This is a genomic window from Acinetobacter sp. C13 (assembly GCF_016809775.1).
Taxonomy (GTDB): Bacteria; Pseudomonadota; Gammaproteobacteria; order Pseudomonadales; family Moraxellaceae; genus Acinetobacter; species Acinetobacter pittii.
Window position 1 is genome coordinate 518,206 of record NZ_JAFBJL010000001.1, and the last position, 230,686, is coordinate 748,891.

211 protein-coding genes, 4 pseudogenes and 1 riboswitch are annotated in these 230,686 nt (G+C 38.5%); of the genes and pseudogenes, 150 read left to right on the forward strand and 65 right to left on the reverse strand.

Annotated elements, in window-relative coordinates; translation table 11 throughout:
- Positions 1-24: 24 nt before the first annotated feature.
- The gene (locus JGE69_RS02590; RefSeq protein WP_119026689.1) at positions 25-141 is read right to left on the reverse strand and encodes a hypothetical protein; all 117 of its coding nucleotides are present in this window, start codon (positions 139-141) and stop codon (positions 25-27) included.
- Positions 142-313: 172 nt separating this feature from the next.
- Positions 314-466, reverse strand: coding sequence for a hypothetical protein (locus JGE69_RS02595; protein ID WP_081404189.1), 153 nt, complete (start codon positions 464-466; stop codon positions 314-316).
- Positions 467-851: 385 nt separating this feature from the next.
- Here JGE69_RS02595 and JGE69_RS02600 point away from each other — a divergent pair, with 385 nt between their 5' ends.
- From JGE69_RS02600 to JGE69_RS02640, 9 genes are all read left to right on the forward strand, one after another.
- On the forward strand, positions 852-1,172 hold the full coding sequence (locus tag JGE69_RS02600) for a hypothetical protein (RefSeq protein WP_032038393.1): 321 nt from the start codon (positions 852-854) through the stop codon (positions 1,170-1,172).
- A 230-nt stretch (positions 1,173-1,402) separates the two neighbouring features.
- Positions 1,403-1,612, forward strand: a complete 210-nt coding sequence (locus JGE69_RS02605; RefSeq protein WP_014206275.1) for a cold-shock protein — start codon at positions 1,403-1,405, stop codon at positions 1,610-1,612.
- A gap of 217 nt (positions 1,613-1,829) precedes the next feature.
- Complete coding sequence (locus JGE69_RS02610; protein WP_081410639.1) at positions 1,830-1,979, forward strand: hypothetical protein; 150 nt, start codon at positions 1,830-1,832, stop codon at positions 1,977-1,979.
- A gap of 96 nt (positions 1,980-2,075) precedes the next feature.
- Complete coding sequence (locus JGE69_RS02615) at positions 2,076-2,546, forward strand: hypothetical protein (RefSeq protein ID WP_060465929.1); 471 nt, start codon at positions 2,076-2,078, stop codon at positions 2,544-2,546.
- A gap of 147 nt (positions 2,547-2,693) precedes the next feature.
- The gene (locus JGE69_RS02620) at positions 2,694-2,882 is read left to right on the forward strand and encodes a hypothetical protein (protein WP_014206277.1); all 189 of its coding nucleotides are present in this window, start codon (positions 2,694-2,696) and stop codon (positions 2,880-2,882) included.
- A gap of 627 nt (positions 2,883-3,509) precedes the next feature.
- Positions 3,510-4,073, forward strand: coding sequence for a TetR/AcrR family transcriptional regulator (locus JGE69_RS02625; protein ID WP_199112165.1), 564 nt, complete (start codon positions 3,510-3,512; stop codon positions 4,071-4,073).
- Between the two features lie 315 nt (positions 4,074-4,388).
- On the forward strand, positions 4,389-5,453 hold the full coding sequence (locus JGE69_RS02630; protein WP_199112166.1) for a catalase family peroxidase: 1,065 nt from the start codon (positions 4,389-4,391) through the stop codon (positions 5,451-5,453).
- Positions 5,454-5,465: 12 nt separating this feature from the next.
- Entirely contained in the window at positions 5,466-6,062 is a 597-nt protein-coding gene (locus JGE69_RS02635; RefSeq protein WP_199112168.1) for a cytochrome b, read from the forward strand.
- Between the two features lie 347 nt (positions 6,063-6,409).
- Positions 6,410-7,714 carry an MFS transporter gene (locus JGE69_RS02640; RefSeq protein WP_032038372.1) on the forward strand — a complete coding sequence of 435 codons (1,305 nt, stop codon included), beginning with the start codon at positions 6,410-6,412 and terminating at the stop codon, positions 7,712-7,714.
- Between the two features lie 85 nt (positions 7,715-7,799).
- Here the strand turns inward: JGE69_RS02640 and JGE69_RS02645 are convergent, their stop codons facing one another.
- Positions 7,800-8,237, reverse strand: coding sequence for a DUF2147 domain-containing protein (locus JGE69_RS02645; protein ID WP_017403077.1), 438 nt, complete (start codon positions 8,235-8,237; stop codon positions 7,800-7,802).
- 512 nt (positions 8,238-8,749) lie between these two features.
- Here JGE69_RS02645 and JGE69_RS02650 point away from each other — a divergent pair.
- Positions 8,750-9,220, forward strand: coding sequence for a spore coat U domain-containing protein (locus JGE69_RS02650; protein WP_199112170.1), 471 nt, complete (start codon positions 8,750-8,752; stop codon positions 9,218-9,220).
- Between the two features lie 123 nt (positions 9,221-9,343).
- Here JGE69_RS02650 and JGE69_RS02655 read toward each other — a convergent pair whose 3' ends face one another.
- Together JGE69_RS02655 and JGE69_RS02660 are read right to left on the reverse strand one after the other, a co-directional pair.
- A complete protein-coding gene (locus tag JGE69_RS02655; RefSeq protein WP_199112172.1) occupies positions 9,344-10,372 on the reverse strand; it encodes a MerR family transcriptional regulator in 1,029 nt (342 codons plus the stop codon).
- 213 nt (positions 10,373-10,585) lie between these two features.
- Positions 10,586-11,284, reverse strand: coding sequence for a DUF1826 domain-containing protein (locus JGE69_RS02660; protein ID WP_199112174.1), 699 nt, complete (start codon positions 11,282-11,284; stop codon positions 10,586-10,588).
- Positions 11,285-11,606: 322 nt separating this feature from the next.
- On the opposite strand from JGE69_RS02660, the gene JGE69_RS02665 reads away from it, so the two are divergent.
- Positions 11,607-12,980: an EAL domain-containing protein gene (locus tag JGE69_RS02665; protein WP_199113211.1), complete on the forward strand. Its 1,374-nt coding sequence runs from the start codon at positions 11,607-11,609 to the stop codon at positions 12,978-12,980.
- 131 nt (positions 12,981-13,111) lie between these two features.
- Here JGE69_RS02665 and JGE69_RS02670 read toward each other — a convergent pair whose 3' ends face one another.
- Together JGE69_RS02670 and JGE69_RS02675 are read right to left on the reverse strand one after the other, a co-directional pair.
- Positions 13,112-13,870, reverse strand: a complete 759-nt coding sequence (locus tag JGE69_RS02670; protein WP_199112176.1) for an HD domain-containing protein — start codon at positions 13,868-13,870, stop codon at positions 13,112-13,114.
- Between the two features lie 112 nt (positions 13,871-13,982).
- On the reverse strand, positions 13,983-14,492 hold the full coding sequence (locus tag JGE69_RS02675) for a GNAT family N-acetyltransferase (protein ID WP_032003264.1): 510 nt from the start codon (positions 14,490-14,492) through the stop codon (positions 13,983-13,985).
- 219 nt (positions 14,493-14,711) lie between these two features.
- Between JGE69_RS02675 and JGE69_RS02680 the strand changes: the two genes are divergently transcribed.
- Together JGE69_RS02680 and JGE69_RS02685 are read left to right on the forward strand one after the other, a co-directional pair.
- On the forward strand, positions 14,712-14,954 hold the full coding sequence (locus JGE69_RS02680) for a CPCC family cysteine-rich protein (protein WP_032003265.1): 243 nt from the start codon (positions 14,712-14,714) through the stop codon (positions 14,952-14,954).
- A gap of 717 nt (positions 14,955-15,671) precedes the next feature.
- Positions 15,672-16,226, forward strand: coding sequence for a TetR/AcrR family transcriptional regulator (locus JGE69_RS02685; RefSeq protein WP_199112178.1), 555 nt, complete (start codon positions 15,672-15,674; stop codon positions 16,224-16,226).
- A gap of 87 nt (positions 16,227-16,313) precedes the next feature.
- On the opposite strand, the gene JGE69_RS02690 is transcribed toward JGE69_RS02685, so the two are convergent.
- Entirely contained in the window at positions 16,314-16,667 is a 354-nt protein-coding gene (locus tag JGE69_RS02690) for a winged helix-turn-helix transcriptional regulator (protein ID WP_017481458.1), read from the reverse strand.
- A gap of 127 nt (positions 16,668-16,794) precedes the next feature.
- On the opposite strand from JGE69_RS02690, the gene JGE69_RS02695 reads away from it, so the two are divergent.
- The 8 genes from JGE69_RS02695 (at position 16,795) to JGE69_RS02730 (ending at position 22,862) form a co-directional block, all read left to right on the forward strand.
- Positions 16,795-17,652 carry an SDR family oxidoreductase gene (locus tag JGE69_RS02695; RefSeq protein ID WP_199113212.1) on the forward strand — a complete coding sequence of 286 codons (858 nt, stop codon included), beginning with the start codon at positions 16,795-16,797 and terminating at the stop codon, positions 17,650-17,652.
- A gap of 285 nt (positions 17,653-17,937) precedes the next feature.
- Positions 17,938-18,642, forward strand: coding sequence for a hypothetical protein (locus tag JGE69_RS02700; protein WP_199112180.1), 705 nt, complete (start codon positions 17,938-17,940; stop codon positions 18,640-18,642).
- Between the two features lie 246 nt (positions 18,643-18,888).
- Positions 18,889-19,581, forward strand: a complete 693-nt coding sequence (locus JGE69_RS02705; RefSeq protein WP_032038330.1) for a hypothetical protein — start codon at positions 18,889-18,891, stop codon at positions 19,579-19,581.
- A gap of 160 nt (positions 19,582-19,741) precedes the next feature.
- The gene (locus tag JGE69_RS02710; protein WP_005070099.1) at positions 19,742-20,059 is read left to right on the forward strand and encodes a hypothetical protein; all 318 of its coding nucleotides are present in this window, start codon (positions 19,742-19,744) and stop codon (positions 20,057-20,059) included.
- A 174-nt stretch (positions 20,060-20,233) separates the two neighbouring features.
- Entirely contained in the window at positions 20,234-20,428 is a 195-nt protein-coding gene (locus tag JGE69_RS02715) for a hypothetical protein (RefSeq protein WP_005070097.1), read from the forward strand.
- A gap of 250 nt (positions 20,429-20,678) precedes the next feature.
- A complete protein-coding gene (locus JGE69_RS02720) occupies positions 20,679-21,137 on the forward strand; it encodes a hypothetical protein (RefSeq protein ID WP_017481462.1) in 459 nt (152 codons plus the stop codon).
- Between the two features lie 313 nt (positions 21,138-21,450).
- A complete protein-coding gene (locus JGE69_RS02725; RefSeq protein WP_017481463.1) occupies positions 21,451-21,795 on the forward strand; it encodes a hypothetical protein in 345 nt (114 codons plus the stop codon).
- A 122-nt stretch (positions 21,796-21,917) separates the two neighbouring features.
- Positions 21,918-22,862: a DUF4424 family protein gene (locus JGE69_RS02730; protein ID WP_199112181.1), complete on the forward strand. Its 945-nt coding sequence runs from the start codon at positions 21,918-21,920 to the stop codon at positions 22,860-22,862.
- 128 nt (positions 22,863-22,990) lie between these two features.
- Here JGE69_RS02730 and JGE69_RS02735 read toward each other — a convergent pair whose 3' ends face one another.
- Positions 22,991-23,593 carry a DoxX family protein gene (locus JGE69_RS02735; protein ID WP_078224470.1) on the reverse strand — a complete coding sequence of 201 codons (603 nt, stop codon included), beginning with the start codon at positions 23,591-23,593 and terminating at the stop codon, positions 22,991-22,993.
- A 164-nt stretch (positions 23,594-23,757) separates the two neighbouring features.
- On the opposite strand from JGE69_RS02735, the gene JGE69_RS02740 reads away from it, so the two are divergent.
- The 15 genes from JGE69_RS02740 to JGE69_RS02810 all read left to right on the forward strand — a co-directional run bounded on the left by JGE69_RS02740 (position 23,758) and on the right by JGE69_RS02810 (position 38,444).
- Positions 23,758-24,066 (forward strand): hypothetical protein, encoded by a 309-nt coding sequence (locus JGE69_RS02740; protein ID WP_002122109.1) that lies wholly within the window; start codon positions 23,758-23,760, stop codon positions 24,064-24,066.
- A gap of 69 nt (positions 24,067-24,135) precedes the next feature.
- Positions 24,136-24,999 carry a DUF692 domain-containing protein gene (locus JGE69_RS02745; RefSeq protein WP_199112183.1) on the forward strand — a complete coding sequence of 288 codons (864 nt, stop codon included), beginning with the start codon at positions 24,136-24,138 and terminating at the stop codon, positions 24,997-24,999.
- Positions 24,950-25,705: a DUF2063 domain-containing protein gene (locus JGE69_RS02750; protein ID WP_199112186.1), complete on the forward strand. Its 756-nt coding sequence runs from the start codon at positions 24,950-24,952 to the stop codon at positions 25,703-25,705. Before JGE69_RS02745 ends, JGE69_RS02750 begins: the two co-directional genes overlap by 50 nt.
- 2 nt (positions 25,706-25,707) lie before the next feature.
- Positions 25,708-26,328, forward strand: coding sequence for an RNA polymerase factor sigma-70 (locus JGE69_RS02755; RefSeq protein ID WP_199112188.1), 621 nt, complete (start codon positions 25,708-25,710; stop codon positions 26,326-26,328).
- Entirely contained in the window at positions 26,322-26,501 is a 180-nt protein-coding gene (locus JGE69_RS02760) for a zf-HC2 domain-containing protein (protein ID WP_017400102.1), read from the forward strand. The genes JGE69_RS02755 and JGE69_RS02760 overlap by 7 nt, the downstream gene beginning before the upstream one ends.
- 91 nt (positions 26,502-26,592) lie before the next feature.
- Entirely contained in the window at positions 26,593-27,504 is a 912-nt protein-coding gene (gene mumR, locus JGE69_RS02765) for a LysR family transcriptional regulator MumR (RefSeq protein ID WP_014206319.1), read from the forward strand.
- Between the two features lie 345 nt (positions 27,505-27,849).
- Positions 27,850-29,103: an NRAMP family divalent metal transporter gene (locus JGE69_RS02770; protein WP_014206320.1), complete on the forward strand. Its 1,254-nt coding sequence runs from the start codon at positions 27,850-27,852 to the stop codon at positions 29,101-29,103.
- Between the two features lie 34 nt (positions 29,104-29,137).
- Positions 29,138-29,902, forward strand: coding sequence for a LamB/YcsF family protein (locus tag JGE69_RS02775; RefSeq protein ID WP_199112190.1), 765 nt, complete (start codon positions 29,138-29,140; stop codon positions 29,900-29,902).
- 2 nt (positions 29,903-29,904) lie between these two features.
- Positions 29,905-30,720 (forward strand): putative hydro-lyase, encoded by an 816-nt coding sequence (locus JGE69_RS02780; protein WP_199112192.1) that lies wholly within the window; start codon positions 29,905-29,907, stop codon positions 30,718-30,720.
- Positions 30,721-30,753: 33 nt separating this feature from the next.
- Positions 30,754-32,337 carry an urea amidolyase family protein gene (locus JGE69_RS02785; protein WP_199112194.1) on the forward strand — a complete coding sequence of 528 codons (1,584 nt, stop codon included), beginning with the start codon at positions 30,754-30,756 and terminating at the stop codon, positions 32,335-32,337.
- Positions 32,337-34,055: an acetyl/propionyl/methylcrotonyl-CoA carboxylase subunit alpha gene (locus JGE69_RS02790; RefSeq protein ID WP_199112197.1), complete on the forward strand. Its 1,719-nt coding sequence runs from the start codon at positions 32,337-32,339 to the stop codon at positions 34,053-34,055. Before JGE69_RS02785 ends, JGE69_RS02790 begins: the two co-directional genes overlap by 1 nt.
- Before the next feature lie 303 nt (positions 34,056-34,358).
- Complete coding sequence (locus JGE69_RS02795; protein ID WP_017400097.1) at positions 34,359-35,579, forward strand: chloride channel protein; 1,221 nt, start codon at positions 34,359-34,361, stop codon at positions 35,577-35,579.
- A gap of 109 nt (positions 35,580-35,688) precedes the next feature.
- Positions 35,689-36,597, forward strand: a complete 909-nt coding sequence (locus JGE69_RS02800; RefSeq protein ID WP_101663716.1) for an SEL1-like repeat protein — start codon at positions 35,689-35,691, stop codon at positions 36,595-36,597.
- A gap of 61 nt (positions 36,598-36,658) precedes the next feature.
- On the forward strand, positions 36,659-37,243 hold the full coding sequence (locus JGE69_RS02805) for an FAD-binding oxidoreductase (protein WP_199112199.1): 585 nt from the start codon (positions 36,659-36,661) through the stop codon (positions 37,241-37,243).
- Positions 37,244-37,877: 634 nt separating this feature from the next.
- Positions 37,878-38,444: a TetR/AcrR family transcriptional regulator gene (locus JGE69_RS02810; protein ID WP_101663714.1), complete on the forward strand. Its 567-nt coding sequence runs from the start codon at positions 37,878-37,880 to the stop codon at positions 38,442-38,444.
- Positions 38,445-38,495: 51 nt separating this feature from the next.
- Here the strand turns inward: JGE69_RS02810 and JGE69_RS02815 are convergent, their stop codons facing one another.
- Positions 38,496-38,927 carry an SRPBCC family protein gene (locus JGE69_RS02815; RefSeq protein WP_002114206.1) on the reverse strand — a complete coding sequence of 144 codons (432 nt, stop codon included), beginning with the start codon at positions 38,925-38,927 and terminating at the stop codon, positions 38,496-38,498.
- A gap of 129 nt (positions 38,928-39,056) precedes the next feature.
- A complete protein-coding gene (yddG, locus tag JGE69_RS02820) occupies positions 39,057-39,989 on the reverse strand; it encodes an aromatic amino acid DMT transporter YddG (protein ID WP_199112201.1) in 933 nt (310 codons plus the stop codon).
- A 203-nt stretch (positions 39,990-40,192) separates the two neighbouring features.
- Between yddG and JGE69_RS02825 the strand changes: the two genes are divergently transcribed.
- The 5 genes from JGE69_RS02825 to uca all read left to right on the forward strand — a co-directional run bounded on the left by JGE69_RS02825 (position 40,193) and on the right by uca (position 47,873).
- Positions 40,193-41,143 carry a 3-hydroxyacyl-CoA dehydrogenase NAD-binding domain-containing protein gene (locus tag JGE69_RS02825; protein ID WP_199112203.1) on the forward strand — a complete coding sequence of 317 codons (951 nt, stop codon included), beginning with the start codon at positions 40,193-40,195 and terminating at the stop codon, positions 41,141-41,143.
- A 238-nt stretch (positions 41,144-41,381) separates the two neighbouring features.
- Complete coding sequence (locus JGE69_RS02830; protein ID WP_075382677.1) at positions 41,382-42,545, forward strand: zinc-dependent alcohol dehydrogenase; 1,164 nt, start codon at positions 41,382-41,384, stop codon at positions 42,543-42,545.
- A 186-nt stretch (positions 42,546-42,731) separates the two neighbouring features.
- Positions 42,732-42,827: riboswitch (guanidine-I (ykkC/yxkD leader) on the forward strand.
- A gap of 28 nt (positions 42,828-42,855) precedes the next feature.
- Positions 42,856-43,596: an urea amidolyase associated protein UAAP1 gene (locus JGE69_RS02835; protein ID WP_199112205.1), complete on the forward strand. Its 741-nt coding sequence runs from the start codon at positions 42,856-42,858 to the stop codon at positions 43,594-43,596.
- Between the two features lie 15 nt (positions 43,597-43,611).
- A complete protein-coding gene (locus tag JGE69_RS02840; protein ID WP_000217380.1) occupies positions 43,612-44,265 on the forward strand; it encodes an urea amidolyase associated protein UAAP2 in 654 nt (217 codons plus the stop codon).
- A 2-nt stretch (positions 44,266-44,267) separates the two neighbouring features.
- Complete coding sequence (gene uca / locus JGE69_RS02845) at positions 44,268-47,873, forward strand: urea carboxylase (RefSeq protein ID WP_199112207.1); 3,606 nt, start codon at positions 44,268-44,270, stop codon at positions 47,871-47,873.
- A gap of 39 nt (positions 47,874-47,912) precedes the next feature.
- Here uca and JGE69_RS02850 read toward each other — a convergent pair whose 3' ends face one another.
- Positions 47,913-48,449 carry an NAD(P)H-dependent oxidoreductase gene (locus tag JGE69_RS02850; protein ID WP_199112209.1) on the reverse strand — a complete coding sequence of 179 codons (537 nt, stop codon included), beginning with the start codon at positions 48,447-48,449 and terminating at the stop codon, positions 47,913-47,915.
- 93 nt (positions 48,450-48,542) lie between these two features.
- On the opposite strand from JGE69_RS02850, the gene JGE69_RS02855 reads away from it, so the two are divergent.
- From JGE69_RS02855 to JGE69_RS02875, 5 genes are all read left to right on the forward strand, one after another.
- On the forward strand, positions 48,543-48,896 hold the full coding sequence (locus JGE69_RS02855) for a winged helix-turn-helix transcriptional regulator (RefSeq protein WP_000024061.1): 354 nt from the start codon (positions 48,543-48,545) through the stop codon (positions 48,894-48,896).
- A 191-nt stretch (positions 48,897-49,087) separates the two neighbouring features.
- The gene (locus tag JGE69_RS02860) at positions 49,088-49,213 is read left to right on the forward strand and encodes a hypothetical protein (RefSeq protein ID WP_001000625.1); all 126 of its coding nucleotides are present in this window, start codon (positions 49,088-49,090) and stop codon (positions 49,211-49,213) included.
- Positions 49,214-49,217: 4 nt separating this feature from the next.
- On the forward strand, positions 49,218-49,652 hold the full coding sequence (locus JGE69_RS02865; protein ID WP_001118705.1) for a CopG family ribbon-helix-helix protein: 435 nt from the start codon (positions 49,218-49,220) through the stop codon (positions 49,650-49,652).
- A 12-nt stretch (positions 49,653-49,664) separates the two neighbouring features.
- Positions 49,665-51,476, forward strand: coding sequence for an allophanate hydrolase (atzF, locus tag JGE69_RS02870; protein WP_199112211.1), 1,812 nt, complete (start codon positions 49,665-49,667; stop codon positions 51,474-51,476).
- Positions 51,473-52,495 (forward strand): ABC transporter substrate-binding protein, encoded by a 1,023-nt coding sequence (locus JGE69_RS02875; protein ID WP_199112212.1) that lies wholly within the window; start codon positions 51,473-51,475, stop codon positions 52,493-52,495. Before atzF ends, JGE69_RS02875 begins: the two co-directional genes overlap by 4 nt.
- Positions 52,496-52,546: 51 nt before the next feature.
- On the opposite strand, the gene JGE69_RS02880 is transcribed toward JGE69_RS02875, so the two are convergent.
- The 4 genes from JGE69_RS02880 to JGE69_RS02895 all read right to left on the reverse strand — a co-directional run bounded on the left by JGE69_RS02880 (position 52,547) and on the right by JGE69_RS02895 (position 56,202).
- Positions 52,547-53,428 (reverse strand): ABC transporter ATP-binding protein, encoded by an 882-nt coding sequence (locus JGE69_RS02880; RefSeq protein ID WP_032044340.1) that lies wholly within the window; start codon positions 53,426-53,428, stop codon positions 52,547-52,549.
- On the reverse strand, positions 53,428-54,372 hold the full coding sequence (locus JGE69_RS02885; protein ID WP_199112213.1) for an ABC transporter permease: 945 nt from the start codon (positions 54,370-54,372) through the stop codon (positions 53,428-53,430). The genes JGE69_RS02880 and JGE69_RS02885 overlap by 1 nt, the downstream gene beginning before the upstream one ends.
- A 95-nt stretch (positions 54,373-54,467) precedes the next feature.
- The gene (locus JGE69_RS02890) at positions 54,468-54,869 is read right to left on the reverse strand and encodes a hypothetical protein (RefSeq protein WP_199112214.1); all 402 of its coding nucleotides are present in this window, start codon (positions 54,867-54,869) and stop codon (positions 54,468-54,470) included.
- The gene (locus JGE69_RS02895; RefSeq protein WP_199112215.1) at positions 54,862-56,202 is read right to left on the reverse strand and encodes an MFS transporter; all 1,341 of its coding nucleotides are present in this window, start codon (positions 56,200-56,202) and stop codon (positions 54,862-54,864) included. The genes JGE69_RS02890 and JGE69_RS02895 overlap by 8 nt, the downstream gene beginning before the upstream one ends.
- Positions 56,203-56,300: 98 nt before the next feature.
- Here JGE69_RS02895 and JGE69_RS02900 point away from each other — a divergent pair, with 98 nt between their 5' ends.
- The 32 genes and pseudogenes from JGE69_RS02900 (at position 56,301) to JGE69_RS03060 (ending at position 100,289) form a co-directional block, all read left to right on the forward strand.
- Positions 56,301-57,197 (forward strand): LysR family transcriptional regulator, encoded by an 897-nt coding sequence (locus tag JGE69_RS02900; protein ID WP_199112216.1) that lies wholly within the window; start codon positions 56,301-56,303, stop codon positions 57,195-57,197.
- Between the two features lie 104 nt (positions 57,198-57,301).
- Positions 57,302-60,499 (forward strand): type VI secretion system Vgr family protein, encoded by a 3,198-nt coding sequence (locus JGE69_RS02905; protein WP_199112217.1) that lies wholly within the window; start codon positions 57,302-57,304, stop codon positions 60,497-60,499.
- 9 nt (positions 60,500-60,508) lie between these two features.
- The gene (locus tag JGE69_RS02910) at positions 60,509-65,347 is read left to right on the forward strand and encodes an RHS repeat-associated core domain-containing protein (protein ID WP_199112218.1); all 4,839 of its coding nucleotides are present in this window, start codon (positions 60,509-60,511) and stop codon (positions 65,345-65,347) included.
- Between the two features lie 17 nt (positions 65,348-65,364).
- Positions 65,365-65,883: a hypothetical protein gene (locus JGE69_RS02915; protein WP_057069375.1), complete on the forward strand. Its 519-nt coding sequence runs from the start codon at positions 65,365-65,367 to the stop codon at positions 65,881-65,883.
- Between the two features lie 77 nt (positions 65,884-65,960).
- Positions 65,961-66,498, forward strand: a pseudogene (locus tag JGE69_RS02920) (hypothetical protein).
- Between the two features lie 88 nt (positions 66,499-66,586).
- Positions 66,587-66,925 (forward strand): annotated as a pseudogene (locus JGE69_RS17995) (hypothetical protein); the annotation flags it as partial.
- A 345-nt stretch (positions 66,926-67,270) separates the two neighbouring features.
- Positions 67,271-69,898, forward strand: coding sequence for a type VI secretion system Vgr family protein (locus tag JGE69_RS02930; RefSeq protein WP_199112220.1), 2,628 nt, complete (start codon positions 67,271-67,273; stop codon positions 69,896-69,898).
- A 1-nt stretch (position 69,899) separates the two neighbouring features.
- Positions 69,900-70,820, forward strand: coding sequence for a hypothetical protein (locus JGE69_RS02935; protein ID WP_057105297.1), 921 nt, complete (start codon positions 69,900-69,902; stop codon positions 70,818-70,820).
- Positions 70,813-73,491: a T6SS effector BTH_I2691 family protein gene (locus tag JGE69_RS02940; RefSeq protein WP_199112222.1), complete on the forward strand. Its 2,679-nt coding sequence runs from the start codon at positions 70,813-70,815 to the stop codon at positions 73,489-73,491. The genes JGE69_RS02935 and JGE69_RS02940 overlap by 8 nt, the downstream gene beginning before the upstream one ends.
- 2 nt (positions 73,492-73,493) lie before the next feature.
- Positions 73,494-74,237, forward strand: a complete 744-nt coding sequence (locus JGE69_RS02945) for a putative type VI secretion system effector (RefSeq protein ID WP_069122784.1) — start codon at positions 73,494-73,496, stop codon at positions 74,235-74,237.
- A 51-nt stretch (positions 74,238-74,288) separates the two neighbouring features.
- Positions 74,289-75,091 (forward strand): annotated as a pseudogene (locus JGE69_RS18000) (putative type VI secretion system effector).
- Positions 75,092-75,102: 11 nt separating this feature from the next.
- The gene (locus tag JGE69_RS02960; protein ID WP_069122788.1) at positions 75,103-76,008 is read left to right on the forward strand and encodes a tetratricopeptide repeat protein; all 906 of its coding nucleotides are present in this window, start codon (positions 75,103-75,105) and stop codon (positions 76,006-76,008) included.
- Positions 76,009-76,088: 80 nt separating this feature from the next.
- On the forward strand, positions 76,089-76,991 hold the full coding sequence (locus tag JGE69_RS02965; protein WP_199112225.1) for a tetratricopeptide repeat protein: 903 nt from the start codon (positions 76,089-76,091) through the stop codon (positions 76,989-76,991).
- A gap of 74 nt (positions 76,992-77,065) precedes the next feature.
- Complete coding sequence (locus JGE69_RS02970; protein ID WP_199112226.1) at positions 77,066-77,971, forward strand: tetratricopeptide repeat protein; 906 nt, start codon at positions 77,066-77,068, stop codon at positions 77,969-77,971.
- A gap of 682 nt (positions 77,972-78,653) precedes the next feature.
- The gene (locus JGE69_RS02975; RefSeq protein ID WP_069122791.1) at positions 78,654-79,343 is read left to right on the forward strand and encodes a hypothetical protein; all 690 of its coding nucleotides are present in this window, start codon (positions 78,654-78,656) and stop codon (positions 79,341-79,343) included.
- A gap of 16 nt (positions 79,344-79,359) precedes the next feature.
- Positions 79,360-79,863 carry a type VI secretion system contractile sheath small subunit gene (tssB, locus tag JGE69_RS02980; RefSeq protein WP_005041656.1) on the forward strand — a complete coding sequence of 168 codons (504 nt, stop codon included), beginning with the start codon at positions 79,360-79,362 and terminating at the stop codon, positions 79,861-79,863.
- Positions 79,856-81,337 carry a type VI secretion system contractile sheath large subunit gene (tssC, locus tag JGE69_RS02985; RefSeq protein ID WP_033850377.1) on the forward strand — a complete coding sequence of 494 codons (1,482 nt, stop codon included), beginning with the start codon at positions 79,856-79,858 and terminating at the stop codon, positions 81,335-81,337. The genes tssB and tssC overlap by 8 nt, the downstream gene beginning before the upstream one ends.
- A 49-nt stretch (positions 81,338-81,386) precedes the next feature.
- Positions 81,387-81,890, forward strand: a complete 504-nt coding sequence (locus tag JGE69_RS02990) for an Hcp family type VI secretion system effector (protein ID WP_000653195.1) — start codon at positions 81,387-81,389, stop codon at positions 81,888-81,890.
- 78 nt (positions 81,891-81,968) lie between these two features.
- Complete coding sequence (tssE, locus tag JGE69_RS02995; RefSeq protein ID WP_002048404.1) at positions 81,969-82,445, forward strand: type VI secretion system baseplate subunit TssE; 477 nt, start codon at positions 81,969-81,971, stop codon at positions 82,443-82,445.
- A gap of 16 nt (positions 82,446-82,461) precedes the next feature.
- Entirely contained in the window at positions 82,462-84,273 is a 1,812-nt protein-coding gene (tssF, locus tag JGE69_RS03000) for a type VI secretion system baseplate subunit TssF (RefSeq protein WP_199112227.1), read from the forward strand.
- Positions 84,237-85,235, forward strand: a complete 999-nt coding sequence (tssG, locus tag JGE69_RS03005; protein ID WP_045126446.1) for a type VI secretion system baseplate subunit TssG — start codon at positions 84,237-84,239, stop codon at positions 85,233-85,235. Before tssF ends, tssG begins: the two co-directional genes overlap by 37 nt.
- A complete protein-coding gene (locus JGE69_RS03010) occupies positions 85,232-86,641 on the forward strand; it encodes a hypothetical protein (RefSeq protein ID WP_199112228.1) in 1,410 nt (469 codons plus the stop codon). The genes tssG and JGE69_RS03010 overlap by 4 nt, the downstream gene beginning before the upstream one ends.
- A gap of 30 nt (positions 86,642-86,671) precedes the next feature.
- Positions 86,672-90,493 carry a type VI secretion system membrane subunit TssM gene (gene tssM, locus JGE69_RS03015; RefSeq protein ID WP_199112229.1) on the forward strand — a complete coding sequence of 1,274 codons (3,822 nt, stop codon included), beginning with the start codon at positions 86,672-86,674 and terminating at the stop codon, positions 90,491-90,493.
- Between the two features lie 37 nt (positions 90,494-90,530).
- Positions 90,531-91,490, forward strand: a complete 960-nt coding sequence (gene tagF / locus JGE69_RS03020) for a type VI secretion system-associated protein TagF (protein ID WP_014206363.1) — start codon at positions 90,531-90,533, stop codon at positions 91,488-91,490.
- A 2-nt stretch (positions 91,491-91,492) separates the two neighbouring features.
- Positions 91,493-92,260: an OmpA family protein gene (locus tag JGE69_RS03025; RefSeq protein WP_032003320.1), complete on the forward strand. Its 768-nt coding sequence runs from the start codon at positions 91,493-91,495 to the stop codon at positions 92,258-92,260.
- Between the two features lie 16 nt (positions 92,261-92,276).
- Positions 92,277-92,540, forward strand: coding sequence for a PAAR domain-containing protein (locus JGE69_RS03030; protein ID WP_004793184.1), 264 nt, complete (start codon positions 92,277-92,279; stop codon positions 92,538-92,540).
- A gap of 148 nt (positions 92,541-92,688) precedes the next feature.
- On the forward strand, positions 92,689-95,370 hold the full coding sequence (tssH, locus tag JGE69_RS03035; protein WP_199112231.1) for a type VI secretion system ATPase TssH: 2,682 nt from the start codon (positions 92,689-92,691) through the stop codon (positions 95,368-95,370).
- A 22-nt stretch (positions 95,371-95,392) separates the two neighbouring features.
- Positions 95,393-96,487 carry a type VI secretion system protein TssA gene (gene tssA, locus JGE69_RS03040; protein ID WP_199112233.1) on the forward strand — a complete coding sequence of 365 codons (1,095 nt, stop codon included), beginning with the start codon at positions 95,393-95,395 and terminating at the stop codon, positions 96,485-96,487.
- A 16-nt stretch (positions 96,488-96,503) separates the two neighbouring features.
- Positions 96,504-97,868 carry a type VI secretion system baseplate subunit TssK gene (gene tssK, locus JGE69_RS03045; RefSeq protein ID WP_014206368.1) on the forward strand — a complete coding sequence of 455 codons (1,365 nt, stop codon included), beginning with the start codon at positions 96,504-96,506 and terminating at the stop codon, positions 97,866-97,868.
- A 17-nt stretch (positions 97,869-97,885) separates the two neighbouring features.
- Complete coding sequence (gene icmH, locus JGE69_RS03050) at positions 97,886-98,692, forward strand: type IVB secretion system protein IcmH/DotU (protein ID WP_199112234.1); 807 nt, start codon at positions 97,886-97,888, stop codon at positions 98,690-98,692.
- A gap of 12 nt (positions 98,693-98,704) precedes the next feature.
- Positions 98,705-99,328 carry a hypothetical protein gene (locus JGE69_RS03055; RefSeq protein WP_199112235.1) on the forward strand — a complete coding sequence of 208 codons (624 nt, stop codon included), beginning with the start codon at positions 98,705-98,707 and terminating at the stop codon, positions 99,326-99,328.
- A gap of 7 nt (positions 99,329-99,335) precedes the next feature.
- A complete protein-coding gene (locus JGE69_RS03060; RefSeq protein WP_057086159.1) occupies positions 99,336-100,289 on the forward strand; it encodes a M15 family metallopeptidase in 954 nt (317 codons plus the stop codon).
- Here JGE69_RS03060 and JGE69_RS03065 read toward each other — a convergent pair.
- Positions 100,286-101,143 (reverse strand): LysR family transcriptional regulator, encoded by an 858-nt coding sequence (locus JGE69_RS03065; RefSeq protein WP_199112236.1) that lies wholly within the window; start codon positions 101,141-101,143, stop codon positions 100,286-100,288. The two genes, JGE69_RS03060 and JGE69_RS03065, sit on opposite strands and share 4 nt — an antisense overlap.
- 146 nt (positions 101,144-101,289) lie before the next feature.
- Between JGE69_RS03065 and JGE69_RS03070 the strand changes: the two genes are divergently transcribed.
- From JGE69_RS03070 to JGE69_RS03085, 4 genes are all read left to right on the forward strand, one after another.
- Positions 101,290-101,958 carry an ankyrin repeat domain-containing protein gene (locus JGE69_RS03070; RefSeq protein ID WP_199112237.1) on the forward strand — a complete coding sequence of 223 codons (669 nt, stop codon included), beginning with the start codon at positions 101,290-101,292 and terminating at the stop codon, positions 101,956-101,958.
- A gap of 16 nt (positions 101,959-101,974) precedes the next feature.
- On the forward strand, positions 101,975-102,457 hold the full coding sequence (locus JGE69_RS03075; RefSeq protein WP_161281987.1) for a nucleoside deaminase: 483 nt from the start codon (positions 101,975-101,977) through the stop codon (positions 102,455-102,457).
- Positions 102,457-103,638 (forward strand): cyanate transporter, encoded by a 1,182-nt coding sequence (locus tag JGE69_RS03080; RefSeq protein WP_199112238.1) that lies wholly within the window; start codon positions 102,457-102,459, stop codon positions 103,636-103,638. The genes JGE69_RS03075 and JGE69_RS03080 overlap by 1 nt, the downstream gene beginning before the upstream one ends.
- Positions 103,639-103,767: 129 nt before the next feature.
- Positions 103,768-104,925, forward strand: a complete 1,158-nt coding sequence (locus tag JGE69_RS03085; RefSeq protein ID WP_199112239.1) for a winged helix-turn-helix domain-containing protein — start codon at positions 103,768-103,770, stop codon at positions 104,923-104,925.
- A 38-nt stretch (positions 104,926-104,963) separates the two neighbouring features.
- Here JGE69_RS03085 and JGE69_RS03090 read toward each other — a convergent pair whose 3' ends face one another.
- On the reverse strand, positions 104,964-105,419 hold the full coding sequence (locus JGE69_RS03090; RefSeq protein ID WP_199112241.1) for a GNAT family N-acetyltransferase: 456 nt from the start codon (positions 105,417-105,419) through the stop codon (positions 104,964-104,966).
- A 112-nt stretch (positions 105,420-105,531) separates the two neighbouring features.
- On the opposite strand from JGE69_RS03090, the gene JGE69_RS03095 reads away from it, so the two are divergent.
- On the forward strand, positions 105,532-107,007 hold the full coding sequence (locus tag JGE69_RS03095) for a PLP-dependent aminotransferase family protein (protein WP_199112242.1): 1,476 nt from the start codon (positions 105,532-105,534) through the stop codon (positions 107,005-107,007).
- Positions 107,008-107,281: 274 nt separating this feature from the next.
- Here JGE69_RS03095 and JGE69_RS03100 read toward each other — a convergent pair whose 3' ends face one another.
- Complete coding sequence (locus tag JGE69_RS03100) at positions 107,282-107,941, reverse strand: epoxyqueuosine reductase QueH (protein WP_005070032.1); 660 nt, start codon at positions 107,939-107,941, stop codon at positions 107,282-107,284.
- 454 nt (positions 107,942-108,395) lie between these two features.
- On the opposite strand from JGE69_RS03100, the gene JGE69_RS03105 reads away from it, so the two are divergent.
- The 3 genes from JGE69_RS03105 to JGE69_RS03115 all read left to right on the forward strand — a co-directional run bounded on the left by JGE69_RS03105 (position 108,396) and on the right by JGE69_RS03115 (position 109,954).
- The gene (locus JGE69_RS03105) at positions 108,396-108,689 is read left to right on the forward strand and encodes a hypothetical protein (RefSeq protein WP_005070027.1); all 294 of its coding nucleotides are present in this window, start codon (positions 108,396-108,398) and stop codon (positions 108,687-108,689) included.
- 202 nt (positions 108,690-108,891) lie between these two features.
- Positions 108,892-109,356, forward strand: a complete 465-nt coding sequence (soxR, locus tag JGE69_RS03110) for a redox-sensitive transcriptional activator SoxR (RefSeq protein ID WP_199112243.1) — start codon at positions 108,892-108,894, stop codon at positions 109,354-109,356.
- 163 nt (positions 109,357-109,519) lie between these two features.
- Positions 109,520-109,954: an I78 family peptidase inhibitor gene (locus tag JGE69_RS03115; protein WP_199112244.1), complete on the forward strand. Its 435-nt coding sequence runs from the start codon at positions 109,520-109,522 to the stop codon at positions 109,952-109,954.
- Positions 109,955-110,024: 70 nt separating this feature from the next.
- On the opposite strand, the gene JGE69_RS03120 is transcribed toward JGE69_RS03115, so the two are convergent.
- Positions 110,025-110,648, reverse strand: a complete 624-nt coding sequence (locus JGE69_RS03120) for a hypothetical protein (protein WP_199112245.1) — start codon at positions 110,646-110,648, stop codon at positions 110,025-110,027.
- A gap of 470 nt (positions 110,649-111,118) precedes the next feature.
- Between JGE69_RS03120 and JGE69_RS03125 the strand changes: the two genes are divergently transcribed.
- Complete coding sequence (locus tag JGE69_RS03125; protein WP_199112246.1) at positions 111,119-112,498, forward strand: L-serine ammonia-lyase; 1,380 nt, start codon at positions 111,119-111,121, stop codon at positions 112,496-112,498.
- 43 nt (positions 112,499-112,541) lie between these two features.
- Here JGE69_RS03125 and paaZ read toward each other — a convergent pair whose 3' ends face one another.
- Positions 112,542-114,644 carry a phenylacetic acid degradation bifunctional protein PaaZ gene (gene paaZ, locus JGE69_RS03130; RefSeq protein WP_002133253.1) on the reverse strand — a complete coding sequence of 701 codons (2,103 nt, stop codon included), beginning with the start codon at positions 114,642-114,644 and terminating at the stop codon, positions 112,542-112,544.
- Positions 114,645-114,908: 264 nt separating this feature from the next.
- Here paaZ and paaA point away from each other — a divergent pair, with 264 nt between their 5' ends.
- From paaA to JGE69_RS03195, 13 genes are all read left to right on the forward strand, one after another.
- The gene (paaA, locus tag JGE69_RS03135; RefSeq protein WP_000431130.1) at positions 114,909-115,847 is read left to right on the forward strand and encodes a 1,2-phenylacetyl-CoA epoxidase subunit PaaA; all 939 of its coding nucleotides are present in this window, start codon (positions 114,909-114,911) and stop codon (positions 115,845-115,847) included.
- 32 nt (positions 115,848-115,879) lie between these two features.
- Positions 115,880-116,170, forward strand: coding sequence for a 1,2-phenylacetyl-CoA epoxidase subunit PaaB (paaB, locus tag JGE69_RS03140; RefSeq protein WP_000389648.1), 291 nt, complete (start codon positions 115,880-115,882; stop codon positions 116,168-116,170).
- Positions 116,171-116,182: 12 nt separating this feature from the next.
- Entirely contained in the window at positions 116,183-116,938 is a 756-nt protein-coding gene (paaC, locus tag JGE69_RS03145; protein ID WP_199112248.1) for a 1,2-phenylacetyl-CoA epoxidase subunit PaaC, read from the forward strand.
- A 16-nt stretch (positions 116,939-116,954) separates the two neighbouring features.
- Positions 116,955-117,455 (forward strand): 1,2-phenylacetyl-CoA epoxidase subunit PaaD, encoded by a 501-nt coding sequence (gene paaD, locus JGE69_RS03150; RefSeq protein ID WP_199112249.1) that lies wholly within the window; start codon positions 116,955-116,957, stop codon positions 117,453-117,455.
- Positions 117,456-117,478: 23 nt separating this feature from the next.
- Positions 117,479-118,540, forward strand: a complete 1,062-nt coding sequence (gene paaE / locus JGE69_RS03155) for a 1,2-phenylacetyl-CoA epoxidase subunit PaaE (protein WP_199112251.1) — start codon at positions 117,479-117,481, stop codon at positions 118,538-118,540.
- Positions 118,541-118,548: 8 nt separating this feature from the next.
- The gene (locus tag JGE69_RS03160; RefSeq protein ID WP_199112252.1) at positions 118,549-119,322 is read left to right on the forward strand and encodes an enoyl-CoA hydratase-related protein; all 774 of its coding nucleotides are present in this window, start codon (positions 118,549-118,551) and stop codon (positions 119,320-119,322) included.
- Positions 119,322-120,113 (forward strand): 2-(1,2-epoxy-1,2-dihydrophenyl)acetyl-CoA isomerase PaaG, encoded by a 792-nt coding sequence (gene paaG / locus JGE69_RS03165; RefSeq protein WP_114183224.1) that lies wholly within the window; start codon positions 119,322-119,324, stop codon positions 120,111-120,113. Before JGE69_RS03160 ends, paaG begins: the two co-directional genes overlap by 1 nt.
- 2 nt (positions 120,114-120,115) lie before the next feature.
- On the forward strand, positions 120,116-121,654 hold the full coding sequence (locus JGE69_RS03170) for a 3-hydroxyacyl-CoA dehydrogenase (protein ID WP_199112253.1): 1,539 nt from the start codon (positions 120,116-120,118) through the stop codon (positions 121,652-121,654).
- 12 nt (positions 121,655-121,666) lie between these two features.
- Complete coding sequence (gene pcaF / locus JGE69_RS03175; protein WP_199112254.1) at positions 121,667-122,875, forward strand: 3-oxoadipyl-CoA thiolase; 1,209 nt, start codon at positions 121,667-121,669, stop codon at positions 122,873-122,875.
- Between the two features lie 40 nt (positions 122,876-122,915).
- On the forward strand, positions 122,916-124,205 hold the full coding sequence (gene paaK, locus JGE69_RS03180) for a phenylacetate--CoA ligase PaaK (protein ID WP_199112255.1): 1,290 nt from the start codon (positions 122,916-122,918) through the stop codon (positions 124,203-124,205).
- A gap of 53 nt (positions 124,206-124,258) precedes the next feature.
- Positions 124,259-125,224: a phenylacetic acid degradation operon negative regulatory protein PaaX gene (gene paaX / locus JGE69_RS03185; RefSeq protein ID WP_000062822.1), complete on the forward strand. Its 966-nt coding sequence runs from the start codon at positions 124,259-124,261 to the stop codon at positions 125,222-125,224.
- Positions 125,211-125,816 (forward strand): DapH/DapD/GlmU-related protein, encoded by a 606-nt coding sequence (locus JGE69_RS03190; protein ID WP_199112256.1) that lies wholly within the window; start codon positions 125,211-125,213, stop codon positions 125,814-125,816. The genes paaX and JGE69_RS03190 overlap by 14 nt, the downstream gene beginning before the upstream one ends.
- 77 nt (positions 125,817-125,893) lie before the next feature.
- Complete coding sequence (locus JGE69_RS03195; protein WP_199112257.1) at positions 125,894-126,277, forward strand: PaaI family thioesterase; 384 nt, start codon at positions 125,894-125,896, stop codon at positions 126,275-126,277.
- Positions 126,278-126,468: 191 nt separating this feature from the next.
- Here JGE69_RS03195 and dcm read toward each other — a convergent pair whose 3' ends face one another.
- The gene (gene dcm / locus JGE69_RS03200; protein ID WP_199112258.1) at positions 126,469-127,725 is read right to left on the reverse strand and encodes a DNA (cytosine-5-)-methyltransferase; all 1,257 of its coding nucleotides are present in this window, start codon (positions 127,723-127,725) and stop codon (positions 126,469-126,471) included.
- 92 nt (positions 127,726-127,817) lie between these two features.
- On the opposite strand from dcm, the gene JGE69_RS03205 reads away from it, so the two are divergent.
- Positions 127,818-128,618: an MspI family type II restriction endonuclease gene (locus tag JGE69_RS03205; RefSeq protein ID WP_199112260.1), complete on the forward strand. Its 801-nt coding sequence runs from the start codon at positions 127,818-127,820 to the stop codon at positions 128,616-128,618.
- Between the two features lie 351 nt (positions 128,619-128,969).
- On the opposite strand, the gene JGE69_RS03210 is transcribed toward JGE69_RS03205, so the two are convergent.
- Together JGE69_RS03210 and JGE69_RS03215 are read right to left on the reverse strand one after the other, a co-directional pair.
- Positions 128,970-129,839 carry an IS3 family transposase gene (locus JGE69_RS03210; RefSeq protein ID WP_155726865.1) on the reverse strand — a complete coding sequence of 290 codons (870 nt, stop codon included), beginning with the start codon at positions 129,837-129,839 and terminating at the stop codon, positions 128,970-128,972.
- A 5-nt stretch (positions 129,840-129,844) separates the two neighbouring features.
- Entirely contained in the window at positions 129,845-130,354 is a 510-nt protein-coding gene (locus JGE69_RS03215; RefSeq protein ID WP_199112139.1) for a helix-turn-helix domain-containing protein, read from the reverse strand.
- 414 nt (positions 130,355-130,768) lie between these two features.
- On the opposite strand from JGE69_RS03215, the gene JGE69_RS03220 reads away from it, so the two are divergent.
- Positions 130,769-131,350 (forward strand): TetR/AcrR family transcriptional regulator, encoded by a 582-nt coding sequence (locus JGE69_RS03220; RefSeq protein WP_199112262.1) that lies wholly within the window; start codon positions 130,769-130,771, stop codon positions 131,348-131,350.
- A 56-nt stretch (positions 131,351-131,406) separates the two neighbouring features.
- Here JGE69_RS03220 and JGE69_RS03225 read toward each other — a convergent pair whose 3' ends face one another.
- Complete coding sequence (locus JGE69_RS03225) at positions 131,407-132,318, reverse strand: LysR family transcriptional regulator (RefSeq protein WP_199112263.1); 912 nt, start codon at positions 132,316-132,318, stop codon at positions 131,407-131,409.
- Between the two features lie 98 nt (positions 132,319-132,416).
- On the opposite strand from JGE69_RS03225, the gene JGE69_RS03230 reads away from it, so the two are divergent.
- Positions 132,417-133,013 (forward strand): NAD(P)H-dependent oxidoreductase, encoded by a 597-nt coding sequence (locus JGE69_RS03230; protein ID WP_199112264.1) that lies wholly within the window; start codon positions 132,417-132,419, stop codon positions 133,011-133,013.
- A gap of 56 nt (positions 133,014-133,069) precedes the next feature.
- On the opposite strand, the gene pobR is transcribed toward JGE69_RS03230, so the two are convergent.
- Complete coding sequence (gene pobR / locus JGE69_RS03235) at positions 133,070-133,885, reverse strand: IclR family transcriptional regulator PobR (protein ID WP_057086190.1); 816 nt, start codon at positions 133,883-133,885, stop codon at positions 133,070-133,072.
- Between the two features lie 141 nt (positions 133,886-134,026).
- Between pobR and pobA the strand changes: the two genes are divergently transcribed.
- A complete protein-coding gene (gene pobA, locus JGE69_RS03240; RefSeq protein ID WP_199112265.1) occupies positions 134,027-135,241 on the forward strand; it encodes a 4-hydroxybenzoate 3-monooxygenase in 1,215 nt (404 codons plus the stop codon).
- A 148-nt stretch (positions 135,242-135,389) separates the two neighbouring features.
- Here the strand turns inward: pobA and alr are convergent, their stop codons facing one another.
- Positions 135,390-136,682: an alanine racemase gene (gene alr / locus JGE69_RS03245; RefSeq protein ID WP_044101965.1), complete on the reverse strand. Its 1,293-nt coding sequence runs from the start codon at positions 136,680-136,682 to the stop codon at positions 135,390-135,392.
- A gap of 1,239 nt (positions 136,683-137,921) precedes the next feature.
- Between alr and JGE69_RS03250 the strand changes: the two genes are divergently transcribed.
- The 7 genes from JGE69_RS03250 to phnX all read left to right on the forward strand — a co-directional run bounded on the left by JGE69_RS03250 (position 137,922) and on the right by phnX (position 146,023).
- Positions 137,922-138,644, forward strand: a complete 723-nt coding sequence (locus JGE69_RS03250) for a UTRA domain-containing protein (RefSeq protein WP_032052979.1) — start codon at positions 137,922-137,924, stop codon at positions 138,642-138,644.
- Between the two features lie 91 nt (positions 138,645-138,735).
- Positions 138,736-139,773 (forward strand): putative 2-aminoethylphosphonate ABC transporter substrate-binding protein, encoded by a 1,038-nt coding sequence (locus JGE69_RS03255; protein ID WP_199112266.1) that lies wholly within the window; start codon positions 138,736-138,738, stop codon positions 139,771-139,773.
- 22 nt (positions 139,774-139,795) lie between these two features.
- Positions 139,796-140,998 carry an ABC transporter ATP-binding protein gene (locus JGE69_RS03260; protein WP_199112267.1) on the forward strand — a complete coding sequence of 401 codons (1,203 nt, stop codon included), beginning with the start codon at positions 139,796-139,798 and terminating at the stop codon, positions 140,996-140,998.
- Positions 140,992-142,701, forward strand: coding sequence for a putative 2-aminoethylphosphonate ABC transporter permease subunit (locus tag JGE69_RS03265; protein WP_199112268.1), 1,710 nt, complete (start codon positions 140,992-140,994; stop codon positions 142,699-142,701). The genes JGE69_RS03260 and JGE69_RS03265 overlap by 7 nt, the downstream gene beginning before the upstream one ends.
- Positions 142,702-142,802: 101 nt before the next feature.
- Entirely contained in the window at positions 142,803-143,957 is a 1,155-nt protein-coding gene (locus JGE69_RS03270; protein WP_199112269.1) for a TIGR03364 family FAD-dependent oxidoreductase, read from the forward strand.
- A gap of 26 nt (positions 143,958-143,983) precedes the next feature.
- Entirely contained in the window at positions 143,984-145,171 is a 1,188-nt protein-coding gene (gene phnW, locus JGE69_RS03275; protein WP_199113215.1) for a 2-aminoethylphosphonate--pyruvate transaminase, read from the forward strand.
- A 36-nt stretch (positions 145,172-145,207) separates the two neighbouring features.
- Positions 145,208-146,023, forward strand: coding sequence for a phosphonoacetaldehyde hydrolase (phnX, locus tag JGE69_RS03280; protein ID WP_199112271.1), 816 nt, complete (start codon positions 145,208-145,210; stop codon positions 146,021-146,023).
- 225 nt (positions 146,024-146,248) lie between these two features.
- On the opposite strand, the gene JGE69_RS03285 is transcribed toward phnX, so the two are convergent.
- Positions 146,249-147,499: an MFS transporter gene (locus tag JGE69_RS03285; RefSeq protein ID WP_199112273.1), complete on the reverse strand. Its 1,251-nt coding sequence runs from the start codon at positions 147,497-147,499 to the stop codon at positions 146,249-146,251.
- A 61-nt stretch (positions 147,500-147,560) separates the two neighbouring features.
- Complete coding sequence (locus JGE69_RS03290; RefSeq protein ID WP_199112275.1) at positions 147,561-148,712, reverse strand: acyl-CoA dehydrogenase family protein; 1,152 nt, start codon at positions 148,710-148,712, stop codon at positions 147,561-147,563.
- A 331-nt stretch (positions 148,713-149,043) separates the two neighbouring features.
- Here JGE69_RS03290 and JGE69_RS03295 point away from each other — a divergent pair, with 331 nt between their 5' ends.
- On the forward strand, positions 149,044-150,261 hold the full coding sequence (locus JGE69_RS03295) for a CaiB/BaiF CoA transferase family protein (protein ID WP_199112277.1): 1,218 nt from the start codon (positions 149,044-149,046) through the stop codon (positions 150,259-150,261).
- A gap of 186 nt (positions 150,262-150,447) precedes the next feature.
- The gene (locus JGE69_RS03300; protein ID WP_000996083.1) at positions 150,448-151,293 is read left to right on the forward strand and encodes an IclR family transcriptional regulator; all 846 of its coding nucleotides are present in this window, start codon (positions 150,448-150,450) and stop codon (positions 151,291-151,293) included.
- Between the two features lie 65 nt (positions 151,294-151,358).
- Here the strand turns inward: JGE69_RS03300 and JGE69_RS03305 are convergent, their stop codons facing one another.
- Positions 151,359-152,168: an enoyl-CoA hydratase gene (locus tag JGE69_RS03305; protein WP_199112279.1), complete on the reverse strand. Its 810-nt coding sequence runs from the start codon at positions 152,166-152,168 to the stop codon at positions 151,359-151,361.
- A 221-nt stretch (positions 152,169-152,389) separates the two neighbouring features.
- Here JGE69_RS03305 and JGE69_RS03310 point away from each other — a divergent pair, with 221 nt between their 5' ends.
- On the forward strand, positions 152,390-153,361 hold the full coding sequence (locus JGE69_RS03310; protein WP_159141899.1) for an NAD(P)H-dependent flavin oxidoreductase: 972 nt from the start codon (positions 152,390-152,392) through the stop codon (positions 153,359-153,361).
- Between the two features lie 35 nt (positions 153,362-153,396).
- Here the strand turns inward: JGE69_RS03310 and JGE69_RS03315 are convergent, their stop codons facing one another.
- The 6 genes from JGE69_RS03315 to JGE69_RS03340 all read right to left on the reverse strand — a co-directional run bounded on the left by JGE69_RS03315 (position 153,397) and on the right by JGE69_RS03340 (position 159,968).
- Positions 153,397-154,569, reverse strand: a complete 1,173-nt coding sequence (locus JGE69_RS03315; protein ID WP_199112281.1) for an MFS transporter — start codon at positions 154,567-154,569, stop codon at positions 153,397-153,399.
- Positions 154,570-154,632: 63 nt separating this feature from the next.
- The gene (locus tag JGE69_RS03320) at positions 154,633-155,475 is read right to left on the reverse strand and encodes an IclR family transcriptional regulator (RefSeq protein ID WP_000081480.1); all 843 of its coding nucleotides are present in this window, start codon (positions 155,473-155,475) and stop codon (positions 154,633-154,635) included.
- Between the two features lie 108 nt (positions 155,476-155,583).
- A complete protein-coding gene (locus JGE69_RS03325) occupies positions 155,584-156,789 on the reverse strand; it encodes a 3-oxoadipyl-CoA thiolase (protein ID WP_032062719.1) in 1,206 nt (401 codons plus the stop codon).
- Positions 156,790-156,803: 14 nt separating this feature from the next.
- The gene (locus JGE69_RS03330) at positions 156,804-158,327 is read right to left on the reverse strand and encodes a 3-hydroxyacyl-CoA dehydrogenase (protein WP_199112283.1); all 1,524 of its coding nucleotides are present in this window, start codon (positions 158,325-158,327) and stop codon (positions 156,804-156,806) included.
- A 61-nt stretch (positions 158,328-158,388) separates the two neighbouring features.
- A complete protein-coding gene (locus JGE69_RS03335) occupies positions 158,389-159,150 on the reverse strand; it encodes an SDR family oxidoreductase (protein ID WP_199112285.1) in 762 nt (253 codons plus the stop codon).
- A 29-nt stretch (positions 159,151-159,179) separates the two neighbouring features.
- Positions 159,180-159,968 (reverse strand): enoyl-CoA hydratase, encoded by a 789-nt coding sequence (locus JGE69_RS03340; RefSeq protein WP_199112287.1) that lies wholly within the window; start codon positions 159,966-159,968, stop codon positions 159,180-159,182.
- A 311-nt stretch (positions 159,969-160,279) separates the two neighbouring features.
- Here JGE69_RS03340 and JGE69_RS03345 point away from each other — a divergent pair, with 311 nt between their 5' ends.
- The 6 genes from JGE69_RS03345 to JGE69_RS03370 are packed head-to-tail and all read left to right on the forward strand — an operon-like array spanning position 160,280 to position 166,735.
- Complete coding sequence (locus JGE69_RS03345; protein WP_000617391.1) at positions 160,280-161,434, forward strand: acyl-CoA dehydrogenase family protein; 1,155 nt, start codon at positions 160,280-160,282, stop codon at positions 161,432-161,434.
- Between the two features lie 58 nt (positions 161,435-161,492).
- Complete coding sequence (locus JGE69_RS03350) at positions 161,493-162,776, forward strand: MFS transporter (protein ID WP_197970761.1); 1,284 nt, start codon at positions 161,493-161,495, stop codon at positions 162,774-162,776.
- A gap of 46 nt (positions 162,777-162,822) precedes the next feature.
- The gene (locus tag JGE69_RS03355; protein ID WP_000608704.1) at positions 162,823-163,491 is read left to right on the forward strand and encodes a 3-oxoacid CoA-transferase subunit A; all 669 of its coding nucleotides are present in this window, start codon (positions 162,823-162,825) and stop codon (positions 163,489-163,491) included.
- Positions 163,491-164,144: a 3-oxoacid CoA-transferase subunit B gene (locus JGE69_RS03360; RefSeq protein WP_044101929.1), complete on the forward strand. Its 654-nt coding sequence runs from the start codon at positions 163,491-163,493 to the stop codon at positions 164,142-164,144. The genes JGE69_RS03355 and JGE69_RS03360 overlap by 1 nt, the downstream gene beginning before the upstream one ends.
- 38 nt (positions 164,145-164,182) lie before the next feature.
- The gene (gene dcaP / locus JGE69_RS03365; RefSeq protein WP_199112289.1) at positions 164,183-165,499 is read left to right on the forward strand and encodes an outer membrane trimeric porin-like protein DcaP; all 1,317 of its coding nucleotides are present in this window, start codon (positions 164,183-164,185) and stop codon (positions 165,497-165,499) included.
- A gap of 18 nt (positions 165,500-165,517) precedes the next feature.
- Positions 165,518-166,735 (forward strand): MFS transporter, encoded by a 1,218-nt coding sequence (locus JGE69_RS03370; RefSeq protein WP_199112291.1) that lies wholly within the window; start codon positions 165,518-165,520, stop codon positions 166,733-166,735.
- Positions 166,736-166,755: 20 nt separating this feature from the next.
- Here JGE69_RS03370 and JGE69_RS03375 read toward each other — a convergent pair whose 3' ends face one another.
- On the reverse strand, positions 166,756-167,205 hold the full coding sequence (locus tag JGE69_RS03375; RefSeq protein ID WP_001984007.1) for a PaaI family thioesterase: 450 nt from the start codon (positions 167,203-167,205) through the stop codon (positions 166,756-166,758).
- A 305-nt stretch (positions 167,206-167,510) separates the two neighbouring features.
- Here JGE69_RS03375 and JGE69_RS03380 point away from each other — a divergent pair, with 305 nt between their 5' ends.
- On the forward strand, positions 167,511-169,313 hold the full coding sequence (locus JGE69_RS03380) for an acyl-CoA dehydrogenase C-terminal domain-containing protein (RefSeq protein ID WP_199112293.1): 1,803 nt from the start codon (positions 167,511-167,513) through the stop codon (positions 169,311-169,313).
- 196 nt (positions 169,314-169,509) lie between these two features.
- Positions 169,510-170,313: a thioesterase family protein gene (locus JGE69_RS03385; RefSeq protein ID WP_199112295.1), complete on the forward strand. Its 804-nt coding sequence runs from the start codon at positions 169,510-169,512 to the stop codon at positions 170,311-170,313.
- A 73-nt stretch (positions 170,314-170,386) separates the two neighbouring features.
- Here the strand turns inward: JGE69_RS03385 and JGE69_RS03390 are convergent, their stop codons facing one another.
- A complete protein-coding gene (locus tag JGE69_RS03390; protein WP_199112297.1) occupies positions 170,387-173,869 on the reverse strand; it encodes an indolepyruvate ferredoxin oxidoreductase family protein in 3,483 nt (1,160 codons plus the stop codon).
- A 204-nt stretch (positions 173,870-174,073) separates the two neighbouring features.
- On the opposite strand from JGE69_RS03390, the gene JGE69_RS03395 reads away from it, so the two are divergent.
- Positions 174,074-175,015 carry a LysR family transcriptional regulator gene (locus JGE69_RS03395; RefSeq protein ID WP_064784467.1) on the forward strand — a complete coding sequence of 314 codons (942 nt, stop codon included), beginning with the start codon at positions 174,074-174,076 and terminating at the stop codon, positions 175,013-175,015.
- 251 nt (positions 175,016-175,266) lie between these two features.
- Here the strand turns inward: JGE69_RS03395 and JGE69_RS03400 are convergent, their stop codons facing one another.
- From JGE69_RS03400 to JGE69_RS03420, 5 genes are read right to left on the reverse strand one after another with little or no spacing between them, the layout of a single operon-like run.
- A complete protein-coding gene (locus tag JGE69_RS03400; protein WP_199112299.1) occupies positions 175,267-176,169 on the reverse strand; it encodes a hydroxymethylglutaryl-CoA lyase in 903 nt (300 codons plus the stop codon).
- Positions 176,166-178,157 (reverse strand): acetyl/propionyl/methylcrotonyl-CoA carboxylase subunit alpha, encoded by a 1,992-nt coding sequence (locus tag JGE69_RS03405; RefSeq protein WP_199112301.1) that lies wholly within the window; start codon positions 178,155-178,157, stop codon positions 176,166-176,168. Before JGE69_RS03405 ends, JGE69_RS03400 begins: the two co-directional genes overlap by 4 nt.
- 11 nt (positions 178,158-178,168) lie before the next feature.
- Positions 178,169-178,972: an enoyl-CoA hydratase/isomerase family protein gene (locus JGE69_RS03410; RefSeq protein ID WP_199112303.1), complete on the reverse strand. Its 804-nt coding sequence runs from the start codon at positions 178,970-178,972 to the stop codon at positions 178,169-178,171.
- A 9-nt stretch (positions 178,973-178,981) separates the two neighbouring features.
- Positions 178,982-180,583 carry a carboxyl transferase domain-containing protein gene (locus JGE69_RS03415; RefSeq protein ID WP_199112305.1) on the reverse strand — a complete coding sequence of 534 codons (1,602 nt, stop codon included), beginning with the start codon at positions 180,581-180,583 and terminating at the stop codon, positions 178,982-178,984.
- Positions 180,584-180,607: 24 nt separating this feature from the next.
- Positions 180,608-181,780, reverse strand: coding sequence for an isovaleryl-CoA dehydrogenase (locus JGE69_RS03420; protein ID WP_199112307.1), 1,173 nt, complete (start codon positions 181,778-181,780; stop codon positions 180,608-180,610).
- 144 nt (positions 181,781-181,924) lie between these two features.
- Between JGE69_RS03420 and JGE69_RS03425 the strand changes: the two genes are divergently transcribed.
- From JGE69_RS03425 to JGE69_RS03445, 5 genes are all read left to right on the forward strand, one after another.
- On the forward strand, positions 181,925-182,542 hold the full coding sequence (locus tag JGE69_RS03425) for a TetR/AcrR family transcriptional regulator (RefSeq protein WP_032056423.1): 618 nt from the start codon (positions 181,925-181,927) through the stop codon (positions 182,540-182,542).
- A 110-nt stretch (positions 182,543-182,652) separates the two neighbouring features.
- Positions 182,653-184,347 carry an AMP-binding protein gene (locus JGE69_RS03430; protein ID WP_199112308.1) on the forward strand — a complete coding sequence of 565 codons (1,695 nt, stop codon included), beginning with the start codon at positions 182,653-182,655 and terminating at the stop codon, positions 184,345-184,347.
- 73 nt (positions 184,348-184,420) lie between these two features.
- Entirely contained in the window at positions 184,421-185,092 is a 672-nt protein-coding gene (locus tag JGE69_RS03435; protein ID WP_039765718.1) for a class I SAM-dependent methyltransferase, read from the forward strand.
- A 276-nt stretch (positions 185,093-185,368) separates the two neighbouring features.
- On the forward strand, positions 185,369-186,652 hold the full coding sequence (locus JGE69_RS03440; RefSeq protein WP_199113217.1) for a DcaP family trimeric outer membrane transporter: 1,284 nt from the start codon (positions 185,369-185,371) through the stop codon (positions 186,650-186,652).
- A gap of 100 nt (positions 186,653-186,752) precedes the next feature.
- Positions 186,753-188,108 (forward strand): MFS transporter, encoded by a 1,356-nt coding sequence (locus JGE69_RS03445; protein ID WP_159137683.1) that lies wholly within the window; start codon positions 186,753-186,755, stop codon positions 188,106-188,108.
- Positions 188,109-188,157: 49 nt separating this feature from the next.
- Here JGE69_RS03445 and JGE69_RS03450 read toward each other — a convergent pair whose 3' ends face one another.
- The gene (locus JGE69_RS03450; protein ID WP_199112309.1) at positions 188,158-189,396 is read right to left on the reverse strand and encodes an SGNH/GDSL hydrolase family protein; all 1,239 of its coding nucleotides are present in this window, start codon (positions 189,394-189,396) and stop codon (positions 188,158-188,160) included.
- 111 nt (positions 189,397-189,507) lie between these two features.
- Here JGE69_RS03450 and JGE69_RS03455 point away from each other — a divergent pair, with 111 nt between their 5' ends.
- Positions 189,508-190,413 (forward strand): LysR family transcriptional regulator, encoded by a 906-nt coding sequence (locus tag JGE69_RS03455; protein ID WP_199112310.1) that lies wholly within the window; start codon positions 189,508-189,510, stop codon positions 190,411-190,413.
- On the opposite strand, the gene JGE69_RS18010 is transcribed toward JGE69_RS03455, so the two are convergent.
- Positions 190,406-190,708 (reverse strand): hypothetical protein, encoded by a 303-nt coding sequence (locus JGE69_RS18010; protein ID WP_068565411.1) that lies wholly within the window; start codon positions 190,706-190,708, stop codon positions 190,406-190,408. The two genes, JGE69_RS03455 and JGE69_RS18010, sit on opposite strands and share 8 nt — an antisense overlap.
- A gap of 905 nt (positions 190,709-191,613) precedes the next feature.
- Between JGE69_RS18010 and JGE69_RS03460 the strand changes: the two genes are divergently transcribed.
- Positions 191,614-191,760: a hypothetical protein gene (locus JGE69_RS03460; RefSeq protein ID WP_171265353.1), complete on the forward strand. Its 147-nt coding sequence runs from the start codon at positions 191,614-191,616 to the stop codon at positions 191,758-191,760.
- A gap of 193 nt (positions 191,761-191,953) precedes the next feature.
- Here JGE69_RS03460 and surA1 read toward each other — a convergent pair whose 3' ends face one another.
- The 3 genes from surA1 to JGE69_RS03475 all read right to left on the reverse strand — a co-directional run bounded on the left by surA1 (position 191,954) and on the right by JGE69_RS03475 (position 193,356).
- Positions 191,954-192,271: a surface antigen protein 1 gene (gene surA1, locus JGE69_RS03465; RefSeq protein ID WP_033850237.1), complete on the reverse strand. Its 318-nt coding sequence runs from the start codon at positions 192,269-192,271 to the stop codon at positions 191,954-191,956.
- A 115-nt stretch (positions 192,272-192,386) separates the two neighbouring features.
- On the reverse strand, positions 192,387-192,599 hold the full coding sequence (locus JGE69_RS03470) for a hypothetical protein (RefSeq protein ID WP_033850235.1): 213 nt from the start codon (positions 192,597-192,599) through the stop codon (positions 192,387-192,389).
- Between the two features lie 280 nt (positions 192,600-192,879).
- Complete coding sequence (locus JGE69_RS03475) at positions 192,880-193,356, reverse strand: CinA family protein (RefSeq protein WP_199112311.1); 477 nt, start codon at positions 193,354-193,356, stop codon at positions 192,880-192,882.
- Between the two features lie 317 nt (positions 193,357-193,673).
- Here JGE69_RS03475 and JGE69_RS03480 point away from each other — a divergent pair, with 317 nt between their 5' ends.
- Both JGE69_RS03480 and katE read left to right on the forward strand, forming a co-directional pair.
- The gene (locus tag JGE69_RS03480; RefSeq protein WP_199112312.1) at positions 193,674-195,092 is read left to right on the forward strand and encodes an iron-containing redox enzyme family protein; all 1,419 of its coding nucleotides are present in this window, start codon (positions 193,674-193,676) and stop codon (positions 195,090-195,092) included.
- A 41-nt stretch (positions 195,093-195,133) separates the two neighbouring features.
- Positions 195,134-197,278: a catalase HPII gene (gene katE, locus JGE69_RS03485; RefSeq protein WP_199112313.1), complete on the forward strand. Its 2,145-nt coding sequence runs from the start codon at positions 195,134-195,136 to the stop codon at positions 197,276-197,278.
- 55 nt (positions 197,279-197,333) lie between these two features.
- Here katE and JGE69_RS03490 read toward each other — a convergent pair whose 3' ends face one another.
- Positions 197,334-198,212 carry an SDR family oxidoreductase gene (locus JGE69_RS03490; protein ID WP_199112314.1) on the reverse strand — a complete coding sequence of 293 codons (879 nt, stop codon included), beginning with the start codon at positions 198,210-198,212 and terminating at the stop codon, positions 197,334-197,336.
- Between the two features lie 139 nt (positions 198,213-198,351).
- Positions 198,352-198,753 (reverse strand): DUF6367 family protein, encoded by a 402-nt coding sequence (locus JGE69_RS03495; protein WP_032062682.1) that lies wholly within the window; start codon positions 198,751-198,753, stop codon positions 198,352-198,354.
- A 474-nt stretch (positions 198,754-199,227) separates the two neighbouring features.
- Here JGE69_RS03495 and JGE69_RS18120 point away from each other — a divergent pair, with 474 nt between their 5' ends.
- Positions 199,228-200,424 (forward strand): KGG domain-containing protein, encoded by a 1,197-nt coding sequence (locus JGE69_RS18120; RefSeq protein WP_199112316.1) that lies wholly within the window; start codon positions 199,228-199,230, stop codon positions 200,422-200,424.
- A 62-nt stretch (positions 200,425-200,486) separates the two neighbouring features.
- On the opposite strand, the gene JGE69_RS03505 is transcribed toward JGE69_RS18120, so the two are convergent.
- On the reverse strand, positions 200,487-200,720 hold the full coding sequence (locus JGE69_RS03505) for a hypothetical protein (RefSeq protein ID WP_002114518.1): 234 nt from the start codon (positions 200,718-200,720) through the stop codon (positions 200,487-200,489).
- Between the two features lie 287 nt (positions 200,721-201,007).
- Here JGE69_RS03505 and JGE69_RS03510 point away from each other — a divergent pair, with 287 nt between their 5' ends.
- Entirely contained in the window at positions 201,008-201,619 is a 612-nt protein-coding gene (locus tag JGE69_RS03510; protein ID WP_005069871.1) for a LexA family protein, read from the forward strand.
- 70 nt (positions 201,620-201,689) lie between these two features.
- Here the strand turns inward: JGE69_RS03510 and JGE69_RS03515 are convergent, their stop codons facing one another.
- A complete protein-coding gene (locus JGE69_RS03515; protein WP_199112318.1) occupies positions 201,690-202,301 on the reverse strand; it encodes a LysE family translocator in 612 nt (203 codons plus the stop codon).
- 157 nt (positions 202,302-202,458) lie between these two features.
- Between JGE69_RS03515 and JGE69_RS03520 the strand changes: the two genes are divergently transcribed.
- Positions 202,459-202,914: an Lrp/AsnC family transcriptional regulator gene (locus JGE69_RS03520; protein ID WP_000376211.1), complete on the forward strand. Its 456-nt coding sequence runs from the start codon at positions 202,459-202,461 to the stop codon at positions 202,912-202,914.
- Between the two features lie 57 nt (positions 202,915-202,971).
- On the opposite strand, the gene JGE69_RS03525 is transcribed toward JGE69_RS03520, so the two are convergent.
- Positions 202,972-204,588: a purine-cytosine permease family protein gene (locus JGE69_RS03525; protein WP_002114289.1), complete on the reverse strand. Its 1,617-nt coding sequence runs from the start codon at positions 204,586-204,588 to the stop codon at positions 202,972-202,974.
- A 195-nt stretch (positions 204,589-204,783) separates the two neighbouring features.
- Between JGE69_RS03525 and JGE69_RS03530 the strand changes: the two genes are divergently transcribed.
- The 3 genes from JGE69_RS03530 (at position 204,784) to JGE69_RS03540 (ending at position 209,631) form a co-directional block, all read left to right on the forward strand.
- Positions 204,784-208,248, forward strand: a complete 3,465-nt coding sequence (locus JGE69_RS03530) for an ATP-binding protein (protein WP_199113219.1) — start codon at positions 204,784-204,786, stop codon at positions 208,246-208,248.
- Positions 208,245-209,204 (forward strand): response regulator transcription factor, encoded by a 960-nt coding sequence (locus tag JGE69_RS03535; protein ID WP_068929598.1) that lies wholly within the window; start codon positions 208,245-208,247, stop codon positions 209,202-209,204. The genes JGE69_RS03530 and JGE69_RS03535 overlap by 4 nt, the downstream gene beginning before the upstream one ends.
- Positions 209,205-209,346: 142 nt before the next feature.
- Entirely contained in the window at positions 209,347-209,631 is a 285-nt protein-coding gene (locus tag JGE69_RS03540; RefSeq protein ID WP_005069864.1) for a GNAT family N-acetyltransferase, read from the forward strand.
- 94 nt (positions 209,632-209,725) lie between these two features.
- Here JGE69_RS03540 and JGE69_RS03545 read toward each other — a convergent pair whose 3' ends face one another.
- Positions 209,726-209,839, reverse strand: a complete 114-nt coding sequence (locus JGE69_RS03545) for a hypothetical protein (RefSeq protein WP_081313449.1) — start codon at positions 209,837-209,839, stop codon at positions 209,726-209,728.
- A gap of 64 nt (positions 209,840-209,903) precedes the next feature.
- Between JGE69_RS03545 and JGE69_RS03550 the strand changes: the two genes are divergently transcribed.
- The 5 genes from JGE69_RS03550 (at position 209,904) to JGE69_RS03570 (ending at position 213,792) form a co-directional block, all read left to right on the forward strand.
- On the forward strand, positions 209,904-210,563 hold the full coding sequence (locus tag JGE69_RS03550; RefSeq protein WP_199112320.1) for an amino acid ABC transporter permease: 660 nt from the start codon (positions 209,904-209,906) through the stop codon (positions 210,561-210,563).
- Entirely contained in the window at positions 210,553-211,218 is a 666-nt protein-coding gene (locus tag JGE69_RS03555; RefSeq protein ID WP_000418072.1) for an amino acid ABC transporter permease, read from the forward strand. The genes JGE69_RS03550 and JGE69_RS03555 overlap by 11 nt, the downstream gene beginning before the upstream one ends.
- Positions 211,219-211,220: 2 nt before the next feature.
- Positions 211,221-211,952, forward strand: a complete 732-nt coding sequence (locus JGE69_RS03560) for an amino acid ABC transporter ATP-binding protein (RefSeq protein WP_199112322.1) — start codon at positions 211,221-211,223, stop codon at positions 211,950-211,952.
- A gap of 30 nt (positions 211,953-211,982) precedes the next feature.
- Positions 211,983-212,843: a transporter substrate-binding domain-containing protein gene (locus JGE69_RS03565; RefSeq protein WP_199112323.1), complete on the forward strand. Its 861-nt coding sequence runs from the start codon at positions 211,983-211,985 to the stop codon at positions 212,841-212,843.
- Positions 212,844-212,925: 82 nt separating this feature from the next.
- A complete protein-coding gene (locus tag JGE69_RS03570) occupies positions 212,926-213,792 on the forward strand; it encodes a cysteine ABC transporter substrate-binding protein (protein WP_057051659.1) in 867 nt (288 codons plus the stop codon).
- Positions 213,793-213,853: 61 nt separating this feature from the next.
- Here JGE69_RS03570 and JGE69_RS03575 read toward each other — a convergent pair whose 3' ends face one another.
- Positions 213,854-214,783, reverse strand: a complete 930-nt coding sequence (locus tag JGE69_RS03575) for a LysR family transcriptional regulator (protein ID WP_199112324.1) — start codon at positions 214,781-214,783, stop codon at positions 213,854-213,856.
- A 91-nt stretch (positions 214,784-214,874) separates the two neighbouring features.
- On the opposite strand from JGE69_RS03575, the gene JGE69_RS03580 reads away from it, so the two are divergent.
- Both JGE69_RS03580 and JGE69_RS03585 read left to right on the forward strand, forming a co-directional pair.
- A complete protein-coding gene (locus JGE69_RS03580) occupies positions 214,875-215,513 on the forward strand; it encodes a LysE family translocator (protein ID WP_199112325.1) in 639 nt (212 codons plus the stop codon).
- 87 nt (positions 215,514-215,600) lie between these two features.
- Positions 215,601-215,722 (forward strand): annotated as a pseudogene (locus JGE69_RS03585) (hypothetical protein).
- Between the two features lie 394 nt (positions 215,723-216,116).
- On the opposite strand, the gene JGE69_RS03590 reads toward JGE69_RS03585, so the two are convergent.
- The 5 genes from JGE69_RS03590 to JGE69_RS03610 all read right to left on the reverse strand — a co-directional run bounded on the left by JGE69_RS03590 (position 216,117) and on the right by JGE69_RS03610 (position 221,671).
- Positions 216,117-218,078: a family 2A encapsulin nanocompartment cargo protein cysteine desulfurase gene (locus JGE69_RS03590; RefSeq protein ID WP_199112326.1), complete on the reverse strand. Its 1,962-nt coding sequence runs from the start codon at positions 218,076-218,078 to the stop codon at positions 216,117-216,119.
- Positions 218,053-218,985, reverse strand: a complete 933-nt coding sequence (locus JGE69_RS03595) for a family 2A encapsulin nanocompartment shell protein (protein WP_001107594.1) — start codon at positions 218,983-218,985, stop codon at positions 218,053-218,055. The genes JGE69_RS03590 and JGE69_RS03595 overlap by 26 nt, the downstream gene beginning before the upstream one ends.
- Before the next feature lie 240 nt (positions 218,986-219,225).
- Entirely contained in the window at positions 219,226-220,167 is a 942-nt protein-coding gene (gene epsC, locus JGE69_RS03600) for a serine O-acetyltransferase EpsC (protein WP_199112327.1), read from the reverse strand.
- Positions 220,168-220,185: 18 nt separating this feature from the next.
- The gene (locus JGE69_RS03605; protein WP_000992243.1) at positions 220,186-220,695 is read right to left on the reverse strand and encodes a rhodanese-like domain-containing protein; all 510 of its coding nucleotides are present in this window, start codon (positions 220,693-220,695) and stop codon (positions 220,186-220,188) included.
- 238 nt (positions 220,696-220,933) lie between these two features.
- Entirely contained in the window at positions 220,934-221,671 is a 738-nt protein-coding gene (locus tag JGE69_RS03610) for an SDR family oxidoreductase (protein ID WP_199112328.1), read from the reverse strand.
- Between the two features lie 125 nt (positions 221,672-221,796).
- On the opposite strand from JGE69_RS03610, the gene JGE69_RS03615 reads away from it, so the two are divergent.
- Positions 221,797-222,717, forward strand: a complete 921-nt coding sequence (locus JGE69_RS03615; protein ID WP_000357063.1) for a LysR family transcriptional regulator — start codon at positions 221,797-221,799, stop codon at positions 222,715-222,717.
- 37 nt (positions 222,718-222,754) lie between these two features.
- Here JGE69_RS03615 and yghU read toward each other — a convergent pair whose 3' ends face one another.
- From yghU to JGE69_RS03630, 3 genes are all read right to left on the reverse strand, one after another.
- The gene (yghU, locus tag JGE69_RS03620) at positions 222,755-223,615 is read right to left on the reverse strand and encodes a glutathione-dependent disulfide-bond oxidoreductase (protein ID WP_199112330.1); all 861 of its coding nucleotides are present in this window, start codon (positions 223,613-223,615) and stop codon (positions 222,755-222,757) included.
- 33 nt (positions 223,616-223,648) lie between these two features.
- A complete protein-coding gene (gene yfcF / locus JGE69_RS03625) occupies positions 223,649-224,275 on the reverse strand; it encodes a glutathione transferase (RefSeq protein WP_001058344.1) in 627 nt (208 codons plus the stop codon).
- Positions 224,276-224,394: 119 nt separating this feature from the next.
- Entirely contained in the window at positions 224,395-225,300 is a 906-nt protein-coding gene (locus tag JGE69_RS03630) for a LysR family transcriptional regulator (RefSeq protein WP_000949922.1), read from the reverse strand.
- 110 nt (positions 225,301-225,410) lie between these two features.
- Here JGE69_RS03630 and JGE69_RS03635 point away from each other — a divergent pair, with 110 nt between their 5' ends.
- The gene (locus tag JGE69_RS03635; RefSeq protein WP_000102768.1) at positions 225,411-225,842 is read left to right on the forward strand and encodes a CidA/LrgA family protein; all 432 of its coding nucleotides are present in this window, start codon (positions 225,411-225,413) and stop codon (positions 225,840-225,842) included.
- 13 nt (positions 225,843-225,855) lie between these two features.
- Positions 225,856-226,545, forward strand: coding sequence for an LrgB family protein (locus JGE69_RS03640; protein WP_001028705.1), 690 nt, complete (start codon positions 225,856-225,858; stop codon positions 226,543-226,545).
- A 7-nt stretch (positions 226,546-226,552) separates the two neighbouring features.
- Here the strand turns inward: JGE69_RS03640 and JGE69_RS03645 are convergent, their stop codons facing one another.
- Complete coding sequence (locus JGE69_RS03645; protein WP_199112332.1) at positions 226,553-228,043, reverse strand: PLP-dependent aminotransferase family protein; 1,491 nt, start codon at positions 228,041-228,043, stop codon at positions 226,553-226,555.
- A gap of 115 nt (positions 228,044-228,158) precedes the next feature.
- On the opposite strand from JGE69_RS03645, the gene JGE69_RS03650 reads away from it, so the two are divergent.
- Positions 228,159-228,794 (forward strand): FMN-binding negative transcriptional regulator, encoded by a 636-nt coding sequence (locus JGE69_RS03650; RefSeq protein WP_199112334.1) that lies wholly within the window; start codon positions 228,159-228,161, stop codon positions 228,792-228,794.
- A 42-nt stretch (positions 228,795-228,836) separates the two neighbouring features.
- Complete coding sequence (locus tag JGE69_RS03655; RefSeq protein WP_000060327.1) at positions 228,837-229,430, forward strand: GNAT family N-acetyltransferase; 594 nt, start codon at positions 228,837-228,839, stop codon at positions 229,428-229,430.
- Positions 229,431-229,437: 7 nt separating this feature from the next.
- Here the strand turns inward: JGE69_RS03655 and JGE69_RS03660 are convergent, their stop codons facing one another.
- Positions 229,438-230,625: an MFS transporter gene (locus tag JGE69_RS03660; protein WP_199112336.1), complete on the reverse strand. Its 1,188-nt coding sequence runs from the start codon at positions 230,623-230,625 to the stop codon at positions 229,438-229,440.
- Positions 230,626-230,686: the final 61 nt, after the last annotated feature.

Genomic DNA, 230,686 nt, shown 5'->3' on the forward strand with positions numbered 1-230,686 from the left:
AAAGAAAAGACGATCAAAATCATTTCAGAGTAGATAGTCATTATTCTGATCATGGATCCGAATATAATAAAGAGCATTTTCATCTACATGGGCAGCTTCATACATTTTGGATAAGTGAAGAGATTGATTTTTGTGATGCACAAAGAAGAGTTGAATTAATATTAAATAAAAGATTAGAACTTGTTTAAATTAAAAATAAATATATGTATTAGCGTTTTTTAGGTTCACTGTGGGAAATGAATAAAACGTTTTAATTAATATGATGTTAAACAAAAGCTCTATTTAATATAGAGCTTTTGAGCTATCAATTATTTTATTCCTTTTTTTCTTCATTATTATTTTCTTTAGGATTATTTTCTTCTTCAGGCGATTGTACAGGTTTTTCAGTTTTATCCTCATTAGGTTGCACATTGGAATCATTTTGGTTTTGTGTGGTTTTTTTTGAAAATTCTTTGAAATCAGACATTTTAAACTTCTTAATAATAGTAAGGAAGCTTTATGGTAGGCCTTTAATTCGCTTACATTGCGGTGATTATGAGAACTCTATGTAGAGATATGTGCCTGAAAGTGCTTAATTCTCGACATAATGTTTCTTTGAACCAAATAGACTGTTGATATATAAGTGGAAGCAAATTTTAATCAAATACAAGAGTTAACATATAGCTAGAGAGCTATTGTTTTCAATGGTTTTTTGATAATTATAATTTATTTAAATATATTATTTTAATTTCTTAATTGTAGGAAATATTTTTAATTAAAGTGGGGGATTCGATCTGTAAATATATTTATACAACATAAAGATACAGTTTTACATGCATACTCAATCAAATTAATTAAAAAATGAGGGAAATATGGATGATGAAATGAAAAAATATTTTGATGTGGCTGAAAGTGTTTACAATAATATTCACTTTAAAAATCAGTCCTCTAAGGATTTAATTGACTGTCTGAATAGACTGTTAATTGAAATTAAAAAAGAAGCAGCTATAAACAATTTACAATTAAAATATCCTGTTATTGATTTTGAAAGTTGTTTAAATAGGCCAATGAAAGAGCGTATTGTTAAAATTGATTTAAGCCTTCTCCCTAATTTTGATAATGAACATGAATTTATTCTTTGGTTGGCGGGATTTGTAAAAAGTATTTCTGTATCTAGGAGTTATTATTTTTAAATAACGGTACGAAAATAAATATTTTTTAAATGTGTTGTATAAATATTTATTTGGCGTATACTCGATTTAACTAGAAAAAAAGACTTATTAGTAAATCCTCTTTTAGTATCGTAGTTTTATTCATAATCCTTCGTTTTTTTAAGATCTTAAACTCAATTCGTTATTATTTTTTCAAAGTTTAATGAGTCATAAAATGTGACTTTATATTATTAAAAATCAAAGGATATATTATGTCTAATACAGCAATCGGTACAGTGAAATGGTTTAATGAAACTAAAGGTTTTGGTTTTATTCAACAAGATACAGGCCCAGACGTTTTTGCACATTTTAAAGAAATCAGTAGCTCTGGGTTTAAAACCTTATATGAAGGTCAACGTGTTAGTTTTAATATAGCTCAAGGACAAAAAGGTCTTACAGCTACTAATATTATTGCCCAATAATATTTTGAAAATAAAAAAGCATCTTAGGTGCTTTTTTTGTTTTTAGTATATTAATCATAAAGATAATTTTAAATAAATTAAAAATATAAATTATTATAATGATAAACAACAATATCATATTCAGATACACTTGCGTTGTATCTATATAAAGGTAAAAGGACTATGTTAACTAAGTGCTAGATAATCATCTACACAACATTAAATAGGAGAGACTCTAATGTCTCAACAAAACCAAGTTAAAAGCGATCAAGACAAATCAAAAGAGCAACAACAGCAACAGCAAGATGGTAAAGAGTTTGAGCCTAAAAGCCCTGATCAGAATGCTGTAGAAAAAGTGGATCAAAATGATAAAAATGAGAAAAAATAATATTATAATAAATTTATTTTTTCTTAAATGATGGGTTGGTAGAAAGAATAATGATTCTTTTTGCCAATTTATAAAATTAAGAGGAATGTTTTTAATATGTCTTTTATTATAATAATTTTTATTTTGTTTGTTTTTGCTTATATTTTGTTTAAATTTTTTTCTAAAGTTAGTCTAGAACTTCCCGAAAGTACCCTAAAAATAGCTGGTAAAATATTTACAGAGAACAAAAACTTTTTTGAGCATGAAATAATTGTAACTTTATACCAAGAAGAACTGATAACTTTAGTCGGTAACCAAAATGGTGGTAGGACTAAGGTTTTTAAAAATGCTGTAATATGCCTAGAAAAAGAAACAGATAAAATTGCTGTCTATATAGATACTTTAAGAGTTGGATATCTTAATAAAATAAATGCCTCAAGTTTTGTTAATTTTTTAGAAATAAAAGGTTTCAGTGATAAGGATGCTTTTGAGGTTGATGCAGTTATAATAAGTGAAAAATCAAGCAAATGGAGTGTGAAGCTAGATATACCGTATGATATGAAAAAGTTTAGATTTGATAAGTATTAATTTTTAATGACCATTTAATAAATGTTGCTATAAGATATATTTTGGAACACTTTTTTAGTATTTAAAATAGAAAAAGAGATCATAATAATTATATCAATAATAAGAAGGACAAATGAAATGGAACTTAGAGCCGTAAAAATGCATAAAATGTTTAGAGATTTTCATGAAGAAAAGGAACGTGGCTATATAGGGGAATATGATGAAAAACATAACCTTGTAGCAATATATAATACGTTTAAAGAAAAAATGCAGAAAATAGAAGGAACTTATCAATGGGTTTTACCCTCATCGGGTGAGGTTTTTTTTGTTGAGGAAGATCCGCTATATAGTCGTTAGTGAATTTTGCCTCCTACTTTAAGCAGGGAAAGGCCTGTTTATAAATCCCAATTTAACAATAAGTTGCTAATTATTTATCCTTACTTTTTAATGATCTATTTTAAAACAAATGTCATTTTGTGTGCTTGACTGTAAGAGGGTTGGACACTATCCTTTGCGTGCTGGCCTACATTGCCAGTCGGTTTTGACGGACCGTATCATAGAAGCATTAAAGGTTTTATATCTTTAGTGTCTAGCCCCTCGTGCCCCCTCTACGGTGGAACGGGAGGGGGACACCTTCGGGTGTGCTGGCTCTATGACCAGTCCGTCAACCCTCTTTCGTTCTGCCACCATAAATTTAATGTCTGGCAGAACTCCCAATAAAAAGGAGTTGGCTTTGCACATCCATTATTTCTTGGCGGCCCTTGCCATAAGCTATTACGACACAGCTTAAACGTTTAAAGCAGTTTGATCGCCCTAAGGTTTTCAAGCTTTAAATCGTCACGACCAAAAAACTTACTCAACAATAAAACTTGAGATGTGCCAAGCACAGTCTTTATAGGCTTTGCTGTGCTTTTTTTCTCCCAGAAAGGGCACAGGTTTTTTATCTCATTTATATACAACAAGAATTTTTATAACGGTAAAACTATGCCAAAGTTAGTTCTCTCAACACGCGCTATTCAAGTTATTAATACGTCGATTGATTTATTTCAGCATCACGGCTTTCATACGGTTGGGGTCGACAGAATTGTGAAAGAGTCAAAAATTACCAAAGCGACCTTTTATAACTTTTTTCATTCAAAAGAGCGGTTTATTGAAATCTGCCTGATCGTACAAAAAGAACGTCTAAAAGAAAAAGTGGTTTCAATTGTTGAATACGACCAAGGTTCAAACGTGAAGGAAAAACTTAAGAAACTTTATCTTTTACATACCGATTTAGAGGGACTGTACTATTTATTGTTTAAAGCCATGTTTGAAACAAAACTGACCCATCCAAAAGCCTATCAAACCGCGTTGAGATATAGAACATGGCTCATTAATGAAATCTATAGCCAGCTTAGAGCACTCAAAAGGGATGCGACTTTTCAGGACGCCAAGCTATTTCTATATATGATTGAAGGCATAATTATTCAGCTTTTAAGTTCAGATGGGGCAATTGATCGGGAAAAGGTGTTAGATTGTTTTCTCATTTCTACTATTAATTATCACTAGTTAACGAGCTCGCTTTTAAAAAGATCACCTCTTCGGACTCTTTCGGTCAATGTCGGCGCTTCTAGTTTCTTCGTTCCCATGCTTTATTTATCTCCACTCAATTGTTAATAAGATGAATACTAACCCCGAGGTGCGTACCTTATATGATCGGGAAATAAATATTATATTAAGGCTTATCTCTATTGGATCCAGAAATTTCGGGATTTTTTTACTCAGCTAATTTTGAACGTGGTTCCATCAATGTAAGTAATACTCTTTTTACATGATCAAACTCTTTTTTAGGGATACAGCCATACAATTTACACAGGATGAAGAATGAATAATTTGAATTTTAAAACTCTAAAGAAGTATTGGCTGCGATTCGTGGGTATTGCAGTAATCGCAGGCTCTTTAGTATTGGCATTTGCTTGGGTCGCCGGTCTATTTGGACATCGCACCACAAGCAAAACCTTTTTGGGAGACTCATTAAATAACTTTGATCCCGGATATCGACGTGCACACGGTAAGGGTATTTGTTTTGATGGCACTTACCACAGTAATGGTGCGGCGGCGGCACTCTCTAAAGCCACGGTATTTGCCAAGTCTGATATACCAGCGATTGGCCGATTTTCTATTGGAAGTGGTAACCCGCATGCGGCAGATAATTCGTCAGCAACAGTAAGTATGGCTTTATTACTTTCCGCAGTTGATCATTCACAATGGCGCATGAAATTAAACAACTTTCCCTATTTCCCTACACGAAATGCTGAAGGTTTTTTGGCACAGCAAAAAGCATTTAAACCAGTTCCAGCTACTGGCAAACCTGATCCAGCCCTTGTTGAGACTTTCTTAAAAGAATATCCAGAAGCACGTAAGTCTATTGAGCAAAAGGCAAAGATGCCATTAACCGGTAGTTTCAGCGGTGCAGAATTTTATGTCGTAAATGCTTTTATATTGCGGGCTGCTAATGGACAAGAACAGCCAGTCCGTTGGTCTATGCGTCCTCATGCAAAATTTATTAGCCTGACGAAAGAACAACGTGATCAAGCTGGCCATGATTTTTTATTTAAAGACATCAAAAAACGTTTAGCTGAAGGGCCGCTCTATTGGGATTTAGTTTTGCAACTTGCCGAGCCGGGAGACCCAGTGAATGACCCGTCTCAACCTTGGCCAAAAGAACGCAAAGAAGTGATAGCAGGAACATTGGAAGTCAAAAATGTAACTGAACAGGTAAATGGTGTTTGCCGTGACATTAACTTTGACCCAACACTAGTTCCACCAGGAATTGAGTTATCAGATGATCCCGTACTCGCCGCACGAGCAGGCATCTATTCACAATCTTACAATGCTCGCTTACGTGAAATTGGATTTGGCAAAGCAACGGATGCCGTGGGCAAATAGGAGAGATCAGCCATGCAAAACAAATCTAACAATAATGCTCCACGTCATTTTAATTTGACTGCTCGAATACTACATTGGCTTATGGCGGTAGCGATTTTGGCCATGCTATTTATTGGTGTGGGAATGACAACCTCAATCACTTGGCGTCCGTGGTTAATCGATATCCATCGTCCTTTAGGAATCGCAATCTTATTATTGGTCATCTTAAGATTAATAAATCGACTCTATTTTCCAATTCCACCTTTGCCGCCGACTGTACCACGCTGGCAGGCGTTTATTGCCCACGCATCACATTGGCTGCTCTATCTTTTGATGTTTAGTTTGCCATTGCTCGGATGGGCTACGCTATCAGCAGGTAATTGGCCTGTAACTCTATTTCCGGGTTGGGACCTTCCACCTATAGCACCTACTAACTCTACGCTTTACGCTTGGTTCCGTACTCTACACGGAATTTTGGCTTGGTTATTATTTGCTGTGGTTATTGGTCATCTGTCTGCTGCGTTATTACATGCATGGATTTATCGCGATGGCGTATTCTCAAGTATGGCTTTGGGCTCTTCTAAACCATCAAGTAATGGATCTTCTGCTGAAAAGGAGAATGTTGATTGAGGGGAGTGATTTAGCTCTTAAGCTCAGATTAGGCAGACGAGAGGGAAAAGGTTTTCGATTGTTTTTTTAATCATCTGTTTGAATCTAAAAATAATTTAAATAATAGAATGTTTGGTTTGCTTGTTTTTTGTTAGATGAGCAGACCATAGCCCCTGTGCAATAAGATGAGCTCATTACTTCGACATAATCAAATCATCCGATCTAACTTTTTGTTTATATTATAAAAAATAATATTTTGACTTTATTGGCATATTATTGCTATTTTATTTTACGTTAATCGTAAATTGATTACGTATTGCATAATTAAAATGAATTAATTTAAAGCATGTCATGGAGAAGGGAATACCATGAAAGAAGTTGCATTAAGTGATTTGATCAATCAGCAGAAAGTTGGACGCTATCAAAAATTTATTCTGATCACCTGTTTATTACTGATGATTATGGATGGCTATGACATTCAGTCTATGGCTTACGCAGCCCCAATGATTATAGAAGAATGGGGCGTTCAAAAATCCATGCTAGGGATTGTGTTTAGCGCCAGCTTATTTGGTTTGTTTGTCGGATCATTTTTATTAAGTTCACTCTCTGATCGTTTTGGCCGCCGTCCCATCTTACTGATCTCAACCTTTATGTTCTCGGTATTGATGCTGGTGACGCCACATGTAGGTAATATTGAACAATTGACTGCAATCCGCTTTGTTACAGGAATTTTTTTAGGAGGGATCATGCCAAATGTTATGGCTTATAGCTCCGAAATTGTTCCATTCAAATCTCGTATTTTTACCATGATGGTCATTTCTTGTGGCTATACGGTAGGGGCAATGTTAGGGGGCGGTATATCCGCCTTATTAGTTCCTTGGGGAGGCTGGCAGGCAATTTTCTATTTTGGCGGTATTGTTCCTTTAATTATTTTCTTTATCACATACTTTAAGTTACCAGAATCTTTATATTTTTTGAGTGAAGATAATAAAAATACTCCTAAAATTTTATTTTGGTTAAAGAAGTTCTATCCGGCCTTAACATTTAATTCAGAAATAAAAATTATTAATAACACTGAAGTTGAGGTTAAAAAGTCGCCGCTTGAGTTGTTTAAAAATCAGCGCGCGTTTTTTACCTATTCCATCTGGATCATTAGTATCTTAAATATGATCAGTCTATATTTTCTGGCGAACTGGCTCCCGACTTTGGCCAAAGAGTCAGGACTTTCATTAAATCAGGCATTGATGATCGGTTCCACTCTACAATTAGGCGGTACGATTGGTAGTGTGGTGATGGGCCTTAAAATCGATAAGACAGGATTTTATAAAGTATTAATTCCTGTTTTTTTGGTTGCAGTGATGAGTGTTGCTTTAATTGGCTATGCGGTTAGCCATATTGTTTTATTATTTATTATCATTTTTATTGCTGGCTTTGCCATTGTGGGTGGGCAACCTGCGATTAATGCACTGTCTGCCAGTTATTACCCAGTTTCACTTCGTACTACAGGGGTGGGCTGGAGTATCGGAATTGCCCGTTTGGGTTCGGTCATTGGGCCGCTATTTGGTGGCTACCTTTCCCAATTTCTGGTCATTACCCATTTATTCGTGATTGCTGCAATACCTTCGCTACTCGTCATTATCATGCTGATGATTCAAGCTAAGTACAGATCATAAAAACTATTATATGCATCATGCACATACTGACTGTAATTATGATCGGTAAGTAGCTATAAAGAGTTGGTTAATGCTAGTTCATGAGCTATTTAACTCGATACCACGTTTGATTCCGGCCAATCGCAGAGATGCCAATGTATCCACGAGCGGTAAGTTTTTCACCATCTGGTGAAACTGTTAGGCTAAAGCGATAGGTCTTATCTGACTGTGGGTCGAGGATAGAACCTTTGTCATATTTATTTTGACCCACACTTTTTAAATTTTTGACGATGGTTAAGCCAATTAAAGATTTGTTTTTGTAGGTACCTTCACACATCGTACATTTGTTAGCCTCACTTGGAACAAGTATTTTTTCGATGTTTGCAGAGAGGTTGCCATTTTTATCTTGGCTAAATCTTACCAGCGCTCGAGGTTGATTGGTTGCGTCATCAATGGTTTTCCAAACACTGCCATGTAATTTGTCCGACGCAAATGAATGAACCGAATAAAAGCTGAATAAAATTAATAATAAATATTTTTTCATATCAATGGTTTCTCGAATTAAAAATAAATGGTTTTAAAGGCCAGAATTATTCATTTTAAATTTAACTTCACAATTTTCTTAGTATTGAATCTATAAGCTAAACAATATGTAAAGTTGTAATCTATTTGTTTGGATATTATTTTGATCAGTTTTTTTATGCAATTGCGAGAATGGACAGAATGATTAAGCAAGGTTTAAAAGCAGATTATAAATTACTGATAATTTCTAGAACTAGTAGGGTGATTAAACTGCATACAGTTTGATAAATAATGACAAAATTTACGCTTAGGAGAAATAAAAAACATCCACTACTTTTTAAATTATTTAGATTGCGTGTAACTCATCACAAATTATAAAAATAATATGCAAATCATGTGATTAGTATAGATTGACACTGTGCAATATTAAGTCTTATAACTAAACAATCCTGAAAGCTGTTTCTTTAATAGGAACAGAAAAAACACAATATAAAGATGAATAGACATTAGAACAAAAAGTTAAGGAGAGAAGAAATGAAAGTCATTAGACATGCTTTATTTTCTCTGATGGGAATGTTGACGTTAAATAGTGCAGATGCGGGAAATGCATCTACATCATTGAGGGTCAGTTTAACCATTTTAGAAACTTGTGAAGTTTCCACACAAGGAAACTTAGATTTTGGTTCGGTTGAACGTGCTCAGCCAGTTCCTACTGCAAGAACGGATGTAACTGTGCAATGCAGCAAAAATACACCCTATCAATTGGCTGTAACCTCAGACAATAACTTTGAACTTAAATCTACGGCCAGCCCAGCATCTGTTGCATATGTACTGTATCAAGATGCGGGCCACACTCAAATTTGGGGAGGGGTGGCAGATAAAGTTCGTTCACGAATTGCGACAGGGATGAAAGAAAATATTCCTATTCATGGAGCGATCATATCAAGTACGAATGTTCAGGCAACCAAGTATGAAGATTGGGTTCGTGTGAATGTTATATATTAATTGTAGAAACCAAAATAATCATAAATATCAAAAACTAATTTATAAAAAACCTGTTTTTATGGGTGAATAGAGTATTTTAAAAAGCTACACCAAATTATGGTGTAGCCAGTTGTTTTGATAGAACTAAGCACCACGCATTAATGCTGCTACTGCTTTTTCTAGAAATTGTAGCGTCACTGGTTTGAGCCAAGTACCGTCGGCAAGGCTTGGTTCACTTTGCATTGCTGTACGGATTTTTTCTTGAGTACTTGGGTTTTTGCCAGCATAGCCTTGTAGCATAGAGAGCCATTGTTGTGCCAAATGCTTTGCTCCATCACTATCTGGTGTGACCTCGGCATCAATCAATTTTTCAATATCGACCAATAATTGAGGCCATTTTTTCATCTCACGAATATAATTCTCTTTTAGAAAAATAAACTCATCGTCAGATAAATAACGGGCAAAAATACTCAGCTTACTCTCAGAAAAAGCTTTAAGTAAAAACTCAACAACTTCTGGCGTTACGCCTAATTTTTCCTGAAATTCAGGCTCGGCTGAGTTTATGGCATTTAGTTTAACTAACCATTCTGGGTTAGCTCGCGTATTGTGCTCAAGAGTTTTCATCCACTTTCGAGCCAAGTCTTGAGCGGCTTTACTGTCAGATGGTTCGCCAGCATTAAATAGTGCATTTGCTGCTTGAGTTAACCCTTGCCATTCTTGGTGGCTTTTAGTGCCTGCTTGTAAGAAAGTCAGTTTTTCAAGCTCTTCTTTTGTAAAGTATTTTTCAAACATCGCTATAAGCTCCAGTGTTTTTAACCAATCCTCCAAACCAAGCTCTTCACCACTTATGATCTGAGATTTAAGTTTGCTGAGCTGATTTCGCAATTTCTTTTGCTCTGTTAGCCTTTGATCAATTGCTTGAATCTGCTGATCAATAATCGGTAAAAGCGCAAGATTGGGGTCTTCAAGAACCGTATAGATTTCGGCTAACGACATTCCCAGTCCTCGTAATGCTTGAATCTGATGCAAACGAGTAATGTCTTTACGGGTGTATAGTCGATAACCAGCATCGGAACGGACCGAAGGCTGAAGTAAACCGATATCGTCATAGTGATGAAGAGCACGGACAGTAAGTCCTGTTTGCTTAGCCAATTCACCAACTTTTAACAGCATCTTTTTAGCTCCTTCTTCCTTAGGCGTGTTTTATGCTAGGGGCTTACGTTACGTGAGGGTCAACTACTTTAAATCATATTTTTCATTATTTTTGCTTTGGTAGATATCCGAATTTATTTGATCCGTTTTCGGAATATCTTAAGAGATTAGTTAAGCCAGTTTTCTTGGATAAAAATGATTTCAAGCCATTCCCGTCATGGAGTGGCAATATATTTAACAAATCAACAGCAATCGATACTCGCCATCTTTTTCAACAGGTGCTCGGTGAACACAAGGTAAAACCTTTTGAGTTGGATGATCTACTGCTAAACGCCAAATATGTCCCGTGCCTAAATTTACAGGTTGAGCATCGGGTTTAGGCTGATAATGCAAATCAAAAAAATACTCTGCCAAAAAAGCTTCAAATTCAGCATCAGAGCCGTCATATAATTCTTTGAGCTTTTCTCTAATTTCTGGAATTAAAACTTTTTGTTCAACTTGTTCATTGGGCACAATATCGCTAGCAGCGCCGTGATAGGTACATAAGAATGTATCGGTTTCAATGGGGGAGCGATCAACATGAAATGAATATACATCGGTTGAAATGAAACCTAGTTCTTCATCGCGGTCATAATATTTAAGCAAATTAAGTACAGGTGATGCACCAAAATCAGTTAACAGGTCGATATCTTCTAAAATAGTTGTCCTTGCAAGATTACCTTTTTCTGAAAGTTTTAGCGCTAATAGGTCTTCAATAGAAACTTCTGTAATATTTTCTTTTAACTGAAGCTTATTCACAATTTCTTTAAAGTCGCCCACCAAATTTCTGTGCCAGCAAATCGCATTTGTCTCTCCTTGAAACTTTGTATTTACAAGTTCAGGGAAACTAGACACTTTTCTAATTTGGTTGCTGTCAGAAAATGCGTTCTTCATAGGAGAGTTAAATAAACCAGAAGCTGAGTCGCATAATATACACTGAGCTATCTATAGTGGCTAAATGATATTTCTCATTAAATATGTTAATTGCTTTTAGTATTCAAACCTTGTGTAGCCCAGTAGAGGCATGTATCGTTAGGGAACAATATTTTAAAATAATAGAGTGTTTGAAAAGCAAGTCTGTTCAATTCAAGCGCTGGACTGTGCCACCACAATTAAAACAATATCGATCTCAAGATGAGTCCTAGAACAGTAAATAAAACATGACGTTTTATTGGTGAAAATTGACAGGGTATATCACTGATCAAGCTTGGGGTTTATAAAGAAATATTTTACGGTTGATGTATTTATGATAGCTTCGTCTTACTTTAAAAAACGCAAAAAAAATTACCGTACCGTAAAAGATCAGCAGCTTACAATCGCAGCAAAAGCAAATATCTTTATTTGTATTATTTTTTGTTTGTTTTGGACTATATATTTCGCATTTTCACAAATGTGGTTAATTGTTTATATGGACATCTTTTTTACATTGATCTCCATATTTAGCCTTTTTCTCATTTATATAAACCGTATTTCAGCGGGTATTCTCCTCTCACAATCGGTTCTTCTCGTTTTTCCAGTCGTTTTTTGCCTATTTTTTGATATAGCTACAAGTGACCGTCCACAGGTAGCTCATTTGTTTTTACCTGCTGGGGCGATATTGGGATATTTAAATTACCGTAGAAATCCAAGCTATTTACAATTCATTTTAATTTTATTGTCGATTGGGTGTTTTATATTTTTTAGTGGTAGCTCTTTTAATCTTGAGAGTGCTATACCGCTATCTGAAGATATTCGTGATCATGGCGGATGGATTGCAACTTGCGTTGCGACACTCATGATTTGCATTTCAATTTATACCATGCAATTAGAGATACAAATAGAAAACAGCATGGTAAAAGACTTACGCTTAGCGCTTGCTAAACAACAGTTTGAGCTTTTTTATCAACCACAAGTCAATGCCTCTGAAACACTGATAGGCGCGGAAGCCTTATTAAGATGGCATCATCCTGTTTCAGGATATATTCCTACAAAAGATTTTATTCCATCGACACAAAGTTTTGGCTTAATGCCAGAGATTGGGGAATGGGTATTGGCTCAAGCCTGTAAAGTTTTACAAGACTGGAGCAAAAAAGTCGAGACTAAAGATCTTACGCTTTCAATCAACATTAGTCCTGATCACTTCATGCAACCAAACTTTGAGCAAACTGTGATTGGGTTGATTCAGCAATATGAGGTCAATCCATCTCGTCTCATATTAGAAATTACTGAAAATATTGCTTTAACGAATTGTGTAAGCATGATCGAAAAAATGCAGTTCTTATCTAAAGAAGGAGTTCAGCTTTCTCTTGATGATTTTGGTACAGGTTATTCATCTTTAAGCTATCTACAAAAAATGCCCATCAGCCAAATCAAAATTGATCGTAGCTTTGTACAGGCAGCATTGGATGATAAACGCAGTAATAAATTAGTCACTGGCATTATTAAAATTGGTCTGGATTTAAACCTTCGCGTGTTAGTAGAAGGCATTGAAACTCATGAACAATTTAGTGCTTTTAAAAGTAATGGATGTACTGAGTTTCAAGGCTATTTGTGGGGCTGCCCCATGCCTTTAAATGACTTTTTAAAACTATTATCCCATTTCAAAAAATAGGCAAAAGGATAATTAACAATCTTAATTTAACAGCAGAACTCTAAATATAAGAGATTTACGTTTTTACTCCAAAATCCAACTCCTAGTGTTTCAATCCTTGGTGCAAGTACTTTATATAAATATTAATATTTCTACTCTTTAAAAAAATTTGACTTAATCATGAGCGGTAAACCAAGACTACTTAATAAGCTCGTTCGAGAATCTGGTACATTCTTACTTTCTAAATTAATAAGCTCAATAAATTCTTTATTAAATTGTTTTCTAGGATACTTTTCTAAAATTTCCATTTGAAAAGATAGAGGGAGTTTATATAGCCCATCGCTAATCACATCACAGGATGCGCCTTGCTGTAATAGCGTAATTTCTGCAGGGTCAGAATGATCTATATAGCCGTTCATATGTAAGCAGATAGCATCTTTAATGACTTCACTTTTCTTCTCATCAAAGCTATGTTCTTTGGCCTTTAGTTCAAATTGTTTAGCACTCTCATAGGTAAAACAGCTACAACCTTTACTATGAATATGTTGCTCAGTTAAGCCAATATCATGAAAAAGTGAGGCTATTAAAAGTGATTCATCATCAAATTGCTGTTTTTGTATATGGCCTAGGGCAGCTCCCCAGAAATAGGTTCGCCATGAATGATTGTAGATAGATATACTTGCTTTAGTTTCGAGCTCATCAAGCGCGACTTTAACCATTTGAGTATCTGGTATTACGATCTGATCAATATCAAAATCATGAGAAGTTTTGAATCGAAAGTAATTTATTTTTATAGAGGCCATAATACTTGGCAGCATAATTTTTTGAATTAACTTAATTTTCTCTTTGAAGCTGAGCTGACCATTGGTAGCTTGCATCCAGTGATACGAACCAATTCTTTTAGTTTTCATTATTAGATCTCATTTTAGAGTAATTACTCTAAAATATTATCATAGATGATTTTTTGCAAGTTTTCTCTTTTAAGACATCATTAGTCTTTTGATTGTTATGTTTTTTTAAGTATTAACAACTAACAGGAATCTCATAAGTTACAAATTCGTATTTTGGGCCTGTAGATTTTGAAACTACTTTCCCTCCTAGAGATTCTGCAATTTTTCGACTTGGAGCGTTAGCTTCAGCAACTGGATAAATAAAATAGTCTGGTTTAACAAAGTCTATTGCCCACTTAGCGACTGCTGATACAGCTTCTCTTCCATAACCATGATAATGATAATCTTCGCTTATCCATATGCCTAACTCTGGATGAGGAGTTTGCATACGATGGAGGCCAACAAGGCCTATAAATATTTGAGTATGTACATCTCTTATAACAAATATAATTTCAGATCCAGTTTCGAAGTTTTTTAACCAAGCATTCCAAGTTTGATCAAACTCATGTCTTGGTTGAGGGTCCCACGCCATATAGCGTGTCAGAGTAGGCGTAATACAGTTATATGTCTCATCGGCATCTTCTGCCGTAAAAGGAGTTAGATTGAGTCTTTCAGTAGAGATACTCACTTCATGTAAATCCATAATCTTTCTTATATAAATTACTTAAGTTTAATTGTTATTAAAAATATATTATTCATAGTGGGGTTAAAATAAATAATAAACTATCACTAATAATAGCTATAAAAAAATTTTAGTTTTGAATGTTAAAAATAGAGGAACACATTCATGAACTATCCATAAAATGTGTTTAAACATACTGATGGTATACTTTATTGGAATAGACAAAGATGGGAGAAAATAGTGTCTTACGCATGTCTATGTTGTGGTTATCTTACATTTGATGACTTAGCCTATGATTCGTTTGAAATCTGTCCAATTTGTTTTTGGGAAGATGATAATGTTCAAAATGAAGATCCTGATTATATGGGTGGGGCAAATGGCATTAGCTTAAATATGGCTAAACAAAATTTTCAATTATTTGGAGCAATAAAAAAAGAATTGATACCGTATGTCCGTAAACCTCTTGAAAAGGAAATACCTTGATAAATAAATATACTTGTATGAATGGGATGGAATAAAATTACATATTTACATCCTATGTAATAAGGTTTTATCAATTTATTGGAATTCTTAAAGCAGAAAAAGTAGCCATTTGTCTTTATTTTAGTCTTTTATAAACCCCAATTTAACAATAAATTTTAATTATTTATCCTTACTTTTTAATGATCTATTTTAAAACAAATATCATTTTGTGTGCTTGACTGAAAGAGGTCTGAATATTATTCTTCGCCTGCTGGCCACATTGCCAGTCGGTCGTCGCGGACCGATTTTTTCGACCACATCAGGATTATTTCTTCTGAGGAATAGTTTTGTGTGAGCATCTCCTCGTTCCCTCCCGTTGCGGTAGGACGGGGGAGGGACACCTTTGGGTGTGCTGGAGTCGAAACCAGTCCGCGAACCCTCTTCCGTTCTGCCACCATAATTTATAATGTTTTGGCAGAACTCCCTATAAAAAGGAGTTGGCTTTGCACATCCATTATTTCTTGGCTCTCAATGCCAAAAGCTATAACGACACAGCTTAAACGTTTAAAGCAGTTTGATCGCCGTAAGGTTTTCAGGCTTTAAATTACTTCGTCTTAAAACTTAATCAACAATAAAACTTGAGATGTGCCAAGCACAGTCTTACGGGCTTTGCTGTGCCTTTTTTCTCCCAAAAAAGTATCTCATTTAGTAACAACAAGAATTTATAACGGTAAAACTATGCCAAAGTTAGTGCTTTCTTCCCGTGCAATACAAGTCATCAACAAGTCGATTGATTTATTTCACCATCACGGATTTCATAAGGTTGGAGTCGACCGAATCGTGAAAGAGTCAAAAATTCCGAAAGCCACTTTTTATAATTATTTTCACTCTAAAGAGCGATTTGTTGAAATCTGTTTGATTGTACAAAAAGAACGTTTAAAAGAAAAAGTGGATGCAATTGTTGAGTACGATCAAAGTGCAAACGTGAAGGATAAACTTAAGAAACTTTATTTCTTACATAGCGATGTAGAAGGGCCGTACTATTTATTATTTAAAGCAATTTTTGAAACGAAACTGACCTATCCAAAAGCCTATATCACCGCGGTGAGATATCGCACATGGCTAATTAATGAAATCTATAGCCAGCTTATAAAACTCAAAACAGATGCTACCTTTCAGGATGCCAAGCTATTTTTATATATGATTGAAGGTGCAATTATTCAGCTTATAAGCTCAGATGTGGCAATCGAGCAGGAGAGAGTGCTTGAGTGTTTTTTGCTGGGGTTCGGGTAAAGGAGTACGGACTCTAAGTTTGTTGATAAGAGTTAGATGAAGATATATCAATCGTGAAGCAAATTTAAATATACAAAGATTTGCTTATTAAACTAAGTCTGAACGAGGCTGCTGTTCTAATAACTGAGATATATTATTTTCAAGCCAATCCGTTAAATCAAAAAGTCTATCGGAAGCTTCTCGGCCAAAGTCTGTTAATTGATAATCTACTCGAGGGGGCACTTCGGCATAGTCCTGACGAAAGATAAAGCCATCTTGCTCGAGTAACTTTAAGGTTTGTGCAAGCATTTTTTCACTAATCCCATCAATTAATTTTTTTAATTCATTAAAGCGCAAACGCTGATCACGTAATGCAACTAAAATTAAAACGCTCCAACGGCTTGTTAGTGTTAACAAGATTTTTCTAGATGGACAATTTGCTGCAAAAACTAAACCTTTCATTGCTCATTACCTGCATTACAAAAGTTTACATTTAATGCTGAACTTACTTTTAGGTAAGTACTTACTTTTAGTAAGTGAAGATACTACGATGATTGAAATATTTCAATTACATCAGATGGAGATCACCATGCGTATTGCAGTTACTGGTGCAACAGGTCAACTTGGTCAATTCGTTATTTCTCAATTACTTGAACGGACCGAAGCAAAAAATATTGTGGCATTAGTCCGTAATCCAGAAAAAGCTTTAGATTTAAGTTCAAAAGGGGTAGAAGTTCGTCCTTTTGATTATGTTAATGATGTAAAAAAACTTTCAGAGCAACTACAAGGTATTGATAAGCTTTTATTAATTTCATCAAATGAAATTGGTCAACGTACTGTACAACACCAAAATATTATTAATGCAGCAAAACTCGCACATGTAAAATTTATTGCTTACACAAGTTTATTAAAAGCAGATGTAACACCACTTTTACTTGCACAAGAACATGTTGAAACTGAACAATATTTAAAAGCATCAAATATTCCCTATACGTTATTACGCAATAACTGGTACAACGAAAATTATGCAATGGGTCTTAAACAAGCAGTTGAGCATGGCAAAATTTTTGGGGCAACTCATCACGGTAAAATTTCTTCTGCTTCACGCCTAGACTATGCAACAGCGGCTGCTGTGGTATTAACGCAAGATGGGCATGAAAATAAGATTTATGAGCTGGCAGGTGATACAAGTTACACGCTTGATGATGTGGCAAAATGGACAAGTGAAATCACTCAAAAAGATGTAACTTATCAAGATTTACCCGAAGAAGAATATAAAGCACTCCTAGTACAAGTTGGTGTACCAGAAGGGTTTGCTCATATATTGGCTGATTCGGATGAAGGCGTGTCTAAACACGGTTTATATAGTGATAGTAAAGATCTGCATCAGCTCATTGGCCGCGCAACGACAAGTATGCAAGAAACTGTGAAAGAGTTTTTAAAATAAGCTGTTTTTCTATCGCTTAGACTGACACGAAATTTTAACTTGATATTTAACAACGGTAATTTTAGAATCCGCCCAACTAATTTTTAGGAGCTTCAATGTGAGTACTTGCTCGAGTGACAGTAGTCGATCGGTAATAGTCTAAGTATCCACTGAAGTCCTGACAGACCTCTTTTTGTGGATGCAAGAAGAGGTTTTTTATTTCCATCTTTTCATTTCTATTATTAACCCATGATTTATTCATGACGGGTTGCAGTACTTGCATGTGCTCCATGACTTATGGGAGTGATGCCAATGTTATTTACTTTAAAGAAACGCTCACTTATTTCTGGTTTCTGTTTATTCGTATTATCTAGCGCGAGCCATAGTGGACGACCTATGGTTGTTGACGATGCTGCTCTGGTTTCTCCAAAAACTTGCCAGCTAGAAACATGGGCGCAGCATAATTCTGACAGCAAAGTATATTGGGCAACACCAGCCTGTAATTTTGGTGGTAATTTTGAATTTGCTGTAGGGATGGGGAGAGTAAATGATGATACTGAGCATGTCAGTTATGCAACTTTACAAGGTAAGACTTTATTAAAGCCTTTAGAAACGAATGATTGGGGAATCGGTTTTTCATTTGGTACTCAAATCAATACTAAGCATTCTTCAAAGAAAGATTGGACGATTAATGTTCCCTTAAGTTTTTCTACATTAGATGATAAGTTTTTAATACATGCCAACCTTGGTTGGTTACGTGAAAATATCTCGCATAAAAGCCAAACCACGTGGGGTATTGGAACCGAAACACAACTTGCTAACCCATTAACGCTCACTGCCGAAATATATGGCAATGATCGAAATGATGCTTTTTACCAAACAGGTGTTCGATACATGTTCTATAAAGACTTTGTTCAATTAAATGCAAGTTATGGTGACCAAATTTCTCATCACGATAATACTTTTTTCTCTGTCGGGTTTGTATTTTTAACAAAAACGTTCTTACCTTAATAACTTACAAATATCTCAAAGTTCCCTTCAGAAAGTGCTCTTTTAAACATAAAAGAGCACAATAAAAATAAGTATATATTTCATATAAGGAAACTTTCTCTCTCTTCTTTTGATTTCATCTAAAACATAGAGTAAAGTTCGTTCACAAGATATTAAATAAAATGAATGGCTTGTTATGAATACTATAAAAGCTTTTAATGATTTTTATAAGGTTAAAGAAGTGATTCCAAATTGTAAAATATAGATATGGCTTCTAAAAGTTTTCTTTCTACGCTTGCACGGAAAAGTAAAGAAAATAGAGGAAATATAGCCTTATGCTCTATTCTTTTTATTATTCCTTTATTTGTATTTCCTGCTTATCCAAAAAATGAATGGCAGTACGAGCTATATCAATACATCACACAAACTATGCATGTGACTGTTGGTACGAAAGGGCCATTACCGTTTTTTACGATTCTTTATAGCATTTACATAACCATAGTCATGTTCTTTGTGGGTTGTGTTATCTCATATTTTTTTATTAAAAAATATGGAATTAATAAAGCATATCAAGAAGAAATTTATAAATTCTTTTTTAAAGCCGAGTTTGAATCTTCAAAAAAATACCCTTGGTTAGAAAAGCCTCTAATTAAAAAGACTTTAGTCTCAAGTACATTTGCTGGTTGTTTTGTTATGGGAATTTTTCACTTTATTGAGGATGATATTACTCAGCAAAGGCCTAGACGTAGAGGTGGACTCATATCATTCTGTTATAACTATAGAGTCGGGGTTATGTTTTGGGAAATCATAAGTACTGCCTTTAGTATTTTTCCTATTTTTTATTTTGGCTTGTTATTCTTATACATCTTTAATTATTTTTTTCGCGGGTTAGGTACAGGTAAGGTGATTATTCCTTTAGAAGTGCCAAGCAAAAAACGAAAGAGAACTAGGAAGGTCTGATATTTCCCCTTTTAATTGATTAAACACATTTCACGTAATCTATCAATAAATGTGACAGAATCTAACTTTTTAAAACCTGTAAATACGACTATCCTAACTGGACTTGAGCACATCCTTTTGAAGTGTTCGTCTTTTGGTTAGATTTTTAGGTATTTAAAAAATGAATAAGATGCACGTAACTTTAGCGGTCATTATTGGTTTAATTGTTGGTGGTGTAATAGGTGCTCTTGGTTACTCTAAAACTGCTGCGCGTTATGACGCGATGACGACAGCATGTGTCATGGTAAACCAAGCAGTTGAACATGGCATCTTAAAACCAGAACAGGTGAAAGAGCTTGGTGAGCTAACAGGCCAAAGCCTTAAAAAAGATTATGAATCAGTTGCTTCCAAATTTAAATTCTCTGAAAAGCAATTAGGTAATGCATCTGAAGGTTCTAATTGTAGTCAGTTTATTGTTGGGGTAAATGCCGCACAATAACCATTTAGAAGCCCACAGTAAGTGGGCTTTTTTATAATGTTTAGTTAGGGCAGCTACAATATTAACTGAACATATCATGTATAGACTGCTATAATAATGATCAATTCAAAATCTGAAATATAAGCTTGCCTAAAGGCAGGCTTTTTGTATATGTAAACAAGTCTGCTAGGAAATATGAAACGCTATTTAAAACAAACTGAATCGGCTACGACTAATTGGACAACAGAGCAAGACTGCTTTTTGATCGAAAATAATTCTCTCTCAATTTGCGAGCTCATCGAGCATTTACCTTTTTCTGAAGAAGAAATACGAGTGCGTCGAGCTGTTCTGGGTTTAGTGAGACGAGATAAGCAAATGAAAGCATATTAATTTTACCAAATGGTAAAAATAATATGAAAATAAATGTTTCAAACTTTCTCTATTCAACCATGCATTTTTGCGGATGAGTTATCAAAACCATAATTTTTTTCGGTATTTTATTGGTGCGCTTTACATAAAGCGCCAACTACTTACAAACAAGTCTAATAAGGTTACCTTTAATTACATGAGTTTAAGCATAATCAAATACATAAGACATTCATAGATCAGAACTTTATAACAATAGGACGGAGAGAGGTTAATGCCAAAGTATCTAGCTGTAGCCGAAAAGGTTTATAAAAATATAAAAAAAGATGGCTTATTCACTGATGACATTACTCAGAACCTTAACTGTTTAATTAGTCAGATCCGAAAAGCCATCAAGGGAACTGAGTTTAAGCTCAAGTTCAACTATATAGACTTTGAAGAAAATTTAACGAAACCGTTAAGTGAATGCAAAGTTAAAATTGATTTGAGTGTCATGCCAAAGTTTACAAACGAAGGTGAATATCTTCTTTGGTTAGCTGGTCTTATTGAGCGAATCACAGAAGGGGGAAAGCCTAAATTGCCACCAATTTCGCACTTTTTACCACCAGGTTTTAAGATGTCGAAAGATTCGTTTCCTGTAACTGTTGCTCCTCCAAAAGAAGAGCATGCAGACATGATTATCAATTATTTTAAATCTGAGGATTTTATGAAAACCAATAAAACTCCTTCATAAAAGAATATAGAAGCGAACGTCCACCTTGCTTCTATATACTGCTGGTTTAAACTCAGCGACCGCCTTCTGGGGCGGTTTTTTTTGACTAAATATAATTGATAACTCAATTTTTTCTTATGTTTAAACTCAGATCATAGACAAGATTAATTGTATGTAAATATGCATGATTTTTATGTTTTATAATAAATAACAATGATTTAAGTTTATATTGCAATAAAGGAAAAGATACATTTTTCACATAACCAATGTGCCAAGTAACGCAATTAAACATTTAGCTGTTCATAATCTTTAAAAAAAAGAGAAAGTGAACGATATGAATGAAAATGCAGAGCTTATAAAATACATTGACGTTGCTGAAAACGTCTATGAACGTGTCTATGAAAATAATCAAGTTTCCAATAATTTGATTGTTAACCTTAACCGTATCATGGCGGAAATCAAAAAACAGGCCCAAGAAAAAGATCTGAGGTTAAAATATAAGTCGATTGACTTTGAATATTGCTTGAGTTTGCCTTTGGCAGATAGAGATATAAAAATTGACCTTAGTTTGATGCCTCACTTTGAACATCGTGATGAATGCATTTTATGGCTAACCAACTTTATTGGAAAAATTAGTGTGCCTAAAAAGATGACGAGACAAAAACTAAGTTTTCATTAAAGTTTTTAAATTTAAAGCGATATATGAGTCATTACTAAAAAACTAATCGTATCTATGCTTAAATAGTTATGCTTTATTCCAGATCGATATTTTATAATTAGAAAATGACAGAGCGCTTTAAAATGAAAACGTTTGCATTAACCTTTGCTGTTTTAGCTTCGTTATCCACCTATGGTCTAGCCAACGACTCTACGGGTTACGTGGGTACAGGTGGGATTCAATATCTCAAAAACTCGCAGATTGCCATGCAAAGCGAAGATCTATTCATCAGTAAAAAACTGATTAAGGTCGACTATCTTTATAAAAACTTAAGTAATAAAGACGTAACGGAAACCATCTTATTTCCGTTACCGCGCATTGATAATTTTTTTGAGTCTGATTTTGCTCACACCGAAGAACTTTTAAAAAGTTTTAAAATTGTGGTGGATGGTAAAAATATAAAGCCGGAGATGCATGTCAGAACCTTTATTCAAAAAGATGAAAAATCTCCCCTGATTGATGCTACGGATGAGTTTAAACAGTGCGGTTTTAGTGAAAAAGAGATGCTAAATCCGTGGACTCGTACTAACTATGATTATGAATATTATGTAGATAAGCTAAAACAATGTAAAAAGCCACAAATACAGAAAATTTTAGCCAAATTTAAAAAAGATGATGTGATTCCGTGGTCATCTCAAGTGATCTATAGTTGGAAGCAGACTTTTAAAGCCAATGGTTTGACTAAGATTCATCATGAATACAAACCTTTGGTCGGTGGCGCTGTAGCTCTCTATCCAGATGAATATAACCAGCAATTTTGTATGGATAAACAATTTAAGCAGGGCTTAAAAAAAGCCAGTGCAGAAAATTCGCCGTTTAGTGCTTTGGGCTATATTTTGACGACGGGTGCAAATTGGGCAAAACCAATTGAAAACTTTAAGCTCACCATTGAGCGCGATAAAGACGAACTGGTTTCATTTTGTTGGGATGGGCCAGTTAAAAAAATTAGTCCAACTCAATTTCAAATGACCAAGACTAAGTTTGTACCCAAAAAAGACCTAGATATTATTTTTGTGAGAATTCGATAACTTCATACAGGCTTCTGGTTTGACCAAATTGCCTCAATATTGATTGTGTGTCATGAACCAGACATGGCACACAATAAGAAAAAGATGCCCTATGTTGCTGTCAGTAGGATTCTTGGCGTAATGAGTAATTAGAGCAGCTTCTTTTTAATCCAATAATCTAAACTGAAATAACGACCGCCTCCAAGAACAAGCAGTGCGAGAAGCATGACTAAATACGTAGCGGCAAACTCAATTCCATTATTTAAAATTACAAACGAACCACTAGACGTGAGCCAGTCGTAATTGCCGTAGGTTTGTAATATTTCACGAGCTTTCTCTAACTTTTCAGCCGAGGCCAAGACCTGCATGTTTGCAAAGGGTGCATTCGGATCAGCAATCGCTTGCCATCCATTTGGTAGATGGACCGTAAATATAGCAACTAACATCGTAATAATCAGTGGGATGCTAATTAAGCGAGTAAAGAGACCAAATGTTAATAATATTGCACCTGCTAGCTCAGCCGTTGTTGCAAGTAATGCCATTACATACGGAAAGGGAAGTCCTAAACCTCCATCTGAGTTGCCAAACCATTCTACAATATCATTGAAGTGCATTAATTTATTTGTGCCTGCCATCCAAAATATAGGAACTAAATATAATCGAAGAGCCAGAGCTGCGATGCCGTCCGCATGTTGTAGAGTTTTACCCAGTTTTTGATAATATTGAGATAAGCCATAAATAAAATTCTTCATGATAATTTCACATCCGATGCAATTTAATATTAATTAGTCGGATAAAGACTATATTTCTTACATAAAAAAAATTTTTATTTACGGTGTAATAAAAAAGGATTTGGTCCGTCTAACTATACGTACAAATGTACAAACCGAGAATTTATCTTTAAAGGAATACTAACATGAACAAGCTCAACTCAATGACTTCAGTGGCGGCATTATTAGCACTTTCAGTTGCTGGCGCTACACAAGTGGCGGTAGCAGCAACCCATACAACAACCGAAGCACATGCAACCAAAGCAGCAGATGGAAAATGCGGTGAAGCAAAATGCGGTGCTAACAAAATGAAAAACCACGAAAAGTCTGCCGAAGCAAAATGTGGTGCGGATAAAAAAGCAGCTGACGGAAAATGTGGAGCAACCAAAAAAGCAGCGGATGGCAAGTGCGGTGCAGATAAAAAAGTCGCTGACGGTAAGTGCGGCGCTAAGTAAACGATCTGATCATGGATGATGTCGACCTTCTGGTAAGTGTCGGCATCGTTTCCAAAAGGAGAAATCACCATGATGGATTTGTCAGGCGTAGGGCTGGGTTTAAGGCGTGATTTTATAGATTCGTTTTTAGATGCAAAAACATGTCCCGATTTTATCGAAGTTGCTCCTGAAAACTGGCTAGGTTTTGGTGGACGACACGCGAAATTACTCGCACAGTGTGTTGAAAAAGCCCCATTAATTTGTCACGGCTTGTCATTGTCTATTGGCGGTCCTCATCCACTCAATCTTGAATTTATCGAAAAAATAAAAAGCTTTTTAGAACAATATGATGTCTCGATTTATTCTGAACATTTAAGTTATACAAATGATGGCGGCTATCTATATGATTTGTTGCCAATCCCCATGACTGAAGCGGCTGTTCAATATGTCGCTGAACGTATTTTACGTGTTCAAGATATTTTAGGAAGACGATTAGTCATAGAGAATGTTTCTACTTATTTAATGCCCAATGCTGAAATGAGTGAAGCGGAGTTTATCCGTGAAGTCCTTCAATATGCAGACTGTGATTTGCTTCTGGATGTAAATAATGTCTATGTCAACAGCATTAATCATGGCAGTGATGCATTTGGATTTATTCGGGATATGCCAAAAGAAAGAATACGTTATTTACATATTGCTGGACATGAGCAAGTTCAGAAAAATTTATTAATTGATACGCATGGTGCAGAGGTTTGTGATCGCGTATGGGAACTATTGAGATATACCTATCAAGTGTGTGGTGTGAAAGCAACTTTACTTGAGCGCGACTTTAATATTCCATCATGGCAAGAGCTAGGAGAGGAGCTAGCCAAAATTAAAATAATTCAACAACAGGAGAGTGGCTATGAAGGAAAATCAAATATCCTTTCAGACCATGCAACAACAGTTTTGTGACTGGATTAGAGATCCTGATTTGGAATTACCTCAAGCTCTTCCTGCCGAACGAATGAATATTTATCGAGACTTACTTTTTAATAATGTCTGTTCATTTATTGATTTAGTTTATCCCGTGGCTCGTGCGATGTTGCCAGAGTTAAAGTGGCAACAATTACTCTCGGAGTTTTTTCAAAAAGCCCAGTGTCGCTCGCCTTTGTATAATGATATTTCTCTGGAATTTAGAGAGTATTTATCAAATCAGCAGCACCCGATATTGCAAGAATATCCTTGGTTGGCTGAGTTGTTGCAGTTTGAATGGCTTGAGTTGTATTTAGACACTGTTGAAATTGAAAAAATAGTCTTGCAGGAAAACTGTGATTGGCAGTTAACCACAAAGGTATGGGTATTGGTTTATCAATATCCCGTTTATACGTGGACAACTTTAATGACTCCAGAACAGGTCGAGTCTATGCCTGGAGCAATTATGGTCTGGCGAGATGAACAAGACAAAGTATGTATTGAACAGCTTTCGCCTTTGTTTGCTATGGTGATTGAACAGTTGACTCAAAATGTAAAGTTAACTGACCAAGATATTCATACACTCATTCAATCTGTACTCACTGATTTGTCTGAACATGATATTTATCTGCAGATTCAAGAACTAAAAGCACTTTTAACTCGAGTGCGATTGATTCAAGTTCCCCATGATTTTAAAGAGGTATAAGGATGACTTCAGCCGTGGCATCTGATCATGAAGAAATAGAAGATCAGTTGCATAATCCAGCCTTTTTACAAGACTTAAGACAGCAAATGATAAAATTTGCTTTTTTACAGCTTTCTTCTCTTCCTCAAGCTGAAGATGTGGTGCAAGAGGCATTAACGAGTGCTTTCCAGCATTTAGATTCATTTAAAGGGCGTGCTGCGTTTAAAACATGGGTGTTTGCCATTTTAAAAAATAAAATTATTGATGTGATTCGACAAAAATCGCGCTTGGTCGCAATGACTGAATTATTTAAAGATGAGGAAAGTGAACTGAGTATTGATGCACTGTTTGATGCTTCCGGACATTGGCATAAATATGAAGCGCCTCAAGCATGGCAAAGCCCTGAAGAAATGATGGAGCAGGCAGATTTCTGGATGATTTTTGAAGCTTGTTTAAATCATTTACCTGCCAAATATGCTCAAGTTTTTATGATGAGAGAGGTGATAGAGCTGAGTTCTAATGAGATTTGTAGCAAGTTGGAATTGTCTATCTCAAACTTTAATGTGTTGATGTATCGGAGTCGTACCCGACTACGTGAATGTTTAGAAAATAAATGGTTATTGAAGGAGGAATGTTCATGCTGACATGTCGACAAGCCACTCAACTGTTGTCTGAAAAGCAAGATAGACCATTGTTATTACGTGAGCAAAGTGGTTTACAACTGCATTTATTGGCGTGCCGCTCATGCCGCCGTTATTCAAAACAGATCAAAACAATTAGTCAGCTTTCTAAAGCATTTAAAAATTTGGATGGCTAATTTTATTTAAAAATTTATTTATTGCTAGCCTAATCACGCTAACAACTCCCATACTATAAAAGTAAAGGAGTTTTTTAAGACAGGATGAAACGTGAATTTAAAGAATCTTGAAGCATTTTATTGGGTTGTGACTTTAAAGAGCTTCAATAAGGCCGCGACTAAATTACAAACCACCCAGCCTGCGGTCTCTCAAAAAATTACATCTCTTGAAAATGAATTAGGCTTTAAAGTTTTAGATCGAAGTTATCGGCAGCTTAAACCAACACACAAAGGCTTAACTTTATTTAAGTACGCCGAAAAATTTATGCGACTAGAGACCGATCTGGTGGCTGAACTGACTGAAAATCAACACCTGACTGGCACCATTCGTTTAGGCGTTTCCGAAACTATTGTTTATACATGGTTGGTTGAATATATCGAAAAAGTTCAGCAAGAGTTCCCAAAAATTTCAGTAGAAATTGTGGTAGACCTTACGCCTAACTTACAAGAAGGTGTTCGGACAGGTGACTTAGACATGGCTTTTTTACTTGGGCCCACTTTAGCTTTTGAGTGTATTGAACAAGCCTTGTGTGACTTTGAACTAAGTTTCTTGGCTTCACCGTCGTTTAAAGGTGGTGTTGCTCAAATGTCTTTTAAAACTTTAATGTCACATACCATTTTAACTTATCCAAAAATTACCTATCCCTATAAAGAATTGAAAGCACGAATGAAAGAGCAGGGGATTGATGAACCACTTTCAATTACCAGTTATTCATTGGCAACGCTGTTGCGTTTAGCCGAGCAGGGTTTGGGTATTGCTGTGGTGCCGACCTTAACAGCACTAAAAGAAATTACTGATGGCCGACTAGAAATATTAAATACGCCTATTCAGTTAAAAACGTTCCATTTCACCTCGATCTACATTCAAGGAAACGATGTTGCCTTAAAAGAGAAATTAACCGAAGTTGCGGTTAAGGTCTCTGAATGCGCTATGAAAAGACTCAATGAGCAAATTAAAAAATAAGCTGTTTTTGAGTGTCTTTTATCCCTATTGTTTCTCATTTAAAAAAAGCTGTTTTGTATGTGAAACCATAAAAGCAGCTTATTAACTTCAATAAGTAAAGCTTATCCTGATTTTTCAATAATTTATAAATTATTAAAAATCAATAGCTTGAAATTTTCATTTTATGTAAAAAGTCTTATTGTCCGTAGGGATTAGCTATGTTTTTATTTTAGACACAAGATTTGATCACCGATTGTGTTGATTGGGGAACAGGGAATCTTTGTCATTTTAAAGGATTAAAGAATATCGTTTGGGACGAAAAATGGTGTTCTTGGTTCAACTTGAAAATAGCGTTGTTAAGCTCAAATGGATGAGGAACGCATTAATATGTCTTTACTGAAATCTTCTTTTTTATCAGATCGCCAATGGGCCATTGTAGCCTCGATCTTTATGATGGCGACCTCTGCAATGGGGCCCGGATTTTTAACCCAAACTGCTGTATTTACAGTCAAGTTAGGCGCGGCATTTGGCTTTGCCATTTTAGTTTCCATTCTGATTGATTATGTGGTTCAACAAAATATTTGGCGAGTGGTCACACTTACTCAAATGCGTGCATCAGACATTGCCAATAAAGCATTGCCGGGTAGTGGTTATTTACTGGCATTTCTGGTGATTTTGGGCGGGTTTTTCTTTAGTGTCGGTAACATTGCCGGTGCAGCTTTAGGTTTAAATGCGCTTTTTGGCCTCGACACAAAGTGGGGTGGTATTTTAAGTGGTGCTTTAGCCATTTTGATTTTTGCCTCAAGAAAAGCAACGCTTGCCATGGATAAAAGTATGATCGTGTTGGGATTACTTAAAATCCTCCTGATTATTATCGTTGCTGTCATTGTGATGCCTCCAGTTGGGCAAGCTGTACATCAAACCTTTGCTCCAGATCAGATCGACTTTGCCATTATTACCACCATTGTTGGCGGTACAGTTGGTGGCTATATCTGCTATGCAGGTGCACATCGTTTACTCGATAAAGGTGCTGTTGGCCCTGAAAATATTGATGAAGTTGCTAAAGCTGCGACCAAGGGCATTGTTGTGGTCGGCATCATGCGCTATGTGTTGTTCTTGGCTTTTTTAGGTGTGGTGGTGAGCGGTGCAACGATTGATTTAGCTAGCCATGACGCCAATCCAGCAGCTCAAGCATTCCAATATGCAGCGGGTACATTTGGTTTTAAATTATTTGGTTTAATTTTCTGGGCAGCAGGGATTAGTAGCACCATTGGCGCAGCATATACTTCGGTGTCATTCTTTACTGCGTTTAAAAAGAACTTAACACCAAAGCAAACCAACTATACGACCATTACCTTTATCGCATTGGCTTTATTGCTCTATGTGTTATTGGGCGCAACTCCGGCAGGTCTACTCATTTTTGTAGGTGGTTTTAACGGTTTAGTGTTGCCAATTGGTCTTACAATTTTTGTGTATGTTGCTGCATGCCGTAAAGATTTAATGGGTAATTATAACTATCCAAAATGGTTGCTTATTTTAGGTGGATTAACATGTCTATTGACGTGGTGGATGGGCTATATGTCGTTTACGACTGTGTTTAACTATTTGACCAAGCTTTAAGCCAGACTGCGTGAAGTGATAAAGGAATAATGCCATGTTTGTAGATTTAAATAGTGATTTGGGTGAAAGCTTTGGCTCATGGAAAATGGGTAATGATGACCAGATTTTACCTGTCGTGACCAGTGCCAATATTGCTTGTGGCTTTCATGCGGGCGACCCACTCGGCATTTTAAAAACGGTTCGTAAAGCTGTTGAGCTTGGTGTGACTATTGGGGCCCACGTGTCTTACCCAGACCTTGTAGGCTTTGGCCGCCGTAATATGGATTTGTCACGTGACGAATTGATTGCCGATGTGCTTTACCAAATTTCTGCACTCGATGGCTTGGCTAAAGTGGCAGGCTCAAAAGTGCAATACGTTAAACCACATGGCGCGCTCTACAACACCATTGCCCATGACCAATCTCAAGCAGAAGCCGTGATTGATGCGATTAAAATGTATAACCCTGAACTGGTTTTAGTAGCTTTGGCTGGATCGAACTTAGTCGAGCAGGCACGTGCGGCTGGCTTAAAAGTGGTATCTGAGGCATTTGCAGACCGTGCTTATAACAGCAATGGTTCACTGGTGTCTCGTCGTCTAGAAGGTGCGGTTTTACATGACTCAGCATTTGTTGCGAGCCGTGTGGTGTCTATGCTTAAAAATGGTGGAGTTGAGTCAATTGACGGTGTATTTACTCCAATTCAGGCCGATACCATTTGCTTACATGGTGATACCGATGGTGCGCTAGAGATGTCGGCTGCCATTAAAGCCGAGCTTTTAAAAAACAATATTGAAATTCGCCCATTTGTAAATAAAGCATAAGGATGAGCACCATGTATAAGGATATTAAAGTCGACCCAGCTCAGCTTGAAGCCGCATTAGATGCGCGTTTAAAAATCCGTGCAGGTTTTGATAAACCGACAGCAGGCATGGCCGCAGGTATGACGCAGGTCAACATGATTTCGGTGCCAAAAGAGTGGGCCTATGACTTTTTACTCTATGCACACCGTAATCCGCAAAGCTGCCCAGTGCTTGATGTGCTCGAAGAAGGCATCTATGCAACTAAGCTTGCAGCAGACTCAGACATTCGCACTGACTTCCCACGTTATCGCATTTGGAAAGATGGCGAAATGGTCGATGAAGTGACCGATGCAAGAGAGATTTATAACGCTCGTCCTGATTTGGTGACTTTCTTAATTGGCTGTAGTTTTTCGTTTGAAACAGCTTTGCAAGAAGCGGGCATAGAAGTTCGCCATATTCATGACGACACCAATGTACCGATGTATTTGAGCAATATCAAGTGTGAACCAGCAGGCCGTATTTCAGGAAATATGGTGGTTTCCATGCGACCAATTCCATCGCATCAAATTAGTGAAGCGGTAAAAATTACAGCACGTATGCCAAGCGTGCATGGTGCACCTGTACATATTGGGCACCCTGAAAGCTTAGGCATTAAGGATGTAAATAAGCCAGACTTTGGCGATGCTTCTCGTATTGAAGCGGGTGAAATTCCAGTGTTTTGGGCCTGTGGCGTAACACCGCAAGCTGCCGTCATGAACTCGAAAATTCCTTTTGCGATTAGTCATGCACCGGGTCACATGTTTATTACCGACATTCCTGACCGTGCTTGGATTGGCTAACTGGACTAAAGAAGAATTAAAAAGGATAAACAAATGCGTTTTTTATCGGTAAACGCCGATTGTTTTCTGATTGAGCTTGCGAGCTTAGAGGAAACTTTGGCGTTGTACAATAAATTGCAAAATACGCAATTGAATGGAATTAAAGACTTAGTCCCCGCTGCAAAAACAATTTTGGTTTTCTTTAATGAGATCGAAACCAATTTTAAAACGCTGGTTGCTTCAATTCAGAGTCTCAAAATTGATTCTGGATTTGAGCGTAGCGGCCAAGAAGTGATTGTGCCGATTCGTTATGATGGCGAAGACCTTGCTCAAGTTGCAGAGCTACAAGGGCTGACTGTTGCAGATGTGATTAGAAAACATCACCAAAGTGTGTGGAATGTGGCTTTTATTGGTTTTGCGCCGGGCTTTGCGTATATGAGCAGTCCCGATAAGCCTTTTACCGATATTCCGCGCTTAACGGTTCCGCGTAAAAAAATACCGTCAGGTTCTTTGGGATTGGCTGGAAAATACTCTGGTATTTATCCAAAAGACAGTCCGGGTGGTTGGCAGCTGATTGGTACTACATCAGAAAAAATGTGGGATTTAGAGCGTAAAAATCCTGCGTTACTGTTACCGGGCATGACCGTACATTTTGAAGATGTGACGCATAACCAAACGACAGTGACTGTACCGCAGCAAATCACGCGTACGGTTGAGCCGAAACAATCGGTGCCACTGTTTAAGATCACTGTACCAAGTTTACAAATGCTTATTCAAGATGAAGGGCGCTTAAACCAGACCAATATTGGGGTTGGCGTAGCGGGTGCAATGGATTTATCTGCCATGCACAGTGCTAACCGTATTGTCGGTAATCCAACCCATACACCTGTTATTGAAGTTTTAAATGGTGGCTTAAAAGCCAAAATGCAGCATGCGGGTGTTATTGCGGTGGCTGGGGCTATCTCAAACATTCGTGTGAAATTTGCCGACGGACAAACCGCAGACTTTGCAAGCTATCAACCGATTGATTTGGATGAAGGCGATGAATTTCAAATTCAGCCACCAACAGCAGGTTTAAGAAATTATTTGGCTGTTCGTGGAGGCATAGACGTTGAACCTGTACTCAATAGTGCCTCATTTGACAGCTTGGCAGTGTTAGGGCCAGAGCCTTTAAAACTTGGAGATACCATTTACCAAGGGCAGGTAAAGGCAACCAATATTAGCGTAAATGAAGTTGGTAAAAGTGACTTACCGCGAGCTGGCGAAGTCGTTGAGCTAGATATTGTGATGGGCCCACGTACCGATTGGTTCGAACAAGACAGTATTGAACTGCTATGTCAGCAAGAATGGCTGGTGACCAATGAAAGCAACCGCGTCGGGCTACGACTCTCAGGTACAGAGCCTTTGACGCGCAAAATTACCTACGAGTTGGAAAGTGAAGGTACATGTATTGGTGCTTTGCAGATTCCACCGAGTGGTCAGCCTGTTTTGTTTATGAATGATCACCCTTTAACGGGCGGATATCCGGTCATTGCCTCTGTTGCTAAACACCATTGGGATTTGGTGGCACAGATTCCGGCAGGTTGCCGCATCAAATTTAGAAAAATTGCCGAATTTACAGATTTTGAGAATGAATGATGAATACAGAAAAATTATTGATTGCTAACCGTGGTGAAATTGCCGTTCGTATTATTCATGCTTGCCGTGACATGGGAATTTCTTCAGTCGCGTTATATGCAGATGATGACATTGGCAGCATGCATGTCGAACTTGCAGATGAAGCATGGGGCTTAGCTGGTGCAACTGCCAGCGAGACTTACCTAAATATTCCTGCGATTATTGAAGTTGCAAAGAAATCAAAAGCGACCATGGTGCATCCGGGTTATGGCTTTTTATCTGAACGTGCTGAATTTGCCCAAGCCGTGATTGATGCGGGCTTAAAATGGGTAGGGCCATCACCAAGTGCCATTGAAAAACTAGGGGATAAAATCGAAGCACGTAAAATTGCAGCTTCCGTTGGTGCACCTTTGGTTCAGGGTACGCAAGATCCACTCAATAATGCAGATGAAGCTTTAGATTTTGCCAAACAATATGGTTTACCAATTGCCATTAAAGCCGCATTCGGTGGCGGTGGGCGTGGCTTAAAAGTCGCGTGGAAACTCGAAGAAGTGAAAGAACTTTATGAGTCGGCAGTGCGAGAGGCAAAAGCTGCTTTTGGTCGTGGTGAATGTTTTGTCGAGCAATATCTCGATAAACCGCGCCATGTAGAAGCGCAGGTGATAGCAGACCAACATGGCAATATTGTGGTACTGGGCACACGTGATTGTTCATTGCAACGTCGTAACCAAAAGTTAGTCGAAGAAGCACCAGCGCCATTTGTTAGCGATGAGATTTACCAACAAATTTTAACCTCGGCAAAAAACATTTGTCAGGCTGCAAACTATGTCGGTGCGGGAACAGTTGAATATTTACTGAGTCGTGACGGCAAGCTTTCATTCTTAGAAGTAAACACGCGTTTGCAAGTCGAGCATCCTGTTACCGAAGAAACGTCGAAAGTCGACTTGGTGGTAGAGCAAATTCGCGTGGCTCAAGGTGAAGCACTTTCTATTAAAGAAACACCAAAAGCACAAGGCCATGCCATTGAGTTTCGTATCAATGCCGAAGACCCAGCACGTGGGTTTATTCCAGCGTTTGGTGTGTTGAGTTTATTTGAAGCACCGTTTGGTAACGGTGTACGAATCGACACAGGTGTTCGAACTGGGTCATTGGTATCTAGCCACTTTGACTCACTCATGGCAAAACTGATTGTCACTGGTCCAACCCGAGAAGTTGCAATTGCTCGCGCTAAACGTGCTTTAAAGCAATTTAAAATTGAAGGCGTAGCTTCGGTTTTAGACTTTCACCGTGCGGTACTTAATGAACCTGACTTTACAGATGAATTTAATGTACATACGCGTTGGATCGAAAACGACTTTAAACAAGAATTAAAGCCAACCAAACGTGGCATTCCAAACCATCAACAACCAATGCTTCTTAGCTACATTGAAATTGATGGCAAGTTACACCGTTTAGGTTTACCTGCGGGGATGTTTGCACAAGGTCCAGCAACCGCAGCTCCAGCCCAAACAACCGAGCCAGAAGTAAGTGCCGAGCATTTACTTGCCCCAATTAATGGTGTGATTAGCGCTTGGAAAGTCGAAGATGGAGAGCAAGTCACAGAAGGCCAAGTGGTTGCCATTATGGAAGCCATGAAAATGGAAGTGCAGGTACTGGCACACCGCAGTGGCGTTATTCAGATTGGCGCAGAGAAGGGCGCGACCTGCCATGCAGAAACCGTGATTGCGAGTATTAATTAAGACTACATTAAATGATTTGACCCGATTAAGCGTTAGTTTAATTGGGTCAAATCGAATGCTTATTTATTCACTTAGTTCGTTATTTTTCGCAGTACTCGTTAACCATTTTCAGCTTGAAAATTAGCACTAATTATGAGATATTCCTCACAGTTTAGTGATGTGAAAATTAATCACTGTATTGAAAGCTCGCTTATGCGGGCTTTAATTTTTAGCCCAGTTTAAGCATTTCTCACTTAATGAGCTGGCGGCATAAAAACAATTTGAGAATTTGGCACTCACTCAAAGGCGAATTGAAGAAAGCGAATGAAAATTCTACCTTCATCTGAATATGATCAAATTCTAAAATACAGTGTCTATTGGCTCGTCATCTCGATCGTGATTGGAGTCGTCGCGGGGTTGGCCTCGACTTTAATTTTTGTTGCCTTTGATATTTCAAACAAAGTCAGAAGCCTGCATCACTGGCTGATCTACTTTTTGCCTTTTGTGGGTTTTGGTATTGGCTATCTCATTAAAAAATATGGATCACCGATTGAACGGGGAACTCATTTACTGATTGATGAAATTCACCAGCCTAAGTCGTTTATTCCAAAACGAATGAGCCCCATCATTTTTATTACTTCAATTTTAACGCAGTTATTCGGTGGTTCGGCAGGGCGTGAGGCCCCAGCGGTTCAGCTTTCAGGTGCCTTAATTGACCACTTAAGCCATATATTAAAAGTCTCGGAAGATAACCGAAAAATCTGTTTAATCGCCAGTATTGGTGCTGGCTTTGCAGGGGTGTTTGGTTTGCCTCTAGCGGGTGCAATCTATGGGTTAGAAATTACTGCTTTAGGTAATTTAAGATACTCAGCTATTTTTCCATGTTTTGTGTCGGCGCTGATTGCATCGGCCATCCCTGAGCTATTTGATATTGTTCATCCGCATATTTTTTATGTGATTAGTGAGTTTCCAGCCATTCATTTTGGCACGCTCATGAACTTAATTGTGGCAGGTCTGATCTTTGGTTTAGTCGCACGTTTCTTTATTGCTGCCATTCATTTTGCGAGTGACGTCTTTTATAAATATGTGCGTTATTTGCCATTAAGAACGATGGCGGGTGGTATTGTCATTATGCTACTTACGTTGTTCACTGCGCATCAGCAATACAACGGTTTGGGTACAGATAAAATCATTTCATCTTTTTATGTACCGATTGAGTTTTACGACTTTTTTAATAAGACCATTTTTACAGCCATCACTTTAGGATCTGGCTTTAAAGGTGGTGAAATTACGCCACTCTTTTATGTAGGTGCGACATTAGGTAATGCTTTAGGGGCGGTTTTAAATCTGCCAATTTCATTGCTTGCAGGATTAGGGTTAGTCAGTTTGTTTTCAGGGGCGAGTAAGGCACCGTTGACTTCGATTATTTTAGCTGTTGAGCTATTTGGAATGAATGTTGCCACTTATGCCATTATTACTTGTTTGTTGGCGGCGTTATTTTCTGGGAATTGTGGGTTGTATCGTCGTAAGAAATTGATGGATTAGGGAGTATTTTATAGGTAGGTTTTGATTGGGTTTTGAGTCAATTGTACTTGAGGATTTATGCTAAAATTCATTCAATATATTTATCATCACAAGCAATTTAATATTTATTATGTTTTTTATTTTAAGAAAAAAACTTCAAAAAATCGGCATTATTTTCGTAGCAATCAACTTATTAGCTTGTAGTCATCAACCAGATTTTAAAGATATTTCGCATTTAGCAGAAAAAGGCGATGCAGGAGCTCAAGCAAAACTTGGTGAATTATATGTAGAGGGAGAAGTTGTTCCTCAAGATTATAAAAAGGCATTTGAATGGTACAGCAAAGCTGCTAATCAAGGAAATGCAGAGGCACAGAATAATTTGGGAGCAATGTATGCTCTTGGGCAAGGGATAGAGCAGAATTATAAAAAAGCATTCGAATGGTATAGTAAAGCTGCTGAACAAGGGGAAGTAAAAGCACAAAGTAATTTAGGTGCATATTACGCAAATGGTGATGGTGGAGTTAAAAACTATCAGAAAGCCTTTGAGTGGTTTAGCAAAGCTGCTGCACAAGATAATGCCGAAGCTAAATACTCTTTGGGCATACTTTATGAAGAAGGTTATGGAGTAACCCAAGATTATAAAAAAGCATTTGATTGGTATAGCAAAGCTGCTGCACAAAATTATACCGATGCGCAAAATAATCTTGCAGCACTTTATGCACAAGGTAAGGGCGTAGAGCTAAATAATAAAAAAGCCTTTGAGTTATATAGCAAAGCGGCTGAGCAAGGAAATGAAAAAGCACAAAATAACTTGGGGGCGATATATGCTCTTGGGATAGGTGTAAATCAAGATTATAAGAAAGCATTCGAATGGTATAGCAAAGCTGCTCAACAGGAAAATGATGAAGCACAATTTACTGTAGGGATGATGTACTACAAAGGTGAGGGTATACAGCAAAACAATGAATTAGCCGAAAAGTGGCTAAGAAAAGCGGCGGAAAATGGCAATAAGGATGCTTTATCGCTATTTGAAGAATAGTTCTATAGAAGTTTGTAATATAAAAATAAGATTTTTAAGTAAGAAGTGATAGAGATACTTTATGAAAAATAAGCCGTGGATTGAAGAAAATGACCCTTTAAAAGAATATTATGGTTTATTGGATGGTAACGAGCTAAGTAGTTTTTTAATTTTATTTAGTAAGTGGAATAAAAATGATTACGCATTAAAATCCGATATTGGTCAAGTTAAGACTGGAATTCAATTATTAGATTTCTTCGACTATTCTAATGAAAGTTGTCCTCTATCCTTATTTGAGAATTTATGCTCAATAATGGGAGGAGAGATTGAGAAGTTATACTGGATTCCTCTTAGTAATAACGAAGATATTATCTTTCAAGATTTTTCTCCTCTTATGATTGCTAAAACTTCGATTACAAAAGAAATACTTGATTGTGTAAGTCGTTCATTTATGCAGATGTTAAATGGAGGATATATGTTTATTGATAGTAATTGTAGATTTGTAGGAGTAGTTATAGATGGATATTACATGCAGGTCTATATGAAAAAAGATTTCATGGATGATGTAATGAAGCCGTATATAAAGAATTGGGAAAAGATAGATGAATTTTTAGATCCATTATTAATAAAAGATTTAATTGATCGAGTACATAGGATTTCAAGATAGATAGTATGCCAAGAGCATAATATTTAAGAAAATAAATAATAAAGAAACTAACTTATTTCCCCTAACTTTTTAACGATCTATTTTAATACGATTGTCATTTCCCACGCTTGACGTCAACAATAGCGAATACTATCCTTTGCGTGCTGGCCACATTGCCAGTTGGTTTTAGCAGACCATCAGCCAAAGTACACGAAAAAGTAGTAACTTTTTTGTGGAAATCCCTGCGTGCCCCCTCTGCGGCGGAACGGGAGGGGGACACCTTCGGGTGTGCTGGATTCTTTGGCTCCAGTCTGCTAACCCTCTTTCGTTTCGCCACCATTATTTAGCAGTAATGCGGTGAAACTTCTTTTATAGCCAAAGGAGTCCGCTATGCGTACTAATTCTTCTCAATTTTTGGCCTTTGCCAAACTCTCTCTAGCCATACCGCTTAAACAGTCTAAAAATCGGTTTAATCGACTCTAGGTTTTTACGCCTAAACATTGTTACGACTAAAACATAGCAACAATAAACCCGAGATAGGCGAGCACACCATTTTTTGTGCCGCTTTTGCATGCCTGTTTTTAGCACTCAATTTAAGAGTGACGGCACTTCTATCTCTTTTACATACAACAAAAAATTATTTTAAGCGGTATATATGAAAAATTTAGAATCTTCATTTAGAGCACTACGAGTGCTGCACACAGCAAAAGATTTATTTACTCAAAATGGGTTTAACAAGGTCGGGGTCGACCGAATTATTGCTGAAGCCAAAATCCCCAAAGCGACTTTCTATAACATCTTTCATTCAAAAGCACGACTGATCGAGATGTGTCTAACCTTTCAAACGGATGCGCTTAAAGTAAAAGTCCTTTCAATTATCAATTCTTACAGCGAACTTATGGCGTTCGATAAACTCAAGCAAATTTACTTTTTACATGCCAATTTAGAAGGATTTTATCGTTTACCATTTAAAGCAATTTTTGAAATTGAAAAGTGTTATGCAACGGCTTATCGAGTGGTTGTTGATTATAGAAACTGGTTTATAAATGAGCTTTATAAGCTGCTTCTTACTGTAAAAACTACCGCTTCAATAAAAGATGCACACATGTTTCTATTTGCAATTGATGGGGCAATGGTTCAGCTATTAAGTGCCAATAGCGTAGATGAACGAGATAAATTATTAGATTACTTTTTATTTATGCTATCTGAGCATTCAACTTAAACCTTAAAACAAAAAGCCCGTGATTGGGCTTTTTTTGTGGATATTAGTCGATTAAAACTTAAGTTTTTTAAGCCCGCGACTCACACCATTTTGTAGAGCGGCTTTAATAATAGGGCCAATAAATGGTACGCGGCCTTTAAAGCTAATGGTGTAATCCAAACGAGTTCGATTATTTCCCAAGTCAGTAAATTTCATGACACCACGGTGACCTTTAATTGGGCTAATCCCGCTCGTAATTGCATATTCGATCAGTTCATTTTCTTTATAAACTAAATTGGTTTCTACAAATGAAGGGGTCAATGGAATAGACATTTTGCGCGCAGAGCCAACACCATTACGAGCGTCTTTGCCGTTGCTAATACGAGTCACTTTAGCAGGAGCGAAAAGTTTACTTAGGTTTTCATGCTCACTTAAGGTTGCAAAGACTTTGTCTACGGGTGCATCAAATTCTTGTACGATGTTGATTTTTTGAGTTTTTAACATCTTATTCCCTCTAGAAATTATTTTGACATTGGTAATTGTCAGAATTTGGATGTTAGCACGCTTTGGGCAATGGGGGAATTCTTCTTCGTCGGAGTTATTTTAAGTCTGAAAAAAAGCATTGCGATAAATCTACAATGCTTTTTGGCCTTTTCTTAATTTTTTAAAGAAGGGCTGAATCACAGACCAGTTAGTTGAAACCCAGCAAATAAAGGAACCAGCCGTCACCATTGCTGTTCCTTGCCAAAAGCTCATTGAAAGTTGAGTTTGTAAAACAAACATCGCCAAAATAGACGAAATGATCGGGGTGAAATAAGAGGCCACCACAAGCACGGTAATGTTTCCATGAATGATGCCAATATTCCACGCGGCATAACCAAAACCCATGGCAGCAGAAGCAACTAAAAGGGTCATGACTGTTGGAATATCCATTGAAGGAATAGCAAATTGTCCCGACACAAGCAGCTTGAGCCAGAGAGTGAGCGCGACACCAACGAAGAAAATGGAAATTGGATTTTGCCCATTACTTAATTTTTTGGTGAGTACACAGTAAAAAGCCCAAATGATGGCGCCTGCAAATGCCAAAATATAGCTCAGTGGGTTGCTATGAAAATTATCGACAAGACTATTTAGACTAAAATCACCACTTCCAGTTTGAATAAAAATAATGCCAAAAACTGAAAGCATTAGACCTAAAATAATAAGGAAATTAAACTTTAATTCCTTAAAAATAACGAAAGCTAAAACCGTTAAACTCGGCCACAGATAGTTAACAATGCTGATTTCAATTGCTTGTTTTGCTGTCTGAGAATAAGCAATTGCAAATGAGAAGCACACTTCATAAGCCACGAACAGAATTGTGCCAAATATTAAGTATTTTTTAGAGATCTGCTTAAAATCTGGAACTTTGAAAATGGCAAGCAGCAGTAGCGCACTTAAAGAATAAATAAAGGTAACACCTAGCTCAGGCCCAATGGCGGCACTGACTTGCTTCATCAGACCGACCAGAGATGCCCACATGAGAATGGCGCTTAAACCAATCAATGTTGCTAGATTTTTTGACATAAAATTCAGTAAATAACGGTTAAAAAATGGTAAAAGGTTAAGTTGTACTAATGAAAGGAATCAATTTTCAAGCTAAGGAATATAGGACAAATTATATAAAATATAAACAATTAAATTTATTGATTGGTTGAATCTGCTATGTTTATTTAGCATTCAATTGAGTAACGAAATTTCGAATAAAACAACATTTCTACGAGGAAAATATGGAAGTCATTAAAACGGTTGGTGTTGTTGGAGCAGGTGTAATAGGTGCGAGTTGGACGGCGTTATTTTTATATAAAGGATTTAAAGTTAAGGTTTACGACCCGTATCCTATAGATGAAGCGGTCTTTAAAAATAGAATATCTGCAAATTTAAATGATCTATTGGCTTTAGATCAAAACGCTGAACACGCTCATACTCAACCAGATGTGCTGCTTCATCTGGAAATTTTTAATAATTTAAAAGATGCAGTCTCAGACGTAGATTTCATTCAAGAAAATGCCCCTGAACGTCTCGATGTAAAACAACAGCTATATCAAGAAATCACAGCATATTGCCCTGAACATACTATTATTGCTTCAAGTTCATCGGGCTTAAAAGTGTCTGATTTTCAAAAAGAGGCGCAACATCCTGAACGTATTTTATTAGGTCATCCTTTTAATCCACCTCATCTTTTACCTTTGGTCGAGATCGTTGGCGGTAATTTGACTGATCCACAAATTTTAAAACAGGCTGCTGAGTTCTATAAACAACTGGGTAAGAATCCAATTGTTTTAAATAAAGAAGTAAAGGGGCATGTGGCAAACCGTTTGCAGGCTGCGCTATGGCGAGAAGCTTTTTCATTGGTTGAACAAGGCGTGTGCTCTGCTGAAGATGTCGATGTCGCGATTACCAGTGGGCCGGGTTTAAGATGGGCGCTCTTTGGTCCTTACATTAATATGCAGCTTGCCAACCAAAAGGGCTTTAAAGAAGCAATTCATCATTTAGGCCCACCAATGACAGAATGGTGGAATGATATGCACGCATTTCAACATTCAGACGAGACAACAGAGTTATTGGAAGCACAAACCAACCAGCTATTAACACAATATAAAGATATCGATTTATACCAAACCAGAGATAAAGGTCTGGTCGATATCTTAAAGCTCAGACAACAACTTAAGTTAGATTAATTCAAAATATTAGAATAGAGCCAATCATTTTATTGCAGAGATGATTGGCTTTTTTTGTTGGGGTAAATAACAAAAACATCCCTAGCTGAAACAATCCTAGATTCATTAAATGTTACTGAAATTCCTATCGCGTTGCATTTGAACTATATGCCTTACGTGAAAAGTAAGAATCGTTGCAAACCGTAAAGAAAGCCTCCTCATAATCAAAGGACATGATAGAAAATAGAGGAATAACAATATGCGCGCTTTAACTTACCACGGTGCAGAAGACGTTCGAGTAGAAACAGTAGCAGACCCTATTATTCAAGAACCAGATGACATTATTTTACGCGTGACTGCCACAGCGATATGTGGCTCTGATTTACATTTATATCGAGGCAAAATCCCTAGAACCGAACAGGGCGATATCTTTGGGCACGAATTTATGGGTGTGGTTGAAGAGGTTGGTCCAGCTGTCACCGCAGTCAAAAAGGGTGATCGAGTAATTGTTCCTTTTGTGATTGCCTGTGGCGAATGTTTCTTTTGCCAACTAGACCTGACCGCTGCCTGCGAAACAACCAATACAGGGCGCGGCGCAATTATTAATAAAAAGCAGATTCCACCAGGCGCAGCTTTGTTTGGTTATAGCCATCTTTACGGCGGTGTACCGGGCGGGCAAGCAGAATATGTGCGTGTGCCAAAAGCCAATAAAGGCCCTTTTAAAGTGCCAACCTCATTGTCAGATGAAAAAGTACTTTTCTTGACCGATATTTTACCCACCGCTTGGCAAGCCGTGACCAATGCCCAAGTGAAACATGGCTCAACCGTTGCAATTTATGGTGCTGGTCCAGTCGGACTGTTAAGCGCTGCTTGTGCCAAGATGCTTGGTGCTGAAAAGATATTTATGGTCGATCACAATGACTATCGATTGAACTATGCAGCGGCAACATACGGTGCCATTCCAGTTAATTTTGATGAAGTCGATGCGGCCGAATTTATTATTCAACATACCGACAATTACCGCGGTGTCGATGCGGTGATTGATGCAATTGGTTTCGAGGCAAAAGGCAGTGTGATTGAAACAGTCCTAACCAATTTAAAACTTGAAGGTTCAAGTGGTGCAGCACTGCGTCAATGCATTGCGGCGGTTCGCCGTGGTGGTGTGGTCAGCGTACCAGGTGTATACGCAGGCCCGATTCATGGTTTCTTATTTGGTGATGCTTTTGATAAAGGCTTAACTTTTAAAATGGGACAAACCCATGTGCATCAATATTTGCCGCAACTCTTGGAATTGATTGAGCGTGGCGAATTAACACCTGAAACGATTATTACCCATCGAATGAAATTAGAAGATGCCGCAGAGGGTTATCGTATTTTTAATGAAAGAGAAGAGGACTGCCGTAAGGTGATTCTGCTTCCTTAATACGCTCTCTTATAATTTAGTCTTAAGCCTCTTCGTAAAAGGGGCTTTTTTATTTTGAAGTGCACAATTTTGAATGCAGTTTTTTATTTTTGAACTTAAATCGCACCTAAACGGCTCAAGTTTGGTATTACTTTTAACCAAAAACGTAATACTAAGCTGGCATGTCCTTTGCATAGTCTTAAACAATCAAAAGTGATCTAGGGTTCCGATACTTCACGTATGACTGGACCGAGAGTTCACGGTTCCTAGCGAACTACACGGAGGGATAAAAGCCCGGGAGGAAGTCTAAAACTATCCGACAGGAGTAGCTATGAACACTGCAAGTTATCATAACAATCAGGCGATTTGGACCGAACTTTTACCCGGCGGATATCACTGGTCGGGTCGTATTCAAAAAGGAACTATTCTTAGATTTACATCGCTTGGCGCTCAGGCAAATGTTTCTTTGTTTTGTGTAAATGCTGCCGATGTGCTTGAGCGTTTTAACATGCCCGACAGTTTAAAAGGGCAACACACCGCCTATTTAAAAGCTTCCAATGTGCTCTATTCAGACCTTGGCCGTGTGATGGCTTCCATTGTTCATGACGATCATGGTTGGAATGATGCGCTTTGTGGCCCAAGCCGACCTGAGCAAATTGAAAAGCAATTCGGCCATCGCACATTTCAAGATGCCCGCAATGATATGTACCAAAACGGCTTAGACAGTTTACTCATTGAAATGTGTAAATACGGACTTGCCAGCCAAGACCTGAGTGCCGCCGTTAACCTATTTTCTAAAGTTGTATCAGATGAAAACGGCGCTTTGTCATATGTCAGTTCTGACAATACCGATCAAATCATTGAACTGCGTTTTGAAATGGACTGCCTACTATTTTTATCTGCCGCGCCGCATGGTTTAGACACCAGCCCAATCTATCAACCTGCTGATATTCAACTCAGTTTATTTAAAGCCAATTCACTAACAGACAACGATATTTGTCGTGATGCGTGTTCACAAAATCAGCGTGCGTTTCAAAACACAGCCCGCTACTACGCGCTTAGCAATATTTAAATCAGGAGAAGCATCATGACAGTTTTACAATCATTTGAAAAAGCAGTTTTAAATGAAGTTTGTCCTGCGGGTGAAGCGTGGATGTGCGAGGTTAAAAAGGGCCAATATTTTCGAATTATTGACCTTGAGGGAAACCAAGCGGTCGATACTTTGTTTATGAGTGCCGAAAACCCGACTGAGCGTTATAGCGCAATGGACACTTTGGCTATCAACCAACAGATTTATTTAGAAAAGGGCACCAAGCTCTATAGTAACTTTGGTCGTCCAATTGCCGTTATTCATGATGATAACTGCGGTCGCCATGACACCATTGGTGGTGCCTGTTCATGTGAAAGTAATACGGTTCGTTATGCACATGAAACGTATCCTATGCATAGTTGCCGTAACAATTTTATGTATGCCTTGGCAAAACATCCGATTGCAAAAAAGCATGGCTTAAATGTGCGTCACATCGGCCCAAACATTAACTTTTTTATGAATGTGCCTGTGACACCAGACGGTCAGCTTAAATTTGATGACGGAATTTCAGGACCGGGTAAATATGTCGAAGTTCGGGCAGAAATGGATTTAATTGTTTTAATTTCTAATTGCCCCCAGCTCAATAACCCATGTAATGCCTATAACCCAACCAAAATTCAACTGGTTGTCCGTGAAGCGGAAGGGGTGTAAGCATGTTTAAAAAAGTTCTGATTGCTAACCGCGGTGCAATAGCCTGTCGCGTAATTCGCACCCTTAAAAAACTCGGGATCGCTTCGGTGGCTGTTTACTCCGAAGCCGACCGTGATTCTTTACACGTGACTTTGGCCGATGAAGCTTTTCTGATTGGCCCTGCGCCTGCGCATCAAAGTTATTTAAATATTGAAAAGATTCTTGAAGTAGCAAAACAGTCGGGAGCAGAAGCTATTCACCCCGGTTATGGTTTTTTGTCTGAAAATGCCGAGTTTTGTGATTTGTGCGAAAGCCAAGGTATTGCCTTTATTGGGCCAACTTCAAGCCAAATGCTCGATTTTGGTTTAAAACATACCGCGCGTGAGCTGGCTATTAAAAGCAATGTACCTTTACTTCCGGGCAGTTCACTACTTGCCGATGAAGCCGAGGCTTTGTTTGAGGCAGCTCGTATTGGCTATCCGGTCATGCTGAAAAGTACCGCGGGTGGCGGTGGTATTGGTATGCGTCTGGTCTGGAATGAAACTGAATTAAAAGATGCCTACCAAACCGTATCTTATTTAGCGCAGGTCAATTTTAAAGATGCAGGTTTGTATTTAGAAAAATTTGTACAACATGCACGCCATATCGAAGTGCAAATTTTTGGTGATGGAAAAGGGCAAGTTTTAGCGTTGGGTGAGCGTGATTGTTCGGTACAACGCCGTAATCAAAAGGTGATTGAAGAAACACCCGCACCACACTTGAATGAACAGCAACGTGAGTATTTGCAAAAAGTTGCGATTCAACTCATGCAGTCAGTGAACTACCGCTCGGCAGGCACAGTTGAGTTCGTCATGGACACCGAAACCCAGGAATTTTATTTCTTAGAGGTCAACACCCGTTTACAAGTTGAGCACGGCGTGACCGAGCAAGTATTTGGTGTCGACTTAGTCGAGTGGATGGTTACCTTGGCAAGCGGTGACTGGTCAGCACCGACTGAAAAGTTAGAGCCAACAGGACATTCCATTCAGGTTCGTCTTTATGCCGAAGACCCGATTAAACAGTTCCAGCCGAGTGCGGGCTTACTTACACATGTTAAATTTGACCCGCAAGCACGAGTCGAAACATGGGTAGAAACAGGGTCAACGGTGTCGTCTTTTTATGATCCAATGATTGCCAAAATCATTGTAACTGCTGCAACACGTGACCAAGCCATACAGGCAATGAGTGCTAGTCTTGCCAACACGCAAGTCGCTGGCATTGAAACCAATTTGGAATATTTACAAAACATTATTGCTTGCGATGTGTTTGCTTTAGGTACCCAAACCACTCGATTTTTAAATACGTTTGAATGGAAAACTCATAAAATTGAGGTGTTGCAGGCTGGCATTCAAACTGCCATTCAAGACGTAACAGGTCGATTAGGTTATTGGGATGTTGGGGTGCCGCCATCAGGTGCCATCGATCCACTCAGTTTAACGGTGGCAAACCAGCTTCTAGCCAATGAACCAAATACCGCAGGGCTTGAATGTACCTTACAAGGGCCAACTTTAAAGTTTCACTGTGACAGCCAAATTGTGATTACTGGCGGTGATATGCTGTCAAAACTTGATGGTGAACTTGTGCCGATGTGGCAAACCATTAATGTAAAAAAAGGCCAAATTTTAAAATGTGGGCTTATCCGTTCAGGTTGCCGTAGCTATATTGGCGTTAAAGATGGTTTCGATGTTCCTGACTACTTAGGGTCACAGGCGACTTTCACTTTAGGGCAGTTTGGTGGGCACGCAGGCCGTAATTTATTAATTGGCGATATGCTGCCGATTACTGAATATTCTACTCAATCGACCACAGCTTTAGCTCAAGCGCAAATTCCTAGCTTTACCCAAAACTGGGAAATTGCAGTCATGTATGGCCCACATGGCGCACCAGATTTTTTCACCAAACAAGATATTGATACCTTCTTTGCCAATGAGTTCGAAATTCACTATAACTCAAGCCGTACAGGCATTCGCTTAATTGGTCCAAAACCTGAGTGGGCACGTGAAGATGGCGGTGAGGCAGGCTTACATCCTTCCAATATTCACGATAATGCTTATGCGATTGGGGCAATTGATTTTACGGGCGATATGCCAATTATTTTGGGTCCGGATGGTCCGAGCTTAGGCGGCTTTGTTTGCCCTGCGGTAGTCATTCATTCCGAGCTTTGGAAAATCGGGCAGCTAAAAGCAGGTGATAAGGTCAAATTTGTATCAGTCAGTTATGCGCAAGCAAAAGCACTTGACCAAAAATATTATCAAAGCTTAACTGCGGCTGATACAACTCAGATCAATTTTAATCCAGCTATTCAAGCAGAACCCGACACTTTAAAAGATGCACTTTTAGCCACTTTAGACGGTAAAGCTGACTTACCAAGCGTGACCTATCGACCAGCAGGAAATAGCTATTTGTTGGTGGAATATGGTGAGTTAGTACTCGATTTAAATTTACGCTTCCGTATTCATGCGCTTATGCAATGGGTCAAAGATCAAAACATTCAGGGTATTATCGATTTAACACCGGGTATTCGTTCACTACAAATTCATTTTGATTCAATTCAACTCGATCAACTGGAGCTTTTACAGAAACTTCAACAAGCAGAAGCCGAGTTACCCGATATTCAAAATATGCAGGTGCCTTCACGGACTGTCTATTTGCCTTTGGCTTGGGAAGATTCACAAACTCAACTTGCCACCGAGCGCTACACACAAATTGTTCGTCCAGATGCACCGTGGTGCCCAGATAACGTCGAGTTTATTCGCCGTATTAATGGCTTAGCTTCTAAGCAAGCGGTTAAAGATGTGGTCTATAGTGCGAACTATTTGGTGATGGGTTTAGGCGATGTGTATTTAGGTGCACCCGTTGCGACGCCGCTCGATCCACGCCAACGTTTAGTCACCACAAAATATAACCCTGCGCGAACTTGGACACCTGAAAATGCGGTCGGCATTGGCGGTGCGTATATGTGTGTGTACGGTATGGAAGGGCCGGGTGGTTACCAGTTTGTTGGTCGTACCACTCAAATGTGGAGTCGTTATCGTAAAAATGCCGACTTCGAAGATGGCAAACCGTGGTTATTACGCTTTTTTGACCAAGTTAAGTTTTATGAAGTTTCTGAGACTGAACTTCTACAAATGCGTGAAGACTTTAAGGCTGGTCGTCTACAACTTCGTATTGAAGAGGGCGTACTCAACTTAAAAGAATACAACGAGTTTTTAAAAACACATCACGACAGCATTCAAGCCTTTAAAGATACACAGCAAGCTAACTTTGAGGCTGAGCGCCGCCGTTGGCACGAAGCGGGCTTGCAAGAATATATCTCTGAAAGCCTTGATGCGGTTGATGAAGGCGAAACCGTAGTTATTCCTGAAGGGGGCTGTGCAGTCGAATCACACATGCCGGGCTCAATCTGGAAAATTGAATGTGCATCGGGAGATATAGTTGAAGAAGGTGCAACCCTTGCAGTAATTGAGGCAATGAAAATTGAAATTCCGATTATTGCGCCCGAACGCATGAAGGTTGAAACCATTACCATTGAAAAAGGACAAACCGTAAAAACAGGACAAGTGCTATTTACCTTAGCACCTGTCGCTTAAACCAAAAGAGAGCATCAATATTGATGCTCTCTTTTCATATTATGCTTCGGTCAAATGCTTTAATACTTTATGACCATGTTCAACCGCTTTTAACTTAATTGCAGACTCTGGATTACCTGATAAAGGCGAAACGTCATAAAGCAAGTAAGTGGCGCTTAACTGCATTTGTGTATATTGAATTGAATATTGAACCGCTTTTAAAAAACTATCCGCTAAGTTTTCTCGGTCATTCACCATATCGGCTTCTTTTTGCCCGACCGTCATACTAATAATGACTTTTTTATCTTTTAATTTGTCGCCTTGAGAGCCATAAGCAAACTGATAAGTAAAAACTTCATCAAACCATAACTTCAAAATTGCCGGCATATTAAACCAGAACATAGGATATTGCAGAATGATGGTGTCATGGCGTAGCAACGCTTCTTGTTCAGCACTTACATCAATTTTATAGTCTGGATAAAGCTGAAAAATATCTCGGACTTCAAGGTCCGGATAGGTTTTTATAAGTTCATTCACTATCGTTTTATTTGCAATTGATTGAGCGTAGTAGGGATGGGCCAAAATAAGTAAAGCCATAATAATGCCTTGTAGCTATAAAAATCATAGTCACTATAATTTTTATAGTATGGGTGTACAATAACTATCAAAGTTGATAGGTGGCGTTTAAAAATGGCAAATACTGAAAATAAATGTGAAATCACCATGAATGGAAAAACCTATCCATGTCATATCAGTATGGCTATGGATTTGGTGGGTGGAAAATGGAAAGGCGTTATTCTGTATTATCTAAAAGATGGGCCAAAACGTTTTAATGAAATCAATCAATTAATGCCCACCATCACAGAAATGACCTTAAGCCTTCAACTTAAACAATTAGAGCAAAGTGGCTTAATATCTCGAACCGTTTATGGTGAAAAAGCACCGATTAAAGTGGTTTATGAAATGACCGAATTAGGCCAATCTTTTAAGCCTGTTTTAGAGTCTTTATCAGTATGGGCACATACAATGATTAATCAGTCATAAGATGAAAAATTAACTTTTTAAAAATATAAATATTAGCCCCATCCCTGTGCATGGGGCTTTTTTCTGCCCAAAAAACACTCATAAATACCCATAAAGCCTATCAAAACGACGCTTAAAAACTGGCACATTTTCTGCATCTCTTATCAGTAATACAAAAACTGAATTTGGTAATACCAAACTAGAGGTGAGATATGAACGATGTAAAACCTGTGGTTCAACCAAAGCCAACTTTAAAAGCTTTTTTAGTCGAATTGCTTAGCGTACGTGCGGGCGTATATATCAAGCAAAACAATCAGCCGCCTAAAACAAAAGGATAAGACTGTGGCAAAACAAAAGTTGGCTCGAATCAGTATTACTGTACCTGAAACGACACTTAACGCACTCGACCAAAAAATTGTCGAGCAGAACTATGAAAGTCGCTCGCAAGCCATTGTTGACATGATTAATAAACACTTAATTGCAGAACAGGCGCAGGCCAATGAAGTTATGGTGGGCACCTTGACGCTACTTTATGACGCGAGCCAAATGACCTTGCGTAATCAATTGGTCGATTTACAGCAACAGTTTTTAGCGCAGGTGATTAGTTCACTTCATATTCAGCTCGACCAACAAAAGATATTGCAAGTCATGTTAATGCAGGGCGCGAGTTCTGAGCTTAGACAAATTAGCCAGCAATTTATTGTGCTGAAAGGGGTAATCAAAGGGCATTTAGAACTGATGGATGCCGTCATGCCGCCTATACAGCAAAATGACTAAATGAGGAGTAGCGTGTTGAAAAATTTATGGACAATTCAAGACTGGAAAACAGCATATCAAAACGGGCAAATCTATCTTGAAGATTTGATTAGTTACGTTGCAGAAACTAAAAATGATGACCATGCATGGATTGAAATTGCATCGAACGAGCAGATTCAATCGCAAATTGATATTTTAAAAGACCAGAATATTGCTGACTTACCACTATACGGTGTGCCATTTGCAGTTAAAGACAACATTGATGTCGCTGGCTTTCACACGACTGCTGCCTGTAAAGAGATTCAATATTTAGCGACACAAGATGCTGCCGTCGTTGCCAAGCTAAAAAAAGCAGGGGCGATTGTGGTTGGAAAAACCAACCTCGATCAGTTTGCAACGGGGCTGGTTGGTGTTCGCTCTCCATACGGTGCAGTAAAAAATAGTTTTAACCCTGAATATATTAGCGGTGGGTCAAGCTCTGGTTCTTCAGTAGTGGTTGCCAATGGTATTGTGCCTTTTAGTTTGGGGACAGACACGGCGGGTTCAGGTCGTGTTCCTGCAGGCCATAACAATATTGTGGGTCTTAAGCCGACAAAGGGCTGGTTTTCTACCACAGGTTTAATTCCTGCATGTCGGACAATTGATGTCATTTCTATTTTTGCGCTGCATATTGATGATGCGTGGACAGTGGCCAGTTTAATGCAGGGATACGATGAAACAGACGAATATTCACGAGCACATCCAGCCAATGTACCAACTCAATTTTCTAAACGAAAAATAGCTATTCCAGCTCAGCTTGAGTTTTATGGTGATATTGAATCTGAAAAAGCCTTTTTAGTTGCAGTCGAGCGTGTTAAAAAACTGGGTTACGAAGTTGAGAGTATTGATTTCAGCGCGTTTAATGAGCTTGCTGCCGCACTGTATAACGATGCATGGGTGGCAGAAAGAACAGTTGCCGTTGAACGCATGACCACACGTGAAAAGGCTCATCCCGTTATTGCTCAAATTATTGCGCAGGCAGAGAAATTCAAAGCAACAGATGCACTTCAAGCCGAATATAACCGCGCCGTGCTTGCTCGAAAAATTAATTTGGCATTACAACCTTTTGATGCCTTGATGGTTCCGACAGCGCCAACCATTTACACCATTGCCGAAGTTGAAGCCGATCCGTTGACTAAAAACGCACATATGGGGGCTTATACCAACTTTGTCAATTTTGCCGATCTTTCGGCTTTAGCTTTACCAAATGTACTCCGTGAAGACGGCCTACCAAACGGCGTAACCTTTATTGCACCAGCTTGGCACGATCAGGCACTCGCCAATTTTGCGCAGCTTTGGCAAGCCGAAACATCGCTGAGTTTAGGTAAATCAACTCAACATTATCAAAAAAGTATAAACATCCAGTCGAATCATTCAGTGCAGCTAGCAGTTGTGGGAGCGCACTTAACAGGCATGCCGCTTAATTTTCAGCTCACTAGCCGTAATGCCACTTTGCTCAAGAAAACACAGACTGCAGACACTTATAAACTCTTTACCTTAAAAAATACCACGCCACCAAAGCCAGGGCTGCAATGCGACGCGACAGGTACGTCAATTGACGTCGAAGTGTGGGATGTTCCTCTAGCAAATTTTGGAGCTATTGTGGCAGAAGTGCCTGCACCACTTGGTATTGGGAACCTGAAACTAAAAGATGGAACATGGGTCAAAGGCTTTATTTGCGAAGCTTATGCCATTCAAGATGCAATCGATATTAGCCATTTTGGAGGCTGGCGAGCCTATATACAGTCACTCAATCAAACCGCTCAAAGTGTTATTAATAAAAATGTTGGGGAAGTTTCTATATGATTAAAAAAGCGTTGTTATCCGTATCTATTTTATCGGCAGTTGTATTGGGTGGGTGTGACAATACCGCTAAAGTACCTGAAGCTAAACAAGACACTCAGGCAGCCACCAATACAAAACCAATTACCATTGGATATAGTGATTGGCCGGGCTGGGTGGCTTGGCAAGTAGCCATTGAAAAAGGTTGGTTGAAAGAAGCAGGGCTAAATGTAGAGTTTAAATGGTTTGATTATTCGGCTTCGCTTTCAGCCTTTTCGGCAAATCAGCTCGACGCTGTTTTGGTCACCAATGGCGATAACTTGGTGACTGCTTCGGGCGGTACGCAAGGCATGATGATCATGGCAACAGATTATTCTGCGGGCAATGATGTCATTATTGCGAAAGAAGGCATTAATACCATTCAAGACTTAAAAGGAAAATCAATCGGTGTCGAAAAAGGCTTGGTTGACCATCTTTTGCTAGCAACAGCTTTGACTGACCATAACATTAAAGCGAATGAGGTGAAGCTGGTAAATTCAGCGACGAACCAATTACCTCAAGTGTTTAATAGCCCTGATATTTCTGCAATCGCTGTTTGGCAACCTGTTGCAGGTCAGGCATTAAAAGCAGTGGCAGGCTCTAAAATTATCTATACCTCTAAAGACAAGCCGGGTTTAATTTACGACACCTTAACAGTCAACATGAGCCACTTAACTGCTCATCAAGAGGAATGGAAAAAAGTCATTCAGGTGTGGGATAAAACAGTTAAATATATTAATGACCCTGCAACCCATGCTGATGCAGTTAAAATCATGGCAAACCGTTCAGGGGTTGATCCAAAGCAATATGAGTTGATGGTAAGTGGTACGCATTTATTAGATATCAATGCCAATAAGAAAGTATTTGCTAAATCTGAAGGCTTTGACTCAATTTATGGCTCTAGCTATCACGTCAATAAATTTAACGTTGAAAACGGTATTTATAAAACTGAACAAAATGTAGATGGGCTGATTTATCCAACACTCATAGAACAACTTAAATAAAACCCATAAATAAAAAAGCCCAAGATGAACTTGGGCTTTTTTATGTCTGACTTATTTTTCTGTACTGACCTGAGTCATACGCGGTATTTTTGGTAAGTCTTGTAAAGCAGGGTCAAGCTCATCTTCTTCAGCGTGAACTAAATAATCTACCCGTGCCCGAAGTTGTTTGAACTCAGGTGTACTCATTAAATCGAGTGAGCGTGGACGGGGTAAATTAACTTCAATAATTTCCTTAATTTCACCGGGGTTGGCTTTAAGTGCCACAATTCGGTCTGCCAGTAAAATAGCTTCATCCATGTCGTGAGTGACAAAAATAATGGTGATATCAATGTTTTGCCATAAATCCATTAAGTGCTTTTGCATTTTTTGACGAGTGTGTGGGTCGAGTGCACCAAAAGGTTCATCCATGAGTAAAATTTTAGGTTGATTAACCAAAGCTCTAGCAATCGCAACCCGCTGTTTCATGCCACCAGAAAGTTGGTGTGGATACTGATTTTCATATTTTTCTAAACCAATAATATTGATCCATTCGCGTGCTTGAGCTTCGGCTGTCATTTGACTAGCGCCGCGCATTTGTGGACCAAACATCACATTTTCTTTTACAGTTTTCCACGGGAAAAGGGTATAGCCCTGAAACACCATGCCGCGTTCAGGACATGGTCCCGTAATGCATTCACCATCTACTAAAACTTCTCCACTATGGTATGGATCTAAACCCGCAATGACACGGCTCAGTGTCGATTTACCGCAGCCAGAAGGACCAATCACACAAATGAATTCTCTTTTATGAATTTTTAAATCGAGCTTATTTAAAACAGTACGTTCGTTTTGACCATGCTTAAACACTTGGCTCAGTTGTTTGGCCTCTAAAATAACAGGACGTTCATAAATTTTTTGAAAGTATTCATGCGCGTTAAATGTTGAATCGTTCATTATTTTGCTCCTACTTTCCACGTGAACATCCGCTCACCTAACTTCATTAATAGCCAGTCACAGACAAGACCAATCACACCAATAATCAAAATAGCTGCATAGACATTGTCAAAGTTTTGATAGCGTGCCTGTTGGGTAATAAACCATGTAATACCTGAAGTCGTACCAATTAACTCTGAAACAATTAAATAGGTCCATGCCCAGCCCAATAGCACACGTAAGTCACGGTAAATATCAGGTAAGGCAGCAGGAATCACCACATGAAATAAACTTTTGAGCTTATTGGTGCCAAGCGTATAGCCAGCTTCAATTAAGCTTCGTTCAACCATTCGGGTGGTATTGGCAATAATTAGAATTTGCTGAAAAAGCGTACCAATCACAATAATGGCAATTTTAGGCGCATCATTAATACCTAAAATTGCCACTGCAAGTGCACCAAACGCAGGTGCGGGTAAGTAACGGAAAAACTCAACAAACGGTTCCGTCAATAGGGATATACGCTTAGAAAAACCACACAAAATACCCAGTGGAATTCCAATCAATGAAGAGATAAAAAAAGCTGAAAAAACCAGTTTGATACTGTGCCATAAACTTTGATGAAACCACGGCGAATCAGGTTGTTCAGGTGGCGTAGTAAATGCAGTCACCAAAGCCTTAGCGACTTCATGGGGAGCGGGTAAATAAATCGGATTAACCAAAATACCTTGTGGTGGTGCAGAATTTCGATTGACTGCATTTTGTGCTTCGAGATAGAACACATTTTTATCAATGCGACTTCCTACTTGTAAGTAAGAAACACTTCCCGAACTCGTGATTTGTACTTGAGGATGCCAAACAAAAGGTAAGTAACTGATTGCGCACCAAAGACATATTGGAATCACGAAAGAACAAATACTGAGAATCAGCTTGTTCTTTCGCGTAAATTCCTTTGCAACATAACCCATATCGAGAGCTCCCCATTTTGATCAGTATTACGATTTTCATAAAACGTAATATTGTTAAGCAAAATAGGTGCCATCTTTAAGGTGCATCAGATGAGTTAAGAAGACGAGGGAACTAAAGTTTCATGTAAATACACCCAATAACATTTTTTATCTTCTACTTTAATGCAGGCCGTAGAGGTACGCACTGTCTCGGTTTCATCAGTTTGCTGATGTTCCTGATATTGCACCCAACAATAATTTTCAAATTTGTATAAAGCTGTACTCTTAATAATGTCGATTTTTAAAGAGGGTTTCTTTCCAATATTTTGACTAAATAAACTATTCACTTCGGCGAAACCAATACTCTGACCTTGAACCGTTACCATCTTAAAATTTTGATCAAAACTATCTAAAAGCGGGCTTAGACTTTGCTCTGCATTTTTTCCTGTAAATACATTTTCTATTAAAACATGTAGGTCAATGACACTTTGAATGGCTTGATCCATTTGATTAGGCATGGGTTTTCTCCTTTAAAACGGGAATGAGTGAAAGTAAACAGAGCAAAGCTGCAATTAAAAAAGTATGTTGATAACGAGGCAAATCGCTTGAGCTAGACATCAAGTTATATATCGAAATGAGAACAACAGTACCGACACTAAATGAAACTTGTCGATTAATATTCCACAGCACACTTCCTTGTAATAAATCTTGGCCTGAAAAATCAATCAATGAGCTAATTTGGGCAATATTGGCACTTAGACCGCCACCCATACCCATCAATAAATAAGAAATCACTAAAAAGCTTAAAGGGCTTGTGTTTGAAATACAAAACAAAAGAAATATGCCAAAGCTATGTAGGGTTATTCCAATAATAAGAAGAGACTTTTTTCCTAACCGTTGATAGAGCAGACCACCACTAATCATGGCAGTGAGTGCCCCAGTTGCATAGAGCAACATGAATAAACCAGTTTGTTTTGCATTAAAGCCAAAGTTAAGTTGTAAATTAAAAATATTGAGTAAATTAACGCCTGTAAAAATACCCGGAACGGCGTAATAGACAATAAATGCATTACGTAAATTTTTATTTTTTAATAACTCAAGATTAAGAACAGGATGGCAAATGTTTTTCGCATGTCGAATATAAAAAATAAGCATTCCGACTGAAATTAGAAAGCTAGTTAGAGCGAATGAGGCGTTATGGTAATCACTATAAAATGAAGAGGAGAGTAATAAAGATAACAGACTTATATTAAAAATAACTAACCCTTTTATGTCTGGTTTTTCACTCGACACATTCTCTGTTTTTTTAATCCAGAACCATGCTAGGGTTGATGCAAGTAAAGAAAAAGGAAGGTTAGATAAGAATACCCATCGCCAATTCAATGAATCAATAATCACACCGCCAATCGCAGGTGAAAAAGCTGGCGCAATTAGTGCAATTGCCATAATCATAGTAGAAATACGTTGGCGTTCTTGGTTCGGGAATAAGGCATATACGAGTGCTTGCCCGACTGGAATTAATAAACCTCCAGCTACGCCTTGAATAAATCGCCAAAAAATTAAGCTATAAATCGATTCACTAAAGCCAATAAAGCAAATGCTGATCGAAAATAACAGCATCGAATAACACAATAACTTTTGGTTCCCAAGTTTGGTGGCTAACCATAAACTCATGGGCATAATTAAAATGAGGCCGAGAATATACGCATTTGTTACCCAAGCGACCATGGATGGGCTAACTGAAAATGACGATGCAATATTAGGCAATGCAATTGCGGACATAAAAATGTTGATGCAATCAATAAAGAACCCAAGTAAAAACACTGTCGCTATTTTATATCGATAAGACATACCTACCTCCGTGCAGGCAGGGTAAGATCCAGCTCTTTTATTGTCGATGCAAGGGAAGTAAAATCATTGTTTGATAATTTTAAACAATTGGCTTAATTGTGCAAAAAAACCTCAAGCAAATTACCAGTTTTTTACAAGTCGTTGATTCTGGCTCTTTTACCAAGGCTGCTGAAATTTTAGGCTTGAGCCGATCAATGGTGAGTATTGATATAAAACAATTAGAAAAGCAGCTCAATACAAGCCTATTAATTCGCAACACCCGTAATATTGCATTAACTGAAATTGGTCAGCATTTTTATGAAGATTTTAAACAAATCCAACTTCAGATTGATGAGGCATTTGAGCGAAGCCAACACTTAGGTACAAGCATTACAGGCACTTTACGGTTTTCGTCTACCAATGAATTTGGCCAACGTTTCATTTTGCCTTTACTTCCTGAGTTTTGTCGGCTTTACCCACATTTACGTTTACAGTATTCATTTAATTCATCTCTCGATGATTTAGTGACTGAAAAATTAGATCTGGTTATTCGACTAGGGAATTTAAAAAACTCATCTCTAAAAACTCGAAAAATTGGGGAATATCTAATTTATATTGTTGCTACTCCACAATTTATACAAAACCATCCCGTAGAAAATATATCTGATTTAGCAAATGTTCCGTGGATTGGTCACACATTATTGAACTGGCAAGATTCACAATATATTTTGGAAAATAGTTTAGGTGAGCAATATTCATTACCTTTTATTCGAAGTCAGTATGAATCAAACTCGGTAACAGCCATTCATCAAATGGCTCTCTCATCTTTAGGTATTGCGATTTGTCCAGCATGGTTAGTTGATGAAGATATTCAACAAAACCGGTTAATTCGATTATTTCCCGATTTCTCATTACCGCTACAAAATATTCAATTACTTTATCCTAATACTTCTAATTTATCTGCCAAAACGAGAGCATTTATAGACTTTTTGGTGTCCCATCTTTCTTTTAGATAAGCTAAAAAGTATGTAAGTCATGGAAGATAAGCTATTTTATATAAATAGACAATTCTGTCTGTTTTTTATAAAATATCGATGATTATGACTCAGTTTTTATAATAATGATGTCCCATAAAATATTTCAAATTTTAGATAGTTTAGGGTTGGTCGCACAGAACCGCGTTCTTCATGTGCAATTTTCCAACGCATCATTAAACAATCAAGTCTTCTTACAACGCATTGAGGGCGAACATACCCTCAACCAAGGTAGCGTTGCTGAGTTACTGTGTCTGTCGACCAACGCACATATTGCATTAAAACAATTTATTGGCTGTCAGGTTGCCGTAGATCAAGTCACCGATACAGGCCAGTTTTTTAGAATAACAGGCATTATTACCGAAGCCAGCCAAGGGCAAAGTGATGGTTCACTCACCATTTATAACCTTACCTTAAAAGACCCAACTGCACTCTGGCATAAACGCCGTAATAGCCGCGTGTTTATGAACAAAAGCGTGCGCGATATTAGCGAAATTCTGTTTAAAGAATGGCAAGGTAAAAGCCCGTTATTTGCTTCAAGCTTAACACTCGACACATCTGGCTTAACCAAAGACTATGATGTGCGTCCATTTGTGATGCAGTCAAACGAAAGCGATTATGACTTTTTAACCCGTTTGTGGCGTAGTGAAGGCATTAACTGGTTGGTCGATGAATCGCAACTTTTTGTCACTGACCCGAATGCTTCCATTCAGCCACAAGTCTTACGTTTAATTGACGATAACCAAAATTATCAGGCGCTTGAGCGACGTAGCCTCCGCTACCAACGCAGCAGTGCCACAGAACAGTTCGATACCATTACCCAAGTTAAAGCTGAGCGCCGCTTACAACCAACCTCGGTTCATGTGCAACGCTGGCAAGCCGATGCTTTGCAACAAGAAGAAGGTAGTGGCAGCGTACAAGGCACGCAAAAGCACAGCGAACACTATGACAATGCAAGCTTGAATCTTGAAGATGCATGGCACGTTAGCCCCGCTTGGATGCAGGACTTAAAAGGCGAAGATCAAGCCACCGCTTCAGGTAATAGCCAGATTGAACAGCTTAACCAGCACATTAATGCTTACCATCACCTGAGTTCTAAACAGTTTACCGTTTCAGGTAACGTCCGTGATGCACAGGTCGGTTACTGGTTTGTACTCAATGACCACCCAGAACTCGACCGACATGATAATGCAGATAAAGAATTCTTAATCTTAAGCAAGCACTACTATAACCAGAATAATTTACCGAAAGAATTACAACAGCAACTTGAGCGCTTATTACCAAAAGACAAGCTCAAGGCAGCCCAACTCGACAGCCAAAACCCAGAGCAACGCCACTATGCTGAGCTGAACGTTGTTCGACGCAACATTAAAGCTGTGCCTGAATATAACCCGCTAGAACACCGACCAGCCGCTTACCCGCAGCGCGCTAGAGTGGTGGGGCTGGAAGGTGAAAGCATTCATGTCGACCAGTGGGGACGCATTAAAGTCCGCTTTTTGTTTACCCGAGCTGACGACCATAGTCATGACGGTGGAGCGGGAAGTAACGACAATGACACCGACTCGGCTTGGGTCGATGTGCTGACCCCATGGGCAGGTGCAGGTTATGGCGCACGCTTCTTACCACGTGTGGGTGAGATCGTGGTCATCGACTTCTTTGACGGCAATATTGACCGCCCGTTTGTGGTGGGCCGTATTCATGAAGCCGAACGCCACCCAACGCAATTCGACCAAAAAGGCCAGCTACCTGACACTAAAAAACTGAGCGGCATCCGCTCAGAAGAAGTCGACGGTAAAGGTTTTAACCAACTCCGTTTTGATGACACTACAGGCCAGATCAGTGCCCAGCTACAAAGTAGCCATGCAGCCAGCCAACTCAACTTGGGTAACTTAAGCCATCCAAAAGACAAGGCACAGAGTGATGATCGTGGAGAAGGCTTCGAACTCAGAACTGATCAATGGGGCGCGGTAAGAGCTGGTAGCGGCTTACTCGTTAGTACCCATAAACAGGACCAAGCTCAAGGTGTACATCTTGATGCAAATGAGGCCAAACAACAAATCGAAGGCGGCCTCAACAATGCCAAGGCACTTAGTGAAGTTGCTAAAAATCAGCAAACTGATCCATTGGAAATGCTTGAGAACTTAAAAACGTTCATAGAGCAAATTGAAGAAAAAGATCAAGACAAAGCCGCTGCTTTTAAACAAGCCTTGATGATATTAACTGCGCCTAACAGTATTGCTCTCGCCAGTAACGAAGACATTCACCTCAGCGCAGATGCTCAGTTAAGTCAAACTGCTGGTGATAGCATTAACCTGACTACGCAAAAGAACCTGATTGCACACGCCCAAAATAAAATTAGCCTTTTCGCAGCGCAAGAAGGGGCAAGACTCTATGCAGGCAAAGGCAAAGTCGAAATACAAGCACAAGGTGATGGTGCAGATTTAATTGCCCGTAAAGCGGTTCAGATTATTTCAACAGAAGACAAAATTGAAATTAGTGCTTCTAAAGAAATCGTTATCACGGCAGGTGGGTCTCAAATCAAGATTAATGGCTCGGGAATTTTCCCTGTCACTGGTGGCAAGTTTGAGGTAAAAGCTGGGCAGCATGTGTTTATGGGGGGAGGAAGTGCGAATTTTAGTTCTTCACTACCGCCTCCGCCCAAACGTAGCCCAGGAAATTTAGAGCTCATCCATGATTATGCGCATGGTGAGTTTGTTAAAGGTGGAAGTTATACGGTTGTTGATAACTTAGGAAAAGAAGTCACTGGCAAGCTGGATGAGAAGGGATTTGCAAGAGTTTCTGGCTTAGCAACAGGTGCAGTAAAAGTCTTCTTTGAACCAGATCACCGTGATCCTTGGGATGCAGCAAGTGACTTTAAACGTCCAGTTGAGTGGCCGAATAAGAATGATGAGGATACTGAAAAATCAGATTCACTTATTGCACAAATGAGTAAAACAGCCCAGTCCAAGCTTGGTGAATTATCTAAACAATTAACCAATCCTGCGAATATTATGAAAAATATTCAAACTGCACAAAGTATAAAATCTGAAGGGGCAAAGGCTTTAATGCCAATGTTAAAAACAGAGGCGCAGGGATTAGTGACTGATCAAGTGAAAAGCTTTTTACCCATTTCAGAAGTAGGCCAAAAAATAGGGAACAACATTGATCTTGCATCAATTCAAAAAATAAATGACTTCAGCAAATTAAGTTCTGTTGATGGCGGTAGCTTGGTGACTAATGCTCTTCCTCAATATTTGCAAAGCCCTTTTAAAAAGAATTCGTAGAGAAATAAAATGTCTGGAAAAACCGAAGTTGTTAAACCATTATCAGAAGTTGCTATTAAAGATGTTAGTCACTCAAAACAAAAAATAGATGACTGGTTAAAAAGTCATACTCATCAAATTGTGACATTAGACTTGCTCGCCAGTGTAATGGGGACAGTTCCAATTATTGGAAATGTGATGGCTGCTATCGATGTGGTTTCCGACATTTGCTATATCTACGATAAAGGTTTTCAAAATGCCGATATTATGGATTGGTCCACAATGGGTATTGACCTTATTGGGATTGCACCTGTACCAGGAACAACAGCAATTCGTATGTCTGCTCGTCCAGCCCTGTTTCTAGTCCGTCAAGAAGTTAAACGTGTGGGTAAAGCTGCTTTAGGAGAAGCAGTTATCGTAGTGATCTCCAATCATTTAAATGATCAGGTTGCTGGACAAATTGATAAATTCTGTAAAACAGGCCTACAACAGTTAAATTCAATTTTAGCCACTTGTGGTGGAACCGTCCAAAATGCCACAACACAAATTAATGGTGGAATTGTTCGAGTTGTAACAAAAGGCCAAGTATTTACAAATGCGGGCTCAAATACAAACCGAGCTCAACAGCAAGCTGCTGGTGTTATTAAAGGAATAAAAAGTGGTGACTTAACACGAGCTGGAAAAAACTTGGTTTACATGACCGAAAACTTGGGAAAAGCTCTTATTAAAACAGGAGCAAACTCCAATGCTAAAGTTGTTACCTCTTTAGTTCCAGCACATTTAAAGCAGCCGATATTAAATGTGGGTGCAACGATTAATAAAATTGGTATCACTGCCAATACTAAAATTAAGGGCTTGGGAAATACAGCGCAGCCGCAAACAATTGGTTGGTTATTTGAAATATTACGTTTAAGTAATGCCAGATTTAGAAAAAAAGCCTCCGGCCAAGTTAAGCCAACCCAAACCACACAAGTCAGACATGACAAGAAGAATGATAAGTTAGAAAAGGCAAATACTGAACATGCTGCGACTCATAATGCGAATGCATGTAAAAACTGTAAAGGGGGTGCGACTAAACGATCGATTACCTTTGCCATGGGTACTGAATTTTTAAATCATACCGATGCACAAATTCATCCATTATTGCTAGAGCAATTTTCGAGAACGTATGTATCAAACTTATATCAATATGATCAATCGATTTTCGGAGCGCGGTGGATTACACCTTTTACAACCAAGATTGCTCGTTGTTCTCGTTACAACATTAATGAACCTAAAGAACCGATTGAGCAAGAGGGCTGGGAGTATATTGGCAGCGATGGCCGTCCTGTTCGCTTACCAGAGCTAAAAGTTGGGCAGAGTTACTATGATGAAGTAGAAACTTTTACTTATACAGTTGTCTCACCTGAAATTAGAGCAATTTCATATGGTGTTTCAGAAACTCGCTTCTATCAAAAATATAAAAATGAGTTTCGTTTAGTCTCCATTGAACGTCAAAATGGATTTAGTATTGGGCTGCGTTATGACCATGAATTAGAAAATGGTGATAGCTATTTATCCGACATTATATTTAAACAGCAACAACAAACACTGGCGCATGTTGCATTACAAATTAATGATATGCAGAAAGTTGTTGCAGCTTGGTTGGTTGAAGATGGTCAACTCATTAGACAACTATCAGCATATCAATATAACGAGCAAGGCGATTTAATTAAGGCAACCAATGAGTTTGCTGCTTCTTATGAATATCAATACCAAGCTCACTTATTGACTCGTTATACCGATCTTACTCAAAGAGGAATGAACTTAAAGTGGGATGGAAATTTACCAAGCTCTAAGGCTATAGAGGAATGGGCTGATGATTATAGCTCTGCGACTAAATTAGATTGGGATGAAAACATTCGCGTAACTTCAGTCATGGATATTGATGGTAACGTGACTGAATACTATTATGGTATTACTGGTTATACCTATCGAATTATTTATCCAGACAATTTGCAAGAATGGTTCTTTAGAGACCAAGCAAAAAATATAACATCGCATATTGCTACAGATGGAACAGAAACATCGTATACCTACGACGAACGCGGTAATGTCTTAAGTATGGTTCAGGCCGATGGCTCAACCTTTTATTATGAATATGACGAAAAAGATAATCTGACCGGTTTTGTGGACGCTGAACAGGGGCGTTGGTTTAAAGAATACGATGCTTCAGGAAATATAATTAAAGAAATTGATCCGCTGAAGCATGAAACAGCCTATACCTATAATGCGATGGGATTGGTAACCTCCATTAAAGATGCTAAAGGCGGTAAGAAGACACTTAAATATGATGATCAAGGGAACTTGGTTACTTATACAGATTGTTCTGGTAAAGAAACGCACTGGCAATATGATGATCGCGGGCGCGTCAAATTTATTGAAAATGCCTTAAAGCAAAAAGTTGAATATTTCTATACGGAATTAACTGCTGAACCAAGACAGCCTCTAGCAAAAGGCTTACCGCTGAATGCTTTTGGACAACTCGAGAAAATTAAACACGCTGATGGAGCTGAAGAGCATTTTATTCATGATGAAGAAGGTCGATTATTAGTTCATATTGACCCTAAAGGCCAGCAGACACGTTATGAATATGATGCGGCTGGTTTAATTACTAAGCGTATTGACCCATTAAATCAAACCTTAAAATATCAATGGGACCGTTTGAGTCGCTTAAAACGTTTAACTAATGAAAATGGTGCAAGTTATGAATTTATTTATGATGTTGCGGGTCGATTAGTAAAAGAAATTGATTTTGATGGCAAAGAAACTGTTTATACGTACGATGAATATAATGGTCGTTTAACTAGTAGCATTGAAGTCGCTTCTGCTTATGGTCAAGATTTCAAAGATCGCGCTGCTCCTAAAGACCGTATTCAGCAATTTATTTTTGACAGCATGGGACGTTTAGAACAACGTACAGCAGGGTATGGTTATCAAGGGCAAGAGCTTGAAGAAAAGCAAACAGAAGAATTTTCCTATGATGGCTTAGGTAATCTAGTTCAGGCTAAAAATGCCGAAACTAACTTGCAATGGTTTTATGATGCAGCAGGCAATTTAATTAAAGAACATCATCAAGATGTTGTAACTCAGAAAACTGCTGTGTGGAAACATGTTTATGATGAATTAAATAATCGAACCACAACCATCCGACCAGATGGGCAGAAAATAGATTGGCTCACTTATGGAAGTGGACATGTCTATGGCATGGCTTTAAATGGTGAAGATGTTGTTAGTTTTGAGCGTGATGATTTACATAGAGAGACATTACGACACTATGCAAATGGTCTTAGTCAACAACAACGTTATGATGAGGTCGGGCGCTTAACTCAGCAATTAATGTTGAATGGACATGACAAAGGCTATCAGGCCCAAACTCAAAATAATGCCATCCAGAATACCAATCAATTGATTGAACGCTTATATCACTACGATAAAACAGGTGAGTTAACGCTCATTAAGGATACTCGTCGTGGGGCTATTCATTATAAATATGATCCTGTTGGGCGTTTATTGGAGGCAACTAGTAAACTTGGGAAAGAGACTTTTAATTTTGACCCAGCAAGTAATATTTTAGATCGATATAACAGTACCAAAGAGCAATCCTCACAGCACACTGTCACTGAAAAAGGTCTTGGTTATAACCGCTTAGTTAATAACATTGTGCAGGAATATCTTGACCAACAATATCAATATGATGCTTTTGGACAGTTGATTCGACAAAAATCATCACAAGGTGATTTAAATCTTGAGTGGGATGTATTGGGACGTCTTGTTCGTAGTAGAAACAATCAATATACGGCGGATTATCGTTACGATGCTTTAGGTCGACGTATTCAAAAAAGAAGCAAGCATCACCATACAGTGCAAGAGCAGAACATTATTTATGGTTGGGATGGTGATACTTTAGCGTATGAATCTAGTGCTGGTTTAACAAAACACTATTTCTACGAAAAAGATAGTTTCGTGCCTTTGTTGCAGGCGGCGTATCATCACTCAATTGAACTACATCAAACCCAAGACTGGACAGAAAAAACATATAGTATTTATAAAGACCCATTGTGGAATACGGTAAAACAAAGCCAAGGTTTTGATGATGTATGGTTCTATCACTGTGATCATTTAGGCACACCGCAAGAAATGAGTAACCAGACAGGCGCCATTGTCTGGAAAGCTCAATATAAAGCTTGGGGTGAGTGTAAGGTAGAACAGGCTAAATCAGATTTCTTTGAAAATTCAGAAATTATTAGCAATAATATCCGTTTCCAAGGTCAATATTTTGATGAGGAAACAGGACTTCATTACAACCGTTATCGTTATTATTCGCCGTATGTAGGTCGATTTATTAGTAAAGACCCGATTGGGTTGCTGGGTGGCTCTAATATTTATGCTTATGCACCTAATCCAGTGGGTTGGGTTGATCAGCTTGGGCTAGCAAAAACACCAACTCGAACTCTGCAAAAAAATTGGAAAAATTATGTAGGTTGTAAACATACTAATTCAGATATTCATCATGGTTTTCCCGAAGAATATGCAGAAAGATTTAAAAATATAGCTGGTATCGATGTGAATAATCCACAATATTATTATAATCTTCCAAAAGAAAAGCATACTAAATCTCCAGGTATTCATACTAACAGTTCGCGTACTGGTCAGAATTGGAATAAAACTTGGGGAGGAATTTTAAACCAAGTTGAAGCTATGAATTTATCACAAGCTGAATCGAAGGAAATTTTGGAACAACGCTTGAGAGCATTGGCAAGGAAAGAGCGTATTGGAAAGCACAATGCTACAGCTGTTAAGGGTGCAAACTTTTGTCAATTACAGTAAGTTAAAAGGTATATGAAATGTTCGATAAATTAATGACAGATCAAGAAATTAAAGAGAAATTAATTGAAAGAAGTAGCGAAATAACGAAATTTAGCAAACTACCTCAGCTTGATGGTAATTATTTATCTTTTTTAGGTAAATTTAAAGAAATAGAAATTACACCCGATATTATAATTTTTGGATATGAAACAGCATTAAAAGAAAATCAATATCTTCATGAAAATTATCCTGAAATTAGTGAGAAAGTTTGGATAGTTGGTCGTACCGGTCAAGGTGATGAATGGTTTATAGGTAAGGAAAAAAATAATATCTTGTTTTATGATCATAACCAAGGGGAGTATTTGAATATTAATCAGTTTATAGATATGAGAATTACTTTTGAAGACTTTCTTAAAATGGCATTTTCTTATCAACAACTTGAAGAAGAATTGGATATAAACGAAGAGCTTAATAAAGTTGAACAAGATCAATTTAAGAAATTAGTCAATTCTATTAATGAAGGTTTATATGAAAGATATCCCTTTGAATATTTTTAGTTTTTGTGTTGGGGTTTAATGATTTTTAGATAAAATATTTGATACTATTTAATTGTATTAAATAGGGAGTCTTAATAGTGCAGGTTTGTTTTAAAAAATTATTAGAGGAAATTGATGAATGTAATGAAATAATTTATGGTGAAAGATTCCTTATTAATCAGGTTAATTCTGTTAATGATGATCTGTTTAAAAGCTATTTAAGTTGTATTCCTGAAAATGATTTTAATATTGATCTAGGAGGGAATATAAATGATTTTTTAGGAAAAGATTCGTTAGACAATATTCAATATATGTTTGAAGATATATTCGATGGGGAAGGTGCTACAGTATTCTTAACACAGCATGATGTAAATATCGTATACATAAATCATAATAGTGGCGAGATAGGAGCATGTATTTCAGGCGATGAATTACATATCATTGCTAAAAATTTATTTGATTTTTTTTTCGCAAATTAATATTGTGCAGAATTTAATTATTGACCTATATGACTCTAACCCTAGAGGTGAAAATGGAGGGTATAAAATAGGTTTTTTAGAAGAGTTAAAGAAAATTCTTATAAATGAAAAAGTATTGTTAGATGTAGAGTATTTTATAGAATTTTTTTATGGTTAAAGTGTAAGTAATATTCAAAAATAAGTAGTATTTCTAGATGTTTGTTTAGAAGTACTACTTTGAAATAAGATGTTTTAAAGGTTGGTCTGTGAATTTTTATACAATTTATCCGTCTGAATATATTGATAGATATTTTTCTTTTGACTTGAAAGGGAAGCAAGAAATTATTGTTGATTATTTTAAATTTGATTTAAGTGATAAGTTTTTAAAAAATCCTAGAATAAGTTTAGATTGTGATAATATTTTTTCTGATCGATTAAATGAGATGTTAGAAACTGATTTTTATTATTCATCTTCTGGAATTTTACTATTTTCAAAAAGATTTTTTAATGAAATGAAAGAAATTCTTGAAGATGATTGTGATTTCTATAAGTGCTCTGTGAGGAATGAAGAGGTAGATATTTATGCTATGTATATTAAGAGAAAAAACAATTTATTAGATGAGTATGACTTCATAAAAAAAGATCTTGTAACAGATGACTTTTTTATTGCTAGAGATACGGATAAACCTTATATCTATGTAGTAAGTCAAAAATTTGTGGATGCTATTAATAAATTTAAATTAAAAATGAATTTCTTAGAATACTAAAATATTAACAATTTTTAAAAGTGAATTAATAGCGTAAGTTTTTATTTCACTTTATATCTTTATTACGTTCATTATCATCATCCATTCTTGTATTCATATGGTTAAGTTTTCCTTTACAAAATAGACAGATGTTTCTGTATTTTATAAAATAATGCCAATCCTGACAAAGTTTTCATAAAAAAGATGTTATCTCATATACATAGAATTCTAGAAGATTTGGGTATCAGCTCGCAAAAGCGCGTGCTTCATGTTCAGTTTTCTAATCCATCGTTGAATACTCAAGTCTTTTTACAAAGTATTGAAGGACAGCATCAGTTAAATGAAGGACTGATCGCCGATTTATTTTGTCTTTCTACCAATGCCCATATTTCATTAAAACAATTTATTGGTTGTCAGGTTGCAGTTGATCACGTAACTGATCAGGGGCAGCTATTTAGAACTACAGGAATTATTACAGAAGCCAGTCAGGGGCAGAGTGATGGTTCATTAACATTGTATAAACTGAGATTACAAGACCCGACCGCGCTATGGCATAAACGCCGAAATAGCCGTGTATTTATGAATAAAAGTGTACGGGACATTACGGAAGTTCTATTTACTGAGTGGCAGAACAAAAGCCCGTTGTTTGCTTCTGGTTTAACTTTGGATTTAAAAGGTCTAACCGAAGACTACGATGTTCGACCTTTTATAATGCAAAGTAATGAAACGGATTATGAGTTTTTAACTCGACTTTGGCGTAGTGAAGGCATTAACTGGTTAATTGATGAAGCTCAGTTGTTTGCCATTAATAGCTCAGTTGAGATTCAACCGCAAAAGTTACGTTTAATTGATAATAATGAATCATATTTAGCATTAGACCGAAGAAATATTCGTTATCACCGCAGTAGCGCAGTTGAACAACAAGACAGTATGACGAGTCTTGTGCCAACTCGAAGCTTGCAACCTACAGCCGTGCATGTACAACGCTGGCAGGCAGATGCTTTAAGTCAAGAAGAAGGCATGGGCAGTGTTCAGTCAAAGCATAGTCATAGTGCTAATCAGGATAATGCGAGTTTAAGTCTAGAACATGCATGGCATGTCAGCCCTGCTTGGATGCAAGATTTAAATGGGGAAGACCAAGCCACTGCATCGGGTCACCAGCAGCTAGAAAAACTCAATCAAAATCTATCTGATTATTATGCGTCTCAATCAAAATACTTTCATGCACAAACCACGGTACGTGATGCGCAAGTCGGTTATTGGTTTGAACTGAATGAACATCCAGAAATAGATACGCATAGCGGATCGGACAAAGAATTTCTGATTATTGGTAAAAGCTTTTATTTACAAAATAATTTGCCTAAAGATTTGCAACAGCAAATCAATCAACTTTTTAGTCAAAGCCAATGGCAAAACAATCAATCAGGGCCAAATGACCAAACCGAGCGTCAGGGTAATGAACTCATCTTGTCGCGTAGAAATATTAAAACTGTTCCTGAGTACCATCCGTTAGAGCACCGTCCAGCTGCTTACCCGCAGCGCGCTAGAGTGGTTGGCTTGGAAGGCGAAAGTATTCATGTTGACCAATGGGGACGCATTAAAGTCCGTTTCCTATTTACCCGAGCTGATGACCATAGCCATGATGGTGGAGCGGGAAGTAACGACAATGACACCGACTCTGCTTGGGTCGATGTATTGACCCCATGGGCAGGTGAGGGTTATGGCGCACGTTTCTTACCACGTGTGGGTGAGATTGTGGTCATCGACTTCTTTGACGGCAACATTGACCGTCCATTTGTGGTGGGGCGTATTCACGAAGCTGAACGTCACCCAACTCAGTTCGATCAGAAAGGCCAGTTACCTGATACTAAAAAACTGAGTGGCATTCGCTCCGAAGAAGTCGACGGCAAAGGTTTTAACCAGCTACGCTTTGATGACACCACAGGGCAAATCAGTGCCCAACTACAAAGTAGCCATGCTGTAAGTCAGCTAAACTTGGGTAACTTAAGCCATCCAAAAGACAAGGCAGAGGGTGAAGGTCGAGGTGAAGGTTTCGAGCTACGAACAGACCAGTGGGGGGCAGTCAGAGCAGGCAGCGGCTTACTCATTAGTACACATAAACAGGACCAAGCTCAAGGTGTACACCTAGAGGCAGCTGAGGCTAAACAGCAAATCGAAGGCGGCCTCAACAATGCCAAGGCACTTAGTGAAGTAGCTAAAAATCAGCAAACTGACCCCTTAGATATGCTTGAGAATATTCAGACGTTCTTAGAAGTCCTCAAACAAGAAGATCCTAAAAAAGCTGCTGAGTTTCAATCAGCAGTGATGCTGCTGGCATCTCCAAAAAGTATTGCTGTAAGTAGTAATGAAGATATACACCTCAGTGCAAATGGTCAGCTTACTCAAAGTGCTGGAGATAGCATTAATATTAGTACGCAAAAGAATATAGTGAGTCATGCGAGCCAAAAGATTAGTCTATTTGCCGCTCAGGAAGGTGCTCGACTTTTTGCTGGCCAAGGCAAAGTAGAAATTCAGGCTCAAGGTGATGGCTTAGATGTCATTGCTCGAAAAGGCGTACAGATTACTTCAACCGAAGACACGGTTTTTATTACTAGTCCAACTGAAATTAATCTGATTGCAAATGGATCTCAAGTTAAGTTGAATGGTTCAGGTATTTTTCCTGTTACGGGTGGTAAGCTTGAGGTGAAAGCAGGACAGCATTTGTTTATGGGAGGCTCATCAATAAATCCACCTGCATTAGATTTACCAGACTGTTCTGCTAAACAGTCAGATGCAGCAAAAAATGGATCAGCAAAAGTGATATTAGACTAAGATGAAGCTTTTATTTTCTAAAGATGAATTAAATTCTAAAAAGTTAAGTGATTTAATATCAAACTTATTTGAACAAAATGGCCATATTAGTTTTTTATGTGATGAGACTTTATTGAGTGGATTCTTTGATGAGTTTATTGAAAAGTTAAAAGATTATGAATTTGAGCCAATAGAGATTGCAGCTGGTGCTAAAAAAAATAGCCGTCCAGCTCTTTTCTTTATAAAAATAAAAGTGAAAGAAGATCTAGCAAATTCATTAGAGTTTATTACTCATACATTATTAATGAATTTGGATCAAAATGAGGATGGTTACTTTATTCATGGATTTAGCAAAATTGAAGATCTAAAAATTGCAGTTCAAACTTTTAAAAAACTTGTTATTGCAAAAGATACAAAGAATAAATTTATTTTTCGTTGGTATGATCCACGAGTGTTAGTTTACTTGCCAGCAATAATTGATAAGAAAAGTGAGCGAATTGAATCATTTTTAGAGAATTGGCATTTTGTTTTTTTTAACGGTTTGTATGAGGTGAAAATTCAGGAAAAAAGGTCGCTTTTTCCTCTTACTTTTACAAATACTGAGTCAGCAAAACTAGATTTAATTGAGTTATCGAATACAGTAATTAAACAATCACTTATATATGACGAGAAGTTATTGATTCGTCAGGATGAGATATTGGATTCACTTTATCAAGCAATAACACATTATGGAATTTTACATGTAACGGATCTTATTGCTTATGGAATGTATTCCGTTATTTTGCATAGAAATTTTATAAAAAGTCGTTTGATTTCAGACATACTTGATCATTATTGGGTTGATAGAAGTGAGGCCAACTCATTTACCAAAGCAATGGACTATTTAGAAGAAAATCAATATTCACAAGTTATAAGAGAATGTAAAGAGAGCTACCATGGCTAATGATAAACCGACTTTTGCGAAACAAATGAAAAAATTTGGGACGCCAGCACAACAAGAGCAGAAAGTAGTTCAAAAGTTAGGTGTTAGTCCAAACCCAAGCAAAATTAGTCAGCAGGCTGCTGCATCGACGACTCAGAATAATAAAATACCAGTCATTCAGATGTCTAAAAAGGAATGTACTAACTTTTGTCGCCCTACAGGTATAAATATATTACCTCTTAAATATTCGGTAGCTCGTTTAGGAGTAAAACCATTACCGGCACAATTAGGGGCTAATGTTACTAATGTTCCACTTAAGGAATATAAATATACGGTTCGAATGATTGATTCAGGATATATTTACTTACTCATAAAAAGAAAATCAGGGAAAAAAGAGTGGGTTGCGTATATTACCAATAAAAAGGGATTTCATCAGGAGTTTGCTATAGGGAGCAAAGCTCCAATTGTTGCTCAAGATTTTGCATGTAATAAAGCTGGGCATAGTGCTAACGCTTCTTTAATTACTATTCCTTCGGTAAATAATGATGATGCCCAAACGGTCTATTTACTTCATGCTCACGCTCCACTCACCAAAAAAATGAGAGAAAAATTTGAAAAAAATGCTGATCAGTATGCGACTTCAGGCTACTGGCAAAAAATTGATGTAACAAAAGGAGCTGTCCAGCAACATTGTCTTTCTAGTGCCCAGTTAAGTGCTGTTGCATTACCTTTGGAATCATATGGTTCTGCTCGTTGGGGAGCAATAAACAAGAAATTTAGTGAGAAACCGAAAGAGCATATTGGTGTTGCGCTCTATGATCCGATTGGAATTACTTCTAAATTAAATGAAGACCGTAATATATTAAGCTTTAAAGGGGTTGACAGTTTCTTAAAAGAAAATAAAGATGGCTTTAGCAACGAACATAAGCTTCAAACTATGACTTTGATTGATAATATCGAATCTACTTTGAAGCAAAATTTGATAAGTGCAAAATTTAAAAACATTGAAGCTAATAAAAATACAGCGTTGGGTCATTTGCAATATGACCCAAGAATTACGGCACACTTGGATAAGAAAACTGTAGATCAAGTCAAAAAAAATATTGAGAAAACTGTCGAACAACATAAGGTTAGCGCACATCAAGAAGCAATTGTGCAAGGTAATAAAGCTTGGGGAGAATATCGAAAAGAACTTGATATGGATGCTTTAGATAAATTTCGTAAGGATGTCGATAAGAAATCTGAAGAAAGTTATGCTGCTGCGGCTCGCTATGTAGATGATCATTATAATTGGTTGGTTTCTTCTAATCTTTTAAAAGGTTTATTCTATTTTGACCAAAGTGAAGAATTGAAAGAGGGGAAAGTATCAAAAGAAAGCAACGGCTTTATTTTCCATGCAGTCATTATGGATTTAATGTATGGCATGAATTTATTACAGAAAGGTAAAGATTTATTAAATAAATGGATATGCGAAAAAAATGTTTCAGATAAAAACTTGTTCTTGAGAGCCTATTGTTTTAATAACAAAGTCTTGATGGATGAGTATGCCAAAATATTTGAAAGTCCAAGTTCAGCAAAAGATTTACTAGATTATAGTAAACAAGGTTTCACTACATTTAAAGAAGCCGATGCTGCCTTTGATAGTTGGTTGAGTAGTATTGAGGGGAGAAAATTTATCTCGGCAAATGATTTTAAATGGCCAGATAAACTGTTCTACTGGATATCTTTGATGCTGAATACGGCTCTAAAAGAGTTTGGTGATATACGTTTAAGAACAATAAATATTAGTACAATTACTATAATGGCGCGTGAAGGTACTCAAAGGCATACAGCTCAATTGTTATATTTAAGGTCAGGGAATTTAGCTCAACAAGTCCCATTAACGAGATTGATGTATAACCTAGAATTTAGAAACGCTGCAATAGCATCTTTACCGCAAAGTGGCATGGCTTATACTTATCGTAATACTAGGGCGATAGAAATTAAAAATTCGGTATCTTTAGCAGTTAAAGGACAACCTGATATTACCAAAAACCGAATACTTGCTATTGTGGGAGTTTTTGAGTTACTGAATTTTTATTTCCAATATGATGCTTGGAAATCTGATATTAAAGATAAACCGGAGTTATCTTTACAATTAACGGGTGCTTTGTTTACTTTAACCTCTGCTACTTTTGAGATGTTAGGAGAGGTTTGGTCAAAAAAAGGAGTAACTGTAGCTAATTCAACTGCTGCCCTTAGAATTACTGCAGGAGGGATGGGGGTAATTGGTGGAATTATAGGCTTGGTTGTGGATAGCAAGAATCTTAAAGATACAACTAATAATACCTTAAAACTTTTGTTAACTTTTAAGATAGCGGCTAACTTTCTATTAGCTGTAAGTCAAACTTTGGTTTTTACAAGTGTTGTTGTATCTCATATAGAATGGCAATTAACTAAAAAATTATCAATAAAATTATCTAGTAGTGTAATTGTTGCAAGATTAGCAAGTGCAAGATTCTTGGCAGGGATCAATATTATAACTATTGGTCTTGTTGCACTTGAATTTGCATTAAAGAATTGGGTTTTAGATGATGCTTTAAAGGATTGGTGTCAAAAATCTGCCTTTCATAAAGCAAAAAGTGGTGAGAAGCCGTTTAAAACCGCAGATGAAGAGTACGAAGAGTTTAATAAGGCAATAGTGAGTGTTTGATTATGTATGATTTAATTAAACTTGAAGGGCGTATTCAAAAACTAGAGGTGCACGAGGGTATCCTGAATACCTTAGATCAAAATGGAGATAAACAAATCACTTCATCTGCTATTTTGTCTACTGTTTCTAACAATACATCCTTAAGTGCACAAACTGTATTTCTAGCATCACAAAGCCGTTTACATGTACAGTCTGTTGTTATGGAAATAGATGGAAAAATCTGCATAGGTAAATTTCATCGTGCTCTAATAGTTGAAAATGAATATGTTATTTGTGTCGCTAGGCGATTAGAAAAAAATTTATATGAACTCTATTCTATATTGAGTCCTAAAACAGGCTTACTTTATATGCAAGTCGGTATGGGGGCTTCCGTTAAGAAGTATAAGGCCTCAGCTACGAAAGGAGCTAAATTTTTATATGCTCTTACTGTAGTTATGATGATAGGACTATTTATATATATAGATGATTATTCTATAGATAACTTTATAATCTTTGGTGGAGTTATTATTTTATTTTATTTTATAATTATTTTTATTATGAAGGGGACTGTCAAATCCCTCAAACATTTTTCAGAGAAATCAGAAGAAATATTTAAAATTTATGGTTTCGAAAATCCAGCAGAAATTTTTTTATTATCTGGGCGCCACTATAGTGATGATTATAAAATTCTTTTAGAGTCTGTATATGAATATAGAAAAGTTATTAAAAAAGATCCATACCCAGAAAGCTATATAGAGCAAAAATAAAAGAATGGGGATAATAACTAAAGGCTAAAAGGTTATTTATAGGTAAAGATTTTGAAATTACATCTTCAACTGATTCAGGGGCCAATCCACTCTCTAGAAAAAGTCAAATCTAAAATACCGGTAAATCAGAACGTGGGGGGTATTGCAGCAGGTACCGCTTTTGCAGGTGTACTTACTGGAAGCAGCTCCTTACTCACAAGCTCACCTATTTTATTAATGGCTGCTAAGGCTAAAGATGGTATAACTTTTATTGGTGAAGTAGAGGGATATCCAGTAATCGGACAATTTACGACAGCACGTTTTGAAGAAAATGATGAGTTGATTGCTGTAATTAGCGAAAAACCTGTAGATGGACGTTATCAGGCCTATGCAATTATCGACCCTAAATCAGGCTTATTGTATATGATTTATGAGATGGGGCGTTCAGTAAAAATGGGTTATAAAGCCATTTTTAAGCAAACTTATTATTTTACATTGTTATCATGGGGTTTTCTCATAATTTTTATTTTATTTTATTTTATTTTATTTTATTTTATTTTATTTTTAATTTTTCTTATTCTGTGAATACCATTTTATATTTTCTAGAGATTGTTGGCATTACTTTATTTGTTACTGTAGCAATTTCTGGTTTTGTTAATTATTTTGGTTATAGGAAATCGTATGAAAATTTTGGAGCATTATCGGAGCAAATATTTGAAAAGCTAGGATTTGAATATTCAAAAGAACAGGATTTCTATAATGATTATTTAATTAATGATGGAATCAACATCAGTGTTATGGATTATAGAAAAAACTTAAAAGGTAAAGACCCTTATCCAGAAGATTATTTTGATAAGAAAAATTTTTTGAAGTAAAAGGTTATTTAATGAAGCTTAGATTGTTTGTCATTACCTTAATATTATTCACATCTGCATGTAGACAACAGAAAGAAGAATACACTCAAGGGACTTTAACTAAAGATTACAGAGAAGTTTCTCAATATAAATCAATCGAAGAACTCGAGAAAGCAGCAAAAGCAAATAATCCTGAAGCATTATTTGTTTTGGGTTGTATGTATGCAAGAGGTGAGGGTGTCGAATTCAGTCAGAAGAAGGCATTTGAATTATTTGAAAAATCTGCAAAATTAGGTTCTTCTAATGCAATGTTGCAGTTGGGTTTGATTTATCGGAACGGTAATGAATTTATAAAAAGAGATGATTTAAAAGCCTTAAAGTGGTTTGAGGAAGGAGCAAAAAAAGGTAATCCTTCAGCCATACATAATGTTGGGTTGGCATATTATAAAGGATTAGCTGTGACTGAAGATAAAACAAAAGCATTTACATATTTTATCCAATCGGCGCAGTTGGGGTTGTTGCAATCCCAGACAATAGTCGCTTCTCAATTATATAGAGGGGACGGAGTTGATAAAAATCTTGAAGAATCATTTAAATGGTCTTTGAAAGCTGCTGAACAAGGAGATGTTGAGTCGCAAAATGATGTGGGCCTATCATATGAGCGAGGAGAAGGTGTTGCCAAGGATCCTATTAAAGCACTTTATTGGTTTAAAAAAGCAGCTGATAATGGTCATACTGAAGGACAATTCAATACAGCAATTAAATATTATAATAGTGCGGGAATTGAGCATAATTTAGATAGAGCAATTGAATATGCGGAAAAGGCTGCTAACAATGGAAGTAAATCTGCGGTAAGGTTGTTATTTAATATTTATTCGGATGATAGCAGTTTAAAATATAATTCTGAGAAAGCTAACTACTGGAAATCTAAGCTATAATTGAATATTGGCATAAGGATTTTTAAGGCATGTTAGTATCAGTATGAACATGCCTATCTTTAACTAAGTTATTATAAATTATGAAGAAAGAAAATTTTATATTGCTGTTATTCTGTACTCTTTTGAATCTTGCTTGTAGCGAAGGTGGAAATAATCATACTGTGTCCGATACACACCTAAAAAAAACAGTTTATAGTTCTCAAGATGAGCTCAATAAAGCTGCACAAAAAAAAGATCCTAAAGCTTTATATACTTTGGCTTCTACTTATGCAACAAACAGTACAGATGTTGAAGATCAAAAAAAAGCTTTTGAATTATTTGAACAATCGGCAAAGCTCGGGAATAATGAAGCTATGTTGCAACTTGGCTTAATTTATCAAGAGGGATCGAGTTATATAAATATTGATGACCAAAAAGCATTAAGTTGGTATAAGCAAGCAGCTAAAAAGAATAATCCTATGGCCTTACACAATGTTGGAGTAGCTTATTATGAGGGTATAGGAACTAAATTAGATAAAAAACAGGCTTATGAATATTTTGTTAAGGCAGCGAAACTTGGCTTTTTACAATCACAAAAAATTATTGCCTATCAGCTATATACTGGCACAGGAGTAAAGAAAGATTTAAAAGAATCTTTTTATTGGTCTCTTAAAGCAGCTCAACAAGGTGATATTAAGTCACAGAATAATGTGGCACTTAATTATGAAAAAGGTGAGGGTGTTGAAAAAGATCCAATCCAAGCAATGAATTGGTTTCTAAAATCAGCGAACAATGGTAACCCTGAGGCTCAATATAATGTTGCGTTAAAATATTTTGCTGGAAATGGTACTGATCAAGATTTTGATAAATCAATTGAATATGCTGAAAAAGCAGCAAAATTACAGAATCAAGCAGCGATTCAACTATTAATTAGTATCTACTCTGATATAAAAAATCCAAAATATAATACAGAGAAAGCAAATTATTGGCGAGCTAAGCTCTAATTTTTACAATTCATAAAGTTTATAAGACTTATTTGTACTTTAAGCTAATAAGTCTTATTTTAATAATATAAGTTATGAAAAATATTATTTTAATTTCAATATCGATTATCTTGACATCTGCATGTAGTGAAGGTAGTCAAAATAGTACACAAGCGACTCTAACCAAAGACTACAGAAAAGTTTCCGATTATAAGTCGAAGGAAGGTTTGGAGAGTGCGGCGAATGCGAATGATCCTGAAGCATTATTTGTTTTGGGTTCTATGTATGCAAGAGGTGAGGGTGTTGAATTCAGTCAGAAGAAGGCATTCGAACTATTCGAAAAATCTGCAAAGCTCGGTTCTTCTAATGCCATGTTGCAATTAGGATTAATTTATCGGAATGGTAATGGTTTAATAAAAAAAGATGATTTAAAAGCCTTAAAGTGGTTTGAACAGGGAGCTAAGAAAGGTAATCCTTCAGCTATACATAATTTAGGCGTTTCATATTATAAAGGATTAGGTGTAACAGAAGATAAAGCGAAAGCTTTTAAGTATTTTAGTCAATCTGCAGAATTGGGCTTATTACAATCACAGATAATAGTTGCTGGTCTTTTATACAACGGTGAAGGTGTAAGTAAAGACCACAAAAAGGCTTTTGAGTGGGCATTAAAGGCAGCCAATCAGGGGGATGTTGAGTCACAAAATAATATCGGTTTAGCTTATGAAAATGGAGATGGGGTTGCAAAAGACCCAGTGCTTGCCAAAGAGTGGTTTGAAAAAGCAGCTAATAATGGTTTTGTATTAGGGCAATATAACCTTGCTCTTAAGTATCTTGATGGTAATGGTGTAGAGCAGAATTTTTCAAAATCAATTGAGTATGCAGAAAAAGCAGCTAATGCGCAGAATAAAGATGCCATACAATTGTTGGTTGATATCTATTCAAATGACAGAAACCCTGAATACAATCCTGAAAAAGCTAATTATTGGAAGTCTAAAATATAAATTTAGACTTAAATAAAAGGCTATTTTGAATAGAAGAGCCTTTCCAAACTTAAAAAATTGCAATATTCTTTAAAAATATAAATCCAAATAATTTAATTTTTTTGATATCGAATATGGTTTTGAGTTATCCAAGAGCTTGACCCTAAAGGAAGATGGTTATTCATAAATCTAGGGGGTATTGGTTCTACTTGTTCTCACAAAGTGAAATGAAAAATATACTAAATAGACCGATTAGTCTTGACAATTTTATTTTTATTAATTTTGAGTTCCTACTTTCATAAATTCGAAATGTATCTTTTACACTCATTTAACTCGTTTATCTTTTAAATTAAATAAAATCTTTTTAAGAAAATGTTTCGTAAATCTTAACTAAGTGATATTTATGATAATTTTTAGTTTAGTTTTTATTTTTATTTAATTGTTAAAATTCAATAACTTATTTTTAATTACAAAAAATAACAATATTATATTTTTATAAGAATAACTTTATTAAGCTATATTTTATAAGCATCTTAACTATTTACTTTTAGTTTAAGTTGATATGTTTTTTATATAAAATATGTTTGTTTATATGATAAACTGCGTCTAAATTTTTTGAATATAAGGTTTTTAGACTGATTTTTTAATGTTTTATGAATATTAACTTTTCAGTAAAGCCTTGAATAAATAAGAAAACAGAGGAATGAAAGTTGTGTTGAAACGAAGTATTTTGATACTTTTTTTGACTGGAAACATTATCGGTCTATCATATGCTCAAGCAGCAGAACTAGAGTCTGTAAAACTTAAAAGAAGTTGTATTAAGAAGAATCCTTTAGCTGAAGGCCAAAATGATCCTGAGCTATTGAATATTTTTAAACAAGTTTGTGATAGTGATAATACAACTCAAAAAAATGATTTATTAGCTAAAGCTGCTATGCGGTTTTATCAAACCAATCAACCAGTTAAAGCGTTGAATTTAGCAAGTCAATTGCAAAGTCAAAATATACGCGGTTCATTAATAACAGATGTCTTGTTTTTATCTGGTGTGAGCATTGCAAATAATTCTTTACAGCAAATGCGTACTCAGGAAATGAGATATTTAAGCAATGATGTGACTTATCCTCCTGCAAAGCAGTTAATTGAAAATATTCATACTGCTATGCCTGCTCCGGATCCATCGAGTTTTAAAGCGAGTTCAGAAAGTAGCTCAGCTGATAATGAAAAAAGAAGTTATAAAAAACAGTACGCAACACGTAATAAAGTGAGTACTTCTAAATCGTCCAATAAACGAGTGTCAAGCCCAAGTAAGACGGCTACCGTAAAACCTAAAACTGCACCTGCAGCCACTGTTAATAAATCAAAAAGTTCGCCTTTTGACCCTTTAATTAAATAATCCGGAATAGAATCTTATGGCTAAGAGAGAGAGCGTACAAAAGAAGCTTCAGCGAATTCGACCTCCACGTGTTCAGCTTACATATGATGTCGAAATTGGTGATGCAAAAGAAGCGAAAGAACTACCATTCGTTGTAGGTGTGATGGGTGATTTTTCGGCTGCATCTGAGCTTGAGCGTACAAAATTAAAAGATAAAAAGTTCATTAATGTTGATTTAGATAATATTGATGAAGTTATGGAGTCATTATCTCCAAGAGCTGCTTTCCAGGTAGATAATACGTTGACAGAAGAGGGCGGTAAGATCGCTGTTGATTTAACATTTAAATCAATGGAAGATTTTCGTCCAGAAAATGTGGTTCAACAGGTTGATCCATTAAAGAAACTTGTGGAAGCACGTGAACGTTTAACTGACTTAAGAAACAAAATTTCTAACAGTGAACGTTTAGAAGATTTACTTGATGAAGTTCTTAAAAATACAGATCAGATTCGTAAATTAAGTGCGGAGGCTGATCATGAATAATACTCAATCTGCAGTAATGCCACTTGTTGAAAATGAGCAGATTAATCTCTTAGACTCGATTGTTGAAGAAAGTCGTATTGCCCGAAATGAAGAAGAACATTCGCGTGCAAAAAGCTTAATCGGTGAGCTTGCTAAAGAAGTAATGGCAGGCACAATTACAGTTTCTGAAAATATGACTTTATCAATTGATAAGCGTATTGCAGAAATTGATGCGCTGATTTCAAGTCAATTAAGTCAGATCATGCACAATGAACAATTCCAAAAAATTGAATCAACTTGGCGTGGTCTCTATTACTTCTGTCAAGAGACACCATCTAACCCTCTTATTAAAATTCGTATGTTGAATACGACTAAGAAAGAGTTGGTGAAAGATTTTCAGGGCGCTACGGACTTCGATCAAAGCACTTTGTTTAAAAAAATCTATGAGGAAGAATACGGATCTTTTGGTGGTGCACCATATTCAGCGCTCATTGGTGATTTTGAATTTGACCGTACGCCTTCTGATATGTATTTGCTTGAGCAAATCTCTCATGTTGCTGCAGCAGCTCATGCGCCATTTATTTCGGCAGCTAGCCCAAGCATTCTTGGTCTAGAGTCATTTACTGATATTGACCGTCCTAGAGATGTTTCAAAAATCTTTGAAACAGCTGAATATGTACAATGGCGTTCATTCCGTGACAGTGAAGATGCTCGTTATGTCGCTTTAACATTGCCACATGTGCTTGGACGTCTTCCTTATCATCCAAAGGAAGGAACAGCTACTGAAGGCTTCAACTTTGCTGAAGATGTTTCAGGCGCAAACCACAATGAATATTTGTGGATGAATGCTGCTTATGCTTTCGGTACTCGTTTAACAAATGCATTTGATATGCATGGTTGGTGTGCTGCAATTCGTGGTGTTGAAGGTGGTGGTTTAGTCGAGGGCTTGCCTGTACACACTTTTAAAACACAAGATGGTGAAGTGGTATTTAAATGCCCAACAGAAATTGCAATCACTGATCGTCGTGAAAAAGAATTAAGCGATTTAGGCTTTATTCCTTTAGTTCACTGTAAAAACACTGATTACGCTGCTTTCTTTGGCGCGCAATCAACTCAAAAACCTAAAAAATATGACAATGATACAGCAAATGCTAACTCTGCTTTATCGAGTCAAATTCAGTACATCATGGCTGTTTCACGCATTGCTCATTATTTAAAAGCAATGATGAGAGATAAAGTGGGTAGCTTTGCTTCTGCTGGAAATGTTGAAGCATTCTTAAATGAGTGGTTGTCACAGTATGTATTACTTGACGATGGCGCTTCTCAAGAAGCAAAGGCTCAATACCCTCTACGTGAAGCGTCTGTAAAAGTTGTAGAAGATCCTGCTCAACCAGGTCACTACAAATCTGTGGTTTTCTTGCGACCACACTTCCAGCTGGACGAGTTGTCAGTTTCTTTACGACTTGTCACTGAGTTACCTCAGTCCTCAAATTAATAAAGGTCAGCGAAAGAATAACTTTAAATTACAAATAGGAAAGTTCTAAATGAAAGATATATACGTTGAGTTTCGCGGTAAATACAAAGTTGATGGAGAGTCTCGTGACTCTGAGCACAAAGGCTGGTTAGAAGTTAACTCTTGGTCTCATAACATTCGTCAACCTAAATCTGCTACTTCAAGTAGTGTTGGTGGTCATACTGCTGAACGTGTTGAACATTCAGATATGGTTTTTGTTAAAGATCTAGATGCAACTAGCCCGAAATTATGGGAAGCATGTTCAGCTGGTTATACATTTGATGAAGTACAAATTGACTTCTACCGTGCAAATGGTGATAAGCGCATCAAGTACTTACAAATCAAATTGAAGCATGTTCTAGTTTCTAGTGTAACTCCAACAGTTAATGAAGAAGGTGTTCCAACAGAAGCGTTTGGTTTGAAATACGCAGCTGTTGAATGGACTTACAATCAACAAGATATTAACGGTACTGCTAAAGGTGCTGTTACTAAGAAATGGTCACTTTCTAACAATACTGCTTCTTACGCAGCATAATTGTTTAAGTGAATATTTGGTGGAGGCTGACTTAAAGTTAGCCTCTGCTGTCTTTAAGCATGCTTGTTGTGAACTCGAATGAATTTAGATCGGCTTTATCCATATGGATTTCGTTCAACTTTGTTTGACCGCTTAATTCCTGAAAGTGAAGATTATGCAAAAGGTCTTTCTATTCAGCAATTAAGAGAATCGGTAGCAAAAGATTTAGAAGACTTACTTAACAGTCGAGTCGCTAAATTGGATCATGTAGTTGATGATTACCCGCTAGTTAAAAAATCTATACTTCAGTTCGGTATTATTGATTTTGTGGGGCTTTCTACAGCCAATCCGCTAGATCGTGACAAGATTTGCCAATCTATTGAACAGTCAATTGCAGCTCATGAACCTCGGTTAAGACAAATACGGGTAGAGATGTTGTTGGATGGGCACAATATGGGGGCATTGTGTTTAAGCATTCAGGCGTATCTAAATATTCATCCACTGTATGAACCTGTCGTTTTTGATGCTTTGTTAAAACCGACAACGCAGCAATATGTAATTTCAGCGAGAACCTAGGCATAGTGGGTGTGTTGTGATAGAAGAGCTTTTACCTTTTTACGAAAAACAACTACAGGAATTTGGTCAGCAATCTCGTGAATTTGCTCAAAAATATCCGAAAATTGCTCAGCGTTTATCTTTAAATCAAGAGCAGATTGATGACCCGCATATCGAACGTCTTATACAAGCATTTTCATTAATTTCTGCTCGTATTGATAAGAAGCTTGCTGATAGTTATGACGTATTTACCCGTTCTTTATTTGAGGTGATGTTCCCTCAATACTTACGTCACTTTCCAGCTTGTTCAGTAATAAGTTTTGAAGATATAAATAAAATAAAACAGCTCACAGAAGCGCATATTGTTCCTGCTCACACAGTTTTGAAGTCACGTAGCTTTAAAGGGGTTCAGTGTGAGTTTAATACTACGCAAGAAGTCAAATTACTCCCTATAAATTTACAAGCGCTAGAGTTTAAAAGCACACCTAGTGCACACATGCATTTAAGCCAAAATGCGACTTTAACTTTTAAGTTTGAAATTTTTAATCATGCTCATGTATGTTTAATAAATGAAAAACTACCTATTTATTTAGATGCAATTTCTAATTTTCCACTTCAAGTACTAGACAGTATTTTTAAGAAGGGAACAACTTTTGCCATTAAAATAGGACAGAAAATTGTTGAACTGGATAAAAATCCATTTGAGTTAACAGGTTTTTCTGAGCAAGAAAGTCTATTGCCGCTTGATCAGCATACCCATCATGCTTATCGTTTGCTGATGGAGTATTTTTGTTTTCCTGAAAAATTTAATTATCTAAAACTCGATTTAGGTTTTTTAAAGCGCTTATCTCTAGAAGATAGTAATTTTGAACTGCTTATACATTTTAAATTAAATTTAAATGATCAAGCTGTAGTGCGAAATTATTCTGAATTAAATGTCGCTAATTTTAAATTGTTTACTACACCAGTTATTAATTTATTTGAAAAATACGCTGAACCACAAAAAATTGTACATAAGCAATTAGAATATCCGCTGATTACAGATGCTCATCATCCTGAGTTTTATCAGGTGTATTCAATACTTGACATGAATATGGTTCGTGAAAAAACGAGTCAAGAAGAAAGCTATGTTCCAGTGCTACCTTTTTTTGCCATGAGTCACTATCATGCTGACACCGCACGTTTTTTCTATTCTGTGAACTATCAAAAGCTACAGCCCAATTTTGTCGAAATGGGGTATTCAATTATTTCTAAAAATTTAAATCCTTCGTCAACACGTTCGGATTTTATTAGCACAAAACTATTATGCTCAAATCGTGACTTACCGCATGAAGCATTAGGGCAATCTAATAATATATTAAACCTTAATGATAGTAGTCTGGCTCGCCGCGCTATAGTTTTAAAAAGACCTACGAAACCTTATCAATTTGGTCAAAGCCAGAGTGAGCAGTGGCGTGTTATTTCACACCTTTCATTAAATAGTTTAGCTTTAATGAAAGGTGATGCGGTATCTCATATTAAAGAATTACTTGCTTTATATAACTTACCTTTATCAAAAGAAAATTATCTAATTATTGAATCAATCAAACATCTGGAATTTTCACTTACTCACAAACTTGTAGATGGAAAGCCATTTCCAATGTTTGTAAGAGGAATAAAGGCAGAGTTACAAATTGATTCATCCGTATTTAGAGGTCATAGCCTATACATTTTTAGTCAGTTATTAAGTCGTGTTTTTAATTTAAAGGTTCAAATTAATAGTTTTGTTGATTTGGTTGTTAAGGATTATTCATCTCAGCAGGAGTTATACCAATGCAGTCAGAACGTTGGTGGCAAGACTCTTCTGTAACAGCTGAGCTCTTTACAAAGCCAAAGTCTTTTGAGTTTATCCAAGCAACACGGCTATTAAGGCACGATTCAAGTCGTACAGTTAGTTCATCTTGGAGTGATCATTTTAAGTTTGAGACATCTTTTAATTTAAATTTTCCTGCTACAGAGATTGAAAATTTAGAATTAACGGACGAGCGGATTTATATCACGAATTTAATTGTTGGTCTTACTGGTATACAAGGTGCTTTACCTTATACGTATACGAATAAGATTAAGCAAGCTCCACGTCAGCAACGAGCTGAGACTAAAGAGTTTCTAAGCTTATTTAATCATAAGCTTACTGCTCAATATGTAGATTCTAGTATTACTTATAATCTACCGATTAGATATGAGATAGAACATAAAAATGACTATTTAGATATTTTGCATGCTTTGAATGGTTATGTGCGTTCGCAGCATCAACAAGCCGATCTTGATGAATATTTTGCAGAATTTTCTGGATTAATGCAGGGACAAAATAATACAGTTCATGCATTAAAAACGATGCTGTCGTGTATTTTTAAACATGAAATTACGATTAAAGAATTTGTACAAGAATCCTTTAAGTTAGCGAGTGATCAGTTAACAACTTTAGGTGGAAGTCAGCCGAGCCTACTTGGTGTTAATACTTTTTGTGGGGAAACCATTCAGCAAATTGATGGAAAAATTGAAATTCAAATTGGACCATTAAAACGTCAGCAATATCTCGGTTTCTTACCAAATCAAGAGTTAAGCCTAAAGCTAAAAAAGCTTGTAGAAACGTGGTGTAGTCCAACTTTATCAATAGATTTACGGCTTATCTTGGATGAATCAGAAATACAACCTATTTGTCTCACTCATAAGAATCAGAGTGGATTAGGGCAGGGTTCTTTTCTTATGTCGCGACAACCAAAAGTACATAGTCATGAAACCTGTTATAGCCTTATTGGGGAGACAATATGATTAAAAAAATATTACTCTCGTTCATCGCTATTTTTTCAATAGTTAGTGGAATTATTATTTTCTACTGGCGTGATGTTCAATATAATCCTGATAAAGGAGATTTTTTCCTTTATTTCTTAGTTTTACCAGCAATAATTACATTGGTGATTTTATCACCGTGGTTAATTTATAGCGCTTATACAACGTATAAAGACAAAAAAGAGCAAGCTATAAATCAAGATAAAGATGATGCTAGTCAAAAACAAAACACAGTAGCTGATCAACCATTAGAACAGCTAGACTTTAATATTTACTCTGCTTTTGCTTTACATGCATTAGGTGAGAATGAAAGCATTATTGAGCAGCTACAAAACTTTAAAAGCCCAGAGCTGGATGATCAACTGTTAAATTCTTACGGATTGCCTCTTTTATCTTACCGTATTAAAGATTTGGATGAAGAGAATCGTGAGGAGAGCGAATATGCTTCTCCACGACAAGTTCGTATGATGTCATTAATAAGACAGCAACTCGAACAAAATATAGAAAATTTATATCTTCTAGCTGAGCATTTAAAGCGTTCAACATTATTTTATGAGTCGCAACAAGCCCGTGAATATCATATGCATCCAGCATGGGTAGATCCCGACTCTGAATATGACGATGTTGAAATGCCGATCGTAGAAGTTTATCGCTTAAATCGCTTAAATCTTCACATCCTTCTTTCGGAGGATTTGTTACATATCTGGAATGATGACCACAGTAATGAATTAATTTTAGAGTTTTTTACTGAAATTGGTATTTCTGCTCAAAAAATCCATATTGAATATCATTTTTTTGGAGAGCAACTGGCTTACCAAGAGTTAATGCATTTATTAAAGGGTATTCATAAAAGAGAGCATGAGATGTTCTTTTTGGTCGTGGCCGATTCGGAAATTGATCAAGATCTAATTGATGAAAAATCTTGGATGATTAAAGATTATATTCCTGCTGAATTTGCAGCAAGCTGTTTGCTCGCAGATCCTTTAGTTAAAATTCAAGAATTAGAACCGACTAAAGCACTGAAAGTGGTAGTGGGTCAACAAGATACAGCGAAGCTTTTTAATAATTTTGAATTTAATGATTTACCTCAGCATCAAGGTGATGAGCCTTATGTACTGATTTTGTCAGATCAGACCGATATAAAAGTTTCGAAGAAATTGCAGCAACACTTTCTTCAAACGCCTGTAGAACCGCATCACTATATTTATGTGAAATCGTCATTAGGGCATACCCAACATTTAGCTGATATTTATGGCTTTATGCTGAGCATGCATTTCCCTGAACATATCATTCCTTTTGTCTTTGGAGAAAATACGGTGTCAGCACATACGTTTGTGCAGAGTATCACTGAAAACTCAGAAGATGATGCGATGGTGTTGAATAACTAATTTAAACTTTGGACTTAGAACGAGAATAGAATGCATACAATTTTAGGCTACTTGTGGCAGTACATCACGAATCCTAAAGCAATTATCGCCTTGTCATTGTTCGTGGCATTGATGTCTTCATATACTTCAATTCCTCGTCATATATTCTGGGCTTTAGCAACTGCCTATGCTTTGGGTCTTATTGTTTATGGTATCTATTGGCTTGTTCAACGAAGAAAGCATGCTGCTCAAGGTGAAGAGTTAGCTGAGGCGATCGAAAAAGATAACCAAGCTGAATATGGCAAAAATAAAGATAAAGAAGAGCTTCAGCTAGTTAGTCAACAAATGAAAGAATCAATTCAACTGATTCGTAAATCTAAGTTGGGTGATAAAAAAGGCAATGCTGCATTATATGAGCTTCCTTGGTATATGGTTATTGGGAACCCAGCGGCAGGTAAAAGTTCAGCTATTTATAACTCTGGTTTAAAGTTTCCTTTTGAAGAAACGCATCAGAAAATGGTATCAGCTGGCTTAAGTGGTACTCGAAATTGTGACTGGTTCTTCTCTACAGAAGGTATTTTGCTCGATACAGCGGGTCGTTATTCTGTTTATAGCGAAGATCATTCCGAGTGGTTAGGTTTCTTAAATATTTTAAAAAAGAACCGTTCTAAAGCACCAGTTAATGGTTTGATTCTAATTGTTAGTATTGCTGAGTTAATTAGTCAAAGTCCTGAAAACTCATTAAAGCTTGCTAAAAATTTACGTGCTCGTATTCAAGATCTAACTGAACGTTTAGAAGTGGTAGTACCTGTTTATTTAGTCTTTTCAAAGATGGATTTGATTGCAGGTTTTACCGAGTTTTTTGAATTTTATGAAGCTCAAGAATATAACCAAGCTTGGGGGGCAACGCTTCCATATGAGCAAAATTCTTCTCATAACGCAGTAGATTTGTTCGAAAAACATTACACCATTCTTTACGATGGTCTAAAAGGGGTAAGTTCGACTCATTTAAGTCGCCGTCATTCGCAAAATATCTCACCAAGCGTAATGACTTTCCCATTAGAATTTAAAACACTAAAACCAGCTTTAAAAAGCTTTATTGGTACACTTTTTGAAGATAACCCATATCAATTTCAACCTGTTTTCCGTGGGTTTTACTTCACCAGTGCTTTGCAGGAAGGTGTAATTGAAAGTCCAATGACTGAACAAATTGCACAAGAATTCCAACTTACACAAATTGCTCAAAATGATTTAAAAGACCATTCAAAAATTACTCCTAACCATGGCTATTTCTTAAATGGTCTATTCTCAGATGTTATTTTAAAAGATAAAGATCTCGTTAAGCAGCATGTAAATACGGGCAGAAAACGTCAACGTTACATTGCATTTATTGGTGCTTTAGCGGGTGTTTCAATTATTTTGGGTGTATGGGTTTGGTCTTATCGTAATAACCAGCAATTAATTGGTGAAGTTCAAGCAGATTTAAATAAAGTCGTTCAATTAGAAAGAGCCTCTGGTCAGCAACTATCTACTCAATTAGAAGCTTTATTGATTCTTCAAAGACGTTTACAGCAGTTAGATGAGTTTGATGAAAATAGACCACTTAAGTTTAGTTTTGGTTTATATCAGGGCAATGAGCTTCGTGAAAAGTTAAAAGCTGAATATTTAAAAGGTGTTAAGCAAATTGTATTAACACCAACACAGCAAAATATTGCTCAATATTTGCAACGTGTAAAAAATAATGAAGCAACATTAAAAGCGAACCACACGAATGTTGAGATCAAGCAAACTGCTCAATCTCAACAATATTTGGAACCTTCAGATACCAATCCTCAAGACGCTTATAATGCATTAAAAGCTTATTTAATGATGAGTAATCCGCAATATATGGATGCTAGTCATCTAAGCGATCAGGTTACGCGTTTCTGGCGCTCTTGGTTAGATGCAAATAAAGGTCAAATGCCGCGTGCAGATATGATTCAAGAAGCTGAACAGATCTTGTCGTATGCAATGACCTTAGCAAATGATAAACAATTCCCAGTTTTAGAAGCAGATTCGCAAATTGTTGATCAAACTCGTCAAGTATTGCTCTCTGTTGTTCGTGGGATGCCAGCGCGTGATCGTGTTTATAACGAAATAAAAATGCGTGCTGCGGTACGTTTCCCAGCGCTGACTGTAAGTCAGATTGTGGGTGAGGCAAATAAAAATATTGTATTGGGTAGTTATGCATTACCTGGCGTATTTACCCAAAAAGCTTGGAATGACTATGTAGAAAAAGCAATTGAGGAAGCTGCAGATAAGCCAACAGACAGTAAAGACTGGGTGTTAAATAGTCGACAATCTGATGATTTAACTTTCTCGGGTAGTCCAGAGCAAATTAGAAAGCAGCTAACAGCGCTTTATAAGCAAGAATACATTGCTGAATGGAGAAAATTCTTAAGTGGTATTCATTATGCTAAAGCTGGCCAATTTGCTCAGCAAGTAAAAAATATTGATGTTTTAGGTGAGCCGCAAAACTCTCCAATTAGAACATTAATTGAAAGAGTTGCAGTCGAAACAAACTGGGATAATCCGGTTGTTCAAGCTGAGCTTGCAGCTCCACAAAAAGGATTTGTTGCATGGTTTAAACGTAAAGTTTTAAATCATGATGACAAGCAAGTTGCTAATCAAGTGGCAAACAATGCCCAAGGTGCTATTTCTCAAGAATATCAAATGTTCTACCAGTTGGTTCGCAAACGTGATGATCAACAAGGTAAGTCATTGCTTGATGAATATATGACAAATTTAGCACTCGTTCGTAGTAAGTTTAATGAGCTTAAAAATGCGGGTGAAATTGGACCTAATGCGATGACATTAGTCAAGCAAACCCTTAATGAGCAAACGTCTGTATTTAACCAAACTCAAAAAATTGTAGATGAAAAAATGGCGGTTGGTTTCAATGAAATTGATCAGCGTTTACTGCAAAAATTAGTAGTTAGCCCACTGACACAGGCTTTTGAGAGTTTAATTACACCGACACAAGACGAAATTAATAAATTATGGGTAATGCAAGCCTATCAACCATTTACAGCAAATCTTGCTAAGAAATATCCATTTAACTCATCAGCTTCTTTACAAGCAACAAGTAGTGAAATTGGTCAAATCTTGGGTGAGAACGGTAGTATTTCTCGCTTTGTAAAAGAAAGTCTTGATCCATTTGTGATTCGTCGTGGCTATACGTTAACGTCTAAAACTTGGAAAGATTTAGGCATTAGTTTAAATCCTCAATTCGTTATGAATTTCCAAAGATATGTTGCACCAGCCAATGGTATGGCAACTGGTGAGTTGAATGCTCAAGCGCAAGCTGCTCCAGCAACCAACCAATCGAACTTCCAGTTCTACCCAATTCCAAACCCACAATTACTTTCATATACCGTTGATATTGATGGTCAGCGTATGACTTATGAAAACGGTGTTCAGCAGTGGGTTAACTTCATTTGGCCAAACCAAGGCAGTATTCCAGGTGCTCGTATTACCGCTGTAGATTTACAAGGCCAAACACATACAATTTTTGATGAGCCAGGTGAGTACGGTATTAACCGTTTAATTGATAGTGCTCAACGTAAGGAACAAAATGGCGGATTTGAAATGCTTTGGCGTAGTAAAACTGATCCATCATTATTTGTAAAAATGAATTTCCGTCTAATTAGCAGTAATTCAGGCAGTATTGGTTCAAGCCGTGGTTATGCAGGTATGCAACTGGTTGATAAAGTCACTGCCGACAAAGCAGCTCGTGTGGTGTCCGCTCAGCAAGCGCCAGCTCAAGCTACTCCAGCAAGAACTGAAAATCCTGTTTCAGCACTTGCTCAGCCTTCTGCGGGAGTTAAACCATGACATGGAAAATAACCTCTATGCGAAAGGAGGAGCAATAATGCAAACATTAAAAACAACTCCTTTGTATTACGGCAAAAGTCCTGCACGAGGCGACTTTTTAAAAACAAAAGGTCAGAATGCTCTAATACAGTTGCTTGATCAGTGGATTACTGAAGCATTGGAATATGCAATGCAATCAGGCAGTTTTAAAGAAGCTTATAACACGTTACCTTCACTGGATTTCTTTATTGCGAATCCAAAAGAAAATATGTTTTTAGCGGCAAATCTACTCGCAAGTGAAGATAGTTCAGGGCGATCTTTTCCAATGGTACTGAGCCATTTGTTAGAAATTGATTTACCGTATGATAATTTGTTGTATGCACCATATAGCTATAAACATGTACTCGTTGATTTATTTCAAAACAATCGTGCTTTAAAAGGAATTAAAGATTCAGATCTGTTACTTGGAAAATTAGGGCACTTACAAAATCAAATTCAGGTTTTAACTGAACGTGAATGTGTAGGTTTCTATGAAAATCATACGATGCACTCATTTGCTCAATTAATGAAGTTAAGTATTTATGAATTAGCTCAAAGTATGATTGGTCTAGGATTATTACTGCAGCCAATTTTACAAAATGGAACGAGTCGGTTAAATAAAGTTTTAATTTTACCTATTAACAATCCTGCTTACAGTTATGAAATAGCAGCATTTTGGGTCAGTATTATTTGCCGTTTTTTAAAAGAACATAATACTGAGGTGCTGATAGGTTTGCTACATCGAGAGCAACCCGTATTATTCTTCGGTTTTCAAGGAGCTGATATTTTAGCCCTTAGCGATATTTTTACTCAGAATATGGATAGTAAACACTGGGTTTCTCTAATAGAAGCACAATGGATTGATACTTATTTGGAGCAGAATGCTGGTTTAGCTACGCTAGAACAATCATTATGCCAACGCCAACTAAGTTTAAATCAAGGTTTAAAACTATTTAGACAGACTTTTTTGGGTGAATAATAATGAATCAACGATATCAAACTAAACTTTCACAGCTCATAAAAGGCTGTTTTATCTATGCAATCGCTAACTATGCTTTAGCTCAGCCGATTGTTGTAGAAGGTGTGGTTCCTAACGAGGCAAGTAAACAGGCCATTTTATTAAAAATGCAGTCTGTTTATGGTGCTGATCAGGTTGTAGATAAAATACAAGTGAGACCCGTAGCTGCTCCAAATGGGTGGAGTGATTCAGTAACTCGAGTGATTACGCCTGATCTTAAAAAGGTTTCACAAGGTAAATTAAGCGTAAACGGCACACGTTTTGAGTTGAGTGGGAAAATGCTGAACCCAGCAGATATCCAGCCTACAATTCAATCTTTTCAAGGACTAGTGCAACCGCCGTATCAACTATATTCACAATTATCAGTCAATCAGGCTGAGCAGAAAATTATTGATGATGCCCTTAAAAATCGCATTATTGAGTTTGAATCTGGTAGCGCAGTTTTAACTGATGCAGGCCAAAAAATTCTTGACGAGATGGCTATTGCTTTAAACAAAGTAGGTGGTAAGAAAGTCAAAATCGTAGGACATACAGATAGTTCTGGTGATGCGACTAAAAACTTAAAACTTAGTCAAGACCGAGCATTGGCAGTTAAAAACTATTTGATTAGTAAGAGTATTCCTGCCGACCATTTATCTACAGAAGGTTTAGGTTCATCTAAGCCAGTTGCAGATAACACTTCTCCAGAAGGAAGAAAGAAAAACCGTCGGATTGAGTTTACTGTTCTATAAATATAAGGAGAAGAACATGGCTAGCCCTTACATTACGATTGGATGCCCAACAACTGGTGGAGGGCAAGTCATTTCAGGAAACAGTACATTTTTAATTGATGGAATTGCAATTGCTTGTGTAGGAGATAAGGCAACTTGTCCGTTACACAAAACGGTTTCTACGATTGTATCGGGAGATCCAAATATGCTTGTCATGGGAAAATCCGCAGCACGTGTAAATGATTCATTATCATGTGGCTGTAAATTATTACCAAAACAGAGTTTAGTTAATCAAGGATAAGGATAGAGATATTTTTATATAGATATAAATATCTACTAAAACATATTAACGCTTGAAATGATGAGTAGTTTGTCTGATAAAGCTGAATTTTGTTAATATACAGGCATTATGATTTTAAGCATTAAATTATTTAAAAATATTGAGAGTAATGATGAGTAATTTAAAAATTTTAATTACAAAACTTTCTACAGTTGCACGAACTGCTTTAGAAAAATCGGCTAATGCTTGTGTTATTCAACAAAATTACGAAATTGAAATTGAGCATCTATTTTTAGAATTACTTAATCAATCTTTAGAGAATGATTTAAAAATTTTATTAAAGAAATATAAAATTTCATCTGAAGCTTTAGCTGATGATTTAAAAGAAACAATTTCTCAATTACCAAAGGGTAATACTCGAACTCCTATTTTTGCTAAATCTATTGTTCGTTTGTTTGAACAAGCTTGGTTATTAGCTTCCGCTGAACAAAATCCAGTTATTCGTAGTGGTCATTTATTAGTTGCTTTATTAACTGCGCCTGATTTATATCAAATTGCAACAAGAGCTTCGAGTTTATTTGACCTTTTACCGATTGATTCAATGAAACACAAGTTTCTTGAAATTTGTGAGAAGAGTGTTGAACAACAAGATGAAACAAAAACATCTTCTGATCAAGCTGAACCTACAGACACAACTGTAGCAAATACCAAAGTAGCTAAAACACCTGCACTTGACCAATATACGATTAATCTCACTGAAAAAGCGAAAAAAGGTGGTATAGATCCAGTTATTGGCCGTGAATATGAAATTCGCTTAATGCTCGATATTTTAATGCGTAGACGCCAAAACAATCCGATCTTAACCGGAGAGCCTGGTGTTGGTAAAACAGCTGTAGTGGAAGGTTTGGCTTTAAAAATTGCTCAAGGTTTAGTACCAAACGCACTTAAAAATGTTCATTTGCATGTGTTAGATATGGGGCTTTTACAGGCAGGTGCAAGTGTTAAAGGCGAATTTGAAAATCGTTTAAAACAGGTTATTCAAGAAGTTCAAGCTTCTACTCATCCTATTATTTTATTTATTGATGAAGCGCATACTTTAATTGGTGCAGGTGGACAAGCAGGGCAAAATGATGCTGCAAATCTTTTAAAACCAGCACTTGCACGTGGTGAATTACGCACGATTGCTGCGACTACTTGGGCAGAATACAAACAGTATTTTGAAAAAGATGCGGCATTGAGCCGACGTTTTCAGGTAGTAAAAGTAGAAGAGCCAACTGAAGAAGTTGCAGTAGATATGTTGCGAGCGATGATTCCAGTCATGCAGCAGCATTTTAAATTACAAATTGATGATGAGGCGATTGTTACTGCGGTTCATTCTTCACATCGATATATTAGTGGTCGCCAACTTCCGGATAAAGCAATTAGTGTGCTTGATACGGCTGCAGCACGTGTTGCTTTGACTCAAAATGCTCAACCTGTAAAGCTTGATCAGTTAAAGGCCCAAGAGCATAACTTAAAGCTTGAGCAGCAAATTTTAGAAAATGAGCATCGTCAAATTCCAATTCATCATGAGCGATTGGAAACTTTAAAAGCTAATTTAGAATCTTTGCAAAAAGAGATCCAAGAAACCGAAGAGCAGTGGCAAAAAGAATTAGAACTTGTCCATAAAATTCAAGAGTTAGAAGCACAGAATCATGCTAATGAGTCTGAAGCTTTCGATCAGATTAATCTACTGCGTAAAGATCTTGCTGATATTCAAGGTCAGCAACCCTTAGTATTTGAAAGAGTAAACTCTCAAATTATTAATGAAATTATTTCTGATTGGACAGGTATTCCTGTTGGAAAAATGGTTAATGATGAAATTAAACAGATATTAACGCTTGAAGATAAATTGGGCGAGCGTGTAATGGGGCAAGATTATGCACTCACACAATTAGTTCAAGGCATTAAAACTTCAAAAGCAAAACTTGAAGATCCTAATAAGCCACAAGGTGTATTTCTTTTAGTGGGACCGAGTGGTGTAGGTAAAACTGAAACTGCATTAACTTTGGCAAATGAGTTATATGGTGGTGAGCAGCATTTAATCACTATTAATATGTCTGAATATCAAGAAGCGCATACGGTATCTTCATTGAAAGGTGCGCCTCCAGGATATGTCGGATATGGCCAAGGTGGGGTTTTAACAGAAGCTGTACGCCGTAACCCGTACAGTGTTGTGTTGCTTGATGAAATTGAAAAAGCTCATAGCGATGTTCAGGAACTGTTCTATCAAGTATTCGATAAAGGTACTTTAGAAGATGGTGAAGGACGAGTAATTGACTTTAAAAACACGACTATTTTGTTAACTTCAAATGCTGGTTCAAGTGCCATTATGCAGGCTTGCTTAAATAGACCTGTAGAAGAGTGGCCTACAGCTGAAGAGTTGATTGAGCACTTAAAACCAAGTTTATATAAACAATTTAAGCCTGCATTTTTAGGCCGAATGAGAGTTGTACCTTATTTCCCACTGCATGATGATCTACTTGTACGAATCATTAAGCATAAGTTAGGCAAAATCACAGCAAGAATTGAGAAACAATACGGAACACAAGTCCAGTATTCTGATGATTTGGTAGAGCTCCTCTTAAGCCGTTGTACAGAAGTCGATAGTGGTGCGCGTAACGTTGATAATATTTTAAATTCTACAGTGTTACCTGCATTGGCTACAGAAATTTTGGTGGCGTTAGCAGAGCAAAAACTACCAAAAATTATCATGATTGATGCTAAAGATGACGAAATTCAATATGTACTAGACCCAGTTGTAAAAGCTGCTAAAAAAAGGACTAGTAAAAAATTGAAGTCAGAAGTTTAAAATTGAATAGAGCTAAAATTAGATGAATATTGATATTTCTGAACTACTCGAACCCATTAGTGATAGTTTACCTTGTGGTGATGACTTTTCGTTTTCTAATGAATTTCATGAAATAAAAAAAGCGAAGACACAAGATGATCTATTACTAGATCAAGGTGATTGGGTTGCTGAGCGCAAACAAGCCGATTGGGACTTTGTAGCAAAGAACACAAGTGTTTTGCTAAAAGATAAAACAAAAGATATCCGTCTATTAACTTGGCTCTTAGAGGCTTGGACTCATCTTTATGGTTTTGAAGGTATGGCTAAAGGTTTAACTTTAAGCCATACCATGCTGAATCAATACTGGCAGGAAATTCACCCTGTTATTGAAGATGATGACTTAGATCAACGCATTGGTTTATTACAGGGTTTAATTAATCAACTTCCGATGTTGTTAAAGAAAGTTTCTTTAACTAATACGGCTCCTTATTATAATTTGCTTGATTACGATAATTTTCTATATCACGAAAATGTTCGCCGTAAACAAACTGAAGAGTATGACAGCCAGTCGGGACCATCTGAATTAGAGCAATTCGACCAAGCCATTTTTAATACTTCTAAAACTTTTCAATATTCTAATTATCAAGATTTTTGTTCAGTCTTAACCGAGTGGGATGTTTTAAAACAGACTCTTGATCATTTAATGGGATTAGATTCGCCGAGTTTTGCTGCTATTGATTCGGCATTTGAGACCATTCACAGCACATTACGTAAGATTTATAAAGCAGAAGCTTTTGGTACTGGGCTTGCCCCAATCCAAGAACAGGCTACTGTTATCACGAGTTCATCTATGGAAAATCAAGTGCCTGTACAAGTTGTTTCGGATCAGCCAGCTTTTCAGCCTCAAGCACAAACGCACTTGGCGAACCGTGAACAAGCAATGAAAGTGCTGCAAGAGATTGCCGATTACTTCCAAGCAAATGAACCGCATAGCCCTGTGAGCTATATGCTTCAAAAAACGATTAAATGGAGTCAAATGCCATTACATGAATGGTTAGCGCAAGTCATCAAAGATGAGCATCCATTACAAATGGTTCAGGAAATGTTAGGTGTGCAGCCTAAAAATGAATATGAATAAAGATTGGTAAAGACATATGTTTAAAGCTGAAAAAGTCCTGTGGGGCGAAGGTTTATTTTTAAGACCTCAACATTTCCAAATTCAAGATACGTATCATGAACAACGCCTAAATCATACAGTTCGCGCAGTTGTGCCTTTTTCGTATGGCATTCAAAAGTTAAGTTTCGATGAAGCTCAGTTGAGTACGCATATTCTTGCTCTTGAGTCTGTAGAGATGATCTGGCAAGACGGTGAAATTTATCAGGCACCTGCATATGATCTATTGCCTGAACCAATTTTATTAGACGATCTTAATTTACGTGGTGAGATGCTAATCTATTTAGCATTGCCACTTTTACAAGCAAATAAGCAAAATCTAATTGATCAAAACCAAGCGCAAAAGGGTAGATATCAATCTCACCTTGTCGAAACGCATGATCTATTTACGAATGCTACCGAAGCAGATATTAGTTTGCTACGCCGCCGTGCTGTTTTTAAATTATTAGATGTACATAGTAATCCAGACCACAATCTAGATGGTTTCTTATATCTGCCGATTGGAAAGATTAAGCGTCAAAGCTCTGGCGCTTTTGAAATTGATCGAAAGTTTATTCCGCCAATTTTGCACGTGGATGCCTCAGAATCACTCATTTCAAACTTAAAAAGAACACTGAACGTTATTAAGGCAAAAATTAAGACGATTCAAAACAATAACCGAGAAAATGAACAGAAGTTAATTGAATTCCGTTCAGGTGATATCGTTTCATTCTGGTTAGTAAATGCCTTAAATACAGCTCATGCTGGCCTGAATCATTTTGTGCAATATCCACAGATCCATCCAGAACGGTTGTTCTTCGAATTGTTACGTTTAGCAGGTTCTTTATTAACCTTCTCGACGGCGTATGATGTTGATCAGTTGCCTGCCTATAAACACCATAATTTACAAGAAAGTTTTTCGCAGTTAGACACAATTCTACGTGATTTACTCGATACAATTATTTCGAGCCGTTACATCAGTATTGCACTTAAAGAAATCCGCCCTTCATATTGGGTGGGAAGTCTTGAGACCGATAAGATTACTCGAGACACTCGACTTTATATTGCAGTATCAAGTAGTGCAATGCAGACACATGAGTTGATCCAGATTGTACCTTTACGATTCAAGATTGGTAGTACTTTAGATGTAGAGCAACGTGTAGTTGCTGCATTACCTGCAATTCCATTGCATCACTTGATTCAGGTTCCAACCGCGATCCCTGTACGTTCTGGTGTGAGCTATTTTGAAGTTGAACCACATCATGAATTATACCAGCGCATGTTAGACTCAGAGACGATTTGTATTTATGTTCCAGCTGGATTCCAAGATATCAGTATTGAACTGATTGCGGTTATGAACGCTTAACGGTAAAGGAGAGAAAAATGTCACAATCCACAGGTGCTCCTTCTTTATTTGACGATGGGCAAATTGGAACGGGTGGGAATAATAATAGCCAGTCTCAAGCAAAACTACAGGCAATCAATCTTATTGATTTATTGCATGATGGCTTTTATTTGGTTTTTTTGATTCGAAATCAGTATGTGCCGGCAGACGCTCAGCAGTTTCGTGAAAAAATCTTAAATTTACTCAATCAATTTGAGCAACAAGCTAAAAAGTTGCAATTTTCAGCTGATGATATTCATGATGCGAAATATGCATTTTGTGCTTTGATTGATGAAACTATCGTAACGCAACAAGACCCAAGCTATTTTAATTTGCAAAATGCTTGGTTAATTAGCCCATTGCAATTGAGCTTGTTTGGTTCTCAGTTAGCGGGGTATCGTTTCTTTGAAATTTTAGAGCAATTGCGAAGTCGTGGAAAAGAACGTCTAGCCGCTTTAGAAGTATTTCATTACTGCCTTTTGCTCGGTTTTCAGGGGAAGTACCGAATTGAATCTATTGAAAGTCTCAACCACCTCGTATCAAGAGTGGGTGATGAAATTGACTATTTAAAAGGGAAAAAAGTTGCGTTTTCGCCGTTCTCGGCAATTCCCGATCAAATACGAAATATTATTCATCGCGAAGTACCTTTCTTTTGGATTTTGATCTTTTTATTGATTTTTGCATTACTTACCTTTGCAGGCTTAAGATTTATGCTCAACAGTCAAAATGATAAAGCATTATCTAACTATCAAAATGTGATTTCTGCTCCTCAAGAGCAAGCACATATTACAATTTATTTACCTTGATGATGGAACGAAATGGCTCAGGAAAAACCAACTTCTATTCGAGTTTTACAATCGAATAAAAAAAAGCCGAAATCACCAGTACTTTATATTGTGATTGGTGTGATTGCAGGGGTGTTTGTCAGCATCTCGCTATTCCTGTTCTTGTCTCAACCGAATTCGCCAGAATCAACAGCAATTGAGAGTAAATCAACGGAAGAGCAAGTTTTAAATCAAGATGTTGTGCATTCTTCAGATGAACAAAATCAGGTTGCTGTAAGTCAAGACAACGAGACGGACTCAATGAGTCGTGATGGCTTTGAACAGCCAAAAGATAATGAGTTAAGCAATATTTTTAAACCTGTTCCACATAAACCTGTTACTACGAATGAACAACGAGTTTCACCATTTGATGAACAGCTAACAGGTGAAAAGAAAGTTCAGGTTGTGCCTCAACTACAGACGAGTGCAGCTAAAACGGTTCAACCTAAAATACAGCCAGCTCAGCAAAAGCCTGTAAGTAAGCCGCAGCAGCAACAAGTGGTGCAGACTAAACCCGTAGTTGAGAGTAAAGCTCCAGCCGAAGCAGAACCTGAGGTTGAGCCACCTAAGGCATCGGTAGATATTAAAATTACACGAAGTCCTTTTGCCGTGAATTAATGAACTGATGATGATCTTTCTCATTTTCTTTTGCTTTACATGTTTGGCAATTGGTTTAGCGTTTTTAATGTCTTATGAACTAAGGAGTAGAAGCAAAGATTTTGTTTTGTCATTACTGCCCCAAGGGCGTAAACAGCTTAATCAGGTTAAACAATTTGCTCAAACCATGAATCAGGCAGCTGCTCCTGAAAAATTACAATCTCATTGGCATTTACAGCAATGGTGGATTGTAATTGCAGGCTTTTTTTTGTTTGCCAGTATATTAGTTTTTGCTTTTACTCGTCCGATTAGTTCAACCCGAATTGAAGCTGAATATCTGAAAAAAACAGATCCTCAAATTTATGCACTTTTAAATGGTGAAATATTATCACCACCACCAGAAGTAGATGAAAGCTTAATTGAAGCCGCAATTGTTGAGGCCACGCAGTTAGAGCAGCAATATTCGTCTCAAAATAGTGGCGCTATTAATTCTTCACCGATTGATAACACCAGTTTCGATGGTCGAGCTATTTTGGATACAAATTTAGTTGATCGTAAATGGGACAAAATGAACCCACGATATAAACAGCGTTTACTCATGGTCTTTAAAATCATGAAAGAACAGTACGGTTATGAGTTGGTTCTATTGGAAGGCTATCGTAGCCCAGCACGTCAGAATATGTTGGCGGGCAATCCTAACACGACTAGAGCGAGAGGTTATCAAAGCTATCACCAATTTGGTTTAGCTGCTGATGTAGCATTTAAACGAAATGGAAAAGTGGTTATTTCTGAGCGAGATCCGTGGGCAATGCAAGGCTATCGGTTATATGGGCAAGTCGCTGAATCGGTTGGTTTAACTTGGGGTGGACGTTGGAAATCTATCCAAGATTATGGGCATACCGAGTTCCGTATGCCGGGCTTAAGAAAAACTCAAGAAATGGCAGAAAAACTGATTGCTGAAAGTTCGAATGATATAAGTTAAATATTGATTGAGGATTGAAAACGTTCTTCTAAAACAGTCGTCATTTTATCTACAAGCTGGGAAATTATCCCAGCTTTTTCCCATGTGTAAATTGAAACGGCCATAGGAGGCACAGCTCCTAATGAATCATATCGACGTATTCTACGTCCGTTGGTCGTAGCTACAGGCAATAAAGATAATCCTAATCCTGTTTCAACACTGACTAACACGCTTTCTAGACTACTACCCGTAAAGGCAATATACCAACGTCGCCGTTCGCGCTCTAAGGTTGCGAACATTTCGTCCCGATAAAGTCCGCCTTGAGGAAAGGTCACTAAACTTATGGGATCAGACCATGCAGTTGTTGAATTCTCACTTTCAAACCATGCCATTTCTTCTGGGAATGTAGCGTGGTGATCAGCACTGGCCGCAGGTTCTTTGACAATAATAATATCGAACTCACCATTCCGATAACGTTCTGTTAAGTTGCGACTCAAGCCAGAGGTTACGTCTAAACGAATGGAACGATGCTCTTTGGCAAATATACCAAAAACTTCGGCCATTGCTTGACTCATCATATCTTCTGGTAAACCAATACGAATGGGAATACTTCCTGCTGGATCTTTAAGTAGCGCTTCAGCTTCTTGTTGAAGTGTCAAAATCCTTTGCGCATAACCAATTAGATATTCTCCAGATGCCGTCAATTTGAAAGGTCTTGCTGTCCGATCTATAAGGGCATGACCGACAGATTCTTCAAGTCGTGCTAACTGCTGACTAACTGTTGATTGAGTCAGGTGTAATCGTTCGGCAGCTGCGGTAAAACCGCCAGTTTCAAAAATAGTGACGAAAGCACGTAAAAGGCGAGGATCAAACATATTAGGTACCGCCACACTAAAAAGCCAACAAGATAAGTATTTATAATCTTAATACTATCGATTAAATAATTTAATTTCCAAATACTTTTGGTGGTCTTTATTCTATTTATAAAATGTTTAGCCAAAAATTTCTATTGGAGGCCACCATGCGTAAGTCACTAATATGGATGAATCTGATTGTCGCATTAGGGGCTTCGGGTTTTACAAATATGACGAATGCAATGGGTGAGTATCCTTTACATCAGGCAGTGATAAATAATGACACACAATCTATCAAACAGATTTTATCTCAAAAAGCTTTAATTGATGAGCGAGATGAAACAGGTTCAACTGCTTTGATGGTCGCTACAAGAGCAAATAATATACATGCTGCTCATATGCTGATAGAGGCTGGTGCGGATGTAAATGCAAAAGACAATATTCAAGACAGTCCATATTTATATGCTGGTGCACAGGGATATTTAAAAATTCTAAGAATGACACTCATGCATGGTGCCGATTTAAAAAGTATTAACCGTTACGGTGGAACGGCGCTAATTCCAGCAGCGGAACGAGGCCATGTTGAAACAGTCCGTACATTAATTGCGGCCGGTGTAGATGTTAATCATGTGAATAATTTGGGGTGGACAGCATTACTTGAGGCCATCATTTTGGGAGATGGAGAACCCAAATATCAACACATTGTAGAGCTTTTATTAAAGGCAAGTGCTGATCCGAACTTGGCTGATAAAGACGGCATAACTCCCTTACACCATGCGCGGTCACGAGGATACCGTGAAATTGAAAAAAGACTTCTTGCAGCTGGTGCAAAATAGAAAGTGAGAGTATGTGATGGAAAAAGGTGAACAGTTTTTACGTAAGGCGATTGAGCTTGCTTATAACAATATCGAAAAAGGTGGCAGGCCATTTGGTGCTGTGGTTGTAAAGGATGGAGAAATTATTGCTTCAGGCGTAAATCAGATTCTGGTAACGAATGATCCAACCGCACATGCTGAATTACTGGCGATTCGTGCAGCCAGTCAAGTTTTAGGATCTGCCAACCTAGAAGGCTGTTCTGTGTATGCAAGTGGACATCCATGCCCAATGTGTATGGCTGCAATGCGTTTAACTGGTATAAAGTCGGTGAGCTATGCTTATTCTAATGAAGATGGAACACCATTTGGTTTGTCTACAGCTGAAATATATATTGAGCTTGCCAAGCCCTTTGCTGAGCAATCAATGAAAATTCAATATATACCGATCAGAGTTGAAAACCGCACTGATCTTTATGTGCATTGGAAGAATTATCAAGCCAATCATTCAGGCTCAAAATAATGAAGCAGTCTGGAGCTTTTTTGACTCAGCCGATGCTCATTGTAACTGTGGCTTTAGTTGGCCTTAATTTAAGACCATTTATAACAAGTATTGGACCATTGATTGCCAATATTCGAACAGCTACTGGTTTAAGCTTACAAGGGATAGCACTACTTACTTTGCTACCGATGATGCTTATGGGGATTGTTGCATTTGTTGGCCCAATATTGCAGAACCTGATCGGTGAACGAAGCGCTATTCTTGGTGCATTGCTGGCCATTTGTGGAGGATGTGCTATCCGATTTTTATTGCCTACATCCGAAGGATTAATTCTTAGTGCAATAGTAATTGGATTCGGAGTTGCGATGATACAAGCGGCTTTTCCCGGCATGATTAAACGAGAATTTAGCCAATTCATTGGGCCGATGATGGGGCTTTATTCGGCTATGCTCATGGGAGGAGGTGCACTAGGTGCATGGTTAGCTCCCATAATTTCAAATATAACGGGTGTCTGGTCGATTGGCCTAGCTTTTTTTACCATTCCAGCTTTATTTGCATTTATATTGGCGCTTGTCTTTTTACCTATAAAAGTTAGTTCATCCATTCATCATGCGCCTGTACGCAAGTTGTTAAATCAACCTCGAACATGGTTATTAATGATGTGCTTTGGACTTGTAAATGGTGGCTACTCGTCAGTGGTAGCGTGGTTGGCACCTTCTTTTCAAGATCAGGGTTGGAGTGCAGCACAAAGTGGAAAATTACTCGCTTTGCTGGCCTTGAGCCAAGCAGCTTCAGCGCTCATTTTGCCTGTTTTAGCTAGGAAATATAAAGATCGACGTCCATGGTTATGGTTTACGTTAGCAATGCAGCTAGTCGGTTTCTCTGGAATGGCTTTTATGCCTGATTTTGCCTCTATACTTTGGGCAATTTGTTTGGGCGTAGGTTTGGGAGGGTGTTTTGCGTTAACGCTTATCGTTGCATTAGACCATTTTGATGATCCGATTCATGCAGGGGTTTTATCTGCATTGATGCAGGGTGGTGGTTTTTTACTGGCAGCAATCCCGCCGTGGATTATTGCGATTTTGCATGATCTTACGGGGGCTTATAAAGCAGGATGGCTTTTTCATTTAGCCAGTGTGATATTAGTCGTTGTTTTAGTGATTAGATTAGCTCCTAAAAGTTATTTTAAGATGAGTCTGTAAAATGTTGAGTTAGTCGAGATTCTTTTTATAAAGAATTACCGATTCTAAATCACAAGCAAATGAGGAAATAGTGATACGATAGTACTGAAAATTTCAGCTTCTAAATGAATACAACAATATTTGATTTCTATGACTTCTTCTTTGAAACAGCTCACTTTATTTAATCAAGGCTTAGGAAAAACCAGTCGATTTGCAAAAGGCGTGGATGGAACTTTACAGGCTATTGAGCATTTAGGATATGTGCAGATTGATACCATATCGGTTGTAGAGCGAGCTCATCACCATATATTGTGGAGCCGAGTACCTGATTATGAGTTAAGTCATCTCAATAGTTTGGTTGGTGAGCGGCAGATTTTTGAATATTGGTATCATGCAGCGTCTTATCTTCCTATGAAAGATTATCGTTATGCATTGCCTGCCATGATGTCTGTCAGGAACGGAGAAAGCCGTTATTTCAATAGAGGTGATCAACACCTTATGAATGAAATTTTGGCGCGTGTTCGTGCTGAAGGAAAAATTCGTCTACGTGATATTGATAAAAATAATAAAAAGAGTTTGGGAAACTGGTGGAATACCGGACCAGGCCGTCGTGCTTTTGAGCAGTTATATATGCAGGGTGACCTGATGATCTGTGAGCGCAACGGAATGGAAAAGGTCTTTGATTTGACCGAGCGCTGCTTGCCTGAAAATATTGATTTAAGTATGCCTACGCTTTATGAATATGCGCAGTATTTATTTAATAATACGCTTCGAGCACATGGTGCATTTACATGGAAACAATTAGTTCATCTAAAGAAAAATGATTTAAAAGAAACTATGCGTGTCGTTCTGAAAGAACATATTGATGCAGGTGTTGTATCAGCAATTAAGCTTGAGAAAGGTCAAATGCTATATGTGGAGGTCGCTGCATTAGAACAAAAGTTTAATACTGAGTTCGGTTTAAAAATACTTTCACCTTTTGATAATTCTCTTATTCATCGTGACCGTCTAGCTTCCTTATTTGAATTTGATTACCGCATTGAATGCTATGTACCAGCGGCTAAACGAATATATGGTTATTTTTGTTTGCCGATCCTATATCAAGACGAGTTAGTAGGCCGAGTAGATTGTAAAGCGCATCGTTCTATCAAAGAATTAGAAGTGATTAGCCTACATCTGGAAAAAACAGTAAAAAATAAGGAGCTCTTCTTCTTCGAACTGGAACAAGAGCTCAAGCGTTTTGCTGCGTTTAATCAATGCTCAACTATTAATGACAAAGTGATTAAGCGTATTCGTACTAAAATTTAGACACCAAAAGCACTCCCGCTTTTGATGTTTTCACTTTTTTAGTTCAAAGGCATACGATATTCAATAATTCCTGGTTTTTGTGCAATCCAGTCATAAAGCTTTTGCGCTGTTACATTGGTTTCTTGAGTATGCCAATATAAACGGTCACAGTTGTGTTTGATTGCTTGCTTCTGCACATATTCAATGAGTTGCTTACCAATGTGTTGTCCACGAACTTCAGGTGAAACATAAAGGTCTTCTAGATAACAGTAATTATTTTTTGCCCATGTTGAACGATGAATAACATAATGCACAATTCCTAAAACCTGCTCACCTTGTTTAGCAACGGCACAGTACACAGGTTCATTTTCATCGAAGAAACGTTCCCATGTTACTTTTGTGACATGAAGGGGTAAATTCACTTGATAAAAATTTTGGTAAGCAAGCCAATATTTTTCCCATTGTGAATAATCTTGCTGCTGAACAGGAACGATTTGAAGACCTTGATTTTGCATAATAATTACACTCTGTTTTAAAGTAATAAAAAATCGACAACTAGAGTGTAGTTTTGATAGTGGTATTTTTATAAGATACACTTTTGATATTTTTCACAGTACCAGTTTTAATATGGCAGCTCCGATTTCTGCATCTTTTCCACATTTAATTTTGCCAAAAGGCCAGATTAAAGATGGACTATATACGGCTTTGCGTGATGCCATTTTAGATGGAAGACTGACTGCCGGAATAAAATTACCCTCAAGTCGTGCTTTGGCAGAGATGATGTCAATTTCAAGAAATTCTGTATTGGCGGCTCTTGAACGATTACTGGATGAGGGATATTTATTTACCAAACCAAGTTCGGGTACCTATGTTGCTGAGGTTGTGCCAGATCAGTTAATACATGTTCAAAAAAATTCAAAAGAAACGTCTAAAAATACTCATCGTTCCTTAAATATTAATCCAAATCTTGAAACTTTATTGGATTCATGGCGCAAGCAGTCATGGTTAAGTAAAAAGAAAAAGATGTTTCATGTAGGGGTAGGTTGTATTGATTTATTTCCTCATCAACTTTGGGGCAAGTTATTAACACAAGCTTGGCGGCAGTCGTATTATCAGCTTGGTCAATTTTACGACCCACGTGGCTATCTACCTTTGCGTCAGGCAATTTCTGAATATGTTCGCTCCACTCGAGGCCTGAACTGCAACGAAGAGCAGATTATTATCGTAAACGGAACGCAGCAAGCTATTCATTTAACGGCCTATGCCTTACTTCAAGCAAATGATGAAGTCTGTTTGGATGAGCCGGGATATGATGCAGCTTTTAAGATTTTTCGAAGTTTTGGTGCGCAGATAAATTTGATCGAGAGTGATGAGGAGGGAATGCAAATTTCTGACATTACTGATCATTACTTCAAAAGCAAACTGGTCTATACAGCACCTTCACATCAGTTTCCTTTAGGGGGAACTTTAAGTTTAGCTCGCCGTTTTGCTTTATTAGATTGGGCAAACAAACAAGAAAAATGGATTTTTGAAGACGATTATAATAGTGAGTTTCGCTATGGCACTCACCCAATTCAAGCACTACAAGGTTTAGATCAGCAGCAAAGAGTCATTTATTCTGGCACTTTTACCAAGATGATGTTTCCAGAGTTTCGTTTAGGGTTCATGGTTGTACCTGAAGCATTAATTGAAACCTTTAGTGCAGCTAAATACTATACTGATGTACGAAGTTCATATTTAGAGCAGGTCGCTTTAGCTTTATTCATTCAACAAGGCCACTATGCTCGACATGTACGTAAAGTTCGAAAAGCATGCGATGAGCGTCAACAAGTATTGATTAACGCTATTAATGAATACCTTTCAGATGTACTCGATGTTCAGCCAACAGATTCAGGCATTCATCTTATATGTTGGTTAAAAGCATCATGGACTGAGCAGGAGTTTATTTCTCATTGCTCGGCATTGGATTTGGAGATTCAGCCTCTATCAAGATATTGTCAACTTGAGTCGAAAAAAGCAGCAGTTCTGTTGGGCTATGCTGCACATCAACCTGAGGAAATGGTGGAAAATATTAAGAGACTAGCCATCAGTATCAAAAAGTAAAATAGCTAAACTTTTCAAAATTATATATGAATTTTAGAGTGATTTTATTTTTAATGAGAAGGGCAAAATATTTATTCGATTTTAATATTTTGATGAAATTTTAAAAAATTTAAATTTAAAAGATTTATTAATCTTATTTTAAGCTAACTTTATTATTCTAATAATATCAAAGCTTAGTACAGTACACCTTTTGGCCACATTCTCCAGATGTGGCCTTTTTTTATTAGGAATAAATATAGCTTAGAATGAATTAATTTTTTAAGGAGAATAGGATTTAATCTTCTTCCATGGCATTACTATAAAACTTAACACCTAGTTTAATTCGGTCTCGACCATTACTCATACGCCAGCGATTGGTGTCACGTAAAGAATATACACAGCCACAATATTCCTGTTGGTAGAATTCCTCTCGCTTACTGATTTCAATCATTCGACTAGAGCCACCATTTTTTCGCCAGTTATAATCCCAATATTGAATATCCGGATAATTGGATGCTGCCCGAATTCCGCAATCATTAATTTGAGCCATATTTTTCCAACGAGAAATTCCTAACGAACTACTGATGAGACTAAAGCCGTGTTCATGTGCGTAAAGGGCAGTTCGCTCGAAACGCATATCGAAACACATGGTACAACGAATACCGCGTTCTGGTTCATCTTCCATACCTTTAGCTCGAGCAAACCAGTTATCCGTATCATAATCTGCATCGATAAATGGAATATTATGCTTTTCTGCAAAACGAATATTTTCTTCCTTACGGATGAGATATTCTTTTACCGGATGAATATTGGGATTATAAAAAAATATTGAAAATTTAATTCCAGAATCAATTAATGCTTCCATAACTTCTCCTGAACAAGGAGCACAGCAAGAATGAAGTAATAACTGATCATGTCCAGATGGGAGTTCTAATTTTAAACGTTGAGTTGACATAATAAAAAATTAAATTGCAATTCTAATAATTATATATTTTTATTTTGTATAATGTGAACTGAATTATTTTCAATTAAACATGAAATTAATTTAATATCTTGAAATTTATTTATTACTTTATTTGTGGTTTAGTTGAATATAATGAAATAATTAGATTATTAAATATTAAAATTATTTATATAGGCACTTTTGGATTTATTAATCGAAATATTATATAGTAATATAAAATATAGATAAATTTAATATTTTTTAAAATAATAATATTAAAAAACAGCTAGGTAAGTAATTGATGTTTCTAGATATAATTTTAAATTTTTTATGTTTTTATTGTGATGCGTGTCACAAATAAACCTTATTTTTTCAATTAAAATATTTCTTTAGATTTGTAGCTTTAATAAATCTATACTATAAAATTCGATGTGTTTTTAAATTTAAGTGTGTGATTATTTGAGATATGAAAGATTGGCAATGTAAGTATTGTAATGGTTACATTATGGTTAATCATTCAAAGATCAGCGTAGGAGAAAAAGTTTACTTTTTGGTATATAAATTTGATGCAAAGAATGAACGGAAAAAATTATATAAAAAGGGAATTGTAGTTGCTCGCTACGATAATATACTTCACATTGAGTCACGTAAAAAAACTTATAAAATCGAACAAGCTAAGGTCTATCCATTAGGAGCACCAATGCCTTTCGTTTACAACATGTTTTGGGTTTGCGGGTGTCCATGTACTCTACAAAATTAATTTCTTAAATTTAAATGTCAGCAGCTCATTTTATAAATTTAATTGAATTAATAATCGTATCAAATTTATTTTTTCAGCTTTTATAGAAAAGTTAAGAGCGATAAGCTCATAAAAGTGGTTTTTAGCAGTTAAGGTGTTTGGATTTTTATTTGACAAAGTAAAGATGCTCTTTTATAAACCTCGAGTAAAGTTGAGGTTAAGCATGATAAGTGAAAATAAAAAAGCTGACTCTAGTCGAGTTTTGACTGTGGGGGAAGTTGCAAAAAGGAGTGGAGTACCTGTCTCGACCCTACATTTTTATGAGGCGAAGGGGCTGATAAAAAGTATAAGAACCAATGGTAATCAGCGTCGCTTTCCATTAATCGTTTTAAGATATATTGCGATTATTAAAGTTGCTCAAAGAGTAGGAATTCCTTTAAATGAAATTAAAGAGGCTCTTAGCGCATATCCTATGGGGAACAAATTAACAGCTAAACAGTGGAAAGAGTTATCAAGCCATTGGCGAAAAGATCTGGATGACCGTATTCAAAAATTAACGAGGTTACGGGATGAAATGGACTGGTGTATTGGTTGTGGTTGCTTATCACTAGAGCAATGCCCTTTAAGAAATCCAGAAGATGTTTTGGGGCAAGAGGGATCTGGACCACGAATTTTGGAAAGGCCATGATCGCAATATTTTGATAATTATTTTTAGAAAGGAAAATCTTAAATTCCAATCAATTAAAGAAATGGTGAATAGAACTTCCAAGTGAGTTTTTTATTGTAAACAAGACACATGAAACATGAATTTTTTTGATATCTTTAGTTTTTTTATTAAGAAGCAAAAATTTATGAAAAAAATTATCTTTCTTGGTTTAGCGCTTGTTTCGTTAACGGCTTGTTCATCTGTACAACATAAAGATCCAACTCCACCAAAAATTGGTTCACCAAACCCAGCTAGTCAATATTGTGTTGAACAAGGCGGGAAATTAGAAATTAGAAATGAAGCAAATGGTCAGGTTGGGTATTGTCACTTACCAAATGGCCAAGTCGTGGAAGAATGGAAATTATTCCGTGATAACCAAGCGAACTGTGTAGCAGGAGAAGCTCAAAAATTAGTGGGTCAATCTGGCCTTACTGATGATCAAATTAAACAAAAAACTAAATCAGAAATTGTGCGCAAAGTGGCTCCAGGTCAACCAATGACTATGGATTATCGTACAAACCGAGTTACAGTTACTATTGATCCTGCTTCTAAGAAAATTACTCAAGCAACCTGTGGTTAATATGTTAATTAAAGTTTGGTAAATCAAATTTTAAAGAAAAGAGTCTGCAGAAATGTGGGCTTTTTCTATTTTAATTTTCGGCATAGTGAATGACAGGATACTCTTTTTGTTGTGGCAGCTTCTGTAAAGCCTGATTAATTTTGATGAGAAAAATATCCACTTTGTCTTGGCTTGGATTGTTGGTGTTGTATGAAGCTCTTTCTTGATAGTTAATTCCGCATCCAATAATTTTCATATTTGCAGGGTTAAAGCTCCAGTCATTTTTATTTTTGATCGAGATATCTAAATCACTATCACATTCTTTCCAGAGTTTTAAAAATTGATTGGAATATACAGCTGGAGCTTCTTGTGCTCGGTAGGCTGTAAATCCTTGCATTTCAGGATTAGCAAACTGAAGGAGATGATTGGTGGGCATTCCTCCCCAAAGTATAGCGGTATCTTTTGGTAGCTTTATTCCTGTTATATGTTCTTCTTTAAGTGGTGCAGTTTGCTCATCTTTTTGTTTGGACTTTTGAGATTTGTAAACCAGTTTTGTTCCAACAGGAACCGTTACACCTTTGACTTGAGTTATTTGTTTTGTATAGAAATAAGGCGAATCATCACGGTTACAGCCTGTCGGGTTATAACAACCAATACAACCACTTAATAATAAAATAGGGCAACTTAAAATACTTAATTTGAAAACTCGATCCATTTTTCTTGTCTTTAATTATCTCTAGAAATTTAATATATCAGTATTTAAATCAATAATAAAAAAAGCCCCTAGCGGACTAGAGGCAGAAAAACATCAGATGCAAGAACAGGTGAATTATGCATCTGAGTTAAGTAGGTTGTATCAAACCATGTAAAGCACTTTACCAGCAAAAATGAATAAAAATAGGGAGGTGCGACTAATGGCTAATATTTGTAGTTTTTTATTTGTACAACTTCCTGTACTTATTTTAAGGAAGGGGGCGCTAATACATTTATATTTGTTAATAAAAACTAGAAAAGTTATGGCTGTGAACAAAGTTATTTATAGTGATTGTTCAACCGTTGTCTTTTTGTGCTACTGCCGAAGAGTTATTCGTGATTTGTACTTGGCTTAATGATAATTTTAGAGCTATCCGAAAGGACACAATAATGACGAACATACGAATAATAATGAATCGAAGGTAGGACCACGTGTTTATTAGTGTATTTGATCTTTTTAAAATTGGCATCGGTCCATCTAGCTCCCATACAGTTGGACCCATGCGAGCGGCATACAGTTTTGTGGATGATTTATTGAAGCAAAACGATTTACAAGCAACAGCTAGAGTTCAGGTGAAGTTATACGGTTCGCTGTCGGCAACGGGTGTCGGTCATGCGACAGACAAGGCTGTTCTATTAGGTTTAATGGGTTTTGACCCTGAACATATTGATACTCAAGTAAGTACAAGCTTGATTGAAGATGTTCTTGAAAATAAAGCCATCCAGCTTAATCAGCAAAAAACTATTTCTTTTGACTATAAGCATGATGTGCTTTTTTTAGATGAATCTTTGCCTTATCACCCCAATGCAATGGAACTGATTGCGTATAAAGAGGCTCAAGAAATTTTATATGCAGAAACTTACTATTCGGTTGGTGGTGGCTTTATTGTTAGCCAAAGACAATTAACACACACCCACACTGAAACCAACGACGTTAAAGTTCCATATCCATTTCACAGTGCGGCTGAACTTTTAAGCTTATGTAGAACTCATCATTTATCAGTGAGCGAGTTAATGCTTGAAAATGAAAAAAGCTGGCGGAGTGAAGCTGAGATTCGTAGCAAGATTATGGAAATCTGGAAAGTGATGCAGCAATGTATTCACAACGGATTAATTAATGAAGGCATATTACCGGGCGGATTAAACGTAAAACGTCGGGCTAAAAAAATTCACGATAAGTTATTAAATAAGAAAAACTCAAACCTGATTGTGACGACCTTTCATGCGATGGAATGGGTCAATTTATTTGCCTTAGCGGTAAATGAAGAAAATGCTGCTGGCGGTCGAGTAGTGACGGCACCTACAAATGGGGCAGCAGGGATTATTCCGGCAGTTTTATATTACTACGTGACTTTCTCTAAAGACTTTTCCGAAGATAAAGTGGTTCGTTTCTTTTTAAGTGCGGCAGCCGTTGGCATTTTATGTAAACTCAATGCTTCTATTTCTGGTGCAGAAGTAGGGTGTCAGGGTGAAGTCGGTTCGGCATGTGCAATGGCTTCGGCGGGTTTAGCCGAGATTTTAGGAGCATCGCCTGAACAGGTGGAACATGCGGCTGAAATTGGGCTTGAACATAATTTAGGTTTAACGTGTGACCCGATTGGTGGTTTGGTTCAGGTGCCTTGCATTGAACGAAATGCAATTGCAGCTGTAAAAGCCATTAATGCAGCCCAAATGGCACTTCATGATGACGATGAACACTTTGTCACACTAGATAACGTCATTCAGACTATGAGGGAAACAGGTAAAGATATGTCTGAGAAATATAAAGAGACTTCAAAAGGTGGTCTCGCTGTTAACGCCATTGAGTGTTAAAAAAATGAGATGGGGACGAGGTGACCCCATCTCATTTTAAACATTAAGCCTCGCGAGCAACTAAAGTTAAAATGTCGTAAGTTGCGACAAGTTCACCGCGTTGGTTTTTGACTTTAATATCCCATACCACAACGCCATGCGCAGGTTGAGACGGGTCTTTTTGTGGTTTAGGTGTTTTTTGCTTACAGGTGAGTTCAACTTGGATTGAGTCACCAATTTTAACCGGTTCAACAAAACGTAAGTTGTCCATACCATAATTGGCAATCACAGGACCTTGTGCTGCATCTACAAATAGACCTGCTGCGGCAGACACAATGAAATATCCATGTGCCACACGTTCACCAAAGAAAGACTCGGCAGCTGCAATTTTGTCGGTATGTGCATAGAAGTAGTCACCGCTTAAACACGCGAAATTGACAATATCTGCCTCGGTGACTGTACGGCGCGCTGTTAATAAACGTTCACCAATCACTAACTCATCAAAAGACTTTTTAAATGGATGTACGCGGTCTTCATTAACTTTTGAGCCAGCAGTCCATGAGTGGGTAATTTGTGTCAGACTGTTTGGAGAGCCTTGAATTGCAGTGCGCTGCATATAATGTTTAACCGCGCGAATACCACCTAACTCTTCACCGCCACCTGCACGGCCAGGGCCGCCGTGTACTAAATGTGGAAGTGGTGAACCATGTCCTGTACTTTCTTTTGCCGATTCTGCATCGAGTACATGCACACGTCCATGCCAAGGCGCAATTTTTTGAATAATCTGCTCAATATTCTCATCGTTATTTTTAACGACAGAAGCCACTAAGCTACCTTCACCACGTGAAACAAGGTCAGCTAGTTCTTCAATGTTTTGATATGGCATGAGTGTACATACCGGACCGAAAGCTTCCGTGGTATGAACATTCGTCGCTTGTAAAGGCTGTTCGCACACCAATAAAGTTGGAGCGAAAAAAGCACCTTTTTCAGGATGATCTGCATTAAATGTAAAGCTATCGTTGCCACCAAAAACAATTTTTGCATCTTTGCTGAGTTCGGCAACCTTTTCTGCAACGTCATGTTTTTGTTTAATGCTCGCTAAAGCACCCATGGTGGTTTCTTCTTTTTGAGGGTCGCCCACCACAACTTTAGCAAGTTTGGCAGTTAGCTTTTCTTGCACAGTCGCTAACAAGTTTTCAGGAACAAATGCACGACGAATTGCAGTACATTTTTGGCCTGCTTTGGTAGTCATTTCACGGAAGACTTCACGCACAAATAAATCGACAGTTTCTTCATTTGCCTCAGGGCTTAAAATTGCACTGTTTACCGAGTCGGCTTCCATACTAAATGGAATCGAATATTTATTGAGGTGAGGGTGGTTACGTAGTTTTTGGCCTGTGTAGGCAGAACCTGTAAAGGTCACACAGTCTTGTGGACCTAACTGTTCTAACAGGTCATAAGTCTGACCGCAAATGAGTTGTAGTGCGCCTTTTGGTAAGACATGTGTTTCCTCAATGGCTTTTACAACTGCTTGAGTTAATTGGGCACCATCGGTTGCTGGTTTCACAATACATGGCACGCCTGCAAGTAGCGTCGGTGCAATCTTTTCAAGCATTCCCCAAATTGGGAAGTTAAAAGCATTAATATGAACAGCAACACCTGCTTTAGGACTTAAAATGTGTTTAGCGCCGAAAGTCCCATTTTTAGATAATTGAATCCAGCTATCTTCAGTAATAATTTTTTCATCATTGAGTTCACGGCGAACCAGACTTGAATAAGCAAATAATGTCTGGATCCCACCTTCAATATCAATCCACGCATCTTTACGAGTTGCGCCTGTCGCATAAGCAAGTTTGTAGAAGTCTTCCTTACGTTCAAGTAAATGTTGGGCAATTTGTTTTAATGCATTGGCACGTTGGTGAAACGTCCAGTTAGCCAGTTCTGAACCATTCTGTTTGGCATACTGAACAACACGTTTCATATCTATGCCATGACTACTTACGGCATAAATCGATTCACCTGTAATGGCATGATAAACGGTACGTAATTCTTCGTCAGACGAATGCCATGTTCCATAGACATAAGAAGCAAGATGAGGCAGTTGATGCTCAGACTGCTGAAAATCTGTGTCAGTTGAGGTTCCTTCTAGGTGTGCTTGTTCAAGCATGACCAAACTCCTTTTTATTTGATACATCAATTATGAAAATTGCAAAAATATGATTCATAATTTCAGATTAATTTGTCTAAAAGTCAACTTTATTTTGATTTGTAAACGTAAAAATATTTTTTGTTTTTAATTAATATTTATTAATTTCAAATATTTATTTCTTGTTTATTGATTGGATTTAATTTGATACTAAAAAAGTGATTGACTTTGTTTTTAGTGTATCGAAAAATAGATTCAAGGGTGATGCCTACAGGGAATGAAAGAATGGAAAACAATTACCAGAAATTTGAACAAAATATTGCCAATGAAATTACGATCGAGGCTAAGGATCAAATGCCCGATGCCTATCGCAAAACATTGATTCGTCAAATCGGGCAACATGGCCATTCTGAAATTGTAGGTATGTTGCCTGAAGGAAACTGGATTACTCGTGCGCCAACTTTAAAACGTAAAGCGGTTTTACTCGCGAAAGTACAAGATGAAGCAGGTCATGGTTTGTATTTGTACAGTGCGGCAGAAACCTTAGGTGCTGACCGTGATGACATGATGGAAAAATTGATTAATGGGAAAATGAAATACTCATCAATCTTTAACTATCCAACTTTGACTTGGGCGGATGTCGCTGCAATTGGTTGGCTTGTCGATGGGGCAGCCATTGTGAATCAAGTTGCGCTTTGCCGTACTTCATATGGGCCATATGCACGTGCAATGGTACGTATTTGTAAAGAAGAAAGTTTCCATCAACGTCAAGGTTTTGAAGCGATGATGGCTTTGGCGAACGGTACGCCAGAACAAAAACAGATGGCACAAGATGCGGTAAATCGCTTTTGGTGGCCAGCACTGATGATGTTTGGTCCAAGTGATGAGCATTCTCCAAACAGCGCACAAAGCATGGCGTGGAAAATCAAACGCTTTAGTAACGATGAATTACGTCAAAAATTTGTCGATAACACCGTGCCACAAGTACAGCAACTTGGCTTGGAAGTACCGGACCCAGATTTAAAGTTCAATGAAGAAACAGGCCACTATGAGTTTGGCGAGATTGACTGGCACGAATTTAATGAAGTAATTGCCGGACGTGGACCATGTAATCACGAGCGTATCGAAGCACGCCGTAAAGCATGGGAAAACGGCAAATGGGTTCGTGATGCAGCAGTGGTCTACGCGAAAAAACAGCAGCTTGAAGCGAACAAAGTGGCTTAACAAGATTTATGGAAAAATTTGAGGAAATCAAAATGGAAGATAAAAACAACTGGTCGCTCTACGAAGTATTTGTACGTAGTAAACAAGGCTTAAGCCACCGTCATGTAGGCAGCTTAAGAGCACCGGATGATGAAATCGCATTGCAACATGCTCGTGATGTTTATACGCGCCGTAACGAAGGAATTAGCATTTGGGTGGTTCGTTCAGAACTGATTAAGTCATCACAGCCAGATGAAAAAGCTGAATTTTTCGATCCTTCTCTAGACAAGGTTTATCGTCATCCGACTTTTTACCATATCCCAGACGGCATTGAGCACATGTAAGGGGAATGGCAAATGAATCATTCAGTTTTATCTAAATTTTTATTACATATTGGCGACAGCCAACTGGTTTTATCTCAGCGTTTGGCTGAATGGTGCGGGCATGCACCTGAGCTAGAAATTGATATTGCCTTAGCAAATATCGGCTTGGACTTGTTAGGTCAAGCAAGAAACTTTCTGACTTTGGCTGGTCAATATGATGAAGCTAAGCGTGATGAAGACCAGCTTGCGTATTTCCGTACTGAGCGTGAGTTTTTAAACCTCTTGTTGTGCGAACAACCGAATAGTGACTTTGCACAAACGATTGTACGCCAGTGGTTGATGGACCATTACCATCTTCATTTATTTACTGCTTTAACACAAAGCTCACTTCCTGAATTAAGTGCGCTTGCTGTGAAATCTTTAAAAGAAGTGAAGTATCACATCCGCTTTTCGACAAGCTGGATGGAGCGTTTAAGTTTAAGCACAGATGAAGCGCATCAACGTGTACAAGACGGATTAAATAATTTATGGCGCTTTACCGCTGAGTTATTTGAACTGAGTGCAGACGAACAAGCACTAGTTGCACAAGGCGTGATTCCAGATTTTTCAAATGAAAAAGAGCAATGGAACCAAACCATTGCAGATGAACTTAAGCGTTTTGAATTAAATGTTGCTGTGAACGGTGCTTATCGCCGTGGTGCGAAACAAGGATTGCATACCGAGCATTTGGGTTATTTGTTGGCTGAAATGCAATGTATTCAAAGAACTTATCCGGGCATGACCTGGTAAGACAAGGAGGTGAGCCATGCAAATGATTCGTCATTGCATCGACCAATGTTGGGACGTTCTACAAACGGTCAGTGATCCTGAAATTCCGGTTTTATCGGTTGTCGATTTGGGCATGATTCGCGGTGTAGAGATTAACGATCAACAAGAAATTATTGTTCGTCTAACTCCGACATATAGCGGTTGCCCAGCAACAGATATGCTCAAAGCACAAATTGTTGAGGCATTTACCGCAGAAGCTTTGACACCGGTCAAAGTCATGGTCGATTTATCAGAAGCATGGACCACGGACTGGATGACTGATGCGGGTAAAAAGAAACTACAAGTTTATGGCATTGCACCACCTGAAGGGTTGGCGCATCAATGTGGAACTCACGTTCATTTAAATGATGGTGTCGAGTGCCCACGTTGTAAAAGCCGACATACCCGACTGTTAACAGAGTTTAGCTCCACCGCCTGTAAAGCACTTTATAAATGTCAGGACTGTCTTGAGCCTTTTGATTACTTCAAATGTATTTAAGTCTTTAGATAAGGAAATCAGCCATGAGCCAATTTGTACCATTAAAAGTAAAAAGTATTACGCCGCAAACCGATCAGGCAATTTGTATTGCATTTGACGTTGTACCTGAACAACAAGAACAATTTCAATTTCAACCGGGACAACATTTAACCATTCGCCATTTAACTGAAGCGGGTGAAATCCGCCGTTGCTATTCAATTTGTAGCTATGCGGGCAAAGAGGACATCAGTATTGCGGTTAAAAAAATTGATCAGGGTCAATTTTCAAACTGGGTAAATGACCATTTAAAAGTGGGCGATGTGCTTGAAGTCATGCCACCACAAGGTGTGTTTTTTCAAAAAGCAGCCAAGATCGGCGGACAAAACTATTTAGGCGTTGCTGCGGGCAGTGGTATCACGCCAATTTTATCGATTGTTAAGCAAGTTTTGTTTGAACAACCTGAAGCAAAATTTACCTTGCTCTATGGCAACCGCTCATGGAAACAAACCATGTTTGCCGAGCAAATTATGGATTTGAAAGATCAGTTTAAAGAACGCTTTCAACTCATCAATATCTTTTCTCGTGAGTTCAACGATAGTGAGCTAATGAACGGTCGTATTGATGCAGAAAAGCTAAAACAGCTTTTTGATTTTGAAGTGCTTGAAACAAACTTCGACCATGTGTTTGCCTGCGGTCCAGACGAAATGATGAATGCCGTAGAAAATACTTTACCGAACTTTGGTATTGCCAAAGAGCGCATTCACACTGAACGTTTCCATACAGGACAAGCGCGTAAACGTAGTGTTGAAGCAGATGCAAACCGTAAAGAAGAAAAAGTAAACATCATTTTAGATGGTCGTGAACTGATTGTTTCTGTGGCTCAAGATGATGAAAGTATTCTTGATGCGGCTTTACGTGCAGGTGCTGACTTACCGTATGCCTGTAAAGGTGGGGTATGTGCGACCTGTCGCTGTAAGGTGCTTTCAGGCGAAGTCGACATGTTCCTTAACTATAGTCTTGAAGAAGATGAAGTTGAAAAGGGCTATGTGCTGAGCTGCCAGACCTTACCAAAAGGCTCAAATGTTCGTTTGAGTTTTGATGAGTAGAGGCTGTTATGCAAGAGTTAATCAAAGCCAGCACAGCAACTGACGGTGTTTTGTTATTAACCTTAAACCGTCCAGAAAAAAGAAATGCTTTAAACAATGCAACATTGCAGTATTTGTGCGAGTTGCTCGAAGAAGCTGAACATAATGCTCAAGTCAAAGCGGTGGTTTTAACGGGTAACGCTCAGTGTTTTGCGGCTGGAGCAGATCTTAGTGAGTTGGCTGCAATGGATGCCGTGTCTTTGCAACTCGATATTCGCCCGAAGCTTTGGCAAAAAATTGATGCGTTTAGTAAGCCACTCATTAGCGCAGTCAATGGCTATGCCTTAGGCGCTGGGTTTGAGTTGGTTTTGCATTCAGATATGGTGATTTGCGGTGAAAATGCCCGTTTTGCTTTACCTGAAATTAGCCTTGGTATGTTGCCGGGTGCAGGTGGAACACAGCGTTTAGCGCGCTTGGTTGGACAACAGCTTACCATGCGCTGGGCCATGACAGGTGAAATGATTTCGGCAAAGCAGGCAGAGCAACATGGCATTTGCAGTCAAGTGGTGCCGACCGAATTAACCGTCGAATATGCGGTTCAACTTGCAGCCAAAATTGCCAAACAAGCGCCTTTAGCGATTCGTGTGATTAAACAATCAATTAAAAGTATTCATGAAACAACGTTAAGTCAGGGACTTAAGTTTGAACGTCAAAACTTTGTCTGGCTGGCGGCTACAAAAGATCGAAACGAAGGGATTAATGCTTTCTTTGAGAAAAGAAAGCCAGTGTTTAGAGGTGAGTGATGGACTATCAAAATATTATTGCTGAAGAAAAAAATGGTGTTGGCTACCTGACATTTAACCGCCCAAAAGCACTGAATAGCTTTAACGTTGATATGCATCGTGAAGTGGCTGAGGTTTTAAACCTGTGGACTAAAAATCCGGAAGTTCGCTGTGTTGTGATTAGTGGTGAAGGCCGTGGCTTCTGTGCAGGGCAAGATTTAGGTGATCGTGTAGTAGACCCAAATGCTGAAGCTCCAGATTTAGGATATTCCATTGAAACTTACTATAACCCGCTCATTAAAACGATTGTAAATATGCCAAAGCCTGTGATTTGCGCCGTAAATGGTGTGGCAGCAGGTGCAGGGGCAAATATTGCTCTGGCGTGTGACTTGGTGATTGCAGCTAAATCGGCAAACTTCGTACAAGCATTTTGCCGCTTAGGTTTAGTTCCAGACTCGGCTGGTACATGGTTTTTACCTCGTGCTGTAGGTCATGCGCGTGCGATGGGCTTGACCTTGTTAGGTGACAAGCTACCAGCAGAAACCGCAAAAGAATGGGGCATGATTTGGGATGTTGTTGAGGACGCCGAGCTTAAAACAAAAGTGACTGAACTCGCTGAACGTCTAGCGAAACAACCTACTTTTGGTTTATCTCTTATTAAAAAAGCCATTCATCAATCAAGTAATAACACCTTTGATGAGCAAATGCTGTTAGAGCGAGATTTACAACGTATTGCGGGTCGTTCAGAAGATTATCGTGAAGGGGTACAAGCCTTTATGAATAAACGTGAACCAAATTTTAAAGGGCGCTAAGCATGACAGATTTAGACTTATCTCGTGCCGGAATTGCCGTTATTGGTTCTGGCACCATGGGTATCGGCATTGCTCAGTTAGCCATCATTAATGGGCACTCGACCATTTTATATGATCTGGACGCTCAAAAAGCGCAACAAGCTGTTCACGGCTTGGGGCAAACGTTTAAAAAGCTGGTTGAAAAGAGCAAGCTCACACAGCAGCAAGCTGATGAAGCCTTAGCGCGTTTAACTGTGGTCAATCAAGTTGAAGCGCTGCGTGATGCCGACTTGGTGATTGAAGCTGTTGTTGAGAAAAAAGAAGTTAAACAGTCTTTATTTAAGCAACTTGCTGAAATTTGTAGTGCGCAAACCATTTTTGCAAGCAATACATCTTCAATTTCAGTGACTGCAATTTCGGCGGGCATTGCTCACCCTGAGCGTGTAGTAGGTTTACACTTTTTTAACCCTGCGCCAGTCATGAAACTGGTTGAAATTGTACAAGGCTTAAAAACACCAAACAGCTTATGTTTGGCTCTAAAAAACTTGATGTTGAATTGGAAAAAAATTCCAGTACTCACCAAGTCGACTCCTGGTTTTATTGTTAACCGAATTGCTCGTCCGTTTTATGCAGAAGGCTTTAGAGCACTGCAAGAACAAGTCACTAGCTATGACCAACTAGACTATGCTTTAAAGCAATGCGGCGGTTTTGCGATGGGGCCGTGTGAACTCACCGACCTCATTGGGCAAGATGTTAACTTTTCGGTGACCCAAAGCGTTTACCAAGAGTTTTTTTACGAACCACGCTACCGTCCAAGTCTCATTCAAAAGGAATTGGTCGATGCAGGTGCTTGGGGCCGTAAATCAAAACAGGGTTTCTATAGCTATAACGAAAAAAATCAGTACGAGACATTTCAACCTCAAGCTGTGGTTGCCAAACCAGTTGATGCCCATATTCAGCTAAAAGGGACTTGGTCTCAGCTACCTGCTTTTTTAACGCGTTTAGGTTTAAAAAGCGGATCTGCGAGCGACGACAATATCCTTCAAATTGATGATATCGACTTGCGTTTAAGCCAAGGTGAGTCTGCCAATATTCATTACTTAAGCCGTAAAGTGGTTTTAATGGATTGGCATCATGATTTTGCACAGGCAGAGGCTTTAGTACTCAGTCATAACGAACTTTGTGAAGCAAGTGATCTGGCTAAAGTTGAAGCTTACTTTGCGCAGTTTGGTATTAGCGTGATGTGGATTAAAGACCATCCGGCACTGTTAACCTTACGTACCATCGCTTTACTCATTAATGAAGCCTGCGAAGCAAGTTTACATGGTGTTGCGAGTCTGGAAGATATTGATAATGCCATGAAATATGGAGTGAATTATCCTAAAGGCCCTTACCAGTGGTTGACACAAATGGGTGGCGCTTATGTGCTCCAAACCTTAAATAACTTATATGCACTGTATGGAGAGGAAAAATATCGCGCGAGTATCTACCTCAAGCAATATGTAGCAAAAACTCAAAATATTGCTACCCAATATTCACGTGATATGACCGAATTTGCATAATCAGGAGTCAACATGGAAGACGTTTTAATTTGCGATTTTATTCGTACCCCAATTGGACGATATGCAGGTGCCCTAAGTGCTGTACGTGCAGATGATTTAGCTGCATTGCCGATCAAATATTTAAAAGATAAACACCCGAACCTACCGTGGAATACGGTAGACGAAGTGTTTTTGGGATGTGCCAACCAAGCAGGTGAAGACAACCGTAACGTTGCACGTATGGCAACACTGTTAGCAGGCTTACCTGATACAGTTCCAGCCATGACCGTCAATCGTTTATGTGCCTCGGGTTTAGATGCGGTAGGACTTGCAGCACGCTCAATTAAAGCAGGTGAAGCGCAGTTCGTGTTGGCAGGTGGTGTGGAATCAATGAGCCGTGCACCATTTGTACAAGCTAAACCAACTGAAGCATTTAGCCGTACACCTGAAATTTATGACACCACCATTGGCTGGCGCTTTGTAAATAAGCAACTTAAAGCACAATACGGCATCGACAGCATGCCCGAAACAGCCGAAAATGTAGCTGAAAAATATCAGATTAGTCGTGAAGACCAAGATGCGTTTGCATTGCGTAGCCAGCAAAAAACGGCTGCGGCACAACAAAACGGTTTCTTTAACGAAGAGATTTTGCCTGTCGAGATTGTAGACCGTAAGAAAAACGTGGTTGTGGTGAACCGTGATGAACATCCGCGTGAAACGACACTTGAAGCACTCGCTAAGTTAAAAGCGCCATTTAAAAAAGAAGGTGGCTCGGTGACTGCCGGAAATGCCTCTGGTGTAAATGACGGCGCTGCGTGTGTGTTAATTACCAACCGTGAATTTGCAAATACACATGGTTTAAAACCTTTAGCACGCGTGATAGGCATTGCAAGTGCAGGGGTTGAACCCAAATATATGGGTATAGGCCCTGTTCCGGCTGTGCAGAAAATTTTAAAGCAGACAGGTTTAACGCTAGATCAGATGGATGTGATTGAGCTGAATGAAGCATTCGCAGCCCAATCTTTGGCTTGTATGCGTGAACTCGGTCTAAAAGATGACGATGAACGTGTTAACCCGAATGGTGGTGCGATTGCACTCGGACATCCGCTCGGTATGAGTGGTACACGTTTAGTGATTACGGCAACACGTGAGCTAAAAAAACGCGGTGGACGCTATGCACTTTGCACGATGTGTGTAGGTGTTGGACAAGGCGTAGCACTGATTTTGGAAAACTTAAATTAATTCAGACGGTTTTTAAAATTACATAATGAGGAGAGAGGCGATGGACAGCCTTACAATGGATAATGTTGAGCAATTAACACTTGCAGAGCTTAGAGAGCTGCAAACGAAACGGTTAAAACGAACCCTGACTTTTGTATATGAAAATAGTCCGGTCTATAAGAAAAAGTTCGATGAAGCGGGTGTACATCCTGATGACTTCGTGACTTTAGACGATCTGGCGAAGTTTCCATTTACCACCAAACAGGATTTAAGAGACAACTATCCTTTTGGAATGTTTGCCGTACCGCAAGAGCAAATTGTGCGTTTACATGCATCATCGGGCACAACGGGTAAACCGACCGTGGTGGGTTATACCCAAAAAGATATTAATACTTGGTCTGACATTGTTGCGCGTTGCTTACGCATGGCAGGTTTAACCGCGAAAGATATGGTTCAGGTGGCTTATGGCTATGGACTGTTTACAGGTGGACTAGGTGCACATTATGGTGCCGAGCGCTTAGGTGCGACGGTTATTCCAATGTCTGGCGGGCAAACTGAAAAGCAAGTTCAGCTTATTCAAGACTTTAAACCGACTGCAATTATGGTTACGCCATCGTATTGCGTAAGTATTATTGAAAAGCTCGAGCAACAATTTGGTACTGCGCGTAATACGTCTTTAAAAGTCGGTATTTTTGGTGCTGAGCCATGGACCAACGAACTGCGCCGTGAAATTGAAGAACGTCTTAATATTAAAGCGCTCGATATTTATGGTTTGTCTGAGGTGATGGGGCCAGGCGTTGCGATGCAGTGCTTAGGCGAGGGCGAGGGATTAACGATTTGGGAAGATCATTTCTACCCAGAAATTATTAATCCTGAAACAGGTGAAGTTTGCAAGGATGGCGAACTTGGCGAGTTAGTCTTTACCACCATTACCAAAGAAGGCTTACCGATTATTCGTTACCGTACTCGTGATTTGACCCGCTTACTACCGGGTGAAAATCTGGCAATGCGTAAAATGGATAAAATTGTGGGCCGTAGTGACGACATGCTGATTATTCGCGGTGTGAACGTTTTCCCGACTCAGATTGAAGAGCAAATTTTGCAAGTTCCGCATTTAGTTCCAAATTATGAAATTTTGGTGACTAAGAAAGGCCATATGGATACTTTGCATATTCGTACAGAGATGTGTCATAACTGTAATATACAGGCCAATCAACTTGCTCAGGAGTTGATGAAACGCATTAAAACCATGATTGGGATTAGCGTTACTGTAGAAGTTGTGACAGAAGCGACCTTACCTCGTTCGGAAGGAAAGGCAAAGCGGGTAATCGATATGCGTCAGATTGCTTAACATCAAGATCATTCAGGGTATAGAATCTATACCCTGAAACTAAACGCCAAGACATGAGTATGAGTGCAAAAATACAGCAAATAATTGATTCTGTTGTAAAGAATGAAACCTTAAGTGGAACTTCGCTTATTTCGACAATTTTTGGAGATTCAGTACTTCATCGGGGTGGAAACATTAGTCTTGCGAGCCTGATTCAGTTATTAGAGCTATTTGGTTTTAATGACCGCGCTGTAAGAACCTCTGTTTTTCGTTTAGTTAAAAATGATTGGTTATGTTCAGACAAAATCGGCAGAACCAGTTTTTATCGAATTACCGATTCAAGCCGTTCGACTTATTTGCAGGCCGAGCAACGCATTTATAACGATCAGATGAAAGAGTGGGACCATTATTGGGATCTTATTCTGATGTCTAGCCTCGACACTGAAAATAAAGCGTTGTTAAAGAAAGAACTTGAATGGTTAGGATTTGCCAATATTTCGACAAACCTAATGGCTTATCCGGGTTGTAACCGTATTGAACTGCAACGCTTGTTGGTTGACTTAAATATGAGTGAGCAAGTGGTGGTGTTTAAAGCCGAAACCTTGCAGCTCTTTAATAATTCGGTTGATACCATTGGTCGTATGCTTAGAACCAACTGGCCCATCGATGAATTGCGCCAAAGATATTTACAGTTTCTCGATATTTTTAGAGAAATTGGCGTGTTGCTGATGCAGGAAAACGAACAACTCGAACCTGTTCAGGCCTTTCAGATTCGAACTTTGCTGATTCATTATTATCGACGGATTTTATTGAAAGACCCTGCATTACCGCTTGAATTGTTGCCAACTGACTGGCCTGCGATTAGTGCACGAACTTTATCAATGAATATTTATAAAAAAGTATTTGAACCTGCGGATGAATACTTCTTGTCTGTTGCCGCAACAGCAGAAGGACCAATGCCAAATGCCACAGCACATTATTGGCGTCGTTTCGGAGGTTTGGTGGCGACAAATGAGAGGTTAAATCATGCCTTGTTATAGTATTGACGGTGTTATTCCTGTCGTAAGCCCAGAGGCTTTTGTACACCCAACCGCTGTTTTAATTGGTGATGTGATTATTGAAGCGGGCGTATATGTGGGGCCATTTGCTTCATTGCGTGCAGATTTTGGACGTATCCACATTAAGCAAAATGCCAATATACAAGATAGCTGCACCGTACATGGTTTTCCGCAAAGCGTGACTTTAGTTGAGGAAATGGGGCACATAGGGCATGGGGCAATTTTGCATGGTTGCCGCATTGGAAAAAATGTTTTAGTCGGCATGAACAGCGTGATTTTGGACTACGCTGAAATTGGTGAAAACACCATTATTGGGGCAAATAGTCTGGTCAAAACTAAAGATGTTATTCCGGCAAATGTATTGGCAATGGGAAGTCCTGCCAAGGTTGCACGTGATTTATCAGAACAAGAAAAAAAGTGGAAAACCCGCGGCACGCAAGAATACATTGAGCTTGCACAGCGCTGCTTAAACTCAATGCAAGAAGTTCAGCCTTTAAGCTCAGAGTTGAATGACCGCCTGACCTATAAGGACTTTAGTTCTTCAAACTATCAGATTAAACAAGATAGTGTTTAACGGCTTTTAATCAGTCGATTTCAATACAGATAGATTCATAACATTTAAGGAATACTCGCACGAGTAGGGAGACGTTTGTGCAAAAAATGGAAACCACTGCGGTTGATCAATTCGCAGAGCTTTTGGGTGTACAAGTGCTGCATCGCAGTTTTGATGAAGCGCGTTGTCAACTTAATGTGAAAGACGAACACATGAATGCCTTGGGCGGCGTGCATGGTGGTGTCATATTTTCTTTAGCCGATATTGCTTTTGCGATGGCTTGTAATGCAGGGGATGCGCCATATACTGGCCTACAGGCGGATATTCGTTATATGAGCGGTGCGAAAGATAAGGTGTTATTTGCAGCGGCAACCAAGGTCGGCAGTAGTAAAAAATTCGCGCATTATGAAGTGGTGATAACAGACGGTTTGAATAATAGAGTCGCTTTATTTACGTCTACTTGTTACAGACTTGCGCCGTGATATGTGGTTATTTGGTAATTAGTTCTAGAGTAAAACTTAAATTAATAATAACGTTGAATAAGCTGGTTATTTTGAATGATGTACTTAAATTGTGATATATACCAATAATTATTTAATTATAAATGATTTTATTTCTATACTTTATATAGCACCAATTAAATTAGATAGCCCCATGTTTGGGGCTATCATTATTAATTTAGTTCTAGCTCAAAATTTTCTTTTGGTAACGTTTGTTTCACGCTTTTTAGAGCCAAACTAATTTGTTCTGCAATTTTTGTAACAACAGGAACTACAACGGAATTTCCCATTTGACGGTACATTTGAGTTCTTGATACTGGAATAGCGAAATCTTTAGGGAATCCCATAATAGCTTTGCATTCATTTGTTGTTAAAAGGCGGACACCAGTTTCCCCGTCTTTAACAAAAGTACCAGTTAATCGCTGAATCTTGTGATAAGTAGAAACTAATGTTTTAACAGCTCCAGTCGTATTTTTATCAATTAAAGTAGGCTTACCATCGTCTTTTTTGAAAAGATAAGTTTTTTGTAAGTGCTCTGAAATACTATATCCATTTACATTACTTTCTAGAACCTCCCCAATATCTTTAGAAATCATTGGCGGTTTAGGAAATTCAAATTTGATATTGTGATTTAGGAAAGCAACTAAATAAAAACGTTTACGCTTTTGTGGTACACCAAAATGACTCGCATCTAGTACAGTATGGTGAACCTTATATTTCATATCTTCCAATGTATTAATGATTACTTTTAATGTATTTCCGTCATCATGATTAATTAAGCCAGGAACATTTTCTAAAAATAGAACAGGTGTCTTTTTTGTTTCTATGATACGAACAATTTCATGGAACATTGTTCCTTGAGTTGGATGTTCAAAACCTTCTCTTTTACCAATATGACTAAATGGCTGGCATGGAAAACCTGCACATAGAATATCATGCTGCGGAATACTACCAGCTTCAATCTTTGTAATGTCTCCAAATGGAACTACACCAAAATTTGTATAATACGTGAATTTTGCAAAGGTATCTATTTCAGAAGAGAAAACACATTTTCCGCCATTTATTTCAAATGATTGCCTTATTCCACCAATACCTGCAAATAAGTCAATAAATTTAAAATCACTATTGGCAGCATGTTTTCTTTCTTCAATATGTGTAATCTCTGCTAATTCTTCAGCATTTTTACTAATTTGATTCAGGCTATATTTATCAAAAAACTCTTTTTTGCTTGTTTTTTGAACGTTTAATTCATCAAAATTAATTTTATCTTTTAGTTTATCTTGAAGGAAAGAGTAATACGCAGGGTGCATATCAGTTTTACCTGCTTCCCATTGTTGCCATGTCTTATCACTAACTTCAATTATTTCAGCAGCTTGCTTTTGAGTTAGATTCAATTTTTTACGAATCAATTTTAATAATTCAGGTTTCATAGTCGGACAAAATCTATATTTTTCCTAATTATCCGTATAAATGTTTTGTTTAGCAAGATCTTATATGATTTTACGTTTTGCATGTAGAAAAAATGAGCTCATTACTTCTTACTTTATATCAAAAATACAATATTCAGCAGATTGTGAACCCAGGTGCATTAACTGATGCCTTAGGTGATGTATATGAAGATTTTATAGAAGCTATATTTAAAGACATATTAACGCTACAAAGTTGGCCAGCTAATTCATTGGAATACGATATTGCAAATAAAATCTTAAAGTATCTAAACTTAGATATTTCTCAAATACTTACCATTTCATCTAGTCGTAAGGGAATTCCTCCAACAGCAAATGGGGGGACTCCTAAGACCGATGTGTATCTGACTATCTTTTTAGTAAATGGTACTACTCGTTTAGTACCATTGAATGTAAAGCAGTCTACAGTGCCTAAAGTATCTTTTGCGGAATATGATGTTGCTACGATTATAAATGACTTATCTATTACTGATCCAATATTGATTTCTCTTTTAGAAAAGCATCAAACGGATGCGAGTGCCAAAAATTTTACACCAACAGAACGAATATACCTAAGAACAAATTTAGCCCCTCATGTTCGCGACTTGGTCAGATGGTGTATTACATTAAATGCAAAACCAACATATGAAGATATTCGATATCCTGAATATGTAATTCGTTTTGATTTACATCACCCTAAAAATAGCGGACATTTAGGAAACACCTTTAAGGCTGTAAATGTATATGATATCGAAGGATATATTGACAAAATTATGTTAAATCTTAAAGGGCAGCCGAGAAGTGGCGGTTTTGGTACAGGATTAAGTTGGACTTATGCAACAGGGAGTAAAGGGAAGAAAATTCAGTTTAAAGGATAATAAATTATAAAGTTTCTTTAAAATAAAAAGAACTTTATAAGTAATCTTTCGAGCTCAAATAAAACAGCCTCCCAAGGCTGTTTTTATTTCTCAACTTAACAATAATCCACTCATTATTTAGCCTTACTTTTCTAATGATTTAATTTAAAACAAATGGCATTTTGCGTGCTTGACTGCAATAGGGTTGGGCACTATTCTTTGCCTGCTGGCCTACATTGCCAGTCGGTCGTCGCGGACCGTGTTGAAAGATCGCATCAGAGTTATTCCTTCTGAGGGATAGTCTTATGCGTGAACTCCTCGTCTCCTCCCGTTGCGGTAGGATGATCTGACCCCATAAAGTTGGACAGTTAATTAAGCAGTTTTTATAAACTGATTTCTATATTGTACAGGGGATAATCCTTGTAGCTTCACCTTGATTCTCTCATGATTATAATAATGAATGTACTCTCGTATAGTTTTCTCTAACTCATCAATTGATTGAAATTTTTCACCATGAAAGCACTCCGATTTTAATATTCCAAAGAAGCTTTCTATTACAGCATTGTCCAAACAATTTCCCTTACGAGACATACTTTGAATTAAACCGTGTTGCTTTAATTGCTGTTGGTAATGAGCCATTTGATATTGCCATCCTTGATCTGAATGGAGAATTGGTTTCTCATGTCGCTTAAGTTTAGCTAAAGCATGAATGAGCATATCTTTCACTAACTCATAATTGAGTTTACGTTGGATTCGGAAGGTAATAATTTCCCCATTAAATAAATCTATAATTGGAGATAGATAAAGTTTTTCACCTTTTAAATTAAATTCCGTTACATCAGTTGCCCATTTTTGATTTGGGAGATTTGCTTTAAATTGCCGTTGTAAAACGTTATCAGCTATTGTTCCTACACAGCCACTTTTATATGAACGATATTTTAGTGCTCTGATACGTGACTTCAGCCCCATAGATTTCATGAGGCGATATACACACTTGTGGTTAATCATTATTCCTATATGTTTCAGAGCAAGAGTAATTCTACGATAGCCATAGCATCCCTTATGCTTGTGATATATGGACTTGATCTGCTGTTTTAACTCAGTATATTTATCCTTAGAGCGTACAGCTTTCATGTGATAGAAATAAGTACTACGAGCGATCTTGGCAATACTGAGTAAGAGCTTTAATGGATAAATTTGCCTTAATTCTGAAATAACTTGAACACTGTCTGCAGTAGAAATTGAATTTAGGTACGTTGCTTCAGTTTTAAGGCTTTTAGCTTTTTTAAAAAGGCAACCTCTGCACGTAAAGCGGTCACTTCATCAATGAGCTCCTGCTGAGATTTATCTTTGTCATCTTTTACAGGCTTGGTTATTTTAGTTTTATCTTGTTTAACCATATTGTTATAAATCCTCGTGGTATTAAACCCAGCAATCCTTTCTTTATAATACTGAGCTAGCCACCTTCTTAAAATTGACGTCCCGCTCAGATTTAACCTTCTTCTAACTTCTCTTACAGGTACCTTATCAAGAAGCATTTGTACAGCCTTGATTTTAAATTCGGAAGAGTAGTAGGTTTTTTTAGTTTTAACATTTAAGCCATCTTCACCTTGTGCCTTATAGTTTTCAATCCATAGCCGGACTGTTTGGAGATCTACATTAAATTCTTGTGAAAGGATTTTATAGCCTTTACTTCCATCTAAATAAGCCTGAATGACTTTTAATTTTAACTCTTTTGAATGCTTTGGAACTGGCATAGGACACACCTCATAAGTTTAAAAAGTCTAACTTATGGGGTGCAGTTCAGGACGGGAGAGGGACACCTTCGGGTGTGCTGGTTTATCTTTCCCAGTCCGCGAACCCTTTCTCGTTCTGCCACCATAATTTAAATGTCGGCAGAACTCCCCATAAAAAGGAGTTGGCTTTGCACATCCATTATTTCTTGGCTCTCGAAGCCAAAAGCTATAACGACACAGCTTAAAAATTAAAGCAGCTTGATCGCCCTAAGGTTTTCAGGCTTAAAGTCATTTTTACTTAAAACTTAGCAACAACAAAACTTGAGATGTGCCAAGCACAGTCTTTACGGCTTTGCTGTGCCTTTTTTTCTCCCAAAAAGGGCACAGGCTTTTTTATCTCATTTACAAACAACAAGAATTTATAACGGTAAAACTATGCCAAAGTTAGTGCTTTCTTCCCGTGCCATACACGTCATCGACAAGTCGATTGATTTATTTCACCATCGTGGCTTTCATACCGTTGGAGTAGATCGAATTGTCAAAGAATGTGAAATTACTAAAGCGACTTTTTATAACTTTTTCCATTCAAAAGAGCGGTTTATTGAAATCTGTTTGATCGTGCAAAAAGAACGTTTAAAAGAAAAAGTGGTCTCAATTGTTGAGTATGCCCAAGACACAAGCGCGGCCGATAAACTCAAACAGCTTTATTTCTTACATACCGATGTAGAGGGGATGTACTACCTATTATTTAAAGCCATGTTCGAAACGAAACTGACCTATCCAAAAGCCTATATCACCGCAGTGAGATATCGCACATGGCTGCTGAATGAAATTTATAGCCAGCTGATAAAACTAAAAACCGATGCGACTTTTCAGGACGCCAAACTATTTTTATATATGGTGGAGGGCACAATTATTCAGCTTTTAAGCTCAGATGGGGCAATTGATCGGGAAAAGATGTTGGATTGTTTCCTTAATGCAAATAAGGCGGTCAATGCATTTGAATATAAGCAATAAACGTTGGCTTTGAATATTAAAAAAGCCTTGTTCCAGTGGGCAAGGTTTTATCTATTTTAAGCTTGTTTGTTCAGTTCAGGGGGTAAATGCTGCACCAAATAATCTATTGCAAGGCGGGTTTTTAGTGGCATAAAAGGCAGTGTAGGCCATACCAAATGAATCGGAAAAGCAATGCTAGACATGGTTTCTAACACTTGTACCAGCTTACTGTCCTGTAATTCATTTTGAATGAGCCAATCGGGCAGCCAAGCGATACCAGCTCCAGCAAGCGCTGCATTTTTAATGGCTTGTAAGTCATTTAAAAGAAGTTTTGCTTTGGGTTTTATAAATAAAGGTTCGTTATTTTCCTTTTGAAGTCGCCATTTTTGCATTTGACCAAAATGCGGATCGGCAATCGTGGCGTGCTGGTCTAAGTCTTCAATATGTTCTAATGGACCTGCTTCATTTAAATAGTCAGGTGAGGCACAAAGTAGCATTCGATGTTCACCAATCTGTTTGGCAACGAGTTGAGTGGTGTCAGGTAACGCCCCGATGCGGATGCATAAATCAAAACCTTCTTCAACCAAGTCTACATTTCGGTCATTAAATGAAATTTCTAGCTGTAAGTCCGAGTGCTGTTGAGCAAATTTAACCATGAGCGGGGCAGCAAAGAGTTGCCCGAACAACACTGGCACAGACATTCTTAAACGGCCTGTTGCGTTTATTTTCCCTTGGTCTAATAACGCCGCCGCATTTTGTATTTCACTTAACGCTCGGAGGCTATGCTCATAAAACAAAGCACCTTCGTCAGTCATGCTGAGCGAACGTGTTGTTCTTTTAAATAAAGCAACGCCAAGCTGATCTTCAAGACGAGCAATATTTTTACTAATGGCTGAGCGAGTTAAATGCAATTGCTCGGCAGCTTTTATAAAACTTCCAGCTTCAACCACAGTCACAAATATAGATATTGCACTTAGTTCATGTTGCATTATTGTTGCCTAAATGGAACCAATATTAAGAAATAATATCACCACTGTTGAATTTATTGTGGAGTTAATATGGTTTCATCAAAAATGTGGAGATGGTCATGGCTAAAATATTGGTATTAAAATCCAGCATTATGGGTGAGGGTTCACAAACCAATCGCCTAATCGATGTAATGCTTGAACACCGTAAAGACCAAGGTTTGCAAGATGACATCACCATACGCAATTTGGCTGAAATGAACCTACCTGTATTAGATCTGGAAATTTTTCAGGCGCTTCGTGGGGCTGAAAATATAAATCAAGACATTCAGCAGAATGTTGCTTTGTCTGATGAATTAATTGCTGAATTAAAAAGTGCTGATTTACTAATTATTGGCGCACCCATGTACAACTTAAATGTCCCGACTCAACTCAAAAACTGGTTTGACTTGGTGGCACGTGCAAGACAAACATTCCGCTACACCGAAACTTATCCTCAAGGTTTGGTGGAAGGGGTAAAAGCGGTGGTGGTAAGTAGTCGGGGTGGTATTCACGTGGGCCAAGAAACTGAGGCAGTCACGCCTTATCTCAAAGCGGTGTTAGGGCTAATGGGCATTCATGACGTCGATTTTATCTATGCAGAAGGCTTAGACATGCAGGCCTATCGCAGCAACGCTTTAGATTTGGCAAATCAGCAAGTTAAAGAATTCGCCATTTAAAATCATGAGTTGAAACTCTTGTACTTCTAATAGATAACAAGAGTTTCTAAGTCTATTTAAATTACATTCCTGAGTTCATTTGCCGTGTTGCGCAGCAATGGCAAAATTTGCTGAACCAAATAATCTTCTTGTACACGGTTGGTTTGCGACATACAGTTAAGCGCAGCAATGGCTTGACCTTGTGCATTAAATACAGGCACTGCAATCGCAATTACGCCAAGCTCATGTTCTTCTTTAGAAAGACAATAATCCGATAAAGAAATACCCTTAAGTACTTCAAAAAACTTTGACTCATCTACAATGGTAAACGGGGTCAAACGTTTTAAACCGTATTTTTTTACCCATGTATGTTGGGCTTCTTCGGGCAGTGCTGCCAGCAATACTTTACCTGTAGACGTGGCATGGGCAGGCAGTCGGTTTCCTAAATGCATGCCATACGGGCTTACACGTAAATTATCTTGCTGTGGTAAATAGCTACGCGCAATTGGCACCACTTCGTTATCGTCTAACACCACAATTGAAAAAGTCAGAGACGTCTGCGCACACAAAAGATTTAAAAATGATTGAGCAACTTTAGGCAGGTGGGCAGAGCTTAGATAAGAGCTCGAAAAGCGCAGCACGCGATGCGTGAGCCAAAAGTAATGTTCATCTGTTTCTAAATAGCCTAAGTATTTTAAAGTTTTAAGATAACGCCTTGCTGCTGTACGACTAATACCGGTTCGCTCGGCTACTTGAGTGACATTAAGCCGCTGGCGATCCGTTCCAAAAGCTTCGAGTAAAGCTAAGCCTTTTGCTAACCCTGCAATGTAGTCTTCTTGACGAATTTTCTCATGCGAGTTTGGGTGCTCTAAAAAAGCATCGAGAGAAGGCATCCTTTCATTCCTGTTATTTTGGTTGTTTCTGTCCGCTATTCGGACAAACTAAATGATAAACGGTTATTTTCGTCTTGGATACATAGTGCACAAAACTTAAAGCCAGTAATTTAAAAGTCAGGATGAAACAAGGATGAAGTTATGGATATTTTAAAGACACAGGTTGCAATTATTGGATCTGGACCAGCAGGGTTATTGCTTGGGCAACTTCTATATAAAGCTGGCATCGACCATATTATTGTTGAGCAACGTAGTGCTGAATATGTGGCTTCGCGGATTCGTGCAGGAATTTTAGAGCAAGTTTCAGTCGACTTACTGAAACAAGCAGGCGTTGACCAAAACCTAAAAGACAAAGGATTACCGCATTCAGGCATCGAAATCTTAACCAATGGTGAATTGCATCGCGTTGATTTGGCTGCACTCACGGGTGGCAAACAAGTGACCGTATATGGTCAGACCGAAGTCACCAAAGATTTAATGACTGCGCGTGAAGCAGAGCAGCTCACTTCATTTTATGAAGCTCAAAATGTACAAGTGAAAGATTTTTACACTGCACCAAAAGTTGAGTTTGAATACCAAGGTAAAGCCTTTCAAATTCAGTGTGACTTTATTGCTGGTTGTGATGGCTACCACGGTGTCTGCCGTGCCAGCGTGCCAGACGATAAAATTAAAACCTTTGAAAAAGTTTATCCGTTTGGCTGGTTAGGGGTGTTGGCCGATGTGCCACCTGTAGCCGATGAACTCATTTATGTACAGTCAGAGCGTGGATTTGCTTTATGTAGTATGCGTTCAGAAACACGTAGCCGTTATTATTTACAAGTCCCTTTAACAGATCACGTCGAAGATTGGTCGGATGAAAAGTTCTGGGATGAGCTAAAAAACCGCCTAGACCCTGAAAGCCGCGAAAAGCTAGTGACAGGACCTTCTATTGAAAAAAGTATCGCGCCGTTGCGCAGCTTTGTGACCGAGCCAATGCGTTTCGGAAAACTATTTTTAGCAGGTGATGCTGCGCATATTGTTCCACCGACAGGAGCAAAAGGCCTTAATCTCGCGGCTTCTGATATTGCTTATTTATCAAGTGCGCTTGTTGAATATTATGTCGAAGGTTCCGAGCAAGGTATAAATGAATACTCTGAAAAATGCCTACAACGTGTATGGAAAGCTGAGCGTTTTTCTTGGTGGATGACTCATTTATTGCATCGTTTTGAAACTGAAAGCGAGTTTGATCATAAGATTAAACAAGCCGAGTTAAGTTATGTGCTTGGCTCGATCGCAGGTAAAACCACATTGGCCGAAAACTATGTCGGTTTGCCTTATGAGATTAAGCAAATTGATAGTTTCAAGCACGCAAGCTAAAGACTAAGTAAAAATAAAAAGGGCATGCAAATGCTCTTTTTTTATGTAAAAAACTGGATGGAATAAAATCGCTTAAAAGATGTGATTCGGCTAAAAGTAGCCCGATACTTATTCAAAATATAGGGCTACCTATCAATTCACCTAAAGTTTAGTTGGCCTTTGCCGCAACTTTATTATTGGTTAATATCACTTGTTGCTGAGATTGAAGGGGTTTAATCACTTGTGGGTTAGAGTTACTCCAAGGGATATAGGCTTCTGTCAAAATATGGCCTGTAAGACTCGTTAAATCACTCGTTTTAACTTCCGCATTGCCTTGACGACCAAATAATACAACTTCATCACCTGCTTTGGCCTCTGGAATATCGGTTACATCAACCATAACAGTATTCATTGATACTCGACCAACCACTGGTGCTTTTTGTCCATTTATTAATACAAAAGCTTTATTACTAAAACTACGACGGTAGCCATCCGAATAACCTACAGGGAGGTTTGCGAGTCTAGAGTCACGTTTCAAGGTATAGGTTTGGTCATAACCTACAGTTGAATCTTTAAGGTAATTATTCACTGCGGCAATTTGTGTTTTAAATGCCATCATACCTTTAAATTCAGGGTGATTAGGAAAATCACCATATATAATTGCACCTGCACGAACCATATCTAAATGTGATTCAGGAACATTTACGGTAGCAAATGAATTAGCTGTATGTAATGTTAATTCTTTACGATTCAGTTTGGCTTTTTTAATCAACCATGCGGTTTGTTCATTAAATTGCGCCAGACGCTCACGAACAAATTTTTCATCTTCTACGGCATAGTGAGTCATAATGCCGTCAATTTTAAGATGAGGGAGTTTGGTGATCGCCACAGCTTGTTCTTTGCCTAGAGCCGTAGACATTTCAAGACCATTACGATCCATACCGCCTGAATTTAAAGCCAAGCTGTAATGAACAGTTGTATTGTTCGCTTCTGCCCATTTAGACATGCGGGCAGCTTGGTCATAATTACCTAAAAGCTCTTCAATATTTAAAGCCTGTGCGTTAATAATTTCACTATCTGTGGCGGTACGTAAACGTGTAATTTTGCCTTTATAGCCATGCTTACGCACTATAGCCGCTTCAGCATTACTGGTAATGCCAATACAAGATACATTTAACTTCATAACACTTGGCATAAGTAGATCAATACTATGGCCGTATGCGTTAGCTTTCATGACTATACAAAGTTGTGTTTTGCCATTAAGTAACTGACTCGTCCTTTTAATATTATCTTCAAAAGCTTGAGTATCAATTTCTATCCATGCATTGGCTGTAGGAGCAGGGCTTACTTCATTTGTAACATGGGGAGTAAGTAAGGGAGCTGCATGAGCAAATTGCACCGAACCGAATAATATTAATGCACAGCTATAAGCGAGATGAGAAAATTTTGTTTTAAGTTTCATGAGTTTTTAATCTTTCCTGGCTAAATATAATTTAATGCTGGGTGGATTTTTATGGTTAAGTACTGAAATATAATTGATTTAAAATGCCACATGATTTGGTCGTAATAATACTTTCTCCTTAAAATATTATAGTCGCTATTAAGTAAAATTTAATTTGCTTAAACTAAATTGAAAAAATACAAATCTGATTTCAATTAATCTTAATTAAATCTAAATATACATTCATAAAAAAACAAGAAGAAAAATTATTATAATTTTTTGAATGTTATTTTTTTAATCTATTTATTGGTGCTGTTTTTAATTAAATTTTTTAAAATATAACATTTGGTAAATAATTAACTTTATTATTACAAAAGATTTTTTTATTTTTTTAAATATATTGGATTGTATTTTTATCAGTTGGTAAAATATAAAAAAATTGGGGGAATAAATATCCGTAATTTTATTCAATAGAATGAAAAAAATTAAAATTACTATATTTTTCATTAATTTATTTGTTGTTTATTGAAACTGTTTAGAAGTTATGGATTATTTTTAGTCAATTTTTAAGCGTCTAATATCATATTTAATAGTTTTTAATAAGTTAATTTAAATTTTATAAATAAAATATTAATTAGATTGATTGAATAATTGGGTGTTGTTTAACCACAAGTGTTTAGCCTTGGTTTTGTGTAATAAATGAACTGGTATGTCTTATATTCTTTTTTTAATTTGATTTATTGTTTAAGATTTTAGTTAAATTAAAATTTTATGTTTGTTTTGAAGTTAAGTAATTTTCTTAATATTTTAGTTTTTATTAAATGTATAATTTTGTATTAAGACTTTATAAATATAAGATGATGAGTGTGTTTTTTATTGCTTAGGATGTTTTGATTTTTTCTTGATCATATTATTCTAATTCTACAAGGATGTAATATAGGAGGGCTTATATTGATTTTTAGTGCAAACCATCAATTCCTGTGTAAGAGTCCGTACAGAAATATGAATTTTTATCTTAAAAAGTGTCTAATTAAATATGATGTAATGGCTATGCCATGCCGATTTTTCTTGATGAACAAATGAGCTAAGGAAGGTTTTTCGAAGCCATTGGTACACCCACCATTTTTTATGAAAAAATGAATTGGAAAAAAGCGGGGAATAGGACGCGTTTTGCTTAAAAGATCAGCATTAATAAAAGCTTTTGTCACATTTTTTCAGTATATTGCTATTAATTTCTTTATTTATAAATTCTAAGTTTGTATGGAACAGGACCAAGCTCGCATACCTAAATATATTCCTATCCGCGATGCAATTGCCCACGATATTGAATCTGGCGTATTAAAAGCCCACGCAAAACTCCCTTCGGAAAGAGTGCTTTCAGAACAATTCCAAACCACTCGAGTGGCTGCACGTGAAGCTTTGTTGGCTTTGGAAACTGATGGCCTGATTTATCGATTAGACCGTCGTGGTTGGTATGTTCGTTCTCCTCGTATTATTTATCACCCGCAATCTACAAAAAACTTTAATCAGTTTGTGATTGAACAAGGCTATGAACCTTCGACAGAAGTGATTTCGAGTGAACTGACTCAGGCTACTTCTTGGGATGCCAAGCATTTAAAAGTTGAAAAAGGGCATCCGATTTATTCAGTTTGGCGACGTCGTTGTATTAATGGTCGACCTGTTTTGGTGGAGCATTTACGTGTTAACGCCGAGTTTTTCCCTGAGTTTTTAACTCATGATCTTAAGCAATCGATTACTTTACTGATGGCAAATCAATATAACTGCCATATCACCAGAGCTGACATTAATCTGTATCCAACCGCTTTATCGGAACAGCAGGCCAAAGCACTTCATGTCAATGTAGGCGCGCTCGGTTTATATATTCGTCGTAGTAATAGAAATGAAGAAGGCGTGATTACTGATGTCGACCAAGAATATTGGCTACATGATGTTTTAGATTTACATTTCGAAGCGCGAGCATAAAAATACAATCTGGTTTAAACCAGATTAATTAAACTGTCATATAAAGCTGTTGAAATACGATCATCAAATAATTGCATTCGATGGTTTGCAGATGAAACAGTATGTTCAACAGACAATTAAACTCGGCACTGCATCAGTTTTAGGTGTGGTGGTCGCTATTCAAATGGGATGTTCATCAGCAACATCAAAACAATCAGAAGAAATTACAGTCTATACGGCAGTGGAAGCCGATCAGCTTAAGCAATACCAAGAGGAATTACACAAAGCCTATCCAGAGCTAAAAGTAAAATGGGTACGTGATTCAACAGGGGTGATCACCGCTAAACTTTTGGCAGAGCAGAAAAACCCACAAGCGGATGTGGTTTTTGGTGTGGCTTTAACCAGTTTACTGGTCATGGAAAAGAAAGACATGCTTGAGCCTTTCAAACCTGAAGGTGTTCAAAATTTAAAACCAGAATTTGTAAGTCAAAAACCTGTACTGACTTGGACGGGTATGGATGCATGGGAATCTGCAATTTGTGTAAATAAAGTCGAATTAGAAAAACGTAAGTTACCAATTCCAAAAACTTGGAAAGATTTAACCAACCCCATTTATAAAAACCTGATTGTGATGCCAAATCCAGCTTCGAGTGGCACAGGCTATTTAGATGTCACGGCTTGGATGCAAATTTGGGGCGAAAAGCAGGCATGGGACTATATGCAGGCTTTAGATAAAAACATTTCACAATATCCTCACTCTGGCTCAAAACCTTGCAAGATGGCTGCACAGGGCGAAATCCCAATTGGAATTTCCTTCGGTTATCCAGCCTTTAAATTAAAAGCAGAGGGTGCACCTTTAGAAGTGGTTTATCCAACTGAAGGTTTAGGTTGGGAAATGGAAGCCTCAGCAATTGTGAAAGGAACCAAGAAATTAAGTAGCGCACAAAAATTTATAAATTGGTCGGTAAGCAAAGCGGCAAATGAAGCCTATGCCCATAACTTTTCAATGGTGGCCTACAAAGGCATTGAAAATACCACTATGGACTTCCCGAAAAACCTTCCCCAAATGCTCGTAAAAAATGATTTTTATTGGGCGGCAGAGCAGCGTGAACGTATTTTGGCTGAATGGTCAAAGCGTTTTGAAAAGTGATCTTTTGGATAAGGGCCTTATTATGCAAATTCCTTCGTCATTGCAGTCATCGCTGCTAGGTCAAAACCAAAAGGCCGAGTTAGCAGGGCATTTATTGTCGACATTAACGACCTATAAATATCCTGAACATGGCCCTTTGGTTTTAGAAGTGGTGGATATTCAAAAAAAGTTCCAACACTTTCAGGTCCTAACGCATATTAATTTAGACCTGAAAGCTGGCGAGTTCGTGAGCTTTTTGGGACCTTCTGGATGCGGTAAAACCACATTGCTACGCATAATTGCGGGTCTAGAAAAACCTGATTATGGAAAGGTTATAAAAAAGGGCGCAGACATTACGTTGTTGAGTGCTGAAAAGCGTCACTGTGGCATTGTGTTTCAGAACTATGCGTTATTTCCAAACTTAAACGTTGAAGAAAATATTGCGTTTGGCTTAGACAAAAAGAAATGGGATAAGGCACAGCGTAGTCAACGAGTTCAGCAATTATTAGAACTGATTGAATTACCCGATATTGCTAAAAAATATCCAAATCAATTGTCGGGTGGGCAGCAGCAACGTGTTGCGCTTGCTCGGGCAATTGCACCGAAGCCTGATATTTTACTGTTGGATGAGCCATTGTCTGCACTCGATGCTCAGGTACGTCTAAAGCTAAGACAAAAGATCCGTTCGATTCAATCGCAGCTTAATTTGCCAACCATTATGGTCACACACGATCAAGAAGAAGCATTAAGCATTTCTGACCGTGTTGTAGTCATGAATCATGGTGTCATTGAGCAAATTGATACACCGCACAATATTTATTACAAGCCACAAACCCAATTCGTTGCAAAGTTTATTGGTACCATGAACTTTTTGGTAGCTACTTGTTCGGTAGTTAATCAGCTCGAGGTTTTGGGTTTTATTCCTCTAAATTTGGAACAGCATAAACTTAAAGCAGGGCAAAACTACAGCATTGGTTTCAGACCGAAAGCTGTCGAGTTGGTTGATGCTTTTGGCAGTGATAAAGAGTCGTTGTATTTGCCAGTTAAAGTATTAAGCACTGAATTTTTAGGCGCAAAACGCCGTTTATTTTGCGCTATTTATATCGATGGAATTGAGCAGTCCAAACACCTTTTGCAAATTGAAATTGAAAATACCAAGTTCAAAACTTTGCAAGAACTGATGTTTATAAAAGTGCCTAATCAGCTCATTCATGTCTTTGACGAACAAGGGTACGCACTATGTTAAATGAAGCTGCTTCAGCGGTTTTAAAAACACAGCCGCGTCGAAAAACTGAATATTCATTAAGAGCAAATATTGCTTTAGCTGCCGTCGCAATCGCTTTGACTTTAGCAATTATTGCTCCTTTAATGATGCTGTTTGAAACCGCATTTTTTGATGAAAATCAAAATTTTGTTGGCCTTGAAAATTTTTATAATTATTTTGCAAGTCCAGCTTTACTCAGCTCTATATTTAACTCGGTGTGGGTTGCTTGTGCTGCTACTGTCATTACAGTATTGCTTGCCAGTATTTATGCTTTTGCACTCACCAATGTGAATATAAAAGGCAAAGGCTTCTTTAAACTGGTCGCTTTTTTACCCATTTTAGCGCCATCACTTTTGCCTTCTTTGGCATTGGTTTATTTGTTTGGTAAGCAAGGTGTGTTTAAACCTTTACTGGGCGATATACAAATTTATGGTCCAATCGGTATTTTAATCAGTTATTGCTTTTGGCTATTTCCAGCAATTTTGATGTTGATGATGGTGTCTTTTCGCAGTGTCGATCAGCGTTTAATTGAGGCATCTTTGTCGCTCGGCAAAAATATCTGGAAGACGCATTATCACGTCACATTACCTGCAATTCGGTATGGACTCATCAGCGCAAGTCTGGTGGCTTTTATTTATGTGCTGACCGATTTTGGGATTCCGAAAGTCATTGGCGGTTCATTTAATATGATGGCGCTTGATGTCTATAAACAGATTATTGGTCAGCAAAACATGAGCATGGGTGCGGTCATTTCCATCTTGTTATTGCTACCAGCAGTTTTTGTGTTCATTTTCGACCGTATACAAAGCAAGCGGCATGCACGGTTTCAAGCCTTTCAGGCTAAACCTTATGTTTCAGCATCGAATAAAAAACTTGAAGTCGTTCTGAGCATATTTTGTAGCTTGGTTTCAGCTACGATTTTACTGATTATCTTTACGGCTGTGCTCGCATCATTTATTCAGTCTTGGCCTTATGATTTGTCTTTGACCTTAGCACATTACAGTTTTGAATATGTCGATGGTGGTGGTTGGGCAGCGTACTTCAACTCGGTTCGCATGGCACTCTTTAGTACGGTTTTTGGAACAGCACTGATTTTTATGGTGGCACTATTAACCGAACGTTTTAAGACACATCCACTCATTAAAAACTATGTGCAAGCTTTGGTTCTACTGCCACTCGCTGTGCCAGGGTTGGTTCTAGGTATTGCTTATATTTTGTTTTTTAACCAGCAAAGCAACCCGTTAAATGTGCTGTATGGAACCATGACCATTTTGGTGATTTCAACCATCGTGCATTATTACACCGTGCCACATCTCACTTTAACCAATGCCATTAAACAGATTCCGCTACAGCTTGATCAGGCAGCACAAACTCTAGGAACATCAAAGTGGAAAACCTTTTGGAAAGTGTATTTGCCTATGTGTTTTCCAGCGCTATGCGATGTATCGGTCTATGTTTTTGTGAATGCCATGACGACTGTGTCGGCTGCGATTTTCCTTTATTCACCAGACACCAGTTTAGCTGCGGTAGCCGTTTTAAATATGGATGATGCGGGAGACACGGTTGCTGCTGTTGCCATGAGCATTCTCATTTTAACCACCTCATGTGTTGTAAAACTCATTCACTGGTTATTTACCCGAAAAATTATGGCAAGAAGTCAGCAATGGCGTGAAAGCGCTCACTAAGTTTTAGCTAAACACAATTTTTATTTAACCGACTAAAACGAAATGCTTTGTTCAACAAGGCAAGGGTTTATTCATCCTAAATTTCGCAAATTGGAAGTCTTATGAATAACGCACAGTTTGATTTAATTGTTGTCGGCGCCGGTATTTTAGGTTTGTCCGCTGCCATACAAGCGCAAGAACAAGGCTTAAAAGTTTGTATCTTCGAGAAAAATGCCAAACCTGTGGGAGCAACTCGCCGTAATTTTGGCATGGTCGGAACATCGACATTAACCCATCCAGAGCAACAGTGGCGAAAATACGCTCTTGAAACGCGTTCTTTTTATCAACGCATTCAGGCTGAAACCAATATTTCATTTGAGCAAAGACAAGGTGTGTATCTGGCAAATACGGCACTTGAATGGCAGGTTTTAAATGAGTTTGCCGAGCGTGCAAATAATTATCAAATACCTGTGCATTTACGAAGTCATGATGAGCTGGTCACCCAATTTTCTTATTTAAATCCTTCGCAGCATTTTCAAGGTGGTTTGGTTTTTGAAGAAGATTATTCGGTCGAACCGCATGTGATTGGGCAGCACCTATTGGCATATGCCGAAAGAAACGGTGTAGAGATTTATACCAATGCTTGTGTCGTTCAAACCCAATATCAACATGAAATTTGTCAGGTTCGCTTGGCAAGTGGCGAGGTATATCGGGCAAATAAAGTTTTGATCTGCCACGGTGAAATCATCGATGTTTTATATCCAGATCTCTTACAAAGCTTGAATTTGAAACGCTGTGGCTTACAAATGGCGCTGACTCAATGGTTTCACCAAAAATTAAATGCTTCTCTTTATTCAGGCTTATCTATTTCACGTTATCCGGCTTTTGAAATTTGCCCAAGTCATGCGGAGTTGGTTAAAGCATCACAACAAGGTTTCATTAAAGAATTCGGTATTCATATTCTGATTAAACAAAACGAATTTGGCGAACTGATCGTAGGTGATAGCCACGAATATCATTCGATTAATGAAGCGCCTCAGTTCGAGCAGCGTGAAGAGATTAATGAATTTATTCAAGCTTACTGCTATGAAAAATTAGGGCTGACTTTACCTCCAATTCAAAAACGTTGGAATGGTTATTACCTGACTCATGAAGATGAGTTGGCCTGTGTCACTGAAGCCGAAAAAAACATCTTTCTGGTAAGTGCAATTGCTGGCAAAGGCATGACCACAGGGGCTGGGTTTATGAAAGAAGTATTAGAAGAAAATATTTACTAGTTTGTCATCTGGTTTAAACCAGATTGATGTATATTGAAATGAACGTGAAAGAAATGAGTACCATTATGAACATGCAACCCCAACTCGATATGGATTTAGAGAACAAGTATTTGCTTCTCACACCAGGACCATTATCAACATCGGCAACAGTACGCCGTGCCATGCAAAAAGACTGGTGTACTTGGGACCAAGAATATAATTCGCTGGTACAAGATATCCGCTCTCGTCTAGTCAACTTGGCAACCAGTCAACCTGAAAAATATACGGCTGTGTTAATGCAAGGCAGTGGTAGTTTTGCAGTGGAGTCTGTGCTTGGTTCAGCTATTCCGCGTGATGGCAAAATCTTAATTATTAATAACGGTGCATACGGTGCACGTATGGTGCAAATGGCGCGTTGCCTAAATATTGAAGTTGTAGAACTGAATTATTTAGAAACCCAAACACCAGATTTACAAGAAATTGAGCGTGTTTTAGAAGATAAAACTATTAGCCATGTTGCTTGTGTGCACTGTGAAACCACCACAGGTATTTTAAATCCAATTCAAGAGATAGGCCGTTTAGTTAAAGCAGCAGGAAAAATCTGGATTGTGGATGCCATGAGTTCATTCGGTGGTGTGCCCATGGATATTGCTGAGCTTGAAATTGATTTTCTAATTTCAAGTGCAAATAAATGTATTCAAGGTGTTCCGGGCTTTGGTTTTATTTTGGCAAAGCGTGATTGCCTAGAAGCATGTAAAGGTTTAGCTCGTTCGGTAAGTCTCGATTTGTATGACCAGTGGAATACAATGGAGCAGTATAACGGTAAATGGCGTTTTACCTCGCCAACCCATGTGGTACGTGCTTTTTATCAAGCCTTACTTGAGCTTGAGGCAGAAGGCGGAGTTGCTGCACGTTATCAACGTTATTTACAAAACCAACAAACCTTATCGCAAGGTATGCAACAACTGGGCTTTGAGTTGGTACTCGGTGAAGAGTGCCCACAATCACCCATCATTACCACTTTTCTTTACCCAACAGCCAAGTCATTTAGCTTCCAGTCATTTTATGAAACGCTGAAAAAATCAGGCTACGTAATTTATCCGGGCAAAGTCACTGACCTTAACTGCTTCCGTATTGGCAATATTGGCGAAGTTTATATTCATGACATTGAAGGGCTTCTTGCTGCGATTGCGAACTACTGTGAAAACCACCTAAACCAAGCTGTAACAGCATAACTTTTATTAAAACATTTGAATTAAAGGGAATACTTCATGACGACCAACAATACACAAATTCAGGCTGTGGTTTTTGACTGGGCTGGTACAACTGTAGATTTTGGCTCACGTGCACCAATTTTAGCTTTTATGGCTTTGTTTAAAGACAATAAAGTTGAAATTACGGTTGAAGAGGCGCGTGCGCCAATGGGTTTAGAAAAACGTGACCATATTGCAGCAGTTTTAAAAATGCCGCGTGTAGCGACTGCATGGCAGGAAGTATATGGGAAGCCTGCAACTGAAGCAGATATTGATCGGTTATATAAAGATTTTATTCCTTATCAATTAAAATCGATTCCAACATGTTCTGCTTTAATTCCGGGTGCATTAGAAACGTTTGAGAATATTAAAAAGCGTGGTGCAAAAATCGGCAGTAACACGGGTTATGCATCCATGATGATTGGTCGTTTGGTCAAAGATGCTGCCGATCAGGGTTATCGACCGGACTGTATCGTTACGGCAAGTGACGTGAAATTTGGCCGTCCATATCCTGAAATGCTATGGAAAAACTTAATTCAACTCGACGTATCTGACATCAAAACCGTTGTAAAAGTAGATGATACCGTGGTGGGTATTGACGAAGGTTTAAACGCAGGGTGCTGGACAGTCGGACTTGCGATTAGTGGTAATGAAGTCGGTTTAAGCTATGAAGAGTGGAGTTCGCTATCGGCCGATGAACAGATTATTCTAAAAGATAAGGCATACCAAAAAATGAATGCGTCTGGCGCGCACTATGTGATTGATAGTGTTGCTGATTTGCCAAATGTTTTAGATGATATTGAACGCCGTTTGGGGCAGGGTGAACGACCTTAAACAAAGTTTAGGTCTATATCTTTTTTAAGCTTAGCTCCCTCGGGAGCTAAGCTTACCTAAAAAATTAAAATGAAGAGTAGATACACTCTACATATGTGGAAATAAGGAGTAACTTTAAGAGGTAAATTCCTTATTTCCTGCTAACCATTTAAAACACATGTTTAGATCGTTAGTACCATCAATCCTATAGACACAGGACCTATAGGATTTTTTGTGATGGATCTTTTACGACTTTTGAGGGTCATATAATTTTTCTTTAATAAATAGGGCTGGTATCACGCCACAAATCAGGTAGGCAGCACCCATCACGACAAAACCTAAACCAATTGACCCGCCAGAGGCTAAGAAACCAATAGTTGCAGGGGCTAAAGCAGCACCTAAACGTCCAACGTTATAAGCACCGCCAATGGCTGTACCGCGAATAGCGGTCGCAAAGCTTTCAGTCATGTAGGTTGCATTTACGCCATACGGGATGCCGTAGAGGAAACCAAAGGTCACCAGTAAATATAGAATGTTGCTTGGCGAGTTATAAAAAACAATCAGAGGTAGGAAAATAGCAGTGCCGATTGCACCAAAGGCATAGGTAAAACGACGTCCTAATTTATCGGCCATCATGCCCGCAAGAACTTTACCCAAAATCATGGCGGTATATGTACCTACCATATAGGCAGTCATTTCCTTAAATTTCATACCCAATTCACTTTCAAGGTATGACGGCATCCAGTTGTTTACACCATAGTAGCCAAACTGTAAAAAGCCCGCTGTTAATGCCCATAAGATAAACATATTGCGGTTTCGTTTATCTTGGAAAATAAGCTTAAATGCTGAAGTTTTCGATGCATTTTGAGCCAAAACAGGTTGTTGTAGTCGAGACTTTTGCCATGCTTCTGGTTCTGGTACAAGAATATGCATAAGGACAGCAATAATGACCGGAATAATCGCAACATAAAACAGCATGCGCCAGCCATAATCAGGAATAATCCAACCTGCAAGCAAAGTCGCAACAATATAGCCAACCGTCCAACCTGCTTGTAAAGTGCCCAGTACTGTGGTGCGATAACGGGTTGGGACATATTCGGCCATGAGGGTATTACAGGCGATATAAAGTGAACCTAAACCCAGTGATGCAAAAAATCTTAAAATACCAAACTGAAGAAAGCTTTGGGTGAAACCTAAGCCACAGGTGAGGAGCGAGAAAGTTAAAATAGAAATAACCACAATGCGCACACGACCAAATTTATCGCACGCCCATCCCCCCAAAATTCCACCAACAGCCATGCCTGCCAATGTGAAACTGCCAAGCATACCTGCTTGTACTGAACTTAATCCAAAATCTGCTTTAATACTATTTAAGCTATAAGACAGCATCATCAAATCTGCACCATCTACCAACAGTGCTAGAAAAGCAAAAGTAAAAGCTATTTTCCACGTATGAGGCTGTATACGAGAAAGACCTTCTTTGTAATTTGTAGCCATAATCCATTACCTACATTTGATAAAAAGCACTTCAAGTCGTTTTGAAGCGCTTAAAATTTGATTAAGACGCAGCGCGAATCATGTTTCGGGCAATAATCACTTGTTGAATTTGAGTAGTCCCTTCATAGAGACGGAACAAACGAACATCTCGATAAAAACGTTCAATGGCATATTCACTGATGTAACCCGCACCGCCGTGAATTTGTACGCAGCGATCCGCAACGCGGCCACACATTTCGGTTGCAAACATTTTTGCGCATGAGGCTTCAGTGCTAACGTTTTGTCCTGCATCGCGTAGGCGTGCAGCGTCTAAGACCATACATTTAGCTGCATAAATTTCAGCTTTTGAGTCGGCAAGCATGGCTTGAATGAGCTGGAATTCAGCAATCGGTTGTCCAAATTGCTTGCGTTCGATGGCGTAAATTAAAGAATCATCTAGCATTCGTGTTGCTGCGCCGACACTCAAGGCCGCAATATGCAAACGGCCTTTATCCAGCACTTTCATGGCCGTTTTAAAACCGACACCTTCAACACCACCAATGAGCGCTGAAGCAGGGATGCGACAATTTTCAAAAATAACGTCACAGGTATGGGCACCTTTTTGTCCCATTTTTTTATCGCGTTTGCCAAGAAAAATGCCCGGAGTTTGGCTATCGACAATAAAAGCAGAAATGCCACCAGCGCCTTTAATATCAGGGTTTGTACGTGCCATCACTGTAAATACACCAGCGTGAGGAGCATTGGTAATAAAGCGTTTGGTGCCATTTAAAATATAAAAGTCACCGTCTTTTACTGCGCTGGTTTTTAAAGAGGCGGCATCAGAACCCGCATCTGGTTCGGTTAAGCAAAAAGAACTAATCACTTCACCACGTGCTAAACGTGGCAAGAAAAATGATTTTTGTGCTTCGGTCCCATCAATAATCAGGCCACTTGAGCCAATGCCATTATTGGTTCCAATCAGAGAGCGAAAAGCAGGAGAGGTACGACCCAATTCAAAAGCCACGTAGACCTCTTCTTCCATTGTTAGTCCAAGACCTTCGTACTCTTCAGGAATGGTTAAACCGAATAAGCCGAGAGCTTTCATTTGCTCAAGAATATCTTGAGGAATTTCATCCGTTTCAGCGACTTCATTCTCATGAGGAATTAATACACCTTCAACAAATTGTCGAATCATATCAACAAGTTGATTTAAGGTTTCCTGATCTCGAATCATAGTCTCGTCCTTTTACTACATGCAGAAAACATCAATGGGATGTTCGTAAAATCACCAATATTTGAAGCGATAGTAATCAAAGGATGAATGCAAAACAATATATTTTGAAAATTAATTTCGCAATGCGATACTTTATTGTTGATTTATGTTTAGCTAATTTATTGATTTATTTAAGCTATATTTTCTTATAAAAAATCATTATTTTTAGTGGAAAATTAAAGTTTGATTTTTAAAAAGAGCTGTGTATATTAAAAATATATATCGCTATGCGAAATTTTAAATGGATAAGTTTTCCTATAGGAAATGAATCACAAAATATAGTGGGATGAAGATGGGTGCTTTAAATGGAATTCGGGTGCTTGACTTAAGTCGGGTATTGGCTGGGCCTTGGTGTGGACAGATTCTTGCCGATTTAGGCGCAGAAGTAATCAAGATTGAACGACCAAAAGTCGGTGACGATACCCGTTCTTGGGGACCACCTTGGATGAAAGATGACTCAGGCCAAGACACTCAAGAAGCTGCTTATTATCAGTCGACCAACCGCAATAAACTATCGGTTGCCATCGATATTGCCAGTCCTGATGGCCAAGAATTGATTAAAGCCCTCATTCAAGACACCGATGTCGTGATTGAAAACTACAAAGCAGGGTCTTTAAAAAAATACGGTTTAGACTACGAGTCTTTATCTGCGATTAATCCTAAACTGGTGTATTGCTCAATTACAGGCTTTGGTCAAACTGGTCCAAGAGCAGAGGAACCCGGTTACGACTTTATTATTCAGGGTATGGGCGGGCTCATGTCGGTCACTGGTGAGCGTGATGATTTGCCTGGTGGTGGACCACAAAAAGTAGGGGTTGCATTTTCCGATTTAGCCACTGGTCTTTACTCTACGATTGCCATACAGGCTGCTTTACTCAACCGTCATGTGACGGGTTTAGGCCAATACATTGATATGGCTTTGCTTGATGTTCAAATTGCCACAATGGCAAATCAGGGAATGAACTATCTTTCATCGGGTAATATCCCTAAACGTTATGGCAATGCACACGCCAATATTGTGCCTTATCAAGTATTCAAAGCTTCTGACCGTGATTTCATTATTGCATGCGGAAATGACACTCAGTTTATTCAACTCTGTCGTAGTATTGGTTTACCCGATTTACCAAATGATCCGCGTTTTGCCCGAAATGCAGACCGAATTAAGCATCGTGATGAAATTATCGGAATTTTACAAACTCACTTTTTAACTAAAACAGCAGATGAATGGGTAGATGCAATCTATGCGGCTAAAGTTCCCGTAGGTGTGATCAATAACTTGGAACAAGCTTTTCAAGAGCCTCAAGTGATTGTCCGAGAAATGTTAGTCGAGATGAACCATCCTCAACGTGAAAAATTGAAGGTAATTGGGTCACCAATCAAACTTTCTAGAACGCCAGTTGAGTACAAAACAGCACCTCCGCTGTTGGGTGAACATACGCAGGCCGTTTTGGGGCGAATGGTTTCTTCAGAAAAACTAGCAGAGCTTAAAGAAAAGGGCGTAATTGGGTAGTTGGCTTAGAAGCAGAAGATTAAAATTATATTTAAAATCAGAAAATAAAATTTTTAATCTTTCGCTTTAATAAGTTAAATGAAGTTATCTTTAAAATGTAGACTAGGATGTTTGCTCTTTTGCTATTTATAGAAAAAATAGATTATAATTTTCGCAGTGCGAAACAAAATATGGATTGGTATGACAATGAACGATGCAGTTGATGCAGAACAGACAGAAAAATTATTAGCGCCTTTAAGGCATGAATTATTACATCCGATTGAAGACATGCAGGATGAAAATGATCGCCAATTTATTACTGCATTAGCACGTGGTTTAGAGCTATTACGTTGTTTTACGCCTAAACATCAGCATTTGGGCAATCAAGAGCTTGCTCAGATGACAGGTTTGCCAAAACCAACCATTACTCGCCTCACACATACCTTGTCGCGTTTGGGCTATATCAAACAAGTACCTAACTCAAGCAAATTTCAGCTTTCAGTAGGAGTTCTTGCTTTTGGTTATTCCATGTTATCTAACGTATCGATTCGCTCTATTGCTCATCCATATATGAAAAATTTGGCAGACTATGCTGGTGCTGCTGTAGCCATGGCAACACGCGATCGTCTGAATATGATTTATCTTGACGTGGTGCAAGGCAAAGGCAATATGACCATGCGCCGTCAAGTCGGAACGTATTTACCGATTCATTTAAGTTCGATGGGACGTGCATGTTTAGCTGCCATGCCTGAAGATGAAAGAGAGTTCTTGCTTAATGCGATTCGTAACAAGCACAAAGAAGACTGGATCAAAATTAACCGTGATCTAGACAAAGCCTTTAAAGACTACCAAGATTTTGGTTATTGTTTTTCAATTGGCGAATGGCATAAAGATGTCAATTCGGTTGCGGTTCCACTCATTCATGAACAACATGGTTTATTGGTGTTTAACTGTGGTGGTCCAAGCTTTATTATGAACCGTGAAAAACTCGAAGAAGATATTGCACCGCGTCTTTTACATATGGTGAATAATATTCGTACCGAGATTAGCTAAACCTATTTGATTTATTTATAAGAGCCAGCTGTGATCTTCAAAGCTGGCTTTTTAGTGGGTAAGCTTTAGGCTGTTTGGTTGTGAAAGTTCGGTTTCCGTTTTTCTTTGAAAGCACTTAATGCTTCTTTAAACTCGGAACCTTGTAAACAATGCGAGAAAATAGTCGACTCATGGTCAATACGATTGAGTAGATCATCAATTGGCATATCTCTTAGTAACTTTTTACTGAGCTGTAAGGCTTGGCTTGGTTTGTGAGCAAGTTTAATTGCCACATCTTCAACCACTTGATCCAGCTCAGTTGCCTCAAATATTTCATTTACTAGACCATAATTTTTTGCTTGTTCCGCCGAAAACTTTTCACCGAGTAAAATAATTTCTGAAGCTCGAGCAAAGCCCAATAATCTTGGCAAGATGTAACTTGAACCCGCTTCAGGTACAAGCCCCAAATTCACAAAGGGAAACTGAAAAATAGAATTTTGGTTTGCATACACAAGGTCGCAATGTAGAAGCATAGTGCTGCCAATGCCAATTGCCACACCATTTACTTTAGCAATAATCGGTTTTGGAAAAGTTGCCAAGCTTTTTAAGAAAACAATCGAAGCGGGTGGTTCTGAAGTGGTGGTATCTCGTTTTTCAAATGCGTTTACATCATTGCCGCTGGTAAATGCGGAGTCTTCACCAGTAAGCACAACCACATGAATGTCTTGATTGGTTGCAGCTTGATCTAATGCCTGACTTAAAGCTGCATACATTTCATAATTAATTGCATTCTTTTTAGTGGCATTACTCATGGTGAGCGTTAGTATATTTCTATCAAAATACTTATGAATTGTGCCTGTTTTAAGCTCGCTTTGGGTTTTGTTGTTCTGCTGCATCATTCATTCCTTTAAATAATTTTCCGTCTAAAATTTAAACTGATGCTATCGAAAAATAATTCCGTTATCAATTATTTTGTTTTATATTGTGGTATAAAATTTTGTATTGTGAAATTTTTAACTTAAATTACTTTAAATACTGATAGGATTTATGCGTAAATAAGCATCTAGCCCTGCTAAGGAAATGAGAAGCTAGCTATAGAACAGTGAGTGGAAAGAATATGAAGACCAAAATTACAGAATTATTTGAAATTGAGCATCCAATTATTCAAGGCGGTATGCATTATGTTGGTTTTGCAGAGCTTGCTGCTGCGGTTTCGAACGCGGGCGGGTTAGGTATTATCACTGGCCTGACTCAGCGTACACCTGAAAATTTGGCAAAAGAAATTGCACGTTGCCGAGAAATGACCGATAAGCCTTTTGGGGTAAATTTAACCTTTTTGCCTACCGTAAATACTCCTGATTATCCGGGTTTTGTAGAGGCAATTATTAAAGGTGGCGTAAAGATTGTAGAAACAGCAGGGCGTAATCCTGAACAGGTGATGCCATATTTAAAGGCTGCTGGTATTAAAGTAATTCACAAATGTACTTCGGTTCGACATAGCTTAAAAGCTCAGCAAATTGGGTGCGATGCAGTTTCTGTAGATGGTTTTGAGTGTGGTGGGCATCCTGGTGAGGATGACGTGCCCAATATGATTTTATTACCTTTAGCAGCCGATGCATTAGAGATTCCGTTTGTTGCCTCGGGTGGTATGGCAGATGGGCGCTCACTCGCGGCTGCTTTAGCGATGGGAGCCGATGGAATTAATATGGGAACGCGCTTTATTGCGACTCAGGAAGCTCCCGTACATGCAAATGTGAAACAGGCGATTCTGAATGCAACCGAACGAGATACGCGTTTAATTATGCGTGCTTTGCGAAATACAGAACGTGTCATGAATAATGCTGCTGTAGAAAAAATCGTGGCAAAAGAAAAAGCACTCGGCGATAACATTAAGTTTGAAGATATTATGGAAGAAGTTGCAGGTGTTTATCCAAAAGTCATGATTGATGGCGATGTAAATGCAGGTGCATGGTCATGTGGGTTAGTGGCAAGCTTAATCCATGATATTCCGACATGCGATGAACTGGTTAACCGAATTGTCAAAGAGGCAGAAGATATTATTCGCGGACGTTTATCAGGGCTTTTATAACGAACTATTAGCCTATTTTGAGATCAGCACAAGTTTTAATTGTGCTGATTTTTTGCATCACGCACACAATAATAAAGACATAAAACGGCAAAAATTAAGCCTAAAATACATACACCTGTCCATCCAAAGTGTTTCCAAGCATAACTTCCCGCTGTTGTGCCTAAAGCGCCGCCAGCAAAGTAACCTGTCATATAAATGGCATTAAACCGTGAACGTAATTCTTGATTAAGTTTAAATACAATACTTTGGTTGGTGACATGTACAGCAGAAAGAGAAGCGTAGAGAATAAGTAAGGCAATAATATAAAAAGCAAAATGGTAGGTTAAAAGTGAAAAAAGAATCCAACTTAAAATAAGGCCAACGCCGCAATAAATTGAAATTTTATGAATATAGCCTTGGTCAATAAATTTGCCTGAGAAATTGGCAACGAAAGTTCCTAACACGCCAACAAAACCGAAAAGGCCAATGGTAAAGTCGCTAAAAAAATAGGGCGCTGGAGCCAGAAGCAAAGACATGGTGGTAAAGGTTAAACTTACACAAGCAAATGTAAAACCACCAATATAAGTTCTGGTTCTTAACCGTCGATTTTGAATAAAAATCTGTGGAAGAGAGCGAATAGTTTTTACATAGTTTTCAGATTTAGTCGGTGGAAATAACCCAATATTACGATGCAAAATAATGGCAATGATGAGTAACAGAAAACCACTGACCAGATAAATAATATTCCATGCAAAAAGTGTAGACATCAGCCCTGAAAGGGATCGAGCGAGTAAAACCCCCATCATCAGTCCACTCAGTAGAAAGCCAACGACACGGCCGCTTTGTTGAATTGGAACCAGACTTGCAGCAAGCGGTAACAACAGTTGGGCTGCACTAGAAAATAGGCCAGTAATGACAGTACCAAGCAGTAAAAGATAAATATTGTGCGAAAACCCGCTAATAATTAATCCGCTTGAAGCCAATAACATAAAGACAAATAGCAGCTTGCGCTTTTCTAATATGTCACCCAACGGCATTAAAAAGAGTAAGCCACATGCGTAGGTGATTTGGGCTAGAGTTGGCACCCACGCTGTAGTTGTTTCAGTTAAATCTAGGCTTACACTAATTGAATGAATAAGTGGCTGACTAAAATAATTTCCACCTGTACAAATGCCTGCGGCAATTGCCATTAAAATAATGGTTGGGGTATAGAGTGCGTTTTTCATCATGCCTTAGTCATAATGAAAGTGGAACTTTAATCAACACAACCATGACTGTTTTAAGCACGACTGTTAGTGCGTTTCATTCAAAGCATCTTGAATATTGTGCACCATGTGGATTAAACGTGGTCCAATTTCACCTTCAAGTTTTTCCGGATTTAAATGAAAACTTGGCGCACCACAGTTAAAAACATAAAGACCGTGTTTCGAGCTGACCAAAGGTACAGCCACTGAGTTCACTTCTTTATGCCACTCACCTAAAGACAAACAATATCCATAATCTTGGTAATCACGGAAAGCTCGTTCTAATGAGCGTTTTATGGCTGGCCAGTTTTCGGGATTTTTTTGTTTCAACGCATCAAGTAGAAAATTGCGCTCACGTTCAGGGGTCGCAGCCAAGCATGCTCGGCCCATAGAACTACTATGAATTGGCAAAGTAGAACCAATTGGACGGCGCATATTCAAAGCAGTTTCGATTTGCACAACATCGATATACACCATATTTAAGCGGTCACGTGTTGCCATCGCCACAGGCGCTTGAACATACTGACTCATCTCTTCCATATATTGATGAGCAATATTACGAATCGAGATGTTAGATAATGCTGCATATCCTAAAGATAAGACACCAATATCTAGTGTGTATTTGGTCGAGTTAGGCAATTGTTTTAAATAACCTAATGACACAAGAGTATTGGTAATACGTGCAATGGTCGGTTTAGGTAAACCTGTCATTTTTGCTAATTCTTGGTTGCCAAGCACCTGATTATTTGCAGAAAAGCATCTTAAAAGTTCTAAACCGCGTGCTAAAGAAGCAATAAATTGCGGGTTGTTTTCCCGATGTATATGCGAAATAGGATCTAAACGTATCTCATCAAAATTTATTGGTTTTTCAGTTTCCGTGTTTTGAGACATTCGATCCTCAAATATAATTAAAGCAATAGTTTTGCCATTATATTTCGCTCTGCAAAATAAATCCATTCATCACTGCGCTGTTGTGATGAATGGATATCTGGTTCATAGTTATGAAACGTTTTCAATCACCATCGCAAGACCTTGGCCTACACCAATACATAGGCTCACCACGGCATATTTCTTTTTACGGCGAATTAACTCACGAGCTACTGTTAAGCTAAGACGAGCGCCAGATGCACCAAGTGGATGACCAACTGCAATCGCACCACCGTTCGGGTTCACACGTGGGTCATTAAAATCAACATTCAAACCTTTTAAACAAGATAAAACCTGTGAGGCAAAGGCTTCATTAATTTCAATAATATCCATGTCATCTAAAGTAAGACCAGCACGCGCAACAGCTTTTTTAATGGCTTCGATCGGACCTGCACCCATAATGCGTGGTTCAATACCCGCAGCCGCGGCTGATAAGATTTTTGCCATTGGTTTTAGGCCATATTTTTGACCGGCAGCTTCTGAACCAATCAAAAGTGCTGCTGCACCGTCGTTAATCCCTGAGGCATTACCAGCTGTAACCACGCCACCTTCAAATAGAGGTTTTAACTTTGTGAGTGCTTCAACAGTTGAGCTTGGGCGAGGGTGTTCATCTTCTGAAACGAGTTTAGGCGGTAATTTTTTGCCTTGGAAAACCTCAATTGGCGTAATTTCATCGGTAAAGAAACCTTCTTCTTTGGCTTTTTGATATTTGGCTTGTGATTGAGCTGCAAAAAAATCAGCTTGTTCGCGGCTAATACCAAAGTCGGCTGCAACGTTATCACCCGTTTCAGGCATTGAATGACCGCCGTACTGAGCAATAATTTTTTTATTTGGAAAACGAGATCCAATGGTGGTGTCATAAATTTTTGCATCACGGCTATAAGCACTTTCGGCTTTACCCATCACAAAAGGTGCGCGAGACATACTTTCTACACCACCTGCGATATAGAGTTCGCCTTCACCACAAGTAATGGCACGTGCTGAGTCAATCACAGCACCTAAACCACTAGCACATAGGCGGTTTACCGTCTGGCCCGGTACAGTAACAGGTAAACCTGCAAGTAATAGCGCATTTCGTGCCACATTACGGCTATCTTCACCCGCTTGGTTGGTGTCGCCTAAAATCACATCTTCAATATCAGCACCCGGAACACCAGTTTTTTCTAGTAGTTTTTGAATGACAGTTGCGGCTAAATCATCAGGGCGAATTGAGGCAAGTTCACCTGCATGACGGCCAAATGGACTACGTAAACCATCATAGATATATGCATTTAACATTGAGAAATTCCTTTTCAAGACTCGTGAGTAAAAGTAAGAGGTAAACGAAGTGCGACACGACGCTGTAACCACGGGCTAGGGCGGTAACGCGGATCATGTGTAAGTGCGGTTATACGGTTTAGAATGAGTAAGATTTTTTCGCTACCGACTTGATCGCCCCATTCGATTGGGCCAAATGGATAGCCTAAGCCAAGACGTACCGCGGCATTAATGTCATCTACAGTGGCAACATTTTGCTGGGCAATATCACAGCCTAAATTAATGACCATGGCTAAAACGCGCTGTGCAACAAAGCCAATACTTTCAGCAATCATACTCACCAGGTTTCCATCTAGATTGAAAATAGAGTGAGCGGCTTGTCGGTATTCAGGTTTGGTAATAAGTGAAGGCATTAAGGTTCGATGCTTTGCAATGCCATAAAGCATGTCTATAGCAACAGCTTGTTCTGGATTAACCCCAAGGCGAGTAGCCGCTTGAGTTGTATCTTCACCGTAACAAGCGAGTAAACATAAGCTATCTGTTTGTGGTTCCGGCTGAGTGTCTAAGGCAATATTTTGCTGAGTTAAATAATCTTCGAGCTGTTTTTTATCATCTAAGAAATCGGCCGCAATCCAAACTTTTGGATATTGCGCTAAACGCTCTACAAATTTGGCAGGTTGTTCACCTGTTTTTGAACCAGTTTCATAGTTATAAAAACCTTGATTAACCTTACGTCCAAGTTGCTTGGCATCAAGCATTTGTTTGGTGAGCGGGTTTGGTTTGTAGCGGGCTTCTTCATAGTATTGGTGATAAATCGACTCCATCACAGGATGCGAGACATCAAGGCCAGTTAAATCGAGTAATTCAAAAGGACCCATTCTAAAACCAACGCCGTCACGTAAAATTCGGTCAATTTCACTAATATCACAGACATTTTCATTTAAAATTTTGAGTGCTTCGGTGCCATAAGCTCGACCTGCATGATTAATAATAAATCCAGGGGTGTCCTTCGCTACGACAGGGCGGTGACCAAATGCACGAGATAAATCGTTTAAAGCATCAATAATAAGTGGGTCTGTTTTTAAACCACGAATGACTTCGACCACTTTCATGAGTGGAACTGGGTTAAAAAAATGATAACCCACAACACGCTCAGGCTTCTTGCAATTTGCCGCAATGGCTGTAATAGAAAGCGAAGAGGTGTTTGAGGCTAAAATAGTATTATCCGAAACAATGTCTTCAAGCTGCTGCATCAAGCTTTGTTTGATATCAAGACGTTCAACAATTGCTTCTACAATGAGGTCGCAATTTTTTAAATCTTCAATTTGATGAGCGACAATTAAATGGTTATTTGCTGCTGCTGCTTGCTCAGATGTAATTTTATTTTTGTCGACTAACTTTTGAAATGTAGCAGCCAGTTTTTCTTTAGCCTGTTCTGCTGCCCCTGCTTTGGCATCATATAAATAAGTGGTATGACCTGACTGTGCAGCAATTTGAGCAATACCACTGCCCATAATACCGACACCAATCACAGCCATGCTTTTAATATCATAAGTCATGTCGATCATCCTGATGATTAATCTATATTTGAAATTAAACGGAAAAATAGGGTTGGGTGATTTAGCTTAAACATTGTTTATCACCATCAATTGGTAGAATTTGCCCTGAAATTGAGCGGCCACTATCTGAAGCTAAAAATAGGCATAAATCTGCAATATGCTTTGGATTGACAAAATATTTGAGTGACTGATTTTTTAGTGCATTTTGAGTCACTTCTTCAAGTGAGGTATTTGCTACATCGGCGCGGGCCTGTAATACGCGTTGAACCCGATCACCATCGACTGCACCCGGAAGAATAGCGTTAACTCGAATATTGTCTGCACCGAGTTCCATAGAGAGCGTTTTGGTAAAACCGATCAGCCCCCATTTTGAAGTGGAATAGGCCAATCGATATGGATAGCCTAAGCGGCCGGCAATAGATGACATATTAATAATCACGCCTGCTTGTGCTTTCTTTAAATAGGGAATGGCTAACTGGGTAATTAAAAAAGTGCTATTCAGGTTTAAATTAATGACCGTATTCCAATCTTCAAAACTTAACTCATCTGCTGCAACGGTCGGACCTGAAATGCCTGTGTTATTGACTAAAATATCAATACCGCCAAGTTTCTGAACTGCATGACTAAACATGAGTTTAATTTGCTCATGATTAGCTAAATCACAGGTATATATGTGCAGCTTTGGATAATCTTTTTGAAATTGTTCTAGGCTTTTAGCATTAATATCGCAAACAAAAACTTCATCCTGATTGTTTAAAAATGCCTCGGCAATGCATCGTCCAATCCCTGAACCACCTGCACTAATCAATACTTTTCTGGCCATTTTAATTCCTTTGTTATTATGGTTTTAAATTATTTACCTTGATACGACGGCTTACGCTTTTCGATAAAAGCTTGAACACCTTCATTTTTATCTTCGGTCGAAAACAGTAACTGGAATGCTTTTCGTTCTAGCGTTAAGCCTGCATTTAATGGAACGTCTTCGCTCATTAGTGCAACTTCTTTAATTTGTTGCAGGGCAATAGGAGGCATTTTTGCGAGGCTTTGTGCCATTTGAATCGCAGTTGGAATGGTTTGGTCATCTTCTGTGACTTGTGAAACAAGACCGATGGTATAAGCTTCTTCGGCTTTTACCATGGCACCCGTCATAATCATGCGCATGGCATGGAATTTACCCACAGCACGGAATAAACGTTGTGTACCACCAGCACCCGGCATTAAACCAACTTTAATTTCCGGCTGGCCAAAGGTTGCGCCTTTACCTGCAATAATAATGTCAGCATGCATTGCAAGTTCACAGCCACCCCCTAATGCATAACCATTTACAGCAGCAATGACTGGTTTAGGACACTGAGCAATCGCATTCCAATAACGTTCGGTATGGCGCAATAACATTTCTGTTGAAGTCGCGGTTGCCATTTCTTTTAAATCTGCACCTGCGGCAAAGACTTCTTCACCACCTGTGAGCACAACCGCATTGATCTCATCATTAAAACTTAATTCGGTAAAAGCTTGTGCTAGTTGTTTGCGAACCTCTGTATTCAGTGCATTTTTTGCTTCAAGTCGGTTTATTTTTACAATCGCTATTTTTTGAATAGAAAAGTCGACTTCTACGAAATTATTCCCTGTTGATACACTCATTTTTGAATTCCTTGTTTCGCACATCAAAACTATATTCCTTTTATGATGCTTATTTTGGAATTTATTTCAAGTCTTATTTAGTCCATTAGAGCAATTATGATTTATTAAATAAGCTAAGTTATTGATATTTAGTAATGGTGATTTTTTAAATTTCGTTAAACGAAATTAATTTTCAAAAAAGCTTGAAATTTGTATTTTCGTTCTCGTACTATGAAACACATCCGCAGTAAACAAGATTTAAAACATGGTATCCAGACAAGCTGGAGATGGCTGATGGGTACGATGGAAATACATAAAAAGGGAGATCACAGATGATCCGTGATGAAGGGATGTTGGAGCAGTTACTTTCAACAATTCGAGATTTTGTAAAAAATGAATTGATCCCTCGTGAAAACGAAGTGGTAGAGAAAGATAAAATTCCAGATGACATTGTGCAGCAAATGCGTGAGCTTGGTTTGTTCGGTCTTACAATTCCCGAAGAATATGGTGGTCTAGGCATCACTATGGAAGAAGAAGTCAGAGTTGCATTTGAACTTGGGCAAACTTCACCAGCTTTTCGTTCTTTAATTGGTACTAATAACGGTATTGGTTCAAGTGCAATTTTGATTGATGGCACAGAAGAGCAAAAGCAAAAATATTTACCTCGTTACGCAAGTGGCGAAATTATTGGTTCATTTTGTTTAACCGAGCCTGAATCTGGCTCTGACGCTGCCTCTTTAAAAACCAGCGCAGTTAAAGACGGTGATTTTTATGTGTTAAACGGCACCAAACGTTTTATTACCAATGCACCCCATGCTGCAACTTTTACCGTAATGGCTCGAACCAATCCTGAAATTAAAGGGTCAGGTGGCATTTCAGCTTTTTTAGTTGAGGCCAATACACCAGGTATTACTTTAGGCAAAATTGACCAAAAAATGGGGCAAAAGGGTTCGCACACCTGTGATGTGATTTTTGAAAATTGCCGTGTGCCTGCTTCTGCATTGATTGGTGGCGTAGAAGGTGTTGGTTTTAAAACGGCCATGAAAGTACTTGATAAAGGTCGTTTGCACATTGGTGCCTATAGCGTGGGTGTTGCCGAACGCATGTTAAACGACGCATTGCACTATGCGATTGAGCGTAAACAGTTTGGTCAACCTATTGCAAACTTCCAGTTGATTCAAGCCATGCTTGCCGACTCAAAAGCCGAGATTTATGCAGCTAAATGTATGGTTTTAGATGCAGCTCGCCGCCGTGACAATGGCGAAAATATTAGTACAGAAGCATCTTGCGCGAAAATGTTTGCAACTGAAATGTGCGGACGCGTTGCTGACCGCTGTGTACAGATTCACGGTGGTGCAGGCTATATCAGTGAATATGCCATTGAGCGTTTTTATCGCGATGTTCGTTTGTTCCGTCTCTATGAAGGAACCACACAAGTTCAACAAATTATTATTGCTAAAAACATGATTAGGGAAGCTACAGCCTAATAAAAAATCAAATGCCATGAGGCATTGGATGCCTCATGTTCCTTCTGAGGATATGGACATGACAACAGAAACAGTTACCCAAAATACGGCTAGCAGTGAAGCTATCCAAACACCAAAAAAGATTTGGATTACCGCATTTATATTCGCTTTTTTAACATTGTTGTGTGATGGAGCAGACTTAGGTTTTTTGGCATTGAGCCTGACCAGTCTTAAAACAGAATTTCATTTGACGGGTGTACAAGCTGGAACACTAGGCAGCTTAACGCTTTTCGGTTCCGCTGTAGGTGGTCTGATTGGCGGCTGGGCGTGTGACCGTTTTGGGCGAGTTCGCATTATTGTATTCTTTATTGCTTATTCTTCAGTTTTAACCAGTGCGCTGGGTTTTACTGATTCTTATATGCAATTTGCAGTTTTAAGAACATTTGGAGCGATGGGCTTAGGCGCACTTTATATTGCCTGTAATATTTTAATGTCTGAAATGGTGCCAACCAAACATCGCTCGACCGTTTTGGCTACTCTCATGACTGGTTATACACTGGGTTCTTTACTCGCGACCTTATTAGCTGGACATATTATTCCTGAACATGGCTGGCGTTTCCTTTACTGGATTGCAATTGCGCCTGTGGTGTTGTCAGTTTTAATGCACTTTTGTGTACCTGAACCTGAGTCTTGGAAAAAAGCGCGTCAATTAAAAGCGTTAGAAGTCGCTCAAAGTAACCAACCTAAAAAACGTCAAAATCCATATTTTGAGATTTTAAGAGATAAAAAACATGGCACCATGTTTGTTCTCTGGATTATTAGTACGGGTGCATTGCAGTTTGGCTATTACGGCGTGAGTAACTGGTTACCGGCTTATTTAGAGTCTGATCTTGGCATCAAGTTTAAAGAAATGGCCATGTATATGGTCGGTACTTTCCTGATTATGATGTTTGCTAAAGTGATCGCAGGAATCGTTGCCGATAAATTAGGACGACGCGCTGTGTTTGCTTTCGGAACTATTGGTACAGCTTTATTTATTCCAGTGATTGTCTATTTAAATACACCAACCAATATTTTATGGATGATGCTGTTCTTCGGTTTCCTTTACGGTATTCCGTACGCCATTAATGCCACATATATGACAGAAAGCTTCCCGACTTCTATTCGAGGCTCGGCAGTAGGTGGTGCTTATAACATTGGCAAAGTACTTTCTATTTTCTCTCCATTAACAATTGGTTATCTATCGCAAAATGGTTCTATTGGCTTAGGGCTTTTGGTGATGGCTGCAGCTTATTTTATCTGCGGGGTAATTCCATTGTTATTTATTAAAGACCGACTATTTAACCCGCAAAAGGCAGAGTGACAGATCAATCTGTCACCTTAAATTAAGGATGAAAGGGACAAGTGAGATGATAAATAAAATCACCAGTGACATTGAACCAATTTTAAAAGCTATTCCAGATGGGGCAACCATCATGACAGGCGGGTTTGGTGTGACTGGGCAACCTGCTGAATTAATTGAAGCCTTAATCGATTTAGGAAAAAAAGAACTCACCGTTGTAAATAACAATGCGGCTTCTGGTGATCGTGGCCTAACCAAGCTCATTATTGCTGGCTGTGTAAAGAAAATGATTTGTTCATTTCCGAAATCTGCTGGATCAACCGTTTTTCAAGACTTATATAGAGCGGGAAAAATTGAGTTAGAACTAGTTCCACAAGGTAATTTGGCTTGTCGGATTCAGGCCGCAGGGGCTGGTTTAGGGGCTATTTTTACGCCGACTGGTTATGGCACCAAAGTTGCCGAGGGTAAAGAGACCCGAACCATTAACGGTAAAAATTATGTGCTTGAATATCCACTTGAAGCTGATTTTGCACTGATTTATGCCGATAAAGCCGACCGCTGGGGCAATTTAACTTACCGTAAAGCAGCCCGCAATTTTGGGCCGATCATGGCAAAAGCCGCCAAGACCACGATTGTTCAAGTGAATGACACCGTAGAGCTAGGAACGCTTGACCCAGAGTGCATTATTACACCGGGAATTTTTGTTCAGCACGTTGTAAAAGTAGGAGATATCTAATGTCAGTTCAAAAGCGTTCTCGTGAAGATATTGCCAAGCTCATTGCCAATGACATTCCGGAAGGTTCTTATGTCAATTTAGGAATTGGCTTACCGACCAACGTTGCTAAATTTTTGCCAAAAGACAAAGAAATCTTTTTACATTCGGAAAATGGGGTTTTGGCTTTTGGGCCACCACCACAACCGGGTGAGGAAGATGAAGACTTAGTAAATGCCGGAAAAGAACTTGTCACTTTATTAGATGGTGGATGTTTTATGCATCATGGTGACTCGTTTGACATAATGCGTGGCGGCCATCTGGACATTTGCGTAATTGGGGCATTCCAAGTTGCGGTAAATGGAGACTTGGCAAACTGGCATACCGGTAAAGCAGATGATGTACCCGCAGTTGGCGGTGCTATGGATTTGGCAGTCGGCGCAAAAACGATTTATGTCTATATGGAGCATGTCACTAAAAAAGGTGAGCCCAAAATTGTAAAGGAAATTACATATCCAATGACGGGTGAGCAGTGTGTAGATCGTATTTATACCGATTTATGCATTATTGAACTCAAAGACCAAAAAGCTTATGTCACGGAAATAGTCGAAGGCTTAACTTTTAATGAATTACAAGCTGTCACAGACTGTGAATTGATAGATGCACGTGTAGCCTAAATTACACACGGAAAAAATGCTTCTTTAAGGATTAAAAGATGAAAAAATTAATTTTAGCTGCAGCTTGCGCTGCGGCCTCAGGGACTATTTTTGCAAATTCTTCAGATACCACAGAACAAAGAATTAATTTGCTAGAAACCGAGCTGCAAAAATTAAAAGCAGAACTTGCTGCTCAGAAACAAACTCAAAATAATTTACAGGTCAAACAGGTAAAGATTGAAGAGAACATCGAAAAAACTAAAGCAACGGTAACAGAAAAGCCTGTTGCTCCTTCGTGGGTCACTTGGACGGATAATGTTAAGGTTTACGGTATCGCTCGTATTGATGCAGCGGTTGATTTTAAATCATCACCAGACTCGGGCGGTAGAACGACCAGTAGTCTGTACCGAACACCTTTTGAAAGTGAAAAACGTTCAAACCATGCACGTTCCGATGCCATGATTAATGCAAGCCGATTAGGTGTTTATTTTAATAGCCCAAATAAAGCTGTGACGGGAAATATTGAAGCCGATTTCTTTGATAGCTCTAACATGGGCACAGGAGATGGTAAATTCCGTATTCGTCATGCATTTTTCACTTATAAGGATTGGACTTTTGGTCAAACATGGTCACTCATGTCTAATATGGAAACTCGTACAGAAGCTGTTGATTACACCCAATTTGTAGGAACTTCCTATACGCGTACTCCTCAAATTCGCTATGACTGGAAAATCGATGCCAATAATGATTTAAAAGTAGCCTTGGAATATACAGGTTCGAGAGTCTCGGCATTTCCGACTTTAACGGGGCGCTATACTTTTAAACAAGGTCCTTTAACGGCACTTGCTCAAGGCTTTATTAATGAAAAGTCTACAGATGTGGCAACTGCCACGGTGAAGAAAGTAAGCTGGGGGGCAGGAGGCGGCTTAAAATATCAACTCACGCCACAACAATCGGTACAAGCAAATTATCAATATATTGTCGGTGATCAAAAATTTATGCCGTACACCACCCAAAGTGGATTGGCAAATTCAGCAAGTTTAAATGCCGCGGGTGATTTTTCTTTAAACGAAGACAAAACAGATTTGGTTATGAATAAGTTGAATAGCATCAATATTGGTTATTCATATAAATTTAATGAGCAATGGCGTGCAAACTTATCGGCTTCAATGTTTGATTATGATGATGACACGGCTTATGCCAAACTTAATCCAGATGCCAACAAACGCCTAACTGACTATGCAGCTAACGTTTTCTATTCACCAATTGAGCAAATGGATATTGGTATGGAATATCATCAAGGCAAACGAGAAGTATTTGATGGCAGAACCGCTGATGTGTCACGCTTAAACTTTGTATCGATGTATAAATTCTAAAATGGGACGTAGTTAAAAATGGAAAAAATAGTTGAGCCCAATGCAGAAAATATACTGTCAAAAAGCTTTATTTTTATCATGGCAATGACATGTGGCATTTGTGCGGGTTCAAACTATTATAACCAGCCCTTAATCTATTCCATTGCAGAAGCATTAAAAGTCAATGCCGATCAAGTCGCCTTAACTATTGTGATTAGCCAACTGTCCTATGCAGTTGGCCTTTTTATATTGGTTCCCTTAGGCGACTTTTTTGAAAAGCGCAGTTATATTTGCTTGCTCATGTGTTGTACGGGGCTTGCACAAGTAGGGTTATCTTTAAGTCAAACCTTGCCAGCTTTATATGGCTTTACCTTTTTAGCCACATTCTTTTCGATTGCGACTCAAGTTTTGGTTCCTTTCGCCGCAGGTTTAGCCAGCCCGAAAAAAAGCCCTCAAGTTGTAGGCACTCTCATGAGTGGTTTGTTCTTAGGAATATTATTAGCGCGTTCCATTGCAGGCTTACTTTCTACAGTTTGGTCTTGGCATGCGGTTTATTTAATTAGCGGAATCGTCATTTTGGTGTTTGCTTGGGTGATGTGGGTGAAGTTGCCAGTTGCACGTAAGTCTCACCAACTCAATATTCTACAGATTTATGGTTCACTATTTTCATTAGCTGTTCACCAGCCGCATTTATTACGCCGTGGTTTTGCTGGTGGAATTGGCTTTGGAATTTTGGCTCTGATTTTTACCACTATGACTTTTATTTTGGCGAATGAGCCTTATCACTTTAACGATTTCCAGATTGGTTTATTTGGGATTGTTGGATTGGCAGGGGTATTTGCGACTCCTTGGGCAGGTAAGAAAATTGCGGCAGGGCTTGAGAATAAAATTGCAGTAATTTGCATGGGCCTATTAATAAGTGCATGGATACCACTATTTTTTGCGCAGCAGTCTTTGGTGGCCTATGCTGTTGGTGTGATCATGGCGTACTTTGGTTTGTCGGCATTTCATGTACTCAACCAAAATTTGATCTATCGAATTTCGGCTGAGGCGCGTTCCCGTATTAATTCAATTTATATGACTTTATATTTTGGTGGAGCCGCCTTAGGTTCTTTTATTGCGGTGTATGCTTGGAAACACTGGGGATGGGAAGCATGTGCTGCTTTAGGCTTAGCGATGGCAATGTTAAGTTTCGTGATTGATCGCTTAGATTTTTATGAAATGAACAAGTTAGCAAAGCAAGAAAAAGCTCCATAAATAGGAGCTTCAATATTTTATTATTTGCGAATAATCATTAAGGTTGCCGAAGCAAAAGCATACACTTTGCCGTTCTCATCTACGATTTTACCTTGGGTACTAATAATATTGCGGCCCGCGTTAATTAATTCGGCCGTCGCATAGTAAGACGTATCAACCTGCATGGGGCGGATCATTTTTACATTTAAATCAATGGTTCCATAGCCAACACCATGTTCAAGTAGGGTATGGGCCGCACTGCCTGTCGCCGTATCTAAAGCTGTGGCACAAAAGCCGCCGTGTACACCGCCTTGAATATTTCTATGTTCTTTGCGAGGAGTAACTTTATAAGTTGCTTTACCTTCGGAAACTTCAACGAGTTCCATTGGTATAGTGTGAGCCATAGGTGATGGAGAAACTTCACCATTTTTTAAAGCGGTTAAAAACTCAAGACCTGTGTATTTCGGGCTTTCCATAAATCGTCCTTGCATGATTAAGCAGTCTAATCACCATACTATAAATTGATTTTTTACGGAATAAAATTTTGCAATACAAAATATAAATTTATTCTAGTTAAACAAGACTAATTAATTTTTATATTATATTTATATTTAAAAACATATGCTTATATTCTATTTCTATGGCTAAGTTAGGATAATTTTGTTAAATTAGTGAAAATATATTTTGCTATAAGAAATTTTTTGATATTTTGGTGAGATTGAAACAATAAAAAGTCTATTTTAAGGAAAAACGATATCTGCCCATGACACAGGCAGTGAAGTGAAAGGAAAAAACTATGCCTTTATACAAAGCTCCATTACGTGATATGCAATTTGTACTGCATGAAATGCTTCAAACAGAACAAAACTATCAAGGTTTAAGCAAATATCAGGAAAGCGTAAATCGAGAATTAATTGATCAATACTTAGAGGCAGCAGCAGATTTTTGTGAAAATGAATTGGCGCCCATAAATCAAAATGGCGATCAGGAAGGCTGTCATTTAAATCAAGGCGTAGTCATAACGCCGAAAGGTTTTAAAGAAGCCTACCAAAAATATGCCGAGCTTGGGTTTACTTCATTAACCGCCGATCCGGAATATGGTGGGCAGGGCTTGCCGACATTGCTGCGGATTGCGATTTCTGAAATGTTATGTGGTTCTAATTGGGCTTGGGCAATGTATCCGGGATTGTCACATGGCGCAATGAGAACGATTGAGCATCATGGGACCGAGCAACAAAAACAAAAGTTTTTGACTAAACTCATTAGTGGGGCTTGGACCGGAACCATGTGTTTAACCGAATCCCATGCGGGTTCGGACCTTGGGTTAATTAGAACGAAAGCAGAACCAAATCCGGACGGTAGCTACTCCATTACAGGTGAAAAGATTTTTATCTCGGCGGGTGAGCATGATCTTTCTGAAAATATTATTCATATTGTTTTAGCCCGTTTGCCTCAGGCACCTACAGGGACTAAAGGCATTTCTTTATTTATTGTGCCTAAATTTAATGTGAGTGACGACGGTCAGGTGCTGGACCGTAATAAAGTCGTCTGTAGCGCGATTGAACATAAAATGGGGATTCATGGCAATGCCACCTGTGTACTTAATTTTGATGGCGCCAAAGGTTATTTGATTGGTCCGGAAAATCGCGGGCTTAATTGTATGTTTACCTTTATGAATACCGCACGTATTGGAACAGCTGTACAAGGGCTTGCTGCTTCTGAAATTTCATTTCAAGGCGCATTAAGTTATGCCAAAGAGCGCCTCGCTATGCGTTCGTTATCCGGTCCTAAATATCCTGACAAAAATGCCGATCCAATTATTGTGCATCCCGCTGTACGTTCGATGTTAATGACCCAAAAAGCATTTTCTGAAGGTGGTCGTGCACTGGCTTACTTTTTAGCCCAGCATGTCGATATTGTCGAAAGCTCAAACGATCAGGAACAGCAAAAACACTCCGATGAATTACTGGCTTTTTTAACGCCAATTGCTAAGGCCTTTTTAACAGAGTCGGGTAATGAGTCTGCAAAGCATGGCGTTCAAGTATTTGGCGGCCACGGCTTTATTGTTGAGCATGGTATGGAGCAAATTGTACGTGATGCACGTATCTCAACCTTGTATGAAGGAACAACAGAGATTCAGTCTCTAGATCTGCTGGCACGTAAAGTCCTCAAGTCAGAAGGTAAACTTCTAAAAAATATGACCGATCTAATGGATCAATTTATTGGTCAACAGCAATCTAGTGAAACCCTGAAACCTTATCTAGAAAAATTAGCTGAGCTTAAGCAGCAATGGCTGTCACTGACCAAATCGATTGCAGAGAAAGCCAAGCACAACCCTGAAGAAATAGGAGCCGCTTCAGTAGATTATCTTTATTTTTCCAGTTACGTTGTGTTCGCGTATTTATGGGCACGAATGGCACAAGTTGCCCATGAAAAATTAGAATCGGGTACACAAGAGGAAGATTTTTATAAAGCAAAATTAACGACAGCTAAGTTTTTCTATCAAAAGCTTTTGCATCGTACACAGAGCCATGCCGCTTCTATTGAGTCAGGAGCTGAATCTGTGATGGAGCTCGATCAAGATGCTTTTGCATTTTAGTGAATAGTCATTTTTAGAATCACTAGGTGAAATTTATGTGCGGAATTTTACCTAGTGATTAAATTTTTAATTTTAGACTCATCAGTTTTTGGTAGGAAAAACCAGTTGAGCCAAAGAAATAGAGAGTTAACATAAGCATTAAAACGTGAATTTTCATCAAATATAGATGTTGCATAAGGACTACGGAAAGAAAATCATGAATGCTTATTATCAATTACTGAATAGAACAATTGGTCCTCAAGGTGAAGTTATTGCTCATTATTGCTCAACTGTCCATGCACAAGGGGCTTGGAACCCTCATGAACAGCACATGGCACCTGCAAGTGGTGTCATCGCAGCAGAGTTAGAGCAATTTTCACCACGACAAGATATGCGAATTGGCCGAATTAGTTTTGATATTTTTGGATTGATTGCATTTGGTGAGTTTACGATTAAGACACATGTGATTCGTGCCGGTAAAACCATTGAATTGATTGAAGCCGAAATGCAAGCACAAGGTAAAACCTGTATTGTGGCTAGAGCATGGCGCATGTGTACTCAAGACAGTTCCGATATTGCTGGGCTTGAAGATCAGCCAGTTCATCATCCAGATACCTTTACAGAATGGACAGGTATGAAAAGATGGCCGGGTGGTTTTATTCAAACGCTAGTCACTAAAACTGATGATCAGCATCGCGCAGGCAAAGGGATTGTTTGGCTGAATAATGATAAAGAAATCGTGGAAGGGCAGCCGACCACAGATTTTGCGCATTTAATTGGCATGGTAGATGCGGCAAACGGCATTGTCCCAAGACAAGAAGGCGAATTTACTTGGGGCTTTCCAAATCTTGATTTGCAAATCCACATGCACCGTTATCCGCAAGGGAAATGGCTAGGTTTGGAAACCGTTCAGCAATATGGTTCGGATGGTATTGGTTTAACCAGTGCAGTTTTACATGATGTGTATGGTCCATTTGGACGAAGCGAGCAGATTTTGACTTTACGTAAAATGGCTAAATAAATTTTTGAGCCAATAAAAAAGTCATCCCTAAGGATGACTTTTTTATTTTCAGATTTAAATTTTAAGCAGTTTCTTAGCTACGTACTTTAATGAGTGTTGGAGTAAGTTCATCCCAACGTTGTTTTGCAGCGTCCATTGCTTTCATTTTGATATGACCATAACCGCGGACTTCTGCTGGTAATTTTGCAATTTGCTCAGCAACTGCCAAGTTATGATTGTCTGGTGCTTCAACAAGTGCTTCAACAAATGCGATGTAACGATCACGCCATGCTTGTTCGTGTTGACGTTCTTCTTGACGTGCAAATGGATCAAGGAAAGTTTCACGAAGCCATTGTAAGCGAGCAAGCATCATCATTGGGAAGCGCATCCAGTAACCAAACGCACGTTTACGAACATTTTTCAGACCACCGAGTAACGCTGGTGGAGCAAGATGATACGTTAAACGTAAGCCTTTACCGAACTGGGTTTCAATCGATTCTTTGAAGCTTTTACCTGTTAATAGACGTGCAACTTCATATTCATCTTTATACGCCATGACTCTATAAAGCTGAGTTGCAATTGTACCTGTTAACTCTTCTGGTAATTTTTTAGCTGCTAGCTCTACAAGTGTACGGTATTTAGCTGCATAAGCTTCATTCCAGTAGTCTGTAAGACGAGCAGAACGGTCTTCAACAAGTTCAGCTAAAGTTTGCGGAGTTTTGGTTTTTGGCATTGCCGCAAGTAAACGAGCAGCTAAAGTTGGGTCACTTGCAAGATGACAACCCACGCGGAAAGCTTCGATATTCTTTTCAACAGCCGTGCCATTTAGGCGAATTGCTTTTTCAATGCTTTCACGTAATAGCGGAATGCGACCAGATTGCCAAGCCATACCAAGTAATAACTGGTTAGTATAGATCGAATCACCTAAGAGTAGTGTTGCAATGCGAGCTGCTGGTAAAGAAACCAGTTGACCTTGACGAACACGACCACGAAGACGATCAATTAAATCAGTAATAGGTGCATACCAGTCACGAGATTTGATAAATTCAGACGTAGGGGTGCTGTCTTCATTCACAATAACCAAAGCATCATCTTTTAAGCGAGATAGAGCAGCACTACCACCAGCGACTACCGCATCTGCACCAATCAATAATTCACATTGGCCCGCTGGAATTTTCGTAGAAGAAATTTGCTCATCACTTGCTGCAAGTTGTACATATGAATAAACCGTACCACCTTTTTGGGCAAGTCCAGCCATGTCCATAACACGGGTTGCTTTACCTTCTAGGTGAGCTGCCATACCAAGAAGTGCGCCAATAGTCACAACACCTGTACCACCGATACCGCCAACCATAATACGACTTGGAACGTCATATAACTGAGGAATAACTGGTGATGTTGGCCAGCCTGCACCAATACCTTCAAATTTAGCCGGACGTTTCATATCACGTGTATGAACAGTCACAAAGCTTGGGCAGAATCCTTCAGCACAAGTGAAGTCTTTATTACAGCTACTTTGGTTAATTTGACGTTTAGTGCCTAAAGTAGTCTCTACTGGCTCAATAGATAAGCAGTTTGATTTTTTCGAACAGTCGCCACAGCCTTCACAAATATCACTATTAATGTATAAACGCTCTGCTGGATCAGGGTACGCATCACGTTTACGCCGACGGCGTTTTTCGCTGGCACAGGTTTGTACATAGATTAAAGCGGTGACACCTGTAATTTCACGAAGCTCACGTTGAACTGCATCGAGTTCATTACGGTGGCGAATTTCTACACCCGGTGCAATGCCGTCTTCTTCGTTTAATAGTTTAACTTCATCAGTGACAATAACTTGTTTTTTAATACCTTCGGCAGCAAGCTGACGAGTTAACTGCGCAACGCTCAAATGACCATCTACATGCTGACCACCTGTCATAGCGACTGCATCGTTGTAGAGGATTTTGTAGGTAATATTCGTTTTTGCAGCGATAGACTGACGAATTGCTAAGTAACCAGAGTGGAAATAGGTTCCATCTCCAAGATTAGCAAAAATGTGTTTTTCATTGGTAAATGGTGATGCACCCACCCAACTTACACCTTCACCGCCCATTTGAGAGAACGTTTCGGTACCGCGGTCAAGTGAAACTGCAATATAGTGACAACCAATACCACCAAGTGCTCGGCTACCTTCAGGAACGACTGTTGAAGAGTTATGTGGGCAACCACTACAGAAATACGGTTTACGTTCAGCAAGATCAATAACACGTTTTGATTCTTGCTCTGCTTTTAGCAGTAAGTCGATTCTGCTTTGGATTTGTACTTTTAAGCTTTCTGGAATATCGAGTTTTAAGAAGCGAGCAGCCAGCATTTTTGCAATTGGTTCAGGCTGATACTCATAGTGACCAATGAGTGGTGCTTCTTCAATAGAGGTACTCCATTCACCTTTACCATCAGTTGCTTTACCAATCACATGTGGACGTTTGCCATCAGGCAGTGAGTACAGCTCATCTTTAATTTGTGTTTCGATAATTGGACGTTTTTCTTCAATAACGATCAGTTCTTGTAAACCCTCAGCAAACTCACGAACGCCTTGAGGTTCTAAAGGCCAAATCAGCCCAACCTGATAAACACGTAGACCAAGCTGTTGGGCTTTTTCATCTTCAATACCTAAAATGCGTAAAGCTTCAATGGTATCTAAATAACCTTTACCACTTGCGGCAATACCAATACGGGCATTTTCACAAGGCCATGTAACGGTGTTGATTTTATTCGCGCGGGCATAGGCCAAAACAGCAGGTAAGCGATATTTATAAAGACGTTCTTCTTGCTGAATGCCATGATCTGGCCAGCGAATATTGACGCCGCCCTCTGGTAAATTAACATCTTCTGGTATAACCGGAGTAACACGGTCTAGGTCGACATGAACAGAAGCAGAAGTCTCTACGATTTCACTGACTAGCTTCATTGAAGACCAAAGGCCAGAAAAACGTGAAACAGCAATGGCGTGAACACCAAAGTCTAAAATTTGTTGAACGGATGTTGGGTAGAAAATTGGAATACCACAACCAATCATGACATGTTCGGACTGGTGAGGGATTGTAGAAGATTTACATGAGTGGTCATCACCAAATAAAGCAACGACACCACCACGTTCAGAGGTACCAGCTAAGTTAGCATGGCGGAGTACATCGCCTGAACGGTCAACACCCGGGCCTTTACCATACCACCATGAAGACACTCCATCATATTTGCCTTGGCCTGAAAGGTTAACTTGTTGGGTACCCCAAATTGCGGTAGCAGCCAAGTCTTCATTTACACCAGGTTGAAATACAACATTATGGGATTTAAGTAATCCTTGAACTTGCCAAAGGAAACTATCATAGTTACCAACAGGAGAACCGCGATAACCAGAAATAAAACCAGCAGTATGATAACCATTCATCGCGTCACGGCGAGTTTGGGCAAGAGGCAAACGAACAAGCGCCTGAATGCCGGTCATATATGCTGTACCGTTATCACTTACATATTTATCTTCAAGTGACACATCCTTTGTTGCAATAATATTTGGAGTGACTTTTGTAGCTATATTCATTTATATCTCCTTAGAATTTTTAGTAGCTCGGACTACTTTCTTTTTTCAACATCCAGTTGAATATTTGGAGCAAGTGACATACGAAATAAAAAAAGATCGGTTCCTCTTCTTAAAAAGAATTAGTGCCAATGTATGTACATTTAGTCATTGTGGTTGATCTAAACTGGTGCAACAATCCGTAATTTAGGAAAACATATTTACGTTATGCGCAAAAATCTCGATGGTGGACTATTGCATGCAATGCATGCATTCCTGAAAGTGATTGATAGCGGGAGTTTCACAGCAGCAGCTGAGCAGATGGATCTGACCACAGCACAGGTTTCACGTCTTATCAGCGAGCTAGAAACACGCTTAGGTACAAAATTAATACAACGCTCAACGCGCCAGCAGGCACTGACCGATATTGGTGCAACTTACGCAGAGCGCTGTCGCCAAGTCATTTCAATGGTGGATGAAGCGGAGTCAGAAGTAACAGGGACTGCATCTAAACCCAAAGGACGTTTACGTGTATTAAGCATGGGAAGCTTTGGGCATCATTATGTTTTTCCAGTGATGGCCGAGTTTTGTAAGCATTATCCCGAATTAACCGTGGAATATACGACTTCACAGTACGTTCCAGACTTGTTGGCAAAAGGGGTGGATGTCAGTCTTTATCTCACTGAATCATTAACAGACTCTCGTTTTGTCGCACGCAGAATTGGCACTATTTTTTCTGTTTTATGTGCTTCACCTGCTTATCTCGAAAAACATGGAGTACCTAAGTCCCCAGAAGACTTAAAAAATCATGCCTGTTTACGCTTGGTAAACCCGTCTATTACACCAGATTGGCACTTATTAAATACAAGTGGTGAGTCTTACCAAATCGACATTGGCGGACAACTCATTGCAGATAACCCTGAGTTATTGTTAGATGTGGTGCAACAGGATATGGGCATCGCGTTATTGCCGATGTTTTCGGCTTTAGATGCGGTTCAAAATGGAAGATTATGTCATATCTTGCCAGAGTGGCGTTCGCCCGATATCGGAGTTTATACCTTGTTGCCTTCACGCCATTTTATTGATGCCAAAACACGTGCATGGCTGGATTGGGTGGAAGAATATATTTCCCCAAGAATTGAAATGGATGCATCTTATTTTTATAAATAATGAGATAAATTTTTTAAGGACTAAACTAGAAAAGGATGAAGAATAATACGGATTTAGAATAAAAATAGGGTAGAGAATGCTTCTATTGAGAGAGGCATTTAATACACAGATAAACCATAAATTTTAAAAAAATAGCATGAGGGATTGAGTCCCAACTTCTGAATTAAATGAGATAAAGATGAGATAGCATGATCTGGTACTTTGCCTAATATTAAGCCTTATACCAGATGCTGAGCTATTTTAATTTATGATTAGACACACTTGGTTTGCCAATAAGCATTTGCATAATTCGACAAGCTTTTTCGGTTTAATACATTGCTAATATTTTGACTGGCTTGCATCAGTTTCTCTAAGTCAATGCCAGTTTCAAAGCCCATGTGTGACAGCAAATAAAACAGATCTTCGGTCGATACATTACCTGAAGCTCCTTTGGCATAAGGGCAACCACCGAGTCCTGCAAGAGATGAGTCAAAAACACGAATACCTTGCTGTAAAGACTGATAAATATTGGCAATCGCCATACCATAGGTGTTGTGGAAATGCCCAGCCAAAACCTTGCTGTCGAGTTCAGCAAGGCAGGCTTGCCAAACCTTTTGAACACGATCTGGTGTTGCGGTGCCAATAGTTTCACCTAAAGACACTTCATAGCAGCCCATGTCATAGAGTCGTTTAACAACTTTTACCACTTGTTCAGGGGCAATTGCGCCTTCATAAGGGCAATCGACAATACAAGAGACATAACCACGTACACGGATGTTATGTGCTTTTGCTGCAGCCATGACATCGCTAAATTTCTCAAAGCTTTCGTCGATTGAGCAGTTAATATTTTTACGGGTAAAGCTTTCAGAAGCTGCGGTAAACACCGCAACTTCTTTGCATCCTACTGCTTGAGCAGTTTCAAAACCTTTGATATTGGGTGTGAGCAGGCTAAATTGCATATCAGTTGTTTGGGGTAATAGCTTAAAGAGCTCATCACTTTGAGCCATTTGCGGCACCCATTTTGCTGAAACGCATGAACCGACTTCAATGGATTTTAAGCCTGCACTAATTAGGTCATTAATAAAGTTTAAGCGTTGTTCAACGGTTAAAGCCTGCTTTTCATTTTGGAGGCCATCTCTGGGACCGACCTCCACAATTTTGACAAACTCGCTCATGCAACTTCCTCCTGAGCAGGCTGAAATTCCACAAGTTCATCGCCAGCTTTGACCTGATCACCGACTTGGAAATAAGAGTCTACAATCACGCCGTCTTTAGGGGCGCGGATGGTATATTCCATTTTCATGGCTTCAAGCGTCATTAAAATATCATCTTTTTTAACGCTATGATTTGCGCTTACCAAAACTTGAGTGACTACACCCGGCATTGGTGCTTTTAGGTGGCCTTCATCGGCTTGGCTATCTGCTTGATTAAAGTCCTGACGAATATAAGCAAATTTATAGCTTTGTCCATTTTGGAACAAGGTAATGCCTTGCTTATTTTGGTTAAAAGATAGCTTTTGCTTAGACCCACCAATCTGAACAGATGCCATATGCGCATCAAGCAATTGACCTGAAATCGGGTAGCTTTGACCATTATATTCTGCGGTGAAGCCATGTTCATTTGAGGCAAATTTGATTTGAATATTTTGGTTTAAATAATTCAGTTTAATACTGTACTGATAGGCAATATTTAAACGCCAAAGTGGTTGAGCTTGCCAAAGCTGTTTTTGGCTTGAGCTGTTGTTATTAAGTTTGCTTAAAAACTCAATAAATGCTGCGGCCACTATAAGTTCTGGTTTAATTTCTTCAGGGCTAAACAAGAAGTTTTGTTCACGTTGGATCAGGTTGGTATCAAGTTTGGCTTGTTTAAATGATTCGCTACGAACAATTTTTTCAAGAAAAGCAATGTTGTTACCTAAGCCATCCACATGAAATTGGCTTAAGGCATGTTGCATTTGAATAAGCGCAGCTTCACGATTTTTACCCCATACAATGAGTTTGGCAATCATTGGGTCGTAATAGGTCGTGATTTCATCGCCTTCAACAATACCACTGTCCACACGCACATATTGGTTTTGCGTTGGGTAATGCAAATAGTCAATTTTACCAATCGCAGGTAAAAAGCCTTTTTCAGGTTCTTCTGCATAGATTCGAGCTTCAAGCGCATGGCCGTGAATTTGGAGTTGGTTTTGTAGTTTAGGCAAAGGTTCGCCATAAGCCACACGAAGTTGCCATTCAACCAAGTCTTCACCTGTAATCATTTCGGTAACAGGGTGCTCGACTTGTAGACGGGTATTCATTTCCATGAAATACGCCGTACCGTCTTGTTCCACAATAAACTCAACCGTACCGGCACCAACATAATTTACGGCACGTGCAGCATCGATTGCAGCTTGGCGCATTGCATCGAGCTTCTCGCTTGGCATTTGTGGAGCAGGGGCTTCTTCTAACACTTTTTGGTGACGGCGTTGTACAGAGCAGTCGCGTTCAAATAAGTGCACATAGTTGCCATGTGTATCGCCAAACACTTGCACTTCAATATGGCGCGGTTGAATCACATAACGCTCAATCAAGACATCATCATTACCAAAGCTCGATTTGGCTTCACGTTTACACGAAGCTAAGGCATGTAAAAAGTCTTCACTGCGTTCAACCAGACTCATGCCTTTACCGCCACCGCCGGCACTGGCTTTAATTAAAACAGGATAGCCAATTCGGTCTGCCTGTTGCTTTAAAAAATCAGCATCTTGGTTGGTTCCGTGATAACCCGGTGTTAAAGGAACGCCTGCTTTTTCCATTAAAGCTTTAGAGGTTGCTTTTAAGCCCATCGCTAAAATGGCATCCACTGGCGGTCCAATAAAGCAAATATTGTGTTGTTGGCAAGCGAGTGCAAACTGGTCATTTTCTGAAAGGAAGCCATAGCCCGGGTGAACCGCTTGGCTGCCTGTATCAATCGCTGCTTGAATAATACGGTCGGCTTGTAAATAACTTTGAGTTGCAGGGGACTGACCAATATAAACCGCTTCATCTGCAAGTTTTACATGTTGTGCATTTGCATCTGCATCTGAGTAAACGGCAACCGTTGCAATACCTAATTTTTTAGCTGTACGAATTACACGGCAGGCAATTTCGCCACGGTTCGCAATTAAAATCTTTTCAAACATGATGATCGTCCTTAATTGTTGTTATTCGAATTTGAAACCCAAGCTGGCTGTTGTTTATTTAAAAAGGCACTCAGACCTTCTTTTGCCTCGCTGCCTTGACGAACTTGAGCAATATGATGTGCTGTCTGTTGCAGCAAGACATTACTCATGGTCTGGTTGCTCACCATTTGAATGAGTTGTTTTGATGCCGCTTGAGCATGCGGGCCACCGAGTAATAGAGCATCAATAATTTCTTGAACTTTTTTATCTAAGTCTTCAGCATCTGCAACTTCGTGGGCCAAGCCAATCTGTTTGGCATCACGTGCTGAAATTCGCTCGGCAGTTAAGAAGTAACGAGAGGCTTGTCTTGCGCCAATTGCACGAATTACATAGGGGCTAATGGTAGATGGAGCAAGCCCTAAACGAACCTCAGATGTTGCAAACTTGGCATCAGTGCTTGCAATGCAAATATCACATGCCGACGCTAAACCCATGCCTCCACCAAAGGCAATACCATGCACGCGGGCAATGGTCGGTTGCTTAAGTGTTGCGAGTGCATCAAGCATTTGTGCAAGTTTTAATGCATCTGCTTCATTTTCTGCTGAAGATGCCTGACCCGCCTGTTTCATCCAGTTGAGGTCGGCACCTGCCGAAAAGCTTTTGCCGCGACCTGCTAAAACCACTACACGAATGTCATCACGCGTATTAATTTGTTTAAAGCAAGCATGCAACTCTTCAATGACTGTCGTATTAAAAGCATTGTGTAATTCAGGGCGGTTCAGCCAAACATAGGCAACCTGATCTTGTTGTTCGAGTTGTAAAAATTGATAGCTCATATACACCTCTTACATGCGGAACACGCCAAATTTGGTTGGCTGGATTGGGGCATTCATTGCCGCAGCCAAACTTAAACCAAGTACCTGACGAGTTTGAGCTGGGTCGATTACACCGTCATCCCAAAGTCGGGCAGAAGCATAGTACGGATGGCCTTGACGTTCATATTGTTCACGAATCGGTTGTTTGAATTCATCTTCTTCTTGTGCTGACCACTCAGCACCTTTTTGCTCAATCTGATCACGTTTTAAAGTCGAGAGTACGCTCGCTGCTTGTTCGCCGCCCATAACTGAAATACGAGAGTTCGGCCAAGTCCATAAAAAGCGTGGTGAATAAGCGCGGCCACACATACCGTAGTTACCTGCACCAAACGAACCGCCAATAATTAGGGTAAGTTTTGGTACATTTGCGGTTGCAACTGCCATAACCAGTTTTGCACCATTTTTTGCAATCCCTTCATTTTCATACTGGCGACCAACCATAAAGCCCGTAATGTTTTGTAGGAATAACAATGGAATATTGCGCTGTGTGCATAGCTCAATAAAGTGCGCGCCTTTCTGTGCAGACTCTGAAAATAAAATTCCGTTATTGGCAATAATGCCGACTGGCATACCATAGAGTGAAGCAAAACCAGTAATCAGTGTTGAGCCAAAACGTGCTTTAAACTCATCAAAACGTGAGCCATCTACAATACGGGCAATCACTTCACGTACATCAAAAGGTTTACGTGCATCACTTGGAACTACGCCATAGAGTTCTGCTGCATCAAATAAAGGTTCATCAACTTGTTTATTTAAGTCGTTTGGTTTTTTATTTAAGTTCGCAACAATGTTTCGTGCAATGGCAATTGCATGTTCATCATTTTCAGCTAAATGGTCAGCTACACCTGAAAGACGTGTGTGAACATCACCACCGCCTAAATCTTCACTGCTCACGACTTCGCCCGTTGCAGCTTTTACAAGAGGAGGACCACCTAAGAAAATCGTACCTTGATTACGGACAATAATGGTTTCATCAGACATGGCTGGTACATACGCACCACCTGCGGTACAGCTCCCCATCACGACAGCAATTTGGGCAATCCCTAGGCTCGACATGCGTGCCTGATTATAGAAAATGCGCCCAAAGTGATCACGGTCTGGGAAGACTTCATCTTGCATTGGTAAATAGGCACCGCCTGAGTCCACCAAATAAATACAAGGCAAGTGATTTTGTTCAGCAATTTCTTGTGCACGTAGATGCTTTTTAACTGTAAGGGGATAATACGTTCCGCCTTTAACCGTTGCATCGTTGGCAACGATCATGCAAGTGATGCCGTTGACTTGACCAACACCTGCAATCACACCTGCGGCAGGAACATCATCTTCATAAACGTTGTACGCTGCCAATTGACCAATTTCTAAAAATGCCGTGCCGACATCAATCAGTTGATCAATACGTTCACGGGGTAAAAGTTTACCTCGAGCCAGATGTTTTTGGCGGGCATTTTCACCGCCGCCTAAAGCAATACGCTGGGCAACTTGTTTGAGATCTGTGACCAATGTTTGCATGGCTTGCTGGTTTGTTTTGAAGTCTTCGCTTCGAACATTAATCTTGCTTTGTAATTGGTTCATAAGATGCGTCCTTATTTATAATTATTATTTGGTTTCATTGAAAAGTTCGCGGCCAATCAGCATGCGGCGAATTTCAGAAGTTCCGGCACCAATTTCATAAAGTTTTGCATCGCGCCATAAGCGGCCAGCAGGGAATTCATTGATATAACCGTTGCCGCCTAGACTCTGGATTGCTTCACCCGCCATCCATGTTGCTTTTTCGGCAGCATATAAAATGGCACTTGCGGCATCTTTACGTAGGCTGCGGTCATGGTCGGCTTTATCACATGCAGCACCAACAGCATAAACGAGTGCTTTACATGCCAACCAAGTTGAATACATATCTGCAAGTTTGCCTTGCATAAGTTGGAATTCACCTAAAGCTTGGCCAAACTGTTCGCGTTGATGTAAATAAGGAATTACCACATCCAGACAGGCATCCATAATGCCTAAAGGGCCAGCACTTAAAACTGCACGTTCATAGTCCAAACCACTCATCAGTACTTTTGTACCGTTACCCACGCCGCCGAGTACGTTTTCAGCAGGTACTTCTACATTGTCAAAAAACAGTGGGTAAGTGTTAGAGCCACGCATACCGAGTTTGTCTAAGTGGTTGCCATGACTAAAGCCTTTCATGCCTTTTTCAATTAAAAAAGCAGTCATACCTTTCGCGCCAGCTTGAGGATCAGTTTTAGCGTAAACCACGAGTACATCTGCATCACCGCCGTTAGTGATCCACATTTTTGAACCATTTAAAACGAAGTGATTACCTTTTTGTTCAGCACGTAATTTCATGCTGACGACATCAGAACCCGCATTCGGTTCAGACATCGCAAGGGCACCCACATATTCACCGGAAATCAGTTTTGGTAAATACTTTTGTTTTTGCTGCTCGTTACCGTTACGGTTAATCTGGTTTACACATAAATTAGAATGAGCACCATAAGAAAGACCAATGGCTGCCGAAGCGCGCGAAATTTCTTGCATGGCAATAATATGAGCTAAATAACCCATATTAGCGCCGCCATATTCTTCAGAAACTGTCATGCCTAAAAGGCCCATATCTCCGAATTTTTTCCAGAGATGTGCAGGGAATTTGTTGTCTTGATCAACTTGTTGGGCAATTGGTGCAATTTCTTTTGCACAAAAAGCGGCTACCGAATCTTGAAGCGCAATTAAAGTTTCATCTAGACCGAAATTCAAGCTGCGTAGGTTCATGATATTTTCATCCTATTGGTTATATTTGTTGTCCATAAAATATTTTGTGGGTATTTGATAATTACCATACAATGATTTTTTGAAAAAGTGAATACAGATTCATAAAATGATTTACAATTCATTTTATTTGTTAGAGAATAAATTATGAGCTATAAACGATCATCTTTAATGCAAGAGCGGATGGAGCAAAATCGTAAATCGATTTTGAATTCAGCCAGAAAAATAATTTCAGAGGGAGGATTTAAAGACGCGCAAATACAAACAATTGCAGAGCAAGCGGGTGTATCTAGTGGACTGGTTTATCGCTACTTTGATAATAAGAGCCAAGTGCTGATTGAGGTTTTGTCCGAGGCTATTAATACAGAACTATTGGTGATTGATTCGATTACCGAAAGTGAGTTATCGGCAAAGCAGAAATTACACAAGGCGGTGGCAACCTTTGTAAAACGGGCACTCAATAGTCCTCAGCTTGCATATTCACTCATGTTTGAACCTGTCGATTCAACGGTTGAACATGAGCGTTTTCGTGTGAAGCAATTGATTAAACAAAGTATTAAAAAAATACTTGCGGATGGAAATGCAAGTGGTGAGTTTGTCTTGGATGATTTAAATACAGCAGCACTTTGTGTTGTCGGTGCCATGACCTATGTGGTGGTTGAACCCCTAGACCCAGCTCAAAATACAAAGTTTGATCATGCGCATAAAGACTATTTTTCAAAACAGATTGCTGACTTTTGTGTAGATGCTGTGCAGAGGAAATAGGGCATATAAAGGATAAAACAACACAAAGAAGGCGGTTTAGAAAAATAGTTGCAGTAACAACAATTAGATCAGGTAAGAAGAGAATTAGAAGAATCAAGGAGAATGATTCAATGCAACAAGAACGGTTAAGCTACGCCTCGGGACCAAGCACACAGCCCTTATTGGGTATGACCATTGGTGAACAATTTGATCAGGCTTGTCGGCAATATGCTGAAAAGGAAGCAATCGTTAGTTTTCATCAAAACAGACGATTAACCTACAAAGCTTTACAGGATGAAGTAAATGCTTTTGCTTGTAGCCTTTTAAAATTGGGATTAAAAAAAGGTGATCGATTAGCGATCTGGTCGCCTAATTGTGTGGAATGGACGGTAACCCAATTTGCAGCTTTTAAAGCAGGGATTATTTTAGTCAATCTCAATACAGCTTATAAAAGCCATGAACTTGAATATGTGTTGAATAAAGTCTCATGCAAAGGATTGATTATTGCTTCTCAATTCAAAACGACTGATTACCTAGAATTACTCACAAAAATTGCCCCTGAGTTAACTATCAGTCCAGATAAAGTGCTGAGTTCAGCTCGACTACCACATTTAAAATTTGTCATTAAAATTGATGATCAGCATCATACGGGTATTCATCGCTTTAGTGATTTAGTCACTACACCAACTCCTGAACAGCTAGAAGAATTAAAACTATTAACCAAGCAACTTCAGTTTGATGAAACCATTAATATTCAATTTACTTCAGGTACAACGGGTAATCCTAAAGGGACCATGTTGACCCACCATAATATTTTAAATAATGGCTATTTTGTGGGGGAAGGTATTCGTTTAACCCCTCAAGATAAAGTGTGTATTTCTGTGCCATTGTTTCATTGTTTTGGCATGGTGATGGGGAATTTAGCCTGCGTTACGCATGGTTCAACCATGGTTTATCCATCGGCGGTATTTAATCCTTTAGAAACTTTAAAAGCGATTCATCAAGAACGTTGTACGGCAGCTTATGGCGTGCCCACCATGTTCATTGCAACCTTAGAACATGAACAGTTTAATGAGTTTGACCTGTCGAGCTTAAGAACGGGCATTATGGCGGGTAGTCCTTGTCCAAGAGAAATTATGCAGCGGGTTATAGACCGCATGCACATGTCTGAAATCACGATTTGTTATGGTATGACTGAAACCTCGCCTGTGAGTGTACAAAGTTCGGTAAATGATTCGATTGATAAACGAGTAAGCACAGTTGGGCATGTTCATCCGCATGTTGAAATTAAAATTGTCGATTTAGAAGGGCAGATTGTTCAGCAAGGAACTTTGGGCGAGCTATGCGTTCGCGGTTATTCAGTGATGGCGGGTTATTGGGGCGAAGAAGAAAAGACCCGTGAAGTGATTGATTCAGCTGGTTGGATGCATACAGGTGATATTGCCGAAATGGACCAAGACGGTTTCATTAAAATTAAAGGCCGTATTAAAGATGTGGTGATTCGTGGTGGGGAAAATCTCTTTCCAAAAGAAATTGAAGATTTCTTATACACTCATCCAGATGTAAGCGATGTCCAAGTCATTGGCTTGCCAGATGCCAGATATGGCGAAGAACTCTGTGCTTGTATTATTTTGCATGAGCATCATCAAATTGATGAAGACAGCATTCGCCAATTCTGCAAAGAGCATATTTCTCATAATAAAGTGCCGCGCTATGTCCGATTCTTTAATGAGTTTCCAATGACAGCTTCAGGCAAAGCGCAGAAGTTTAAATTGCAGGAAATTATGCGAGCTGAACTTAATTTAACAGGAAATGTCTTTGACTAAAGAAGTCAAAAATTTGATCAAAGTGCAGCAAACTATAAATTGAAAGGTAGTTTAAATAGAGGATATAAGCAAAATGGCAAAAGACTTTAATAGCCCAAAGGTAGTCGAAGGATATAACGAACATATTCGTAAATTAATTCCGGGTTATGAAGTGATCCATCAACAGGTGGATGCCATTTTGCAATCAGTGTTGCCGCCAAATGCTCATATTTTAATTGTGGGTTGTGGCACGGGGTATGAACTCGAATATTTACTTAAACGTCATCCAAACTGGAAATTTACAGCAGTTGATCCATCTTTGACTATGCTGCAAAAAGCTCAGGAACAGGTTGAACTTTTAGATAAATCTTCTCAAGTCACCTTTGTTCACGGTGAAACGTCAGCTTTACCTCTTGAGAATTGCTTTGATGCTGCACTTTCTATTCTCGTGGCTCATTTTATTGCAGATGACATAAAACCTGTTTTTTTTAAGGGTATTTATGATCGCTTAAAAGAAAAAGCGATTTTACTGACCTACGATTTAATGACGTGTGTAAATCCACAGCATCTTCAAGCTTTACGTTATTTATGTTTGGCACAAGGCTTAACAGAAGAACAATGTCAAAAAATGTTAGAGCGTATGGCGCAAGACTTTTTTAGCCTAACCACTGAAGGATATATAAAACTTTTAGAAAAAACTGGTTTTGAAAGTGTGCATCCTTATACGCAGATTTTGACGTATCAAGGGTTTATTGCAAAAAAATAATGGATTTGGGAAAGCGTTAATACGGATATAAAACCTGCATATTCTCAATGAGGAAGAGAATATAAAAACTGAAAAGAATTAGAAGATTTGGCTTTACTTAAAACAAATTAAAAGTGGTTTTCAGGCCGCTTTAGGGAGGTTTTGTCTAAAAAATATGAGCGAAGGTTTTTCTTGTGAAAGAAAGACAAATTTTAAGCACCTATTTTAGATGGGTACATAACAAAAAGGATGTCGAGATCTTTAAGTCTAATTAAAGATCAAAAGGAAAATTTCATGATGAAAGTTTTAAATACAACGGTTCAAAAAAGCCTGTTGGCTGTTTCTGTGACCCTGTTTATGTCTTCCGCTTTTGCAGGTCAAACAGATCCTGAAATAGCACAACTTCGCCAAGAAGTGAAAGAACTTCGGGCTATGTTACAAGCTAATATGCAGGCGCAAAAATCTTTATCGCAAGGACGAGTGGAACTAGCAAATTCAGCGACTCCTCAAGCCGTATCACCAATACAGCAAGGTTTAACCAAGTCTGGTGCAGAATTTAACTTATATGGTTATATACGGGCAGATGCTTCTTATCAAATGAAGGGCGCATCTACCATGTATAACAATATTAGCGGTGTTCCACTTGAAAACACGCCAGAAGAATCTGCACAAAAAGACCAGTTGCACAGTACGGTTAATGTGACACGTTTCGGGTTGAATTTTAAAACCCCAACAGTCGCGGGTGATGTGGGCGGAAAGTTGGAAATGGACTTCTTTGGCGCAGCCACTCGTGATCAGTTTCGGATACGGCATGCTTATTTAACTTTTGATAAATGGCTTATTGGTCAAACGTGGTCAACATTTATCGCACCCGAATATTATCCGGAAACGATTGATGCGGGCACATTTGTAGGCAGTGCATTATTAAGATCACCGCTAGTTCGCTATAGCGATAACTTAACGGCAAATACAAGCTTTGCAATATCGGTTGAAGATCCGAAATATACTGCGACTTCAGACCCAGATAATAAAATGCGTTTACCAGCGTTGGTAGGGCGCTTAAATCATAAATTTGCCAATGGCTCGATGTTGTCGGGACGTAGTTTTGTTGCCGAAAAGAGAACGAATAATGATGAGGAAGTCGCTTGGGGCGTAGGCTTCGGCGGTAAATACCAAATTACACCTGATACATTACTCAAAGCCGATTATTACCATGTCAAAGGAGATGGGCGTTTCCTACTATGGAGTAACAGCGGCTATGCAATAGATGATCAAAACAATATGCATAGCAATGAATTTGACACCGTTTCTTTAGGTATTACTCATCAATTTACACCGCAAATTCGTTCAACCTTAGCTTATGGCTATATGAAAGCCAAAGATGATAACCGTTTTGCTGAATTACAACGTAATAGCACCACCCAAAATAAAGAGATTTGGCAGGGCTGGGTGAATGCACTTTATAACCCATACAAACCAATTACCTTGGGCGTCGAATATGTGTATGGCGAACGAGAAACTTTTGATGGACGTAACGGAATTGATAACCGCTTCAATATGATGGCGAGTTATGACTTTTAATTTATTCAATAAAACCTTGAATAATTTGTTTTTTCTTTAGGGTGCAGTATGTCGTTTTAAAAAATTGAATATGAATTTATCTCACAAAGGAGGTGAGTAAATGACAACATCTAAATTAAATGTAAATGAAGTTATTGATCAGGCCAGATTTACCCCTTTTCACTGGAGTATTTTACTTTGGTGTTTATTGATTATTATTTTTGATGGTTACGATCTGGTGATTTATGGCGTGGTACTGCCTTTGCTAATGCAAGAGTGGTCGTTAACAGCTGTACAGGCGGGGATGTTAGCAAGTACGGCACTATGTGGAATGATGTTTGGGGCAATGTTTTTTGGAACATTGGCAGACAAAATAGGCCGTAAAAAGGTAATTTTAATCTGTGTGACTTTTTTTAGTGGTTTTACCTTTTTAGGTGCTTTTGCATCAAGCCCACTTGAGTTTGGGGTACTTCGGTTCTTGGCGGGACTAGGCATTGGTGGGGTTATGCCAAATTTAGTTGCACTTACATCAGAATATGCGCCCAAACGTATAAGAAGTACTTTGGTGGGGAGTATGTTTAGTGGTTATGCAATTGGGGGGATTCTTTCAGCATTGATCGGTAGCTATTTGGTTGAAAGTCAGGGGTGGCAAATTATGTTTTTAATTGCCGGTATTCCATTATTTTTATTACCTGTCATTTGGAAGTTTTTACCTGAGTCTTTAACCTTTTTAGTTAAGACAGGTAAGACTGAGCAAGCACAGCGCATTATTCAAAAAATTTCACCTGAACAAAACCTAACGATCAATACGCAATTAGTGCTTAATGAAGATAATGTTCCAACAGGTAGTTCTGTAAAGGGATTATTTCAACAAGGCCGTGCTTTCAATACACTCATGTTTTGGCTCGTGTTCTTTATGTGCTTACTCATGGTGTATGCCTTAAGTAGCTGGTTACCAAAACTCATGCTGGCAGCAGGGTATTCACTCGGAAAGAGTATTTTATTCTTGCTTGCTCTAAATGTTGGCGCAATGATCGGTTCAATCGGTGGTGGTATTTTGTCTGATAAATTCCATTTAAAACCTGTAATTATGGGAATGCTGCTAGCTGGTGTTTTGGCACTGGTCGGTTTAGGCTTTAAGTCACCAGCCTATGTTTTATATGGTTTGGTGACTGTTGCAGGAGCAGCAACGATTGGTACTTCAATTCTTCTTTATAGTTACGTTGCACAATATTATCCATTAAGTGTGCGTTCTACTGGAATTGGCTGTGCTTCTGGTGTTGGTCGTATTGGGGCTATTGTTGGACCTATCTTAACGGGCCTGTTATTAGGGTTGGAGTTACCACATAAGATGAATTTTGTGATGATCGCAATTCCTGCAATTTTAGCGCTTTTCGCCGTCATGGTTTTAAGACGATATGCAGCTGAAAAACAGCCTATTACACCAAAGCTTAACGCCGAGTTAGAGGGGAATTAATCAATATGAATACGGGTAGGAAACAAATTCCTACCTGTATCTAGATGTTTTATTGTTTAACTAATTGGTTTAAATCAACCAGATTTGCCATTTGTTGATTCCCACGATCATTCGGATGTAAATGATCTCCTGAATCATAAATTGGATTTAATCGATCAGGATGTTTAGGGTCTTTTAAGCCTTGCTCAAGATCAAGTACACCGTCAAATGTATGGCTGGTTCTGATCCAGTGATTAATACGCTGGCGTAATTCATCTTTATTCGGTTGATAGTAGTTATCAAGAGGAGTATTGGGTAAAGCTCCCGAAAATGGTAATAAGGTTGCTCCAATCACTTGAATACCTTGGCGATGTGCTTCATCTACAACACGTTTATAACCTTGAGTGAGTGCTTCAAAAGTCGGTATTTGTTGTTTAGGTGCAAAAGCAGTACCGGGCCATGAAATATCATTAATACCCACCAGAACAATTAATGTTTTCACACCTGAATATTGAAATACTTCTTTTTGTAAGCGTTCTAAAGCACTGTCACCCATACCGTCGTTAAGTAACCGATTCCCTGAAATTCCACTGTTAATGACCGCGACTTGATGTGGTGATAAGCGCTTAGCTAAAAAGTCGGTCCATCTCGTATTTGCATCTAAAGTTGCAGTTGCACCGTCGGTAATTGAGTCTCCAATGACTGCAACAACATGTGCTTTACGCTTTGGTTTTACTTCTACAGCCGATAATAATAATCGTGCGGTTGTTTTTTTGGCACTGCTAGGTGTATTTAAGTTCGCAGTCTGGTTGCCCGTAATGAGCCAACTGGTTTGTTTCGCATCCCAATGAAAAGTTTTAAATGTAGTTGGCTTTTGAATAAAGGTATTTACCATTAACTGTGCATGATCTGGAACAGGGAGCTGGATTGGATCACTCATCAGTTGTTTGCCAGGTAAAACTTGTGCTTTAAGCTTTCCAGAGAAATAAACTGGATAAACACTCTTTGATTTAAGACTTTGTCCTTTAACTAGCCCCACGGTAGTTTTATCAATATAGAGCGGTTGATCGCCATATTGATTGGTAAAAACGAGTCTAATAGCTTCACCACCTAAACTAATTTGACTAATTTGTTTAATAGTCTGATTCGATATTTGCTCTGGAATATTGGTCGGGAAAACGAAATCTTTATTCCAGACTTTTTGTGGACTAGCTGCCCAAGTGGTAACCCACTGGCTCTTTTGTACTTCTGCTTGTGCAAAGCTCGTAAATAAAACAAGAGAGAATAGGGCGGGTTGATAAAGTTTCATCTCTTGAACTCTTTAAAACGAATTAAAGTTATCTTGAAACAAATTGCTGGCTTGTTATAGCGACATAAGCGGAATAAGATTTGTGAAATAAATTCATAAATAGATTTCGTTATGTCATATTTTGATGTTAATCGCTCTGGTGAGTTGGCAATTTTTATTCGAGTAGTCGAATTAGGAAGCTTTTCAGCAGTCGCAAGAGCTTGTGACATGACGCCGTCTGCTGTGAGTAAGTTAGTTTCTCGTTTAGAAAAAAGACTTGGCGTCAGACTACTGAACCGTTCAACACGCCAATTTCAACTTACCAGTGAAGGTTGTCAGTTTTATGAGCAAGGCATTCAAATACTCAACAATTTAGATGAACTAGAACAATCAGTTACGGCAAATCACATGCCAAAAGGGCGAATTAGAATCCATACCAGTTTTTCATATTGGACATACTTTTTATTGCCTTGTATTTCTTTATTTAACGAGTGCTATCCACAAATTGAATTAGAGGCTCATTTGAGTGATGAAGTCATTAATTTAGTTGAGCAAAGAATTGATGTCGCAATTCGAACAGGGCCTTTGAAAAGCTCAAATTTGGTTGCTCGTTCACTCGGAAGCACTCAGAAACATTATGTATGTTCACCTACATATATTGAAAAGAATGGTTGTCCACAGCATCCAGAAGAGTTATACGAACATCAGCTTTTAGATGTGAGTTATCAACGCCAAAACAAAACGTGGCTCTTTAAAAAAGATGTTCAAGAAATCACACTTACACCCACCAGAGTTTTAAAAGTAAATCATGGAGAGGCAATCTTACAATTAGCGCTTGCAGGAGTTGGTATTGCACAGCTTAATGAATTCCAAGTCCAAAAAGCTTTAGAACAAAAACAGTTGGTTAGAATCCTTGAAGATTGGAATATCAATGCTTCGGAAGAATTCCATGCTGTTTGGATAGGACATGATAAATATGTCCCTAAGCGTGTAAGGGCCTTTCTAGATTTCTTAGTAGAGCATGCGAATATTAGTTAATTAAACTTTTTCTGGCACTTAACTGACATTGGTGCATTGTTTCATTCATTGTTTCCACAAAGTGCATATCCGCATCAATATTTTGTAAGCTTACTTTAGGTAAGTTCTCAACAAATTGTGGCGAATAATGTTTTTCTAAAGAGTTATAAATACAGTTGCATTGTGAAAGTGCACGACCGGCCCAAACACAATGTGTATTAAATTCATTTTTACTAATAGATCTGCAACCTAATAAACTTATAGAACTTATTAATAGGGTGCACACTAAAACAATACGATATAAAAAAAACATCATTATTGCTCTTCATTGGTTGTTGTTATCGTTAAGTCTTGTTTATAGAAATTTTCTAGTCTTTATCCAGCTTTAAATATGGAAATATTTACTCTGAACAAAGAAGAAAGCAGAAACATAAAAAAATAGAGCTTTTTCTTGAAAATAGTTTCAGCTAAATCGATAACGTAATGAAGAGTAGATGAAATAACACGATATAAAATAATAGTCATTAGAGACTCCTTGATAAAAGAAGTTGCGCCCAATCACTGCTATTAATTATGGTGGTGAAACGAAAGAGGGTTAGCAGACTGATACCTAAGAAACCAGCACACCCGAAGGTGTCCCACTCCCGTTCCTCCGTCAAAGGCACGAGGGGCTACACACCAAAAAACTCGTTTTTAGTGCGCTTAGGTAGACGGTCTGCTAAAACCGACTGACAAAATAGGTCAGCCGGAGCATCATAAGCTGAGCCTTAAAGCGGGTCAATTGCAAAAATAAAAGATTGGTTTATATAAACAAATATTAATATTTTTAAATTTTCATTAATAAAATAATGAGTTATTTACAATTGGAATTATTGAATAATGGTTCAATATGATTATAAAAATAATTTTTAATGTTTATATATCAAATATTTATTAATTGTTTATTTATATAGTGTTCGTGTTCAATGACTTGATTAAACATAAAGCAAAAAAGAGTAACCAAATTTAATTTTATGAATATGGCGTAATTAAATAAATAGCTATTGCCAAATTTTAAATAAAATATCAATTGCAAGAAGAGTAATTTTTTATCATTTATTTTATTCAAGTTTTTACAAAAGCTTGCACAATCTACAAAACTTAAGAGAACCACAGCGGTAGGCCAACATAAGATAATGTTATTCATAAGCCTACATCTTAAGATTTATAAGGGTGGCCTTAATGTTAAGAATTTTTTGTGCAGTGAGTATGGTTGTTGCAATCGCCATGGGTATGAGCGCTTGCCAAGATCGAAATTCAACAGATGATGATGGAACACATGGCTCTAATGATCCAACCACTTCTCAACAAATAGATAAAAATTCATAATTTTTTATTTAAGGAAACTCATAGTTATATGGGTTTCCTTAACTTTTTTCTATAAAGTATGTAACATAATAAAAAAATAAAATATAAAATTAATCAATTGGTTAGTATTGTTTAATACACACATCCATAAAAAAAAGCTTATTTCCCAGGGCCAATAGGAAATAAGCTATATGCTTTGGAGCAATTAAGGATGTCACATGTCATCCCATGCATCTTTAATGGCTTGTTTTGCATGTTCCCATTTTAATCGGGATTCAGCTTTGAGTTCTTCCCACTTTTGTTGCAAGCTACCTTCCATATCTTCAAACTGAGTTCCTTCTTTAGATTCTGAACGGGCACGGTGACCTAGTTCATAAGCTGCAGAAAAGTCACGATCATAATCCAGATCTGGCGTAGTTAATTGAGCTTCTTGATAATAAGGTCGAGTAAGATAACTTTCTCGCCAGCGAGAGTCAGAATAATTATGGTCGCCAGCTACTAGTCGAGTATGGTCTGTATTTTGATCTGTCATCAGTTTTTCCTCTTCTCTTATTTAATTTTATGCTTATGTTAAATTTAGGAAGGTGAGAGCACCTTCCTAAATAAAATGAATGACCGCATCAAATGACATTTAAGTCAGCAACGGATTAACGTTGCTGATTATTGTTATTTGAGTTTTGTTGGCCTGAATCTTTTTGATTAGAGCCTTGTTGTTGGCGGCGGTTGTCATTTTGCTGTTGTTGCTGATTGTTCTGTTGCTGTTGATTGCCTTGCTGCTGTTGGTTGTTGCGGTTGTCGTTTTGCTGTTGTTGTTGCTGTTGATTATCGCGTTGATTGCTTTGATTATTAGTAGTGCTCATCTTTAATTACCTCATATCATTTATGATGTGTGTTTTATCTGAGAGCTTCAGATAGGTTTATTTAAACATGAAAATTTTTATTGTGTAGTCTTGGGGTGTTACCCTATATTTAAATGTAACTATGAAGATAAAATAAAACCTTGATTTCTATAAAATGTAAATTTAATGAATAAACATAATTAATATGAATGTGGTTAAAATTACATTTAGGTACATTGGAATTAACTAAACACTATGATTATTTCTAAATATGTATTTGTTATTTTTTATGAAGGAGTAGCTATTTTTTATTATCCAATATTACATATTTTATATCTTGCGTAATGTAGTAGAGGAGCTGTCTAAGTTTAAAACATGCTGGCCCTTTAAATATGCGTCTAAAATTATAAAAATTATTTTTATAATAAATACAATAAAAAAAGGTGCCTACAGGTTTTTCTTTATTTTCAGAACCTCCTTTTTTTAATAATCCTGTACACGCAATATAAAGATCGGCATTCAGGAGTTCTTTACCTTTTTTGATCATTTCTACAGTAACTTGCATCGACTCAGGTGTATATTTTTCAATGAGTTCAGGTGAAATATGAAGCGTATTTTCTTTAACACGTAAGTCGTAACTGACTAAGCTCCCAATAAGAATATCACCTGAATAGGGACTCAAAGAAAAGCGGTAAGCTAAATAACCTGCCGAAGCACTTTCAAAAAATGCGATTTTAACTTTTTCTTGTGCTAGTAATTTGCAGCATGAGTTAAACATTTGTATTCTCCTTACAATTGTTTTTAATTTAGTTATAAGATTATTTTTAATTTGTTTTTGTTAAGTTTTTAGTCTTTATAATTTTAAAAGTAACTCAAGTGTAATTATAATTTATAATTTATATATTTTTTTATAAAAGCAAATATTTAAATTATTCTAAAGTTGAGAATGTAAATTTTTGTTATGTTTTATGTTGTTGAATTTTAATAATTTAAAAATTATATGTTATTTCTTGATAACGTAATATAACAAAGATAGTCTGGGATTATGGTTTTCATAAAGTATGGTGGTTTATATCTCACTAAAGGAGAATAGAAATGCCTGTTGTAGTGAAAAAAAGATTATTAGACCTATTACAAGATAATCAACAGAATTATTATGAATTATATGTTTTTTTTCTTGATCCTGATATTTCTAGTTTTGAAAAAGAGAAGAAAGCAAGAGATTTTCTTAATGAAGAAATAGATAAAATAGATCAAAAGGAAATTGATTTTCTTGCAACTATAAATACAGTTAAAGAATGGTGTGAAAACGACAATAAACAAAATTGTGAGTTATTTCAGGCTTATCTAAACCGTAGACAAAGTGGGGGTGAGAGAGAGTATTTCCAGAATGTCGGTCAGGCATTTGAATTTTTAATTAAAGTTTCTCCAACTAAAAAAGTAGACGGTGCATGGCTATATAGCTTAGTTCACTACTGGAACGATCCGGTTTTTCATGACCTTATTATTACTTATCTAGAAGAGCTGGGACTCGGTGAGCCGAAAGCAAACCATGTCTGTATCTATGATGATTTGTTACGTAGTCTGGGGCTTGATAGTTTTGATCTACTTTTAGAGGATGAATACTATCATAATGCCGTGATTCAGCTTGCGCTTGGTTATGCTCCACCTGAGTTTATTCCCGAAATTGTCGGCTTCAATTTAGGTTATGAGCAACTGCCACTGCATTTACTCATTAGTAATTATGAACTTGCTGAACTGGGTATTGATTCTAAATATTTTAATTTGCACATCACTATCGACAATATTGATAATGGACACGCAGATAAAGCAATTAAAGTTATAGAAAATATTTACGATAAATACAGAGATAAAGAAGCTTTCTTTAATAAATTAAAACGTGGTTTTGCTCTTAATAACCATGGCGTTTCTTCTTCAAAAATTATTAAAAATTTAAATCTTGAAGATTTAGTCCTTAAAATTTTAAAAAGAAAAGCGCTCGTGGGGCAGCTAATACATAACGAAACTAGACAGTTTGGATGTAAAACCATTAACCAATGGTTATCAAACCCAGAAGACGTTAAAGGCTTGGTTACACATCTCATTGATCACAAATGGATTAAATTTAATACCGACCCTGAGCAGAGTGTGTTCTGGCGGATGATTAATGAAGAAAATGGAAAAATGTTTGGGGTATTTAACCCTGTAGAACGTCAAATTATTCATGATTGGATTGCTGGTAGTGATCATTCTTCTAACTTCTTGGCCTACAGTAGAGAACTTAAGACTAGCCAGCGTATTCAAGATTATCTGTTTAGCTATATTTCTGATGGCGAACTTGATGCACTCCAAGAGCGTATACGTCAGACACCTGATCTTGCCATAAAAATATGCAAGCTGACTCCGTTTTTGGCTCCACATTCACACCATAAAAGCATTGGGCTTTGGAGCACACGTAAATATGTCGAGCTCCTTTTTCCATATTTAAGTTCCTTTAACAAAACTAACTCTTGAAGTTTTTAATTCACCCCACGTTTAACTTTAAAACATAGGTAATGAACATGACTGATAATGTTAAATCAACAAATAAAACAAGTGAAATGGCTGGTGCTGACGCTGCAAATAAAGCCAATACTACCCAAAAAACTGAACAATTAGACTCAGTCAGAGACGATGCAACCAATGAAGCATTAACCACAAATCAAGGGGTTAAAATTGCTGATAACCAGAATAGTTTAAGAGCAGGTATTCGCGGTTCGACACTATTAGAAGATTTTATTTTACGAGAAAAGATTACTCATTTTGACCATGAACGTATTCCTGAGCGTATTGTGCATGCACGTGGCGTGGGTGCTCATGGTTACTTTCAGGCTTATGAAGGAAATGAACGCTTAACAAAAGCCAGTTTTTTGACTGACCCAACCATTCAAACTCCAATTTTTGTACGCTTCTCAACAGTGCAGGGACCACGTGGTTCTGCTGATACGGTTCGTGATATTCGTGGTTTTGCCATTAAATTTTATACCCAAGAGGGTAATTTTGATTTAGTCGGCAATAATGCGCCTGTGTTTTTTGTGCAAGATGGAATTAAGTTTCCAGACTTCGTTCATGCTGTAAAACCTGAACCAGATACAGAAATGCCAACAGGAGCATCTGCACACGATACTTTTTGGGATTTTGTGTCTTTAGTACCTGAGTCAGCACACGCGGTGATTTGGGCAATGTCAGACCGTGCTATTCCTCGTAATTTACGCTCAATCCAAGGGTTTGGGGTTCATACATTCCGTCTTATTAATGCCCAAGGTAAATCACATTTTGTGAAATTCCACTGGACCCCTAAACAAGGTTTAAGTGCGTTAGTTTGGGATGAAGCTCAAAAGCTTGCTGGTAAAGACCCGGATTTCCACCGTCGCGATCTTTATGAAGCCATTGAAAATGGGGTTTATCCTGAATGGGAACTCGGTGTACAAATTGTTGAAGAAAAAGACGAGATGAACTTTGACTTCGACTTATTGGACCCGACAAAAATTATTCCTGAAGAGTTGGTTCCAGTGACACCAATTGGACGATTTGTTTTGAACAGAAATGTAGATAATTTCTTTGCAGAAACAGAGCAGGTGGCTTTCTGTCCGGGACATATTGTGCCAGGAATTGACTTTACAAATGACCCGCTTCTACAAGCACGACTATTTTCATATACTGATACACAGTTAAGTCGTTTGGGTGGACCGAACTTCCATCAAATTCCGATCAATAAACCTGTGTGCCCATTCCACAATAATCAACGTGATGGTATTCACCAGCATACGATTCATAAAGGGCAGGCTTCATATCAACCAAACTCAATTGATAATGATTGGCCAGCCGAAACCCCACCTGCTGCTTCAAACGGCGGTTTTGAAAGCTATCCTGAACAGATTAGCGGACACAAACTTCGTCAAAGAAGCGAAACTTTTTCTGATCATTTTTCTCAACCGCGCCTTTACTACAAGAGCCTTGCCCCTCATGAGCAAAAGCATGTGGTCGATGCCTATACTTTTGAATTAAGTAAAGTGCAACGAAAACATATTCGTGAGCGTCAAGTTCAACAAATTTTGGCAAATATTGATCTCGACTTAGCACGACAAGTAGGCGCTAATTTAGGAATTGAAGTACCTGATTTAACGCTAGATTATAAAAAAACTGCAGTTGAAAAATCGGCTAAATTATCTTTCTTGGCTTTCCCACCCCAAGATATTCAAGGCCGAAAAGTTTCAGTACTCATCCATAATTTAGTCAAATCTGATGAACTGGAAGTTATGAAAAACTGGGCAATTAAAGAAGGGGTGACTCTTCATTTATTAGCGCCAAGCTTAGCTCCTGTAAAAGACCATAAAGACAACATTATTGTGGCTGATGGTATGCAAATGGCTGAACCGTCAATTGCGTATGATGCAGTGATTATTCCTGATGGCGATAACTTAAACGTTGTCATGCAAGACGGAGTGACTCGCCATTATCTATTAGAAGCCTACAAGCATTTAAAACCAATTGCATTTTTAGGTAATAAATCTGATTTACTTGAACCGCTAGGTTTAGTTCCCGATGAAGGCACTCTAGTTGGAGATGAATTCCAGCCGATTGCTGAAAATTTCAAAAACCTGATTATGGCTCATCGTGTTTGGTCACGAGAACAAATAGCTGCTCAGATACCGGCTTAACAAACAAAAAAGCCCTGAAAGTTTTAACTTTCAGGGCTTTTTTATATTTTAGGAATTAACCATTTACGATTTGACCACCATTTACATGAATGACCTGACCTGTAATATAACTTGCATCATCTGAGGCAAGAAAAAGATAGGCGGGAGCAACTTCACTTGGTTGCCCCATTCTTCCCATTGGGGTATCTTTACCAAATTCTTTAACGGTTTCTGCATCGAAACTGCTTGGAATTAATGGTGTCCAGATGGGTCCTGGTGCAACACCATTTACCCGAATTCCTTTTTTCTGTTTCATTAAATTGTTCGATAAGCTACGCGTAAAAGTCGTAATCGCACCTTTGGTACTTGCATAATCAATGAGCTCATCATGGCCTTGATAGCTGGTAATACTGGTGGTGTTAATAATACTGTCACCTTCTTCCATATAAGGAATGGCTTCTTTAGTAAGATAAAACATTGGGAAAATATTAGTTTTAAATGTCTTTTCTAATTGCTCATTACTAATACTTTCAATTTCTTTTTGTTGATATTGCACACCAGCGTTATTCACTAAAATATTAATTTTGCCGTAATGTTGTAGAACTTTATCAATATCGAGTTTTGCAACATCTGGGGCAGAAATATCACCTTTTAATAAAAGGCAATGTTGTCCTTCTCTTTCAACGAGTTGTTTAGTGATTTCGGCATCTTGATCTTCTTCGAGATAAAGTATCGCAATATCGGCACCTTCACGAGCAAACAATACTGCGACAGAGCGACCGATACCGCTATCACCCCCACTAATTACCGCAACTTTGCCTTTTAGCTTATCGCTACCTTTATGCGAGCTTTTTATAATCTCTGGCTCAGGATGCATTTTTTCCTGATCGCCTGGTTGATGAGATTGAACTTGTGCGGGGGCAGACGTTGGATACTGGTTTGTTGAGTTTTCCATTTTTAAATACCTCGGTTGTAATATCTAATTTTCATATAGTGAGCTGTTACCGCGTAAATGTGAGTAAAATGAATTTTTTAATAAGTTGTCTTTGTTATTTTATTTGTAAGGATGTAAAAAAATATTTTATATTTGAGGGCTAAATAATATCGATTAACTTGATTTTGTTTTTATCAATCATGCTTTCAATAATAGATCTATTGCCTGTATCTTCTAACCAGTTTTCTATCGGTATATTATTAGATAAATCTAATATTTTTTTAATAATTTCTTTTGCTCCATCTATATTTTCTGAATTTTTATTATTTTTAATAGCTATATTATCTAGCAACAGTTTTATATCTTCATGTTCTATATTTTCTGACTTAATAATATATAAGTCTCTTTGGAAGGGATGACTTGCATGAGGTGGGTCTAATCTATAGCTCCATTCTTTGTCATAGTCCTGCCATGAGTTTTTGGACTTAATATGTCCTAGTAAAATTTCAGGGATAGAAATATGGATATATTGTAGAGCTGACTGTTGATTTTTTAATTGCATAGTTAAGTTACTCAAACCATCTTATTAAAATTAGTTTTAAATATTCATATTAATCTCTCAAGTAAATTAATTCTGAAAATGTAATGATATATGTTATTGTTTTTTAATTAAAATAATTGTTTGCTTGTTATTTTCTCAATAGATCTGGTGTTGTGTTAGTTTACTGTTTTGTACGTTTTGAAATTTTTTGTTATCAGTTAAATTATTTTAACTGTGTTTGTAAAAATATATTGTAGTGTGCCCTTAGGTAATAATGAGTATATCCAATATTTAAAGAGTAAAATTATTAATAATTAAAATTTTTAAAATATTTTAAAAATAATGTGTTTATAAGAAATTTCATTTTTTGATTGATATACATTTAAAAGGATTGATACATCACTTGGGTGGGAAAATATTATAGATATTCTATTGTTATTAAATCCGTTAACTAAAAGCGGTAGTGACTATAATTAAATATAGGAAGATATAACTATGGCTAATACTAGATATGAAGATGATGATAACAATAGAACAGGTACTTCAAATCGTGGATTTGCAAGTATGGATCCTGAAAGAGTACGAGAAATAGCCAGCAAAGGTGGGCGAGCTGCTCACGCGAGTGGTAATGCACATGAGTTTACCTCTGAAGAAGCTCGTGAAGCTGGCCGAGCAGCCCATGCAAGTGGTAACGCTCATGAATTTACGTCTGAAGAAGCGCGTGAAGCGGGTGCATTAAGCCATAAAAATGATGGCCGTAATGGTCGTGGCCGCGGTCGTGATGATGACGACGATGATGACGACGATGATGACGATCGCGGTAGCCGCTCAGGTGGCCGAGGCCGAAGCCGTTACGACGACGATGATGACGATGATCGCGGTGGCCGTTCAAGCGGACGAGGCCGTGGCCGCAGCCGTGATGACGACGATGATGATGACGACGATCGCGGAGGCCGCTCAGGTGGTCGAGGCCGAGGTCGCAGTCGCGATGACGATGATGATGACGATCGCGGAGGCCGTTCAGGTGGTCGAGGCCGAGGTCGCAGCCGTGATGACGATGATGATGACGATCGTGGTGGCCGTTCAGGTGGTCGAGGCCGAGGTCGCAGCCGTGATGACGACGATGATGACGATCGTGGCCGCTCAGGTGGACGAGGTCGTGGCCGCAGTCGCGATGACGATGATGATGACGATCGCGGTGGTCGCTCAGGTGGTCGAGGCCGCGGCCGTGATGACGATGATGATGATGATCGCGGCCGTTCAGGTGGACGAGGTCGTGGCCGCAGCCGTGATGACGATGATGATGACGATCGCGGAGGCCGTTCAGGCGGACGAGGCCGTGGCCGCAGCCGTGATGACGATGATGATGATGACGATCGCGGAGGCCGTTCAGGCGGACGAGGCCGTGGCCGCAGCCGTGATGACGATGATGATGACGATCGCGGTGGCCGCTCAGGTGGTCGAGGCCGAGGTCGCAGCCGTGATGATGATGATGATGATGACGATCGCGGTGGCCGCTCAGGTGGTCGAGGCCGAGGTCGCAGCCGTGATGACGATGACGATGATGATCGCGGAGGCCGTTCAAGCGGACGAGGTCGTGGTCGCAGCCGTGATGACGATGATGATTATGATGGCCGTGGTCAAAACTCTCGTAATCAAAAACGTGATGCCTACGGACGTTTTACGTCTTAAGCAGAATGTTTTAAAAACAAAGGAGGCTTTTGCCTCCTTTGTTTTTAGCTTACTTACTGTATTTACTGAGGGAGAGGTTGTAGGCCTTTTACAATATCAAGGTATTCAGAACCGTTTAACCAAAAAGATTTTTTCAAAAAAAGTGTCGTCATAATACTTTCGGCTGCTTCGCTATCTGGATTTTCACAAAATAATCCGTAGCTTTCACCTAAAACCGCATCATTTTCAATTAGGCGAATATAGTAAGCATGTTGCTCATTTGCATAACCTAAAACCGCATCACGTTGATTTTTCATTTCGCATGTCTCCATACCAAAAACTGAATTTAACCAGAATGTTAAGTGTTCAGAATCTCATTTGATAAAAATCAAAAAAACAGTCAGCGATAACGACTATTTCGAAATAGGTTTTGATTTTCTTCAAATTGCCATTTTGGTTAAAACATCCCTGTTAAAAGCAAAATGGATTAAAATCTGATCATGAGATTTATTGTTATGCAAAAAAAATATTTCGTCAACTTGAAAATGTAACTTTTTCAAGTTACATTGTTTGTGTAGGATTTGAACAGTGGAATGGAGGCAATATGCCAAAGAAAAAAGAGTTCGAGCATGGCGGTGCACGAGAAAATGCCGGACGTAAAGCACAGTTCAATGAACCCACCAAAGTCATTCGTGTTCCTGAGTCTCAAGTTAACTTTATCAAAAATTGGTTACTGAATAATGTCAAAACCAATAACTTGACCGACTTTAACTCAAAACTTAATGTCCAACAGGTCCACCCGAATAACGATAAAATTTACCATATTCCTTTGGCAACTGAACGTGTTGCGGCAGGTTTTCCTTCGCCTGCGCAAGATGATATTGAGCAAGCACTCGATTTAAATGAATATTTAATTAGAAATGAAAATGCCACGTTTATTGTCAAAGCCAACTCTTTATCCATGTTAGATGCTGGAATTGATATTAATGATCCGCTTATTGTGGACCGTAGCATTCCCGCTAAATCGGGTGATATTGTGATTGCACTCATCGATAATGATTTCACTGTGAAGCGCTTAATGATTGATAGTCAATTTCATCCACCTAAAGTTTGGCTAAAAGCAGAAAATCCTGATTATCAGAATATTTATATTGAAGAGGGGCAAGAACTGGTTATTTGGGGAGTCGTGACTTATAACCTCAAACGAATGAGATAATTTTTTCTTATATTTATTATTTAAGTTACTGACCTGAAATCGAGGCCAGTAACTTTTTGCTGAATGACTTTTAAATTTGCCCAATCAATAAGCACGTTGCGATAACAACCATCAAACCACCTGAAAAACGGCCGACTAATTGTGCTGCTTGTGGTCTGGTTTTCAAAATAGCCTCTGAACCATAACCCACTATTAAGTAAATTATCGCGCAGCTAATCATATGGACAACACCGAAGGCAAGAATTTGTGTTGTTACTGACCATGAAGCAGTAGTGTCAATAAATTGAGGAAGCAGTGCTAAAAAGAGCAAAAAAACTTTCGGGTTTAATCCACTCACGTAAACTCCTTTGGTTGCCCAGCTCAACCATGACTGAGCTTTTTCAGAACTAGACTCGTTCGGAGTTGGAGGCGTAAGTAATAAGTTTATTCCCATCCATAACAAATAAGCAGAACCTGCAATTGTTAGGATCATGAGTGCAGTTGGATTATTTGCTACAAGCAGGCCAACACCAGCCGCTACTAATAAAATCGTAATAAAGTGCCCAAATAGCATACCTGCAACAGCGGGTACAACGACTTTACCTTTAATTCCTGCCGAAATGGCATAGGCCCAGTCTGCCCCTGGCGTAATAATAAAAAGAATGGAGACACTCCAAAATGCAATAAAAATGTTAAAAGCCATATGCTTATCTCGGCAAACTATGTTCCAAAGGTTTCACTCGTGGTTTAGAAAAAAATCCCTATTTATTCGAGCTTGTTGAAAATAATATGCTCATGTATTTAGAATGTGCTTTTAAATATTTGCTCATATCACACTCATTTGGGGTAAATTTTTCTAAATGGATCGCACAGATAAAAAGATTCTTGCTGAATTGCAATTAAATGGCCGATTATCTATTACTGAATTAGCAGAAAAAGTCGGTTTGAGCATTTCACCTTGTCATAGACGAGTGAAGGCTTTAGAAGAGTCAGGAGCTATCAAAGGTTATCGGGCAGAACTCGACCCAAACTTAGTGGGATTTGAATTTTCAGCGATTGTTTTTATCACGCTTAAAGAGGGCGATAAACAGGCAGTCGAGAAGTTTGAAAATGCCGTGATAGACATCCCGCAAATTATTCAGGCACAGCGTTTGTTTGGTGAGCCAGATTATTTACTACATGTGGTGGCTAAAGATTTACCCGCTTTTCAGCGTTTGTACGATGAAAAATTATCTGCTATTCCAAGTGTGCAACGACTCATCTCAACCATTGTGATGAAAGATGTAGTGCCTGAACGCTTATTTCCGATTGGCTAAGAATCATCAGATATAAAAAAAGAAGCTTTAAAGCTTCTTTTTTAGTTTTAAGAATATTTAAGCATCGAGTGTTTTACACAAAGAACAGATTGTACCGTTATGTTTGTGAGAGAACATAATATCTGGACGTTCATAACCTTGCTCACATACGCGGCAGTGATAAACAGTTGCTACAGGAGTACCTTCAGCATCATAACGTGGTTCTTTAATGCCGTCATCGTGTGACTTGATGTAGTATTTTCCTTTGGTTAATAAGCCCATGATTGGTGTTAATACAAAGGCAAGTACAAGTGCGATAAGCGGTGAGTAAGGCGCCAAGAAGCTACCCAGTAATCCGAAGAATGCTGCAATTGATAAGCCTGCTGATACAAGGAACGCAACCATGCCGACAGGGTTTACGTTGTATAGCATGTCACGGCGGTATTCTGGCTCTTTCGGTGAAAGTTTTAATACATATTTATTAATTGAAATATCTGTTGCAACAACCACAACCCAAGCAATCGCAAAGTTTGAATAGAACCCTAAGATTTTACCCAGTACCGCGAACATGTTGCCTTCCATTAAAGCAAGCGCAATTGCCAAGTTCACCATCACAAAGACAATACGACCAGGATAATGTTTGCTAATACGTGTGTAGGCACTTGTCCATGCAAGGGAACCAGAGTAAGCATTGGTCACATTAATTTTAATTTGAGAAATAACTACCAAAATCACTGCAAGTGTTAAAGCTGCCCAGCCCGGAAGCATGTCATGAAACGCTGCATTAAACTGTTGAACAGGTTCAGTGCTGTTTACGCCCGGTATTTTAGTAAGTAAATAGAAACCTAAAAATGCCCCAATAATTTGTTTAATCGCCCCTAAAATTACCCAACCCGGACCCGCTGAAATAACCGCAGCCCACCATGCTTTGCTATTTTCTTTTGTTTTAGCAGGCATGAAGCGTAGATAGTCAATTTGCTCACCGATTTGCATGATTAGCGATAAACATATACCAGCACCTAACATGATTGCAGCCATGTCTACAGTTGCAAAACCTTCGTTACCTGTGAAAGTTGCAAACTGGCTGACTAAGGTAGGTTCTTGATAAATCAGATAGGCCACAGGACCAATCATCAGAACGAGCCAAAGCGGGGTAGTCCAGACTTGTAATTTACTTAAGGCTTTCATACCGTAAATCACCAGCGGTATGACCATAACTGTTGAGATGAGGTAACCTGCCCAAAGCGGAATGCCTAAACCGAGCAATAACCCTTGCGCCATGATTGAACCTTCAAGGGCAAAGAAAATAAACGTGAAACTGGCAAAAATGATACTGGTCAGGACTGAGCCGATATAACCAAAACCTGCGCCGCGGGTAATCAAGTCAAGATCGATGTTATAGCGCGCTGCGTAGTAGGCTAAAGGAATGCCGGTTAAGAAGATAATAATCGCTGCAAATAAAATGGAGAAAACAGCATTGGTTGTTCCGTAAGACATACCAATACTGGCGCCAATAGAAAAGTCAGCAAGATAGGCAATACCACCAAGTGCAGTAATAGCGACAACTTTGGGACTCCAGCGCCGAAAGCTGTGTGGAGCATAACGTAAAGTATAATCTTCTAAGGTTTCATTCACTGCTTTTTGTGAATCTGTACCTTGCACAGTGTCCAGATTTGGATGTTCAGATACACTCATAACATCAATCTCCCAATCATTTTCGGTCAATCAACACAAATATTGATCATTGTTTTTTGATGGTTTTGAGTGTGTGATTTTTGGGAAAAATTGAAAATACGTTATTTTGCGTATATGTGCGTATTCGAGAAAATCGCCATGATAATTGACTTTTGGCATAAGGATTGCTGGGTTTAATGCAGCCACATGCCAAACATGAGTGTTATGCCAGATTCTTCACGCCCCCAACAAGCGCCACAACGTGTGATTAAAACACGCCGTGAATATAATATTTGGGTGGCAGATGAAAGTATCGAAGATTATGCGCTCCGCTACGCACCCACCTCAGTACGAAAATGGTCGCCTTGGACCGTTACCAATACCGCGATCTCGACAGTCAGCTTTTTGGCGATGGAAGCCATTGGGGCGACCATGCTTTGGCAGTATGGTTTTAGCAATGCAGTATGGGCAGCAATTGTCGTATGTACCATCATATTTTTGACCAGTTGGCCGATTAGTTACTACGCTGCAAAATATAATGTAGACGTCGATTTGCTTACTCGTGGTGCAGGTTTTGGCTACATTGGCTCCACCATTACATCTCTAATTTATGCCAGCTTTACCTTTATTTTGCTTGCGTTTGAAGCTGCAATTATGGCGATGGCACTTGAGCTGGCTTTAGGCATTCCGCAAGTTATTGGTTACTTAATTTCGGCATTAGTGATTTTGCCTTTAGTGGTCAAAGGCATTGGTTTTATTAACAAAGTTCAGGCAGTCACTCAGCCAATCTGGCTCTTATTGCTGTTATTACCGTGGTTTTTTGTACTTTGGAAACAACCACAAATTTTAAGTAGTAGTCTGCATTTTGTTGGGGCAGTTTCAAACTCGACCGATTTTAATCTGTATTACTTTGGTGCGGCGTGCACTCTTATTTTTTCATTTGTGATCCAAATTGGTGAGCAAGCCGACTATTTACGTTTCTTACCGCAAAAAGAGAAGAATAGAACTGCATGGCGTTTTGCCGTTTTTTTAGGTGGTCCATCTTGGATTATTTTTGGATTTTTAAAAGTTTTGATGGGCATGCTGCTGATGGTGTTGGCTTTTCAGCTGTTTATTCCTGTCTCTGAACTAGACAATCCGACATATTTGTATTGGGTCGCCTATCAACAGTTTATTCCAAATCCTCAGCTTGCTTTAATATTGACTCTAGCACTGGTTTGCTTGGCGCAAATTAAAATTAATATGACCAATGCCTACGCTGGCTCATTGGCATGGTCCAACTTTTTTGCGCGCTTAACTCATAGCCATCCGGGACGAATTGTCTGGCTTCTTTTTAACGTTTTTATTGCTATTGTTTTGATGGAAATGGGCATTAGCCATGCGGTTGAACGCATTTTGGGACTATATAGCAATATCGCTTTGGCATGGATTGGCGCGGTTGTTGCCGATTTAATTATCTGTAAACCTTTAGGTTTAAGCCCAAAGGGAATTGAATTTCGCCGTGCTTATTTATATGACATTAACCCCGTAGGTGTGGGTGCTTTACTCATCGCTTCAGTGTTATCGATGCTGAGTTACTTGGGCTTTTTCGGACTCATGGCGAAAGGTTTGGCGAGTTTTATTGCTTTGGGGAGTGCGGTTTTATGCGTTCCTATCATTGCTTACCTAACTAAAGGCAAATATTACATTGCACGCCAACCTGAAAAAATTCAGGCGACTTCGGTTGCTAACTGTGTCGTGTGTGAACGGGACTATGAACTTGCCGATATGGCGGGTTGCCCAGCCTATAACGGTATGATTTGCTCTCTATGCTGTTCACTTGAAGCACGCTGTCACGATTTATGTAAACCCGATGCACGTTGGTCAGTACAGCTCAAAAAAGCCATCTGGCACTATTTACCAGAACGCTGGGCGAGCCGTTTAAATAGTCGAGTCAGTTTATATTTATTACTGACTTTAGGGCTGTCGATTGTTCTGGCAGTGAGTTTAAGTCTGGTTTATATCCAAGAAAAAACCTATTTAGAAACCATTAATGCGGCAGCCGTTCCTCAGCTATTTACGCTGTTTGTCAAAATTTATACCATTTTATTTCTATTGATGAGTGTTGCTGCTTGGTGGCTCGTATTAAACGATGAAAGCCGTCGTAATGCTGAAATCGAAACACACCAGCAAACAGCATTATTGATTGATGAAATTGCTGCCCATGAAGTCACTTCAAAAGACTTACAAGACGCCAGAATTTCAGCAGAACGGGCAAATGATGCAAAAAGCCGTTATGTCATTGGTATTAGCCACGAATTAAGAACACCCCTAAATAGTATTTTGGGCTATAGCCAATTGCTTCAAAAACAAGAGCAGCTCTCAGAACAAGGCAAAATGGCGCTCGGCGTGATTAGCCGTAGTGGGCAGCATTTAACTTCACTGATTGATGGTTTACTAGATTTAGCGCGAATTGAAACAGGCAAGATTTCTTTAAATGTAGTGGACGTTCATTTCCCAAATTTTATTGAACAAATTATTCAAATGTTTCAGCCACAGTTTGAACAGAAGAATTTACAGTTTGTTTATGAAATTGGAGAAAACCTACCGCACTATGTTCGTACCGACAAAAAACGCTTAGAGCAAGTGCTGATCAATTTGCTGGGCAATGCTTTAAAGTTTACAATGAGCGGCACAATTACTTTAAAAGTTGAGTACCGTTTTCAAACGGCTTATTTTGAAATTAGAGATACGGGCTGTGGTATTGCCGAGGCAGATTTAGAGCGAATCTTTAATCCGTTTGAACGGGGTAGCAATGTAGTGCAAGGCGGATTTACCGGAACAGGACTCGGATTACCCATTGTAAAATTGTTGGTCGATTTACTCGGCGGCCAACTATCTGTGACTAGTCAGCTCAATCAGGGTTCACAATTTAAGATTAAGTTTTACTTACCTTCAAAAGAAGTGGTTCATCCAATTTCTAATATTTACTCTAACCAGATTACGGGCTATCAAGGCGAACGAAAACGAATTTTGGTTGTCGATAATGAAGCGGTGGATCGAGGCTTAGTTGCTAATTTTCTCAAGCCTTTGGGATTTATGATTGAAGAAGCCGAGTCGGGCATTGACTGTTTAAGACGAGTACCTATTTTTCAGCCGAACCTGATTTTGATGGATTTAAATATGCCTTTGATGGGCGGGTGGGAAACAGCACGATTATTGCGGCAGAATAATATTACCAATGTGCCGATCTTAATTATTTCGGCCAATGCAGGTGAGCGTGAAGTCAATCCACAAGATGCGGTCTTAAGTGAAGACTTTATGTTAAAACCAATCGACCTCAATTTGTTGCTGAGTAAAATTGGAGACAAGTTAGGCTTGGTGTGGATTGATTCCAAATCAGAGACACTCCTTGAAAATAATGAAGTTCAAACACTCGATCTAAGTACATATAAGCAAGAGCAAGCTGCTGTTCATACACCAATTCAACAACCAGAAAATAATGATCTGCTTGATTTACAGCAAAGCTTGCAGCAATTAAATGATTTAATTGGACAGGGCTACATTCGTGGAATTCAACAGACTTTAACGCAATGTCGTCAAAATTTTCCGGAGCATAACGAGTTATGGGAACAGCTTGAACAGGCTATTCAAAAGTTTGATTTAAAACACGCCCAACGATTAATTCAGGATAAGCAATGAGTACGCAACATGTTTCTTTTCAGCAAGCTTCACCAAATGAGCAAGCTGTTATTCTGATTGTGGATGATGTGCCAGAAAATTTAGGCTTGCTACATGAAAGTCTAGATCAGGCAGGTTATCGCGTGCTTGTCACAACCGATGGGTTAAGTGCCATTGAAATAGCACACCGATGCTTACCAGATATGATTTTGCTTGATGGCAATATGCCACATATGGATGGTTTTGAAAGTTGTATACAACTTAAAGCGAGTCCAATTACACAGTTTATTCCCGTCATTTTTATGACAGGCTTGTCGGAAACAGAGCATATAGTGCGAGGTTTTCAGGTCGGTGGGGTGGACTATGTAACCAAGCCTTTGAATATTGAAGAAGTACTAGCAAGGGTAAGAACACATTTGGCACATGCCAAACTATTGCAGCAACAAAAACAAGTGATTGATGCGACGGAAACAGCCATTCTTGCGCTAGATGTTCAAGGTAAAATTGTTTGGAAAACCCAAAAAGCCAGTGATTTACTGAATCAATATTTACCTGAATTAGAGGGCTTTGAAGCAGGCTTAAAAGCTTGGTTTTCAGACTTAGAGCATGAAAAAGACCCCAAAAAATTAACCAGCTGTTCTTATTCGACACTATCTCAGCAATTACAGCTTTTATTGCTTACGCCGTGGCAAACTGAACCAAGTGTGGCAAAAAATTATCTGATACAGATTAAGACTTCTACGCCAGCTTTGGAAATGGCTGATATTTTAAAATATTGCCCGCAGTTGACTCAACGTGAGGCAGAAGTCATGCACTGGTTATTGCTAGGAAAAACCAATAAAGATATTGCAGAAATTTTGGAGCTTAGCCCACGGACAGTGAACAAGCATTTAGAGCATATTTTTGAAAAACTTTGCGTTGAAAATCGAACCGCTGCGGTGGCGCATATTAATAGCTTGGTGCAAGAGTTTCACTAATTTAATTGACGATTGTATTTAAAAAGCATACAGACTCACTGCTAAAAATAGTCTATTTTTTTACACTTAAATTTGTTCTTATAGATAAAGATATATAAAGTCATTTTTAAATAAATACGATTTGTAATATGAGGAATTCATTGTGAATATTCAACAAAAAGATGATGCAAAACACGGCAGCTTTAGCTTACTTGATGGTGAAACCGTTGCGGGTGAAATGACTTATACATGGGCAGGCGAAGGCATGCTGATTATTGACGCTACAGATGTAAATGAAAATTATCGGGGACAAGGCGTAGGTCGCCAATTACTTGATGCTTTGGTAGCTTTTGTTCGTGAAAAAGACGTAAAAGTAATTCCGCTTTGCCCATATGCTAAATCGGTTTTTGATAAAGACCCAAGCATTGGTGATGTACTTAGAAAGTAAAAAATTAATTGAAAACCATTTAAGAAAAATCGGGCCTTGGTGTCCGATTTTTTATTCATCTTTGTTTTAGTGAATATGTTTTGAGCAGTTGTATTCAACTGATTTGAAGGTTTTCGATTGCTAAATCGAATTTATCAAACTTATAGAAAAGCTTATCTAATAAAAATAGTTTTAGACCAATTGGGAAAAAAATAAACTTCTTACACAAATATTTAATGGCTGACGAAAGCTAAATATTTATAACGTTTTAATATTATTTTTTGGAATTTTCCTTGAACTGGCAGTATATCCATAGTGTGTTGCCGCAATTTTTCTCTGCAACTTTGACCACGCTGAAAATTTCAATTATCAGCATTATTTTGGCAATTATTGTAGGGCTGATTTGCAGCATTTTAATCACATATCGCGTGCGGGTGCTAAATAGAATTGCCCAGTTCTATATTGAGTTATCTCGAAATACCCCTTTATTAATTCAACTGTTCTTTTTGTATTACGGTTTGCCAAAACTCGGTATAAAAATCGATGGTTTCGCTTGTGGTGTGATCGGATTGACCTTTTTAGGCGGAAGCTATATGGCTGAAGCTTTCCGAGCAGGTTTGCAGTCTGTTGCTAAAGGGCAGATTGACTCAGCAAAAAGTATTGGTCTACAACCGATTCAAATTTTTAGATATGTCATTTTTCCTCAAGCACTGGCTATTTCAATTCCGGCAATAGGGGCAAATTGCCTATTTCTAATTAAAGAAAGTTCTGTGGTCAGTGCGATTGCTGTCGTTGAGCTGCTTTTTGTCACCAAAGACTTAATTGGCATGGACTATAAAACCACCGAAGCTTTGTTCTTACTCATCATGGCTTATCTGATTATTTTATTGCCCGTGTCTATTTTAACCAGCTATCTGGAGCACAGCAGTCGGAAGGTGAGCCATGGAACTTGATTATCTATTTCAAGCGAGTCACCTCGAACGTTTAATGTGGGGACTTTGGGCAACTGCAAAAATTGCATTTATTTCAGTGTTTTTCTCTGCAATTTTCGGCACAGTTTTCGGCGTCATTATGACTTCTAAAAACATAGTCGTTAAATCGCTGTGCCGCCTGTATCTAGAAGCCATTCGAATCATTCCAATTTTAGTTTTGCTGTTCGTGTTTTATTTCGGCTTTGCGACATGGTTTAACTGGCAGTTTTCAGCAATGTGGGTGTGTGTTGTTGTGTTTGTTTTATGGGGTACGGCAGAAATGGGCGATTTGGTTCGTGCTGCCATTACTTCAATTGACCAGCATCAACGCGATTCGGCCTATGCGCTCGGACTTACCCACGTTCAAGCTTTGATCTACGTCATTTTTCCGCAAAGTCTAAAACGAGTAACACCAGGCGCGATTAATTTATTTACCCGAATGGTGAAAACCAGCTCTTTGGCAGTGCTTATTGGTGTGGTTGAGGTCATTAAAGTTGGCCAGCAAATTATTGAAAACTCGCTGTTGACCGTGCCGAGCGCTTCTCTTTGGATTTATGGCTTTATTTTTATTTTGTATTTTCTGATTTGCTATCCCTTATCTCGTTTGGCGGCACATTTAGAAAAGGTTTGGGAGTAATTATGCCTTTGTTATCGATACAACATTTACAGAAATCATTTGCACAAAGTCATATTTTACAAGGCATTGATCTGGATGTAGAACAAGGAGAAGTGGTTGTTATTTTAGGTCCATCGGGCTGTGGGAAAAGTACCTTATTGCGCTGTATTAACGGCTTAGAACCGATTCAGGGTGGTGAAATTCGTTTAACTGGCTCAGGTGTACTCGGTAAAGATGTGGACTGGACTAACGCTCGTCAAAAAATTGGCATGGTTTTTCAGAACTATGAGTTATTTGGGCATATGAATGTCATTGACAACATTTTGCTTGGGCCACTTAAAGTACAAAAACGCCACCGTGATGAAGCAGAACAAGTAGCAGATGAATTGCTAAAGCGAGTGGGATTGTTTGAGCGAAAACTCGATTATCCACGCCAACTTTCTGGCGGACAAAAACAGCGTATTGCCATTGTTCGTTCACTGGTCATGCAACCTAAAGTCATTTTGCTTGATGAAATTACCGCTGCGCTTGATCCGGAAATGGTCAGAGAAGTGCTTGATGTAGTCCTTAAATTGGCGAATGAAGGAATGACTATGCTGATTGTGACACATGAGATGTCCTTTGCGCGCAAGGTTGCTGACCGCATTATTTTTATGGATAAGGGCAAGATTATTGAACAGGCTTCACCAGAAGAATTTTTTGAACAGCCGAAAACAGAACGAGCGAAAGCTTTCTTAAATATTTTGTCGTACTAAATTTTTATTATTTGAATCATGAGGAAGTAAATGTTTAAACATAATTCAATAAAAATATTAAGCAGTATTGCCGTTGCTGGGGTGTTGTTAACTGCATGTAGTAAAACGCCATCAACTGAACAGGCAAGCAATACTCAAGAAGACCATTCTTTAGAGCAAGTCAAAAAAAATGGGGTTCTACGAGTTGCCGTTTTTGCTGATGATCCGCCATTTGGTTTTGTAGATAGTGCGGGTAATAATCAGGGCTTTGATGTGGCTTTAGCAAAACGGGTGACTAAAGACTTGCTCGGTGATGAAAAGAAAGTTGAGTTTATTGTGACTGAAGCCTCAAATCGGGTGGAGTTTTTAAAATCAAACCGTGCCGATGTAGTGTTCGCGACATTTACGGTAACGCCAGAACGTAAGGAAGTTGTCGATTTTGCCGAGCCTTATTTAAAAGGTGCTTTTGGTATAGTCTCGCCTAAAGCCAAGCCGATTACTGACATTGCCCAATTAGAAGGTAAAACCTTAATTGTAAACAAAGGCACAAGTTCAGATACGTACTTTACCAAGCATTATCCAAAAGTGAATTTACTCAAGTTCGAAAGAAATTCGGATGCTTTTAAAGCCTTAACCGACGGTCGTGGTGACGCGATTTCACAAGATAGTACCTATGCTTTGGCATGGGCCGCGAAGAACCCAAGTTATGTGGCAGGTATTCAGTCTATTGGTGATCAAGAGTTTATTGCACCAGCAGTTAAAAAGGGTAATACCCAATTATTGAATTGGCTCAATACTGAAATTAAGCAGCTCAGAACAAGTGGTGAAATTAATAAAATTTATGATGAAACCTTGAAACCAATTTACGGTGACTCGGTCAATCCGAATGTGTTCTTAGATGTAGGCCAATAATTTTCGATATCGCTGAGGCAGTGTTTAGAAATAGGCACTGCTATTTTAAATAAGACTTTTACAAGAACGATAGGGTGAAATAATGACAACATTAACATTTCAAAACGTGAAGCATATTTTAGCTGCGTCTTTACTGAGTTTAGGTTTAGTTGCATGTGACAAAGGAACTCAGTCTACTGAAAAAACGGCAGATACTACACAAACTGTGTCGAGTATTGAACAGATCAAAAAGAATGGTGTGGTACGAATTGGCGTATTTAGTGATAAACCGCCGTTTGGATATTTAGATGCTCAAGGTAAAAATCAAGGTTTTGATGTAGAAATTGCTAAGCATGTTGCGAAAGATCTGCTGGGTGATGAAAACAAAGTTGAGTTTGTTTTAACTGAAGCGGCTAACCGTGTCGAATATTTAAAAGCCAATAAAGTAGATATTATTTTTGCCAACTTTACCATTACACCAGAACGTAAAGAAGTGGTCGATTTTGCTAAGCCTTATTTAAAAGTGGCACTAGGTGTGGTTTCTCCAAAAAGTCATCCGATTACTGATGTGGCTCAACTTAAAGATAAAACTTTATTGGTAAACAAAGGTACAACGGCTGATTCATTCTTCACCAAGACTCATCCTGAGATTAAATTACAAAAATATGAGCAAAACACTGAAACTTTTGATGCTTTAAAAGATGGACGTGGTGCTGCGCTTGCCCATGATAACTTGCTGGTTTTAGCTTGGGCTAAAGAAAATCCAAATTACACTGTTGGCATTACTAATTTAGGTGAGCAGGACTTAATTGCACCAGCAGTGAAAAAAGGTGATAAAGAGTTGCTGGACTGGTTGAATCAAGATTTAGAGAAATTGGCAAAAGAAGGTGTGATTCATCAAGCTTATGAAAAAACCTTAAAACCAGTCTATGGCGATACGATTAATCCAAAAGATTTATTGGTTGAATAATCGTGCTAATAACCTCTAAAGATTAGAACTCTAGATAGTATTTACTCGAGCTAAGAGCCGTCTAAATTTTTAAAGTCGGCTCTGCTGCTAATTTATCAGCCAAATATTGAATCAACACACTCAATTTAGGTGGGACATGCCGCGTCGGTGGGTAAAGTAACCACAGCCCACCACTATAATAGGTCTTAAAATACCAGTCGGGTAAAACCTGAACTAAGGTACCTTGTTGTAGAGCATGGCGTGCAACGAAGTACGGCAAGCTCGCAATACCTAAATGCTGTAATGCAGCACTCAAACGCACACCCGTATGGTTTACAGCATAACGCCCACGCACAGCCACACTGATCGATTTATTTCCTTGTTGAAATTTCCATTTTGAGTCACTGGCTTGTTCACCTAAGTAAATACATTCATGCTGCTTTAAATCATGCGGATGGTTTGGTGTGCCATGCTTGGCCAAATATTCAGGCGTAGCACAAACCAAGTGATCAATATCAATCAGCTTTCGACCCATAAGGCCACCCGGTGGTTGCTCTGTAATTCGAAGTGCTAGATCAACTCCATCATCAATGAGATCTACATAGCGATCCTCTAAAAGCATTTGTATATCAATTTTCGGGTAGCGTTCTAAAAACTCGGGTAAATGTGGGTGAATCATAAAATGCCCCACGGCTTTGGGAACACTCATTCGAATAATACCTTCTGGCTCGACATGGAATTGGCCGGAACTTTCCATGACTGCTTGTGCAGCATTCACCATATCTAAACAACGTTGATAGACCTGTTGTCCACTTTCACTTAAACGAAGTTTCCGTGTAGTTCGATAGAGTAAGCGGGTGCCTAAAGCACGTTCTAAACGGGCGATCGCGCGGCTAACAGCAGAAGGTGTGGTGCCAAGCTGGCGGGCAGTTTCAGAAAAGCTTTCCGACTCGACAACCTTAACGAAAGTCGCCATTTCATTTAACAGAACCAGACTTTGATTTGTGCTCATGAGGCAAAAGTTATTTGGATTTTGATTGGATTATCGCGTCTAAAAAATCGCAATACAATCTTTTCTGTGATTTTCAGGAAACTAAATTGTTATGTGGCAGTTGTATGGACATGAGTTTTTAACGTTAGCTCTTATTCACTTTATGGCGGTGATTTTACCGGGACCAGATTTTGTGATTACAGTAAGGCAAAGTGTACGTTATGGCTATTTAATTGGATGTCTGACCGCAATTGGTATTGGTGTCGGGATTTCAGTGCATGTGTTTTATACACTTGTTGGTATTGGTTTTTTGATTCAACAAAGTGAATGGCTCATGTCACTGATCAGAACAGCAGGGGCAGCTTATTTGATTTATTTAGGATGGCAGTGTTTACGTAGCCAGCCGAATACAAATCTTGAGATCAATAATCAAACTGATAGTGATGCTCCAAGTTTGTTTAAAGCGTTTACAATGGGTTTTCTCACTAATGCATTGAACCCGAAAGCCACTATCTTTTTTCTGGCAATTTTTACGACGATTGTAAGTACGACCACACCAATGAAAGTTCAGGTTTTTTATGGTGTGTGGATGTGTATGGTCAATGCCATCTGGTTTATGGTGGTGAGTGTACTGTTTGCACAGCCTATCGTACGTAAAAGATTTTTGGAGTTTGGGGTTTATTTTGAGCGGGTGATGGGAGTTTTATTAATTGGGATTGCATTGAGATTGATTTGGGGATTGTTTGTTTAAGTTGGTTGTATTTATAAGTGGATGGGGTAGCACGACGGAGTCTTACCGTTTATACGTCATAATAAAGTAGATAATTCTGTTACTTTTTTGGAAAAAGTAACCAAAAAACTTTGTCATCTACAGAACCTGTTCACTGTTTTTCATCTATCAGGAAATGTTGCAAAAACATTATTTTTATAAATTATGGGCAGGCTGTAGATGACTCTTAGCACGAGCCGAAGGCTAATTCAGAAATCGAATTTAAAATAACAAGACTCCGCAGTGATAACTACTTTGAGTTGTCCGAACTATTGATGACTCTTAATTCGAGCTAAAATCATCTGCAACCTGCGTGGTATTAAATAGTTTATGTTTCTGCGATATATCGATTAGATATAAGAAGAGGACAGGTTTTGTAGATGAAAATGCTTTTGCTTACTTTGGGCGAAACCAAAGTAAGTCTAGCCGAAGGCTAATCTAGAAATCGAATTTAAGATAATAAGACTCCGCCGTAAGATAGCTACTTTGACTTGTTACTTCATATATGACTTTAGAGATAAAGTAGCTTCAATAAAGAATCCATAAAAAAAGACCGCTCGAAAGCAGTCTTTTCTACAAATAGATTTAATTGCTACGCCTATTACGTGTCAGTTGATGTAACACCGACACCAATAAATCAATTTCTTCCGTCGTATTATAAAAAGCCAAAGACGGACGCACGGTTTGTTCCACACCAAAACGGCGTAAAATTGGCTGTGCACAATGGTGGCCAGAACGTACGGCAATACCATGTTGATTTAAAGCTTTACCAACTTGTTCGGTTGAATAGCCTTGTAAAGTAAAGGACATAACACTGGCTTTGTGATGTGCGGTTCCGATCAGGCGTAAACCTGACACACTACTCAGCGCATTTTGACCATATTCGAGTAGATCATGTTCATAGCGAGCAATGTTATGAATACCTAGACTTTCAACATATTCAAGTGCAGCACCTAAGCCGACAGCATCGGCAATGTTCCCAGTTCCAGCTTCAAACTTGTTTGGTGCAGGTTGGTAAACTACTTGTTCGAAGGTAACATCCTGAATCATGTTACCGCCACCTTCCCAAACAGGCATGCTTTCTAGCAACTCGGGTTTTGCATAGACCGCGCCAATGCCTGTCGGCCCAAACACTTTATGTCCAGAAAACACAAAAAAGTCTGTATCAAGAGCTTGTACATTAGTAGGGATGTGCGAAACAGATTGCGCGCCGTCAACTAAAACACGTACACCTTTGGCATGCGCAATTTTAATGACTTCAGCAACAGGTGTGACTGTTCCTAAAGCATTCGAAACTTGAGTAATCGACAGCAGTTTAGTGCGTTCATTAATCAGTTTTGGTAACTCTTCTAAAATAATCTGACCTGTGTCATCCACAGGAATGACTCTTAATTTCGCTCCAGTTTTTTTAGTGAGTTGATACCAAGGCACAATATTGGCATGGTGTTCTAAGTGAGAAACGATAATTTCATCACCTTCACCAATATTTTGCTCACCCCATGTTTTTGCAATCAGGTTAATGCCTTCGGTTGTTCCTCGAACAAAGATAATTTCTTTAGAAGAGGGTGCACCAATAAATCGGGCAACTACATTTCTTGCATGCTCATAGGCATCGGTTGCACGAGCCGCTAACTCATGTGCAGCGCGGTGAATATTTGAGTTTTCATGCTGATAAAAATAAGCAATCCGATCAATCACGCGCTGCGGTTTTTGTGTAGTGGCAGCATTATCCAACCAAACTAGAGGGCGGCCATTGACGCGTTCCTGTAAAATTGGGAAGTCGCGACGTATAGCATGCACATCGAGTGGTTGAGCACTACTTGCTACAAAAGTGGGTTGCGATGGTTGATAGTGACTATAACTTTGTCCACTTTGAGGCAAGTCTAAAAAATAAAATGCAGAGCTTGCCGAACTTTGGGGAGGTGTGTTCGCTGCAAAACGATCTTCCGTCAGCAATGATTTCAGCTGATCACCATGTGGTAATTGAAATGACTGTGCAACCGAATAATTATCGTCAACACCTTTAACAGATGGTTCTGTTGCATTGTGGGCAGAAAAATCATTTAAAAAATAATAAGGTGTTTCACCTGCACCAGTGGGTAAGCTGGGTTCAATGCGTGGCACGTTGGGTTCACTATGAGCAGCTTGTGGCAAATGTGGTTCAAATGGTGGGCGTGGCAAATTAGCTCCACCAACCACAGGCGCAGACGCTACAATTCGGCGTTCAGGGTAGTCGGGCAAATTTGGAATATGCTCAGGATATTCCGGATCGAGACTTTTCTGAAAGGCGATATTGGGCGCACGACCACTGAGTGCAGAAAATGGTTCACCCGGTTGCGGTGGGTGAGGTGGCGCTCCGACAGGTAAGTCCAAGTTAAGGCCCGATGGAGAAGTCGAACTGCTTGAGCTTGGCACTGCTGAAAAAAACTCATTAGCAAGACGAGCAATAGTGGACTCATCAGGGAAGTTGGCTGGTGAGTTAACACCAGTCACTTCAGGCCCCGTTGGACTACCTTGCAGATTACTTGTAGTTAACTGGGTAGTCATGATATTTGTCCACCTCCACATCATCTAACACTGCCAAAGCATCGTCTGTTAATACTGCAAGTGAGCAATATAACGAGATTAGATACGACGCAATCGCGTTACGGTTGATTCCCATAAAGCGTACTGAAAGCCCCGGTGACTGTTCACCCGCAAGACCCGGTTGGAATAAACCAACAATCCCTTGACGCTTTTCACCAACACGAAGCAGCAAGATTTTAGTTTTGCCATCTTCTACAGGAATTTTATTTGATGGAATAAGTGGAATTCCGCGCCATGTAATGAATTGCGAACCGAACAGACTAACCGTTGGAGGCGGTACACCACGGCGTGTACATTCACGGCCAAATGCTGCAATCGCATCAGGGTGTGCTAGGAAAAATCCCGGTTCTTTCCAGACTTTACGTAGCAAATCATCAAGATCATCAGGAGTGGGTGGGCCATTTAAAGTCGAAATACGTTGGTCATCTGTCACACTTGCTAGTAAACCGTATTCAGGGTTATTGATAAGCTCGCTTTCTTGACGTTCTTTAATGGTTTCAATGGTTAAGCGAAGCTGTTCTTTAATTTGGTCATGTGGGCTGCTGTAAAGGTCGGCAACACGTGTATGCACATCTAAAACAGTAGAGACACCATTTAAAAAGTATTCGCGTGGCTCAGGGTCATAATCAACAAAAGTCTGAGGTAAAGTTGCTTCATCACGTTGTGTACAAGCCACCTGAATATCATCGGTATTATTGACACGGTTTAGGCGATAAATACCTGCTTCAACAGGAATCCATTGAAGTAAGTGAGTCAGCCAGCGGGGAGTAATTGTAGAAAGCTGGGGAGCTGTTTTAGTTGCATTGGCCAGTTGACGGGCCGCATGGTCCCCAAGTGCAAGTTGGGCTTTGTCTGTATTTTTCGCCATGAATCATTTTTCCTTATTACATTGGCTTTTTGAAAATAAAAATTCTAGGATGTATATAAACTAGAATTAGTTCTGGTTTTAAAATTAAAATCGCGTTATAAATTTTTTAAATACTGAGCTTATTAATGAGTTATCTATTTTCTAAATAAAAATATATTTAAACTAGAAATAAGCATTTTATTAATCTGCACGTTCTTTGTTTATTTATCTCCTTATCTATTTATTTCACATCTATAGTTTTTAACCAGCAATATGATTTTTTTGATAAGACTCATTCGGTGATTGTAAAATCTGGCTACCTGCAGCAACACTATGGGTTAGCCAAACATTCCCCCCAATAATTGACCCTCGGCCAATGGTAATACGGCCTAAAATAGTGGCACCTGCATAGATCACGACCTCATCTTCAACAATCGGATGGCGTATATAGTCTTTTTTCAAACCACCATCATCATTGGTTTCAAAGCGTTTTGCTCCAAGGGTCACGGCCTGATAAATACGAACGCGTTCCCCAATCACACAAGTCTCACCAATCACCACACCCGTACCATGATCAATGAAAAATCCTTTACCGATTTGTGCACCCGGATGAATATCAATACCCGTAGCAGAGTGAGCCAACTCGGAAATAATGCGAGACAATAAAGGCACTTGAGCATAGAGCTGATGCGCAATTCGGTGATAAATAATCGCAAATATGCCCGGATAGCAGAGCAGTACTTCATCCACACTATGCGCCGCTGGATCACCTTCATAAGCCGCTCGCACATCGCCGTCTAAAAGGCGCCGTATAGAGGGCAAAGTGTTGGCAAAATCCTGCACAATAGTTTGAGCAAGTTCTTGTGGCTGCTGTACTGTGCTTGAATGGCCCAAATGACGTTTTGCTTCATAATTCAAAGCCAGTTGTACTTGAGCATGTAAGGCTGTCAGCACCCGATTTAAAGTATAGGCAATATAAGAATCTTCAGTTTCCTGACGTAAGTCGGCAGGGCCTAAACGCATTGGAAATAAAATCCCGCACAGGTCATCTAAAATGGCCTTTAAATCTTCTTTAGATGGAAGTTCACGGCCCCCAAATTCTTTGGTCCTGTGTTGCTGCTGACGCCAGTCATGCCTTGCTTGTTGTAAACCTCGTACAACCGCATTAATGTTCCATTGAGTCACAAGCTTTCCTTGATTCACTGAAAATTGATTGAAGTATTAGTCTTGTTGCCAAGGAAGTTGGTGGATGCGCCAGCCATTTTTCTGATTACGCTGTTGCTGTTCATTTAGATCACCTTCAAAGCCTTCAAGAACGTTATAAATGTGTTCAAAACCTGCATTAAATGCGGCTTCGGCAGCTTGTGCTGAACGGTTGCCACTACGGCATAACAAAAGAATGGTTTTGTCTTTACCAACTTTTGATTCAAGTTCTTTTAAAAAGCGTGGATTACGGTTAAATGATGTGCCTGTTGCCCATGCAACATGGATACTTTCAGGGACATAACCCACAAATTTGCGTTCTTCATTGGTACGCACATCAACTAAAACAGCTTCTCCTTGTTGTACGAGTTGCCATGCATCAACAGGTGATAAACTGCCACTAAAATTTAGTTCATGTTCTTGTGCATATTGCTGTGCTTTAGCAAGAATATCTTCGGCTGAAAAGGATGTATTTGAACCATTTGAGATAAAACTTTGTGGAGTTTCAGTATTTAATTTAGCGTTCATTGAATATATCCTTATCTTTGATTCAGATTGTTAAGGTTCAATTTACGCGGTTTTAAATATAAGCAAAAATAAGGAATATCTATTTATATATATTATTTTGATAAATAAGAGTGGTGAATATTTTATATAAATTAGTATTAGTTAATTTTATAAAGTTATTAAAATAAAATAGATTTAAGAAATTTTATTATTTAGTAAAAAACCGTACAGATTAAAATAATCCGCACGGTTTTTAAAATTAAGCAAATCCACCATTTACACGAATGATTTGAGAATTTACCCAGCCCCCATCTGGACCAGCCAGCATGGCCACTACGCCAGCAATTTCGTCAGGTGTCCCGATTCGTTCCAATGGAGCAAGTTTTGCAATAGCCGCTACTTGCTCGTCAGTTTTTCCATTGTAAAAAAGGTCAGTGCCTGTCGGGCCGGGTGCAACGGCGTTTACAGTGATATTGCGTCCACGTAACTCATTTGCTAACACATGTACCAAACCTTCGACACCTGCTTTTGAAGCAATATAGGGGCCATATGTCGGAAAAGATTTGGCAATTACACTGGTTGAAAGCGCAATAATCCGACCACCATCTGGCACTGTTTCGGCCGCATGTGCCAATATTAAAAACGCGCCACGTAAATTGGTATGAATCACTTTGTCGAAATCTGGCAGGCTTTCAGGTGTAATTTTTGCCATAGGCATAATACCGGCACTATGAACTACCACATCTAACCGACCGTTAATGGCCTTTGCTTCTTGAAACAAACGGCTCACCTCATGTTCATTTGCAACGTCCGCTTGAATAGCTGAGGCTTGACCACCTTGCTCAATAATATGTTCTGCAGTGGCTTGGGCATGCGCTTTATTGCCAGCATAGTTAACAATCACATAAAAACCATCTTGAGCTAAGCGTTCTGCAATAGCACGGCCAATACCACGTGATGCGCCAGTAACCAGAGCTGTTTTTCTTGAAATATTCATTTTTAGATTGCCTGTTTGAGTAAGTATGGCTTATTTTAATAATATAGAAATATGGGATAAATCATCAGAATTGGATAAGATAATTCCGTATATATTAATAATGGATAGGGTTAAAAGATATCACCATGGACAAATTTGATACCTTGCAACTTTTTACCCGTATCGTAGAGCTGGGTAGTTTTAGTCAGGCAGCCGATCAGCTAAATATCCCACGTGCTACAGCAAGTAATGCCATTAAGGAGTTAGAGAATAACTTACAGTGCCGTTTGCTAGAACGGACGACTCGGCATGTAAGACCATCACTAGATGGACAGGCATTTTATGAACGCTGCACACAAATATTATCGGAACTTGATGATGCCGAATCATCTTTACGCAATGTAATTGCTCAGCCCCGTGGTTTATTACGTGTCGATTTATCAGGCGCACATGCAACTAAAATTGTTTTACCCAATATCGATCAATTTCACGAGTTATACCCCGACATTGAACTGGTAATCAGTACGGGGGATCGCTTGGTTGATCTGATCAGGGAAGGCATAGACTGCGTAGTGAGGGCGGGGCGTTTAGATGATTCCACTTTAATTGCCAGACATTTGGTCGATATGCCACAAGTCATTTGTGCAAGTCCTGACTATTTAAATAAACATGGAACGCCAGAGCAACCAGAAGATTTGTTATCACATTATTGTGTTAATTTCTTCTCGACATCAGGCGGGCGAAATTATCCATTTGAATTAATGGTGAATGGTAAAAAACAAGATTATTTTTTGAAAAGCTGGATCGCGGTAAATGACGCTGAAAACTATGTATTATCTGCCTTACAAGGGGCTGGCTTAATTCAAGTACCGCACTACCATGTGGCAAATGAATTAAAAAATGAGCGACTGGTTGAGGTTTTATCTGAATGGGAAAGCCCGAAGATGTCAGTTTCTGCACTATATCCGCAGCATCGGCAGCTCTCGCCGCGCGTACGAGTTTTTGTCGCTTGGCTGAGTGAGTTATACACGGGCTATTTTGCCAACTTTGAATACCCGCAAAAATGAAATATCTTGCGGGTAAGTCAAAAACTAAATGATATTTTTAAGACTGATTCTGCAATTTATCTTGAGTCTTGGTCTCAAAATCACTCGCATCATGGCGTTCATGCAACTGCGTAGCTAACTCACCAAAAGTACGATTGACCATACGGCCACGTTGTACCGCAGGGCGCGCTAAAATCGCATCTGCCCAACGTTGAACATTTTTATATTGATCGACACCTAAAAACTCCGCGCCGTTATACACCCAGTTTTTAACAAGACCGCCATACCAAGGGAACGCTGCAATATCAGCAATGCTATATTCAGAACCAGCCAAATATTCGTTTTTTGCCAGATGCTGGTCTAATACATCAAGTAAGCGTTTTGTTTCCATTGCAAAGCGGTTAATCGCATATTCAATTTTAACAGGGGCATAAGCATAAAAATGTCCAAAACCACCACCTAAGTAAGGTGCACTGCCCATTTGCCAGAATAACCAATTGAGGCATTCAGTACGTGCAGCAATATCAGTTGGAATAAACGCTTTAAACTTTTCAGCCAAGTAAAGCAAAATTGAGCCAGACTCAAATACTCTTAATGGCGGGTTTTGGCTATGGTCAACCAATGCTGGAATTTTAGAGTTGGGATTAATTTCTACAAAGCCACTACCAAATTGCTGTCCTTCACCGATTTTAATCAGCCATGCATCATATTCAGCATTTTTATGTCCTAACGCTAAAAGCTCTTCTAGCAAAATAGTGACTTTTTGACCATTAGGCGTTGCTAAAGAATAGAGCTGGAGCGGATGTTTCCCTACTGGAAGTGTATGCTCGTAACGCGCATCTGAGGTAGGTTGGTTTAAATCGGTTTTCTCTCCAGTCCATTGCCAAACTTGTGGAGGAATATAGTTTGAATCGCTCATTTTTTATCTCATGTTTGGTGTAAATATAAGGGTTTAGTTATGTCGTAAGGCAAGCCATTTTTGTACGCTCGGACGTTGCCATTGCTGTAATGCATAGGTTTTTAAACGCTGTGGTACAGCATCACCATTTTGAATAAGGCGTTGCAACATCAGGGCAAGTTCAGCATCCACAATACTCCATGAACCAAAAAGAAATTCAGCATCAGACGCAAGAAGTTTTTCTGCAACAAAGAAAAGTTTCTCGGCTGCTTTTTTGCCTTCTTCTGAAAGTGGAGTGGACTTGGGCTGAATAAAAATAACATCGGTTGGACGCTCAGTTCTTAGTGCCACTAAGTCCGATCTGAGCCATGCCTGAATTTGTCGTGCTCTTGCCCGTGCTTGAATATCTTTTGGAAAAATAGCTGTGTCTGGATAAAGTTCTTCTAAATATTCCAAAATGGCAGAAGATTCTGATAAGGCAAAATCGTTATGCTCAAGTACAGGCACTTTAGCTGTTAATGACTTTTCTACAAAAGATGTTTCAAACTGGCCTTGCTGAGCTAAGTCGATGGTTGCTATTTCAAATGGAATTTGTTTTTCGTGTAGTCCTACAAAAACTGTAAATGCATAGGGACTTAGAAATTGTGAATCTGTATACAGCTTAAAATGCTCGTTATTCATTGTTATTGTCCGTGTGATAAACAGATGGGTCTAGTCTAAGTGAGCTAAGCCAAGATTGGGTAGCTTTTTTGTGGAAAAGCTTTATCGGTTTTTGAACTAAGCTATTTCAGTGGTCAACGTTAGGGTTTAATGTGCTGAAAATGTTGACGAACAATGCTAAGCCAAGCTTGTACTGCTGGTGAAACAGGAAGATTCTTTTTCCAAGCCATGACTAAGTGCCACTGAATATTTGGTTTTTCGAGTGGCACTGCTGCAAATAAAGTCGGGTCAAGCATGTCGGTATAATATTGAGGGAGAAGCGCAATTCCCATACGTTGTAACACCATGTCTGCCAAGAGGTGCCATTGGCTGGTACGGCAAGCAATGGTTGGGTAAAAACCATGCTGCTTACAAGCATCGAGAATAATACTGTTTAAAGAGAAATTTTCAGGAAACATTAAAAATGATTGGTGTTGTAGCTCTTCTAGATTTATTTTTTTGCGGGTTGCCCAAGTTGCATCACGACGTAAAAGCACCATTAAAGGGTAGTTACATAATTCGATGCTATTAAAAGTTTGTTTATCAAAAGGCTGCAATAAAACACCAACGTCTAGCTCGTTATTGAGTAAAGCCTGTTCAATACCGCGTGAACCCACTTCCATAAAAGCTAATTCAATATCTGGCCATTGACGATGAAAGTCAAATAGGGCAGTCGTTAGGAGCTGGGAACCTAAAGGTGGAACGCCAAGTTTTAAAGTACCTGTTTTTAATTGTTGATAGTTTTCTATCTCAAGAAAGATGTTTTGCTCTGCCTGAAGAAGCTCGACCGCATGTTGATAGATACGTTCTCCAATTTCGGTTAATTCAATTTGTCTTTTTCGTCCATGATCGGGTTTAACCAAAAGCTGTACCTGAAGCTGCTCTTCGAGTTGTTGTAATATTTTACTAATGGTGGGCTGAGTCAGATATAACTCTTCAGCAGTACGGGTAAAACTTTTAGTTTTAACCAGAGTAACAAAGCACTGTAATGATTTTAGAGAAAGCATAATAAAGAATAGATTATTCCATTTTGAAATAATATTAACATGAATAATTCATATTTAGCAGGTTTAACCAAGCTAGCATAATAGTGTAGTTAACCATTTAATTTCGAAAAATGAGTACTGAATCTGCTTCTGGAACACCCTCACAACCATCACTGTTCGTGTTAGTTAAACAAATTCTCATTTTGGCTGGATTTTGGTGGATCGGATATCTCTTACACCAAAAACTCGGTGTGCCTGTCTCGGCAGGTATTTTAGGTATGTTTTTATTGCTTTTATGCCTGTTCTTTAAAATTATCAAAATGGATCAGGTGGCAATGGGAGCAACTGTGGTTTTAGGTGAGCTATTACTGTTTTTTGTGCCTGTAGTCGTTGCCGTTGTCCAGTATAAAACCCTGTTTATGACCGAAGGATGGCAAATCGTCTTAAGCATTGGGGTTGGAACCATTTTAGTCATGTTAAGCACTTCACTGACTATTCATTATTACAATCGTTTGAAGGCTTACTTACAGGCTAGAAAACGTCTTCAACATAAGCATATCTAAAGAGCATAATGACATGAATATCTGGTCAATTCTTTGTCTCATCTGGACTTTGGCCGCCTATGTTGTGGCAAAGCGAATCTATCAAAAACATCCAAAACTTTGGTTATCACCCGCAATTAGTGTGCCTGTACTTACCATCATTTTGATGACGATTTTTGGAATTTCATACCAAACTTATTCAGAAGATACCCAGTGGATTGTTAATTTATTAGGTCCTGCAACGGTAGCTTTCGCTATACCGATTTATCGCTATCGGGAAACGATTCGTAAAAACCTCGGAGTTCTTACGATTGCGATTATTGTGGGCATGAGTGTAGGCGTGATGACTGCCTATAAAATGGCGCAGTGGTTCCACTTTAGCCCTGAAGTCACCAACAGTTTGATGGCACGTTCTATTTCAACACCTTTTGCCATGATTTTAGCTGAAGATATTCATGGTTCGGCGGCATTGGTTTCCCTATTTACTGTTATTACCGGTTTGGTCGGTATGATTTGTGGCGATGCAATTTTGGCAATTACTAAAATCCGTTCTAATGTGGCAAATGGTGCCGCCTTGGGTAACGCAGCGCATGGTTTTGGTACAGTCAGAGCACAGCAGCGCAATAGTGAAGAAGGGGTGATTGCCAGTTTAACCATGGTTATTGCTGGTATTTTAATGGTACTCATTGGACCATTTGCGATTCATCTATGGTTGCTGTTGTAAGGTTTACCTACATTGACTTGGCGTGCTGTTGAATAATCTTTGATAATTTTTTGATAGCTTGTTGCATCAGTTCGGGTTCAAAATCGCCTAAGCCGACAATTAAACCCGAACGTCGCCGCTCTTTTGAAAATGTCGGTGAAATTGCTTTGATGGCAATACCTGCATCGACTGCCGAGCTTGCAACGTCAATATCATTAATATGTTGAGCAAGCCATAACACCATATGCATGCCTTGATCGCCCGGCTGTAACCAAGCCAGTTCTTGAGGTATGTATTTTTCAATCAGATCAATAATGTATTCTCGAACTTCTGCATAGACATTTCGAGTACGTCGAATATGCCGTTCTAAATAACCCTCTTGAATAAAAGCAGCCAAAACGTGTTGGTCGGCAGCAGGCGGGTGTCTATCAATTAATACTCTGAGCCCACAAAAAGGAGCTACCAGTTCTTTAGGCAACACTGCATAGCCAAGCCTAAGCGATGGAAATAAGACTTTGCTGAAAGTCCCAAGATAAATGACTTGGTCAGGTGCCATGCCTTGTAAAGATGGGAAGGGCTGACCGTTATAACGGAGTTCACTGTCATAGTCATCTTCAATGATCCATGCATTTTGCTGTTTTGCCCAAGCCAATAAAGCCGTACGTCTTGCTAGACTCATCGGCATGCCAAGTGGATATTGGTGAGACGGCGTCACAAAAGCAGCACGTGCATGTTTAGAAAGCTTAATGCCAGTTTCAACCTGAATGCCTTCTTCATCAACAGGAACACGTACTATACGAATGTTTTGCACAGTATGCTCAAAAATTGCTGTTGTACCGCGATAAGCTGGATCTTCAACCCAAACTTCATCTTTCGCCTCAAATAAAATTTGGCTGCAAATATAAAGTGACTGTTGAATGCCGGGCGTAATCACGATTTGTTCAGGTTCGCAGTGGACAGAACGTGACCGTCGTATATAGTCTGCTATAGCAACTCTAAGTGATAACACCCCTTGAGGTTCACCATAACCCGAAGGAACACCTGCTCCCCGTGATCTAAATTTATTACCAAATTTACGCCAAATATCACTTGGTTGAGTACGTCCAACGGGGACAGATACCGCAAAAGGAACATGGGGAAGTGGCTTAAATTCATCAAGCACTTTGGCATATGAACGTGCCGATTTGGTCAAAGATATCGAGTTAGGTTTATTTTCTTTTGATGAATGTTGTATTACAGATGTTTTAACCAAAGCATGAGACACATAAGTGCCAGTTCGTGGTTGAGAGTCAAACACACCTTCAGCTAAAAGCTGATCATAAGCTTCAATAATGGTTCCGCGAGCGACACCTAGGGTTAAAGCTAGTTCACGAGAAGAAGGCAATGGATCGCCGGGTTGTAAATCACCACTTTGTACAGCTTCACGTAAAGCTTGTGTCAGTTGAGCACTTATCTTTCCTTGGCTTTTATCAATCTTTGCAATAGACGGAAGTTCCACAACTTTTGCCATTCTTGCCATAATTCTGGTCTACTTAAAAAAATACAAAGTGGTTCTTTTTAATAAACCACAGAAACCAGAAAATTTACAACACAAAATATAAATAGCCCTGATATTTACAGCGAGGTTTTTAGCCATGTATATCCCTGATGATTTTGCAGAAAACCGTTTGGATGTATTGCATTCTCTTATTGCAGACTATCCATTTGGGGTGCTTTTTACGCATGGAAGTAATGGCTTAGATGCAAATCATCTTCCATTCGAGTTGCAAGCAAATGAAGGGAAATTTGCCATGCTACATGCCCATGTGTCACGAAATAATTCTGTTTGGCAGGCCATTAAAAATGGAGATGAGGTATTGGTCGTTTTTCAAGCAGGAGATGCTTATATTTCACCAAACTGGTACCCATCCAAACATGAACAGCACAGACAAGTACCCACATGGAACTATAGGGTTGTGCATGCATATGGCAAAGTGACGATTCGAGATGATGAACGCTATGTTCGTGGTGTAGTGGCTCGCTTAACCCGCACCCATGAAGCTTCTCAACCTGAACCATGGAAAATGTCCGATGCACCCAAGGATTATCTTGAACTGATGTTAAAAGCCATTGTAGGTATTGAGATTGAAATTACCAAGCTGCAAGGAAAATCAAAACTTGGGCAAAACAAAGAACGCCGGGACATTTTAGGCGCGGTAGATGGCCTATCGAAATCTGGTCATCAAACTATAGCGAATGCCATGTACAGTGTGGCTGAGTTAAATAAATAATTTTGAAAATATAAAAGCTTAATATCAATTGAGGAGATAAAGATGTCTTTGACTACACCTGTTGAGTTATTGGGTGAACACGTTATTTTAAAGCCGCTAGATGTAACTCAAGCTGAAGCGCTCAAAGAGGCCGTTTGCGATGGGGAACTCTATAATCTTTGGTATACCCGTGTGCCAAGACCTGAACAGATGACTGCTGAAATTGAAAGACGTCTTGATTTGCAAAAAGCCGGCTCTATGTTGCCATTTTATATTGAAGACCGAAAAACGGGGCGAGCGCTGGGCATGACAACTCTCATGCATATTGAAGAAGCCCATCGCCGTGTAGAAATTGGCTCAACATGGTATCGAAAGTCTGCACAACGTACGCCTGTAAATACTGAATGTAAAAAGCTATTGTTGGCTCATGCATTTGAGACTTTAAACTGTATTGCGGTTGAGTTACGCACATCTTCTTTAAATGTTCAAAGTCAAGCCGCGATCGTACGTTTAGGTGCAAAGTTAGATGGTGTGTTGAGAAGCCATCAAATTGTAAAAGATGATATTTTGCGGGACACTCATGTTTATAGCATTTTGAAACATGAGTGGCCTGCGGTTCGCCAAAATCTAGAATGGTTATTGAGTAAACCGCGTTAAAAAGAATTTAAACAAACTGCTTTTCTCTTTTTTGGCTTAGCCAGAAGAGAGAAGCTGCGGCAATCACCAACCATGGTATTAACGCTATATTCATTGCTTTCCAGCCAAATAAATCCAGAAAAGCACCTGCACTAAACGAACAAATCAAACCGACAACAAAAACCGTCATATCGTTAATGGCTTGGGCTTTGGCTTTTTCAGCCACAGAATAAGTTCCTGTGAGTAAAGAAGTACTGCCAATAAATAAAAAGTTCCATCCCACACCCAATAAAATTAAAGAAATTGCAAAAGATGTGAACTGAATACCTGAGAGAGCAAATCCGATATAGCAGGCAAATAATAAAAGACCTGCAAACATGATTTTAAGCACACCAAAGCGAGCAATTAAGTTTCCAGTAAAAAATGAAGGCAGAAACATACCAAGCACGTGTAGCTGAATGACTGTCGTAATTGACTCAAGTTCATGGTGTGAATGTCGCATGGCAATGGGTGTGGCAGTCATACCTAAAATCATGATGCCGTAACCTGTGACTGCGCCAAACAGAGCAACTAAATAGGTGGGTTGAAAGACAATCTGTTGCCATGGGCGACCAGCAGTAAAATCGGACTTTTGCTCAACTGTATCGGCAATATGTAGGTTAGATAAAATCCCCATCGCAACAAGTGAAATGATGCTAATAATTAAAAATGAACCGATATATTCTAAATGGTGGAATAAAGGCCCGCCAAAGCGCGCTAAAGTAGGGCCAATGAGAGCTGCAACAATTCCACCTGCCATCACCCAAGAAATAGCACGTGAGCGGAACGCATCATTTGCGACTTCACTGGCAGCAAAACGGTAAAACTGAGCAAAGGATTGATATGCGCCAACACATAGCGTGCCTAAAGCTAAGAGAGTAAGTGAACTATAAAAGATACCGATTGATGCAATAATGCCGCCGAGCGCACCTAAGAAAGCGCCAAATAGAAAACCGTTACGTCGTCCTACACGTGCCATCAACATTGAGGCTGGGAACATCATTAAGGCTGTACCTAAAAACATAGATGCGATGGGTAAAGTTGCAAGTATCGGTGTATTAGAAATATTTGCCCCAGCCAAACCACCAATCGTCATGACCATGACAGAAACTGTTTGGAAAAGGGATTGGGAACTCGCCAAAATAAGAACTTGGCGATGCATCGTATTTTGAAGCATGAGAGCATTTAATTATATGTGTTAATTGATGAGTTTGGGTGCTGTGTTTTTATATAAGAAG

Bases quoted from the DNA above. Each gene is read 5' to 3' on its own strand.
- paaE (WP_199112251.1), top strand. From the start codon at position 117,479: ATGAGCCAATTTGTACCATTAAAAGTAAAAAGTATTACGCCGCAAACC.
- paaB (WP_000389648.1), top strand. From the start codon at position 115,880: ATGGAAGATAAAAACAACTGGTCGCTCTACGAAGTATTTGTACGTAGT.
- JGE69_RS02775 (WP_199112190.1), top strand. From the start codon at position 29,138: ATGTTTGTAGATTTAAATAGTGATTTGGGTGAAAGCTTTGGCTCATGG.
- JGE69_RS03100 (WP_005070032.1), bottom strand. From the start codon at position 107,941: ATGTCAACTCAACGTTTAAAATTAGAACTCCCATCTGGACATGATCAG.
- yghU (WP_199112330.1), bottom strand. From the start codon at position 223,615: ATGAGCGATTCAAACTATATTCCTCCACAAGTTTGGCAATGGACTGGA.
- JGE69_RS03420 (WP_199112307.1), bottom strand. From the start codon at position 181,780: ATGAACCTACGCAGCTTGAATTTCGGTCTAGATGAAACTTTAATTGCG.
- JGE69_RS02755 (WP_199112188.1), top strand. From the start codon at position 25,708: ATGACTTCAGCCGTGGCATCTGATCATGAAGAAATAGAAGATCAGTTG.
- JGE69_RS03480 (WP_199112312.1), top strand. From the start codon at position 193,674: ATGCCTGTTGTAGTGAAAAAAAGATTATTAGACCTATTACAAGATAAT.
- JGE69_RS03555 (WP_000418072.1), top strand. From the start codon at position 210,553: ATGGAACTTGATTATCTATTTCAAGCGAGTCACCTCGAACGTTTAATG.
- JGE69_RS03410 (WP_199112303.1), bottom strand. From the start codon at position 178,972: ATGAGCTATCAATTTTTACAACTCGAACAACAAGATCAGGTTGCCTAT.
- JGE69_RS02745 (WP_199112183.1), top strand. From the start codon at position 24,136: ATGATGGATTTGTCAGGCGTAGGGCTGGGTTTAAGGCGTGATTTTATA.
- JGE69_RS02935 (WP_057105297.1), top strand. From the start codon at position 69,900: ATGAAGCTTTTATTTTCTAAAGATGAATTAAATTCTAAAAAGTTAAGT.
- JGE69_RS03160 (WP_199112252.1), top strand. From the start codon at position 118,549: ATGCAAGAGTTAATCAAAGCCAGCACAGCAACTGACGGTGTTTTGTTA.
- pcaF (WP_199112254.1), top strand. From the start codon at position 121,667: ATGGAAGACGTTTTAATTTGCGATTTTATTCGTACCCCAATTGGACGA.
- JGE69_RS03295 (WP_199112277.1), top strand. From the start codon at position 149,044: ATGGGTGCTTTAAATGGAATTCGGGTGCTTGACTTAAGTCGGGTATTG.
- JGE69_RS02785 (WP_199112194.1), top strand. From the start codon at position 30,754: ATGCGTTTTTTATCGGTAAACGCCGATTGTTTTCTGATTGAGCTTGCG.
- pobR (WP_057086190.1), bottom strand. From the start codon at position 133,885: ATGCCTTCTCTCGATGCTTTTTTAGAGCACCCAAACTCGCATGAGAAA.
- JGE69_RS02970 (WP_199112226.1), top strand. From the start codon at position 77,066: ATGAAAAATATTATTTTAATTTCAATATCGATTATCTTGACATCTGCA.
- JGE69_RS02815 (WP_002114206.1), bottom strand. From the start codon at position 38,927: ATGTTAAAAACTCAAAAAATCAACATCGTACAAGAATTTGATGCACCC.
- JGE69_RS02630 (WP_199112166.1), top strand. From the start codon at position 4,389: ATGAATAATTTGAATTTTAAAACTCTAAAGAAGTATTGGCTGCGATTC.
- JGE69_RS02780 (WP_199112192.1), top strand. From the start codon at position 29,905: ATGAGCACCATGTATAAGGATATTAAAGTCGACCCAGCTCAGCTTGAA.
- JGE69_RS02730 (WP_199112181.1), top strand. From the start codon at position 21,918: ATGAAAACGTTTGCATTAACCTTTGCTGTTTTAGCTTCGTTATCCACC.
- tssH (WP_199112231.1), top strand. From the start codon at position 92,689: ATGATGAGTAATTTAAAAATTTTAATTACAAAACTTTCTACAGTTGCA.
- JGE69_RS03170 (WP_199112253.1), top strand. From the start codon at position 120,116: ATGACAGATTTAGACTTATCTCGTGCCGGAATTGCCGTTATTGGTTCT.
- tssG (WP_045126446.1), top strand. From the start codon at position 84,237: ATGCAGTCAGAACGTTGGTGGCAAGACTCTTCTGTAACAGCTGAGCTC.
- JGE69_RS03475 (WP_199112311.1), bottom strand. From the start codon at position 193,356: ATGTTTAACTCATGCTGCAAATTACTAGCACAAGAAAAAGTTAAAATC.
- JGE69_RS02905 (WP_199112217.1), top strand. From the start codon at position 57,302: ATGATGTCCCATAAAATATTTCAAATTTTAGATAGTTTAGGGTTGGTC.
- JGE69_RS03080 (WP_199112238.1), top strand. From the start codon at position 102,457: ATGAAGCAGTCTGGAGCTTTTTTGACTCAGCCGATGCTCATTGTAACT.
- JGE69_RS03115 (WP_199112244.1), top strand. From the start codon at position 109,520: ATGAAAAAAATTATCTTTCTTGGTTTAGCGCTTGTTTCGTTAACGGCT.
- JGE69_RS02675 (WP_032003264.1), bottom strand. From the start codon at position 14,492: ATGGATTTACATGAAGTGAGTATCTCTACTGAAAGACTCAATCTAACT.
- JGE69_RS03660 (WP_199112336.1), bottom strand. From the start codon at position 230,625: ATGCTTCAAAATACGATGCATCGCCAAGTTCTTATTTTGGCGAGTTCC.
- katE (WP_199112313.1), top strand. From the start codon at position 195,134: ATGAACATGACTGATAATGTTAAATCAACAAATAAAACAAGTGAAATG.
- JGE69_RS03395 (WP_064784467.1), top strand. From the start codon at position 174,074: ATGCGCAAAAATCTCGATGGTGGACTATTGCATGCAATGCATGCATTC.
- JGE69_RS03285 (WP_199112273.1), bottom strand. From the start codon at position 147,499: ATGGCTACAAATTACAAAGAAGGTCTTTCTCGTATACAGCCTCATACG.
- JGE69_RS03355 (WP_000608704.1), top strand. From the start codon at position 162,823: ATGATAAATAAAATCACCAGTGACATTGAACCAATTTTAAAAGCTATT.
- JGE69_RS03595 (WP_001107594.1), bottom strand. From the start codon at position 218,985: ATGGCGAAAAATACAGACAAAGCCCAACTTGCACTTGGGGACCATGCG.
- JGE69_RS02690 (WP_017481458.1), bottom strand. From the start codon at position 16,667: ATGAAAGGTTTAGTTTTTGCAGCAAATTGTCCATCTAGAAAAATCTTG.
- JGE69_RS02635 (WP_199112168.1), top strand. From the start codon at position 5,466: ATGCAAAACAAATCTAACAATAATGCTCCACGTCATTTTAATTTGACT.
- dcm (WP_199112258.1), bottom strand. From the start codon at position 127,725: ATGAAACCTGAATTATTAAAATTGATTCGTAAAAAATTGAATCTAACT.
- JGE69_RS03085 (WP_199112239.1), top strand. From the start codon at position 103,768: ATGACTTCTTCTTTGAAACAGCTCACTTTATTTAATCAAGGCTTAGGA.
- JGE69_RS03065 (WP_199112236.1), bottom strand. From the start codon at position 101,143: ATGTTTGATCCTCGCCTTTTACGTGCTTTCGTCACTATTTTTGAAACT.
- JGE69_RS03520 (WP_000376211.1), top strand. From the start codon at position 202,459: ATGGATCGCACAGATAAAAAGATTCTTGCTGAATTGCAATTAAATGGC.
- JGE69_RS02880 (WP_032044340.1), bottom strand. From the start codon at position 53,428: ATGAACGATTCAACATTTAACGCGCATGAATACTTTCAAAAAATTTAT.
- uca (WP_199112207.1), top strand. From the start codon at position 44,268: ATGTTTAAAAAAGTTCTGATTGCTAACCGCGGTGCAATAGCCTGTCGC.
- yfcF (WP_001058344.1), bottom strand. From the start codon at position 224,275: ATGAATAACGAGCATTTTAAGCTGTATACAGATTCACAATTTCTAAGT.
- paaA (WP_000431130.1), top strand. From the start codon at position 114,909: ATGGAAAACAATTACCAGAAATTTGAACAAAATATTGCCAATGAAATT.
- JGE69_RS03030 (WP_004793184.1), top strand. From the start codon at position 92,277: ATGGCTAGCCCTTACATTACGATTGGATGCCCAACAACTGGTGGAGGG.
- JGE69_RS03250 (WP_032052979.1), top strand. From the start codon at position 137,922: ATGGAACAGGACCAAGCTCGCATACCTAAATATATTCCTATCCGCGAT.
- tssK (WP_014206368.1), top strand. From the start codon at position 96,504: ATGTTTAAAGCTGAAAAAGTCCTGTGGGGCGAAGGTTTATTTTTAAGA.
- JGE69_RS02945 (WP_069122784.1), top strand. From the start codon at position 73,494: ATGTATGATTTAATTAAACTTGAAGGGCGTATTCAAAAACTAGAGGTG.
- JGE69_RS02790 (WP_199112197.1), top strand. From the start codon at position 32,337: ATGAATACAGAAAAATTATTGATTGCTAACCGTGGTGAAATTGCCGTT.
- JGE69_RS03260 (WP_199112267.1), top strand. From the start codon at position 139,796: ATGCAAATTCCTTCGTCATTGCAGTCATCGCTGCTAGGTCAAAACCAA.
- JGE69_RS03070 (WP_199112237.1), top strand. From the start codon at position 101,290: ATGCGTAAGTCACTAATATGGATGAATCTGATTGTCGCATTAGGGGCT.
- JGE69_RS02620 (WP_014206277.1), top strand. From the start codon at position 2,694: ATGTTTAGAGATTTTCATGAAGAAAAGGAACGTGGCTATATAGGGGAA.
- JGE69_RS02875 (WP_199112212.1), top strand. From the start codon at position 51,473: ATGATTAAAAAAGCGTTGTTATCCGTATCTATTTTATCGGCAGTTGTA.
- JGE69_RS03075 (WP_161281987.1), top strand. From the start codon at position 101,975: ATGGAAAAAGGTGAACAGTTTTTACGTAAGGCGATTGAGCTTGCTTAT.
- JGE69_RS02600 (WP_032038393.1), top strand. From the start codon at position 852: ATGGATGATGAAATGAAAAAATATTTTGATGTGGCTGAAAGTGTTTAC.
- paaK (WP_199112255.1), top strand. From the start codon at position 122,916: ATGGACAGCCTTACAATGGATAATGTTGAGCAATTAACACTTGCAGAG.
- JGE69_RS02770 (WP_014206320.1), top strand. From the start codon at position 27,850: ATGGATGAGGAACGCATTAATATGTCTTTACTGAAATCTTCTTTTTTA.
- JGE69_RS03220 (WP_199112262.1), top strand. From the start codon at position 130,769: ATGCCAAAGTTAGTGCTTTCTTCCCGTGCCATACACGTCATCGACAAG.
- JGE69_RS02960 (WP_069122788.1), top strand. From the start codon at position 75,103: ATGAAGCTTAGATTGTTTGTCATTACCTTAATATTATTCACATCTGCA.
- JGE69_RS03400 (WP_199112299.1), bottom strand. From the start codon at position 176,169: ATGAGCGAGTTTGTCAAAATTGTGGAGGTCGGTCCCAGAGATGGCCTC.
- JGE69_RS03225 (WP_199112263.1), bottom strand. From the start codon at position 132,318: ATGCAACATGAACTAAGTGCAATATCTATATTTGTGACTGTGGTTGAA.
- JGE69_RS03435 (WP_039765718.1), top strand. From the start codon at position 184,421: ATGGCAAAAGACTTTAATAGCCCAAAGGTAGTCGAAGGATATAACGAA.
- JGE69_RS02710 (WP_005070099.1), top strand. From the start codon at position 19,742: ATGAATAAGATGCACGTAACTTTAGCGGTCATTATTGGTTTAATTGTT.
- JGE69_RS03205 (WP_199112260.1), top strand. From the start codon at position 127,818: ATGAGCTCATTACTTCTTACTTTATATCAAAAATACAATATTCAGCAG.
- JGE69_RS02990 (WP_000653195.1), top strand. From the start codon at position 81,387: ATGAAAGATATATACGTTGAGTTTCGCGGTAAATACAAAGTTGATGGA.
- JGE69_RS02885 (WP_199112213.1), bottom strand. From the start codon at position 54,372: ATGGGTTATGTTGCAAAGGAATTTACGCGAAAGAACAAGCTGATTCTC.
- JGE69_RS02650 (WP_199112170.1), top strand. From the start codon at position 8,750: ATGAAAGTCATTAGACATGCTTTATTTTCTCTGATGGGAATGTTGACG.
- paaC (WP_199112248.1), top strand. From the start codon at position 116,183: ATGAATCATTCAGTTTTATCTAAATTTTTATTACATATTGGCGACAGC.
- JGE69_RS02910 (WP_199112218.1), top strand. From the start codon at position 60,509: ATGTCTGGAAAAACCGAAGTTGTTAAACCATTATCAGAAGTTGCTATT.
- JGE69_RS02830 (WP_075382677.1), top strand. From the start codon at position 41,382: ATGCGCGCTTTAACTTACCACGGTGCAGAAGACGTTCGAGTAGAAACA.
- JGE69_RS03515 (WP_199112318.1), bottom strand. From the start codon at position 202,301: ATGGCTTTTAACATTTTTATTGCATTTTGGAGTGTCTCCATTCTTTTT.
- JGE69_RS03645 (WP_199112332.1), bottom strand. From the start codon at position 228,043: ATGGCAAGAATGGCAAAAGTTGTGGAACTTCCGTCTATTGCAAAGATT.
- JGE69_RS03120 (WP_199112245.1), bottom strand. From the start codon at position 110,648: ATGGATCGAGTTTTCAAATTAAGTATTTTAAGTTGCCCTATTTTATTA.
- alr (WP_044101965.1), bottom strand. From the start codon at position 136,682: ATGAAACTTAAAACAAAATTTTCTCATCTCGCTTATAGCTGTGCATTA.
- JGE69_RS03090 (WP_199112241.1), bottom strand. From the start codon at position 105,419: ATGCAAAATCAAGGTCTTCAAATCGTTCCTGTTCAGCAGCAAGATTAT.
- JGE69_RS18120 (WP_199112316.1), top strand. From the start codon at position 199,228: ATGGCTAATACTAGATATGAAGATGATGATAACAATAGAACAGGTACT.
- JGE69_RS03290 (WP_199112275.1), bottom strand. From the start codon at position 148,712: ATGATTCGAGATCAGGAAACCTTAAATCAACTTGTTGATATGATTCGA.
- JGE69_RS03255 (WP_199112266.1), top strand. From the start codon at position 138,736: ATGAAACAGTATGTTCAACAGACAATTAAACTCGGCACTGCATCAGTT.
- JGE69_RS02735 (WP_078224470.1), bottom strand. From the start codon at position 23,593: ATGAAGAATTTTATTTATGGCTTATCTCAATATTATCAAAAACTGGGT.
- JGE69_RS02860 (WP_001000625.1), top strand. From the start codon at position 49,088: ATGAACGATGTAAAACCTGTGGTTCAACCAAAGCCAACTTTAAAAGCT.
- paaZ (WP_002133253.1), bottom strand. From the start codon at position 114,644: ATGCTTGAACAAGCACACCTAGAAGGAACCTCAACTGACACAGATTTT.
- JGE69_RS02695 (WP_199113212.1), top strand. From the start codon at position 16,795: ATGCGTATTGCAGTTACTGGTGCAACAGGTCAACTTGGTCAATTCGTT.
- JGE69_RS03655 (WP_000060327.1), top strand. From the start codon at position 228,837: ATGTCTTTGACTACACCTGTTGAGTTATTGGGTGAACACGTTATTTTA.
- JGE69_RS02725 (WP_017481463.1), top strand. From the start codon at position 21,451: ATGAATGAAAATGCAGAGCTTATAAAATACATTGACGTTGCTGAAAAC.
- JGE69_RS02825 (WP_199112203.1), top strand. From the start codon at position 40,193: ATGGAAGTCATTAAAACGGTTGGTGTTGTTGGAGCAGGTGTAATAGGT.
- JGE69_RS02840 (WP_000217380.1), top strand. From the start codon at position 43,612: ATGACAGTTTTACAATCATTTGAAAAAGCAGTTTTAAATGAAGTTTGT.
- JGE69_RS03510 (WP_005069871.1), top strand. From the start codon at position 201,008: ATGCCAAAGAAAAAAGAGTTCGAGCATGGCGGTGCACGAGAAAATGCC.
- JGE69_RS02605 (WP_014206275.1), top strand. From the start codon at position 1,403: ATGTCTAATACAGCAATCGGTACAGTGAAATGGTTTAATGAAACTAAA.
- JGE69_RS03415 (WP_199112305.1), bottom strand. From the start codon at position 180,583: ATGAACCAATTACAAAGCAAGATTAATGTTCGAAGCGAAGACTTCAAA.
- JGE69_RS03615 (WP_000357063.1), top strand. From the start codon at position 221,797: ATGGACAAATTTGATACCTTGCAACTTTTTACCCGTATCGTAGAGCTG.
- JGE69_RS03215 (WP_199112139.1), bottom strand. From the start codon at position 130,354: ATGCCAGTTCCAAAGCATTCAAAAGAGTTAAAATTAAAAGTCATTCAG.
- JGE69_RS03370 (WP_199112291.1), top strand. From the start codon at position 165,518: ATGGAAAAAATAGTTGAGCCCAATGCAGAAAATATACTGTCAAAAAGC.
- JGE69_RS03375 (WP_001984007.1), bottom strand. From the start codon at position 167,205: ATGCAAGGACGATTTATGGAAAGCCCGAAATACACAGGTCTTGAGTTT.
- JGE69_RS03535 (WP_068929598.1), top strand. From the start codon at position 208,245: ATGAGTACGCAACATGTTTCTTTTCAGCAAGCTTCACCAAATGAGCAA.
- JGE69_RS02595 (WP_081404189.1), bottom strand. From the start codon at position 466: ATGTCTGATTTCAAAGAATTTTCAAAAAAAACCACACAAAACCAAAAT.
- JGE69_RS03025 (WP_032003320.1), top strand. From the start codon at position 91,493: ATGAATCAACGATATCAAACTAAACTTTCACAGCTCATAAAAGGCTGT.
- JGE69_RS02800 (WP_101663716.1), top strand. From the start codon at position 35,689: ATGTTTTTTATTTTAAGAAAAAAACTTCAAAAAATCGGCATTATTTTC.
- JGE69_RS03440 (WP_199113217.1), top strand. From the start codon at position 185,369: ATGAAAGTTTTAAATACAACGGTTCAAAAAAGCCTGTTGGCTGTTTCT.
- JGE69_RS03265 (WP_199112268.1), top strand. From the start codon at position 140,992: ATGTTAAATGAAGCTGCTTCAGCGGTTTTAAAAACACAGCCGCGTCGA.
- JGE69_RS03445 (WP_159137683.1), top strand. From the start codon at position 186,753: ATGACAACATCTAAATTAAATGTAAATGAAGTTATTGATCAGGCCAGA.
- JGE69_RS02685 (WP_199112178.1), top strand. From the start codon at position 15,672: ATGCCAAAGTTAGTGCTTTCTTCCCGTGCAATACAAGTCATCAACAAG.
- JGE69_RS03495 (WP_032062682.1), bottom strand. From the start codon at position 198,753: ATGCAATTAAAAAATCAACAGTCAGCTCTACAATATATCCATATTTCT.
- JGE69_RS03455 (WP_199112310.1), top strand. From the start codon at position 189,508: ATGTCATATTTTGATGTTAATCGCTCTGGTGAGTTGGCAATTTTTATT.
- JGE69_RS03055 (WP_199112235.1), top strand. From the start codon at position 98,705: ATGGCTCAGGAAAAACCAACTTCTATTCGAGTTTTACAATCGAATAAA.
- JGE69_RS03320 (WP_000081480.1), bottom strand. From the start codon at position 155,475: ATGTCTCAAAACACGGAAACTGAAAAACCAATAAATTTTGATGAGATA.
- JGE69_RS03345 (WP_000617391.1), top strand. From the start codon at position 160,280: ATGATCCGTGATGAAGGGATGTTGGAGCAGTTACTTTCAACAATTCGA.
- JGE69_RS02965 (WP_199112225.1), top strand. From the start codon at position 76,089: ATGAAGAAAGAAAATTTTATATTGCTGTTATTCTGTACTCTTTTGAAT.
- JGE69_RS03095 (WP_199112242.1), top strand. From the start codon at position 105,532: ATGGCAGCTCCGATTTCTGCATCTTTTCCACATTTAATTTTGCCAAAA.
- JGE69_RS18010 (WP_068565411.1), bottom strand. From the start codon at position 190,708: ATGATGTTTTTTTTATATCGTATTGTTTTAGTGTGCACCCTATTAATA.
- JGE69_RS03315 (WP_199112281.1), bottom strand. From the start codon at position 154,569: ATGATGAAAAACGCACTCTATACCCCAACCATTATTTTAATGGCAATT.
- JGE69_RS03305 (WP_199112279.1), bottom strand. From the start codon at position 152,168: ATGCAGCAGAACAACAAAACCCAAAGCGAGCTTAAAACAGGCACAATT.
- JGE69_RS03525 (WP_002114289.1), bottom strand. From the start codon at position 204,588: ATGAGTGTATCTGAACATCCAAATCTGGACACTGTGCAAGGTACAGAT.
- JGE69_RS03350 (WP_197970761.1), top strand. From the start codon at position 161,493: ATGACAACAGAAACAGTTACCCAAAATACGGCTAGCAGTGAAGCTATC.
- JGE69_RS03590 (WP_199112326.1), bottom strand. From the start codon at position 218,078: ATGACTACCCAGTTAACTACAAGTAATCTGCAAGGTAGTCCAACGGGG.
- JGE69_RS03390 (WP_199112297.1), bottom strand. From the start codon at position 173,869: ATGAATATAGCTACAAAAGTCACTCCAAATATTATTGCAACAAAGGAT.
- JGE69_RS03270 (WP_199112269.1), top strand. From the start codon at position 142,803: ATGAATAACGCACAGTTTGATTTAATTGTTGTCGGCGCCGGTATTTTA.
- JGE69_RS03610 (WP_199112328.1), bottom strand. From the start codon at position 221,671: ATGAATATTTCAAGAAAAACAGCTCTGGTTACTGGCGCATCACGTGGT.
- JGE69_RS03450 (WP_199112309.1), bottom strand. From the start codon at position 189,396: ATGAAACTTTATCAACCCGCCCTATTCTCTCTTGTTTTATTTACGAGC.
- JGE69_RS02810 (WP_101663714.1), top strand. From the start codon at position 37,878: ATGAAAAATTTAGAATCTTCATTTAGAGCACTACGAGTGCTGCACACA.
- JGE69_RS03565 (WP_199112323.1), top strand. From the start codon at position 211,983: ATGTTTAAACATAATTCAATAAAAATATTAAGCAGTATTGCCGTTGCT.
- JGE69_RS03470 (WP_033850235.1), bottom strand. From the start codon at position 192,599: ATGAGCACTACTAATAATCAAAGCAATCAACGCGATAATCAACAGCAA.
- JGE69_RS02660 (WP_199112174.1), bottom strand. From the start codon at position 11,284: ATGAAGAACGCATTTTCTGACAGCAACCAAATTAGAAAAGTGTCTAGT.
- tssC (WP_033850377.1), top strand. From the start codon at position 79,856: ATGAATAATACTCAATCTGCAGTAATGCCACTTGTTGAAAATGAGCAG.
- JGE69_RS02740 (WP_002122109.1), top strand. From the start codon at position 23,758: ATGAACAAGCTCAACTCAATGACTTCAGTGGCGGCATTATTAGCACTT.
- JGE69_RS03560 (WP_199112322.1), top strand. From the start codon at position 211,221: ATGCCTTTGTTATCGATACAACATTTACAGAAATCATTTGCACAAAGT.
- JGE69_RS02720 (WP_017481462.1), top strand. From the start codon at position 20,679: ATGCCAAAGTATCTAGCTGTAGCCGAAAAGGTTTATAAAAATATAAAA.
- JGE69_RS03460 (WP_171265353.1), top strand. From the start codon at position 191,614: ATGTTAAGAATTTTTTGTGCAGTGAGTATGGTTGTTGCAATCGCCATG.
- JGE69_RS03330 (WP_199112283.1), bottom strand. From the start codon at position 158,327: ATGACTTATGATATTAAAAGCATGGCTGTGATTGGTGTCGGTATTATG.
- pobA (WP_199112265.1), top strand. From the start codon at position 134,027: ATGGATATTTTAAAGACACAGGTTGCAATTATTGGATCTGGACCAGCA.
- tssM (WP_199112229.1), top strand. From the start codon at position 86,672: ATGCATACAATTTTAGGCTACTTGTGGCAGTACATCACGAATCCTAAA.
- JGE69_RS03430 (WP_199112308.1), top strand. From the start codon at position 182,653: ATGCAACAAGAACGGTTAAGCTACGCCTCGGGACCAAGCACACAGCCC.
- JGE69_RS03310 (WP_159141899.1), top strand. From the start codon at position 152,390: ATGAAGACCAAAATTACAGAATTATTTGAAATTGAGCATCCAATTATT.
- JGE69_RS03060 (WP_057086159.1), top strand. From the start codon at position 99,336: ATGATGATCTTTCTCATTTTCTTTTGCTTTACATGTTTGGCAATTGGT.
- JGE69_RS03010 (WP_199112228.1), top strand. From the start codon at position 85,232: ATGATTAAAAAAATATTACTCTCGTTCATCGCTATTTTTTCAATAGTT.
- paaX (WP_000062822.1), top strand. From the start codon at position 124,259: ATGAGTATGAGTGCAAAAATACAGCAAATAATTGATTCTGTTGTAAAG.
- JGE69_RS02835 (WP_199112205.1), top strand. From the start codon at position 42,856: ATGAACACTGCAAGTTATCATAACAATCAGGCGATTTGGACCGAACTT.
- JGE69_RS03575 (WP_199112324.1), bottom strand. From the start codon at position 214,783: ATGAGCACAAATCAAAGTCTGGTTCTGTTAAATGAAATGGCGACTTTC.
- JGE69_RS02855 (WP_000024061.1), top strand. From the start codon at position 48,543: ATGGCAAATACTGAAAATAAATGTGAAATCACCATGAATGGAAAAACC.
- JGE69_RS02975 (WP_069122791.1), top strand. From the start codon at position 78,654: ATGAAAGTTGTGTTGAAACGAAGTATTTTGATACTTTTTTTGACTGGA.
- JGE69_RS03580 (WP_199112325.1), top strand. From the start codon at position 214,875: ATGTGGCAGTTGTATGGACATGAGTTTTTAACGTTAGCTCTTATTCAC.
- JGE69_RS03405 (WP_199112301.1), bottom strand. From the start codon at position 178,157: ATGTTTGAAAAGATTTTAATTGCGAACCGTGGCGAAATTGCCTGCCGT.
- JGE69_RS02895 (WP_199112215.1), bottom strand. From the start codon at position 56,202: ATGTCTTATCGATATAAAATAGCGACAGTGTTTTTACTTGGGTTCTTT.
- JGE69_RS02655 (WP_199112172.1), bottom strand. From the start codon at position 10,372: ATGCTGTTAAAAGTTGGTGAATTGGCTAAGCAAACAGGACTTACTGTC.
- JGE69_RS03325 (WP_032062719.1), bottom strand. From the start codon at position 156,789: ATGTTAAATGCATATATCTATGATGGTTTACGTAGTCCATTTGGCCGT.
- JGE69_RS03340 (WP_199112287.1), bottom strand. From the start codon at position 159,968: ATGAGTGTATCAACAGGGAATAATTTCGTAGAAGTCGACTTTTCTATT.
- JGE69_RS03230 (WP_199112264.1), top strand. From the start codon at position 132,417: ATGGCTAAAATATTGGTATTAAAATCCAGCATTATGGGTGAGGGTTCA.
- paaD (WP_199112249.1), top strand. From the start codon at position 116,955: ATGCAAATGATTCGTCATTGCATCGACCAATGTTGGGACGTTCTACAA.
- JGE69_RS03530 (WP_199113219.1), top strand. From the start codon at position 204,784: ATGAGTGTTATGCCAGATTCTTCACGCCCCCAACAAGCGCCACAACGT.
- JGE69_RS03335 (WP_199112285.1), bottom strand. From the start codon at position 159,150: ATGGCCAGAAAAGTATTGATTAGTGCAGGTGGTTCAGGGATTGGACGA.
- tagF (WP_014206363.1), top strand. From the start codon at position 90,531: ATGCAAACATTAAAAACAACTCCTTTGTATTACGGCAAAAGTCCTGCA.
- tssA (WP_199112233.1), top strand. From the start codon at position 95,393: ATGAATATTGATATTTCTGAACTACTCGAACCCATTAGTGATAGTTTA.
- dcaP (WP_199112289.1), top strand. From the start codon at position 164,183: ATGAAAAAATTAATTTTAGCTGCAGCTTGCGCTGCGGCCTCAGGGACT.
- JGE69_RS02940 (WP_199112222.1), top strand. From the start codon at position 70,813: ATGGCTAATGATAAACCGACTTTTGCGAAACAAATGAAAAAATTTGGG.
- surA1 (WP_033850237.1), bottom strand. From the start codon at position 192,271: ATGACAGATCAAAATACAGACCATACTCGACTAGTAGCTGGCGACCAT.
- JGE69_RS02640 (WP_032038372.1), top strand. From the start codon at position 6,410: ATGAAAGAAGTTGCATTAAGTGATTTGATCAATCAGCAGAAAGTTGGA.
- JGE69_RS02760 (WP_017400102.1), top strand. From the start codon at position 26,322: ATGCTGACATGTCGACAAGCCACTCAACTGTTGTCTGAAAAGCAAGAT.
- JGE69_RS02610 (WP_081410639.1), top strand. From the start codon at position 1,830: ATGTCTCAACAAAACCAAGTTAAAAGCGATCAAGACAAATCAAAAGAG.
- JGE69_RS02915 (WP_057069375.1), top strand. From the start codon at position 65,365: ATGTTCGATAAATTAATGACAGATCAAGAAATTAAAGAGAAATTAATT.
- JGE69_RS03570 (WP_057051659.1), top strand. From the start codon at position 212,926: ATGACAACATTAACATTTCAAAACGTGAAGCATATTTTAGCTGCGTCT.
- JGE69_RS03300 (WP_000996083.1), top strand. From the start codon at position 150,448: ATGAACGATGCAGTTGATGCAGAACAGACAGAAAAATTATTAGCGCCT.
- JGE69_RS02645 (WP_017403077.1), bottom strand. From the start codon at position 8,237: ATGAAAAAATATTTATTATTAATTTTATTCAGCTTTTATTCGGTTCAT.
- JGE69_RS03380 (WP_199112293.1), top strand. From the start codon at position 167,511: ATGCCTTTATACAAAGCTCCATTACGTGATATGCAATTTGTACTGCAT.
- JGE69_RS02625 (WP_199112165.1), top strand. From the start codon at position 3,510: ATGCCAAAGTTAGTTCTCTCAACACGCGCTATTCAAGTTATTAATACG.
- JGE69_RS02750 (WP_199112186.1), top strand. From the start codon at position 24,950: ATGAAGGAAAATCAAATATCCTTTCAGACCATGCAACAACAGTTTTGT.
- JGE69_RS02890 (WP_199112214.1), bottom strand. From the start codon at position 54,869: ATGCCTAATCAAATGGATCAAGCCATTCAAAGTGTCATTGACCTACAT.
- JGE69_RS03630 (WP_000949922.1), bottom strand. From the start codon at position 225,300: ATGCTTTCTCTAAAATCATTACAGTGCTTTGTTACTCTGGTTAAAACT.
- JGE69_RS03425 (WP_032056423.1), top strand. From the start codon at position 181,925: ATGAGCTATAAACGATCATCTTTAATGCAAGAGCGGATGGAGCAAAAT.
- phnX (WP_199112271.1), top strand. From the start codon at position 145,208: ATGACGACCAACAATACACAAATTCAGGCTGTGGTTTTTGACTGGGCT.
- icmH (WP_199112234.1), top strand. From the start codon at position 97,886: ATGTCACAATCCACAGGTGCTCCTTCTTTATTTGACGATGGGCAAATT.
- JGE69_RS03650 (WP_199112334.1), top strand. From the start codon at position 228,159: ATGTATATCCCTGATGATTTTGCAGAAAACCGTTTGGATGTATTGCAT.
- JGE69_RS02795 (WP_017400097.1), top strand. From the start codon at position 34,359: ATGAAAATTCTACCTTCATCTGAATATGATCAAATTCTAAAATACAGT.
- paaG (WP_114183224.1), top strand. From the start codon at position 119,322: ATGGACTATCAAAATATTATTGCTGAAGAAAAAAATGGTGTTGGCTAC.
- JGE69_RS02715 (WP_005070097.1), top strand. From the start codon at position 20,234: ATGAAACGCTATTTAAAACAAACTGAATCGGCTACGACTAATTGGACA.
- JGE69_RS03640 (WP_001028705.1), top strand. From the start codon at position 225,856: ATGAATATCTGGTCAATTCTTTGTCTCATCTGGACTTTGGCCGCCTAT.
- yddG (WP_199112201.1), bottom strand. From the start codon at position 39,989: ATGTCAAAAAATCTAGCAACATTGATTGGTTTAAGCGCCATTCTCATG.
- JGE69_RS03635 (WP_000102768.1), top strand. From the start codon at position 225,411: ATGAGTACTGAATCTGCTTCTGGAACACCCTCACAACCATCACTGTTC.
- JGE69_RS02850 (WP_199112209.1), bottom strand. From the start codon at position 48,449: ATGGCTTTACTTATTTTGGCCCATCCCTACTACGCTCAATCAATTGCA.
- phnW (WP_199113215.1), top strand. From the start codon at position 143,984: ATGTATATTGAAATGAACGTGAAAGAAATGAGTACCATTATGAACATG.
- tssB (WP_005041656.1), top strand. From the start codon at position 79,360: ATGGCTAAGAGAGAGAGCGTACAAAAGAAGCTTCAGCGAATTCGACCT.
- JGE69_RS03490 (WP_199112314.1), bottom strand. From the start codon at position 198,212: ATGGAAAACTCAACAAACCAGTATCCAACGTCTGCCCCCGCACAAGTT.
- tssE (WP_002048404.1), top strand. From the start codon at position 81,969: ATGAATTTAGATCGGCTTTATCCATATGGATTTCGTTCAACTTTGTTT.
- JGE69_RS02930 (WP_199112220.1), top strand. From the start codon at position 67,271: ATGTTATCTCATATACATAGAATTCTAGAAGATTTGGGTATCAGCTCG.
- JGE69_RS03605 (WP_000992243.1), bottom strand. From the start codon at position 220,695: ATGAACGCTAAATTAAATACTGAAACTCCACAAAGTTTTATCTCAAAT.
- JGE69_RS03385 (WP_199112295.1), top strand. From the start codon at position 169,510: ATGAATGCTTATTATCAATTACTGAATAGAACAATTGGTCCTCAAGGT.
- JGE69_RS03360 (WP_044101929.1), top strand. From the start codon at position 163,491: ATGTCAGTTCAAAAGCGTTCTCGTGAAGATATTGCCAAGCTCATTGCC.
- JGE69_RS03190 (WP_199112256.1), top strand. From the start codon at position 125,211: ATGCCTTGTTATAGTATTGACGGTGTTATTCCTGTCGTAAGCCCAGAG.
- JGE69_RS02700 (WP_199112180.1), top strand. From the start codon at position 17,938: ATGCCAATGTTATTTACTTTAAAGAAACGCTCACTTATTTCTGGTTTC.
- JGE69_RS03505 (WP_002114518.1), bottom strand. From the start codon at position 200,720: ATGAAAAATCAACGTGATGCGGTTTTAGGTTATGCAAATGAGCAACAT.
- JGE69_RS02805 (WP_199112199.1), top strand. From the start codon at position 36,659: ATGAAAAATAAGCCGTGGATTGAAGAAAATGACCCTTTAAAAGAATAT.
- soxR (WP_199112243.1), top strand. From the start codon at position 108,892: ATGATAAGTGAAAATAAAAAAGCTGACTCTAGTCGAGTTTTGACTGTG.
- JGE69_RS02615 (WP_060465929.1), top strand. From the start codon at position 2,076: ATGTCTTTTATTATAATAATTTTTATTTTGTTTGTTTTTGCTTATATT.
- JGE69_RS03105 (WP_005070027.1), top strand. From the start codon at position 108,396: ATGAAAGATTGGCAATGTAAGTATTGTAATGGTTACATTATGGTTAAT.
- JGE69_RS02670 (WP_199112176.1), bottom strand. From the start codon at position 13,870: ATGAAAACTAAAAGAATTGGTTCGTATCACTGGATGCAAGCTACCAAT.
- JGE69_RS02705 (WP_032038330.1), top strand. From the start codon at position 18,889: ATGGCTTCTAAAAGTTTTCTTTCTACGCTTGCACGGAAAAGTAAAGAA.